This is a genomic window from Brevibacillus sp. HD3.3A, from assembly GCF_013284375.2.
Classification (GTDB): Bacteria; Bacillota; Bacilli; order Brevibacillales; family Brevibacillaceae; genus Brevibacillus; species Brevibacillus parabrevis.
In genome coordinates this window covers 1,802,230-2,032,915 of record NZ_CP085874.1, presented here as the reverse complement: position 1 = coordinate 2,032,915, position 230,686 = coordinate 1,802,230, and the positions used below count along the sequence as shown (strand labels likewise).

General features: G+C 52.5%; 219 protein-coding genes, 2 pseudogenes and 2 other annotated features (2 of these 223 running past the window's edge). Of the genes and pseudogenes, 37 read left to right on the top strand and 184 right to left on the bottom strand.

Annotated elements, in window-relative coordinates; translation table 11 throughout:
* The 3 genes from hisS to HP435_RS09930 all read right to left on the bottom strand — a co-directional run.
* On the bottom strand, positions 1-732 hold the 5' portion of the coding sequence (hisS, locus tag HP435_RS09940) for a histidine--tRNA ligase (RefSeq protein WP_173597460.1). It extends 549 nt beyond the left edge of the window; 732 of the gene's 1,281 nt are visible here — the first part of the coding sequence; the start codon lies at positions 730-732; its stop codon lies off the left edge, out of view.
* Positions 733-1,239: 507 nt separating this feature from the next.
* Positions 1,240-2,745, bottom strand: coding sequence for a coproporphyrinogen III oxidase (locus tag HP435_RS09935; RefSeq protein ID WP_173598615.1), 1,506 nt, complete (start codon positions 2,743-2,745; stop codon positions 1,240-1,242).
* 93 nt (positions 2,746-2,838) lie between these two features.
* The gene (locus HP435_RS09930; protein WP_167470285.1) at positions 2,839-3,009 is read right to left on the bottom strand and encodes a hypothetical protein; all 171 of its coding nucleotides are present in this window, start codon (positions 3,007-3,009) and stop codon (positions 2,839-2,841) included.
* 146 nt (positions 3,010-3,155) lie between these two features.
* Here HP435_RS09930 and HP435_RS09925 point away from each other — a divergent pair, with 146 nt between their 5' ends.
* A complete protein-coding gene (locus HP435_RS09925; protein WP_173598616.1) occupies positions 3,156-5,069 on the top strand; it encodes an N-acetylmuramoyl-L-alanine amidase family protein in 1,914 nt (637 codons plus the stop codon).
* Between the two features lie 222 nt (positions 5,070-5,291).
* Here HP435_RS09925 and HP435_RS09920 read toward each other — a convergent pair whose 3' ends face one another.
* The 9 genes from HP435_RS09920 to HP435_RS09880 form a co-directional block, all read right to left on the bottom strand.
* Positions 5,292-5,471, bottom strand: a complete 180-nt coding sequence (locus tag HP435_RS09920; RefSeq protein WP_229049890.1) for a Rossmann-fold NAD(P)-binding domain-containing protein — start codon at positions 5,469-5,471, stop codon at positions 5,292-5,294.
* 25 nt (positions 5,472-5,496) lie between these two features.
* Positions 5,497-5,934 (bottom strand): D-aminoacyl-tRNA deacylase, encoded by a 438-nt coding sequence (gene dtd, locus HP435_RS09915; protein ID WP_173598617.1) that lies wholly within the window; start codon positions 5,932-5,934, stop codon positions 5,497-5,499.
* An 84-nt stretch (positions 5,935-6,018) separates the two neighbouring features.
* Positions 6,019-8,190, bottom strand: a complete 2,172-nt coding sequence (locus tag HP435_RS09910) for a RelA/SpoT family protein (RefSeq protein ID WP_063230213.1) — start codon at positions 8,188-8,190, stop codon at positions 6,019-6,021.
* Between the two features lie 358 nt (positions 8,191-8,548).
* Complete coding sequence (locus tag HP435_RS09905; RefSeq protein ID WP_063230212.1) at positions 8,549-9,061, bottom strand: adenine phosphoribosyltransferase; 513 nt, start codon at positions 9,059-9,061, stop codon at positions 8,549-8,551.
* Between the two features lie 12 nt (positions 9,062-9,073).
* A complete protein-coding gene (gene recJ, locus HP435_RS09900; protein ID WP_173598618.1) occupies positions 9,074-11,428 on the bottom strand; it encodes a single-stranded-DNA-specific exonuclease RecJ in 2,355 nt (784 codons plus the stop codon).
* A 73-nt stretch (positions 11,429-11,501) separates the two neighbouring features.
* Entirely contained in the window at positions 11,502-12,410 is a 909-nt protein-coding gene (locus HP435_RS09895) for a cation diffusion facilitator family transporter (RefSeq protein WP_122964201.1), read from the bottom strand.
* Between the two features lie 113 nt (positions 12,411-12,523).
* The gene (gene secF, locus HP435_RS09890) at positions 12,524-13,438 is read right to left on the bottom strand and encodes a protein translocase subunit SecF (RefSeq protein WP_122964202.1); all 915 of its coding nucleotides are present in this window, start codon (positions 13,436-13,438) and stop codon (positions 12,524-12,526) included.
* Positions 13,428-14,666, bottom strand: a complete 1,239-nt coding sequence (gene secD, locus HP435_RS09885) for a protein translocase subunit SecD (protein ID WP_122964203.1) — start codon at positions 14,664-14,666, stop codon at positions 13,428-13,430. Before secD ends, secF begins: the two co-directional genes overlap by 11 nt.
* A gap of 177 nt (positions 14,667-14,843) precedes the next feature.
* Positions 14,844-15,080, bottom strand: a complete 237-nt coding sequence (locus tag HP435_RS09880) for a post-transcriptional regulator (protein ID WP_122964204.1) — start codon at positions 15,078-15,080, stop codon at positions 14,844-14,846.
* An 87-nt stretch (positions 15,081-15,167) separates the two neighbouring features.
* Here HP435_RS09880 and spoVB point away from each other — a divergent pair, with 87 nt between their 5' ends.
* Positions 15,168-16,754, top strand: a complete 1,587-nt coding sequence (gene spoVB / locus HP435_RS09875) for a stage V sporulation protein B (protein ID WP_122964205.1) — start codon at positions 15,168-15,170, stop codon at positions 16,752-16,754.
* Between the two features lie 3 nt (positions 16,755-16,757).
* Here spoVB and HP435_RS09870 read toward each other — a convergent pair whose 3' ends face one another.
* Together HP435_RS09870 and corA are read right to left on the bottom strand one after the other, a co-directional pair.
* Positions 16,758-17,495, bottom strand: a complete 738-nt coding sequence (locus tag HP435_RS09870) for a DUF421 domain-containing protein (protein ID WP_217365236.1) — start codon at positions 17,493-17,495, stop codon at positions 16,758-16,760.
* Positions 17,496-17,539: 44 nt separating this feature from the next.
* Positions 17,540-18,517 (bottom strand): magnesium/cobalt transporter CorA, encoded by a 978-nt coding sequence (gene corA, locus HP435_RS09865; protein WP_063230206.1) that lies wholly within the window; start codon positions 18,515-18,517, stop codon positions 17,540-17,542.
* 133 nt (positions 18,518-18,650) lie between these two features.
* Here corA and HP435_RS09860 point away from each other — a divergent pair, with 133 nt between their 5' ends.
* Complete coding sequence (locus tag HP435_RS09860; protein ID WP_122964207.1) at positions 18,651-19,052, top strand: TIGR04086 family membrane protein; 402 nt, start codon at positions 18,651-18,653, stop codon at positions 19,050-19,052.
* A gap of 60 nt (positions 19,053-19,112) precedes the next feature.
* Here HP435_RS09860 and yajC read toward each other — a convergent pair whose 3' ends face one another.
* The 9 genes from yajC to HP435_RS09815 form a co-directional block, all read right to left on the bottom strand.
* On the bottom strand, positions 19,113-19,433 hold the full coding sequence (gene yajC / locus HP435_RS09855; RefSeq protein ID WP_063230204.1) for a preprotein translocase subunit YajC: 321 nt from the start codon (positions 19,431-19,433) through the stop codon (positions 19,113-19,115).
* Positions 19,434-19,448: 15 nt separating this feature from the next.
* Positions 19,449-20,579 (bottom strand): tRNA guanosine(34) transglycosylase Tgt, encoded by a 1,131-nt coding sequence (gene tgt, locus HP435_RS09850; RefSeq protein WP_063230203.1) that lies wholly within the window; start codon positions 20,577-20,579, stop codon positions 19,449-19,451.
* Between the two features lie 117 nt (positions 20,580-20,696).
* Positions 20,697-21,725, bottom strand: coding sequence for a tRNA preQ1(34) S-adenosylmethionine ribosyltransferase-isomerase QueA (queA, locus tag HP435_RS09845; RefSeq protein ID WP_173597464.1), 1,029 nt, complete (start codon positions 21,723-21,725; stop codon positions 20,697-20,699).
* Between the two features lie 43 nt (positions 21,726-21,768).
* Complete coding sequence (locus HP435_RS09840; RefSeq protein WP_229049889.1) at positions 21,769-23,688, bottom strand: SpoIID/LytB domain-containing protein; 1,920 nt, start codon at positions 23,686-23,688, stop codon at positions 21,769-21,771.
* A gap of 192 nt (positions 23,689-23,880) precedes the next feature.
* Positions 23,881-24,099, bottom strand: a complete 219-nt coding sequence (locus HP435_RS09835; protein ID WP_063230201.1) for a DUF2905 domain-containing protein — start codon at positions 24,097-24,099, stop codon at positions 23,881-23,883.
* Entirely contained in the window at positions 24,096-25,094 is a 999-nt protein-coding gene (gene ruvB, locus HP435_RS09830; RefSeq protein WP_122964209.1) for a Holliday junction branch migration DNA helicase RuvB, read from the bottom strand. Before ruvB ends, HP435_RS09835 begins: the two co-directional genes overlap by 4 nt.
* A gap of 4 nt (positions 25,095-25,098) precedes the next feature.
* Positions 25,099-25,716, bottom strand: coding sequence for a Holliday junction branch migration protein RuvA (gene ruvA / locus HP435_RS09825; protein WP_122964210.1), 618 nt, complete (start codon positions 25,714-25,716; stop codon positions 25,099-25,101).
* Positions 25,713-26,213 carry a crossover junction endodeoxyribonuclease RuvC gene (gene ruvC / locus HP435_RS09820; protein WP_063230198.1) on the bottom strand — a complete coding sequence of 167 codons (501 nt, stop codon included), beginning with the start codon at positions 26,211-26,213 and terminating at the stop codon, positions 25,713-25,715. The genes ruvA and ruvC overlap by 4 nt, the downstream gene beginning before the upstream one ends.
* Before the next feature lie 124 nt (positions 26,214-26,337).
* Positions 26,338-26,529: a hypothetical protein gene (locus HP435_RS09815; RefSeq protein WP_063230197.1), complete on the bottom strand. Its 192-nt coding sequence runs from the start codon at positions 26,527-26,529 to the stop codon at positions 26,338-26,340.
* 134 nt (positions 26,530-26,663) lie between these two features.
* Between HP435_RS09815 and HP435_RS09810 the strand changes: the two genes are divergently transcribed.
* Positions 26,664-27,755: a hypothetical protein gene (locus HP435_RS09810; RefSeq protein WP_122964211.1), complete on the top strand. Its 1,092-nt coding sequence runs from the start codon at positions 26,664-26,666 to the stop codon at positions 27,753-27,755.
* 57 nt (positions 27,756-27,812) lie between these two features.
* Here the strand turns inward: HP435_RS09810 and HP435_RS09805 are convergent, their stop codons facing one another.
* The gene (locus HP435_RS09805; protein ID WP_173598620.1) at positions 27,813-28,382 is read right to left on the bottom strand and encodes a BofC C-terminal domain-containing protein; all 570 of its coding nucleotides are present in this window, start codon (positions 28,380-28,382) and stop codon (positions 27,813-27,815) included.
* A gap of 256 nt (positions 28,383-28,638) precedes the next feature.
* On the opposite strand from HP435_RS09805, the gene HP435_RS09800 reads away from it, so the two are divergent.
* Positions 28,639-30,627, top strand: coding sequence for a bifunctional 2',3'-cyclic-nucleotide 2'-phosphodiesterase/3'-nucleotidase (locus HP435_RS09800; RefSeq protein WP_173598621.1), 1,989 nt, complete (start codon positions 28,639-28,641; stop codon positions 30,625-30,627).
* 60 nt (positions 30,628-30,687) lie between these two features.
* On the opposite strand, the gene HP435_RS09795 is transcribed toward HP435_RS09800, so the two are convergent.
* Positions 30,688-31,716 (bottom strand): phosphotransferase, encoded by a 1,029-nt coding sequence (locus HP435_RS09795; RefSeq protein WP_122964214.1) that lies wholly within the window; start codon positions 31,714-31,716, stop codon positions 30,688-30,690.
* Positions 31,717-32,568: 852 nt separating this feature from the next.
* Between HP435_RS09795 and HP435_RS09790 the strand changes: the two genes are divergently transcribed.
* Positions 32,569-32,964: a hypothetical protein gene (locus HP435_RS09790; RefSeq protein WP_229050002.1), complete on the top strand. Its 396-nt coding sequence runs from the start codon at positions 32,569-32,571 to the stop codon at positions 32,962-32,964.
* 98 nt (positions 32,965-33,062) lie between these two features.
* Here HP435_RS09790 and HP435_RS09785 read toward each other — a convergent pair.
* The 6 genes and pseudogenes from HP435_RS09785 to HP435_RS09760 all read right to left on the bottom strand — a co-directional run.
* Positions 33,063-33,116, bottom strand: a pseudogene (locus HP435_RS09785) (LysM peptidoglycan-binding domain-containing protein); the annotation flags it as partial.
* A 149-nt stretch (positions 33,117-33,265) separates the two neighbouring features.
* Complete coding sequence (gene pheA, locus HP435_RS09780; protein ID WP_173597468.1) at positions 33,266-34,141, bottom strand: prephenate dehydratase; 876 nt, start codon at positions 34,139-34,141, stop codon at positions 33,266-33,268.
* A gap of 23 nt (positions 34,142-34,164) precedes the next feature.
* Positions 34,165-35,094 (bottom strand): homoserine kinase, encoded by a 930-nt coding sequence (gene thrB / locus HP435_RS09775; protein ID WP_173598623.1) that lies wholly within the window; start codon positions 35,092-35,094, stop codon positions 34,165-34,167.
* Positions 35,091-36,173: a threonine synthase gene (gene thrC / locus HP435_RS09770; RefSeq protein ID WP_173598624.1), complete on the bottom strand. Its 1,083-nt coding sequence runs from the start codon at positions 36,171-36,173 to the stop codon at positions 35,091-35,093. Before thrC ends, thrB begins: the two co-directional genes overlap by 4 nt.
* The gene (locus HP435_RS09765; protein ID WP_122964218.1) at positions 36,173-37,474 is read right to left on the bottom strand and encodes a homoserine dehydrogenase; all 1,302 of its coding nucleotides are present in this window, start codon (positions 37,472-37,474) and stop codon (positions 36,173-36,175) included. Before HP435_RS09765 ends, thrC begins: the two co-directional genes overlap by 1 nt.
* A gap of 24 nt (positions 37,475-37,498) precedes the next feature.
* Positions 37,499-37,942 carry an ACT domain-containing protein gene (locus tag HP435_RS09760; protein ID WP_122964219.1) on the bottom strand — a complete coding sequence of 148 codons (444 nt, stop codon included), beginning with the start codon at positions 37,940-37,942 and terminating at the stop codon, positions 37,499-37,501.
* A gap of 186 nt (positions 37,943-38,128) precedes the next feature.
* On the opposite strand from HP435_RS09760, the gene HP435_RS09755 reads away from it, so the two are divergent.
* Positions 38,129-38,281, top strand: coding sequence for a hypothetical protein (locus tag HP435_RS09755; RefSeq protein WP_167470286.1), 153 nt, complete (start codon positions 38,129-38,131; stop codon positions 38,279-38,281).
* Positions 38,282-38,444: 163 nt separating this feature from the next.
* Here HP435_RS09755 and HP435_RS09750 read toward each other — a convergent pair whose 3' ends face one another.
* From HP435_RS09750 to HP435_RS09710, 9 genes are all read right to left on the bottom strand, one after another.
* On the bottom strand, positions 38,445-39,623 hold the full coding sequence (locus HP435_RS09750) for an NAD(P)/FAD-dependent oxidoreductase (RefSeq protein ID WP_173597470.1): 1,179 nt from the start codon (positions 39,621-39,623) through the stop codon (positions 38,445-38,447).
* A 39-nt stretch (positions 39,624-39,662) separates the two neighbouring features.
* A complete protein-coding gene (locus HP435_RS09745) occupies positions 39,663-40,112 on the bottom strand; it encodes a DUF1641 domain-containing protein (RefSeq protein ID WP_122964221.1) in 450 nt (149 codons plus the stop codon).
* 290 nt (positions 40,113-40,402) lie between these two features.
* Positions 40,403-41,068 carry a PilZ domain-containing protein gene (locus tag HP435_RS09740; protein ID WP_173598625.1) on the bottom strand — a complete coding sequence of 222 codons (666 nt, stop codon included), beginning with the start codon at positions 41,066-41,068 and terminating at the stop codon, positions 40,403-40,405.
* A gap of 8 nt (positions 41,069-41,076) precedes the next feature.
* Positions 41,077-42,354, bottom strand: coding sequence for a GTPase ObgE (gene obgE / locus HP435_RS09735; RefSeq protein ID WP_122964223.1), 1,278 nt, complete (start codon positions 42,352-42,354; stop codon positions 41,077-41,079).
* A 13-nt stretch (positions 42,355-42,367) separates the two neighbouring features.
* On the bottom strand, positions 42,368-42,952 hold the full coding sequence (locus HP435_RS09730) for a Spo0B C-terminal domain-containing protein (protein WP_122964224.1): 585 nt from the start codon (positions 42,950-42,952) through the stop codon (positions 42,368-42,370).
* Positions 42,953-43,133: 181 nt separating this feature from the next.
* Positions 43,134-43,427 carry a 50S ribosomal protein L27 gene (gene rpmA / locus HP435_RS09725; RefSeq protein ID WP_063230242.1) on the bottom strand — a complete coding sequence of 98 codons (294 nt, stop codon included), beginning with the start codon at positions 43,425-43,427 and terminating at the stop codon, positions 43,134-43,136.
* 7 nt (positions 43,428-43,434) lie between these two features.
* Positions 43,435-43,785 carry a ribosomal-processing cysteine protease Prp gene (locus tag HP435_RS09720; RefSeq protein WP_122964225.1) on the bottom strand — a complete coding sequence of 117 codons (351 nt, stop codon included), beginning with the start codon at positions 43,783-43,785 and terminating at the stop codon, positions 43,435-43,437.
* A 15-nt stretch (positions 43,786-43,800) separates the two neighbouring features.
* Positions 43,801-44,112: a 50S ribosomal protein L21 gene (rplU, locus tag HP435_RS09715; protein WP_173597471.1), complete on the bottom strand. Its 312-nt coding sequence runs from the start codon at positions 44,110-44,112 to the stop codon at positions 43,801-43,803.
* Positions 44,113-44,122: 10 nt separating this feature from the next.
* Positions 44,123-44,201, bottom strand: a sequence feature (ribosomal protein L21 leader region).
* Between the two features lie 52 nt (positions 44,202-44,253).
* A complete protein-coding gene (locus HP435_RS09710) occupies positions 44,254-45,744 on the bottom strand; it encodes an Rne/Rng family ribonuclease (protein WP_173598626.1) in 1,491 nt (496 codons plus the stop codon).
* A gap of 130 nt (positions 45,745-45,874) precedes the next feature.
* Here HP435_RS09710 and HP435_RS09705 point away from each other — a divergent pair, with 130 nt between their 5' ends.
* Entirely contained in the window at positions 45,875-46,387 is a 513-nt protein-coding gene (locus tag HP435_RS09705; RefSeq protein WP_309539009.1) for a GNAT family N-acetyltransferase, read from the top strand.
* Here the strand turns inward: HP435_RS09705 and HP435_RS09700 are convergent.
* The 21 genes from HP435_RS09700 to HP435_RS09600 all read right to left on the bottom strand — a co-directional run bounded on the left by HP435_RS09700 (position 46,384) and on the right by HP435_RS09600 (position 70,186).
* A complete protein-coding gene (locus HP435_RS09700; protein ID WP_122964227.1) occupies positions 46,384-47,220 on the bottom strand; it encodes a M50 family metallopeptidase in 837 nt (278 codons plus the stop codon). The genes HP435_RS09705 and HP435_RS09700 overlap by 4 nt on opposite strands.
* A complete protein-coding gene (locus tag HP435_RS09695) occupies positions 47,213-47,992 on the bottom strand; it encodes a M23 family metallopeptidase (RefSeq protein ID WP_122964228.1) in 780 nt (259 codons plus the stop codon). Before HP435_RS09695 ends, HP435_RS09700 begins: the two co-directional genes overlap by 8 nt.
* 159 nt (positions 47,993-48,151) lie before the next feature.
* A complete protein-coding gene (locus HP435_RS09690; protein WP_005832370.1) occupies positions 48,152-48,352 on the bottom strand; it encodes a cold-shock protein in 201 nt (66 codons plus the stop codon).
* Positions 48,353-48,586: 234 nt separating this feature from the next.
* A complete protein-coding gene (locus HP435_RS09685) occupies positions 48,587-49,717 on the bottom strand; it encodes an FtsW/RodA/SpoVE family cell cycle protein (protein ID WP_122964229.1) in 1,131 nt (376 codons plus the stop codon).
* A gap of 58 nt (positions 49,718-49,775) precedes the next feature.
* Positions 49,776-50,570, bottom strand: a complete 795-nt coding sequence (minD, locus tag HP435_RS09680) for a septum site-determining protein MinD (RefSeq protein ID WP_122964230.1) — start codon at positions 50,568-50,570, stop codon at positions 49,776-49,778.
* A 20-nt stretch (positions 50,571-50,590) separates the two neighbouring features.
* Positions 50,591-51,268, bottom strand: a complete 678-nt coding sequence (gene minC, locus HP435_RS09675) for a septum site-determining protein MinC (RefSeq protein WP_122964231.1) — start codon at positions 51,266-51,268, stop codon at positions 50,591-50,593.
* A 113-nt stretch (positions 51,269-51,381) separates the two neighbouring features.
* Positions 51,382-53,823 carry a peptidoglycan D,D-transpeptidase FtsI family protein gene (locus tag HP435_RS09670; protein WP_122964232.1) on the bottom strand — a complete coding sequence of 814 codons (2,442 nt, stop codon included), beginning with the start codon at positions 53,821-53,823 and terminating at the stop codon, positions 51,382-51,384.
* Between the two features lie 40 nt (positions 53,824-53,863).
* The gene (gene mreD, locus HP435_RS09665; RefSeq protein WP_122964233.1) at positions 53,864-54,388 is read right to left on the bottom strand and encodes a rod shape-determining protein MreD; all 525 of its coding nucleotides are present in this window, start codon (positions 54,386-54,388) and stop codon (positions 53,864-53,866) included.
* Positions 54,389-55,375 (bottom strand): rod shape-determining protein MreC, encoded by a 987-nt coding sequence (gene mreC, locus HP435_RS09660; protein WP_173597473.1) that lies wholly within the window; start codon positions 55,373-55,375, stop codon positions 54,389-54,391. It lies immediately after the preceding gene.
* Between the two features lie 15 nt (positions 55,376-55,390).
* Positions 55,391-56,434 carry a rod shape-determining protein gene (locus HP435_RS09655; RefSeq protein WP_063230168.1) on the bottom strand — a complete coding sequence of 348 codons (1,044 nt, stop codon included), beginning with the start codon at positions 56,432-56,434 and terminating at the stop codon, positions 55,391-55,393.
* 47 nt (positions 56,435-56,481) lie between these two features.
* Complete coding sequence (gene radC / locus HP435_RS09650) at positions 56,482-57,180, bottom strand: RadC family protein (protein WP_122964235.1); 699 nt, start codon at positions 57,178-57,180, stop codon at positions 56,482-56,484.
* Positions 57,181-57,281: 101 nt separating this feature from the next.
* On the bottom strand, positions 57,282-57,872 hold the full coding sequence (locus tag HP435_RS09645; protein ID WP_122964236.1) for a Maf family protein: 591 nt from the start codon (positions 57,870-57,872) through the stop codon (positions 57,282-57,284).
* Positions 57,873-57,880: 8 nt separating this feature from the next.
* Positions 57,881-58,009: a DUF4321 domain-containing protein gene (locus HP435_RS09640; protein WP_229049943.1), complete on the bottom strand. Its 129-nt coding sequence runs from the start codon at positions 58,007-58,009 to the stop codon at positions 57,881-57,883.
* A 281-nt stretch (positions 58,010-58,290) separates the two neighbouring features.
* On the bottom strand, positions 58,291-59,580 hold the full coding sequence (locus HP435_RS09635) for a hypothetical protein (protein ID WP_173598627.1): 1,290 nt from the start codon (positions 59,578-59,580) through the stop codon (positions 58,291-58,293).
* A gap of 144 nt (positions 59,581-59,724) precedes the next feature.
* The gene (locus HP435_RS09630) at positions 59,725-60,726 is read right to left on the bottom strand and encodes a ketoacyl-ACP synthase III (protein ID WP_173598628.1); all 1,002 of its coding nucleotides are present in this window, start codon (positions 60,724-60,726) and stop codon (positions 59,725-59,727) included.
* A gap of 135 nt (positions 60,727-60,861) precedes the next feature.
* Positions 60,862-62,244 (bottom strand): UDP-N-acetylmuramate--L-alanine ligase, encoded by a 1,383-nt coding sequence (gene murC / locus HP435_RS09625; protein ID WP_122964240.1) that lies wholly within the window; start codon positions 62,242-62,244, stop codon positions 60,862-60,864.
* Between the two features lies 1 nt (position 62,245).
* Positions 62,246-63,619, bottom strand: coding sequence for a bifunctional folylpolyglutamate synthase/dihydrofolate synthase (locus tag HP435_RS09620; protein WP_063230161.1), 1,374 nt, complete (start codon positions 63,617-63,619; stop codon positions 62,246-62,248).
* Positions 63,620-63,662: 43 nt separating this feature from the next.
* On the bottom strand, positions 63,663-66,335 hold the full coding sequence (locus HP435_RS09615) for a valine--tRNA ligase (RefSeq protein WP_173597477.1): 2,673 nt from the start codon (positions 66,333-66,335) through the stop codon (positions 63,663-63,665).
* Positions 66,336-66,375: 40 nt separating this feature from the next.
* Positions 66,376-66,622, bottom strand: a binding site (T-box leader).
* A gap of 33 nt (positions 66,623-66,655) precedes the next feature.
* Positions 66,656-67,006, bottom strand: a complete 351-nt coding sequence (locus HP435_RS09610) for an STAS domain-containing protein (RefSeq protein ID WP_063230159.1) — start codon at positions 67,004-67,006, stop codon at positions 66,656-66,658.
* 105 nt (positions 67,007-67,111) lie between these two features.
* Positions 67,112-68,356 carry an ATP-binding protein gene (locus HP435_RS09605; RefSeq protein ID WP_122964243.1) on the bottom strand — a complete coding sequence of 415 codons (1,245 nt, stop codon included), beginning with the start codon at positions 68,354-68,356 and terminating at the stop codon, positions 67,112-67,114.
* Between the two features lie 15 nt (positions 68,357-68,371).
* On the bottom strand, positions 68,372-70,186 hold the full coding sequence (locus HP435_RS09600) for a PP2C family protein-serine/threonine phosphatase (protein ID WP_229049888.1): 1,815 nt from the start codon (positions 70,184-70,186) through the stop codon (positions 68,372-68,374).
* 176 nt (positions 70,187-70,362) lie between these two features.
* Between HP435_RS09600 and HP435_RS09595 the strand changes: the two genes are divergently transcribed.
* Positions 70,363-70,548, top strand: coding sequence for a hypothetical protein (locus tag HP435_RS09595; protein ID WP_063230156.1), 186 nt, complete (start codon positions 70,363-70,365; stop codon positions 70,546-70,548).
* 40 nt (positions 70,549-70,588) lie between these two features.
* Here HP435_RS09595 and HP435_RS09590 read toward each other — a convergent pair whose 3' ends face one another.
* The 19 genes from HP435_RS09590 to hemA form a co-directional block, all read right to left on the bottom strand.
* A complete protein-coding gene (locus HP435_RS09590) occupies positions 70,589-71,584 on the bottom strand; it encodes a protein kinase family protein (RefSeq protein ID WP_173598629.1) in 996 nt (331 codons plus the stop codon).
* Complete coding sequence (locus tag HP435_RS09585; protein WP_122964245.1) at positions 71,571-72,569, bottom strand: phosphotransferase; 999 nt, start codon at positions 72,567-72,569, stop codon at positions 71,571-71,573. The genes HP435_RS09590 and HP435_RS09585 overlap by 14 nt, the downstream gene beginning before the upstream one ends.
* Before the next feature lie 14 nt (positions 72,570-72,583).
* Complete coding sequence (locus HP435_RS09580; RefSeq protein ID WP_173597478.1) at positions 72,584-74,050, bottom strand: LysM peptidoglycan-binding domain-containing protein; 1,467 nt, start codon at positions 74,048-74,050, stop codon at positions 72,584-72,586.
* 176 nt (positions 74,051-74,226) lie between these two features.
* On the bottom strand, positions 74,227-75,636 hold the full coding sequence (gene hemY / locus HP435_RS09575; protein ID WP_173597479.1) for a protoporphyrinogen oxidase: 1,410 nt from the start codon (positions 75,634-75,636) through the stop codon (positions 74,227-74,229).
* Between the two features lie 12 nt (positions 75,637-75,648).
* On the bottom strand, positions 75,649-76,581 hold the full coding sequence (gene hemH / locus HP435_RS09570; RefSeq protein ID WP_122964248.1) for a ferrochelatase: 933 nt from the start codon (positions 76,579-76,581) through the stop codon (positions 75,649-75,651).
* A gap of 16 nt (positions 76,582-76,597) precedes the next feature.
* Positions 76,598-77,635: a uroporphyrinogen decarboxylase gene (hemE, locus tag HP435_RS09565; RefSeq protein ID WP_122964249.1), complete on the bottom strand. Its 1,038-nt coding sequence runs from the start codon at positions 77,633-77,635 to the stop codon at positions 76,598-76,600.
* Between the two features lie 138 nt (positions 77,636-77,773).
* Positions 77,774-78,622: a DUF4097 family beta strand repeat-containing protein gene (locus tag HP435_RS09560; protein WP_122964250.1), complete on the bottom strand. Its 849-nt coding sequence runs from the start codon at positions 78,620-78,622 to the stop codon at positions 77,774-77,776.
* A gap of 1 nt (position 78,623) precedes the next feature.
* Positions 78,624-79,175, bottom strand: a complete 552-nt coding sequence (locus tag HP435_RS09555) for an HAAS signaling domain-containing protein (protein ID WP_122964251.1) — start codon at positions 79,173-79,175, stop codon at positions 78,624-78,626.
* Complete coding sequence (locus HP435_RS09550) at positions 79,162-79,491, bottom strand: PadR family transcriptional regulator (RefSeq protein WP_122964252.1); 330 nt, start codon at positions 79,489-79,491, stop codon at positions 79,162-79,164. Before HP435_RS09550 ends, HP435_RS09555 begins: the two co-directional genes overlap by 14 nt.
* A gap of 111 nt (positions 79,492-79,602) precedes the next feature.
* Positions 79,603-81,477, bottom strand: a complete 1,875-nt coding sequence (locus tag HP435_RS09545) for a bifunctional metallophosphatase/5'-nucleotidase (protein WP_122964253.1) — start codon at positions 81,475-81,477, stop codon at positions 79,603-79,605.
* A gap of 66 nt (positions 81,478-81,543) precedes the next feature.
* Positions 81,544-82,356 carry an alpha/beta fold hydrolase gene (locus HP435_RS09540; RefSeq protein ID WP_173597480.1) on the bottom strand — a complete coding sequence of 271 codons (813 nt, stop codon included), beginning with the start codon at positions 82,354-82,356 and terminating at the stop codon, positions 81,544-81,546.
* A 134-nt stretch (positions 82,357-82,490) separates the two neighbouring features.
* The gene (locus HP435_RS09535; RefSeq protein ID WP_229049887.1) at positions 82,491-83,300 is read right to left on the bottom strand and encodes a HipA family kinase; all 810 of its coding nucleotides are present in this window, start codon (positions 83,298-83,300) and stop codon (positions 82,491-82,493) included.
* 116 nt (positions 83,301-83,416) lie between these two features.
* On the bottom strand, positions 83,417-83,893 hold the full coding sequence (locus HP435_RS09530) for a GyrI-like domain-containing protein (RefSeq protein WP_173597482.1): 477 nt from the start codon (positions 83,891-83,893) through the stop codon (positions 83,417-83,419).
* A 133-nt stretch (positions 83,894-84,026) separates the two neighbouring features.
* Positions 84,027-85,322, bottom strand: a complete 1,296-nt coding sequence (gene hemL, locus HP435_RS09525; protein ID WP_173597483.1) for a glutamate-1-semialdehyde 2,1-aminomutase — start codon at positions 85,320-85,322, stop codon at positions 84,027-84,029.
* Positions 85,323-85,329: 7 nt separating this feature from the next.
* Entirely contained in the window at positions 85,330-86,304 is a 975-nt protein-coding gene (hemB, locus tag HP435_RS09520; protein WP_063230142.1) for a porphobilinogen synthase, read from the bottom strand.
* 1 nt (position 86,305) lies between these two features.
* A complete protein-coding gene (locus tag HP435_RS09515) occupies positions 86,306-87,100 on the bottom strand; it encodes a uroporphyrinogen-III synthase (protein WP_173597484.1) in 795 nt (264 codons plus the stop codon).
* On the bottom strand, positions 87,097-88,026 hold the full coding sequence (hemC, locus tag HP435_RS09510; protein ID WP_122964259.1) for a hydroxymethylbilane synthase: 930 nt from the start codon (positions 88,024-88,026) through the stop codon (positions 87,097-87,099). Before hemC ends, HP435_RS09515 begins: the two co-directional genes overlap by 4 nt.
* A 24-nt stretch (positions 88,027-88,050) precedes the next feature.
* Positions 88,051-88,869 carry a cytochrome C assembly family protein gene (locus HP435_RS09505; protein WP_063230139.1) on the bottom strand — a complete coding sequence of 273 codons (819 nt, stop codon included), beginning with the start codon at positions 88,867-88,869 and terminating at the stop codon, positions 88,051-88,053.
* Positions 88,870-88,935: 66 nt separating this feature from the next.
* A complete protein-coding gene (hemA, locus tag HP435_RS09500; protein ID WP_173597485.1) occupies positions 88,936-90,297 on the bottom strand; it encodes a glutamyl-tRNA reductase in 1,362 nt (453 codons plus the stop codon).
* Between the two features lie 281 nt (positions 90,298-90,578).
* Between hemA and HP435_RS09495 the strand changes: the two genes are divergently transcribed.
* On the top strand, positions 90,579-91,520 hold the full coding sequence (locus HP435_RS09495) for a DMT family transporter (RefSeq protein WP_305852251.1): 942 nt from the start codon (positions 90,579-90,581) through the stop codon (positions 91,518-91,520).
* A gap of 120 nt (positions 91,521-91,640) precedes the next feature.
* On the opposite strand, the gene HP435_RS09490 is transcribed toward HP435_RS09495, so the two are convergent.
* The 10 genes from HP435_RS09490 to rph form a co-directional block, all read right to left on the bottom strand.
* Complete coding sequence (locus HP435_RS09490) at positions 91,641-92,993, bottom strand: protein O-GlcNAcase (protein ID WP_173597486.1); 1,353 nt, start codon at positions 92,991-92,993, stop codon at positions 91,641-91,643.
* 54 nt (positions 92,994-93,047) lie between these two features.
* A complete protein-coding gene (gene yihA / locus HP435_RS09485; protein WP_122964263.1) occupies positions 93,048-93,704 on the bottom strand; it encodes a ribosome biogenesis GTP-binding protein YihA/YsxC in 657 nt (218 codons plus the stop codon).
* Complete coding sequence (gene lon / locus HP435_RS09480; protein WP_122964264.1) at positions 93,701-96,043, bottom strand: endopeptidase La; 2,343 nt, start codon at positions 96,041-96,043, stop codon at positions 93,701-93,703. The genes yihA and lon overlap by 4 nt, the downstream gene beginning before the upstream one ends.
* A gap of 258 nt (positions 96,044-96,301) precedes the next feature.
* Positions 96,302-97,999 (bottom strand): ATP-dependent protease LonB, encoded by a 1,698-nt coding sequence (gene lonB, locus HP435_RS09475; protein WP_122964265.1) that lies wholly within the window; start codon positions 97,997-97,999, stop codon positions 96,302-96,304.
* Positions 98,000-98,175: 176 nt separating this feature from the next.
* A complete protein-coding gene (clpX, locus tag HP435_RS09470) occupies positions 98,176-99,441 on the bottom strand; it encodes an ATP-dependent protease ATP-binding subunit ClpX (RefSeq protein ID WP_063231186.1) in 1,266 nt (421 codons plus the stop codon).
* 20 nt (positions 99,442-99,461) lie between these two features.
* On the bottom strand, positions 99,462-100,043 hold the full coding sequence (gene clpP, locus HP435_RS09465) for an ATP-dependent Clp endopeptidase proteolytic subunit ClpP (RefSeq protein WP_122964266.1): 582 nt from the start codon (positions 100,041-100,043) through the stop codon (positions 99,462-99,464).
* Positions 100,044-100,211: 168 nt separating this feature from the next.
* Complete coding sequence (gene tig, locus HP435_RS09460; protein ID WP_063231184.1) at positions 100,212-101,504, bottom strand: trigger factor; 1,293 nt, start codon at positions 101,502-101,504, stop codon at positions 100,212-100,214.
* Positions 101,505-101,646: 142 nt separating this feature from the next.
* Positions 101,647-102,171 (bottom strand): metallophosphoesterase family protein, encoded by a 525-nt coding sequence (locus HP435_RS09455; protein WP_122964267.1) that lies wholly within the window; start codon positions 102,169-102,171, stop codon positions 101,647-101,649.
* Between the two features lie 46 nt (positions 102,172-102,217).
* Complete coding sequence (locus HP435_RS09450; protein WP_173597505.1) at positions 102,218-102,802, bottom strand: XTP/dITP diphosphatase; 585 nt, start codon at positions 102,800-102,802, stop codon at positions 102,218-102,220.
* Position 102,803: 1 nt separating this feature from the next.
* The gene (gene rph, locus HP435_RS09445; RefSeq protein ID WP_063231181.1) at positions 102,804-103,565 is read right to left on the bottom strand and encodes a ribonuclease PH; all 762 of its coding nucleotides are present in this window, start codon (positions 103,563-103,565) and stop codon (positions 102,804-102,806) included.
* Positions 103,566-103,802: 237 nt separating this feature from the next.
* Here rph and HP435_RS09440 point away from each other — a divergent pair, with 237 nt between their 5' ends.
* Positions 103,803-105,074, top strand: a complete 1,272-nt coding sequence (locus tag HP435_RS09440; protein WP_122964269.1) for an MFS transporter — start codon at positions 103,803-103,805, stop codon at positions 105,072-105,074.
* A gap of 69 nt (positions 105,075-105,143) precedes the next feature.
* Here the strand turns inward: HP435_RS09440 and HP435_RS09435 are convergent, their stop codons facing one another.
* Positions 105,144-106,196 carry a GerMN domain-containing protein gene (locus tag HP435_RS09435; protein WP_173598630.1) on the bottom strand — a complete coding sequence of 351 codons (1,053 nt, stop codon included), beginning with the start codon at positions 106,194-106,196 and terminating at the stop codon, positions 105,144-105,146.
* A 103-nt stretch (positions 106,197-106,299) separates the two neighbouring features.
* Positions 106,300-107,112, bottom strand: coding sequence for a glutamate racemase (gene racE, locus HP435_RS09430; protein ID WP_063231179.1), 813 nt, complete (start codon positions 107,110-107,112; stop codon positions 106,300-106,302).
* A 169-nt stretch (positions 107,113-107,281) separates the two neighbouring features.
* On the opposite strand from racE, the gene HP435_RS09425 reads away from it, so the two are divergent.
* Positions 107,282-108,319: a superoxide dismutase gene (locus HP435_RS09425; protein WP_173598631.1), complete on the top strand. Its 1,038-nt coding sequence runs from the start codon at positions 107,282-107,284 to the stop codon at positions 108,317-108,319.
* A gap of 88 nt (positions 108,320-108,407) precedes the next feature.
* On the opposite strand, the gene HP435_RS09420 is transcribed toward HP435_RS09425, so the two are convergent.
* The gene (locus HP435_RS09420; protein ID WP_173597491.1) at positions 108,408-109,517 is read right to left on the bottom strand and encodes a peptidylprolyl isomerase; all 1,110 of its coding nucleotides are present in this window, start codon (positions 109,515-109,517) and stop codon (positions 108,408-108,410) included.
* A 249-nt stretch (positions 109,518-109,766) separates the two neighbouring features.
* Here HP435_RS09420 and HP435_RS09415 point away from each other — a divergent pair, with 249 nt between their 5' ends.
* Both HP435_RS09415 and HP435_RS09410 read left to right on the top strand, forming a co-directional pair.
* The gene (locus HP435_RS09415) at positions 109,767-110,300 is read left to right on the top strand and encodes an RNA polymerase sigma factor (protein WP_122964273.1); all 534 of its coding nucleotides are present in this window, start codon (positions 109,767-109,769) and stop codon (positions 110,298-110,300) included.
* Positions 110,284-111,354, top strand: coding sequence for a hypothetical protein (locus HP435_RS09410; protein ID WP_173598632.1), 1,071 nt, complete (start codon positions 110,284-110,286; stop codon positions 111,352-111,354). Before HP435_RS09415 ends, HP435_RS09410 begins: the two co-directional genes overlap by 17 nt.
* A 52-nt stretch (positions 111,355-111,406) precedes the next feature.
* Here the strand turns inward: HP435_RS09410 and HP435_RS09405 are convergent, their stop codons facing one another.
* The 8 genes and pseudogenes from HP435_RS09405 to HP435_RS09375 form a co-directional block, all read right to left on the bottom strand.
* Positions 111,407-112,150: a suppressor of fused domain protein gene (locus tag HP435_RS09405; RefSeq protein ID WP_122964275.1), complete on the bottom strand. Its 744-nt coding sequence runs from the start codon at positions 112,148-112,150 to the stop codon at positions 111,407-111,409.
* A 111-nt stretch (positions 112,151-112,261) separates the two neighbouring features.
* Complete coding sequence (locus HP435_RS09400) at positions 112,262-112,888, bottom strand: hypothetical protein (RefSeq protein WP_173598633.1); 627 nt, start codon at positions 112,886-112,888, stop codon at positions 112,262-112,264.
* A gap of 631 nt (positions 112,889-113,519) precedes the next feature.
* A pseudogene (locus tag HP435_RS09395) lies at positions 113,520-113,654 on the bottom strand (DUF4279 domain-containing protein); the annotation flags it as partial.
* A 177-nt stretch (positions 113,655-113,831) separates the two neighbouring features.
* The gene (locus tag HP435_RS09390) at positions 113,832-115,049 is read right to left on the bottom strand and encodes an IS256 family transposase (RefSeq protein WP_173600261.1); all 1,218 of its coding nucleotides are present in this window, start codon (positions 115,047-115,049) and stop codon (positions 113,832-113,834) included.
* A gap of 34 nt (positions 115,050-115,083) precedes the next feature.
* Positions 115,084-115,389, bottom strand: coding sequence for a DUF4279 domain-containing protein (locus tag HP435_RS09385; RefSeq protein WP_229049886.1), 306 nt, complete (start codon positions 115,387-115,389; stop codon positions 115,084-115,086).
* 339 nt (positions 115,390-115,728) lie between these two features.
* Positions 115,729-115,941: a hypothetical protein gene (locus HP435_RS09380; RefSeq protein WP_167470279.1), complete on the bottom strand. Its 213-nt coding sequence runs from the start codon at positions 115,939-115,941 to the stop codon at positions 115,729-115,731.
* Positions 115,838-116,053 carry a hypothetical protein gene (locus HP435_RS29245; protein WP_370641098.1) on the bottom strand — a complete coding sequence of 72 codons (216 nt, stop codon included), beginning with the start codon at positions 116,051-116,053 and terminating at the stop codon, positions 115,838-115,840. The genes HP435_RS09380 and HP435_RS29245 overlap by 104 nt, the downstream gene beginning before the upstream one ends.
* Positions 116,054-116,150: 97 nt before the next feature.
* Entirely contained in the window at positions 116,151-117,062 is a 912-nt protein-coding gene (locus HP435_RS09375; RefSeq protein ID WP_173597494.1) for a helix-turn-helix transcriptional regulator, read from the bottom strand.
* 129 nt (positions 117,063-117,191) lie between these two features.
* Here HP435_RS09375 and HP435_RS09370 point away from each other — a divergent pair, with 129 nt between their 5' ends.
* Complete coding sequence (locus HP435_RS09370; protein WP_122964288.1) at positions 117,192-117,656, top strand: VOC family protein; 465 nt, start codon at positions 117,192-117,194, stop codon at positions 117,654-117,656.
* A 117-nt stretch (positions 117,657-117,773) separates the two neighbouring features.
* Here HP435_RS09370 and HP435_RS09365 read toward each other — a convergent pair whose 3' ends face one another.
* The 11 genes from HP435_RS09365 to HP435_RS09310 all read right to left on the bottom strand — a co-directional run bounded on the left by HP435_RS09365 (position 117,774) and on the right by HP435_RS09310 (position 143,482).
* Entirely contained in the window at positions 117,774-117,986 is a 213-nt protein-coding gene (locus HP435_RS09365) for a phage lytic cycle repressor MrpR family protein (protein ID WP_122964289.1), read from the bottom strand.
* A gap of 400 nt (positions 117,987-118,386) precedes the next feature.
* Positions 118,387-118,878 carry a hypothetical protein gene (locus HP435_RS09360; protein ID WP_173597495.1) on the bottom strand — a complete coding sequence of 164 codons (492 nt, stop codon included), beginning with the start codon at positions 118,876-118,878 and terminating at the stop codon, positions 118,387-118,389.
* A 249-nt stretch (positions 118,879-119,127) separates the two neighbouring features.
* The gene (locus HP435_RS09355; protein ID WP_229049885.1) at positions 119,128-119,304 is read right to left on the bottom strand and encodes an RHS repeat-associated core domain-containing protein; all 177 of its coding nucleotides are present in this window, start codon (positions 119,302-119,304) and stop codon (positions 119,128-119,130) included.
* Positions 119,305-120,156: 852 nt separating this feature from the next.
* Positions 120,157-120,432, bottom strand: a complete 276-nt coding sequence (locus HP435_RS09345; protein WP_173600218.1) for a hypothetical protein — start codon at positions 120,430-120,432, stop codon at positions 120,157-120,159.
* Positions 120,433-120,451: 19 nt separating this feature from the next.
* Positions 120,452-122,695: an RHS repeat domain-containing protein gene (locus HP435_RS09340; RefSeq protein ID WP_229049884.1), complete on the bottom strand. Its 2,244-nt coding sequence runs from the start codon at positions 122,693-122,695 to the stop codon at positions 120,452-120,454.
* Between the two features lie 338 nt (positions 122,696-123,033).
* Positions 123,034-123,336, bottom strand: coding sequence for an immunity protein TriTu family protein (locus HP435_RS09335; RefSeq protein WP_122964290.1), 303 nt, complete (start codon positions 123,334-123,336; stop codon positions 123,034-123,036).
* Positions 123,337-123,355: 19 nt separating this feature from the next.
* Positions 123,356-124,813, bottom strand: a complete 1,458-nt coding sequence (locus HP435_RS09330; RefSeq protein WP_229049883.1) for an RHS repeat-associated core domain-containing protein — start codon at positions 124,811-124,813, stop codon at positions 123,356-123,358.
* A 498-nt stretch (positions 124,814-125,311) separates the two neighbouring features.
* Positions 125,312-125,608 carry a DUF3349 domain-containing protein gene (locus tag HP435_RS09325; RefSeq protein ID WP_173600225.1) on the bottom strand — a complete coding sequence of 99 codons (297 nt, stop codon included), beginning with the start codon at positions 125,606-125,608 and terminating at the stop codon, positions 125,312-125,314.
* A gap of 2 nt (positions 125,609-125,610) precedes the next feature.
* The gene (locus tag HP435_RS09320) at positions 125,611-130,980 is read right to left on the bottom strand and encodes a DUF1308 domain-containing protein (RefSeq protein ID WP_229049882.1); all 5,370 of its coding nucleotides are present in this window, start codon (positions 130,978-130,980) and stop codon (positions 125,611-125,613) included.
* A gap of 57 nt (positions 130,981-131,037) precedes the next feature.
* Entirely contained in the window at positions 131,038-132,018 is a 981-nt protein-coding gene (locus HP435_RS09315; protein ID WP_122966898.1) for an RCC1 domain-containing protein, read from the bottom strand.
* A gap of 16 nt (positions 132,019-132,034) precedes the next feature.
* Positions 132,035-143,482, bottom strand: coding sequence for an Ig-like domain-containing protein (locus HP435_RS09310; protein ID WP_229049881.1), 11,448 nt, complete (start codon positions 143,480-143,482; stop codon positions 132,035-132,037).
* Between the two features lie 334 nt (positions 143,483-143,816).
* Between HP435_RS09310 and HP435_RS09305 the strand changes: the two genes are divergently transcribed.
* Positions 143,817-144,194 carry a DUF3899 domain-containing protein gene (locus HP435_RS09305; protein WP_122963239.1) on the top strand — a complete coding sequence of 126 codons (378 nt, stop codon included), beginning with the start codon at positions 143,817-143,819 and terminating at the stop codon, positions 144,192-144,194.
* On the opposite strand, the gene HP435_RS09300 is transcribed toward HP435_RS09305, so the two are convergent.
* The 10 genes from HP435_RS09300 to HP435_RS09255 all read right to left on the bottom strand — a co-directional run bounded on the left by HP435_RS09300 (position 144,172) and on the right by HP435_RS09255 (position 156,575).
* The gene (locus tag HP435_RS09300) at positions 144,172-144,855 is read right to left on the bottom strand and encodes a hypothetical protein (protein WP_229049880.1); all 684 of its coding nucleotides are present in this window, start codon (positions 144,853-144,855) and stop codon (positions 144,172-144,174) included. The genes HP435_RS09305 and HP435_RS09300 overlap by 23 nt on opposite strands.
* A 225-nt stretch (positions 144,856-145,080) precedes the next feature.
* Positions 145,081-146,031, bottom strand: a complete 951-nt coding sequence (locus tag HP435_RS09295; RefSeq protein ID WP_122963238.1) for an ABC transporter ATP-binding protein — start codon at positions 146,029-146,031, stop codon at positions 145,081-145,083.
* Positions 146,028-147,056 (bottom strand): ABC transporter ATP-binding protein, encoded by a 1,029-nt coding sequence (locus HP435_RS09290; protein WP_173599797.1) that lies wholly within the window; start codon positions 147,054-147,056, stop codon positions 146,028-146,030. The genes HP435_RS09295 and HP435_RS09290 overlap by 4 nt, the downstream gene beginning before the upstream one ends.
* A gap of 17 nt (positions 147,057-147,073) precedes the next feature.
* Complete coding sequence (locus tag HP435_RS09285) at positions 147,074-148,009, bottom strand: ABC transporter permease (protein ID WP_167470244.1); 936 nt, start codon at positions 148,007-148,009, stop codon at positions 147,074-147,076.
* 9 nt (positions 148,010-148,018) lie between these two features.
* Complete coding sequence (locus HP435_RS09280) at positions 148,019-148,951, bottom strand: ABC transporter permease (RefSeq protein ID WP_063227133.1); 933 nt, start codon at positions 148,949-148,951, stop codon at positions 148,019-148,021.
* A 15-nt stretch (positions 148,952-148,966) separates the two neighbouring features.
* Positions 148,967-150,403, bottom strand: a complete 1,437-nt coding sequence (gene pepV, locus HP435_RS09275) for a dipeptidase PepV (RefSeq protein ID WP_173599796.1) — start codon at positions 150,401-150,403, stop codon at positions 148,967-148,969.
* On the bottom strand, positions 150,400-152,475 hold the full coding sequence (locus tag HP435_RS09270) for a sigma-54 interaction domain-containing protein (RefSeq protein WP_173596267.1): 2,076 nt from the start codon (positions 152,473-152,475) through the stop codon (positions 150,400-150,402). The genes pepV and HP435_RS09270 overlap by 4 nt, the downstream gene beginning before the upstream one ends.
* A 74-nt stretch (positions 152,476-152,549) precedes the next feature.
* Positions 152,550-154,220 (bottom strand): peptide ABC transporter substrate-binding protein, encoded by a 1,671-nt coding sequence (locus HP435_RS09265; RefSeq protein ID WP_122963233.1) that lies wholly within the window; start codon positions 154,218-154,220, stop codon positions 152,550-152,552.
* 69 nt (positions 154,221-154,289) lie between these two features.
* Positions 154,290-155,315, bottom strand: coding sequence for an asparaginase (locus HP435_RS09260; protein WP_122963232.1), 1,026 nt, complete (start codon positions 155,313-155,315; stop codon positions 154,290-154,292).
* A gap of 291 nt (positions 155,316-155,606) precedes the next feature.
* On the bottom strand, positions 155,607-156,575 hold the full coding sequence (locus HP435_RS09255; protein ID WP_122963231.1) for a GDP-mannose 4,6-dehydratase: 969 nt from the start codon (positions 156,573-156,575) through the stop codon (positions 155,607-155,609).
* A gap of 227 nt (positions 156,576-156,802) precedes the next feature.
* Here HP435_RS09255 and HP435_RS09250 point away from each other — a divergent pair, with 227 nt between their 5' ends.
* Positions 156,803-158,551, top strand: coding sequence for a phospho-sugar mutase (locus HP435_RS09250; RefSeq protein ID WP_173599795.1), 1,749 nt, complete (start codon positions 156,803-156,805; stop codon positions 158,549-158,551).
* Here HP435_RS09250 and HP435_RS09245 read toward each other — a convergent pair.
* Entirely contained in the window at positions 158,548-159,264 is a 717-nt protein-coding gene (locus HP435_RS09245; protein ID WP_229049879.1) for a hypothetical protein, read from the bottom strand. The two genes, HP435_RS09250 and HP435_RS09245, sit on opposite strands and share 4 nt — an antisense overlap.
* Before the next feature lie 237 nt (positions 159,265-159,501).
* On the opposite strand from HP435_RS09245, the gene HP435_RS09240 reads away from it, so the two are divergent.
* Genes HP435_RS09240 through HP435_RS09220 form a run of 5 tightly spaced genes read left to right on the top strand, consistent with a single transcriptional unit; the run spans position 159,502 to position 165,269 of the window.
* A complete protein-coding gene (locus HP435_RS09240; RefSeq protein ID WP_173599794.1) occupies positions 159,502-160,485 on the top strand; it encodes a GDP-mannose 4,6-dehydratase in 984 nt (327 codons plus the stop codon).
* Positions 160,485-161,726, top strand: a complete 1,242-nt coding sequence (locus HP435_RS09235) for a glycosyltransferase family 2 protein (RefSeq protein WP_173599793.1) — start codon at positions 160,485-160,487, stop codon at positions 161,724-161,726. Before HP435_RS09240 ends, HP435_RS09235 begins: the two co-directional genes overlap by 1 nt.
* Positions 161,727-161,757: 31 nt before the next feature.
* Positions 161,758-162,714, top strand: coding sequence for a GDP-L-fucose synthase family protein (locus HP435_RS09230; protein ID WP_173599792.1), 957 nt, complete (start codon positions 161,758-161,760; stop codon positions 162,712-162,714).
* Positions 162,711-163,817: a glycosyltransferase family 4 protein gene (locus tag HP435_RS09225; protein ID WP_173599791.1), complete on the top strand. Its 1,107-nt coding sequence runs from the start codon at positions 162,711-162,713 to the stop codon at positions 163,815-163,817. The genes HP435_RS09230 and HP435_RS09225 overlap by 4 nt, the downstream gene beginning before the upstream one ends.
* 18 nt (positions 163,818-163,835) lie before the next feature.
* Positions 163,836-165,269: an FkbM family methyltransferase gene (locus tag HP435_RS09220; RefSeq protein WP_229049878.1), complete on the top strand. Its 1,434-nt coding sequence runs from the start codon at positions 163,836-163,838 to the stop codon at positions 165,267-165,269.
* A 104-nt stretch (positions 165,270-165,373) separates the two neighbouring features.
* On the opposite strand, the gene HP435_RS09215 is transcribed toward HP435_RS09220, so the two are convergent.
* The 5 genes from HP435_RS09215 to HP435_RS09195 all read right to left on the bottom strand — a co-directional run bounded on the left by HP435_RS09215 (position 165,374) and on the right by HP435_RS09195 (position 170,531).
* A complete protein-coding gene (locus tag HP435_RS09215) occupies positions 165,374-166,273 on the bottom strand; it encodes an NAD-dependent epimerase/dehydratase family protein (protein ID WP_173599790.1) in 900 nt (299 codons plus the stop codon).
* 6 nt (positions 166,274-166,279) lie between these two features.
* Positions 166,280-167,047 carry a glucose-1-phosphate cytidylyltransferase gene (gene rfbF, locus HP435_RS09210; RefSeq protein WP_173596260.1) on the bottom strand — a complete coding sequence of 256 codons (768 nt, stop codon included), beginning with the start codon at positions 167,045-167,047 and terminating at the stop codon, positions 166,280-166,282.
* Entirely contained in the window at positions 167,044-168,147 is a 1,104-nt protein-coding gene (rfbG, locus tag HP435_RS09205; RefSeq protein ID WP_173599800.1) for a CDP-glucose 4,6-dehydratase, read from the bottom strand. Before rfbG ends, rfbF begins: the two co-directional genes overlap by 4 nt.
* Positions 168,147-169,514 (bottom strand): sugar phosphate nucleotidyltransferase, encoded by a 1,368-nt coding sequence (locus tag HP435_RS09200; protein WP_122963222.1) that lies wholly within the window; start codon positions 169,512-169,514, stop codon positions 168,147-168,149. Before HP435_RS09200 ends, rfbG begins: the two co-directional genes overlap by 1 nt.
* 168 nt (positions 169,515-169,682) lie before the next feature.
* A complete protein-coding gene (locus tag HP435_RS09195) occupies positions 169,683-170,531 on the bottom strand; it encodes a hypothetical protein (RefSeq protein WP_173599789.1) in 849 nt (282 codons plus the stop codon).
* 212 nt (positions 170,532-170,743) lie between these two features.
* On the opposite strand from HP435_RS09195, the gene HP435_RS09190 reads away from it, so the two are divergent.
* Positions 170,744-171,592, top strand: coding sequence for a DUF1698 domain-containing protein (locus tag HP435_RS09190; RefSeq protein WP_173596257.1), 849 nt, complete (start codon positions 170,744-170,746; stop codon positions 171,590-171,592).
* Between the two features lie 194 nt (positions 171,593-171,786).
* Positions 171,787-172,974: a glycosyltransferase family 2 protein gene (locus HP435_RS09185; RefSeq protein ID WP_173596256.1), complete on the top strand. Its 1,188-nt coding sequence runs from the start codon at positions 171,787-171,789 to the stop codon at positions 172,972-172,974.
* A 16-nt stretch (positions 172,975-172,990) separates the two neighbouring features.
* On the opposite strand, the gene HP435_RS09180 is transcribed toward HP435_RS09185, so the two are convergent.
* Positions 172,991-173,335, bottom strand: a complete 345-nt coding sequence (locus HP435_RS09180) for a DUF1360 domain-containing protein (protein WP_122963219.1) — start codon at positions 173,333-173,335, stop codon at positions 172,991-172,993.
* Between the two features lie 94 nt (positions 173,336-173,429).
* Between HP435_RS09180 and HP435_RS09175 the strand changes: the two genes are divergently transcribed.
* Entirely contained in the window at positions 173,430-174,506 is a 1,077-nt protein-coding gene (locus HP435_RS09175) for a peptidoglycan-binding protein (protein ID WP_173596254.1), read from the top strand.
* A gap of 60 nt (positions 174,507-174,566) precedes the next feature.
* On the opposite strand, the gene HP435_RS09170 is transcribed toward HP435_RS09175, so the two are convergent.
* On the bottom strand, positions 174,567-176,096 hold the full coding sequence (locus HP435_RS09170) for a hypothetical protein (protein WP_173599788.1): 1,530 nt from the start codon (positions 176,094-176,096) through the stop codon (positions 174,567-174,569).
* A 139-nt stretch (positions 176,097-176,235) separates the two neighbouring features.
* Here HP435_RS09170 and HP435_RS09165 point away from each other — a divergent pair, with 139 nt between their 5' ends.
* The 5 genes from HP435_RS09165 (at position 176,236) to HP435_RS09145 (ending at position 183,294) form a co-directional block, all read left to right on the top strand.
* Positions 176,236-177,120 carry a glycosyltransferase family 2 protein gene (locus tag HP435_RS09165; RefSeq protein WP_122963216.1) on the top strand — a complete coding sequence of 295 codons (885 nt, stop codon included), beginning with the start codon at positions 176,236-176,238 and terminating at the stop codon, positions 177,118-177,120.
* 107 nt (positions 177,121-177,227) lie between these two features.
* Positions 177,228-178,430 (top strand): BMQ_0737 family morphogenetic spore coat protein, encoded by a 1,203-nt coding sequence (locus tag HP435_RS09160; protein ID WP_122963215.1) that lies wholly within the window; start codon positions 177,228-177,230, stop codon positions 178,428-178,430.
* Positions 178,431-178,603: 173 nt separating this feature from the next.
* Positions 178,604-182,620, top strand: coding sequence for a hypothetical protein (locus tag HP435_RS09155; protein WP_173599787.1), 4,017 nt, complete (start codon positions 178,604-178,606; stop codon positions 182,618-182,620).
* 82 nt (positions 182,621-182,702) lie between these two features.
* Positions 182,703-182,885: a hypothetical protein gene (locus HP435_RS09150; protein WP_063227158.1), complete on the top strand. Its 183-nt coding sequence runs from the start codon at positions 182,703-182,705 to the stop codon at positions 182,883-182,885.
* 22 nt (positions 182,886-182,907) lie between these two features.
* The gene (locus HP435_RS09145; RefSeq protein WP_122963270.1) at positions 182,908-183,294 is read left to right on the top strand and encodes a M67 family metallopeptidase; all 387 of its coding nucleotides are present in this window, start codon (positions 182,908-182,910) and stop codon (positions 183,292-183,294) included.
* Between the two features lie 41 nt (positions 183,295-183,335).
* Here HP435_RS09145 and HP435_RS09140 read toward each other — a convergent pair whose 3' ends face one another.
* The 7 genes from HP435_RS09140 to HP435_RS09110 form a co-directional block, all read right to left on the bottom strand.
* Positions 183,336-183,509 (bottom strand): hypothetical protein, encoded by a 174-nt coding sequence (locus HP435_RS09140; RefSeq protein ID WP_167470239.1) that lies wholly within the window; start codon positions 183,507-183,509, stop codon positions 183,336-183,338.
* A gap of 17 nt (positions 183,510-183,526) precedes the next feature.
* On the bottom strand, positions 183,527-183,823 hold the full coding sequence (locus HP435_RS09135) for a ferredoxin family protein (RefSeq protein ID WP_122963213.1): 297 nt from the start codon (positions 183,821-183,823) through the stop codon (positions 183,527-183,529).
* On the bottom strand, positions 183,823-185,118 hold the full coding sequence (locus tag HP435_RS09130; protein WP_122963212.1) for an FAD-dependent oxidoreductase: 1,296 nt from the start codon (positions 185,116-185,118) through the stop codon (positions 183,823-183,825). The genes HP435_RS09135 and HP435_RS09130 overlap by 1 nt, the downstream gene beginning before the upstream one ends.
* The gene (locus tag HP435_RS09125; protein ID WP_173599786.1) at positions 185,111-186,133 is read right to left on the bottom strand and encodes an electron transfer flavoprotein subunit alpha/FixB family protein; all 1,023 of its coding nucleotides are present in this window, start codon (positions 186,131-186,133) and stop codon (positions 185,111-185,113) included. Before HP435_RS09125 ends, HP435_RS09130 begins: the two co-directional genes overlap by 8 nt.
* The gene (locus tag HP435_RS09120; RefSeq protein WP_122963210.1) at positions 186,130-186,960 is read right to left on the bottom strand and encodes an electron transfer flavoprotein subunit beta/FixA family protein; all 831 of its coding nucleotides are present in this window, start codon (positions 186,958-186,960) and stop codon (positions 186,130-186,132) included. The genes HP435_RS09125 and HP435_RS09120 overlap by 4 nt, the downstream gene beginning before the upstream one ends.
* Positions 186,961-187,317: 357 nt before the next feature.
* Positions 187,318-189,576, bottom strand: coding sequence for an immune inhibitor A domain-containing protein (locus HP435_RS09115; RefSeq protein ID WP_122963209.1), 2,259 nt, complete (start codon positions 189,574-189,576; stop codon positions 187,318-187,320).
* A gap of 429 nt (positions 189,577-190,005) precedes the next feature.
* On the bottom strand, positions 190,006-191,283 hold the full coding sequence (locus HP435_RS09110; protein WP_229049877.1) for an ATP-binding protein: 1,278 nt from the start codon (positions 191,281-191,283) through the stop codon (positions 190,006-190,008).
* Between the two features lie 247 nt (positions 191,284-191,530).
* Between HP435_RS09110 and HP435_RS09105 the strand changes: the two genes are divergently transcribed.
* Positions 191,531-192,718, top strand: coding sequence for a M20 metallopeptidase family protein (locus HP435_RS09105; protein WP_122963207.1), 1,188 nt, complete (start codon positions 191,531-191,533; stop codon positions 192,716-192,718).
* A 52-nt stretch (positions 192,719-192,770) separates the two neighbouring features.
* Here the strand turns inward: HP435_RS09105 and HP435_RS09100 are convergent, their stop codons facing one another.
* The 3 genes from HP435_RS09100 to HP435_RS09090 form a co-directional block, all read right to left on the bottom strand.
* On the bottom strand, positions 192,771-193,946 hold the full coding sequence (locus tag HP435_RS09100) for an FAD-dependent monooxygenase (RefSeq protein ID WP_173599785.1): 1,176 nt from the start codon (positions 193,944-193,946) through the stop codon (positions 192,771-192,773).
* 114 nt (positions 193,947-194,060) lie between these two features.
* The gene (cysK, locus tag HP435_RS09095) at positions 194,061-194,975 is read right to left on the bottom strand and encodes a cysteine synthase A (protein WP_173596245.1); all 915 of its coding nucleotides are present in this window, start codon (positions 194,973-194,975) and stop codon (positions 194,061-194,063) included.
* 140 nt (positions 194,976-195,115) lie between these two features.
* Positions 195,116-196,189 (bottom strand): hypothetical protein, encoded by a 1,074-nt coding sequence (locus HP435_RS09090; protein ID WP_173599784.1) that lies wholly within the window; start codon positions 196,187-196,189, stop codon positions 195,116-195,118.
* A 197-nt stretch (positions 196,190-196,386) separates the two neighbouring features.
* Between HP435_RS09090 and HP435_RS09085 the strand changes: the two genes are divergently transcribed.
* Positions 196,387-196,938, top strand: a complete 552-nt coding sequence (locus HP435_RS09085) for a DUF3267 domain-containing protein (RefSeq protein ID WP_229049876.1) — start codon at positions 196,387-196,389, stop codon at positions 196,936-196,938.
* 86 nt (positions 196,939-197,024) lie between these two features.
* Here HP435_RS09085 and HP435_RS09080 read toward each other — a convergent pair whose 3' ends face one another.
* The 9 genes from HP435_RS09080 to HP435_RS09040 form a co-directional block, all read right to left on the bottom strand.
* Positions 197,025-198,011, bottom strand: coding sequence for an ROK family protein (locus tag HP435_RS09080; RefSeq protein WP_122963202.1), 987 nt, complete (start codon positions 198,009-198,011; stop codon positions 197,025-197,027).
* Positions 198,012-198,041: 30 nt separating this feature from the next.
* The gene (locus HP435_RS09075; protein WP_122963201.1) at positions 198,042-198,863 is read right to left on the bottom strand and encodes a sugar phosphate isomerase/epimerase family protein; all 822 of its coding nucleotides are present in this window, start codon (positions 198,861-198,863) and stop codon (positions 198,042-198,044) included.
* Positions 198,864-198,878: 15 nt separating this feature from the next.
* The gene (locus tag HP435_RS09070) at positions 198,879-199,847 is read right to left on the bottom strand and encodes a Gfo/Idh/MocA family protein (protein WP_173599783.1); all 969 of its coding nucleotides are present in this window, start codon (positions 199,845-199,847) and stop codon (positions 198,879-198,881) included.
* A gap of 18 nt (positions 199,848-199,865) precedes the next feature.
* Positions 199,866-200,840, bottom strand: coding sequence for a Gfo/Idh/MocA family protein (locus tag HP435_RS09065; protein ID WP_122963199.1), 975 nt, complete (start codon positions 200,838-200,840; stop codon positions 199,866-199,868).
* Positions 200,841-200,853: 13 nt separating this feature from the next.
* Entirely contained in the window at positions 200,854-201,843 is a 990-nt protein-coding gene (locus HP435_RS09060) for a Gfo/Idh/MocA family protein (RefSeq protein WP_173599782.1), read from the bottom strand.
* Between the two features lie 31 nt (positions 201,844-201,874).
* Positions 201,875-202,717: a carbohydrate ABC transporter permease gene (locus HP435_RS09055; protein WP_122963197.1), complete on the bottom strand. Its 843-nt coding sequence runs from the start codon at positions 202,715-202,717 to the stop codon at positions 201,875-201,877.
* 30 nt (positions 202,718-202,747) lie between these two features.
* A complete protein-coding gene (locus HP435_RS09050; protein ID WP_122963196.1) occupies positions 202,748-203,695 on the bottom strand; it encodes a carbohydrate ABC transporter permease in 948 nt (315 codons plus the stop codon).
* A gap of 81 nt (positions 203,696-203,776) precedes the next feature.
* A complete protein-coding gene (locus tag HP435_RS09045; protein ID WP_122963195.1) occupies positions 203,777-205,060 on the bottom strand; it encodes an ABC transporter substrate-binding protein in 1,284 nt (427 codons plus the stop codon).
* Positions 205,061-205,208: 148 nt separating this feature from the next.
* On the bottom strand, positions 205,209-206,414 hold the full coding sequence (locus HP435_RS09040) for an ROK family transcriptional regulator (protein WP_122963194.1): 1,206 nt from the start codon (positions 206,412-206,414) through the stop codon (positions 205,209-205,211).
* A 453-nt stretch (positions 206,415-206,867) separates the two neighbouring features.
* Here HP435_RS09040 and HP435_RS09035 point away from each other — a divergent pair, with 453 nt between their 5' ends.
* The 4 genes from HP435_RS09035 (at position 206,868) to HP435_RS09020 (ending at position 211,139) form a co-directional block, all read left to right on the top strand.
* Entirely contained in the window at positions 206,868-207,086 is a 219-nt protein-coding gene (locus tag HP435_RS09035) for a PLDc N-terminal domain-containing protein (RefSeq protein WP_122963269.1), read from the top strand.
* A 15-nt stretch (positions 207,087-207,101) separates the two neighbouring features.
* Entirely contained in the window at positions 207,102-207,521 is a 420-nt protein-coding gene (locus HP435_RS09030; RefSeq protein ID WP_217365799.1) for a hypothetical protein, read from the top strand.
* An 899-nt stretch (positions 207,522-208,420) separates the two neighbouring features.
* Positions 208,421-209,149 (top strand): hypothetical protein, encoded by a 729-nt coding sequence (locus HP435_RS09025; protein ID WP_173599781.1) that lies wholly within the window; start codon positions 208,421-208,423, stop codon positions 209,147-209,149.
* A 469-nt stretch (positions 209,150-209,618) separates the two neighbouring features.
* Positions 209,619-211,139, top strand: coding sequence for an NAD(P)/FAD-dependent oxidoreductase (locus HP435_RS09020; RefSeq protein ID WP_173599780.1), 1,521 nt, complete (start codon positions 209,619-209,621; stop codon positions 211,137-211,139).
* 331 nt (positions 211,140-211,470) lie between these two features.
* Here the strand turns inward: HP435_RS09020 and HP435_RS09015 are convergent, their stop codons facing one another.
* From HP435_RS09015 to HP435_RS08915, 21 genes are all read right to left on the bottom strand, one after another.
* Positions 211,471-211,692 carry a helix-turn-helix domain-containing protein gene (locus HP435_RS09015; RefSeq protein ID WP_003387736.1) on the bottom strand — a complete coding sequence of 74 codons (222 nt, stop codon included), beginning with the start codon at positions 211,690-211,692 and terminating at the stop codon, positions 211,471-211,473.
* A 186-nt stretch (positions 211,693-211,878) separates the two neighbouring features.
* The gene (locus HP435_RS09010; protein WP_173599779.1) at positions 211,879-212,088 is read right to left on the bottom strand and encodes a helix-turn-helix domain-containing protein; all 210 of its coding nucleotides are present in this window, start codon (positions 212,086-212,088) and stop codon (positions 211,879-211,881) included.
* 51 nt (positions 212,089-212,139) lie between these two features.
* A complete protein-coding gene (locus HP435_RS09005; protein WP_173599778.1) occupies positions 212,140-212,607 on the bottom strand; it encodes an ArpU family phage packaging/lysis transcriptional regulator in 468 nt (155 codons plus the stop codon).
* Positions 212,608-212,666: 59 nt separating this feature from the next.
* Positions 212,667-213,176 (bottom strand): hypothetical protein, encoded by a 510-nt coding sequence (locus HP435_RS09000; protein WP_173599777.1) that lies wholly within the window; start codon positions 213,174-213,176, stop codon positions 212,667-212,669.
* A gap of 61 nt (positions 213,177-213,237) precedes the next feature.
* On the bottom strand, positions 213,238-213,492 hold the full coding sequence (locus HP435_RS08995) for a hypothetical protein (RefSeq protein ID WP_173599776.1): 255 nt from the start codon (positions 213,490-213,492) through the stop codon (positions 213,238-213,240).
* Positions 213,489-214,049, bottom strand: a complete 561-nt coding sequence (locus HP435_RS08990) for a RuvC family protein (RefSeq protein ID WP_173599775.1) — start codon at positions 214,047-214,049, stop codon at positions 213,489-213,491. Before HP435_RS08990 ends, HP435_RS08995 begins: the two co-directional genes overlap by 4 nt.
* A 107-nt stretch (positions 214,050-214,156) precedes the next feature.
* Entirely contained in the window at positions 214,157-214,537 is a 381-nt protein-coding gene (locus HP435_RS08985; protein ID WP_173599774.1) for a hypothetical protein, read from the bottom strand.
* The gene (locus tag HP435_RS08980) at positions 214,530-214,877 is read right to left on the bottom strand and encodes a hypothetical protein (protein WP_229049875.1); all 348 of its coding nucleotides are present in this window, start codon (positions 214,875-214,877) and stop codon (positions 214,530-214,532) included. Before HP435_RS08980 ends, HP435_RS08985 begins: the two co-directional genes overlap by 8 nt.
* Positions 214,858-215,280 (bottom strand): YopX family protein, encoded by a 423-nt coding sequence (locus HP435_RS08975; RefSeq protein WP_173599773.1) that lies wholly within the window; start codon positions 215,278-215,280, stop codon positions 214,858-214,860. The genes HP435_RS08980 and HP435_RS08975 overlap by 20 nt, the downstream gene beginning before the upstream one ends.
* A complete protein-coding gene (locus HP435_RS08970) occupies positions 215,264-216,223 on the bottom strand; it encodes a DUF5131 family protein (RefSeq protein ID WP_173599772.1) in 960 nt (319 codons plus the stop codon). The genes HP435_RS08975 and HP435_RS08970 overlap by 17 nt, the downstream gene beginning before the upstream one ends.
* Positions 216,207-216,680, bottom strand: a complete 474-nt coding sequence (locus HP435_RS08965) for an ASCH domain-containing protein (RefSeq protein WP_173599771.1) — start codon at positions 216,678-216,680, stop codon at positions 216,207-216,209. The genes HP435_RS08970 and HP435_RS08965 overlap by 17 nt, the downstream gene beginning before the upstream one ends.
* Positions 216,677-216,991: a hypothetical protein gene (locus HP435_RS08960; RefSeq protein WP_173599770.1), complete on the bottom strand. Its 315-nt coding sequence runs from the start codon at positions 216,989-216,991 to the stop codon at positions 216,677-216,679. Before HP435_RS08960 ends, HP435_RS08965 begins: the two co-directional genes overlap by 4 nt.
* Positions 216,992-217,020: 29 nt before the next feature.
* The gene (locus HP435_RS08955; RefSeq protein WP_173599769.1) at positions 217,021-217,347 is read right to left on the bottom strand and encodes a hypothetical protein; all 327 of its coding nucleotides are present in this window, start codon (positions 217,345-217,347) and stop codon (positions 217,021-217,023) included.
* A 40-nt stretch (positions 217,348-217,387) separates the two neighbouring features.
* Positions 217,388-217,675 carry a hypothetical protein gene (locus HP435_RS08950; protein WP_173599768.1) on the bottom strand — a complete coding sequence of 96 codons (288 nt, stop codon included), beginning with the start codon at positions 217,673-217,675 and terminating at the stop codon, positions 217,388-217,390.
* The gene (locus tag HP435_RS08945) at positions 217,662-217,901 is read right to left on the bottom strand and encodes a hypothetical protein (RefSeq protein ID WP_173599767.1); all 240 of its coding nucleotides are present in this window, start codon (positions 217,899-217,901) and stop codon (positions 217,662-217,664) included. The genes HP435_RS08950 and HP435_RS08945 overlap by 14 nt, the downstream gene beginning before the upstream one ends.
* A 32-nt stretch (positions 217,902-217,933) precedes the next feature.
* A complete protein-coding gene (locus HP435_RS08940; RefSeq protein WP_173599766.1) occupies positions 217,934-218,464 on the bottom strand; it encodes a phiTE_072 family protein in 531 nt (176 codons plus the stop codon).
* Between the two features lie 32 nt (positions 218,465-218,496).
* On the bottom strand, positions 218,497-218,718 hold the full coding sequence (locus HP435_RS08935; protein ID WP_173599765.1) for a hypothetical protein: 222 nt from the start codon (positions 218,716-218,718) through the stop codon (positions 218,497-218,499).
* 47 nt (positions 218,719-218,765) lie between these two features.
* Positions 218,766-220,586, bottom strand: coding sequence for a DNA cytosine methyltransferase (locus HP435_RS08930; RefSeq protein WP_173600240.1), 1,821 nt, complete (start codon positions 220,584-220,586; stop codon positions 218,766-218,768).
* A 15-nt stretch (positions 220,587-220,601) separates the two neighbouring features.
* Positions 220,602-220,928, bottom strand: a complete 327-nt coding sequence (locus HP435_RS08925) for a hypothetical protein (RefSeq protein ID WP_173600241.1) — start codon at positions 220,926-220,928, stop codon at positions 220,602-220,604.
* A complete protein-coding gene (locus HP435_RS08920) occupies positions 220,925-221,101 on the bottom strand; it encodes a hypothetical protein (RefSeq protein WP_173600242.1) in 177 nt (58 codons plus the stop codon). Before HP435_RS08920 ends, HP435_RS08925 begins: the two co-directional genes overlap by 4 nt.
* A gap of 45 nt (positions 221,102-221,146) precedes the next feature.
* On the bottom strand, positions 221,147-221,689 hold the full coding sequence (locus HP435_RS08915) for a tyrosine-type recombinase/integrase (RefSeq protein WP_229049874.1): 543 nt from the start codon (positions 221,687-221,689) through the stop codon (positions 221,147-221,149).
* Positions 221,690-221,739: 50 nt separating this feature from the next.
* Between HP435_RS08915 and HP435_RS08910 the strand changes: the two genes are divergently transcribed.
* Positions 221,740-221,958, top strand: a complete 219-nt coding sequence (locus HP435_RS08910; protein WP_173600110.1) for a hypothetical protein — start codon at positions 221,740-221,742, stop codon at positions 221,956-221,958.
* Positions 221,959-222,196: 238 nt separating this feature from the next.
* Here HP435_RS08910 and HP435_RS08905 read toward each other — a convergent pair whose 3' ends face one another.
* The 14 genes from HP435_RS08905 to HP435_RS08840 form a co-directional block, all read right to left on the bottom strand.
* Positions 222,197-222,448, bottom strand: a complete 252-nt coding sequence (locus HP435_RS08905; RefSeq protein ID WP_173600111.1) for a hypothetical protein — start codon at positions 222,446-222,448, stop codon at positions 222,197-222,199.
* A complete protein-coding gene (locus tag HP435_RS08900) occupies positions 222,426-223,781 on the bottom strand; it encodes a replicative DNA helicase (RefSeq protein ID WP_173600112.1) in 1,356 nt (451 codons plus the stop codon). The genes HP435_RS08905 and HP435_RS08900 overlap by 23 nt, the downstream gene beginning before the upstream one ends.
* Positions 223,759-224,601, bottom strand: a complete 843-nt coding sequence (locus HP435_RS08895; protein ID WP_173600113.1) for a replication protein — start codon at positions 224,599-224,601, stop codon at positions 223,759-223,761. The genes HP435_RS08900 and HP435_RS08895 overlap by 23 nt, the downstream gene beginning before the upstream one ends.
* Before the next feature lie 13 nt (positions 224,602-224,614).
* A complete protein-coding gene (locus tag HP435_RS08890) occupies positions 224,615-225,406 on the bottom strand; it encodes a hypothetical protein (protein WP_173600114.1) in 792 nt (263 codons plus the stop codon).
* A complete protein-coding gene (locus tag HP435_RS08885) occupies positions 225,407-226,159 on the bottom strand; it encodes an MBL fold metallo-hydrolase (protein WP_173600142.1) in 753 nt (250 codons plus the stop codon).
* Between the two features lie 373 nt (positions 226,160-226,532).
* Positions 226,533-227,435, bottom strand: a complete 903-nt coding sequence (locus tag HP435_RS08880) for a RecT family recombinase (RefSeq protein ID WP_173600115.1) — start codon at positions 227,433-227,435, stop codon at positions 226,533-226,535.
* The gene (locus HP435_RS08875) at positions 227,432-227,674 is read right to left on the bottom strand and encodes a hypothetical protein (protein WP_173600116.1); all 243 of its coding nucleotides are present in this window, start codon (positions 227,672-227,674) and stop codon (positions 227,432-227,434) included. The genes HP435_RS08880 and HP435_RS08875 overlap by 4 nt, the downstream gene beginning before the upstream one ends.
* The gene (locus tag HP435_RS08870) at positions 227,667-227,966 is read right to left on the bottom strand and encodes an AbrB/MazE/SpoVT family DNA-binding domain-containing protein (protein ID WP_173600117.1); all 300 of its coding nucleotides are present in this window, start codon (positions 227,964-227,966) and stop codon (positions 227,667-227,669) included. The genes HP435_RS08875 and HP435_RS08870 overlap by 8 nt, the downstream gene beginning before the upstream one ends.
* Entirely contained in the window at positions 227,963-229,486 is a 1,524-nt protein-coding gene (locus HP435_RS08865) for an AAA family ATPase (RefSeq protein ID WP_173600118.1), read from the bottom strand. Before HP435_RS08865 ends, HP435_RS08870 begins: the two co-directional genes overlap by 4 nt.
* Positions 229,487-229,489: 3 nt before the next feature.
* On the bottom strand, positions 229,490-229,693 hold the full coding sequence (locus HP435_RS08860) for a hypothetical protein (RefSeq protein WP_173600119.1): 204 nt from the start codon (positions 229,691-229,693) through the stop codon (positions 229,490-229,492).
* Between the two features lie 34 nt (positions 229,694-229,727).
* Positions 229,728-229,868 carry a hypothetical protein gene (locus tag HP435_RS08855; protein WP_173600120.1) on the bottom strand — a complete coding sequence of 47 codons (141 nt, stop codon included), beginning with the start codon at positions 229,866-229,868 and terminating at the stop codon, positions 229,728-229,730.
* Between the two features lie 16 nt (positions 229,869-229,884).
* Positions 229,885-230,061, bottom strand: a complete 177-nt coding sequence (locus HP435_RS08850; protein ID WP_173600121.1) for a hypothetical protein — start codon at positions 230,059-230,061, stop codon at positions 229,885-229,887.
* Entirely contained in the window at positions 230,031-230,432 is a 402-nt protein-coding gene (locus HP435_RS08845; protein WP_173600122.1) for a hypothetical protein, read from the bottom strand. The genes HP435_RS08850 and HP435_RS08845 overlap by 31 nt, the downstream gene beginning before the upstream one ends.
* Positions 230,433-230,446: 14 nt before the next feature.
* Positions 230,447-230,686, bottom strand: the 3' portion of a protein-coding gene (locus HP435_RS08840; RefSeq protein WP_173600123.1) for a phage antirepressor KilAC domain-containing protein. 546 nt of this gene lie beyond the right edge of the window; only the last 240 of its 786 coding nucleotides appear in the window; its start codon lies beyond the right edge, outside the window; it ends in the stop codon at positions 230,447-230,449.

Genomic DNA, 230,686 nt, shown 5'->3' with positions numbered 1-230,686 from the left:
GTAGCCTTTCACTGCTTCGAAGTGAGCTGCCGATGCTTCGCTCAAGTAATCCAGAATGGAAGGTGCGTCTTTGGTCAATGTTTTGCATTTTTCGTTTTTGCAATCGAGCACGCGCAGCGGATTGCGATCAATCCGGGATTGGCAATCCTCGCACAGCTCGGAGCGTACGCCGTTCAGATGCGCCAGCAAATGCTCGCGGTGGCGAGCGCGGTCTTCTACGGTGCCGACGCTGTTCAGCTCGACAGACAGCCCTGTCAGGCCAAGCTCCTGATACAGGCGAATGGCGAGGCCGATCACTTCTGCATCAATCGCCGGGTCGCTCGAACCGATCGCTTCTGCCCCGAATTGAACGAATTGGCGGTAGCGTCCTGCTTGCGGGCGCTCGTGGCGGAACATCGGCCCCAGATAGTACAGCTTGGTAGGCTGGTTGGGCGATCCGTACAGCTTGTTTTCCACGTAAGAGCGTACGACGCCAGCCGTCCCTTCCGGACGCAGCGTGAGCGCGTCGTTGCTGCGCGGATTTGCTACGCTGTACATTTCCTTTTCCACGATGTCCGTCGTCTCGCCAACGCCTCGCTGGAACAACTCCGTGCTCTCGAACAGCGGCGTGCGAATCTCCGCGTAGTTAAAGCGGCGGCACAAATCGCGGGCTTTTGCCTCTACGTAGTGCCACAACTCTACGGTACCTGGCATGATATCCTGCGTACCGCGGGGAATCTGGATTCTCGTCATTCCTCTCGAACCTCCATGTCTTTTGAAAAACTTGGGCTACGCCAAACCTCCAGGATCAAAGGACCTTTTCTATTTAGCCAAATAAAAAAGCCCCTCGCCTCCTGACATTTAGCAATTCGCCACATGTCAGGGACGAGAGACTGGTTATACTCCCGTGGTGCCACCCTGTTTGAACAGCCTTGTGTATCAAAGGCCATCCCACTTGATTAAGCCGTTAACGCCGGCGCACGCCTGCCAGTTACTGAAGGGAGAGGATTGCTCCTCGCTCGTTCACTGCGGTCTTCAGGGATGTCATTCACCAAGTCGTGATACGAAAGCACTCTCAGCCACGGCGCTTTCTCTCTGGTTATCCGGTTCGTTGGGTACTTGTTCCCGTCATCAGATCTGATTGTATCCAAAAGCTTAATGTGAATCATAGCAAACCAGCCAGCAGGCGTCAACAGGCGCTCCATAAAACTTTTTTTACTATGGTTTGCCGCGCGTTCAGCCTGCACCTGCGCTGCTTTTTTACGTAGTCGTTGCCCCTGCGTAGACTTCATCCAGATCGCGCAGCTTGTTTTCCACCAATGTTTTGTACGTGTCGTTGTAGGTTTTCGGGTCCTTCGGATTCGGAAAACGCTTCAGCTTGCCGCTGCCCGGCGCCATCAGCTTGGAAACCGCCCCGCAGCCAAGGCCGAGAATCGTCTGCACTTCTTCCATGATCATGATGTTGTAGATGCTTTCCTGCCCCGGTTTCGCATAGCCGACATTCTCCAGGTTACCCAAAATGTTTTTTTGGCGATACAAATAATACGGATCGTAGCCGTTTGCTTTCGTCCAGGCAGACGCCATTTCCATCATTTTGCCGATTTCGTCGCGACTGGCTACCTTGTAACGCTCCTTGTTCTGGGTCATTTCCGAAGCTCTCTTGAAGGAGAGCGTGTGCACGGTAAGCGACGCAGGCATCAGCTTTTCCACTTCTTCCAGACTGTGCGCCAGCTCGGCTACGCCCTCGTTCGGCAGCCCGATAATCAAGTCCATGTTGATATTGGTCAGGCCCATTTCCATGGCGAGATGGTACTTCTCGATCGTCTCCTCCACGGTATGGTGCCGCCCGATTGCTTTGAGCGTCTCTTGTGTAAACGATTGGGGATTGATGCTGATCCGGTCGACTTCCCACCGTTTCATCACATCGAGCTTTTCTGCCGTAATCGTGTCCGGCCTGCCCGCTTCGACGGTCAACTCGCGCACGCCGTCCATATGCGGGAAGCTGCGGTGCATCGTCTCGAACAACTGGTTCATATCATCGGCGGTAATGCTCGTCGGCGTTCCTCCCCCGAAGTAGATCGAGGTAATTCGCTGGTCGTTTCTCGTCAGCCACTCGCCCATCTTTTCGATCTCGTAATGCAGTCCTTCGAGAAACGGATTGACCGAAGCCGTATGACTGCGGATCGCGTAGGCAGGAAACGTACAGTAGGCGCACTTCGTCGGACAGAAAGGGATGCCGATGTACACCGACAGCTCGCGGTCGATCTGGTACAGATCAGGCACGACGTGAAGCTGCTTGTCGACGATCTCCTGGAGCAGCTCCAGTTTGTACGGACGCAAAATGACATCCTGTTGCAGCCGCTTGTGCGCCTCTGCTTTCTCGACACCTGCCACGTTCAGCTGATGGAGCAGTTTGGTCGGACGGATTCCCGTCAAAATCCCCCAGCCTTGTTCGATTCCCGTATATTGTTCCAGCATGAGCAACAGTGTGTAGCACAATGCCTGCTTCGCTGTTTTGCGCATCGCCTTTTCATCGTGGGAAACGTACTCCCGCCTGACCTGGCGGCTGAGTCGAGTAGTTTTGTCATCCAGTTCTCCCGACGCCACTACACCCGAGCTGTCAGTGGCAAGCGCGAGCCTGATTTGCATATCGGCAGCGCCATCCCACTCCGAGACAAAAGCTAACGCAGGGTCTTCGTAAAACAGCGCAAGAATTAAGGAGAGTTCGCGTTCAAACGCGTGTCCCTCGCATTTTATTTGAATCATATGTGCTCACCTGCTTATTTAAAATGCCACACTCCATCATAGCTGACAGACACAATCGCGGTCAACAGAGCGGATGGGCGGCATCTCAGGCGATTACTTCCTTTTCGGGTGTGATTGCGGCAAGTCTCGCATATTGACATAAAAATCTTGGGACATTTCTACATTTTGCCGTGACGATTCTTTCGCCAAATCGTCATGAAAGTCGACGGAAAAAAATTGTCGATTCAAGCCTTGCGCAAACGTTTCCTTGTTTGACTGCCTCACTGCAATTCCTCCTGCGTTTTTGTGGCTCTATCTGTTCTAGTATGGCCTTTTGCAACAAATTGCAACCAGCGGCACCTGGCAAAAGCTTTGTCGCTTCTTGCAGGAAAAACGAGAAACTGGCGCGAAGTGATTGTGTTGGCAAAAACATGAAAGAATCGACGCTTCGCCTCCCTCGCATTTTATCTGGAAAGGATGTCAAAAACGTGCTGTTACGTCAAAAAATCCTGGGGTCGCTCCTGGCTATCACTTGCGCCATCTCCCTCCCCGTTTCAACTGCCTGGGCCGCCGGTTCTGTTCAGGTCAGCGTGGACAAGCTCAATGTCCGCTCCGGGCCGAGCCTTCAGGACGCTGTCGTCACCACGCTGCCAAACAAGACCGTGCTGCCTGTCATCTCTACCAAAAACGACTGGATTCAAGTCAAGCTGCCTAATGGTCAGAGCGGCTGGGTGGCAAACTGGCTCGTCTCGCAAAACCAGCAGCCTGCACAAGCTCCGGCGAGTACGGCAGAGAGCACGACTACCAATCTCAACGTCCGCTCCGGCCCGGGCCAAACGTACCCGGTTGTGACGACGATCAATCCGGGAACCAAATACCCGATCGTGCAAAAAAACGGCGACTGGATCATGATTCAGCTAAATGGCACAAGCAAAGGCTGGGTGGCAGCCTGGCTGGTCAAGGACAGCTCATCCCCAGCGTCGCCAGGTTCCACGCAGGGAAGCGGAACTACTGCACCACAACAGCCAGGAGGCTCCGGCAATTCAGGGAGTGTCGTCACCCCGCCGAAGCCGACAGCCGTTCAAGGAGCAAGCCTGACACTAGAGTTCGCTCCCTACGTGTACCCTACGCCGGATGCCAGCGCTCCTGCCATCGGGCAGCTTCACGCTGGCGAGACGATCACCGTTTTATCGCAGCAAAACGGCTGGATTCAATTCCCTTACGATGGCGTCAACGCCTGGATATCAACGGACAGCAACAAGCCCGCGCAAGACACGACCACGTCTCCCGGGCCAAACACCGATGCTAATTCCGGCTCGGCAAGCCAGCCGAGTCAGCCTGCCACACCTGCCGAACAGACAGCTACCGTGCAAACGGACGGACTGAACCTGCGCAGCCAGTCCAATACGTCCAGTGCGATTCTCGCTACGTTGCCTGTCGGCAGCAAGCTAAAGGTGCTGGAGAAGCAAGGCGAGTGGTATCGGGTGCAGACATCGGCCGGACAGACAGGCTGGGTAGCCGGATGGCTGGTCAGTGTCTCCGGGCCAAATGTGCCGACACCAAACGGGCCGTATGTCACGGTCATCAATCCGAATACGAACGTTCGCTCAGGTCCCGGTGCCGAGCACAGTTTGATTCGCCAAGTGCAGGCAGGGGAAAAATACAGCCTCGTGTCCAAAGAGGGCGACTGGTTCAAAGTAACGCTCAGCGATGGCTCGACAGGCTATATTGCCGGGTGGCTCGTATCGGCAAGCGGCGTGCCTGCCGTAATTCGCAGTCAGGATCTCGCCGGAAAGCTGATCGTCGTCGACGCAGGACACGGCGGCAACGACAACGGCGCAACCGGCAAAAGCTTTTCTACGCTGGAAAAAACCGTCAACCTGCAAGTTGCCCTGCTGCTGAAAAACAAGCTGGAGGCTTCCGGGGCCAAAGTCATCATGACGAGAGCGGATGACCGCAAGCTCACCTTGCAGCAGCGCGTGGATGTCGCCATCATGAACAAAGCGGATATTTTTGTCAGCATTCACCACAATACACATCCAAACACGGCAACCAACGGCTCCATCGTGTTTTTTTACTACCAAGGCAATTCCAGCAAGCTCGCGTCCCTCGTGCAAAACGAACTGGTGAAAGCGACGAGCTACAAAGATTTGCAATCCCGTTTTGGCGATTACTTCGTGCTGCGGGAAAACTCCGTTCCGTCCATCCTGGCCGAGATCGGGTTCCTGTCCAACTACAACGAGGAGCTGCGCGTGCGCTCGGAAAAACAGCAGGATCTCGCCGCAGACGGCTTGTACAAAGGGATCGTCCAATACTTCAATACGCTGAACCCTCAGGGCGGCTAATTCCGGCTGCCAGACTGCGTAACAACGGGTTCCAAAACAAAACCCCCGTACCACGAGAGACGGACACACTGCTTGCGCGAATCGCCAGTGCGTCCGCTCCTTGGGCGGGGGTGTTTTCATTTTTTTGTAATAAGCAGTTTCACGCAAAAGAAAAAACGGTTGCCGCAGCAGCCGTTTTTGTATATCTCGCAGTCTCAGTAACTCGGACGCCGCTCCCACGGCTCAACCTGTCCGACAATCGCCTGTGCTGCTTTTTGCCGGATTGCCGGAACCGTCCCGCACGCGGGCAAGCTTTTGCCGCTCGCGTCCCACCACTGTCACTCGATAGCCTTCTTTGGCAAGCCAGCGAGCTACCTCTGTCAGCATGTCGCTCGCCCCGATCACCAGCGCTTCCTGTGCCATTTTCCCCGCCTCCCCGTCTTTTCGCTTACGATTCTACGATCAGGGTGACAGGTCCGTCGTTGAGCAGACGCACGTCCATCATCGCGCCAAAACGCCCCGTCTCCACGATCAGCCCTTTTTCCCGCAGCTTGGCATTAAACAGCTCGTACAGCGGTTCAGCCTGCTCAGGGCGAGCGGCTGCCATGAAGTTCGGCCTTCTCCCTTTGCGGCAGTCTCCGTACAGCGTGAACTGGGACACCGATAAAATCTGCCCGCCCGTCTCCAGGACGGAAAAGTTCATTTTTCCTGCTTCGTCTTCAAAAATTCGCAGATTGGCGATTTTATCCGCGACAAAGTCTACTTCCTTTTCGCTGTCCTCGTGGGTGATTCCGACTAACAGCAACAGCCCGTGCTCGATTTGCCCGACTACCTCGCCAGCAACGGTCACGCTTGCTTCTTTCGTTCTCTGTACGACAACTCTCACGTCGATCCATTCCTTTCGTTTGGAAGCTCGCCGCTCGCAATGACGAACGGCTGACCTAAACAAAACACCCGATCCAAAAACGGATCAGGTGCTCAATATGCGGCGAACCGAATAAATATCTTTAATCCGCTTGATTCGTTCCACAACTTTCAAGAGATGATCCACATTGCTGATCGAGATGGTCATATGAATCGTCGCCACCCGATTTTTATCTGCTTTGCCACTGACGGCAGCAATATTCGTCTTCGTCTCTGCGACGACTTGCAACACGTCGTTCAACAGTCCGCTGCGATCGTTGCCCGTGATCTCGATTTCCACGTTGAAGTTGTGCTTCTGATCGGTATCCCATTCGACGTCGATCAAACGCTCTGAGCATTCATCTGCGAGCACATTCGGACAGTCTTTCCGGTGCACAGACACACCGCGCCCTCTTGTAATAAAGCCGATGATCTGATCGCCCGGAACTGGTGTACAGCAACGCGAGATACGCACCAACAGGTTGTCTACGCCGCGCACTTTTACCCCGGACTCGCTCTTTTGCGCACGGTGAGCCGGATTTTGCTTGATCTCCGGGATGACCGGATTTTGCTCCTCCCGCTCGCGGCGAAGCTTGTCGAGCAGACGTGTGGCAATCTGGGAAGCCGTAATGCCGCCGTAGCCGACTGCGGCAAACATGTCCTCGGCCCCCTGGAAGTTGAATCGCGCCGCCGCTTCCTTCAGGTTGGTGTCCGTCATCGCTTCCTTCACGTCGAAGCTGCGCGATTTGATCTCCGCTTCCACCATCTGTTGGCCTTTGGCAACGTTCTCTTCCCGCTTTTCTTTTTTGAACCACTGCTTGATTTTGTTGCGGGCATGGGCGGACTTGGCCATTTTCAGCCAGTCCTGGCTTGGCCCGTACGAATGCTTGGAAGTAAGGATTTCGACGATATCGCCCGTTTTCATGGCGTAATCAAGCGGAACGATCTTGCCGTTTACCTTTGCCCCAATCGTCCGGTTTCCTACCGCCGAGTGAATGCGATAGGAAAAGTCCAGCGGCACGGAGCCTTTTGGCAGTTCGACTACATCTCCTTTTGGCGTGAACACAAAGACCGTGTCCGAGAACAAATCCTGCTTGAGGCTTTCCATGAACTCCTGCGCATTGGGCGCTTCCTCTGACCCGCCTTCGATAATCTCGCGCAAGCTGCCCAGCTTCTCGGCAAACGATCCTTGCACGACACTCTGGCCTTCCTTGTACGCCCAGTGGGCCGCGATCCCGATCTCTGCCGTCTGATGCATATCCCACGTGCGAATCTGCACTTCCAACGGCTCGCCTTTAGGCCCGATCACCGTCGTATGCAGCGATTGGTACATGTTGGTCTTCGGCATCGCGATATAGTCCTTGAATCTGCCAGGCATCGGCTTCCACAGTGTATGGACAATGCCCAGCACCGCGTAGCAGTCGCGAATGTCGTTCACAATGATCCGCAAGGCCAGCAAATCATAAATTTCGTTGAACTGCTTGTTTTGCTTGGTCATCTTTTTAAAGATGCTGTATATATGCTTGGGCCGCCCCGATATTTCCGCCTCGATGTTCAGCTCGCCAAGCTTCTCCCTGATCGTATCCGATGCTTCGTTCAGGTAAGCCTCGCGCTCCACCCGCTTCTTTTGCATCAGGTTGACGATCCGGTAATACTGCTGCGGATTCAAATAGCGCAGCGCCGTATCTTCCAGCTCCCATTTGACGGAGGCAATCCCCAGCCGATGAGCCAGGGGCGCGAAAATCTCCAGCGTCTCATCGGATATTTCCCGCTGCTTCTCTTCGGACATGTGTCGCAATGTCCGCATGTTGTGCAAACGGTCTGCCAGCTTGATCATGATGACACGAATGTCCTGCGCCATGGCAACCAGCATCTTGCGGTGGTTTTCAGCAAGCTGCTCTTCCTTGGACTTGTATTTGATTTTTTCCAGCTTGGTTACCCCGTCTACCAGCAGAGCCACGTCAGGACCGAACTGTTGGCGGAGATCGTCAAGCGTAATGTCGGTGTCTTCCACTACATCATGCAAAAATCCGGCAGCGATCGTAACCGCGTCCATGTGCAGGTTGGCGAGAATCCCCGCTACTGCGATCGGGTGCATGATGTACGGAACGCCTGATTTTCTTATCTGCCCTTCGTGAGCTTTTTCAGCCAGCTGATAGGCGCGAGTAATCAGGTCCAGATCCGATTGTGACAAATAGGTGCTTGCTTTTTTTACTACCTCATCAATGCCGGTAATCATAGTTCCCTTCCCTTATCCTCTCATTGGAAAACTTGGCTTTGCCAAGCCTTATGTCACAGGCGAAGGCTTTGAGCGTATAAAAAAAATCATCTATAGAAGCCCTTTCGAACAAGTAGTTCTTCTGTAGCGGATGATTTTGGTGCGTCCTGCGTGCGGACGCTGGCAGTCTGCTCTTCCTTGGAAGCGGCAGACGAACATTATCGGTTGTCTGTCTGGATGAAAAAAAGCGTCATGTCTATTTCATACTATTATCTTTTATGTCGTTCGTATTGTAAAGCTGTTTCCCCTGTAAAGTATGATCCATGCGTGGAAAAAAGAAAAAAACGGGTACATGACCCGTTTTTCGTTGAAGCATCAATTAATATTGCACCAAGGATTTGATCGGAACATCCCCGATTTTTTTGCGTCCTTCCAGATAGGACAGCTCGATGAAGAAGGCAGCACCCACTACTTTTCCGCCGAGTTGCTCGATCAGATTGATCGTCGTTTCGATGGTTCCTCCGGTCGCCAGAAGGTCGTCCGCAATCAGCACGCGCTGGCCTGGCGTAACAGCATCTACGTGCACAGCGAGCGCGTCTTTGCCGTACTCCAGGTCGTAATCTGCCTTGATCGACTCGTAAGGCAGCTTGCCGGATTTGCGGATCGGCACAAAGCCGATTCCCATTTCGTAAGACAGAGGCGCTCCTACGACAAATCCGCGTGCTTCCGGACCTGCAATCACGTCAGCCTGCACTTCGCGGGCAAATTCAGCCAAGTCTTGAATCGCTGCGCGATAAGCAGGACCGTCTTTCAGCAAAGTCGTGATATCTTTGAAACGAATCCCCGGTTGCGGGAAGTCCGGAATGACGCGAATGTATTGTTTGTAATCCATGAAAAATTCCTCCTATACGGTGACTGGTGTCACCAGCTGATGAAACGTTTGGATCAATGATTCCGAGGATGAGAGCAGCAAATCCGTAGCGAGTTGCGCTTCTTCCTTCCACTCCGTATAAATGACGGAGCTTTCCAGCGGCCTTTTTTCTGCCGTCTCCTGCAGGCGATACTGTTCGGCATCCTCCTGCAAAAACTGCAACTCCAAAAAGATCGCAAGCATGCCGTCCAGCAAGCTTCGCTTCCATTGCAGCTTGCGGGCGAGCGCATCCAAATGTATGCGCTTCACTACTGGCACTTGCACAAAAAACTGGTACAGCTGCTTGAAATGATCGCGGCTCGGACAGGATAGCCGCTCCATGCCCAAATCCGGGTCGCCAAACAGACAGTAGATGCGCTCAGCCTGTTGCAGCAGCGGACTGATTTGCAGCAAATCGGCACGACGCTTCGGCAAATCGTAGAGCACAACCGCTTGCTGCGGCTCCTGCCTGTCAAGCGCGACAGCATTGCCCAGGAAAAAGAGAGAAGTCTGCCCGTCCGCGCTTGTCTTTGGCACGAGCTGTTCATAGCTTTCCGCCCGAAACACAACGGTCATCGTCCCGGACTCCGCTATCAACTGCTGCCATTTCTCTATTTTGTCCCGACTTCCCCGCCAGTCGAACACTTGCTGATGCGGAACGGACAAGTCCCGGATCGTCAGCTGCGGCTTGCGGTTGCCATTCCATTCATTGACTGAAAGCTCGCCCAGCACCTGAAAACGCGCTTTTGGGGTCACCTTTTTCGTCACGTGCGCCCAGTTGAAGCCGATGGCATCCAACGTTTGGCCTGACCTGACGAGTGTGCATTTCAAATGATTGTCATCGCGCCCGATTGTGCGCATTCCCTGTGTCTCGACTTCATCCAGCATGACGAGCGGAGTCGGATTGCCCATCCCGTAAGGAGCGAGCCGTTCCAGCTGCTCGGCTGCCTCCAGGCTGATTTCGTCCATGCTCATCGACACATCTACTTTGGTCAGAGGGGTAAAATCTTCCGGCGTCAGCCATTCCCCCGCCAGCTCGTTCAGCCTGCTGCGCAAGAGATCGAGGTTTTCCACCGGGAGTGTCATTCCTGCGGCCATCGTATGCCCCCCGTAATGCGGGAGCCACTCCTTGCATGCTGTCAAACCTTCGTACATGTCAAAGCCGGCGATGCTTCTCGCCGAGCCTTTGGCTGTCCCTTTTTCCGGATCGATGCCAAGCACGATCGTCGGACGGTAAAACAGCTCTACTAGCCGTGACGCTACGATTCCTACAACCCCGACGTTCCAGCCTTCCTTCGCCAGGACGAGGACGTTGTTTTCCTCGGGTGGATACTGCTCCTTCACCATCTGCACGGCTTCTTCCGTCATCGTCGCTACAAGCTCCTGACGCTCGCGATTCAAATCGTCCAAAGCTTGTGCGCACTGCTCTGCTTCCGCCATATCCTCGGTCGTCAGCAGCTTGACGGCGGACTCTGCCGTCTCCAGCCGTCCACTTGCGTTCAGACGCGGCCCGAGCGCGAATCCGACATGTCCGGCCGACAGTTCGCTGTCAGACAGTCCACACACGCGGATCAGCGCCTGCAATCCGATATTGCGGGTCTGATTCAGACGCTTCAAGCCCGCTCTGGCGAGGATGCGGTTTTCATCTACCAAAGGCACCAAATCGGCGATCGTCCCGAGTGCTGCCAGGTCAGCCAAATGCAAAGGAGGCTCCTTTAGCAAGGCATGCCCCAGCTTGAAGGCGACCCCGACTCCCGCGAGCATGTCAAACGGGTACGTACAGCCAGGCTTTTTAGGGTTGATCACAGCAAATGCCTCCGGAATCACAGCCGGAGGTTCGTGGTGGTCGGTTACAATGACGTCAAGACCTAACTGCGTGGCATACGCTACCTGCTCTACTGCACTGATTCCTGTATCGACTGTAATGATCAGCTTGTAACCGCTTTTATGCAGATGCGCCAAGGCGTCTTTATGTAACCCATACCCTTCAGTAAAACGGTTGGGAATGTAATAGTCAAAAACAGCGCCCAGTTGGCGCAACAGGTGTACCATTAACGATGTCGAACTGACCCCATCCGCGTCATAGTCTCCGTAAATACAGATCGGCTCTTGCCTCTCTATCGCTTGTTGAATGCGATGCACGCTCTGTTCCATTCCATCAAGCAAATAAGGGTCATGAAACAACTCCGGGCCAGCTTGCAAAAAATCACGGGCCTTCTGCGCTGTGTCGACGCCGCGAATCACCAGCAGCTTGGACACGAGCGGAGTTAGCTGGCACTCCTCAGCTATACTGGCCGCAATCTGTTCATCGTAGGTGGCCAGTTTCCAGCGTGTTTTCGCTTTCAGCATAGGCTCTCCTCCAATCCTCATTCATTATAGTGGATGGAGAGGGAGACTGACAACAGCATAAAACATGCCGTTTTTACCGTTTTGGCTGTGAAGTGGGATCAAATGGGTTTACATGGACCAAAACATCGCGAATATCAGGAAATGTTTCCAGCAGCATATGCTTGACGCGCTTGCCAATTTGATGCCCGGCAAGGACGGTAATCGCCGGGTCCACCCCGATTTTCACATCGACGATCTGGTAATGCCCGTGCTCCCTGGCCCGCAGCGAATCGATGCGCAACACGCCATCGACCTCGGCAATCGCCTGTCTGAGCTGCTTTGTATCTTCCTCGTGCAAGACGTGATCCAGCGTGCTGTGAATCGATTCCATCATGATGTTGTAAGCCATTTTCAAAACGAGCACAGATACGAATATCCCGGCTGCCGGGTCCAGATACAACATCCAGGGAACACCCAGCCGCTCGCCCACAATCGCGCCGCCGATGCCTACCAGTGCGGCAAACGAAGAGTATACATCCGAGCGATGCTCATAGGCGTTGGCGATCAACGACTGGCTGTTCAGTTTTTTGCCGAGCTTGAACTTGTAGCGGAACATCCATTCCTTGACGATCATGGAACCGATGGCAGCCCAAACTGCCAGCATGCCTGGCGCTTCCACAGGGGCAAAAAACGCTTTAATCGAAGACATCGCAATTTCGAAGCCGACAACTGCCAACAAAACCGCGACAATAATCGCTGCGATCGATTCGGCTTTTCCGTGACCGTACGGATGATCTGCGTCAGGCGGACGCTCTGCCGCTCGCAAGCCGATCAGAACCGCCACGGAACCGACTACATCCGATGCGGAATGCACAGAATCGGCAATCAATGCCTGTGACTTTGCCATCAGCCCGATCAACAGCTTCACCCCTGCCAAAGCAAGGTTGCCCACAATGCCTACCCATGCCCCAAACTGCGCTTGTGCCAACCGATCATCGCCCATTCCTGCCTCTCCTCCTCTATCAGCCTACTTGTCTTCAAGAGTAGAAAACCGCAGGGAATAACCCCTGCGGTCTACATAGCGAAAGCTCTTTGACGAAGCGAAAAGCGAACCGCTTATGCTTCTTTCTTCTTTCTCATATTCCGCTCCTTCAAGTTTACCCAAACTTGAGCAGCAATAAAGATGGAGGAGTACGTACCGCTCACCAGACCGAACAACAGAGCCAGCGAGAAGTTGCGAATGCTCTCGCTTCCGAGTACCGCAATAGCCAGCGCGGTAAAAAATACGGTAGCTACTGTGTATACGGAACGGCGCATCGTCTGCCAAAGCGAAACGTTCACCAGATGCTCCAGATCCGGAATCGTCTTGGACTTCATGGTACGCAAGTTTTCGCGGATACGGTCAAAAATAACGATTTTATCGTTGATCGAGTAACCGAGAATGGTCAAAAGCGCTGCGATGAAAGTAATGTCTACTTCCAGATCAAACACGGAGAACAGCGCGATCGGGATAATCACGTCATGCAAAAGTCCCACGACGCAGGCAATCCCGAACAGCACCTGGAAGCGAATCGCGATGTAAATGACGATCCCGAGGGAAGCGATCCCTACCGCGATGGCTGCCTTTTTCACCATCTCCTGAGCAATGCTCGGATCAACGGACGATACTTGTTTTGTGACCTGATCGCCGAACTTTTTCTTCAGCGCTTCTTCTGTCTTCATCAAGGTATCCGAAGAAATGGTTTGATCAAAGCGAGTATAGGCTTGATTTTGCCCGTACGGCGTTACCTTGGAGAAAGCGACATTCGGAATCTCCTGTTTGAGAACGGCTTCGACGTCTTCCGGCTTGAACTCTTTTCCTACGTAAATGTCCAGGCGCGTACCTGCCTTGAAGTCAACCCCAAGGTGCAGCCCTTGGAACATCATAAACAAAAAACCGATGATGATAATCGCGGAAGAGAAAATGAAGAACTTCCGGCGATTTTTAACGATATCAAACCGCACTACGGTATGCTCGCGATCAAAGCTCACCGATCTCACTCTCCTTTACTCCGAACCAGAACGGCTTTTTAAACATGTTGGCACGGACCACCAGCCAAAGGAGGAAACGAGACCCGAACACGTTGGTGATAATACTTACGATGATTGTCATAGCCAGTACGACAGCAAAACCTTGAACGGAGCTTGTTCCGAAGTAGAACAATACGCCTGTCGCGATCAGCGTCGTCACGTGCGCATCAATAATGGTGATCAAAGAACGGCGTTCACCGGAGCGGAACGCTGACAAAATCGTTTTGCCCGAGCGAATTTCTTCTTGGATACGCTCATACGTAATGATGTTCGCATCGACAGCCATCCCTACCGCCAAAATGAAACCGGCGATACCTGGGAGAGTCAGCGTTGCGTCCATCCAGTCGAGAACGACCATACAAAAGTAAGTAAATCCAGCCAATGTAATATTCGCAATCATGCCCGGCATGCGATAGACGAGCAGCATGAACACGAAAATCAGCGCAGCGCCGATATAGCCGGCATAAAGCGTCTTCTCCAATGCCAGGGCACCCAGAGACGCTCCCACAGATGTTACCTGCTTCTCAATCAGCTTCGCTGGCATCGCACCGGAGTTCAGCAAGTCAGCCAGTTCCTGAGCCGATTCTTGGGTATAGTCTCCTGTGATTTGAGCGCTGCCGCCCGAGATCACGGATTGGATCGTAGGATTGGTTTGGAGGTTTTCGTCCAGGAAAATCGCCATGCGCTTATGCAGGTTGGCGCGAGTTACATCCTCCAATTTTTTTGCATCCGAGAATTTCACGGTTACGAGAGGGCGTTTCAGGTCATCATAGCCGACCGCTGCCCCGTTTGGCGCCAAGTCGCTACCTTGCAGGATGACCTTGCCCGACTCGTCGCGGAACGTCAGTACAGCAGGTTTTCCGATCAGTTCACGCAGCTTGTCCTGATCAGCGGATTGCGAAGCGATTTGCACGCGAATCCGGTTTGGCAGCTCGGTAGAAATGACAGGTTCTGCCACGCCGCCGATGTTAATCCGTTTCTCAATCATGTGTGCAGTTGATTTCAACAGCTCGATATCAACCTTGTGCCCAGCCTCAAGAGGCTCTACCTCATACAAAATCTCAAACCCGCCTTGCAGGTCAAGACCGAGAGTGATGTTTCCTGCCACCTGTTTGGTCGTAGTTGACACAAGTGTCGCCAAAAGCCCTACAACAACCAGGAACAGGAGAAATCTTCCCCATTTTATCATCGTTGTAATACCCCTCTTTCATAAACAGGGTCCCGCCCTAAGCGAGAAACCAATATGCCCATTATAGCGAAGTATGAAAAAACGTGTCAATTATTGCTGGAAGAGCGAACCATGGTAACCAACCCCTTATCTATAATGAGCATGCTACTTATACGAATAGGGAGGCTGGAAGTTTCACTAAGAATTTTTATACATTTGAATCATGAGATAGTTCATGTACTTGTTCGGTTTCAGAGACAAAATATCGTTGACGAGACGGTGCATCGGGGGAAATTCCTTGTACCCGTTCGTGACGCATTCCCATATGTCCTTGGCATCCACGTTTTCGTAGCCCAACAAGGCAAATTCCTCGGCCTTGCTCTGGCAAAGACTTGCTACTTGCCCATACCATTCCTGTTTTTGCGCTTGGTCCATCCCCGTGTCCCCCTCAAAGTAGTCATGCCGACAGCGGCACGTCCATATTCTTTACTGAGTGAATTTTTCCTTGCAAAGGAGCCTTCCATGAGACAGTCATTCTTTTACGGAACGGTTATCCTCATCATTGCTGGCGGCATCACCAAAGTGTTTGGCTTTGCTCACAGGATCGTGCTTTCACGCATCATCGGAGCGGAAGGAATGGGGCTGTATCAAATGGTCGTGCCCCTGTTGTACTTTCTGATCACGGTGACGACATTCGGTCTGCCTGTCGCCATCGCCAAGCAAGTGGCGGAAACCGAGGCAGCTAACAATCCGCGCATGACCCGCCGCTACTTGCTGCTCGCCCTCGCAGTCGCTGGCGGCATCAGCTTGCTGGTTTGCACACTGCTCCTGCTGTTTTCCCACTGGATTGCGGGCGCTCTATTCGCGGACCCTCGCGCCCATATCGTCATGCTCGCCGCCATCCCGGTCATTCCGATCTCCAGTATTTCACTCGTGCTGCGCGGATACTTCCAGGGAAAGCAAAACATGATCCCCACCGCCATCTCCCAGTTGCTGGAGCAAGTGGCCCGCATGGCGCTGGTCGTCGTCATGACCATGTCGTTTTTGTCCGCAGGGATCGAGTATGCCACAGCCGGTGCAGTCGCCAGCATTATTTTCGGGGAAGCCGCCGGACTCCTCTACATTCTCTGGCAATATCGCAAAGGAAGCAAAAAAGCTGCTGCGCAACTTCTGGAAAGACCGTTTCTGCAAGCTGTCTCTGCCAGCAAGACAAACATCTCCCAACTGATTCACGTCGCTCTGCCCGTCACGTTGAGCCGCATCATCGGTTCGATCGCCTACGTCCTGGAACCGATGCTCGTACCGCTGGCGCTCGTCATCGCGGGGTATACGACTGCCACGGCAACGGGATTGTACGGACAGTTTGCCGGTATGGCCGTACCTCTGCTGCTTTTTCCCACTTTTTTAACCTATTCCTTGTCCGTTTCACTCGTTCCTGCCGTAGCAGAGGCCGCCTATCAAAAAAATGCTCCTCTCGTGCATCGGCGCATCTATCAAGCGATGCGCATCACACTCGTAATCGGAGCACCATGTACTGTCCTGCTTACTATTTTTGCGGAGCCGTTATGTACACTGCTCTACGGCAGCGAATATCGAGAGGTCGGCGTCTTGCTCAAGGAGCTGGCTCCGTTTTCCGTGTTCCTCTTTTTCCAGGCCCCGCTCGCAGCGGCCTTGCAAGGTCTTGACTACGCCCAGGTCGTTTTCCGAAATACGCTGATCAGCGCTGTAATCAAAACAGCCGCCATGTTCGTCTTTACAGCCCAACCGACCTTCGGCATTCACGGCGCCGTCATTGCGACCAATATTGGCATCACATTGGGCACCCTTTTGCACTTTGCCAGCCTGATCAAAAAAATCGGATTTACCGTCGATGTATGGGAGTTCGGAAAAATTGGGATCGCCATGCTGGCCATGGGTTACCTCGGCTCATACATGGCGGATCACCTGTTCTTGCATTCCTCGACGGCCAAGCTGCTTCTCGCCAGCGCGTCCATCAGCAGCTTGCTGTATTTGCTCCTTCTGGTCGCCATGCGCGTCCTGGGCAAACAGGACGTCCGCCGGATTCCCTGGATCGGAGAGCAGCTCGCCATCTTCTTCCCTCGCCGCTAACACCTAGTGTAGCGGCTTGTCTTTTTTATCCAGGTACATAATTCCTCGCTCGTCAATGCTGCAAAAGGAAACTTCCCGGATGTCCTTGATCCCGTATTTGCGAATTTCCCGCTTGAGCCACAGTTGATTTTGCCCGATCTTTTGCAAAGCTTCCTGCCTGACTTTGCCGTCCAGAATCAACGGAATGGGCAAGCCTTTGTATGAAACCGGCCCGATATGTTCTTCTTTAGCCAGTTCGATATCCCCACGGGTGAGATGCTCTTTTTCCGGCTTCAAAAAGACGCTCATCTGCCCGGTAGGCTCCAGCAGGGCGAACTCGACATCCGCAATATTTTTCACGTTTTTTTGCCGCAGATGTACCATCAGGTCATCCATGTTCAACTGATTGCGGCGCATCGCCTGTTCTCGGATTTGCCCGTTTTCAATGATCATATCGGCTGAACCGTCGACCACATCGCGAAATTTCTTGCTCTTTAACGAGAGATACGCCATGGCGATTTCCAGAACGGCAATCAACAGCATCGGCAAATAAAAGCGCAACCCAGGCTTTTCTACATCCTCAATCGCCAGAGCCGCCATTTCAGCCAGCATAATGGAAATCACCACATCAAAAACGGACAACTTTCCCAGTTCTCGCTTGCCCATGATGCGGAGCAAGATCAGGAGGAAAAAATACGAGAAAAGGGTGCGCAACATGACAGTTGAAATATCTTCCACTTCCCGCCGCCCCCTATCGAACATTTGATATTATTGTTCGGCAGGGAGCTTGCAACTATTAGCTCCAATTACAACCACTTTCGTTTGCGGAAAATGTGCAGCATGAAGAAGGTCATCGCCAGCATGATCACAAGCGCTACGATCAGCATGTAAGGCTCTGCCTCCTCACCCAGCCAGGCGAATGTGTTCATCCCGAAAAGCCCGGTGATAAACGTAAGCGGCAGGATGATGGTGGAGATGATCGTGAGTACACGCATCGTCTCGGTCGTCTTGGCGCTGATGATCGTGTAATACGTATCGAGCGCACCGTTCACCAGGTCGCGGAAAGTCTCTGTCGAGTCGGAGATCCGCTCCAGGTGGTCGGTCAAGTCGCTGTAGAACGGAACGTTTTCCTCGGAAATATCGAAAGAGAAGCGGCCATTCACATTGGCGAAGATTCGTTTTTGCGGCATGATGACACGCCTGATCAAAATAATCGTCCGCTTCAGCGCCAGGAACTCCTCTGTAATTTCCTCCATCTGATGCTCGTAAATCTCGTCCTCCAGCTCGTCAATCCGCACACTAATCCGATCGATAATCGGAAAATACTCGTCGGTAATCCCGTCGACAATCGCATACAGCAAATAGTCGGGACCCCGGTTCAGATAGGAATTGTTGCGGTGACACATGGCTGCGATCCGCCCGATCGTGTTCATCGGGGATTTGTGGATCGTCACGATGTAATTAGGGCCGAGAAAAACGTTCAGTTCTACCGTGGTAATCTCGTCATCGCTTTCTTCATTGTAACGCAGGGCGTGAAAAACGAAGAAATAGTAATCATCGTACTTGTCTACCTTGGCACGTGGACTGACGTGCAGGCAGTCCTCAATTGCCAGTGGGTGAAAGTCGAAGATCTTGGCAATATAGGGCAGTTCATTGTTCCCCACATCATACAGATCGATCCAGAGCAAATCCTCCGGAGATTTCAACCATTGATCTTTTGTCGCCAGATCAACATCATGAAACATCTTCTGCTCTGAGTGGTTATAAAAGTACGTTTTGATCAACCTTCCTCACCCCCGTCTCGTTCCCCATCCATCATACGAAAATTCCTCCTAATGTTCAACGCGAAGATGAATAGAGCGGCCAGGCCATTCATATAGATGGTACAAACAGTTGATCAGTGAGGGGGTAAACATTGTGCGGAGTGCATCCACCTCTGTGCTGACAGGTCTATTGTACACGACAGGACTTGTTTTGTTCGGGGCATTGCTCGCAACCTTGCTTCTGAGCTTCACCAGCATGCGCGAAGGCTCTTTGCCTTATTTTACGTACATCATCAATGCGGTTGCTCTTCTGGTCGGCGGCTTCGTCACCGGAAAGCGCTGTGGCGGCAAAGGCTGGTACTACGGGGGTCTGACCGGATTTTCTTATTTTCTCCTGATTCTCTTGATCGGTTTTCTGGGATTCGATGCCCCGATGCAATGGGGAACGTTCCTCTTTTTGCTCGGTGCGTTCGGAGTTGCAGCATTGGGCGGCATTCTCGGCGTCAATTCCGCCAACTCCAGCCAAAAGCCGAAAAATTTCAAGCCCAGACGCTAACAAGCTTATGCGTCCAAGAAAAAAGCAGGCGGGATTTTCCCCACCTGCTTTTTCTTTGCTTTATTTGGATTCTTCTTTTTCCAATTCGACTTTAGCTGGTTCGCTTTTCGCCGGCTCATTGCTTGCGGATGTCACGCTGTTGATCGCACCGCGATCGAATGTAACGTTTACGTTGTGGGCAATGCGCAGAGTCACTGTATCGTCAGTCAACTCTTGAATGGTGCCGTGCATGCCGCCGATTGTTACGATCTTGTCGCCTTTTTTGACAGCAGCCAGCATGGCGTTGCGTTGTTTTGCTTTCTTTTGTTGCGGGCGAATCAGCAAGAAGTAGAAAATCGCAAACATGATGATAATCGGTAAAAACTGTGTCAAGCCTTCCATGAAAATCCCCCTCGATTAAAAAGATCTATCTTCACCCAATCCATATTGAGCGAAAAACTGGTCCCGGAAATCTTGCAAGCGGTCTTCCGCAATCGCTTGGCGCACCTGCTCCATCAGCTTCACAAGGAAATGCAGATTGTGGTAGGTGGTCAAACGAATGCCAAAGGTCTCCTCCGCCTTGATGAGATGGCGGATGTAAGCGCGGGTGTAATTCTTGCAGGTGTAGCAATCGCAATTCGGGTCGAGCGGAGTAAAATCTCGCGCGAACTTCGCATTGCGGATCACCAGTCTTCCCTGGCTTGTCATGCATGTCCCGTTGCGGGCAATCCGCGTCGGCAGTACGCAGTCAAACATGTCGATGCCGCGGATCGCTCCGTCGATGAGAGCGTCAGGTGATCCTACTCCCATGAGGTAGCGAGGCTTGTTTGCAGGAAGCAGCGGAACCGTATGTTCCAGCACTTCGTACATCAAGGGGAACGGCTCTCCCACGCTCAAACCGCCAATCGCATAACCTGGAAAATCCATGGAAATGAGATCTTTGGCGCTCTGCTCGCGCAGGTCGTTGAACATCCCGCCTTGCACGATTCCGAAAAGGGCCTGGTCGTTTGGCCGCGCATGTGCCTTGAGGCAGCGTTCTGCCCATCTGGTTGTGCGCTCCATCGACTTTTTCACGTAATCGTACTCCGCAGGATAAGGGGCGCACTCGTCAAATGCCATAAAAATATCGGCTCCGAGCGCGTTTTGGATCTGTGTGGCCTCCTCAGGGCCGATAAACAGCTTTTCTCCGTTAAGATGTGAACGGAAGGAAACCCCTTCCTCCGTAATCTTGCGTAGGTTGCTCAAGCTGAATACTTGAAATCCGCCAGAATCGGTCAGGATGGCACGGTCCCAGTTCATGAAGCCGTGCAGTCCGCCAGCTTCCCGGACAATTTCATGCCCTGGACGGAGAAACAGATGGTAGGTATTACTGAGGATAATGCCCGCTCCGATCGCCTTCAACTCTTCGGGACTCATCGTCTTGACTGTTGCCTGCGTGCCGACTGGCATAAAGACAGGAGTGTCGATCGTCCCATGCGGAGTGTGCAGCTTACCGAGCCTGGCGCCTGTTTGCTTGCATGTTTTGATTAATTCGTAACGTACAGCCAAATTGTCGCACTCCTCAAGCTATGTATGTAAGTCTTTCCTATTATAAGAAAACTTGAGAGTGAAGTAAACCCACCCGACTTATAAGTATACACTTATGCGGGTGGGATGTGGCGTTTTTTAGACAATCAGCATGGCGTCTCCGAAACTGAAGAAGCGGTATTCCTCACGAACTGCCGTCTTGTACGCATTCATGACATGTTCTTTGCCTGCCAGCGCGCTGACCAGCATGACGAGTGTCGATTTGGGCAAGTGGAAATTCGTCAAAAGTCCGTCCAGTATCGAGAACGTATAGCCCGGATAGATGAAAATGTCCGTCCAGCCGGACGCAGCCACCAGCTTGCCTTCGTTGGCCCGGCCGACCGTTTCCAGCGTCCGGCATGAAGTCGTCCCGACGGCGATGACCCTTCTCCCTTCCGCTTTTGCCTTGTTCACCAGCTCCACAGTTTCTTCGGGAATCTCGTAATACTCGGCATGCATGACGTGCTCCTCGACAGAATCAGCCGATACAGGCCGGAACGTTCCCAGCCCCACATGCAGCGTCACGTAAGCAAGCTGTACGCCTTTGGCCGCAATTTGTTCCAAGTACGGCTTCGTAAAGTGCAAGCCAGCAGTCGGAGCTGCCGCCGATCCCCGTTCCCTCGCGTAGACGGTCTGGTAGCGCTCGCTGTCTTCGAGCTGCGCATGGATGTACGGCGGCAGCGGCATTGATCCCAGTTGATCGAGAATCTCGTAAAAAATTCCCTCGTACAAAAAACGAACAATCCGTCCGCCCGTCTCCGTCGCTTCCTCGCATACGCAGCGCAAAAGACCGTTTCCGAAAACGACCTCGGTCCCTGGCTTCATTCGCTTTCCAGGCTTCACCAGCGTCTCCCAGCGATCGTCTCCCAGCGATTTCAACAACAGGATCTCGATTTTCGCTCCCGTCTCGGCCTTTTCCCCGATCAGTCTGGCCGGAAGCACACGGCTGTCGTTCATAACCAGTACATCTCCGGGCTGCAAATGGTCGATCAGATCGGTAAACCGCTGATGCGCAATCGCCCCCGTCTGTTTGTCCAAAACAAGCAGCCGCGATGATGTCCGGTCTTCCAAAGGATGCTGGGCAATCAGATGCTCCGGCAAATCAAAATCAAATTGTTGCACGTCCACGACTCGTTACTCCTTTAATGACAGTTCATGTGGCAAAAGCTTGCTAGTCGATTGTCACATCCTGGTAATAGTGTTGCAAAATCTGCTGATAGTCATACCCGCCCTGTGCCATGGCACGAGCGCCGTATTGCGATACACCCAGTCCATGCCCGAAACCGTTTCCGCGGAACAGGAACTGTCCACCCTTGACTACCTCTACGTCAAATTTTGTACTGCGCAATGCCGTACCGCCCTGGGAAAAGATCGAACGGAAAGCATCCGGTGCCGTTACCTTGATCGGAATGCCGTTTGCCTCCATCGCGATGACACGTCCCGATGGTCCTCGCTTCGTCACTTTCAGACTGGTGACGTTCCCGGGAATGCGGGGAGCCTTATTTTTGTCCTGATTCGCATTGATCATCGCCGTCAATTCAGCCGAGGTAAAAGGCCCGCGCGTCCACGCGTAGGCATTCTCTTCTGCCTCTTGGGAGAGAATCGTCACTTCCGCTCCGTTCGGCAACGTAGACAAAACCCGGGTCGCCGTGCTTGGTCCCAGACGCAGATTCGTATTTTCTGTCGTAATGACAGCCATCCTCGCTCCCGTGTCATCTGTGCCGCTTTCTCTGATCAGGTCGCCGCGGACATAGCCGATCGAGCCATCTGCAAGCTGCACGCGATACCACGCATTCACACCGTCTACAGGCAGCGCGTCATCGCTGTCCACCGAACGCAAATACGGAACGGGATTGCCCCATACTTCCGTACCGTCCGCTGTCATCCCGCCTGCATTGGAATAAAACAACGATTCGACCAGGTTACCTTGGTAATAAATGGCTTCTCCTTTTGTCTCATCGACCGCCTCGCGAACGTCTTCCGACTCTTTTCCATATCCGTAATAGGCTTGCTCCATCACCGTATCGGAGACATTGGCAATCCCGTATTTGTTTCCTTGCCACAAGGCGCGAGTGCGCGACAGCACCGCCTGTGTTTTCAGCGCTTCGAGCGGCCAGCCCGGAGCCATTTCCGAACCGACAACCCCATACAAGTATTGTTCCATCGGCAGTTCATTCACAACCGTCAAATGACCGTTGTATTCCGACAGCTCCATCTCTCCCCGGTATGTACGCTGATCGCGCTCCACGACCCCGAGCAATGATTCGCCGTCCGCCTTTTTCGCCTCTACTGTCAGCTTGGCTTGCGGCGAGAACACATACTTCCAGATCGGCTCGTCCGGCGATCCGAATACGTCTTGCTTCAGCACGACGTAAGATTGGCTCGAAGGTGCCGAGTAAGAAAAGTTCGGCAGCGCATTGCTCGCTTTGCGCGCCAGGGACGAGAGCGCTTCCTGACTGACTTCGTCGCCGATCCATACCGCGTATTTGACCTTCTCGCCGTTGGACAAAAGCACGGGATAAGCCGCGATTCCTTTTTGCTCAAAAGCTTCTTGCCACTTCTGCGCTTCGCTCAAGCTCTTGAACTGACCAGCTTCCAAGCGAAGAGGGCCTTGAACGATCGGCTTCTGGCCTGTCGCTTGTGCTACTGCCGCCACCTGTGCAGCTGCGGCCTGATACGTATCGTACGTGCCGCTTACGATTTGATAAAGCGTTTGTCCGCCCCGATTGACCACTTGAATCGAGCCTTCGTATTTTTTCTGGCTCATGAGTTGAGCGATTTGCTGCGCCTGATTCCAGTCAGAAGTCTGCGCTACAACCAGATGGTACTCGTCCACCCGGTAGCGGACAGCGTCTCCATCTAATTCAGGCAGCTCTATTTTGCCTTCCGGGCCTGTCAACGTCACTTCCATCCCTTTTTCAGCCGTAAGTGTAACAGAAGGGACTACTCCCCTGTATCCTTTTCCGATATCCACAAAAAGTGCTACCCGGATATTGTTGTCGCCAGCCGCCTGAGTCGGTACTGTTCCTCCCAGGAGAGCCACTGTGATCAGACCCGCCGAAAGGACTTTCCCCATCCACTTCTTTTTCATGTCGTCCAACGTCCTTCCTTTCTCCTGATTTCGTCGAAAATTGGCATGCGCTCCCATCTTTTTCGACAATCACTGGAGATTTTCCTGCCCTTTTTCCCAAAATGGGACCAATCCGCTTGCACGCAAAAAGCCATCGGGCACCCAGCTCCGATGGCGTAAGCTTTGTTCTACATGTGCAAAAGAGAAGCGCTCTCACTTAAAAAGCCGGATGACATACATCAGAAGCGACAGGACGACGCTAATCACAATACACGTCACAATCGGAAAATAAAACTTGACGTTTTCCTTTTCCACGACGATATCTCCCGGCAGGCGCCCCAAAGGCAAGAAGCGTCCGCCCACCTGCCACAACAAGCCGATGACGATCAGGACGGCCCCGCCGATGACAAGTAGCTTGGCTATCGGATTCACGATTTCATCTCCCGCCCAAAATGCTGGTACGCACTCGGGGTGAGCACACGGCCCCGCGGCGTCCGCTGCATAAAGCCGATCTGCATCAAATACGGTTCGCAAACGTCTTCTACCGTTTGCGCCTCTTCCCCGATGGTGGCGGCAATCGTATCCAGTCCGACCGGACCGCCGTCAAAGCGCTCGATAATCGCAAGCAACAGCTTGTGGTCGATATGATCCAGTCCGCATGCATCTACTTGCAGCCGCTCCAGCGCTTCTTGCGCAATCTCTGTCGTGATGACGCCCTCGCCCTTGACCTGAGCAAAATCGCGCACGCGCTTCAACAGACGATTAGCCACGCGCGGGGTGCCACGCGAGCGTCTGGCAATCTCCTCTGCCCCGCCCTCGCGAATGATGACTTGCAAAATGTCTGCGGCCCGCGACACGATAAACGTCAGCTCGGGAACCGTATAAAACTCCAGCCGGTTGACCACGCCGAATCGATCGCGGAGCGGAGCGGAGAGCATCCCTGCTCTCGTCGTCGCTCCCACCAGCGTAAACGGCGGCAAGTCGAGGCGAACACTGCGCGCACTTGGCCCTTTTCCGATGATGATGTCGAGCGCAAAGTCCTCCATGGCCGGGTACAGCACTTCCTCGACGCTCCGGTTCAGTCGGTGTATCTCGTCGATAAACAGCACGTCGCCCTCTTGCAAGTTGGTCAAAATCGCCGCCAGATCACCAGGGCGCTCGATGGCTGGCCCGGATGTCGTGCGGATGTTGACGCCAAGCTCGTTGGCGATAATTTGCGAAAGCGTCGTTTTTCCCAATCCGGGCGGCCCGTACAGCAAGACGTGGTCCAGCGACTCTTTGCGCATTTTCGCCGCTTCGATGAAAATTTTCAAGTTTTCCTTCACATGCTGCTGTCCGATGTACTCATTCAAATAACGGGGACGGAGGCTCAGTTCCGCAGCATCCTCTTCCCAGTTCATGTGCGTCGTAATAATTCGCTGATCCAAAATCCTACCCCCTCATGAGCAGGGCAAGCCCTTGCTTGATGAGCTTTTCTACACTCTCGCCCTCTTTGGATTTCTCCGACAGCGCGTTTCTGATTTTTTGCAGCTCGCCATCCGAATAGCCGAGCGCCGTCAAGGCGTCGAGCGCTTCGTTCAACGCGGATACCGCCTGCTCGCCTGCCGTCAGATCGCCGGCTGCGACAGTCAAAATCGCCGATGGCGTATAGCCGACCAACTTGTCCTTGAGATCGAGAATAATGCGCTGTGCCGTCTTTTTGCCGATCCCGGGGAACTTGGTCAAGTATGTCACATTTTCTTGTTGCACGGCCATCACGAGCTGCTCAGGTGTAGCAGCCGCGAGAATCGCCAGGCCGCCTTTTGGCCCGATGCCGCTCACGTCGAGCAGCTTGCGGAACAAATCGCGTTCGTCGCGGGTCGCAAAGCCGTAGAGCAATATCGCGTCTTCGCGGACATGATGGTGCGTATACAGCTTCGTCTTGCTGCCCTCGTAGCGAACGAACTGGTACGGATTGGGACAGAACAGGCGATACCCGATCCCTCCAGTCTCTACGACTATGTATTCTGAATCCAGGTAACAAAGTGTCCCTTCCACAAAATCAATCATTTTTGAACTCCTTCCGAGATGGAGATAAACGCCTTAAACTGTGCGTGCGTAATCGCAATCCCCAACGCATCCGCCACGTCATCCGGCTTTGGCACTTCTTTCAGACGCAAGAGCAGCTTGGTCATTTCCTGGATTTGCTTCTTCTCTGCCCCACCGTACCCGGTCACCGCCTGCTTGACTTGCATCGGCGTGTATTCGTACACGGGCACCCCGGCAAGCTCTGCCGCGAGCAGGATGACGCCGCGCGCTTGCCCGACGGTGAAGGCGGTTGTCACGTTTTTATTGAAAAACAGCTTTTCTACTGACATTTCATCTGGTCGATACGTTTCCAGCAAGCTTTGCATCGCTTCAAAAATTTGTTTCAGGCGAAGCGGAACAGGCAAGCCTGCCTCTGTCTGAATGCTTCCATACTGGACGGGACGCAATTGGCTACCCTGCTTATCCAGAACCCCAAACCCAACGATCGCAATGCCAGGGTCGATTCCTAAAATGCGCATAGTCCACTCTCCGTAGGCTTAAGTTTCTACTCTCTACTGTATCACAAAGCGCCCGAAAAGCGAACGTGTATTTCCATGCAAAAGCCCGCTCCTGCTTGCGAGGAACGGGCCATACGGCGTCGCTTTAGTGTTTGTTCATCCCGAGTGTATCTGACACATCATGCTGCATGTGGGCATATTCATCCACACCGCTCTGCATTTGCTCCTGGATTTTGTTGATCTGCTGGTAATTGAGCTTGTTGTGTCCCTGATTCAACTGAACGTACAAACGCTGATGGAACTGGTCTTTGTAGCTACCTCTTGGCATGGTAGACATATGAAAAGACTCCTCCTTCGATCACCGTATGCCTACAGTATGGCGTGCGACCACGACGCTTATGATGCCAAGATTTACACCTCATTGCCCTGCTTTTGTCAAGACAACATAACTGGTGGAGGTGCTTTCATCCGGTGCGACACTTACGATTTGCTTTCGTATTCATCTGTCTTCTCCTGACGCTGTTGATCCCGGAGCCATCCGCCCAATCTGCCCATGCCAAAAGCAAAGAAGAAATCACCGTATCTGTCTCGGTCTCACCCGCTTCTTCCTTTCACTCCACGTTGACGTTTCGCGCCCAGCACTCGTTTGTGAAGCAGCTGCTGCGTGCAAAGACAGTCGCGGCCTATGTGAATCCATACTGGGTCCGCGCGACTCTTGTCGTGCACAATCGCTATTTCTTGTACGATCACGACGGGAATTTGTTTGAAAAGGAACGCCCGCTGCAATACATGCTGGGCGCAAACTTGAAACAAAAAATCGAAGATCTGGTAGCAAAAGTGGAAAGTGTGCACTACGCCAAAGCAACTCCGTGGGAACAAGTCAAGCAGACTTTCGGCCGCATGGAATACGCAACCGTCATCGACCTGGAAACAGGGGAACGGTTTCACGTCCAGCGCCGGGCGGGCAGTCGCCATGCCGATGTGCAGCCATTGACACGTACGGATACCCAAACGATGAAAAAAATTTATCAGGGCAAATGGAGCTGGAAGCGCAGGGCGATTCTCGTGGAGGTCAACGGCGTTTATTTCGCCGCCTCGATGCACGGCATGCCTCACGGTGCGGGGGCTATCGCCGGAAACGACTTTCCCGGACACTTTTGCATCCACTTTTTTGGCAGCTCTACCCACAAACGCAAGGAGCCTGACCCGAGCCACAGCCTGATGATCCAAAAAGCTTCCGGCTCTCTGGCCGCGAACTTGATCGGGGCATCTGCCGAAGAGCTGGTCGGCTATTTTTTGACCGCCCTGCACGAACAGGACATTCATTCGCTGCGGATGACGACAGACGGCTTTCCGCTGCCAGATCGCCTGGCGCAAGTAGCATCGATTCGCAAAACCGAGATGGTCATCCCTTCCGATGAAAAAGGTCCCTTGCTGCTGGAAGTGCCCGTTCACCTGACCTACTTCACGCGGAACAACGACGAGCGCAAGGAAAAGTGGACGTTTGTCCTCCATCGCCCGGTTCCGTGGGACAGATGGCGCGTCATCGCGGTAGAGCTATAAGGCTATAAATATAGAAAAAAGCCGGAATCGCTCTCCGGCTTTTCCCTTCTCTGATGATCATGGCGCATCCAGTTGAAACTCCCCATACGTGGAAAGAATGCTGTTGTACTCCGCCAGATTGCGGATGCGAATGCCTCGCTTTAAGTTCTCCAGCTCTTCTTTGGGCAGATTCGCTTCCATTTTCTCCGTATTGATCCGGTAAAAAGTCTGGATGACGTCCTGTTCCGTTGGCACACCGTGAAAAAAAGTCAGCATGCCGTCCGCTGACAGTCCGAAATGACCGTTTTCTTTGCAGGCAGGAGAAATGTCCTGCTCCCTTTTCATCAGGATCATCTTGGCGGCATCGGAAGTCACGATCTCCCAGCCTTTGTATTCTCCCATCGCTTGAGGGAGATATCCCGTGCCGACAGGACGCCGCTCTTCGTCTCGGACACCACACAAATAGCTTCGCGTCAATACAAGCTCATATGGCTTCCCTGTCACCTCGGCCGTCCTGCCTATGCCCGTGTGCATCAACTGCGAAAGCCCCGTCCCTTTGCTTCCGCTGCCTGCCAGCAGGATGCCCAATACGACACCTGTGAGAAGCGCCGCGCTCCACGATGCGTACACCATCCATTTTTTTCGCATTGTTCGATGAACCCCTTCACAAGCTTTTTTTCTAGTGTCGCCATGTTGGATCGGGGCCATACATGAATCACTCAACATTCGTAATTGGCTAGAAATTCACTTCCACGAAACGACAAAACGAGGAAACATTTTATGATTTTTGTCAATAGCCAAAATTTAATAATCTTAACCTGCAATTATCTACCAATCTATTGATTCTAGTGATAAACTATTTTTGCTTGGTATTCATTGTGAACTTATGGAGGTCAATCAAAACATGAAAAAGGCAAACAAAAAAATGCTGACCGCTTTTCTCCTCAGCACTTCTTTAGTTGTCAGCGCTCTCACTTTCTCTACTACGCCTGTGAGCGCCGCAGCTAGTTCCACCCTGAAACTCCGCTTGCTCGAAACAACTGACATCCACACCAACATCGTGAACTACGACTACTATCAAGACAAGTCCACAGATGAATTTGGTTTCGCCAAAACAGCGACGTTGATCAAAAAAGCGAGAGACGAAGCGAAAAACAGCATTCTCATCGACAACGGCGACCTGTTGCAAGGAAACCCGCTCGGCGACTATGTTGCTAAAATCGATCCTTTGAAAGACGGAGAAACTCACCCGGTTTACAAAGCGATGAACCTGTTGAACTACGATCTGGGCAACATCGGAAACCACGAGTTCAACTTCGGTTTGGAGCACCTCGATCGCAGCCTGAAAGGTGCAAAATTCCCTTACATCAACTCCAACGTCTACATTGACGACAAGGATAAAAATCCGGACAACGATAAAAACATGTTCACCCCTTACCAAATCCTGGAGCGCAAATTCAAGGATGAGAGCGGAAAAGAAGTGACGCTGAAAGTCGGCGTAATCGGATTTGTACCTCCGCAAATCATGCAGTGGGACAAAGCGAACCTGGAAGGCAAAGTCATCGCCAAAGACATCGTGGAAAGCGCCAACAAATTCATCCCTGAAATGAAGAAAAAGGGAGCAGACATCATCGTCGCGGTTCCTCACTCTGGCATCGGTCCTGTTGAAGGCGGAGCGAACCTGGAGAACGCCAGCTACCAATTGAGCAAAATCGATGGCATCGACGCCATCCTGTTCGGCCACTCCCACCTGGTATTCCCGGGTCCTGGCTTTGAAAACATCCCTGGCGTTGACGGTACAAAAGGCACCATCAACGGCAAACCGGCTGTAATGCCTGGCTACTGGGGCAACAACCTGGGCGTGATCGACCTGACACTCACCCAAGAAAACGGCAAATGGAAAGTAACGGAATCCGTTACCAAAACCGTTCCAATCTACGACAAAACAAACAAAGCGTCCCTGGCTGATGCAGACAAGGCCGTACTGGACGCTGTAAAAGAAGATCATGATCACACAGTGGAATGGGTGCGTTCCGCAGTAGGGAAAACATCTTCCCCTATCTTCAGCTACTTCGCGCTGGTGCAAGATGACCCATCCATCCAGATCGTGACCAATGCACAAAAATGGTTCGTTGAGAAAAACGTGAAAGGTACCGAATACGACGGCATTCCAGTGCTGTCCGCAGGAGCACCGTTCAAAGCGGGCGGCCGCAACGGCGCAACTTACTACACGAACATCCCTGCCGGCACAATCGCCATCAAAAACGTATCTGACCTGTACATCTATCCAAACACGTTGAAAGCTGTCCTGATCAACGGTTCCCAGCTGCAAGAATGGCTGGAGCGCTCCGCTGGCCAATTCAACCAGATCGATGTGAAGAAAACAGAAGAGCAACCGCTCGTAAACGAAGCATTCCCAACTTACAACTACGATGTAATCGATGGCGTAACCTATCAAATCGATGTGACTCAACCATCCAAATACGCTGTAGACGGCAAGCTGGCTAACAAAGATGCCAACCGCATCAAAAACCTGTCCTACAACGGCAAGCCTGTCAAACCGGAAGACAAGTTCATCGTCGTAACGAACAACTACCGTGCAAGCGGCGGCGGAAGCTTCCCAGGTCTGGACGGCAAAAACATCATCATCGATTCTCCAGACGAAAACCGTCAAGTTGTCATCGACTACATCTTGAGCCAAAAAGACATCAACCCTGCGGCTGACAACAACTGGACATTTGCGCCAATCAAAGAAAAAGTGAACGTAACCTTCACTTCTTCGCCAGATGCGAAGCCATTTGCAGAAAAAATGTCCAACCTGAAATTCATCAGCCAACTGGAATCCGGTTTCGCCAAATTCTCCATCGACTTGTCCAAACCAGCTTCCAAATAAGCTTCGACGCAAGACAAACATCCCTCATGATCGAGGGATGTTTTTTCTTGCCAAAATCGGTTATCCGACAAAATGATATTCACCCCAGGGCGAACGCTGGAAGATGCGCTCCCCATCGTTCAAAAATTGTTGGCGATTTTGGGCAAGTCTTCCCTCCAGCATCACCAGCTGCAAAACGCCGCGCATATGATAACCGGGACGCCTGCTATACAGCCCGGTCACCTCGCGCAAAAAATTGTCCGGATAACGGAGCAATTGATGAACCGCCCAAATCTGGGTGTCGCTCAAGTAATTGATTTTACTGTATGCCTCCATCGCCTCTACGAACGATTCCATCCGATATTCCTGCATCAACAGCATGCGCGACATCAGCTGGACGAGATCGACAAGCTGGATGTCGTGTCCGACCGTATCCAGATCGATCAAATAGCAATTCCCTCGCTGCGTCAGCAAAAAATTGTGGCTGGCGACGTCGCGATGCGCCAATGTGCCTCTTTCCATCGCCATATACATTTCCGGAATCAGCGGAAGCTTGTGGGCGGATTGCAGCAGTTGCTGACCGTCACGCAGCACCTCATCGGCAGCGTGGGCAATGACTTGCTCCAGTTTGTTTTGCGGGCCGTTTTGCTCAATCATCCACGTCAGTCGTTCAAAGTATTCCATCCGACTCTCCCACTTGTCGAGCAAGGCTGGCTTGCCCTCGTAGGCATAGGAATGAACGACAGGGAAGCCTTGAGCCGCGACATGAAACCGCGCCAACGTCTCTGCTGTCTTTTTCACATCAAAGAGTGACGCGTTATCCGCTTCCTCGCCATCAATCAGCTTCATGATGGTGTAATAGCGATCCTCGAAAGGAAATATTTTGGCACCCTCGGTAGTTGATACGTAGTGAACTGTGTGAACAAAGCCTTTTTGCCTCAAGGCGTCGGCTAACTCCGTGACCCATACTGCTTTTTCCAACTGCTTATACCCTTTGATGATCCAGTGTCCCCGGTCTGTTTTGAGCAGATTGACATTCCTCTTAGGCTTAACCCCGTGCACCTCACAACGAAAAGCTTTTTCGATCGCTGGTATGAGTCCTTTGTTCATAACCGTCCCTCTCAGTACGAAGAGGATTCATCGAGTCCGTCTCCCCAGTTAGGCCATGCGCCTTGTTCCGGCATGGAAGCGACACATTGGGAAGGAGGGAACATCATGTTGTTGTGAAACGGCTGCGGGCCACGGCTGCTTTTCGCGCTTCTGCGCCTTCTCAATTCCGGGCTGTCCGAGGAACACTCACATGATGAAGACGATGATTCCACTGGTTCTGGGCATACAGGCAACTGCGGATGCGGCCGTCTTGGCGGATGCGGTGGCGGTGGCGGCGGAAACGGCATGGGCATCGGATAGAGCGGCATAGGGAACGGCATTGGTCGCATCATCGGCGGCATCATTGGTGGCATTGGTGGTGGCGGTCCGAATGGCATCATGCCCATCCCCGGAAATGGCGGCATCATTTGCCCCGGACCCATAAATGGCCGATAAGGAAACATCGGCTGACCAGGGCCGCCAAACGGTCTTTGGGATGGCATTGGCCCCATCTGTTGAGGGCTTAGTAGCTGCTGCCTGCCAGGAGGCATTGGCTGTTGCATCCTCGGTGCGGCACACGGTGGGCATGGTCGCACGGGCGGGCATGGCCTAAGCTGCGGCGCAGGCGGCATGAATGGCTGCATAGGACGCTGCTGCATGGGCGGCATTGGTTGCATTGGACGAACCTGTGCGGGCGGCATTTGTGTAAACGGCCTCACTTGGGCTGGCGGTCGGGTTGGTTGCACCTGCACAGGCGGGCATGGCGGGCACATGATAGCTGGCGGTGTTTGCGGCTGAAATGGGCTGATCTGTGTTGGCGGCATCGGCGGTATGTTCGGCATCCCGATGTTTGGCGGACTAGGCGGCTGGTAAATGTACGGACTGACCTGTGTTGGCGGCGCAGGCGGAACGAACGGCCGTGTAGGTGTCGGCAGTGCCGGCGGACTCGTAGGCTCCGACATGATATTCGGCGCTGAAGGCGCAGGCGGAAGCACCCTTTGCGGCTGCAAAGTCGGCACAGGTGTAGGTGCAGGCGTTGGTGTGGGCTGGATCGTCTCCGGAGACACGAGTGGGCCTGGAGACGCTGGTGGCCGCTCCTTTGCCGGAGGTGTAGACGGCGCTTCCTGCGTGATTCTCGTTTCCGATTCGATTTGCACTTCTTCCTCAGGCTCAATCGGCCGCCGCTCAATTTGTCTCGGCACTTCCTCCGACTCTGCTTCTGTCCGCGGACGTTCTTTTACATATGGAGCTGCCTCACTCATCGGATGAGGCGTTGTTCGTGGCTGGGGCCTGACAGGAACGCTCTTCGTCGGAATTTTGATTCTTGCTCCTGGATAGAGCGTGTCGGGAGTTTTGACCTGGCTGTTTAAGCGAAGCAGTTCCTTGTAATCGACGCCATATCTTTTGGCGATCTTCCACATGCTGTCGCCCTTTTGTACGATGTGAATCCTCAATGTTTCTCCTCCCTTGCGTGAAAACTCCCTACCATGGTATGCACCCATGGGCTTTTTGCTCCTTGGCGGCCTTCGCTTTTACGCTTGCAGGGGAGAAAAAAGAAAGAAGCCAATTTTTACAAATTGGCCTCCAGTTTGGCTCCTTGCATATAAAATGGATACGTTCCTAGCTGACGCACCTGACAACCGATAGCTTCAATCTCGGCAAAAGCGCCCGGCAAGAGGACATCGTCCATTTTTTGCTCGATATCGATGACAAAGTAGTAGCTTCCCAGCGCTTTTTTCGTCGGCCGGGACTCAATCCGCGACAGGTTGACCTTTCTCCAGGCAAACGCGGCCAACACTTGATACAGCGCACCAGGGAAATCTTCCGGCAGCGTGACAAGTATCGTCGTTTTCTCGCGTGAGGACGCCTGCAACTCCAACGGCTCCGTGCCGACCAGCACAAAACGCGTGTAGTTATTCGAATAATCTTGAATTTGTTCGCGGGCGAACTCCAGCGGGTAAATCTCCACATTCAGCTTCGTGCCAACAGCAGCCCACGGCTCCTCGGGATGCTCGCTCACCGTTTTTGCAGCCAGTGCTGTGCTGTTCATGTACTCGATCTTGGCGTGCGGCAAGTTTTCCCGCAAGAAATTGTGGCTCTGGGCAATCGCTTGCGGGTGCGACAACACTTTTGTGATCGCAGACAAAGGCAAGGCTTGCTCTCTTTTGGCTACCAGCAAGTTTTGCGTAATCGGCAGCGCCAGCTCAGCCAGGATCGGCAAATCGACCTCGTGAATGAGCCAGTCCAAAGTCGAATTGACGGTACCCTCGATGGAATTTTCCATCGGCACGACCCCGAATGCCACTTCCTTGTTGGAAACAGCATCCAGCACATCGATGATGCTCGGATACGGAACGAGCGAGAGCGGCTGGCGTTGCGTCAAAGTCCGCGCCGCCTCTTCTGTGAATGTTCCGCGTGGTCCGAGAAAAGCAAGTTTCTTCTCCATGGCGTTCTCCTATCCACTATGCTCTATCTCTGATGGATTTCTACTTGTACGCCATTTTCGTCCGGCTGCAAAATCATTACACGGTAGGCAATGCCGTGTCCTTTCATCACTCTGTCCACGAATGCGCGCAGTTGCCCCTCCTCTTCCGCGGAAGAAAAGAAGCAAAGGATGGTTGGTCCCGCGCCGCTCAAGGCAGCGCCTACGGCACCGTGCTCAGTCGCTTTGTCCAGGATTTCGTTCAAGCCAGGTACAAGTTTAGCGCGGTACGGCTGATGCAGCCGATCCGACATGGCCCGTCCCATCAGGTCTAGTCTGCCTTGTGCCAAAGCGGCAACAAGCAAACTGCTATGTCCCACATTATATACAACATCTTCTTTGCTGTACACCTGTGGCAGGACGTTCCGCGCTTTTGTCGTCTCCAGCATGAAATCCGGGATCACGACGAGTGTCTGCAATCCGGCGGGAGGGGAAAATCGAACGTAAGGAACAGGTTCTTCGATCGTCTCTGGCATAGTCGCCACGATGATCCCGCCAAACAGGGAGGCTCCGACGTTGTCTGGATGTCCTTCCAGTGCTGTGGCGCGGGCGAAAAGCTGCTCGCGGCTAAATGGCTCGCCAGCGAGTTGATTGGCCGCCACCAATGCCCCGACAATCGCAGCCGCACTGCTCCCCAGCCCGCGGGTCAGGGGAGCTTCACTCGATGCGCGTATGGCAAGCTCCGGCACGGCAAGCCCTGCTTCCTGAAACAGACTCGCTGCTACTTGATACAACAAGTTGCTTTTGTCCGCAGGTGTGCCTTCCAGCTCTTTGCCAACCAGCTCGACGGTGGTCCGGTCACTGATTTCCATTTCTACTACGGAATACAATTGAAATGCCATTCCCAAAGCATCAAAGCCTGGCCCCAGATTGGCTGTGCTTGCGGGAATCGTTACTTTTACACGCTGACTGCTCATGAGACGACTTCTCTCCCGCTCTGGCGAACCAGCTCCATGACGGCTTCATGTGTCGCAGGCACTGAGCGTGGCTCTTCTCCAACGAGCTTCAGGGCGATGTTTGGATCTTTCAAGCCGTTTCCTGTCAAAACGCACGCAACCTTGACACCTTGCGGCAGTTTGTTTGCTCGATGCAGCTTGATGATTCCGGCCAGGGAGGCAGCAGAAGCCGGTTCGCAGAAAACGCCCTCTTCTTTGGCCAGCAGCTGGTATGCCTGCAAAATTTCATCGTCTGTCACGCTGTCAACAAGACCGTTCGATTCAGAAATCGCATGTAAAGCGCCGTCCTTGCTCGCAGGGTTTCCGATGCGGATCGCAGTCGCGATTGTTTCCGGGTTGGGTACAGGCTGTCCGAGCACCAGCGGAGCGGCCCCCGCCGCCTGGAAGCCGTACATGTGCGGCAAACGGCTTGATTTGCCTGCTTCCTTATACTCCTTGAAGCCTTTCCAGTAGGCGGTGATGTTTCCGGCATTTCCTACGGGAATCGCCAAAATGTCCGGTGCATCGGCCAGAGCGTCGCACATTTCGAACGCTGCTGTCTTTTGTCCTTCGATCCGGTAAGGGTTGACGGAGTTCACCAGCGTAATCGGCTCTTTCGCCGTAATGTCGCGCACGATATTCAGCGCTTCGTCAAAGTTGCCGTCGATGGCGATGACCTCGGCACCGTATGCGATCGCTTGCGCCAGCTTGCCCAGCGCGATGTTGCCGCTCGGAATCAGGACGATGCAGCGCAGACCGGAACGCGCTGCATACGCCGCTGCTGCCGCAGACGTATTTCCGGTGGAAGCGCACATGATCGTTTTGCTGCCTTCCTCCACTGCTTTGGCAACAGCCATGACCATGCCTCTGTCTTTGAACGAGCCTGTCGGATTCAGTCCTTCATATTTTACATACAGCTCGACTCCCAGCTTCTTGGACAAGTTCGCCGCATGGATCAGCGGAGTGTTTCCTTCGTGCAGACTGACCAACGGTGTCTTGTCCGTAACCGGAAGAAACTCCCGGTAGCGCGCAATAATGCCAGATTGACGATCAAAACTCATTACTTGTCTCCCCCTTCTACACGGTAGCAGCTCTCCACTTTGGAGATGATGTCCATTTGTTCCATATAGGCGATGACCCCATCCATATCGCTCTTGGACGATTGGTGCGTCACCATGATGATCTCCGCTTCGCCGCCATTGTTGTACGGCTGCTGAATGACTTGCTCCAGCGAAATGTTTTTGTCCGCCAGCAACTGGGTAATCTTTGCCAAAACGCCGCGTTTGTCCGCCACCACGATTCGCAGGAAATATTTGGACAGCTTTTGGCTGTCGTCTTTAAGCACTTTTTCCTTGTACGGCGCAACCATCCCGCGTCCGTTTACGCCCAGCTTTCTGTTTTTCACAACCGTGACCAGATCGGACACGACTGCGGTTGCGGTCGGAAGCTCGCCTGCGCCCGGGCCGTAAAACATCGTCTCGCCTACGGCTTCCCCGTGTACGTACACCGCATTGAACACGCCGTTGACAGAAGCAAGCGGATGCGATTTCGGCACCATCGTCGGCTGTACGCTTACCTCGATCGCTTCCTCGTCGCGGCGGGCCAGACCCAACAGCTTGATCTCATAGCCCAACTGCTTGCCGTATGCGATGTCTTGCTTGCTTACCGCACTGATTCCTTTGACGTCCACATCTTCCAGCTTCATCGGCACGCGGAAACCGAGTGTGGCGAGAATCGCCATCTTGCGGGCTGCGTCAAAACCTTCGACATCGGAGGTAGGATTCGCTTCCGCGTAGCCCAGCGCTTGCGCTTCTTTGAGGACGTCGCTGTAGTCTGCGCCCTCTTGGCTCATTTTGGTCAAAATATAGTTGGTCGTCCCGTTGACGATCCCCATCATTTTCGTAATGCGATCGGAGGAAAAGCCTTCCACCAATGCACGCAAAATCGGAATCCCGCCCGCTACGCTCGCTTCATAAAACACGTCACAGCCCTTTTCTTGCGCCTTGTTCAAGATTTCAGCCCCATGCAAGGCCATCAAATCTTTGTTGGCAGTGACTACGTGCTTGCCGCGCTCCAGCGCCTGGAGGATGTATTCTTTGGCCGGGTGGATGCCGCCAATTACCTCGACGATTACCTCGATGTCCGGATCATCCAGAAGCTCGGCAGGCTCTGTCGTCAGCAAATTTTCCATGGCGGCGATATTGCGCGACTTCTCGGCATCCTGCACGAGAATCTTCGTGATCTCAATCCCCAGTCCGGTCTGCTTTTGCAAATCGTCCTGATGAGCAGAAATGATGCGGACAACCCCAGTCCCGACTGTTCCAAACCCCATTAACCCCAGCTTGATGCTTTGCTTCTCCATTGTTTCTCTCCTCCTACCCTTCTTTTACCCTCTACCGACGATCATCGCTTTGCGAACGCCGGGGATTTCTTGCAAGCTTTCCAGAAATTCCGTGCTGGATACGCGCAGATTGGCCATATCGACAGACATGGAAATATTGGCAATCCCTTGCAGCGGAATCGTCTGATTGATCGTCAGGACGTTCCCGCCTTGTTCTGCAACATACGTGAGCACCTTCGACAAATAACCGGACATGTGCTCCAGCGAAAACGTGATCGTCATGATCTTTTCGCTCATCATGGCATTGAAGGGAAATATCCCGTCCTTGTATTTGTAAAATGCACTCCGGCTCAGTCCCACTCGATCTACTGCCTCATTCACGGTGTCCACTTCGCCGGATTCCAGCATCTTTTTCGCTTCGATCGTCTTGACGATTGATTCTGGTAAGATGTCAGATCGTATCAAGTAGAACTTCTCTTCCCGTTTCACGTGTTGTGTCCTCCTGAGAAAAACAGTTGTTTCTTCATAGAGGACATTATAACGGATAGTACTCGCTGTGACAATCCTTCATCGCCAACTTTTTTCATGGAACCATATTCGGTTCACCTGGGTTACATGGCTATGTCGATCTTCGTACACACTAAAAGCGGTAAGAAAAGAGGAGGTGAAGCACGAATGGCAGGACGCGGAAAGTCAGACAAATCGGAGCGCCGCAACAATCATCCGGCTGGAAAACCGAGCAGCCTGGAGCAGTTCGGTTCTGATCTTCGGGGCAAAAAAATGGCGCAATCGCCTAACATCATCGAGGACCCGAGCGGCAATAAATAGCCGTCAACGGCCAAGCTTTTTCAGCAAACGGCCACAGGCGTATGGTCAGGCGCAAGCAGGCACATTTCCCTTGCTAAAAGCGAGTGAGCTGTTTTGTAAAGAAAAAAACCCCGGGATTTGTGTATCCCGGGGTTTGACGCTTGTTCGTATGGTTGTTTTTGGTTTAGTACGCGAGCGAAGACAAGCCGTTGATGTGAGTCAGGTAGCGCACGTTGCTCGCTTCCTTCATCAGCGTAGCTGGCAAGCCTTTCAGCTTCAACTGGCTTGCACCGATGGTTCCGATGGCATCTTTGCGGCCCAAGCTTCCGAGAGTACCGGAAAAGACTGGCTTGAACGTGTCCATTTTGGAGCCGTTGAAGTGAGCGAACAAGTTGTAGCCAACCACTTCACCCATTTGCCATGCCAATTGAGCAGTTGGCGGGTATGGACGGCCTTCTGGCCCCATAACCACTGCACTGTCTCCCGCGAGGAATACTTCCGGATGAGAAGTGGACTGCAGGAACTCAGTCACAGTTGCGCGACCGCGGTTTACTTCGATGCCGCACTCAGCCACTACGCGATTTCCTTGAACGCCACCAGTCCAAACCATTGTTTTGGTTTCGATGGTGTTGCCGTCTTTCAGGCAAACGGTTGTTTCTTTCATTTCGGTTACAGGAACGCCAGTCAGGAACTGAACGCCACGTTTTTCCAGGCTAGTTTTTGCACGCTCTACCAGGTCAGGAGCAAAGCCCGCGAGGATCGATGGTCCTGCCTCTACGCAATAGATGGACAGGTCTGCAAAATCTACGCCGTACTTGCGGCAAAGATCAGGCAGCATGTCAGCAAATTCGCCAACCAGCTCGATGCCGGTCAGACCGCCGCCGCCAACCACGAAAGTCGCATCGGCTTTGTTTTTGCTCTTGCTGTATTCCACTACGCGCTCTTCGAGGTGCGCGCGCAGACGGTTCGCTTCCTCTACGGATTTCAGTGTAAAGCTGTACTCTTGCAAGCCAGGGATACCGAAGAATGCGGTTTCGCTGCCCAGAGCAACTACGAGTGCATCGTATTTGATGCTCTCGCCGCTCGTCAAAGTGACGCGTTGCGATTCCAGACCGATTTTTTCAACAGTGTCGATCACCAGGTTGATGTCTTTTCCACGCAGCAGTCTTTCCAATGGCAGTGCCACGTTTTGTTCAGACAGGTTGCCTACTGCCAAACGGTGCAGCTCCGTGATGATTTGGTGCGTAGGGAAACGGTTCACAACCGTGATCGTCGCCTCTTCCGCCGTCATGTATTTGCGTGCAGTCAAAGCGGACAGCAAACCGCCGTAGCCGCCGCCCAGAATGAGAATATGCTTCGCCATGCCTAATCCTCCGTCCTTGTCTCTCGTAGGTTATCGTAATTAGCGTTTTTGTTGTTGGCGCTCAGCCAAAACTTCGAGGAATGCTTGTGCAAAACGCAATGTTTTTTGCACTTGCGGATCTTTCAGCATTTTGAGCATGCCAAACAAGCCAACGGTCGTTTCCTCAGTGTGCGCGCGGTCGTTTGCTTCAATAGCCGCTTGCGCGATGCCTTTTGCCTTGTCGGAAATCGGTTTGACGAACTCTTCCATACCGCCCTTGATGTCGTCGATGAGTACATGATCGTTAGCTACGGTGTTTACCAGGTCGTACGTTTTGGTGAGGATAGTTGTCATCTCGGCCAGTTTTGGCAAGTTTGCCACCAATACATTCAGGGATTCTTGAATTTCTGGTTTCATCAACTGATCGAGTACATCCATTTGTTGCTCAGGTGCCAGAGTAGCTGTGCTTGCTACTTCTGCTTGAGCTTGTTGCGTGGTTGTTTGAGACATGGAAAAACGTCCTCCTTTGCTTTGGAATAGAGGCCTTCATTCTCGATGCCTGTTCATACGAGTTACGGCCGCTATTCTCCCAAAATACCGAAAAGCACGTGTGCTTGTAATATTTTTCACAAAGCGAATGATACAGCTACGTGGAATAATCAAAAGTGCATGATTTCACAAAGTGATATTCAGGAAAAAGCACAGAACAAATCCATCAGGTGAACAGGCTCGATTTAGAACTCTATGTACTCTACTATATACCTTCTTCGCGGGAACAGCAAAGGAAAAAAACCGCTTCCTTAGGAAGAAGCGGCAGTTGAGAGCTTTTTATAGTAATCTTTGATGACTTGGTGATGTTTTTCATTGATATCCGTAAAAATTAACTCGATTACTGTCTGCTTGTCTTCGAAGGTCTTTTCCACGATTTTTGCCATCATGACGATTTCTTGCCCAGTCGAAGGAACCGTGAAAGAAAGGTGGAGAAACTCCCCTTTGGCCACATAACCTTCTGTTGCGAGTATCAGTCGTGTAGGGGAAAATTTCAGCAGCACAGCCTCCCCTTTTTCCTCGATCGGTCTTGCGCCCATCACCTTGTACGGGACGCGAATGTCAATCCCGGGCGGAATGGGTTCCTGCTTGCGGCTTGTGGCAATCTCGACGCCGACGCTGACCGGAACCATCGCCAACAGCTTGATAGGCCATATCGTTTCTTCCGAAATCACTTCCAGATCAATCGTGTTAATCGCCGCATCCGATTCCCACCGAACACGCACCGTTGATCCGAGCAGTTCGGCCTTTGCATCGGCCTTCATCTCAAGAGAAACGACGAGATAACTACTTTTGACATGCTCAACCATTACTTGAATGGGCGATTTGACCTGTCTAGAGATCATCATCGGCAATGAAGCACCGCGTTGGAGGCGTTTGTCCGCCATAAAAGGGGTGAGGGATGGGATATCAATCATTCTGTTTGTCACTCCACAAAGTCAAACTCTAATTTGCCAATCCGAACGGTATCCCCGTCTCTTGCACCGTGTTTGCGCAATGCCTCGTCCACACCCATGCTGCGCATCTGTCTCGCGAAGCGCTGAGCTGCGTCATAGCTGTTGAGGTTCGTCATGCGCACCAATTTCTCGATTTTTTCACCGCTGATCACGAATACTTCGTTGTCGCGAGTGATTTCAAACGGCTCCGGCTCTTTCTCCGCACGGAACATCACGCGCTCTTCCACTTCTTGTACTTCTTCGACTGTCGGCTTGTCCGGAATTGTGGACAATGTCTCGCCTACTGCGTACATCAGTTCCTTGACACCTTGCTGGGTCGCTGCCGAGATTTCGAAAACTTGAACACCTGGCACTTTTTCTTTGAAGCGCTGCAAATTTTCGGCCGCTTCCGGCACGTCCATCTTGTTGGCAGCAACGATTTGCGGACGATCTTCGAGCTTCAGGTTGTACAGCTTCAGCTCGCGGTTGATCTGCAAATAGTCTTCGTACGGATCGCGTCCATCCACTCCCGCCATGTCAATGACATGGACAATCAGACGAGTGCGCTCTACGTGGCGCAGGAATTGATGACCAAGCCCCACACCTTCGTGCGCTCCCTCAATCAGCCCTGGCAAGTCAGCCATGACGAAGCTCTGTTCGCCCAAATCCACGACACCGAGATTCGGAGTCAATGTAGTAAAGTGATAGGCAGCAATTTTTGGCTTCGCTGCGGTCACACTGGAGAGCAGCGTAGACTTCCCTACGCTCGGATAACCAACCAGACCGACGTCGGCAATCAGCTTCAGCTCCATGACGATGTAGCGCTCTTGGCCAGGCTCGCCGTTCTCGGAAATATGCGGCGCCGGATTCGACGAATTGGCAAAACGGATATTACCCCGTCCACCGCGTCCGCCTTTGGCGATCACAGCACGCTGACCATGCTCGATCAGATCGGCGATGACTTCTTTTGTATCGTCATCGATCACAGTCGTTCCCGGCGGTACGCGAACAACCATATCCTCCGCACCTGCTCCGTGCTGCGACTTGTTGCGGCCGTGCTCGCCGCGTGTCGCCTTGAAGTGTCTTTGGTAGCGGAAGTCTACGAGCGTGCGCAGTCCTTCGTCCACCTCGAATATGACATCTCCGCCTTTTCCACCATCGCCACCTGCTGGCCCGCCCAGTGGCACGTACTTCTCTCTGCGGAAAGAAACGGCTCCGTTACCGCCGTCTCCACCTTTGACATAAACTTTTACCTGATCGACAAACATGGTGCCACCTCTTTCATTGCGCGAATGGAACCAGCAAATCCAGGACCCATTCGTCTTCCGTATGTATCCACTCGGTGACCTCCACCGTACTTTGCTCGCTATTCCGTATCAGCTTTTCCAATTTTTCCATTCCGGATGCATTCAGCTCTCCGGCCAGGTCAAAACGAAAATGAACGCCTCGTTGATCCGCCTGCAAGCTTACTTGCATACTGGCTGGTTCGTAGCCGCTTTGGTCTACATGATCGTTCACTGTGCATAATATCTCTGACACCAACTGAAACAAGTGCTGCTCGCCTAATGCTATTCGCGTGAGATCCACGTCATTGCACACGTCTACTTCCAAAAGCATTTCCTTGTTCAGCGCATTGAATGTCAAGAAGAAGACGGACAACAGGGAGTTGTTCAAACGGGCGACCATCGATTCCTGCATCGCCATCTGCGCGATGCGCTTCAAATGCGCCTCTCCCTGCTCAGTACGGTTCATATGCAAATAGCCGAGCAGAACCTGAACGTGGTTCAACCAGTCATGCCGCTGCCGGTTCAGTACGGCCAACAGCTGGTCTGTCTGATGCGTAAGCAGTCTCCGCTCGTCCCCCATCACATTCACCCAAGTCGATAAGAATTTCTTTCTTAACTATTGTACCATAAAAGGGGGCCAGACAATGAGAAAACTTGGCTGCGCCCAACTATTTTGACACAAGTCTTATTCCCAAAATCCGCCTACCCGAAACCAAAAAGAAAACCCAGCACCGATGCTGGGTTTTCTTTTGGAAAAATATTTACGCTTCGGAAGCAACTGGCTCGATCACAACTTGTTTGCGATCGCGGCCCAGACGCTTGAAACGAACAACACCATCTGCAGTTGCAAACAGAGTGTCGTCTCCGCCTTTCATTACGTTCGTACCTGGGTAGATCTTCGTTCCGCGTTGGCGAACGAGGATGTTTCCGGCAGTAACGAATTGACCGTCACCACGTTTCACGCCCAGACGTTTGGAAATGGAATCGCGTCCGTTTTTAGTGGAACCTACCCCTTTTTTCGATGCGAAAAACTGAAGGTCCAAATTAAACAGCATGTTCATATCAGACACCTCCCTGCCATTTATGGTCATTCACTTTTACGTATTTCCCGTACTGCGCTTCTACCGATAACAGAGCGATCACCATGCTCTCAGCCAAAAGCTGCTGCTTTTCTAGTATGTCCGCCGCTTCTTGCGAAGCCAGCGTCCATTTTAGAAAGCCGCCACCTTCTTGGGCGACTGATACTTGCGGTGTCAGTCCTGTCAACGGCTGCACGCTGTTTAATATACCAAAGCTGATGCCTGACACGGCAGAACAAACGATGTCCGCCCCATAGGCACCCGCATTGGCATGTCCGGAAATACAAATTTCATGGATACCGTGCTGCGCACGGCTCACGATCACTTCAATCATATCAGGTCACCAAAATTAAGCGTTGATCTTTTCGATCACAACTTTGGTGAACGGTTGACGGTGACCTTGTTTGCGACGGTAGTTTTTCTTGGCTTTGTATTTGTACACGATAATTTTTGCAGCTTTACCGTGTTTTTCTACTTTACCAGTTACCGTTGCACCAGCTACTGTAGGAGCTCCTGCAGTAACTTTGCCGTCTTTGCTTACGAAGAGAACTTTGTCAAAAGTAACAGATTCTCCTTCGTTGCCAGCCAATTTCTCGATGAAGAGAACGGAACCCTCTTCAACTTTGTATTGCTTTCCACCGGTTTCGATAATTGCGTACACTGTGTGCACCTCCTATACTCAGACTCGCCTCTACAGGTGCGCCGTCTGGCGGCGACTTATGTACCCGATTCGTGCGGTTACAGTATGCACGGGGCATAGCTGCATGACAACCATTAGGTTATCATAGCTGCAATTGCCCAGTCAAGTTATTTTCCATTGTTTTTCGTACAGACGCTTTGCTTCTGCCGTATTTCCCGCATATGCAATCCGGTACTCGTCTGGAGCGAGCCGCGGCTCCTCACGCTTGAAGACGCGTAGCGGCCAGCTTTTTTCATCCCCTGTCGTCTCCAACTGCTCAACGAGTTGGAACAATCTGCCGGAAAGCTCCACCACAGCTGCCTCCACTTGCTGCGAACGGGCCAATCCTGCAAGTTCGTTTTGCAACCGCCGGATGCTCTCATCCCCGCGCAAAATTCGCCCGCGCCCATCACACACCGCGCACGATTCCGTCAGCCGCTCAGAGAGACTCGCTCTCACCCGCTTGCGCGTCAATTCGACCAGTCCAAGCGCTGTCATGCCATGGACTGTAGAAGGTGTCGCATCGCGGGCAAGCTCTCTTTTCAGCGTCGACAGCACGCGTTCTTTGTTGGCAGACTCTTTCATATCGATAAAATCGATGACAACGATGCCGCCAATGTCGCGTAATCTGAGCTGTCTGGCTATTTCTTTGGCCGCCTCCACGTTGGTTGCCGTGACTGTCTGCTCCCTTTGCTGGCCGCCCGCTCCGGTAAAAGAACCGGTATTGACATCGATCACGGTCATGGCTTCTGTCTTGTCAAACACCAGATGTCCGCCGTTTGCCAGCGGCACCTGACGCCTGAGCGCCTGTTCCAGCTTGGCCTCCAAGCGCAGCGCGTCAAACAGCGGCTCCTTGCCTGTATGCTTGCGCAGCAGACTTTCCGCGTCGGCAGAAAAGACCGTCAGCATGTCTTTGATTTGCCGATACGTGGCAGCATCCTCCACGATCACCTCATCAAGCCCTTCCGCCAAAGCTTCGCGCAATATCGCTTCGATTCCATCGAGATCGTGACCGACCCGACCCGGCGTCTTTTTCGCCTCCGCTTGCTGGCAGACGCCTTCCCAGCGCTTGCGCAAATAGGCCAGTTCGTTTGTCAGCTGCTGTCCGTCCACGCCAGCCGCTTCCGTCCGCACAATGACGCCTTCCCCTTCAACGAGCAGCGGCGCGATGGTTTCTTCCAGTCGTGCCCGTTCTTCCGGCTGGCTGATTTTTCGCGATATAGATATCCCCGCTTCTTGTGGCAGATACACGTGGTAACGTCCCTGGAGACTGACTTTCAACGAGATTTTCGGAGCCTTCCATTCAGAGGCTTCTTTTGTCACCTGACAAATAACCGCTTGACCAACTTGCACCCGCTCGGAAATGTTCGGCTTCCCTTTTCCCGCCGTTCCTTTGTTCAGCGTATCATCTACGTACAAATACGCGTTTTGTCCACAGCCGATGTCGACAAAGGCAGACTGGATGCCCGGTTTTACGTCCGCGATCCGCCCGTAGTAAATCTCCCCGGCGCTGACAAGCCCGTCCGTCTCCTGCGTCCGCCATTCGATCAGCTGTCCGTCTGCCAAATACGCGATCTGCACGCCGCTTCTGCCGCTGATAGCCAATTGTCTCATTACGCTCACTCTCCGCACTTCCGTCCTTTTTCCGGCACCCAGGCAGGATTGCCGGACATACAGGAAGTAATCTATCATAGCCTGCCGTAAAAGAAAAGTCATCGCAGCGGAGCAATCCATCAGACAGCTTGTGCCCGACGATGCCATCCATTTGCTCAAATGGCTCGCGGACGAGCAGGTTCTCGCTTTTTACGAAGGTCGTGACCGCCCCCATGACGCCGCACTTGTCCAGGAGCATTTTTATTCCACAGACGATGATGAAGGCGTGACGCGCTGTCTCGTCTGCCATGAAGCGGTCCCTGTCGGCTACCTCCAGTTTTATCCGCTCGATCCTGCGACCAAGGAAGAGTACGGTTACGCCAAAGACACGATCGTCTACGGCATGGATCAGTTTATCGGCGAGCCGGCCTACTGGAATCGCGGGATAGGCGCTGACTTGGTACAGGCTGTAATCCGCTATGTTCATCAGTTGGGAGCAGCGGTCATTGTCATGGACCCGCAAGAATGGAACAAACGAGCGATCCGCTGCTATGAAAAATGCGGTTTTCGCCAAAAGAAAAAGCTTCCCCGGCACGAGTGGCACGAAGGAAGCTTGCGCGATTGCCTGCTGATGGAGTGGCGCCCATCTCCCGCTGAAAACTAGAGGAGCTTGCCGACCGCAGCATCGTGTTTCTGTTCGAATAACAAGGCGTGCAGCAGCTGCTCCTCTGCCAACAGCCCCGCCCCCTGTACGTAAAAAAGGTGAGAGCGGCCACGCCGCAGCTTGTGGGATACAGCCAACACCGTCTCCTCTGGACGGACGCGGATAGCCTGTACGTTTGTTTCCTCTTGCCTGCGCCCGTACTTTTCCACCAGAAAGCGAAAAAACTGGTACGGAAAGCGGACGAATGCCTGAATGTTCATCGCCAGCAAATACAGCCCGATGATGATCAGGTTGAGCTTCAGATCAAAGCCGGACACCCCGACCAGGATGCCAGCCAAAAGGGTGCTGCCCGTCATGGAGACGATCGCTGCCTGCCGATAAGACAAAAAACAGCACAGCACCCCGAGCACGATCCTCCCGCCATCCAGCGGCCAAATCGGCAGCAGATTGAACAAAGCAATCGTGGCGTTGCTGACGAGAAAAAACCGGGACCAGTCCTCCGTCCAGACACCTGTATACCAAAACAGGTACGATGCCGCCATCATCACTACATTCATGAACGGCCCGGCCAACGCTACGACAATCTCATCCATCGGGTCTGTCGCATAGCTGTTTTCTACTGTCGCCACTCCGCCAAAAGGGAGCAGCTGGACTTCATGCACTCTCCACCCCAACTCCCGAGCCATTGCCACATGTCCCAATTCGTGTATGAGCACGATCACGAACAGCGTAATTACTTCCAAAAAGTGGCCTGTCAGCACAGACACACCGATTACCGCCCAGAAGAGCAGGTGAATGCGAAAGCGTATGTCCAGCCATCCACCTCTATTCAAACGGGATCACTTCCAGCGGATCGACGAACTCTTCCTCTGCCCTGGCCGCAAAGTACAGGTGACGCTCTTTTCCGTTCACCACCCGCGCTGTGCCGATCACTTGACCGGGTGATAGCACCTCGTCTTTTGTCACTCCGACGCTGTCCAGATTGCCGAGCCACACTTCCCGGCCTTTTGTCAGCCGGACGATCACAGTCGTTCCAAAGCCAGACTGCTCTCCGACGTACGTAACCCACCCGGCCTCCCCGATCTTCACTTGCTCCCCTAAGCCCGTATCCAATACGACCTTGGCGTTTTGCAGTTCAAACGGCTTCACGATTTTCCAGCTTGCCGGCAGCCGCCAGACAGCGACATCTTTGGCTGTGCTGGTTGCAGGAACCGCACTCGGTCCCTGCATCGCAGGCAACAAGGTGGGGATCGGTCCAAAACGCGCCTCGTACCAATCCGCTACGCCAGTGAAATTGAAATCCCGGGTCATGACCTCGCGCGCAGAGTCTTTCCAGTTGGCAGGAATCAAGGACGTCTGGAACAATAAATAGGCCGTTCCCAGCAAAAGAATGGAAGCAAACACTTGCAGCCCCCATTTTTCGTGAGAAGGCGGCTTGTTTTCCTCATCATTTTCCCTGAGGGGAAAATCGTATGGATCAGACTGCACATCAATGGGATCTTTCCAATCATCCACGTAAGGAGAGAAACTGTCTCGTGATTGTGTACGGATTCGCTCCAGTCGCTCCCGCCGTCTTTCTTTTACACGATTTGCTCCACCAAACATGTCCATCCCTCCGCAGGCCAAGCCTTTGTTCCATCTTATGACTTGTCTACCCGCTTTATGCCGTCGTCTCCTCGTGCGTTCTTCGTTGCTCTCGCGTATGGCGAAAATGCAAAAAAGACAGTCTCCCTGTTGAGAGACTGTCTCTGAATCTGTCGAAGTTTACAGTTTAGTTACGCTAGCAGCTTGTGGTCCACGGCTACCTTGAACGATTTCGAACTCAACTTTTTGACCTTCGTCCAGAGATTTGAAACCTTCAGACTGGATCGCGCTGTAGTGAACGAATACGTCGTCTCCACCTTCAACTTGGATGAAACCGTATCCTTTTTCTGCGTTAAACCATTTTACGATACCTTGTTGCATGAAACAAAACCTCCCTGAACATTACGCCCCATGAGGCGAAAGAGTGTAGCGTTAACCCCTTTTTTACAGATAAGCCTTTTGCGTCAAGGAAAAAAGTCGGACAAATTGCGATTGACCAATGGTGACGTCTCTCACAACCGTACGACTCCATAACCAATCATCCAAACCACTATAACTTGTAAAAATGGTTAACTTAGGATGATTTTATCATATACTTTCCGATTTGTCACGCATTTAGTCAAATCGCAACTTATCCTTGCGCATGCCAATATTGAGGACAACCCCGATGATCAAAAAGTTGGTGATCAACGAGCTCCCCCCGTAACTGATAAAGGGCAACGGAATCCCTGTAATCGGCATCAACTGGATCGTCATGCCGATATTCTCAAAAATCTGGAAGGTGAGCATCCCCACCACGCCCGCCACCACGTAGGAGCCGAACGGATCTTTCGCTTCCATCGCGATGCGAATCATGCGGTAAATCAAGGCGAAGAACAAAATCATCAACAGCCCTGCGCCCATGAAGCCGAGCTTTTCGGCAATGACCGTGAAAATAAAATCGCTTTCCCCGACAGGCACCCAGCCAAAGCTCGCCTGTGTCGGCGTGTTAATGCCTTTTCCGAACAGTTGGCCCGAACCAATCGAGATCAGTGCCTGCTTCAACTGAAAGCCTTTTCCCATCGGGTCCAGATCGGGGTCCATCCAAAAGACGACGCGATCCCACTGGTACGGCTTGATGATCTTGAAAAAAACATCTTGCTTGTACTCGTACAAAAGCGTCATCGCCGCAAAAAAGCTGCCGATAATGCCGCCCAAGTACAATACATGCTTCATCCGGATTCCACCGACGATCAGCATGGTAGCAAGCATCCCTGTAAAGACCATCGCTGTTCCCAGGTCAGGCTGCACCAAAATCAAAAGCAAAGGAACGCCTACGAGAGCCGCTACCGGAATCAGCTTGTAAAAATAGTAAAAACGATCCGGGTCCTCCGCCCGTTTGGACATGAAGCGGGCGACCGTCAAAATCGTAAACAGCTTCATCGGTTCTGAAGGCTGGAACAACACAGGCCCCAAGTTATACCAGCTCGTCGTATTGTTGATCGGCGTTGTCTTAAAGACTCCGATCAGCAAAATCAGCCCCAACGTGTACAAGACGTAGGAGAAGTTGTGAAAGAGCCGATAGTCAAAAAGCAATACCCCTCCGAGCACGATAAATCCGATGACGTACCACATCACCTGTCGATGGGCCGTGTCCAATCCGGCAGCTGATCCGGAAATGCCCAGGTAACTGAAGATGCCAAGCCCGGCCAAAATCAAGATAATGGTCCAGTCAATCGATTTTAAATGTCGTTTTTCCAGGTCCATGTTTTTCCTCCTAGAAAACGTGACTCCCCTCTTTAACAGAAGGGGAGCCAAGTATACCCTATTTTAACCCAAAAAATTTGCGCATTTTCGTGAAGACCCCAGCCTTTTCCTCCAGCGGTTGCAGAGGAACGGCTTCTCCGAGCAAGCGGCGCGCCACATTGCGATACGCGATCGACGCACGCGATTCATGATTCATGACAGCAGGCTCGCCCTGATTGGCCGATTTGATGACATGATCATCATCAGGCACGACACCGATCAAGTCAATGGCAAGCAAATCCAAAATGTCTTCCACGTCAAGCATGTCGCCGTTTTTTACCATGTGAGAGCGCACGCGATTGATGACGAGCTTTGGCATCCCCACTTTTTCCCGCTCCAAAAGGCCGATAATGCGGTCCGCGTCACGGACAGCCGCCTTTTCTGGAGTTGTTACGACGATGGCCTGATCGGCTCCCGCTACTGCGTTGCGGAAACCTTGCTCGATGCCTGCCGGGCAGTCGATAATCACGTAATCAAATTCACGCTTGAGCTGCGTGATGATTTCCTCCATCTGCTCAGGCGAGACTGCCGATTTGTCCTTTGTCTGGGCAGCAGGCAGCAGGGAAAGGTTCTCGAAGCGCTTGTCCTTGATCAGCGCTTGCGGAAGTCGGCAAGCGCCTTCTGCCACGTCCACCAGATCGTAGATGATCCGGTTCTCAAGACCCATGACCACGTCGAGATTGCGCAAACCGATATCAGTATCTACCATGCACACCTTTTGGCCCAGCAATGCAAGTGCTGTTCCCAAATTCGCGGATGTGGTCGTCTTGCCCACGCCGCCTTTTCCTGAAGTTACGACTATTCCAATACCCACGTCCGTTCCTCCTCTTTCCCTCAACCCTCACGCTTGTTCGCGCCAAGATCCGGGCGTATTCGCGACAAGTAGTTCATTTTTGCTACGAGCATGGTCTCATTGTCCAGATAGGCAAACTCTGTCCCTCCGGAATGATTCGTCCATTCTTCTCCAGGCTTGCTGATCACATCGGCAATCCGCAACTGGGTAGGACTCATGACCGCAGCCGCTATAATCACCTGTGCATCGCCGGAAATACCTGCATGGGCGTAACCACGCAGATGACCTAGCACATAAATGCTTCCTGTACTGCGAACCGTTCCCCCGGGATTGACATCCCCCAATAAAAGCAAATCTCCGTCAAACTCCAATACTTGACCAGAGCGAACGGTGTTTACCTGTATGGAAAAATGGGTTTTTAGGCGTTCAGCAAAAGCTTCCTCCCGTGTGATCACGTCGGCTTCGATCGTGTGAATCACCAGGTTTCCTTTTTGCCGGATAATTTGTGTCAACTGCTCCTGTTGTTCAGGAGTGCAGTAACGTTTCCCCAATTTTATGGATACCCGTATCAGTGGCCCCGACAATATCTGTTGGTGGCTATGCTCTATTTTTTCACGCACATCGGCCAGCAGTTCGTCGAAGGAACAGGCATCATCCATAAAGAAGACGAGACCTTCTTTAGTCCCTTTGATTGTGACCTTGCTTTTCACAGTCGTCACCCGGTTTCACCTCGACCGATACCATTCGCCATACAGAAAGATTTCTCCTGCTCTGCATGAAAAATTTGCCGAATCGGGTCAAATGCTGCTGGGCGAAGGTCTCGTCCCGTTATTTATTTAGAGGAGGGCGGATTTGGAATCGGTACTCCGTTTGTCAAAACTCCCGGATTCAATTCGTTGTAAGCTTCCAGCAAACGGCGCGCGATCGGACCAGTCGCATCCGAACTGGATGTCCCGTCCCGCAAACTGTTTGGTGCGACGACGACAAACACGAGCTGAGGCTTCTCATACGGCGCAAAGCCTACAACCAGCGCGTTTTCCGCACTTTTTCCGGTCTGCGCTGTACCGGATTTCGCCGCCACGGCAAACGGCAACCCGTTAAAACGCTGAACCGTACCGCCTGGCTGCGTAACCATGCGCATCCCTTCTTTTACGACCTGGATGTACTTGGGATCGATGTTGACCCGATTCAAAACTTGCGGCTCAATTTGTGCAAGCGTCTGTCCTTTTTGCTTCGGATCGGTCGTGCCTTTGCGTATTTCCTTGACCAGGTGCGGACGAACCCGGTACCCGCCATTGGCAATCGTCGAGACATATTGCCCGATCTGTATCGGTGTAAACAAATCGTACTGACCGATCATCGCGTCAGCCAAGTTCCCGTAGTACAGGTTCGGGTTTTCCCAGCCTGTCTTCTCGCCCGGCAGGTCAATGCCTGTTTTGACGCCAAGTCCGAACTGGGCATTGTAGTAATCCAGCACGGAAAATTGTTTCTCCCAGCCTTCTTTACCTTTTCTCGCCAAGCGGATCGCCATTTCGTACATGTACGTATTGTTCGAAACTTGCAAAGCGCGGCGCGCGTTGACGATACCGTGTCCGCCAGCCTTCCAGTTGCGCTTGTAAGAAGTACCGACATTCAAGCCCCCACGGTCATTAATCGGTTCGCTTGGCGTCGTCAGCCCTTCCTGCAACGCGATCATGACTGACAACGGCTTGTAAGTAGAGGCAGGAGGGTACGGTGTATAAATGAACCGGTTGGACTCGTTCGGCAAAATGAGCGAGGTGTAGTTTTCGTTGAACGCCTTGCGATCGTAGTACAGGTTCAAATCGTAATCCGGGTAGCTGGCCATCGCCAAAATCTCGCCCGTATTCGGATTCATTACCAAAACGTGCGCATCCTTGAACTCTTTTGGTGTAGTAGGCCGCTTTTTAAACGCCTCTACCTCTTCTTTCAGGATCGCTTCCACCTTGCTCTGGTAGCGCCAGTCCATCGCGAGCACGAGGTCGTTGCCCGGCTCCGGCTCTCTTCCCGGCCGCATTTCCTTTTTCACCGTCTCCGAGTTTTTGTTTACGAAGACATCCATGACGCCGTCCTTGCCGCGCAAATATCTCTCATAGGAGCTTTCCAGTCCGGTGACACCAACGCGGTCAATCGCATTGTAGCCTTGCGCCTGATACTCTTTCAGGCTCTCGGGGCGAATCGCGTTGATGTAGCCGAGAAAGTGCGTTCCGAAAGCAGAGCCATCCGGGTCCCGGAAAATTTGCCGGACAGGCTCCAGCACAACGCTAATCCCAGGCAGCTCTGTACGGCGTTCTTCGATTTGAAACATCTCATTGTCTGTGATGTTTACCTTCACACGCCGCGGGATATAGCTCGCCATCTGCGGCGAGCGCATCTCCTGCAAAAGTGAGAGCTTGTGCCATTGAAATTGCCGCTGCTCCGGTTTGAGCGGAAGTTGTACATCCAGTTCAAACAGCGAGGCGTAACGCAACAGCTCCATGTCGGATTTGTCAGACAGTCCGTTGGGGGCAGGCAGTTTGCGAATTTGCGCCTTCACTTCCTTGCTGAGGGCATCGCGATCTTCCTTGTCCAACGTGAGCGTCAGCTGCATGTTGGCGCTGATCGCCATCTTCAGCAGCTCAAAATCGGAAACGTTGTCTTCCGTCAAGGCTTTCTCTGCGCTCTTGTTGTTGGCATTGAGCTTTTTGATCACGTCTTTTCGCTGCTTGTCATCAAATGGCGAACGTACGCGCAACCCTACATACAGAGCCGTCTTCACCAGCTCGAAATCGGACATGCTGTCCACCGCTTCCTGCTTGGGAACAGCTTGCAGCTTGGCAGCTACTCTGCTTTTCAACGCGTTTGTTTCCTCATTGTTAAAAGCAATCGGCAAAGTGGAGCCCAAGTCGATCGTCTTTTTGAGCAACTCTTTGTCCGTTCCCGTTTTTCCGATATCAGGAATCAGGATTTTCGCGAGTCGGTCAGCGACTTTTTCTTCATCGATGTCTTGTCCTTGCTCTTCGACGTATTGAACAGTGTAAACAGGCTTGTTGGATACGAGCACCTCGCCGTTTTTGTCCATGATTCGTCCGCGCGGAGCAGGAATTGGCAACTCGCGGATACTGAATTTTTCCAGTTCATGCCGATACTGCTCCCCTTCAACCAGTTGGACGAAAGCGAGCCGCAAAATGATCGCAGCAAAAAACAGGAAGACGATCAGAAACAAAATATTAAGACGCACGGGTATGTGCGATTTGGGTTCTTTGGTTTCTTCCACGAGTGATCCTCTCCTTTCCGGGAAATTCCCCGTCTCCATTTCAGTCCATGTGCATTTCCTTTTTGGCGAGTACCTTGTTGCATCCGTTCTTGATCGGCACGTACACAATCAGGCCAAAAACGAGATTCAACAATACACTTGGCAAAATTTGATGAGTGAGAATCCACTGCACATCGTAAGGAGCGACCGAGAACAGACGGTACAGAGAGTACAAGAGCCACTCGTGTCCAAACAAAATCAAAAAGCTTGTCACGAACACCATTCCGATGCCCCTTTGGAACAGCAAGACAATCAAGCCGGCAAAATAGCTGGCAACCATCATCGACATCGTATAAATGCCGATGACTTGTCCAAACAAAACATCCTGCAAAAATCCGAATGCCAACCCGTAGTACAGCCCTTCCCGTCTGCCGAGATACATGGAAATGAAAATACAGCATACGAGCGCGAAGCGAGGGACTGTCATCCATGACAGTCCCCATAGATCAGGTGAGAGGACCTGCATGACTGTCCCTTCCAGAACAAACAAGACCACGACACCCAGTGTCAATAAAAACCTCGCCATCTACTGTCCACCTCCGCCAGTTCCAGTGGAAGGTGTTCCCGTCGAATTGGGCGTTGCCGTTTTTCCTCCTGTCGCAGGCGCCTCTCCAGTTGGCTGCTTCGGAATCAGCTCTCCGTTCGGGGAAATGGTAAAGTCACGCTCTACCACCATCACTTCGCTCAATTGCGAAAAATCTGCGCTTGGCTGTATGTAAGCCGTTTGAGTCAGCCCGTAGTCATCCGGGACGATCCGAACAATATAGCCAAGCGGCAAATTCCGCGGAACGACTCCCCCGCGCCCAGAGGTGATGACTTGTTGCTTCGGTTCGATTTTTTTGCCCCAAGGAATTTTGCGCATGACGAGCAAGCGCTCCTGCGGGTCGTATTCCTCGATGACGCCGCTGATAGGCTCATAAATCGTTTTGCCGTCCACAACCTGCGTGGCTTGAATATCCGCTGAAATGTGATCGCGCCGCTCATAGCTTGTCAACAGTTCAACCGTAGCGGAAAAGTTGGCAACACTTTGTACACGCCCGATCATCCCTTTTGCCGTAATGACCGCCATATCTTTTTTAATGCCGCTCTTCAGTCCCAGATCGATCGTAATCACGTTGTTCCACGTATCGGGATTGCGAGCCACGACTTCCGCAAACAGGAGATTATACGAAGATTTCAGCGTATTTTTCGCTTCCAGGTCTTTGCGCAGCCGTTCATTCTGCGCTTTGAGATCGTGCAACTCTGCTGTCAAACGGGCATAATGATCCAGTCCCGCCTTCAATGCCTTATTTTCCTCATATACACTGTACGCTTCTTCAATTTCCTGAAAAAAGCCAGAAACAGCTTGGGCAGGGCGATAAAACAAGCCCTGCACCACGCTGAACGTATCTTTGAAAAACATTTCTGGCCATGTCAGGTTATCCCGTTCACGAGAAGTGAAGCCAACGACGGAGATTAAGAGGACCAAGCCTACAAGTACAATAATTAGCCGCTTATTCCCGAAAAACGACATGCCCGAAACCTCCGTTTATTTACCCCGTTTTTGTCGGGAAGAGGTGATGCCTTGTTTCGATTTGAACAGGTGGATATTTTCCAATGCCCGACCTGTTCCGATCGCTACGCAATCCAGCGCATTTTCCGCAACGTGCACGGGCATACCTGTTTCCTTGCTGAGCAGACGATCCATGTTGCGCAGAAGCGCGCCACCACCTGTCAACACGATCCCGCGATCCATAATATCTGCCGCAAGTTCCGGCGGACTCTTCTCCAAAGTCACCTTCACGGCTTCGATAATCGCTGCGACTGTCTCTGCCAGGGCTTCGGCAATTTCCGTGCTGCTGACAGAGAGCGTCTTAGGCAAGCCTGTTACGAGGTCGCGACCGCGAATATCGACGTTCTCCGGTTCTTCCGGTGCGATGGCGGAGCCAATCTCCAGCTTCAAGGTCTCTGCTGTGCGCTCCCCGATCATCAGGTTGTAGCGACGCTTGATGTACTGGATGATCGCCTCGTCCATCTCATCTCCAGCCACGCGGATGGAACGGGAAGTAACAATCCCGCCCAAAGAAATGATCGCTACTTCTGTCGTACCCCCCCCGATGTCGACAACCATGCTTCCGGTAGGCTCCCAAACAGGCAGATCGGCTCCGATAGCCGCTGCGAACGGTTCTTCAATCGTGTAAGCCTCGCGCGCACCAGCCTGCTTCGTCGCATCCTCAACGGCGCGCTTCTCTACAGCGGTAATGCCAGAAGGCACACAAACCATTACATTCGGGCGACGACTGAACAGGCCCTGGTTTTTTTGAGCCTGATTAATGAAATAACGCATCATCGTTGCTGTCGTGTCAAAATCTGCGATCACTCCGTCCTTCATCGGACGAACAGCCACGATGTTTCCAGGTGTACGGCCGATCATGCTTTTGGCCGCATTTCCCACCGCTTCAATAGAATTGTTGTTCGTGCGAATCGCTACTACAGAAGGTTCACGCACGACAATTCCTTTTCCCTTGACGAAAACAAGTGTATTGGCAGTGCCGAGGTCAATCCCCAAGTCACGTGTAAATCCACCAAACATAAAAAAACTCCTTCCAATAATATACAAATGACAAGCATTATTAACTCCTACAAGTACCCTTGCTCTTTTAAGCTGACGTACCTGCCATCCCCGATAATCACATGATCCAACAATGAAATCCCTACCAGTTCGCCCGCTTCACGCAATGTGTGCGTAATCGCGATATCTTCCCTGCTAGGTGTCGGATCTCCACTCGGATGGTTATGTAGGCAAATCACCGATGCGCTGCTACGACGGATCGCTTCTTTAAAGACTTCTCTAGGGTGTACGATGGAAGCGTCCAGACTGCCTACAAAAATAGTCTGCTTGCCAATCACGTGGTTCTTCGTATTTAGAAAGAGGCAGACAAAGTGCTCCTGTGTCAGATGAGCAAGCTCAGGCGACATCAGGTCAGCTACATCGCGCGGCAAACGGATGGAGGCACGGCTTATCCGCGGTATGCCCACCAAGCGGCGTCCGAGTTCAAAAGCGGCATGCAGTTCAACCGCTTTTACCTGGCCGATCCCCTTCAGTTCTCTCAGCTCAGCGTGAGAGGCTTGCGCCAATCCACGCAAGTCACCAAATTTGGCTAACAAGCGCTGCGCCAACTGATAGGCTGTCTCCCGCTCGCTGCCTGTCCTCAGCAAAATGGCAAGAAGTTCTGTATCAGACAGATGGACCGCTCCTTCGCGAAGCAGTCGTTCACGTGGACGGTCATAGTAAGGGACGTTTTTGACGTCTGTTTTGTTACAGGTATTTGCTGCCATTTTTCGCCGCCTCCAGCCTCTTTCAAATTCGTCAACGGCTGACTCTGATGAAGGTCATGGGGCGGTTGGCCGTTGTCACTTTTCAATAAAGCGAAACAACTTTACAAAATGGACATCCCGAAACGCGCAAGCAGATTGGAGGTCAAGCACAGCGGCAATCCGACTACCGTAAAGTAATCTCCGGTGATCCCCTCCACAATCGTGGCTCCGATTCCTTGAATCGCATAGGAGCCTGCCTTGTCCATCGGCTCCTTCGTTGCAATGTACGACTTGATCTCTGCTTCGCTCAACGGGCGAATCTTCACTTGGGTATGGCTATGCGCCACCTCAGAGCGTCCAATCGCTGCGTCAATCAGGGCCACTCCGCTGTAAACGGTATGTTCTCGCCCCTGAAGCATGGACAGCATGCGAAACGCGTCCGCTTCGTCTTCTGGCTTGCCCAGTATTTGTCCATCCAGAACGACAATCGTGTCGGACCCGAGAACGACGCCTTCTGTCAAGCGATCGGCCACTGCATTTGCCTTGCGCAGAGACAGTTCTTCCACTACTTCTTTTGGCGACAAGCCTGGCGCAGTCGTCTCGTCGACATCGCTCGTCATTACCGTAAACGGAATCCCCAACGCCTGCAACAGCTCTCTGCGGCGAGGCGATGATGAAGCAAGAATGAGAGTATCCTGTTTTTTCGTCGTCATTTTTCAACCTACTTTATCCGTCGATGTATCCAAAACGCGAGGGCAAGTCCCCCGATACTGGCTAGATTTAGTTTTACCTGAAAGTTCAGGTCGTACTTCAAAATTTCTAAATCTGCCGCAGGTGACCATGTGATCATCTTGCTTTTGGTCAAAAAAGGCACCCAGGGACCGAGAATTTCCCCGACGATGCTGCCAAACAGTAGACCACTTACCAGTAGAAACACGAGTGTAAGCGTTTCTTTCCCCATTCCTTTTCCCAACTCCCTTTTTAGAAGGGATTCTCTTTTTGCCAACCATAAGTTTAGCAAATGGGAAGGGGTGAAACAATCCCTGATTGCTCTTGGTAGTTACTGTATAAAAAGAAAAGGCCTCCTGCAAGAAATCTTGCGAAAGCCTGATCGCCACCTCATCGTTTCTCTCAACGCGCCAATTGCACCCAGCTCGCGTAGTTTTCCAAATAACCGAGCACGCCCGCCTGCACTTGCCACGCATACGATTCGGCGCTTTCTCCTTTTTTTCCCGCACTCGCTTCCGCCATCTTGTCGCGGGCTGCCAGTGCCTGATTGATCCCGTTTACCATTCCTTCAAAAAGCGGCTTCCACGCAGTCTGCACCTGAATCAGTCGGCTGTCCTCCAAAAATTGGCGATGCCATTCTTTCAAATCGGCTGTTTCCTGCGGAGTGGCAGACAGCTGTCCCGACGTAATGATCATTCCCGATTGCGCCGAAAGCGTCTTGGCGAGCTTCACGCCGTTGTCAAAAAACGCCTGTACCTTCTGTCCTTCTGCATCAGCAGCAGATTTGCTCACCGGAACTGCTCCCTGAAAAGCGGGAAACGCAAATTCTTTGACGTATACATCCATTCCTTTGTTTTTCAAACTGCTGGCAAAGCCCAGTACGGCGTCTCTGGTGGGGGCAGCAGCAGCGAACATATACTGTTTGCCTCCGTCTGTATCTTTGTACAGCAGGTGCGGAATCCCCGCCTTGGCCAGCGGCTCCACTGCGGATTGCTTGGAGGCGTCCGGTTGGAAGACACCTGCCTGTGCGACGAACATGCTGATTTGCGGCACCTGTAACGAAACATCGCGCTGTTCGCCAGCAGGCGCATTCTCGCCAGACGTTTTTGCACCTGTACCTGCACCTGCCTCCTCAGACGAAGCAGGCGGCTTCTGCTCCCCGCTTGAATCGCTTTCGGTGTCTTGGGCTGTCAACGTTTGCACGGTATCGCTCAACACGCTTCCATACGATTGCGAAAATTGTTCCTGCGAAAAAATGTTCAGCACCAAAAATCCGAAAAGAAGTCCGATTGCGACAGCCCCGCCCGTCGTCAAAGCCGTGCGCCAGATCGGTGCCTTGGGCCAGAACGACAGGAGCCGTTTGGCAGGCGTGTGACTGTAGCTGCCGTATGTTTCTGTTGTTTCTGTAACCTCTTCCTGCCACGGGACCTCTTCCGATGACTCCACTGCGATTGGCGTCACATCCCTGCTCGTCTCCCGCTGGGCTGCGCCTCTGAGCTGCATCATTCGTTCCCAGGCGTCGTTTTCCTTTTTCTGTGGCGGAATCACGGTTGGACCCTGAATTTTCACGCGCGGCGTGTCGTCTTTTGGCGTACGTTTTGCGCTTGCTTCCTGCTTTTGTGTCTCGCGTTTTTCGTCCCAAAACCTTCCATTCATCTTGACGGTTACATGATTTTTCTTTTCTCCGTTCACGCTCATGCCCTCCCAGCTTGCAGGCTCTTTGTACTAGCTTACGTCTGGGCGGGACGGGTTATGACTATGATCTAGCAAATCTAGCAAATTCTCTAGCAGTTTAAAATCTAGCTCTTTCCAAAAAGCGGAAAAGCTGCTCGGCAGTTACGCCTTTTTCGGGTCCCAGGTCAGCAACAGCCCGGCGTGGACAAGCCCTCCGCCAAATCCGTACAGCAAAATTTTGTCTCCCGCCTTTACCTTGCCCTCCTGAATGCCAAGCCCGAGCGCCAGCGGAATGGTAGCCGCCGATGTATTGCCGTAATAGGACAGACTGTACAACGTTTTCTCGATCGGAAAGCCGCTGCGCTCGCAAATCGATTCGATCATGCGCAGATTGGCGCTGTGCGGAATGAACCAGTCCACCTCGTCCAGCGTGATTCCCGCGCGGTCAACGACGGCTTGCATGCCGACTGGCACTGTCGTGACTGCCCACTTGTACACTTCCCTGCCGTTTTGGACGATGCAGCCCCCGCCCGTCAGTTGTTTGCCATCCATGTTTGTCGACAGCCCGGAGCGGTACACGTGGATTCCACCATCTCCTTTGGAGCCTAAATAAGCTGCATGGAAACCGGGAGCCTCCTCGTCCGCCTCCACGAGGACAGCGCCTGCACCGTCGCCAAACAGGATGCAAGTCGTCCGGTCAGTGTAATCCGTCACTTTGGTCAATGTTTCGGCAGCTACTACCAGCACTTTGCGATGCAGTCCGGAGCTGATCATGGCATTCGCTGTGTGCAGTGCATAAGTAAAGCCTGCGCACGTAGCGGCAAGATCCATGGCCCCCGCCTGTGCGATGCCAAAATGAGCCTGGATTTGGCTCGCCACGCTGGGGAACGGATAGTCCGGGGTGCTGGTCGCAACCAGAATCAGATCGACGTCCGTCAGCTCTTTTTGATAGGTGTCCGCCATATTTTGCACAGCGGCGATCGCCAAGTCGCTCGTAAATTCATCGTCTGCCGCCATTCGCCGCTCATGTATTCCGGTGCGCTGCAAAATCCACTCGTCCGAAGTCTCGACCATTTTTTCCAGATCGGCATTGCGAAGCACACGGCTTGGCACATAAGTTCCAATCGCTGTGAGACGGGATGGTACAACACTTATGTTCATCATATCGATCATCACCTCGGTTTATTATAATCACATCATAACACTAGATATTATTATCTGGTACTAATTTTTATGTTTTTGTCCACAAAAAAAAGACCTGGCTCTTTGCGAAACCAGGTCTTTCACTGCGTATGCTTCTTATTTTTCCAGCTTTTCCGCCAACCAGTAGGCAGACTTCCAAATATCTCCCGCTCCCATGGTCAGCACCAGGTCACCTGCTTGCAATTCCTTGAACAGTTTTTCCTGCATCTGTTCCTTGGTCGGAATGTATTGCGCGCGCGGATGGCTGTTGGTCCTGATTTTTTGGACGAGCACCTCGGAAGTTACCCCTTCGATTTTGGCTTCTCCGGCCGGAGAGTAGATGTCTGTGACGATTACTTCATCAGCCTGGGCAAAAGCGCGACTGAACTCATCCATGAGGAAATACGTTCTCGTGTAGCGCTGCGGCTGGAACACCGCAATGACCCGACGCCCGGATGCTTTCGCCCCATTCAGTGTCGCGATGATCTCTGTCGGATGGTGCGCATAGTCATCGACTACCAAAATGTCGCGCGCTTCCCCGATGATCTGGAACCGCCGCTTCGCCCCGCGAAAAGATGTCAAAGCTCCTGCGATCTGCTCAAACGAAAGCCCGGCGTCCAGGCAGACGATGATGGCAGCGAGCGCATTGGCGATATTGTGTTTGCCCGGTACGGTAAGCGAGAGTGTGCCGAGCAGCTTTTCCTGGTGGTACACCTGGCATGTGCTGCAGCGATCTCCGCACTCGATTGCCTCGGCACGAAACTCGGCTTGCGTTGCAAACGACGGATCAATTGCATACGTTACCACTGTACCTGCAACGGAAGGCAGCACCTCGCGCACATGCGCGTCGTCGATGCACAAAATGGCTTTGCCGCCCGGCTTGAGATGGCTCAAAAACTGGACGTACGCCTTTTTCAAGTTGTTGAAATCGCCACCGAAGTGCTCCAGGTGATCCGGTTCGATGCTGGTCACAATCTCGTACATCGGTCGGTATTCCAGAAAAGAACCGTCGCTTTCATCCGCTTCCGCAATGACAAAATCACTCGTGCCAGCCTTGGCATTCGTGCCTGCGTTCATCAGCTCGCCGCCGATAATAAAGGTCGGATCGACGCCACACTCTTCCAGTACATGCGAAATCATGGACGTCGTAGTCGTTTTCCCGTGCGCGCCTGCAACAGCTACGCCTGTTCGTTCATTTAAAATCTGGGCAAGCATTTGGGAGCGGTGCATGACCGGAATCCCCAGCGCTTCCGCAGCGACTACCTCCGGATTGTCCGGGGATATGCTGGTAGAGTAAACAATACTGTCTGCTCCCTCTACATGGGCAGCATTGTGGCCAATATGAACGACCGCCCCTCTCGCTTCCAGCTTCTTCGCCAAATCGTTCATGGCGACATCGGAGCCGGTTACCTTGTATCCAAGGTCGATCAAGACGCGGGCAATGGCACTCATGCCATATCCGCCGATGCCCACAAAGTGGACGTGCCTAGCCTGATCCACCCTATTCACCTGCCTCTTCTACTGTAGTGGGAAAGAATGCGCGCACTTGGGCGATGAAGTAGAGCGAACCGCAGACGACCAGCCAGTCATCCGCTTTCGCTGATTGCTTCTCCCGCATCCAAGAAAGGAGAAACGTTTGCCAGTCCGGGACGGCTTCGAGGTTTTCCTCTGACCATCCACCTTGCAAAAACGCCTCGCGCAGCGTGCTTGCATCTGCTGCACGCGGAAAGTCAAATTCCGTTACGTATAAGGATCGGATTCGCTCCTTGAGGGGAGCGAGTGCTTTGGCCATCTCGGATAGCGGTTTATCCGCCAAGCCGGAAAAGAGCAGGTGCAGACCCGCAGCGTTCGGCAAAAGCCGCTCCAGACTTTTGGCCAGCGCTTCCATTCCCTCCTGATTGTGCGCCCCGTCCAAGATCACAAGCGGTCTTGGCGAGACGACTTCTAGACGACCAGGCCAGCGTGTTTGTTGCAAGCCGCGCGATATTTCTTCTTCTTCCAGCAAGAACGAAAAATAGTTGCGCAAGACATCAATGGTCATCAGAGCAATCGCTGCATTCGTCGTCTGGTGAATGCCGTTCATCGTCAAACGATAGGTAGATTCATCGCGCCGATGGATGCTGCCGTAGCGGAAACGCTGCTGTCCCAGTTCTTCTTCTACCTGTTCGGCAAAAAAATGCTCGCGCAGGCTGTACAGCGTGCTTCGCGTCTCGCGAGCCCGCTCCTTGAACACAGCGAGAATTTCCTCTCGTGTCTCGCCAGTGATAACAGGCACGCCCGGCTTGATGATGCCAGCTTTTTCACGGGCGATGTCCTGCAGCGTATCGCCCAAAACTTGTGTATGATCCATGCCGATATTCGTGATGACAGAAACGAGCGGCAGGACGACATTGGTCGAATCGAGCCGACCGCCAAGCCCTGTTTCCCATACAACGACAGCTGGTCGCGCCACTCTCGAAAAATAGAGAATGGCGATCAGCGTAATCACTTCAAATTCGGTAGGCGAGCCAAAATCCGTCTCCTGCTCGCAGCGCTCGCTCAAGACTTTCACTTCATTCACCAGCGAGAGCAGATCAGCCTCGCTGATCATGCTCCCGTTGTAGCGAATGCGCTCGCGGAAATCTAGCAAATACGGCGAAGTGAACGTCCCGACACTGTAACCCGCCTCCATCAGCATTTGCGTCAGGAATGCGCATGTCGAGCCTTTTCCGTTGGTGCCTGCCACATGAATAAACGGGATTCTCCGTTCCGGATGACCCAGTTGCTCAAGTACCCACTGCATTCTCTCAAGCCCCGGCCGCTGACCGAAGCGAAGCAGTCCATGCAGCCAGTCGAGCGCTTCTTTGTATTCAACAAATGATGCTTCTGCATGCATACTACAATGCTCCATTCTCAAAAATATGCGTTGGTACGGCGGATCATTCGCCTTTCAGTTCGGCAAGTCGCGCAATGACCTTATCGCGCTTCTCCATGTAGTCGGCCATCTTCGCCTTTTCCTCTTCCACTACTTTTTCCGGGGCTTTCGCCATGAAGCCAGCGTTGTTCAGCTTTTTCTCGATTCGCTCCACTTCACCATTCAAGGTAGCCACCTCTTTGTCGAGACGCTTCAGCTCCTGCTCGATGTCAATCAGCCCAGCAAGCGGCAAGAACAGCTCTGCTCCTGTCACAACCGCAGACATTGCCTTCTCCGGCGTCGCCAGGTCCTGACTGATCGTCAGCGTCTCCGGGTTGCAGAAACGCGCGATATACTCCTCGCCGCGAGCCAGACGCTCTGCCGAGATCGCATCGCTCGGCTTGATCATCAGTTCGATTTTCTTGGACATCGGCACGTTTACTTCCGCACGGATATTGCGCACGCTGCGGATAATTTCCATCAGCAAGTTCATTTCGCCCTCTGCCTCAGCGAAAATCCACTGCTCATTGACCGCAGGCCAAGGAGCTACGGTAATGCTCTCGCCTTGGTGCGGCAGCGCCTGCCAAATTTCCTCAGTGATGAATGGCATGAATGGGTGCAGCAGCTTGAGTGTTTGATCCAGCACGGTGACGAGTACCGATTGGGTCGTTTTCTTCGCTGCTTCGTCGTTTCCGTAGAGCGGCAGCTTCGCCATCTCGATGTACCAGTCGCACAGGTCATCCCAGATGAAGTTGTACAGCACGCGGCCCGCTTCGCCAAACTCAAATGCGTCGGACAGGCGCGTGACGTCAGCGATCGTCGCTTGCAGACGGGAGAGAATCCACTTGTCTGGCGTCGACAGCTCGCCGCTGAGATCTATATCGTCGTAAGTGAATCCGGTCAAGTTCATCAGGGCAAAACGCGAGGCGTTCCAAATCTTGTTCGCGAAGTTGCGGTTAGCCTCCACCTTTTCCCAGTAGAAGCGTTGGTCGTTCCCTGGCGAGTTTCCTGTAGCCAGTGTGAAACGCAGAGCGTCCGCGCCGTACTTTTCGATCACTTCCATCGGATCGACACCGTTTCCGAGCGACTTGGACATTTTGCGGCCTTCGGAGTCGCGGATAATGCCGTGAATCAGCACGGATTCAAACGGACTTTTTCCGGTAAATTCAAGACCGGAGAACATCATGCGCGCTACCCAGAAGAAAATGATGTCATATCCGGTAACCAGTACATTGGTCGGGTAGAAATACTTCATGTCCTCGGATTCTTCCGGCCAGCCGAGCGTGGAGAACGGCCACAGACCTGACGAGAACCACGTATCGAGAACGTCGTTGTCTTGCTCCAGCTTGTGGCTGTGGCAGCTCGGACATTCGCTTACATCGTCACGAGATACGACGGTTTCCCCGCAATCTGCGCAATACCAGGCAGGAATGCGGTGACCCCACCAGAGCTGGCGGGAAATGCACCAGTCGCGGATGTTTTCGATCCAGCGCAAGTAGTTCGTTTTGAAGCGCTCCGGAACGAACTTGACGCTTTCTTCGCTGTTGGAGTTGGCAAGCGCCAGGTCAGCCAATGGCTGCATTTTTACAAACCACTGGGTAGACAGGTACGGTTCCACGACAGCATCGCTGCGCTCACTGTGACCTACCTGGTGAATGTGCTCCTCTACCTTGAACATTACGCCTTGCTCTGTCAAATCTTTAATGATTTGCTTGCGGCACGCAAAACGGTCCAGACCTTTGTAAATGCCTGCCTGTTCGTTCATCGTTCCGGTTTCGTCCATGACGACGATTTGCGGCAACTGATGGCGAAGTCCCAGTTCAAAGTCGTTCGGATCGTGCGCAGGCGTGATTTTTACCGCGCCGGAACCGAACTCGGGATCGACATACGTGTCTGCTACGATCGGGATTTCCCGGCCGACAATCGGCAAAATGACCATTTTTCCGATCAAATGCTTGTAGCGCTCGTCTTCCGGATGGACAGCGACTGCCGTATCACCGAGCATCGTTTCCGGACGAGTGGTCGCTACTTCGATGTAGCCAGTACCGTCAGCCAGCGGATAACGCATGTGGTGAAGCGCGCCTTTTACTTCTTTGTAAATAACTTCGATATCGGACAGAGCCGTACGGGCAGCCGGGTCCCAGTTGATGATGCGGTTGCCGCGGTAGATCAGCCCTTTTTCGTACAGACGGACGAATACTTCGCGCACCGCTTTGGACAAGCCTTCATCCATCGTGAAACGCTCGCGGGAGTAATCCAGGGCAAGACCGAGCTTTTCCCACTGCTCGCGAATGTGCGAAGCGTAAATATGCTTCCATTCCCATACTTTTTCGATGAACTTGTCACGGCCGAGGTCGTGGCGGGAGATTCCTTCTTCGCGCAAAGTCGCTTCTACACGGGCTTGTGTGGCGATCCCTGCGTGGTCCATCCCTGGCAAAAACAGCGTGCTGTACCCTTGCATCCGTTTGGCGCGCGTGATGATATCTTGAAGCGTCGTATCAAGCGCGTGGCCCAAATGCAGCTTGCCTGTTACGTTCGGAGGCGGGATGACGATCGTGAACGGACGCTTCGCCGGGTCGCGTTCCGCCTTGAAAAACTGCTTTTCGATCCAGTACGGATACCATTTGCTCTCTGCTGCCTTCGGATCGTAGTTCTTCGGCAGCAATTGGTCGATGTCGGTTGTTGGCTGATTTGACATAGTTAGGTCCTCCTCTAGAAAAAATAAAAAAACCCTTCATCCAAAGGACGAAAGGATTTCATTTCGCGGTACCACCTTTGTTAACAGACGACAGGCAAAACTGCCCATCGCAAGTTCCCTCAAACAAGATAACGGCTGCGAACCGCTTTCGGCTAGACACATCGTGTTCACCAAAAACAACTCCCGGGCGACCTTCAGTCCATTGTCTCCTTAGAGAATCTTCCAGCAACTGATTCTCCTCTCTGTAAAAGGGCTCCTGACCTACTCTTCCCGATCATCATTGATACGATATGTAGTTGTGGGATCATTGCCTTTGCTTATTATATACAATCACGCTGTTTGGCGTCAAACCCGGTTTCGCCTACTTTTCCGACCGTAATGCCCAGCGCCTCGGTAAAGCCCAGTACACTTAAAATGTCCAAAATTTCTTCCCGGACATTGACAATCTCTACCTGTTTGCCAGAGGCAAGCAATTCTTTCGTTGTGAAATACAGACTGCCAATACCGGAAGAATCTACAAAGGATACACCATGAAAATCGACAGTCACGGAATGGTTTCGCCCTCCGTATTGCTGGAGCAGTTCACCCACTCGATCTCCCACCGCCATGTCCAGCTCTCCAGCGAAAAACAGCGTCGCCTGTCCGTTCGTCTCTGTTGCTCGGTAGTCCATGCTCAAACTCCTCTCAATAGGTATCGGTACACCTGATTCTTTTCTCTCTCTCATGTTACCCGGTTCACTCCACTTGCAAACATTTGGTATTTTCCCCAATGTTCATCAGCTTGGCAACGCACTCTCCAAAATAAGCTTGGTCCCTTGTGCTGTGCTGCTCAAATAAATGCGATCGCAGTATTGCAGCATGACATGAAAGCCCGCACCGAGGGAGTTTCGCGTCGAAAATCCTTGCTGCAACGTCGCTCGCGGCAAGTCCTCCAGCAAAATCCCCTGCCCCTGGTCGTGAATGACAACCCGGCAAAGTCCCAGATCGTTTGCTATGTACAAAGTAATCGTTCCACCGCTTCCATGCTTGAGTGTATTCGAAGCCGCTTCGTTAACCGCCACCAAAAATTGCAGCAATCGGTTGGCAACAAGCCCCAACGGCTCAAGAGCACGCTTGAACGCTCGCCTGAGCAAAGCCAGATCGCCTGGCTCCTTGATGTCCATCGCCAGCGATTTCCGGCCCTCCCGCAGCAAAAAAAACAGCTCTTCGTCGCTTAGCAGCAGCAGCTTTCCGGCGGTAACCACCCCTAAAATATCGCGGTAAATCTCCCATTCGCGCCGCTTTCTCATCCGTTCTTCCGCGATAGCTGCCGTGACATCGATCAGGGCAATCCCACAGGTACGGTCCGGGAGATCGGAAACATACATCTCGAATACTTTTTTCCCGTCGCCGCTGACGATCTGCTCCCGCAGCGATTCGCCTGCGCCACGAACAGCCGCTTCGTTGATCAGACGCTGCATCTGTGTCTCGACATCCGGATCTGCCCGACTCGATCCAAGCGGGCGGATGTTTCCGTCATCAAAAAGGTAGAGGAAGATCGATTCGATTTGCCGCAGGATCGACAGCTTTTGCAGCTCCTGTTTAATCAGCCGTCCTCGCTCGTCGTCGCGATCTTTCCAATTAGTTAATACGTCTGTAGGGTCCAATTCGCCACGCAAATGCCAGGTGTGAAATTCTTCCAGAAGCAATCGCTCCAGAACTTCTTCTTTGCGCAAAACCTTCTCGATATCAACGACATAGTAAGGAACACCGTTGATTCCCTGTAGCCCGCTGCCGATAATGCGAAAATCGAAAGCGAGCTCGACCTCCATGCGTCCATGCAATTGTTTGGACGGACTAAGCAGGCCGATAGCTGTCCGGCTGACTGCTATCAATTGCGCTTGACTTGTTTCCATTGTCGCAAGCTCCGTCACTTTTACCTTGCGCGGCGGCAGCACTTTTTGGGCGGACCCGCCAGAACGGAGCTCCAGAAGACAGTTGCGACAAGAGGGATTGTCCGGACACTGTTCACACAGAATCACCGTTCATCCTCCTATTCACGGGCGCTTCAGCTCGGGTACTCCCAACAGTACAGGAGTTTCCTTTCCTCTCTGTCCAGCAGAAGAGCCGGACTGAAACTGCAAAATCAAAACGGATATGTCGTCGGTTTGCTGGCCTTGGCGCATCATCGCCCACAGGTACGATTCCACACGCTCAATCGTCTCTTCACTGCCCGGCTCGTGCTCGTCCAAAAGAACAGCAAGTTCTTCGAGCAAACCGTGAGAGCTTCGCAGCACATCTTTTCTTCCCGTATCCAATAATCCATCTGTGTATAGTAGTAGTATACCCTCTTCTTTCAAGGGTACTTCCTCAAGCTGATAGGTGCTATCCGCCAAAAGCCCTAGTCCTACGCCCCCGTTGCAGCGCAGAACCGCTTTTTTCGTCGCCGACAAATAGAGCGGCTGCGGATGGCCTGCCCTGGCAAGCAAAATTTTGTGCTGGACAGAGTCGTAGACGGCGACCAGCATGGTAATGTACGAGCGCGTTTTGGCCAAATCGGTATACAGCAGCTGATTCAACCGCTGCAAAATGTCGTCCGGCGACGCGTTGTTTTGCAGCACCGCCCTTACGGCAATGCGAATGCCTGTCGCCCAAATGCTCGCAGGCAGACCGTGCCCGGATACGTCCGCTACAATAAAACAAGTGTAGCGTTCATCAATCGGGACAAAATCAATGTAATCTCCGCCTACGTAAGTGACCGGAACAAAAACGGTTCTGGCGCGCAATCCGTCCACCCGCCATTCCTCTTTCGGAATCAGCATGGACTGGATTCTGCGAGCCAAGCCCATCTCCAGCTCAAGCTCTTTCAGCTCTGACGACTGGTGCTCATGCAGGCAGCGCAAGATCAATCCCCGCACGGTCACGAGCAGCAGTTGGAAAAACGATTGCTCCAGCTCTTTTGTTTCCATATCGTACTCGTTGCATACAGTCTGAGCCAACAGCCTGACATAGCGGGGTGTCTTGGCGGTGTCCCACTGCTCCGAGACGACAATCCGCTCCTCGACAAAGTGCGCAGCGCCATGGTCGTCGCGTCTGCCCCGCTCCATGTGAAAATAAACATCCCCGTGCTCGGACTCCCAACTGATGCCAATGTAAGCAAGTGTTTTGATTTGATGAAACCAGACATCTACAAGCTCAGTCGTTATGCGGTGAATGCTATCGTAATGGACGTCGCTCACGCTGATTTTGTTGCTCGCAATCAGCAATTCCTCGTAATTTTGCTTGAGTTCCTCAACGAGAGACAGCTGATTGTTCATCCACTTCGTATGGGCGAGTTGCTGGGTAAGCCTCGATTCCAGAGAGCTGACCGACGATAGCGTCTCCGACATGAGATGCTGGTTGTCCCTATTGTTTAAGTATGTCCGAACGCTCGTATAGCCAACAGCTATAGCCAACCCTACTTTAGCATAAAACGGCATTTCCGGCAGCGCAAGCAAGGAAGCGGTGATGACCAGAAGAATCACCTGCACGATGCCTGTGTGCTGCCTTGTGCTCATTTGCCAGTCCATTAAAAGCTGGGCACCCTTGATTTGCGTTTTCGCGCGCAGCGGTCTGTGCGTCAAAAGCAAAAAGAGCAAGGAAACGATGCCCGCCAGATAAGTCCCTGAACAAAACGGCACCCCTAGCCCGTGACCGATCCAGGCGAAAGCAAGAACGAGCAAACTGCCAAGTCCCCAGGCAATCAGTCCGATCCCTTGCAAAAAAGAAATGTCAAACCATCTATGCGGTTGCCGCTGCAAGCCGCAGGATAAGAAAATCAAATACACACCTATACCTATCCCTGACAAGTAGAGTGCTATTTTCCAGATCATTCGCTCACCTTTACACGTTCGTCCTAGCCTTCCTGCCCTATACGTTCCCGTTTCCTCCCATTCTCAAACCCATATGTTCAAATATACGTAAACAAGAAAGAAATCTCGTTTTTTCGCTGCGGAAATCTAGGCACTGACCCAGCCCACCTCGCATATGCTGAAATGAGGTGATAACGATGATGAATTTTCGCTGGAAGTACAACCCTACCTACCTGCGAATCAAATATGGATGCAAGCAAGTGTTGATTCCCTTGATGATTTTTCAGTTCATCCGCACCGTCCTGTTTCCCACCTCGTTTGACGTGATCCTTCTCGGCCTGCTCGCCCTTTTGTACGTGGCGATCGTGCTGGAGTGGCTGTAAATGCAAAAAGCAACGCCCCACCTTTGTGAGACGTTGCTCGTCAAAAAGCTTGCTGGACCCAACGGTGCAACCGCATCAGACGGTCCATATCTTTTTCCAGGCGCTTCACCGCGTACAGCTCACTCCAATCTTTGCGATTGTGGTAATAGACGTCGATGTCCCTCATGATTCGTTCCGGGTACGACAGGAACGCTGCCAACAGCTCGATTTCTTCCGGTCGCAAGGGAAAAATGGCTGCGTAGCGATGGTACAGCTGGGAGGCGCCTGCTTCATCTCCCGCCAGTTGGAAATACGTCCGGTAAAACAGGGTGAGGTCGCGCACAGGCGTGTCAAAGCTGGCTCGATCAAAATTGAGCAGCTTTCCCTTCCCCGAGCGATCCGGCACGATATGCGCGGGGTGCGGATAGCCGTGAATCAGCGACAGGCGAAAATGCGCGTGTGTCTCATGCCGTTCTTTCCAGTCGGTCAAAAGGTCAGTGGCTGTCTGGCTCATCTCCGTCACAAACGCTTTGTTTGCCAAAAAGACGAGGTCGAACGGAGAAGGATACTGCCGCCCTCCCGCCACTTCCGCCGCCTTTTCCATCTGGCCTTGCCAATACTGCCAGCGATTCAGCAGCGAGTCGATCAGCGGCTCTACCTGTCGCGGATCGTCGAAGCGATAGTTTTGCGTCAGATGATGAAGCTCGGCCAGCCGCTCGATGGCTGGAGTTGCCCACGCCAGCGGCTGCTCTGTCCACTCCTCGCTCACCGGCTGCCAGGGCGTCACATAGTACACCGCATCCCCCAGCACAATAAACGGGTCATCGAATTTCGTATACGTAAAAGGAACCGCCCCATCCCAGCCTCGCTGCTGCAGCTGGCGCAGCATGTCGCTTACGAAAACGAGCCGCTTGGCAGACACGTTCGCCCGCTTGCAGACGTAAGAGCCGTAGGGAGTCGTCGCCTTGAATACGTTTGGTTCTTTTAGAAGATCGATGCTCTGCGCGTACATATCGTACTCTTGAAACAACGGATAAACATCGTCATATCGGCTCATCTACTCCCTCCCTCCTCGTCTGCTCAGCCCGGTACGCAATGTGCTGAAGCAACTGGTCTACCGACTCTTGAATGCGCAGCGCCTGCTCGATCGCTTTTACCGATGCTTCTTCCCTGTTCGCAATCCGTCTGGTGTAGGCTTCCATGCTTTTGTACACTTCGCGAGGACGAGCCATAAAAGCGAGCATGACGGTGTAATCTCCGTAGGTGAGCGGCTTGACCTCCTCGTATCCGTCGAGAAAAGCGTCAATTTGCCCCAGATCTTTATGCGTCAAGTAATGATCCCGCAGAAAACTCGCCACGTCTCTTTGCTGAACGGACAAGGCTGGCCGGAAAAAGCCCCTCAGGTACAGCTCGCCTTTCACCATGCCCCAATTGTCCCGCAGCAGCTCCCGATGCGACACACTGACGGTTTCCGGCGTAATACTCGGATGAGTGAGCATGGCCGAAGAGCGCTCCATTCGCTGAAGCATCGGCTGCATCAACTCTGCTACCCATCTTTTTTCTCCCGGCTCGCGTCCGTGCTTGTTCCGAAACGCTTCTGCGAACGCCTTGGCCTTCGTCCATTTGGCATCTGCACCGATTTGCTCTTGCTTCAAGTAATCGATCCCCGACAAGATGGGACTTTCCTGTTGAGACAAGTGCATCATGCCAATGACTCGGCCACACCTGTAAGCCCATTCCGTCCCAGGCTCGCACGCTTCGATGTGCCGGGCGTGGTCGGTCATGGTGACGCCACGCTTGCCTACAACCAGAAACGGCTTGGTCTCTCGCGTACGTATGAACCTTTCCACTACGCGAAACCCCTGACGAGCCAATCGCTCGCGCCAGGCAAACGACCAGCGCATCACATCCACACGCGGCCAGACGTGGAGTTCCTTGGGGCCCCGGTTAGTCTCCAGTAAATAGCAGTCATCGAGCGGCGTGATTCGAATCACGCGCGCCCGATAATGCTGGCAAACTTCGGAGAGATCGATCTTATCCACGGTCCCCCACTCCTTTATTGCGGGATGTACAAAATTTGTCCCGCGACAACCTGTTCGGAAGCGAGCCTGTTCACTTCCACGATTTTGGACACTGGCAACGAATAGCGCTGGGAAATATGCTCCAGCGTCTCGTCACGCTGAATGATGCACATCTTCAACTGACTTGTGCTCTCTTCCTTGCGCCGCACGAACGAGGTGAGATTATGCATCGCCTCCATCGTCCCGGGACTCGCCCCCACTGAAGAGCCGTGGCGGGAGGTGCTGGACGAGGACTCCGCTTCGCTGGCTTGCGCTTCCTGTTTGGCGCGACTGGCTTGCGAAAAGATGGTGGTGATGTTGACATTGGCCTTCTCTTCGCGGGAAGCCTTGCCGGAAATGGCTACTTTCAGCTCTGTCTCTTCCACCACTTCTGGCTGCGCAATTACTGGCTCTGCTTCCTCTTCCTCGAGGTCGGCATGCACTTCTTGTACGGCATTCGCATCGTAGGCAGACTCGTCAGGCTCACTCGCTACCGGAGCGTAATCAATCTCGTTCTGTTCGTGGATGGCAAGCACAGGTTCATCCGCGTCATGCTGTTTTCTCTCCTGCTCGCGGGCCTGAACATCCTGATAGGCAAGCGCATCGTACGCAGGGGAGTCGTACTGAGCCTCAGCCTGACCGTGCGTTTCGTAAGCGGCAGGATCGGCCATCCACGCTTTTTGCGGCTCACTTTGCGCCACCTCCTGCACCTCGCCATAATGTTCCTGCACTTCCCCGTATTGCGACGGGATATCCTCAGGATCGCTGTAGGCAATCGCGGGAGCGTCGAAAACGGACGGCGATTCAGTCGAGTCATAAGAAGCTGGCAATGCCTGCCGTTCCAGTTCTGCTTCGAGCGCACTCAGCTTTTCCTCGATTTCGTCCAGAGAGGCAGGTGAAGCGTACTCCTGATACGATTCGTCCGTCGCATGGGCGTATTCCCAGGCTCTCGCTTCCTCTGCAGCCGGTTCCTGATCGGCTGACGCTGGCTGGGCAGCCTGTTGTTCGCCCAAAAGAATCCCCATGATTTTCAAATCTGCATCAATCAGCATTTGATGCGGAGATTCCAGCTTGTAATCAAAGCTGTCTACAATCGCGTAAATGTCGCCAATTTCCGCAATCCGGTCCAACGGAATCGTAATGTTCAACGGGATGCGATGGCCGATTTGCTCCTCCCAGCCGTACTGCACCTCTTCCGACGCTTCCTGACGAAACGGCGGAAAAGTTACTGCCTCAACCAGAGTTTCCGTTCCGCCGCTGTTCGCTTCTGCGGCCTCCCTGATCGGCTCGTATTTTCCTACCAATTGCAAGCAACCCGTGATCGAGACATACGAATCGTTTTCCAGAACCTCGACATCAGGCACCAGTTCCAGCTCTTGCAATTCGCCGATTCCGGCTCTATCGGATGAGAGGAAAATGGTCTCCTTGATGGCAAACGAAAGCAGCCCATCCTGTAACGCCATTCGTGCTCCTCCTTTTCGAAAACTTGGGCTCCGCCAAGCTTTTTTTTGGGCGATGCCTTTGATGCGCCAAGGTCGATACGAGTTGTACAGGCATCCGATCGACCGAGTGCAGGACATTTCCCTATACTATATGGACAGGACGAGCCGTTTAGCACCGAAAAAAGGAAAAACCGGGGTTAGCTCCCCGGTTGCACAGATGCGATCCATTCCAATATGGCTTTTTTTCCTTGGGCAATACAATCCGGCACACCTACACCGTCGTAGGATGCCCCTGCCACCATGACCCCCGGCAGGCTGGCTTTCAGCTTTTGTTTCACGTCCCGCACCCACGCCTGATGTCCGACTACATATGGAATCGCGTTTTGCAGACGGGTGACACTGTAAAACTCCGGCTCTTGACGGATGGTCATGATCTTGCGCAAATCGCGCAGCACAACTTCCAGAATCTCTTCGTCGGTCATCTGCATAAAGGCTTGCTCTGTCGCTCGCCCGACGAAGCTTCTCAAGAGCGCCTTGTTGTTCGGCACCATGTGCGGCCATTTCCGATGCGCCCACGTACACGCCGTAATCGTCGCACCGGAGTGGCGCGGCACGATGAAGCCTGTCCCTTCCATCCCCAGCTCGATCCCGCTCTCCGGAAAAGCCATGGCAATCGTCGCTACCATGTGCGGCTTGGCGTTCTCCAGTGTCGCAACATTGGCAAAAGGCCGCAGCAAAGGCTCCGAGACAGCGTGGGGTACGGTGAACAAAACGGCGTCCGTCTCAAGCAGCTGACCGTTTGTCAAAGCGAGCGCATACTTGCCGTCTGGCCGTTTTTCCAGCTTGGTGACCCCTGTGCCTTTCAGCAACACTTCACTAGGCAAGCTTTTTTCAATGCCTTCCACCAACGATTGCAATCCGTTCGCAAGCGTCAGGAAAATGCCTTTTGGCTTGCCAGGTGCTTTCGACTGCGGGCGCGAATGCTTCATCGCGAGAATCAGGCTGCGGTGCTGCTTTTCCATTTGCGCGAACTGCGGAAAGCTCGCCAGCAAGCTGAGGTGGTCGAGATCCCCGGAGTAGACGCCTGACAGAAGCGGAGAAATGAGGTTGTCGATCACTTCATCCCCCAGCCTGCGCCGGAAAAATTCGCCTACGGAAATATCCGCATCGCCTTTGGAGGCAGGCAAAATCAAGTCGGCTGCTGCGCGGATTTTGCCTGGCCACGAGATCAGGTCTGTCGTCACAAACGGCATCAGCTTGGTCGGCACTCCCATCACGGCGCCTTCCGGAATCGGCTGCAAGCGATTTTTGTGCCAAATGTAAGCCTGTCCGGTGCTGTTGCGCACCAGTTCATGCGCAAGCCCCAAATCGGCTGCCAGCTCGCCTGCGCTCGTTTTCCGCTCCAAAAACGAATCCGGTCCCAGCTCGATGACAAAGCCTTCGTGCCGCCACGTCTTGATCTTTCCGCCCAGGTGATCCTGCTGTTCGAGCAGCTGATAGGAAATCGGCAGCCCTTTTGCTTCGATCTCTTTTTGCAAGTAAAAAGCAGCGGTCAATCCGGTGATGCCGCCGCCAACAATCGTTACATGATAAGATTTCTCGCTCATGTGATCAATCCCCTAGTTCGCCAGCTTTTTCCCGATCGCATCAGCCAGACAGGAAATAAACGCAGGTCTGGCGTTAGGCATCGGAGGGCGATGGTAGTGAACACCCAGCTCTTCCGTTACTGCCTTGCATTCCATATCATTGTCAAACAACACTTCGAGGTGCTCGGCTACGAACCCGACCGGACAATAGACGAACGACTGGTAGCCGTGCTCTTTGTACAAATCTCTCGTCAAATCTTGAACGTCTGGCCCAAGCCACGGCTCTGGCGTGTTGCCCGCACTCTGCCAGCCGATAGCATAGCGGGAAATTCCGGCCTGCTCGGCAATCAGCTTGGCTGTATCCTCCAGTTGCTGCGGATAAGGATCGCCAGACTTCAAGATTTTTTCCGGGAGACTGTGGGCAGAGAAGATGACGACGGCTTGTCCGCGTTCTTCTTCCGGCATCGAGGCAAACGTACCCGCAATCGCTTTCGCCCAGTATTCAATGAAGCCCGGTTCCAAATACCAGCTCTCGATGCTCTCGATTTTCGGGCCCTGGATCGATTCGGAATGCTCCTGCGCTCTGCCGTTGTACTCTTTTACGCTGTAGCTGGAGTAATGCGGAGCGAGAACCAGACTTACCGCCTCTTCAATACCGTCTCGCTTCATCTGCTCGACAGCATCCTCGATGAACGGGGCAATATGCTTCAACCCCAAGTATCCGACAAACTCCCGATCGGGATAACGCTTGTTCAGTTCCGCAGTCAGCGCTCGCACCTGCTCGTCCGTAATATCCGCAAAACGGTTCAGCCCATCTACCGCCTCATAGCGGGCTCTCAAGTCGTCAAGCAGTTCTTGCGGCGGTTTGCGGCCGCGGCGAATGTGCGTGTAGTATGGTTCGATTTGCTCAGGGCTGCGCGGCGTTCCATACGCCATCAGCAAAAGCCCTGTTTTTGGCTTCGACATTTCCAACCCCTCCTGGTCACACGTCCCGTTTGTAGCTATGAATGAACGCGGTCAATTTTTGCAGCGTTTCTACCTTGGCGTCAGGGAATACACCGTGCCCCAGATTGAAAATGAAACCTGGCTGTTTTGTACCTTCGTCGAGAATCTCTTTCGCTTTTGCTTCGAGCTTCTCCCAAGGAGCAAGCAGCAGCGTCGGGTCGAGGTTGCCCTGGAGCGTTTTGGTCACACCCATATTGCGCGCTGTCGTGATGGAAGTGCGCCAGTCCAGACCGACGACATCCACAGGCAAGCGGTTCCAATCCAGCAAAAGATGACCCGCACCGATTCCGAAGTAGATGGTCGGCACTCCTGTTTCTTTCAGCGCTTGAAAAATCCGGGTCATGACAGGCGTTATGTACTCGCGATAATCTTCGTCGTTCAACGCGCCTACCCATGAGTCAAACACTTGAACCGCTTGCGCCCCGGCCTTGATTTGCGCCTTCAGGTACGTGATCGTCAAGTCGCCGAGCTTCTCCATCAGCGCCTGCCAAGCCGCTGGTTCCGTGTACATGAAAGCTTTGGTCTTGTGATAATGCTTGGAAGGGCCGCCCTCGATCATGTAGCTGGCAAGGGTGAACGGCGCTCCCGCAAAACCGATCAGCGGAACAGACAACTGCTCGCGCAACAGCTTGATCGATTCCAAAATATACGGCACGTGCGTTTCCGGCTCCAGGTCGAGCAGGCGCTGCACATCCGCCAATGACTCAATCGGATTGGCAATCACCGGGCCAATTCCCGACTCGATGTTCACGTCGACACCAATCGGTTTTAGCGGGGTCATGATGTCCGCGAACAAAATGGCGGCATCTACGCCCAACTGGTCTACAGGCAGGCGTGTCACTTCTGCGCACACTTCCGGTATGTAATTCATCTCAAAAAAGGTATACTTCGCGCGAATTGCGCGGTATTCGGGCTGGTATCGTCCCGCCTGGCGCATGTACCAGACAGGGACATGCTCTGTCGCCTCCCCGCGGCATGCTTTCAAAAACGTATCGTTAAATGGTTTTGAAGTCATGAATAATCCTCTCTTTGCACAATAATCTGTCCCATCAATATGATACCACTGGGCATTCGACAAGTAATGACTCTTTTGTGTCAAAATCTTTTCGTTTCGCGCTTTCCAATCCTATCCACCATTGTTGCCAAACTTCTTCTATTGAATGCGGATATCTCCCGTAGAAGTCTTGACATACACCTTCGGCCCCGCTGTTCCGAGCGTTCCTTTCATGTAATACCTGTCTTTTTCCTCGTAGGACATCCCTTGCCAGCCAGCCTCGATCGTTCCCGTATCTGTGGAAAGTTCCAGTTGCGCCTTTTCCGGCTGCTTTTCCACTTCCATCCGCACATCGCCCGTATCGGTCCGGATTGTCGTATTTTGCGTCAACTCAGGCAAAATCAGCTTGTCGATGTCTCCTGTGGCCGTATCGATCGTTACAGCGGCGCGGATTCCGGCAAGCTGCATATCCCCCGTGTCGGTCTGTATGTCCAGCCGCTCACCCGCGAAGCCGTTCAACTCCAAATCACCCGTGTGAGACGCGATGTCGGCTTTTCTCGCAGTCAACGCCCCGCTGGTGATATTGCCTGTGTCGGTTTTCAAGCGAATGCTCTCATACTGCTTTTCCGGCAACGTCACTTCCAGCTTCAAGTCGTCGTTGCCTATATAGAAAAGGCTCACGCGCAGCTTTTCCTGAACGTACACCACAAGCGTCCCGTCCGGCCTTACTTCGCTCGTAAATTGCAGGCGATCTTTTTGCATCTCGGCAACTTCTCCGACGAGCCGCACAGTCGCTTTCTCTACTTTTGCCGGAGTAATGACCAAATCTGCGGTTCCTGTGCTCACATCCACTGCCTTGAAATCTTGCTCAATCGTTTGCTGCTGCTCGACTTTTTTTAGCGAGAAGGCGAAATATTCTTGCTTGGAAAACAGCCAAACAAGCCCGCACACCCCGATGATAAACAGCAGAAAGCTGATGCCGAACAGCTTTTTTCCCCAATTTTTCATCTTATTTCCCCCTGATCATCTGCACGTTAAATTGCAGATACTTTAGGAACATGCTGTAAATCCACTTGGTGAAGCGCAGCAAGCCTACCGTGAGCATTCCTCCCAGTCCGACCGATACAAGGCTGCCAAACAAGAGCAAGAGCCGTTCCTGCGACGGTTCGGGATACCCGTATTCCATCAAAATGCCAAACGGTGCCACCAGAAGCGAGAAGGAGACGGCATAGCAGGCGATCAGCACGCCGATCAAGCCAAAAAACGGCCCGAGGACAAACAGCAGATTGAAAAAGCCCAGACTGATCGTGGCGAGAATGGCTCTGGACATATTGCTTACCGATGCGTTGGACTGCGCCTGATCAATCCGGTAGCCGGCCAAAAGCTCTCTGGCAATCGTTTTTGGGCTGCCCAGGCTTTCCGCAATTTCATGCTCACTTTTTCCTTGCTTGATCCCGATCAAAAAATGTTCGGTATAATCAGCCAGGATGTCCAGACGCTCTTTGTCAGGCAAATCGCCAAGCAACGCGCCCAGCTCATCCATAAACTCACGTCTTGTCATACCCCAGTCCCTCCTCTATCATTTCGTTGACCCCGCGGTTGAATATGCGCCACTCCAGCACGAGATCATTCATGTAGCGTCTTCCCTGCTCGGTCAGCCGATAATATTTTCGTGGCGGCCCTTCTTGCGATTCTGTCAGATAGGTTTCAAAAAAGCCCTCCAGGGTCAATCGGCGCAGCAAAGGGTAGACGGTCCCTTCCGCAATATGAAACTTCTCGGAGATGCTCGCGACCAGTTCATATCCGTATCTGTCGCGTTTGGCGGTCAACACGAGAACACACAGCTCCAGGACACCTTTTTTAAACTGTACGTTCATTGTCCATCACCCATGTCAAAGCTTACCAAATTGCTACTGTATATTGCAAGGTACTTTATGATAGAAAAGACAGGGAAGTGAACATCTTCCCTGTCTGATCCGTCACAACCTTTATTTTACTTCGACAATACGTCCTTCTACTTTCGGATTGACCACTTTGCGCTTCATCAATCCTTCTTCCACGATGCTGTACATGGACAAGCCTGTGTTGAAGAACGGCTTTTTAAAGGACTCGTAGCCATCGCCGCCAGCTGCCAGGAAGTCGATGGTCGCTACTTTGTAAGTTTTGGTCAGGTCAAGCGGCTTGTCGCCTACCTTCACTTCCAGGACGCGCTCGCCAACCGGTTTTGTCGGGTTGTAAGTAAAGCTCATGCCGCTGATTTGCGGGAAGCGTCCTGCTCCTGTGCCCACTTGGCTCACGCCGTTTTCCAGCGCCTGCTTCAGCTCTTCTCCCGTCACTTCCACAACAGACAGTGTGTTGTTTTCAAATGGGAGCAGCGTGTACAGGTTTTTCTTTGTAATGTCTCCAGCCGGAAGCTGTGTACGGATACCGCCGCCGTTTGCCAGCGCTACATCCGCTTCATGTCCTTTGATCGACTTCGTGCGCTCCAGCATGATATCGGTAATCAGGTTACCTACGTTAGTTTCCTTCGCGCGTACAAGCGTGCGGTCGCCGTCCAGCGGAACCTCGGATTTTGCAATGACCACATTCATGACGGAATCAATTTTCTTCACAATTTCCTGAACCATTTTGTCAACTTCCGGATCGGCAACGACAGTTTCATCGTATTCTTTCAAGCCGCCGCTGAATGCAACCAGCTCTTTGCCCAGGTAGTACAGGTCAGCGCGTCCCAAAGACTTGCCGTATTCCCAGTCCTGAACGATGTATGTGCCGTTGACCAGCTCAGGCTCTTTCAGTGGCGTATGGGAGTGGCCGCCGACGATCAGGTCGATGCCAGGAACATTTTTCGCGATTTCGCGGTCCACATCTACCCCGATATGGGAGACGACGATGACGTGATCGACTTCTTTTTTCAGTTGCGGCACAACTGCTTTTGCCACTTCAACCGGGTTCTTGAAGGTCAGACCCTTCACGTTGTCAGGGTGAGTCAAAACAGGAGTGTCTTCAGCCACAAAGCCGACAAACGCGAATTTTTTGCCGCCGATTTCAGCCTTGAAAGTTGGCAGCAACAGCTCTTTGCCATCCGCTTTGAACACGTTCGCGGAAATGACCGGATGTTCCAGCATGTCGCGCAGTTTCAGCAATTGCTCGTAGCCGAAGTCAAACTCGTGGTTGCCCGCTGCCATCACATTGTAGTCGAGGCTATTCAGGATTGGAACGACGGATTCGCCCTTGAACTGGTTGACGAATACGGTTCCTTGGAACGTATCACCTGCATCCAGCAAAAGGAAGTTGTTGTTTTCCGCACGCCATTCTTTCAGCAAGGTGGCGATTTTAGCGAAGCCAAATTCTTTTTGGCTTTTGTCTTCCTGAATGTGTCCGTGCGTATCGTTTGTGTGAGCGATGGTTACGTGTGTCGTCGCAGCGTCACCCAACGCCTGGAAAAACTCTCCGCGCGTCACGTTCGCCTTGTTTCCGAAAGTGACTTTGTAGCCCAGCTTTTCAGCCATTTGCGTCAGTTTTGCAGAAGTGACCACTTGAGTCGGATTTTTGAAGTCGTCCTGGGATACTGCCCCTTGGCCTTTTGCCCAGTCCAGGTAAGGAGTTGCCCAGTGCGCGCCTTTTGCTGCCGCACCGATTTGAGCGCCTTTGAGTTTGGAGAATACAACGGTTGCCTCAGCGAGCGTTACGGTACGATCCAGAGCCAGGTCGCCGTTTTGCCCTGCTGTTACGATCGCTTTTTTCACCATCCAGTCCACGTGTTTGACAGGATGCAGTGGAGCTGCGAGTGCGGAGGACGACAGCAACGATGCGAAGACAACCGATGCAAACGCCATCATGGTAATGCGACGTGCTTTTTTCATAGGAAATTCCCCTCTCATCTATGTATGCAAAAAGATAGGATAACGCTTCCATTATAGCAAAATTTGCTAGGCTGATGGTGCAGATTTGCTGTTTTTTCCGACAAAATCGGCTATGGCTTCTGACAGTTGCTCCGGCACTTCCAGCATCCCCATGTGTCCGGCATCAGGCAACAACCTATGAACCACATGACTTCGTTCCACAGTGAACGTTTTTTCTACCGGAATGATCTGGTCTTTTGCCCCTGCAACCAAAAGCACAGGCAGCGCTGTCTCTTGCAAAACGCGATTGCGGTCCGGGCGATCTCGCATCGCATAAAGCGTTTGAATCGCGCCAACCGGACTGGTGGCGAACCCGATGTCTTTTGCGGTTTGGACCTCTTGCGTGAGTGAAGCGACGTGATCAGGTGCAAACAGCTTGGGCACAAGCGCTTTGATAAACGGCTCCATCCCGTTTTCGCGAATGCTGTCGGCTCCTTTGTTGCGATTCGCCTTGGCCGCCTCGTCATCCGGGAACGGCGTGGAGTGAAGCAGCCCGAAGCTTGCCAGCTTGTCCGCGTGCTTTTCGGCAAAAGCGAGTGTCACATAGCCGCCGAGCGAATGGCCGAACAGATGGAATTTCGCAAGCCCTGTTGCTTCCGCCCAAAGCGCGATGTCCTCGGCAAACCGTTCCATGGAATAAGGCTCGTCCGGAGCAGCGCTGTGGCCGTGTCCCCGCAAATCAACAGCCAATACACGGTGAGTGCGGGACAACAACGGGATCAGCTTGTCCCAGTAGCGCGAGCTGCCGCAGAAGCCATGTAGCAAGACGACTGTTTCCCCTGCCCCCTCCTCTACATAGGCGAGCTTGACTCCGTTTGTCAGTTGAATTTCTTTTCGCATGTGCATCGCTCCTTGGTGATTGGTTCAGCCTGCCCGCGTGCCAGTTGCCAGCGCTGACTGCAACGCTTGAAAAAACAGCCTCCTCCAGGCCATCTGTTCCACTTCATTTACTAGATGGGTCAAGCACTCCAACGCTACCCGAAATGCTTGGAAATCCGCTTCAATGCCTTTTTCAAATGCTTGCGACGGCACAGCAGCACTTTTTCGATAAACCGTTTTTCTGCCCGTGTCAACAAGCCCTTGGGTACTCGGCGAATCGCTTTTTTGAGCTTTCCTTTGGGCAAGGACTGGATTTTCTTGACCATTTTTTCCAGTTGCTTGCGGTTGTCGCGGGTAAAGCGCTTCAGCCCTTTGGGAATGCGCTGTTTTTTCTTTTCGCCGGAATGCAGGCAAAACTTGTAGGCTTTTTTGCAGGAAAACTTTTTCCTGGCGCGGCGCAGATTCCATTTAGTAGGATTACCAAACAAGGAAATCCCATGATCGATTCCGTACCATTTGTACTTCTTCCACGACTTTTTCTTGTGCAGAATCAGGTTGCGGTTGGAGCGATCCGGGTTGAGAATCCAGGCGTCAAAAGCGACGAGCCGCGCCAGCTTTTTGGCGCCTTTGATGTGCTTGTGCGGTTTTTTCAGCCATTTCTTTTTGACTTTTTTCCAGTGGATCACTTTGCTGCCTTTGCCCTTGATGGAAATAATTCCACGCTTGATCCGGCCGTTTGGCCCGCGCACATGGGCTTGCATCACTTTTGCGACAGGCACCCCGAGGCTTTTCGCCAAATGCGCGGCGATGTACTCGTTTGCTACGAGAATGCGGTAATTTTTGCGATGATGCCGATATACCGTCGATTTGAAGTATCCCTTGCGTCCTTTGCGGCTTTTGACCTTCCAGATCAGTCGGCCGTACCGTTTACGCAGGCGCTTCCGATAACGCCATCTCAATCTCACCACCTGTACACCTCGTCCCTGTTTTTTAACAGTATACGAATTTGGGTGCAGAATGGTGAAATCAAAAGGAACATCTCCTCGCCAAAAAGCAAAAAGAGGTGTTGTTCCCTTGTCGCTTAGCGGAGCGGAATGAAAATTTCGTACGTGTTCTCCGCTCTTTGCCGGGGATGCACGGAAGGAATGAAGCGCTGGTCGTACCGTTCCATGCGCAAAGCTTGCGGATCGACCTGGTGGCCGTGTGCGTCAAGCCAGCCAAACAACTGACGGTACGTGTCCTGCACCGTCTCCATCGGTCCTGCATGGGTGAAGCGGGCGTACGTTCTGGCTGGAAGCGTGAACCCGACCATGCCAGGAGGAATTTTTTCAAAGCCTTCTACCTCTACCACGATATACTCGGTATACATTTGGTACGTCTGGTTCTCGTCACTGATGTCATAGCGCACGTTGGGCTGCACCATAAGCGGAATCTCCTTTTGTCGCTGCAAAAACGTTTCCCACAGCTTGGGCATGTGCTCGATCAACATGGAAAACGAGCCGGAAAAGCTGAGTCCTACCACGTGTTTTTCTGGCACCTGTACAATTGTTCCTTCCATGACTCCACCTCGCTCTTTTTTGCTCCCCTCGTATTCTCATCCGTTATGGCAATATCCTGCTTCTTCCAGCCGATCTTTACAAAAAAACTAAAAAACACCTCCTGCGCAGTTACAGAAGGTGTCGCTCTCTTGTTTATTCAGCTTCCAGCGCCTTTTTCATAGCGCGGTAGCTCGCTTCAATCGTCCGTTCAATGTCCTCTTCCGTATGTGCCAAGGAAACGAACATCCCTTCAAACTGGGACGGCGGGATCATGACGCCTTCTTCCAGCAAATAGCTGAAGTAAGCCGAGAAGCGGTCCAAATCAGCTGTTTTCGCCGTCTCGTAGTTGATGACTGGCGTATCGGTAAAGAACAGGCATACCATGGAGCCAACCCGGTTGAGCGTGTGCGGGATACCCAGCTTGCGAGCATTTTCTGCCAGTCCCTCACCCAGTCGCACAGACAGCTTTTCCAAATACTCGTAAGCACCTGGCTTGCTCAGCTCTTGCAAGGTAGTCAAGCCTGCCGCCATCGCCAGCGGGTTGCCGGACAGCGTTCCCGCCTGATAGATCGGTCCTGCCGGGGCAATCTGCTGCATGATTTCCCGTTTGCCGCCGTACGCTCCCACCGGAAGACCGCCGCCGATGACTTTGCCCATCGTGGTCAGGTCAGGCGTGATGCCGTACAGTTGTTGAGCGCCGCCAAGCGCTACACGGAAGCCTGTCATGACTTCATCGAAAATGAGCAACGCGCCGTATTGCTTGGTGATTTCACGCAGCCCCTCCAAAAAACCGGGCTGTGGCGGCACTACGCCCATGTTGCCTCCGATTGGCTCGACAATGACCGCAGCCAGATCGTCGCCAAAATGCTCGAAAGCGAGCTTGACGCTGTCCAAATCGTTGTATGGCACTGTGATTGTATTCACAGCGGTTCCTTCTGGCACGCCCGGACTATCCGGCAAACCGAGCGTCGCTACGCCAGAACCGGCTTTGATCAGCAGACTGTCGGCATGGCCGTGGTAACAGCCTTCGAACTTCATGATTTTGTTGCGCTTCGTGTAGCCGCGGGCGAGACGCAGAGCGCTCATCGTCGCTTCTGTGCCCGAGTTGACCATGCGCACAACTTCCACGGATGGAACCAGCTCACATACGAGCTTCGCCATCTCGGTTTCGCGCTCTGTCGGAGCACCGAAGCTGGTTCCGAGCGCAGCGACTTCCGTAATCGCCGCCAGCACGCGCGGATGCGCATGACCGAGAATCAGCGGTCCCCACGAGCCGATATAGTCGATGTAGCTGTTGCCGTCCACATCAAAAATGCGGGAGCCTTCCCCTTTTTCAATGTAGACAGGATTGCCGCCCACACTCTTGAACGCCCGCACCGGGCTGTTCACTCCACCAGGTATGTAATGCTGTGCTTCTGCAAACAACCGAGTCGATTTTTCTCTCATCATCTTTTGCTCACCTCGCCAGCCATTTTGCTACATCTTTGGCATGATACGTAATAATCAAGTCTGCACCAGCCCGTTTGAAGCCAAGCAGCGCCTCCATTACGATGCGCTCTTCATCAATCCAGCCGTTGAGGGCTGCCGCTTTGACCATGGAGTATTCGGCACTCACGTTGTAGGCGACGATCGGCAGGTTGAAGTTCTCGCGCAGGCGCAGCACCATGTCCATGAAAGCCAGACCTGGCTTCACGATCAAAAAGTCTGCCCCTTCTTTTACATCAGAAGCCGCTTCTCGCAGTCCTTCCCGTGCGTTTGCCGCGTCCATCTGGTAGCTTTTGCGATCGCCGAATTGCGGTGTCGAACCAGCGGCATCGCGGAATGGGCCGTAGAAGGCGGAAGCGTATTTCACTGCGTAGGACATGATCGGAATATGGGAAAAGCCTGCTTCATCCAAAGCTTCGCGGATCGCAACGACAAATCCGTCCATCATGTTGGACGGAGCGATGATGTCAGCGCCCGCTTTTGCCTGGGAGACCGCTGTTTTTGCCAAAAGCTCAAGCGTCTCGTCGTTGACGACTTCGCCATTGTGAATGACGCCGCAATGACCGTGGTCCGTGTATTCACACAGGCACGTATCGGCAATCACGATCATTTCCGGGTGGGCTTCCTTGATCTGACGGATGGCTTGCTGCGTAACCGCATCGTCGTTGTACGCCTCTGTCCCGCAAGCGTCTTTGTGCTCCGGCACCCCGAACATCAGCACGGACTGGATTCCCAGCGCCACAATCTCTTTCATTTCTTCCGCCAAAACATCCAGAGAGAACTGGTACACGCCTGGCATCGAAGCAATTTCATTTTTGATGCCGGTTCCTTCCACGACAAACAAAGGATAAATCAGATCTTCCAGGTGAATGTGATTTTCTCGTACCAGATTGCGCATAGCCGCGCTTTGGCGCAGACGGCGATGACGGTCAAATGTAAGTGCCATGTCAATTCCCTCCCAGATTCTCTAGTAAAGCTTCTAACAGTCCCTCCACCGTGTACTCGCTCGCGACCACATCGACAACAAGCCCGTTCTGTCTGGCTGTATCAGCTGTGATCGGACCGATGCAGGCGATCCGCACCTGATCGAGCCAGCCTGGCGTCGCATAAGGCGACATCGCCTGGATGAAGTGAGTCACGGTAGACGAGCTGGTAAACAAGATGACATCAATGCGGCCTTGCTGCAACTCTTTTGCCGCTTCCGGCGCAAGCGATGCGTCGATGACCGTATGATAAACGTCCACCTCTGTCACCGCAAGCCCTCGTTCTTGCAATTCGGCTGGCAGCGCTTTGCGGGCAATGTCCGCTCGCGGCAGCAAAACACGCTGGCCAGGACGCAGCTGTTCGTGCAAACTGGCGAGCAATCCCTCGGCTACGTAGTCGGAAGGGATCACGGCAACCTCAAGACCGTGGCTGGTCAGAGCCTGAGCCGTCTTGGGACCGACTGCGGCAATCCTCCCTGCGAATGCTTGAAGACCGACTTCCAGCTGCTGCATCCGATCCAGAAAAAAACGCACGCCATTGACACTCGTAAAAATGACCCACTCATAGCTGGACAACTCGGCGATGGCTTCATCCAGCCTCGCATTGTCCGCAGGCGGGATCATTTTCAGAAGCGGAAAGGCATAAGCCTCTCCGCCCAAATGTTCGATTTTGTCCACCAGTTCCTGAACCTGGCTTTTGGCGCGCGTCACCATGATCTGCTTGCCTGTCAGCGGCCCGCGCGATCCGACGGCTGTCATTCCTGGTTCTCCCGCAAAACTTGTGCGAGCACCTCGCCCGCTCCTTGCGCGAGCAGCGCTTCCGCCACCTGAACGCCGAGCGCCAGCGCATCCGTGCCTGTCGCCGTGTTTTTGAACAGCTGTTTTCCATCCGGCGAGCCAACCATGCCTGTCAAAGTGATCTGCTTCGCCTCATCCACGGTCGCATACGCCCCGATCGGAACTTGACAGCCGCCTTGCAGCTTGTGCAGGAAGCTGCGCTCGGCTGTAACAGCCAGACGCGTAGGCTCATCATCAAGCTGTTTCAACAGGGCCAGCGTCTCTTCATCATCTGCGCGGCATTCGATGGCAAGCGCACCCTGTCCGACAGCGGGCAGGCTGATTTCCACGGGCAAATATTGCGAAATGTTTCCCGCATACTGGACGCGCTCCAGACCCGCTGCCGCCAAAATGATCGCATCAAAGTTGCCTTCTTCCAGCTTGCGGATGCGCGTATCAATGTTTCCACGCAGCGACTCGATCTGAATGTCCGGGCGATGCGCGAGAATTTGCGCACTGCGGCGCAGACTGCTGGTTCCGACCAGCGCCCCCTCCCGCAGCTCATCAAGCGTTTTTCCATCCAGGGAAAGCAGGACGTCCCGCGGGTCAACGCGCTTCGGAATCGCTCCGATCACGAGTCCTTCCGGCAATTCGGCTGGCATGTCCTTCAAGCTGTGCACCGCCAAATCCGTTTCCTTGTCGTACAAAGACTGTTCGATTTCTTTGACGAACAAGCCTTTTCCGCCCACCTTGGACAGAGTAACATCGAGAATCCGGTCGCCTTTTGTCACAATCTCATGCAGTTCAAAATCAGCTTCCGGCGCGATTTCCTGCAGTTTCGCTACAACCCACTTCGTCTGGGTGAGCGCCAGCTTGCTGCGCCGCGTACCCACTTTCCATTTTCCCATGACAGCCTCCTTGATGAACAGCCGCTACCACCAGCTGTGAAATGTAGATGTCGTGATTCCTAAGAAATTGATGAGCAAAAGCAAAAACGCCAAGACGTTCCATTGCGCCATCCTGCGCATTTGCATCGTATCGCGAAATCGCTTGTACAGCCAGAACGAATAGCTGGCCAAGACGAGCAAAGAGAGCACGACTTTGGAATCCAGCAAAAATTTCTCCGGCAGTACCATTTTTCCCCAAATGATCCCCAGCACAATCGAGAGCAGCAGCATCGGCACACCGAGCATATTCATCCGGTAAGCGTAGCCCTCCAATTGATCGAGACTGGGCAATCTGCGCAAAAGCGGAGTCCAGCGGCGCTCCTTGAGCATCTTATGCTGCAACAGGTACATCGCTGAAAAGATCATCGACAGCGAGAAAGCTCCGTAGCTGAACATCGCCAGCGTCACATGTGTCAACAGAAGCTCAGAGGTCAGCACACTGGATACAGCGACGATGGGCGTCTCTGGCAAAAACATCGACATGACCAGGACGACAAATCCGATGATATTTGTAAAAAAAACCAGTAAATCAATGCGAAAAAAATAGTGAATGGCAAGCGACAGACTTACCAGCACCCATGAGTAAAAAAACAGCGTCTCAAACAGTGTAATGACAGGAAAATAAGCTTTCATCACCGTTTGCGACACAAAAAAAGCGGTTTGCAAGGCCCAAACGACAATAAGCAACCCGAAAGCCAAACGATTGACTTTCCGGTTGCTTTGCAAGAAGTCGTTAAAATAGAAGAGAACACTTGCAGCGTAGAGAAAGATCGTCAGGTCGTAGATCCATCTCACCTCGGCCATGCACTCTCTCCCCTCTTTCCCTATCGGTTTCTATCGATGGCAGTATCGTTTTTGCAAAGAAGGTTGTTAGTCCGGCAGGCGGGAAGCCAATACCTTTTCACGAGCTGCTGGTTGTTTTGTTTTATCGTCTGCCCAGATCGCCTCCTGCTCTTTGCGTTCCAGGATTTCTTCCAGAGCAAACATCTTGGTGAAAATGTCCAGCACTTCTTCTCCGGATTTGGTAGCTGCCATCTCCTTCAGACGGACAACCGGATCATGCATTAGCTGATTGACGATCCCTTTTGTCGTCTTGCGGATGATGTGCATCTCGCGCTCCGTCAAGTTTGGCAGCTTGTTTTCAATCTTGCGCATCGCTTCGCCTTGAATGGTGAGCGTTTTTTCACGCAGGGCAGCGATCAGCGGCGCTACTCCGAGCGTCTGGTACCAGGCGGTAAACGCCATGATTTCCTCTTCGATCATAGCCTCCAGTCGCTCCGCTTCCCGCGAGCGCTCTGCGACGTTGCTTGCGACGATGCCTTCCAGATCATCGATATCGTACAAAAAGACGTTATCCAGATCGTGCAGATCAGGGTTCAGGTCACGGGGAACCGCAATATCCACCATGAACAGCGGGCGGTGCTTTCGCTGCTTCATGATCGGCGCCAAATCTTGCTTGCCGAGGACGTACCCGGTCGCTCCCGTCGAGCTGATGACGATGTCTGCGGTGAGCAGCGCCTCAGGCAACTGCTCCATCGTACAGGAATCCCCTTTAAATTTTTCCGCCAAAAGCTGCGCTCTCTCCAGCGTGCGGTTTGCTACCGTGACGCGTTCGGAACCGTTGGCGTGCAAATGTTTGGCAGTCAGCTCGCTCATTTTGCCCGCTCCGACAATCAGGACGGACTTCCCGGCGAAAGAGCCGAATATTTTTTTGCCCAGTTCAACCGCCGCATAGCTGACCGAAACGGCGTTTTGTCCGATAGCCGTCTCCGTATGGGCACGCTTCGCGAACGTAATCGCTTGCTTGAACAGCGTGTTGAACACGGTTCCCGTCGTTTTCAGCTCTTGCGCCATCAAAAAGGCATCGCGCACCTGACCGAGAATTTGCGTCTCTCCCATCACCATCGAATCAAGACCAGCAGACACTCTAAACAGATGGTCGATTGCCTGTTCGTTCTCTTTTATATAGAGGTGATCCTTGAATCGTTCTTTTTCCACACCGAACCATTCCGCCAAAAAACGACGCGAATAGTCCCGGCCGATATTCGCCTGATCGCAAACGACGTAAATTTCCGTACGGTTGCATGTCCCCAAGATGACACATTCTGCAATACTCTTCGTCTGGGAGAGAAGATGAAGAGCGCGCACAGTCCCATCATCGCTGAATGTAAACTTTTCGCGAACTTCGACAGGTGCCGTTTTATAATTTAAGCCCAGCAAAAGAATATCCATAATGTCCTCCCAGAATGACATACTTGCATACGCCATATGTAAAATGCACTATTATTATAACATTATGCCCGTAAACGGACATGAGTAATTGTGAAAAGTTTATTAACTGAACGCACTTTTGGGCGCTCATAGAGTCGAATCGCTAGGGTGCAAACCGCGGCAAAAAGCGACAAATGGCGCATAAATCCGCTTGAAATCCCATTGCCGATACCGTATGATGCTGGCTATACGTCTATAAATATAAAATTTCGTAAACAAGCCGGGAGGAGAGAAAAGAAGCATTGAGAAAACCATGGATGGCAGACATAACGCTGCTTCTTATCGCTTTGGTCTGGGGAACCACATTTTTAATCGTACAGCAGGCGATCGCCTCACTGCCCCCCAACACGTTCAATGCTGTGCGCTTCACAGTAGCCGCTCTGTTTTTGCTCGTCATTCTATTGATTCGCAATCGTCGCCAGCTTACCGAGTTCCGCGGTCCGATCATTCGCGCTGGCATCATTCTCGGCTTCTGGCTCTGTCTAGGCTACGCTCTGCAAACAGTCGGCCTGCTTTACACGACGCCTTCCAAAGCCGGATTTATTACAGGCTTGTCTGTCGTGCTCGTGCCGCTGTTCTCTTTTTTGCTTTTGCGCGACAGAATCAAGGTTGTCGCCGTCATTGGCGTGATTCTCGCAGCAGCAGGCTTGTATTTGCTGACCCAAAATCAGGAGTTTTCGTTCAACCTGGGTGATGCGCTCGTGTTCGGCTGTGCGATTTGCTTCGCCATGCAGATCGTTTTTACCGGAAAGTACGCGCCACACTTCTCGGCCTTGCCGCTCGCCATCGTTCAGTTGGGCACCGTCGCGGTCATGAGTTGGCTCTACGCTTTTTTCTTCGAAGACTGGAGCCGTGCGTTTGATCCGGCGATCTTGTTCATCCCCGAAGTGGCAATGGGCCTGATCGTGACATCGATCTTTGCGACCGCGCTTGCCTTTTTGGCCCAGACGGCTTTGCAAAAGCAAACCAGCTCGACGCGAGTGGCACTCATTTTCGCCCTTGAGCCTGTGTTTGCCGCCCTTACTTCGTACATCTTCATTCATGAAGTATTGAACGGACGCCAACTGACTGGCTGCTTGATGATTTTTACCGGAATGATCCTGGCAGAGCTGCCGATCGCCCAATGGCTCCAGCAAGCTCGCGAGCGAAAAGACAAAACAAAAGCAGGCCGCGAATCAGCCTGACTGAGTGGCAAAAATAACAGAAAAAAGGTTCCTTCTCCCCGCTGGAAAAGGAACCTTTTTTCATGAAATTGGCTGTGACCGCTTGCGGCCAACAAGCTCCGACACGCCTGGATCGCGCGGTCAGGAGCTTTTTTTCACTTCCTGCAAAATCGCATCGACAAACAGCTGCATGACTTGCCCGCACACCTTTTGCGGCAATCGCTCCGTCCGCTTGAGCCACTGCCGCAGCCGCATCAGGTGGAAAGCCGCATGCGGCACTCGGCCGCTCGTTCCGTGGTCAATCAAGGCGACAGCCGATTGCCCCACTTTTGCCCAATGGCGGTATTTTTCAATCCACGGCCGCGCTTCCTTCGCGAGCTTGTAGTTGCTCATTCCTCCCAGCAGCTGGTGGGCGGTCTGCTCCATCTCGCGGAAAAGCAAGTTCAGCTCAGAGACTGCTTTGTTCCGATCCCCCTGCAAAAACTGAAAGCGAAAGGACAGAAACGCTTCGAGCAGACGCGGCGACTCGACTTCACACAAAAACGAGCTTTGCACATTATCGGCAAACGCGAAAAAAGCATCGGCATCGGCATCACCCGCTACCTCTGCCACCGCCTGTTTCCAGGCGATGTGCGGATCGTAGCCGTACGGATCGCGCAAATACGCAGCCGTCGTCATCAACGGAATCTTGGAACACTCCGGCAGCGACATCGCATTCGCCACATAACCCGAGGCGTGTTGCCACAAGTCGGGGTCGCGATGGCGCAAAGGGCCAATGTGCAGCTCGTTTGCCATAGCCAGATCGTTCACCGGGTAGTTGTCCCAGTAAAACGGCTTGTGGCGCGTGTACTCGGCAAAGCGTACAGCATCCCCATCTGTCAAGTACGGAGAACAAACGAAGCGTCCCGTCCAGAACAAATCCATCTCTTCGGACAAATGCTGGCCGAGATGCTGGATATACGGCTCTTTGCCAATCCCGTTGTACTGGGTTGGACACACAAACAGCCTGACCGGCTCGCCCCATCCTTGCATCATCTCCCATACCCGGCTGGCCGTTTGCACGTGAGCGTCTGCCAGGTGAGCGAACTGCGCAATGTCTTGCTCATGCAGCAAGTGCATGGGAATGTCGTCAAACAACAAGGAAAAATACCGGACGCCTCTGTCGTACATCGTCCGATATTTTTGAACAAGCTGCTTGATATGGGCCGGATTCGCATATTCCATGCTAAGGCCGGGGCTTAAACAGTAGACGAACTGCATCTGGCGCTGCCTTGTGCTGTCAATCAGTTCGTCCAGCTGACGCATCGCTTCTGTCGGGTGCGACTCCATCCAGCGCTCCCGCAAAAACAGATCGTCTTTTGGCGAGTAGAAATAGGCATTGTAATCGTGCCGATGCAAAAAATCAATCATGTCCAGCCGCTCTGCATGCGTCCAGGGCGTTCCGTAGAAGCCTTCGATCACACCGCGTACGGCAAAGCAAGCCAGTTTGCTCACAAGAATGCCTCCCCTTCCCAGTTGCGGATTGGGTCTTGGACTTTTTCTCTTCCCTTACTCTGACTCGCTTGAGGTCGCTGCCGGAACCGAAGCTGCTGCTCCCGCTTCCTGTGCAGACTCGTTGCTTTCGCGCAGACGGCGCATGATTTCTCCCCACAGCTCATCTTTGCCTTGTCCTGTTTCCGAAGAAAACACGATGATCGTATCGCCGCCACGCATGTTCAAAGTCTGACGAATGATTTTTGTATGTTGCAGCCAGCGTCCACGGGCAATTTTGTCGCCCTTGGTCGCCACGATCACTGTAGGAATGCCGATCTGTTTGCACCAGTCGTACATCGCCACGTCGTCCTTGGACGGTGCATGGCGAATGTCAACCAGCTGGATGACAAACCGCAGCTGCTCGCGGTTTTTCAGGTAGCCTTCGATCATTTTTCCCCATTGTTCCTTGATCGTCTTCGCGACCTTGGCGTAGCCGTAGCCGGGGAAATCGACGAAATAGAGCATCTGATTGACGCGGAAGTAGTTCAGCGTCTGGGTCTTGCCGGGCCGCGAGCTGATGCGGGCAAGCCCTTTGCGGTTCATCATTTTGTTGAGCAAGGAAGACTTGCCCACGTTGGAGCGGCCTACCAGCGCAATCTCGTGCAGACCGTCCTCCGGGTATTGTTTCGGTCCGACAGCGCTGATGACGAACTCGGATGATGTTACTTTCATGCTTTGTCACCTGCTGTCGGCTGTTTGGTCAGAGCGTGGCGCAATACTTCATCCAGGTGCTCGACCGGATAAAAAGTCAGTTCTTTTCGCACGCTCTCCGGAATATCTTCAATGTCTTTCTCGTTGTCTTTTGGCAAAATAATCGTCGTCAAGCCAGCGCGATGGGCTGACATGCACTTTTCTTTCAGGCCGCCAATCGGCAGCACTTTGCCGCGAAGCGTGATTTCCCCGGTCATGCCCACTTCTTTTTTCACAGGAACCTGGGTCAGAGCCGAGACAAGCGCGGTCGCCATCGTAATCCCTGCGGACGGACCGTCTTTCGGAATCGCGCCTTCTGGAACGTGAATGTGAATGTCGTTCTTCTCATGGAAGGCCGGATCAATTCCCCACTGGTCCGCGCGCGAGCGAATGTAGCTAAACGCAGCCTGCGCCGATTCCTTCATCACATCGCCGAGTTTTCCGGTCAGGGTGAGCTTGCCTTTTCCAGGCAAAATGCTGACCTCTACGTTCAACGTATCCCCGCCTGCCTGTGTCCAGGCAAGACCTGTTACGGAGCCGATCTGGTCTTTTTGCTCTGCCAATCCGTAGCGGAAGCGCGGTTTTCCGAGCAGCGTCTCCAGCGTTTTAGCCGTGACCACGACACGCTTCTTTTCTCCGCTGACGATCAGCTTCGCTGCTTTGCGGCATACATTGGCGGATTCCCGGTTCAAGTTGCGCACGCCTGCTTCACGCGTATACAGGCGGATGAGCTTCAGCATGGCATCTTCGTGCACTTGCAGCTTATCCTTGCCAAGACCGTGCTCCTCCATCTGTTTGGGCAGCAAGTACCCGCGCATGATGTTGAGCTTTTCCAGCTCGGTGTAGCCGGAGATCGAGATGACCTCCATCCGGTCGAGAAGCGGACGCGGAATCGTATCGAGACTGTTCGCCGTCGTGATGAACATGACATTCGTCAGATCGTACGTCTCTTCAATATAGTGGTCGCTGAACTTGTCGTTCTGGTTCGGGTCCAGCACTTCGAGAAGCGCGGAAGCAGGATCTCCGCGGAAATCGGATGCCAGCTTGTCGATCTCATCGAGCAAAAAGACCGGATTGATCGTGCCAGCCTGCTTCATTCCCTGGATGATCCGCCCTGGCAGAGCACCTACATACGTGCGGCGATGACCGCGAATTTCCGCTTCATCGCGCACGCCTCCGAGCGAAATCCGCACGAAGTTGCGCTCCAGTGCGCGTGCGATCGAACGGGCGAGGGAAGTTTTCCCTACCCCCGGAGGTCCAACCAGACAGAGAATCGGCCCGCGCATGGAATTGACCAGCTTTTGCACAGCCAAATACTCCAGCACGCGTTCTTTCGGCTTTTCCAGTCCGTAGTGATCCTCGTCCAGAACTTCCTGCGCGTGATGGATATCCAAATTGTCCTCGGTCGTTTTCGTCCATGGCAGCGCCAAAAGGGTGTCGATATACGTGCGAATGACAGAGCCTTCTGCGGAAGTCGCCGGCATTTTTTCCAGGCGCTCCAGCTCTTTTTCGATTTTGGTCTTGATTCGCTCGGGAGCGTCGGATTTCTCCAACTGCGAGCGCAGCTCATCCACTTCTCCCTGACGGCCGTCCTTGTCGCCCAGTTCTTTCTGGATCGCTTTCATTTGCTCACGCAAGTAGTATTCCTTTTGCGTGCGCTCCATCTGCTTTTTCACCCGGTTGCCGATCTTGCGCTCCAGCTCCAGAACCTCGCGCTCGTTGTTCAGGATATCCAGCAAAATTTCGAGCCGCTCCTTGATGTTGACCGTCTCCAAAATTTCCTGTTTGTCCTTCATTTTCAGCGGCAAATGGGAAGCAATCACGTCAGCCAGTCGGCCTGGCTCTTCAATGTCTGTCACGGATGTCAGCGTCTCGGGAGAAACCTTTTTGGAAAGCTTGATGTATTGCTCGAAATGGTTCAACAGCGAGCGCATCAAGGCTTCTACTTCGTTTTCCTCCGTTTTTTCTTCTTGCAAGTATGTAATAGACACGACGAAATAATCTTCCTGTTGAAGATATTCCTCAATCTTCGCGCGTTGCAGCCCTTCCACCAATACACGGATTGTGCCGTTTGGCAGCTTCAGCATTTGTTTGACACGCGCAACGGTACCGATGCTGTAGATTTGCTCTGCATCTGGCTCCTCTATGTGGACTTCTTCCTGTGTTGCAAGCAAAATCTTGTTGTCGTCCACCATGGCTTGCTCCAGCGCGCGGATGGACTTTTCCCGTCCAACGTCCAGGTGGAGTACCATGGTCGGATACACAAGCAATCCTCGCAACGGGAGAAGCGGTAATTCTCGTTTACCGGAACGTTCGCCCAAGCGGATGCACCTCTCCTTGTTGATCTATCCCTCTTACCAAGAGCCTGATAACAGACAAAAACGGCTCCCAAAGCCGTTTTTTGCCCACCCGGCATATCCGAATCACCCCAAAAGCAAGCGCGAGAAAAAACTGATCTTCCCGCCATTTGGGGAGCCCGTAACAGGCCGGGTAGGGCCCCGGGCTCTTTGCAAGCAGAAGCTTTTTACCATTGTAGCGCAAACACAATCCGATGTCTAATCTGCGGGCGCACGCGACTGCTACAGGGTCATAGGCGAGGAAGCCAGATCCTCCGCCGGAAGCTGGAGCGTAAAGCCGGGCGCTTCTTCCTCCTGTACAGCGACTTGCGGCACAGCCAGTTCAATGACTTGCGACACCGTTGAAACAGGAATGACCTCAATGCCTTTCATGTCGGCAAAAATGCTCTGCCAATTTTCCTCGGGGATCAACACGCGTGTGGCTCCCGCTTGTTTGGCTGCCTCTACTTTGGCGACGACTCCGCCGACAGGCTTCACTTTGCCGTGAATGCTTACCTCTCCAGTCATGGCGAGCAAATTGTCGACCGGCACTTCCGTGATCGCGGAGTAAATGGCGGTCGCGATGGTAATTCCCGCTGATGGCCCGTCGACCGGAACACCGCCTGGAAAATTGATGTGCAGATCGTAATCGTACGGGCGAACACCCATGCGGCTGAGGACGGTCAGGACGTTTTCAATCGAACCTTTTGCCATCGACTTCCTGCGGATGGTGCGACTGCGGCTGCCCATCTCTTCTTCCTCTGCCATCCCTGTCATGGCCATCCGGCCTTGTCCGGGCACAGCAGCAGGCGTAGCGGTCACTTCCAGCTCCATGACGCTGCCCATGTTCGGCCCGTAAACGGCAAGCCCGTTCACCAGACCGACTTGTGGCGTATCATGCACCTGTTTTTCAGGGCGCGGCGACTTCTGGCTGCTGTGCACGACCCACTCCACATCTTGCGCGATGATGTTTTTGCGTTCCTCTGTCAAGGCAATTCCGGCGGCGATTTGCAATGTATTGATCGCTTCGCGGCCGTTGGTGGCATACCGCTCGATGACGGACACCGCATCCTCATCAATGTTCATATGCATTTTCGGAACGGCTGTGCGCACGATGCTGCCGATTTCCGCCCCTTTCAACGGGCGAAAGAAAATTTCCAGGCAACGGGAGCGCAAAGCCGCTGGCAATTCATCCGGCAGCCGCGTCGTTGCCCCGACCAAGCGGAAATCCGCTGGCAGTCCATACTTGAATACATCATGAATATGCGAAGGAATCTGGTTGTTTTCCTCGCTGTAATAAGCGCTTTCCAGCATGACTTTGCGGTCTTCGAGCACTTTCAGCAGTTTGTTCATCTGTACAGGATGCAGCTCCCCGATCTCGTCGAGGAACAGCATCCCGCCATGTGCTTTCGTGACGGCGCCCGGCTTCGGTTGCGGGATACCCGCCTGCCCGAGCGAACCTGCCCCCTGGTAAATCGGATCGTGAACAGAGCCGATGAGCGGGTCGGCGATGCCGCGCTCGTCAAACCGGGCGATCGTGGCGTCAATCTCGATAAACTTGGCGTCTGCATTAAAAGGCGACAGTTGGTTTTTCTTCGCTTCTTCCAGCACGACCCGGGCAGCAGCCGTTTTGCCCACTCCCGGCGGACCGTAAATGATGACGTGCTGCGGATTCGGCCCGCACAGCGCGGCTCGTAAAGCGCGCAGTCCGTCTTCTTGGCCGACGATTTCTTCCAAAGTAGCCGGACGTGTTTTTTCCGACAAAGGCTCCGTCAATGCAATCATTCTCATTTTGCGAATCGAGTCCAGATCTTTTCGCGATTCTTTTTCCGTGGAAGTTTTCGTGTTTCTCTGCGCTCGCAGCAAATTCCAGAAGTAGGTGCCGATGACAATCCCAACGACCACTTCAATGACAGCAATGACCAGTGTGGTATAGTCCATATGCAGTCCCTCCCATGCGTCCATGCAGCTTATTTACGCATATGTAAAATCTCTTCAGCGATATCAAGTAGTATTGCCCCGCATCCGTATACGTAAACCATAAACCCGCAAAGCGCACAGGATGAATATGGAAAAAAACCACCCCGAAAAACGGGATGGTTTTGCTTGAAGCGTCTTTATGCCGTTTCGCCGTGCAGCTCTTGACCTTCTTTGGTCATGAGACGCGGCTTCACTTTGTCGCGCACCGTTTCTTCTGTGATGACGCATTTGGTCACGTCTTCACGGGAAGGCAGCTCATACATCATATCGAGCATGATTTGCTCGATGATCGCACGCAGTCCGCGAGCCCCTGTATTGCGCTTGATTGCCTCTTTGGCAATTTGCAAGAGGGCGCCAGCGTCGAACTCCAGTTCAACACCGTCCAGGCTGAGCAGTTTTTGATACTGCTTCACCAGGGAGTTTTTCGGTTCTGTCAGGATGCGCACCAATGTTTCTTCGTCCAATGGCTCCAATGTCGCCAGAACTGGCAAACGGCCGACGAACTCTGGAATCAGACCGAATTTCAGCAAGTCTTCCGGCAGGATGTACTTCAGGTACTCGCCTGCTTTCAGATCGCCTTTGACTCCATCGCCAAAATCAGCGCCGAAGCCAATCACTTTTTTACCCAAACGGCGCTTGATGATTTGCTCTACGCCATCGAAAGCACCGCCACAGATGAACAGGATGTTCGACGTGTCGATCTGGATAAATTCTTGATGAGGATGCTTGCGTCCGCCTTGCGGTGGCACGCTGGCAACAGTTCCCTCCAAAATTTTCAGGAGAGCCTGCTGCACACCTTCACCGGAAACATCGCGTGTGATCGAAGGGTTTTCCGATTTGCGCGCAACTTTATCGATCTCATCGATGTAGATGATGCCTTTTTCGGCTTTTTCCACATCGTAGTCAGCAGCCTGGATCAGTTTGAGCAAAATGTTTTCCACGTCTTCGCCCACATAACCAGCCTCAGTCAGCGAGGTGGCATCTGCGATCGCAAACGGCACGTTCAAGATACGCGCCAGCGTTTGGGCGAGCAACGTTTTCCCGCTACCTGTAGGTCCGATCAGCAAAATGTTGGATTTTTGCAGCTCCACATCTTCGATCTTCGCTCCGGAATTAATCCGCTTGTAGTGGTTGTACACCGCTACCGACAAAGATTTCTTCGCCAGGTCCTGACCGATGACATAGTCGTCCAGGATTTTGCGGATTTCCACAGGCTTTGGAATTTCCTTCATGTCAATTTCTTCTTCCGTGCCCAGCTCTTCCTGCACAATTTCGTTGCACAGTTCGATACACTCGTCACAAATGTAAACGCCAGGACCGGCTACCAGCTTGCGCACCTGTTCCTGGGACTTGCCGCAGAAGGAGCACTTCAGTTGGCCTTTGTCGTCGTTAAACTTAAACATGCGCTTCACCTCACAACGGGTCAGTTTTTGCGTTCGATAATCGTGTCAATCAATCCATAAGCCTTGGCTTCTTCTGCACTCATGAAGTTGTCGCGATCCGTATCAAGCTCAACACGTTCGTACGGCTGGCCTGTACGCTCAGACAAAATCTGGTTCAGCTGGCGCTTCGTTTTCAAAATCCATTCGGCATGAATGCGAATGTCTTCTGCCTGTCCGCGCACGCCGCCGAGCGGCTGATGGATCATCACTTCGCTGTTTGGCAAAGCAAAGCGCTTGCCTTTTGCGCCAGCAGCCAGGAGAAATGCTCCCATGCTGGCAGCCATGCCCACACAAATCGTGGACACATCCGGCTTGATGTACTGCATGGTGTCATAGATAGCCATACCTGCTGTAACAGAACCGCCTGGAGAGTTTATGTATAGCGAAATGTCTTTGTCCGGATCTTCTGCCTGCAAAAAGAGCAGTTGCGCGACCACCAGATTGGCTACCTCGTCGTCAATCTCGGTGCCGAGCAGAATAATCCGGTCTTTCAAGAGGCGCGAGTAAATATCGTAGGAACGCTCGCCTCTGCTGGTTTGCTCGATGACCATAGGGATCAGCATTATGTATCTTTCCTCCTTTGCGGTAAAAGGGATGGCCCTTTAAGTGAGAAGGATTTTACCAAAAAGTCGATGGTGGAAAAACAAGGCACGAGTGCATCGTGCCTTGTGGTTGGTACAGCCAGTGGTCAAGAGAGCCTGACCACTAACCAATCATGCGTCTTCCTAAGCTTATGCGCTTACTTTGCTTTCTGCAACCAGGAAATCAACCGTTTTGCGAATTTGAACGTCGCGGTACAGTGCCAAGAGGTTGTCTTGAGCAGTGAAGATTTTGCGCAGCTCGTCAGCAGGACGGCCGTATACGCCAGCCAGCTTGTTCAGCTCTTCTGTTACATCTTCTTCTGTCACTTCGATTTTTTCCGCTTTGCCGATTGCTTCCAAAGTCAAGGATGTGCGAACGCGGGAAGTAGCGTCTGCACGCAGTTGGTCGCGCAGTTGGCTTTCATCCATACCGGAGAACTGGTAGTACAGCTCCAGAGTCATTCCTTGGTATTGGAGGCGTTGGCCAAACTCGTTCACCATTTGGTCCAGCTCATGCTCAACCATTACTGCTGGCAAATCGATTTCCGCGTTTTCCGCAGCTTTCAGAACCAGTTGTTCACGAACATACTGTTCTTTTTCTTGCGCGGATTTTTCTTCGAGCTTTTTCTTGGTGTCAGCTTTCAGCTCTTCCAGTGTGTCGAACTCGCTCACGTCTTTTGCGAACTCGTCGTCCAGAACTGGCAGGTTTTTGCGCTTCAGGCTGTTCAATTTCACTTGGAATACCGCTTCTTTACCAGCGAGGTTAGGAGAGTGGTACTCTTCTGGGAAGGTAACCTTGATTTCTTTTTCTTCGCCGATTGCAAGACCTACGAGTTGCTCTTCGAAACCAGCGATGAAAGTGCCGGAACCCAGTTCCAGAGAGTAGTCTTCTGCTTTTCCGCCTTCGAATGCAACACCGTCTTGGAAGCCTTCGAAATCGATAACCGCGATGTCGCCTTCTTGTGCAGCGCCTTCTTCTACGGATACCAGCTCAGCGTGACGCTCTTGCATGCGCTTCAGTTCAGCATCCACGCTCTCGTCAGTCACTGCGAAGTCTTTTTCTTCGATAGCCAGACCTTTGTAGTCGCCGAGTTTCACTTCAGGCTTAACAGTTACCGTAGCTTTGAAGATCAGGTTTTTCCCTTTTTCCATTTGCTCAACGTCTACTTCTGGACGATCTACCGGCTCGATGCCAGCTTCACGAACAGCCTGTCCGTAAGCGGTTGGAAGCAGAATATCGAGTGCGTCTTGGTACAGAGATTCTACACCAAAACGGGATTCGAACATTTTGCGAGGTACTTTTCCTTTGCGGAATCCTGGAACTTGAACCTTTTGCACAACTTTTTTAAACGCTTGATCCAATGCTGCGTCTACTTGCGAAGCATCTACTTCAACCGTCAGGACTCCCTGGTTATTCTCTACCTTTTCCCAATTTGCTGCCACGTAAACTTCCCCTCCTAAATCGAATCAACAGAACATCGCCAGCCGCGCCATGGTATCTTCGCAGGCTCGGATGATAATATTCTAGCCATTATAACCATTCTAGTATAGCATAAATCTTTTATTTTACAAGAAGCCACTCGCTTCAGCGCCGAATCGAATAGCTTCCTCCCAGCTCCCTTACCGGATTGCCCTGATAGTCGTAAAACGCAACTGCCACCTGGACCGTTTGCGGGGTGACTCCTGTCTCCTCGATGATCGCATAGGTCGGCACAGCGAAGCCGCGGGGCATCTGAAGGCTGCCAGGATTTACAAACAAAATATCCCGTTCCACGCCACAGGCCGGGACGTGCGAATGACCGAAAACGACTACATTCGCACCGACTTCCTCTGCCCGGTAGTGCAGGCGAAGCAGCGAGCTTTTTACTCCGAACAGGTGTCCGTGGGTTTGCAGGATGTGGAGATCGCGCCATTTGGTCTGTTGCTCGGTCGGAACCTCTGATGTCGCATCGCAGTTTCCTCTCACCAAAGTCATCCCGGCGAACGGCTCACGTTTGTGATCGACACAAAAATCGCCGCAGTGCAAAATTTTGTCGACAGGGTGTCTCTTGACCACTTGAGCGACTTCTCTGACCAAGCCGTGGCTGTCACTTACGACGAGGATTCCCATCGCACTCACTCTCCCGTGTTGTCTTTCTGTCAGGCTGTACGGCCCGTTATTTCAGCAGCTCCAAAAGCTTCTGCATCGCTTTCGCCCGGTGGCTGATCTGATTTTTTTCTTCCGGCAAAAGCTCTGCCATCTGTTTGTTCAGCTCAGGGATGTAGAAGACCGGATCGTAGCCAAAACCGTTTGCGCCTTTTGGCTCGCGCGCGATCATGCCTTCGCAGGCGCCTGTCGCGATGATCGGCTCTTCGCCTGGAATCACCAGCGCCAGCGTGCAGCGAAAACGCGCCGTGCGCTGCTCCATCGGCACACTGTCAAGCTCGGTCAAAAGCTTGCGCCAGTTTTGTTCGTCAGTCGCTTCCTCTCCGGCGTATCTGGCGGAGTAGACGCCTGGACGGCCATCCAGCGCGTCTACTTCCAGTCCGGAATCGTCACCGAGAGCCGGCAGATTCAAGTATGTAGAAATTTCGATTGCCTTTTTCAGGGCATTGGCTTCAAACGTCTCTCCGTCCTCCACCACTTCCGGAACGCCTTCATACTCGGCCAGGCTGATTCCTTCCCAGCCGTACTCGGCAAACAGTCGGTTAAATTCTTTTACTTTCCCTTGGTTGCGCGTCGCAAGCACGACTTTTTTCAGATCAGACATGACTTTCCTCCGCTACCGATTCTGCAAATGTCAGGGGAACATCTGAGAGCGCCTGCTTCTGGTTTTGAATCAGATTGCCGATCCCGATTTTCGCCAAGGCGATCATCTCTTGCAGTTGCTCAGGGGAAAACGGTGCGTCCTCGCCTGTGCCTTGCAGCTCGACGAATTTGCCTTTGCCTGTCATGACAACGTTCATGTCAACCGTTGCAGTCGAGTCTTCCTTGTAGTTCAAATCGAGCACGGTCTCCTCGCCGATCACGCCAACGGATGTCGCCGCCAGAAAATCGTTGAGCGGCAGTTGCTTCCATACGCCGTTCTCCACCAGCTTATGCATGGCATCGACCATCGCCACGTACGCTCCCGTAATGGAAGCTGTGCGCGTCCCTCCGTCCGCCTGAATCACGTCGCAATCCAGCCAGATTGTACGTTCTCCCATCGCTTCGAGATGCACCACCGAACGAAGCGCACGGCCGATCAGCCGCTGGATTTCCATCGTCCGTCCTCCGACTTTTCCTTTGGAAGACTCACGCGCGTTGCGGGTCGCTGTCGCTCGGGGAAGCATGGAATACTCGGCTGTGATCCAGCCCTTCCCGCCGCCACGCATGAAAGGCGGTACCCGATCCTCCAGAGTCGCCGTACAAATCACCTTCGTATCTCCGACTTCGATCAGGCATGATCCTTCTGCGTGTTTAATGTAATTGCGCGTAATCGTTACTGGGCGCAACTGGTCATGGGCACGGCCATCCACTCTCATTCCAAGTTCCTCCTAAATCGCTTTGTTACACTCCGCTCATTATACCAGAGGCACGAAACGATCTGCCACTGCCCAAACCGCTCTGGGCTATTTGCCTCAATTGGCAATTTTCCAATGACTTGCGCGACGGGATGCTTTCTTCCCCCGCGAAGCAAGAAAAAGCGCTTGCGAAAAACAGATGCCTTAAATTAGAATGACATCTAATTAGACATTTAATTAATTAGAGGATGATGAAAAATGAACTTTCTTTTCTTGTTGAAAAATCCGAACATGCGGCGACTCGTCTCGGCCAATCTGCTCAGCGGAATCGGCGACTGGTTCAACAGCGTCGCGGTTCTCAGCCTGCTTTTGCAAATAACAGGCGAAGCGCTGGCAGTCGGAATTACGCTTGCCCTGCGGACGTTGCCGCACTTGCTGTTCGGGCCGCTGGGCGGATACTTGGCGGATCGTTTTTCCCGCAAATCAGTGATGATCGTTTGCGATCTCGCTCGCGGACTCATCGCGCTCTGTTTTTTATTCGTCGCAAGTGATGCCGACGTATGGCTCGTGTATGCGGGCACTTTTTTGCTCGTCGCGTTTTCTTCGCTCTACAATCCGTCCCGCCTGGCTATTCTCCCCGACATCGTGGACAAAAGCGGGCTTGCTTCCGCCAACGCCCTCGATCAGAGCGTCTTCGGAGTTGTGATGGCGATCGGCTCGCTTGTCGGCGGATTTTTCGTCGCGCTCTGGGGGAGCGAAGTGGCTTTTTGGTTCAATTCGCTGTCGTTTTTCGTCTCCGCTCTCCTTTTGCAGCGGTTGACTGTCGCTACTACGACCGACGGCACGACTGCACCCGCCAAGCAGCGACAAGTGGAATCGCAGGCAACAGACAGCGCTTCCTACAAAAAAGCTTGGCAACAGATCAAAGCAACTCCAGTTGTGCTCGTGATTTTGTTGCTGACAGCGCTGTGGCCGATTGGCGGCGGCTTGATCAATGTGCTGATTTCCGTCTACGCCTATCAAGTATTCGCTGCGGGGCAATGGGGCATCGGGCTTTTGTACGGGGCAATCGGGGTAGGTTTCATCGCTGGCGGGATCGTAGCCCAGCAGTTCCAGCGGCATACGCGGGCGATCGCTTCGGTCAGCTTCGCTTTCGAAGGATTTTTCGTCCTGCTGACGAGCGTGTCGCCGTCGATTTTTGTCACAGCCGCCTGCTACGCTTGCTCGACTGTAGCAGGCGGAATGGGGAATGCCAGCCTGAACACCTTGCTGATGAAGTACGTCAAACCTGATTATTTGGGCCGGGTCTTCGCTCTGGAAGCCACGCTCTCAAACGTCCTGCTCGGCCTGTCCATGCTCGCTGGCGGCTGGATTTTGACTTTTGCCGATCCGCGGATTGTCGGTTTTGCCGCTGGGGCGTTCGTCACCACTTGCTCGATTTGTCTCGGCCTTCTGATCTGGCGAGCGGCACGAACGGCCGAGATGGCTGAAACGGCTGACGACCAGCCAGCGCCATCCCGCAGCATATAGCCGTGAACTGTCGTGCAAAAGAAAAAACCACGCTCGAAAACTGGCGGGCGTGGCATTGCGTTGGTTGATTTAAAAAGCGAGCGGGTTGAGCTGCAACGGCCGGGATACCGGCTTGGTGAAATCTCCGCTGGCAAGCGGTTTGCCCTCGACGAGAAGCTGCACCTGCTTGGCTCCGGTCGAATCGGTCAAGGAAAGCACAAGGGATTGCAGCGCCTCGGGACTGGCTTCCTTGCCATCGTCGTATTTGAGAATATCGCTGCTCAAATTGACGGTGACCAAGTCTTTTTCCTGCTTCACGTCCAGTACGCGGGTCGTTCTGAGCAGCGAGCTGAATAGCTGCGAGCCTTGCTTCGGCCCTTTGATCAGCTCTTCCACTGTCGCCTTGGCGATGTCGGCTGTCTCTGGAACGAGTCGCGTGACCGGAACGTAATACGTACGGGTGTCATTCAGTTGTCCCTGGAAGTACACGGTGACCGCTGACGTGTTGCCCGGCACGGCTCCGTCTGCCAGCTCCAGATTCACCCCATGATTGCGGTCCAGCTGCGTAATCGGCGTACTTGCTGTCGGCATCTCGGTCAACGGTGTTCCGTTCACCCAGATTTGCACCGTTTTGACATTGGGAAATTCCGTCAGCGCCCGCGTCACAGCGTCGAGAATTTTTTTCTCGTCCTTTTCCTCATACGCTTTGAACTCTTTGGAAAAGTCCACCGTCGCCACGCCGTCTTTGATTACGAGTCCTTTCACTTCTGTCCCGGTTGGCAGCACAGCCGTGAACCCTCCTTGCAGCAAGCTTTCCACAGGGCCGCCTTTGACCATGTAGTTCAAGACTTGCTTGGCAGGTCCCTCCGATTTGGGAATCGTCAAGGACACGGGCACGACATAACCGTTTGCATCGAGCAAATAAACGGTCTTCTCGTTTGTCTCTTGAACCGCCTGCTCGTTTCCTTGCACCGCGACATCCGGTGACACGGTGCCATTTGGCTGATTGGCCGACACCTGTGACTGTGGCGGTGCGTCGATACTGCTCGTTTCCTGTTCCGGGCCAAAAAGACCGCAGCCCGACAAAAGCACGGCGCTTACCCCCAGGACAGCCGTCATTTTGCCTATGTGTCGCATCTTCATTTCCCCAGCCTCCTCCAGACACTTTGTACTACCATGTATACGAGCAGGGCTTGGGTTTATGCGTTGAAAGTTTGTCTGGCAAAATGGACGGCCTTCCGCCGTTTTAAGGCTGCACGGATTTTTCCAGCGTGTGGTGAATGACGTCCACCTTGCTGCCCAGCCATTCCTCCGCAATCAGCCGGAAACGCTCTGTCTCGCCGCTTGTGACAAACAGATGCTGTACTTGTTCCAGCTTCTTGCCAGCTTCCGTGGAGACGATTTGCAGCGACAGCTCACGGGCGGTTTCCTCCGCTGAGTTGATCAGCCGGACGCCATCTCCCATGACTTCCTGGATCACGGGCGCAAGCAACGGATAGTGCGTACAGCCGAGAATCAACGTATCCAGATTCTCGCCCTGCAACGACGCCAGTGATTCTTTGACGACTTGGCGTGCTTCTTCCGAGCTTGCCTGATGGCTTTCCACCAATGGCACAAACGCAGGACAAGCCTTTCCCACCACGTATAAATCCGGCTCCGCCCGCAGCAGAGCGCGCTCATACGCCTTCGTGCGAATCGTCGTCTCCGTACCGATCACTCCGACCCGTCCATTTTTCGTCACTGAAACGGCAGCACGCGCTCCCGGCTCAATCACCCCGATTACCGGCAGCGGCAAATAAGAGATCGCTTCTTCCAAAACGACAGCAGTTGCTGTATTGCAAGCAATCACCAGCGCTTTAAGCGGTGTGGTCATTACATAATCAATCATTTGAAAACTGTATGTCCGAATCTCTTCCGGGGACTTGGAGCCGTACGGGCACCGCGCGTTGTCTCCTACGTATATGATCCTTTCTTCGGGCAGTTGACGCATGATCTCTTTGGCTACAGTCAACCCTCCCACTCCTGAATCAATGACAGCAATCGCTCCATCTCTACTCATGCAAATGTGTCTCCCCTGTTGAAATGAATATAGTACAGCATACCACTCAAACATTTGTGCTACTACCATATGCTGAGTTTAATTTTCTTGTACTCCGCGAATGTCGCACCTTCTCTGGGCTGCGTTCATAATCTGTGGGAGAGATGCGCCCATGTGAGGAGGAATGTTTGTGGAGGAGCAAGCCAAGCAACTGCTGGATTGGAGTCAGTGGGGCCGTCAGTGGATCGACCATCTGCGAAAACAAAAACCAATAAACCGCGAGCTGGAACGGCATCTGCACAAATTCGAAGAGTCTTTTACGAAAATAGGAAGACAGGCTTCGCGCCTGGATAAGTTGGCTGCCGAGGAGACATTGCCGACGTTAATTGCGCGGGCCGAACAAGTTCAGGAGCAATTCCACCACTTTTTGCGACTGGCGCAACTGACCGAAGAGGAGCAGCAAGACGAGGCAATCACCATTCAGGAAGATTTCCCCGAAACTCAGTTGGTCCACACAGCAACTCTCGCAGAGGTCGATCCTGTCGGCGCCCCCACGCCCGTGTCGTATCCAACAGCCCGGGAACCTGTTCGCGCAACCCGCCCTGTCGCTGCCGGACGCCACACTCTGCCCCCGCTGCCATACGCGCACAACGCTCTTGAGCCATACATCGACGAACATACGATGCGCATTCACCACGAAAAGCTGCATCAAAAATATGTCGACGACCTGAACACGGCGGAGAAAAAACTGGTCGAAGCCCGGCAAAGCGGCAACTACGATCTGGTTCGCCACTGGGAACGCGAGCTTGCCTTCAATGGGGCTGGCCATTATTTGCATACCATTTTCTGGCCGTCCATGAGTCCAGAGGGCGGTGGTGCTCCTACGGGAGAGCTGGCCGAAGCGATCCAGCGGTATTTCGGGTCTTTTGGCGCATTCCAGCAGCAATTTTCCCAGGCCGCTGTCAAAGTGGAAGGCCCTGGCTGGGCGATCCTCGTCTGGTCTCCCCGGGCGCACCACCTGGAAATACTGACGGCGGAAAAACACCAAAATCTCGCCCAATGGGATGCGATTCCGCTCCTCGTTCTGGACGTCTGGGAACACGCGTACTTCCTGTCTTATCAAAACCAGCGCGACAAATACGTGGAAAACTGGTGGAACATCGTCCATTGGCCCTATGTCCAGGAGCGTTTTCAGCAAGCGCGCAAGCTGCGCTGGGAGCCGTTTTGAGCCATTTTCCCCGCAAAAAAACCCCCTGTTCTCCCAAGACGTCGGGATGAAAGGGGGTATAAGGCTTCTGGGTCCTGTTTCCTGTTCGTTACGGATTGTAAATGACGAACTCGATCTTTTTCACCTTGACCGGATTTGTGAGCGGCTTGGCGTTTTCATCGGTTTTTTGGGCGGCAATCTTGTCTACGACTTCCATCCCCTCAAACACTTGACCAAAAACGGTATGGCGGTTGTCCAGGTACGCCCGCCCGCCAATTTCCTTGTACTTGGCTTCTGCATTCAGCGGGAGCGCGGACAGATCGAGGTACTCCTGATCTACATTCGGACTTTGGACGATATAAAAATGCGTGCTGTTCGTGTTCGGTCCTGCGTTGCCCATGGACAGCGCCCCGCGGAAGTTGAACAAGTCGCGGTTGAACTCATCTGCAAAATCTTTGCCGTAAATGCTCGGCAGCTCCTTGCCATCCGGGCCAGTAAGCTCTCCCGCCTGAATCATGAAGTCGTTGATGACGCGGTGGAAAATCATGTTGTTGTAGACGCCTTTTTTGGCAAGCCCCTTGAAGTTCTCGACCGCTTTCGGAGCTTTGTCCGGGAACAGCCTCAGCTTGATCACTCCCGCATCGGTAGTCATGACGACGATTTCTTCCCCTTTGCGCGGCTTTTCAAGCTGAAACAGCTTCACGTTGGAGACGTCGATGCCTGTATCCTGCCACACCATGCCCCACGCCTGCCAGACGGCCCCGTCTTTGTTGCCGCGTTTGACGAGGCCGATCAAATCTGTTTTTTCGATTGCCTTATTGTCCGCTGTGTACCCGATATATTTAAATTTCACAATGGAACGATAGCTGTTGTAAGCGTCCTCTTTTTCCACGGTGTACAGCTTTTGCGGCACCGCTTCCACCACTTCAATCTTCTGGAACTGGGCCAACGTTTTTACATACTCCTGCATCGCATAGTAATACAGGGAGTCTTTTGCCAACAGCTTGTCCAGCTCGGCCGGATTGGTGCGATGCTTCACCAAAGCCTGGGCGAAATCCGCCACTTCCTGCTTGTCTCCACCATGCGGGCGAAATTGGTGTGTCTGGACTTCTGTTCGATAATTATGAGTGGTGCTCGCAGCTGCTTGTTGGACAGCAACCGGACTGAACAGTGGGATAGCCATACTTGCGACTACCAGGAAGGAAACAAGCTTTTTCAATAGATTCGCCCCCTAAATGTGCTTTTGAAAATATTTCCATGAAGGTAGTATAGCGTAAAGCTTGTCTGGAAGGTAGTTGTTTTTGGAATATTTCCACTTTTCATCCGCCACTCTTGCTCTCGCCGGGAGCAAGTTTTTCTGGCTGAAGCATTTGACTGCTCCTTTTGAAAGGTTCATATTTTTATTCGGACAAGTGAAAGATTGCCAAGCCTTTATTCGTCTTTACAGGGACAAGGAGGTGAAACCCTTTTGAATCAAGATACTGGCTCGCGAATCGAGCAATGGTTTCATTTATACAGCCAAGATGTCTATCGGTTTCTCGTCTATTACACCGGGCGAAAAGATATCGACGATCTGGTTCAAGAGACCTTTATTCGTGCCCTGAGAGCAGCACAGCAAACAGAGATCGAGAATCCAAAAACGTGGCTGTTTGCCATTGCGCGAAACGTAGCCATTGATGAAAAGCGCCGAGCCAAGCTGATCAACTGGCTGCCGGATGTGTTTTTGCAGCATCTCGTTTCGCGCGATAAAACACCCGAGGAGTCACTGGAGTTAAGCGAAAACAAGCGCATGCTGTACGAGCTGATCAATCAGTTGAAGCGTTCGTATCGGGACGTTTTGATCCTGCGCGGAATCAAGGGATTATCGAGCAAGGAGACGGCGGAGGTTTTGGGCTGGACGGAAGCCAAGGTCAATCTCACGTTACACAGAGCGATGAAGGCGATTCAAAACAAAATGCATGTTTCGATTGCGGAGGTGATGCACGATGCCATCACAAGATGAGCAGATCATCCTGGAGGAATTGAACCAATTCCCGAAGCAAAGCCTTTCCCGGGAACGCAGCCAGGCGATCTTGGAAGGTGTACGAAAAGAAGGAGGCAAACTGCAAAAAGTGAACAAACGAAAAGCGTATTACGGCTGGATGGCCAATGGACTGATCACCTGCGGCTTGTTGCTCGGCTTTTTCTGGCTGAAACCATTTGCTGTTCCGGCAGAAACAACGAGTCAGGCAGCTTTGACTCCTGAGGAGCAGACGTATTTTGCCGCTGCCCAAAAAGCCGTACAAGCAGCGAGCGGCATTCAGAAAACCTTTCCTTTTGACGAGATCGAAAAAGACGCGGAATACACGATTGTCCGGGCAAAAGATTACCAAGCCATCGTAACGTTCCAGCCTGGCACGACAGAAGTTCGCAGTGTTGCCGCTGAATTTGCCACAAACGAACTGATCCTGCCCTATCAAAAATATGTAGAAACGGCGCAGAACGCCTTCAAGGAGGCTTCCCAGCAGGTTGCCTTCCAGAAAAGCTGGTTTTTTAAAGGCATGGGCGAACACTATTTTTCCTTCGAGCTTGCGGGCAATCAGCACGTCCAAGTCGATTTTGCCACAAACAAAGTCGCTGGTTTCGCATTGAATTACAACCCAAAAGACGTGGATCAAAAGGCAATCTCCATCGCGCAAACAGCCTTGACGCGCCTCTCCCACGAAAAACAGTTTGCCTTTACCGAAGCCAAAAAAAGGAAAGAGACGGGCGAAGCTACTTGGCAGCTCGACAACAAACAAGCGAACTATGCGGTGACAGTCGGAGCAACGACAGGTCAAGTGTACAAGGTGGACTATGTAACAGATATGTACAAAATCAAAGCGCTGGATGAAGTCATTCCTGTTACCAAGCCGCTCATTCAAGACATTTTTGGCATGGACATCAGCCGATATACAGCGCACGGCGGCAAAGATTGGGGCGGCTATGTGCTGAGAAGCCCAGGGAAACCAAGCTTTTCCATCCACCTTTACAATTTGGACGTCGGCAATATTTACAGCATCCGCATGGAAAAATAACAAAGAAAGCTGCCGACTTGACTCGGGTCATGGTCAGCAGCTTTTTCGCATTTTACTTGCACGTATTTTTTCTGTTCGGATTTAAAATGAGCGCCTCATCGCCCAGTTCAAACAATTTGTCCAACAAGGCATCCATGCCGTGCTCCAGCTTGTAGTCCATCTCTTCTTTATACAGTGGAAGCAAGAAGTAGGCGTGAATCTGCGTTCCGTCCTTGGCAGAAATGACGCTGAGTTCCTCGGAGAGCTGGAACATAATGACGCCATTCAGTCCTGTCCCATCCGCATACGGCTCGTATTCCGCATAATTCGGAATCGTATGTCCGTAACCGAGCCACGTATTGTACTGGTGCGGAAAACGCGCCATCTGCTTCATCAGCCGGATCGGCCAGTACAGATTTTCATCCTTCAGCGACTCTTCCGTCAGCTCCCAGGAGGCTGGCAAAAATATCATCACTTCCGCCCGATCGATCACTTCCTCCATCTGCTCCTGCACTTCATCCGGAATCGTCATCGGCAAATCGCTCATCCCGTTTGTGTACAGCACCCAGAATGGCTCTTCTTCTGTCGGGCTCATGACATTGACATCAATATGGATGGTATCGGAAATGATCTCATGGAAAACGCTGCTCTCTCTCCCGGCAAAAACCGTTTGAAAGTGGTTCACGACATCGTCTACATATTTCATCGGAGCCGGCGGTTCAAAGCCAGCTTGCTGGTTGTAGGTATAAATCGCAGTGCCGTCCTTTGCTTTTTCGTCAGTTTCCACGCCGCCAAACAATTTCTTGAAAAAGTTCATGGTGGTGCCTCGCTTTCTTGGACTTTGGATTTTTTATCCTTTTATTACATCGGTTGTTTTGGATGGGGGATAGAGGTTAAAATTTGAATCGCTCTCATTCAGGACATGCTATTAGCCTATTTTTACTGATGTTTTCTCTTGTATATGAATTTCAAACTTTTCATTTGGAATAGGAAAGCTCTCGGTTGTATGCAGGATGTATATATTTGCGTCGTTTGTTGGCTCAAGCTTAATAAAGCGGGGCACTTCACCCCAAGATATTCCTTGAATCTTGGTTAACGATAGGTCTACAGCGATTCTAAGTTCCTCCCGTGTATTCGCATTTTTTAAATACAAGCGAGCTGAGCCATTTTGCTGAAACAAATTAATAAGTTCTAAACAGTACATATAGCGCTGATCTGAGGTTTGCTGGATGGAATCCGTCTCTAGTTTCTCTGTTAACCATCCGCTCGTCTCTACGTTTTTATACAAATGTGGAGTCAGTACAAGCATGGCAGTCATGATCATGAAAACCCCAATGACCTCCCACCACCTAGCTGGACTCCACTTTTTCAATAATAGAAAACTAGAAACGACTATCAATAAAATGGAGGGTATACCTAGATACACAAGTATTACTGTGGAAATTAAGTCTATACCCCGTTGAAAATTTGCAGTCGAACCCAGTACAAACCAGATAACACCTGATAAATTAACGAGTATAGTGATGACCCACATTACTTTCAACCACAGTCGCACTGGGTGTTCCCCCTCTTGTTTTTAATGGAATCTGGTAGTATCGCCTCATGGTTTGAATTAGTAACCCTAGTATGGAGCTCTTCTGAATTTACACTGGAAGTAGGTTCATTATTATAATTTGGGGTAAAGATGTTGTTTTGTTCTTCGCAAGCTGTGCAGATAACTAGGGCTACAAGGAGTATGATAACAGATGTAATCACTCTCATTTATTTTAGTCCTTCCTCTAAAAATCACTTAGTGACTTCCCTGATCGTTGATATCGAAGCGAGCGATCCAGTGCCTTGCCAGAAACTTTTTCGTCCCAAACGATCTGTTTAGAAATTCGATATGCGGCAGTAGCTGCCTTGCGTAGTATCTAGGTTAATCACAGTCTTTTTTACCCATTCGTACAGGTACACACTATAGCTTTTTGGCACCGAATTTTGTTCAAATAAGTGCGATAAGCAACTGATGATGCTACCCCTAAACATTGTGACACTCTGTGCTGAGCCACATTCTATTTCTCAATGGTATGCTCATACAATAGGAAACAAAAAAGATGACCTCTATAATTAAGTAAGAAGCCATCTCTTTAAACAATATAAACTGAGCATAATTTACACGAAATTACTGAAATACCTTCGTGAACTACTTATGAGTAGATGTACAAATCAAAGTCAAATTCTGCTTTTATTTCATGCGCAAATGCTATTATATCACTATCTAAATATATAGCAGGTGTTTGATTTTCCTCAATTTTAATAACGATACAAAATTTGATTTGGGAATGTAAATTTTTTTGTGTAAATGGGTTTTTAACGGGTGGACAGTTACGTCAACGGCTTTACATGGAGTGGCGGGCATGATAGGCTCGCTTGCCATGCGATGCATATTTTACTGGCATCGCCCAATCGCAAGAAATCATGCCCGCAGAGGCTCCATGTCAAGCCGACTCAACAGTTGATTATGCGGACAGTTCCCCTTGCAATCGATCTCCAAAATGGATGGCAAGTTGCGATATACATTCTTTCCAACTCCGAAGCGGCATAGTCCATTTCTTCGATGCCTCAACGGTAGCCAGATAGATGATTTTCCGTAGAGCATCGTCGGATGGATAAGCCGTTTTTGTCTTTGTGACCTTACGGAGTTGCCGATGATAGCCCTCGATGATATTCGTCGTATAAATCATCTTGCGTATCTCTGGGGGATAGCTGAAATAGGCGGTCAGTTCGAGCCAGTTGTTTTCCCAGGAGCGAATAATGATGGGGTACTTCTTTCCCCACTTGTCTTTGAACGTAGAAAAAGCAGTCTCAGCTTCTTCTAACGTAAGGGCTTGATAGACTTTCTTTAAATCTGCCAAGACTAACTTTTCTTCTTTGAACGGAACATATTTCATAGAGTTACGAATCTGGTGGATGACGCACAGTTGAATTTGGGTTTTCGGAAAAGCAGCATGGATCGCCTCAGAAAACCCTGAAAGACCGTCCTTGCAGGCGATGAGAATGTCTTCTACACCACGGCTTTTCAGCTCTGTACACACATTGAGCCAGAAGCTTGCACTTTCGTGCTCGCCGATCCAAATGCCCAAAATGTCCTTATGACCAGACATAGTAATGCCAAGAACGCTGTATGCTGCTTTGTTAACGATACGATTCTCTTGCCGAACTTTGAAGTGAATGGCATCAAGAAACACGATCGGATAGACTCGATCAAGTGGTCTACATTGCCATTCTGCCACCATCGGCATAATCTTGTCGGTTACTTTACTGACCATCGTAGGAGACACGTCGATCCCATACAGATCCTTCATGTGTTCTTCAATATCGCGAGTAGACATACCTTTGGCGTAGAGTGCGATGATTTGCTCCTCCAAGCCATTTGTGGTTGTTTCATGCTTCTTCACAATGTGAGGTTCAAATTCGCCGTTGCGATCACGGGGGACACGAATTTCTGTATTGCCGAACTTTGTTTTCAGCGTCTTTTTGCTATACCCATTCCGACTATTTCCTGAATGATCACCATCGGCACTATGTTTGGCATAGCCCAAATGGTCATCCATTTCTGCTTCAAACAACTGCTGGATGGTGTCACGGAACAAATCTTTTAGCATGATGTGCACGTCCTCGATGGTTCGGCAATCCTTCGCTAACTCCTTGATGGTCATGTCTCTCTTGTCTTGCATAAATGATCATCTCCTTAATGGGAAGTTTAACCATTTACACAAAACTTTTTACGCTCTCTTTGATTTCGAGGTTGTTCTCTACCTGCAACTCTTTAAGATCATTTTTTTTGGGTCTTATTTTTTCAATAACATCTCTAAGTTGAATATTAACATCAAGAGACTCTTGATATCCCGTATTAATTGACCAGCAAGTCTCCTTTCTCACAGCTTTTCTATGCTTTGCTTGATCGCCTTTATAATAGATTTCATTTGGTTTAATTTCCAATCTCTCTGCAATAAAGTCTGGGTTAAACTGGTCTCCAGTTAGAGTAAACTCTACCATTACGCTAGTCTTATTCATTCTTCCACTCCCTAATTATCAATAAATTCCTCAGTAGGTATACCATTGCCTAACCCTCTCTTTTCAAAAAAATACTTTGACCAGTTTAAGTGTTGCTAATCCAAAAATCTTCTAAAGTCTTTATTGTCCAAGACTTAGTAGTCTGCGAGTGCTTCCAGTGCAGGCTTGTAGTTCTCAATACTCGTAACGGTATTAATGGCTTTTTCATAACTGGCAGGATCAGTAAAAGTGCCCCATCCTTCCTTAAACGTTATATTTCCCGTAGGGTCAATGAACATAATTGGATTATTCTCCACATACGTCTACCGATTCAAACTAAGCGAATTATCCACTTGCCCTTTATACGTATCCTCCATGATAAAGCGGAAGATGGAAAGAGAAACGTGACAACAGTTCTGCTGCAACCATCTTTACGGTGAAAAGAGGCCCACATTTGCTTTCTGCCTGACTAAGCAGTTCTTCCAGCAGCTTTAAGCGCTCTTTGATTTGCGCTTGCTCTGCTGTAAAATCTCGTAACAGCGCCACATAATGCTGATCTGTAATTCGCCCCAATGCATTGCTTGCGCTGAATCGTTTGCAGTTCGCTCTCCCGCTTGGTCAGCTTGTCCCGTTCCTTGAGAGCTGCCCCCCATTCTTTCTCTTGTTGCTTCTCCAGCATCTCCACAAAAGAGCTTTTCCTCGGCTGTCCGCGCATGGCGCTGAATGTCCGCCAATAGCATTTCATAAATATCTACATAGCTGATGTAATGGAAGATACAATATTACGAGTAGGCGTCCTTCATGGCAGCTAAAAATGCTTTGAATTGTTCGACATACGACGAAGGCTCCATGATCCTCACATCCGTACCAAAACCGGCTAAAAATCGAAAACCGTCCTCGTTTTGAGGAATGCTGATCGAGGCAATCAGGTATTCCGGATCAGAGGCATCCATGCATTTTCGTCCATAGCGCTCAATGAATTGTTCCTTCACGCGGGGAGAGATCCGTGCTTTAATCGCAACAAGCGGGCTTTGATAATCAAGCTCCGTTATGTGGTTCTCGCTATCGTCTCTAGGCACAAATCGGGCCTCTTCCATCCTGAACCGGTCTGTCCTGGACAGCTTGAAGGTTCGAAAAGTCTGGCGCTCCAAACAGAACCCTCTGAGATACCAGCTTCTTTCACTAAAATGAAGGCGATACGGTTCCACCCTTCGGTGCGTGGCAATCCCCTTGCGATCCAGATAGTCGAAGGCAACCAGCCTGTTTTGTACAATGGCTTGCTGGCATCCGTTCAAGACGGGGAGAAGATCCGAGCGTCCTTCCCAATCGTAAAAGGAGAGTTGAATCATGCTATTGCGAGATGCGGTGCCGACCATGGACGCGATCTTTTGAATAGTGGCTTCTACTTCTTTGCTCACCATCAGCTGCCCCAGCCCGTTCAGCGCCGTCAACACATTTTCCAGATCCGTTTGATTCAAAAGACGCTTGTCCAATTTGTACGTATTCATTATCGCATAGCCGCCATGAACCCCGTGAACCGCATAGATCGGAATGTTGGAAAGTCCCAGCGTTTCCATGTCGCGCAGAATGGTTCTTTTGCTGACGCCAAACAGGCTGGCGAAGGCTCCCGCCGACATGACCTCTTTTTGCAACAAAATCATTACAATCGAAACCAGCCGCTCCACTTTGTTCATTTAAAGCCTCCCGTTTGCCTTGCGCTCAACAATGAAATTTCTTTTTGACACAATGCGAATAAGTGACACATAAGATGTCACCTATTATAGCTTAACATGTAGCTAGAACAAGGAGGAGGTATTCATTTTATGGCGGCAGTTGTGTATATGAATTTCGATGGGGTTGCAGAGCAAGCCATTGCGTTTTATGCAGAGGCTTTGAGCGCAAGTGAAGTGAAAGCAGTGAAGTTCAAGGATATTCCTCAAGACCCGAACTACCCGTTGCCGGAAAATGAGTTGAACATGATTATGGAGTCGTCTATAGCCTTCGAAGGTGGAAAAATCATGATGTCGGATGTCCTGCCTTCGATGAAGAAGGTAACGGGGGAAGTCGTTCAAGGCAATAACATGCTGATTACGCTCGTCATGAACGACAAATCAAAACTGCAGGAATACTTCACCGCTTTGTCCGTTGGCGGCCATGTGATCATACCGTTAGGCAATATGCCTTGGTCATCGTGTTTCGGGATGCTGGTTGACAAATTCGGGGTAGCCTGGAAGTTCAACAGCGACGCGGATATTTTCCTGGACAGGGTAATTGCAGACAAGCGGTAAAATCATTCAAAAAAATGGTCTTGCTACCGAAGAGAAGACCATTTTTTATTTTCCCGCTAAGAACGGGAATCGTTTGTTTGTTCACCTTCTCCATCAATTTACAATAAATTTTTAGTTTTATATTGCTTCCCCAGAGGAATTACATCCCCTAGGTTCGTTACTCTTGTACAATGCAGCAATCATGTCTGGATTTACGAAGTCTTTTAATCCCCACCACATATACTCTAGCTTGTTGCCATTCATGACTTTGTTTACGCCGAACCGTGCACAGATCTCATAATACTGCTCTTTTCCGAGTTGACCATCACGTTCTAGCAGTTGTTTTCCCATCCAGATCATCCCGCTACGTTGAATCGTTTTCACTCGTAAATTGTCCAAACCAAAGTATTCTTCTAATGCATGTAATCTCTCATAAATCAGATGAGGACTGACTTGTTTCCTATGAACATTTCTTGTCTTGGCTGGCCTGATTACATAGCCTGTTTCAATTAATTCACTTGTTTCTTTGAGATGATCTCAATGGTGACGCCTGCAAGGCGCATTTCAATTGCTTTCATTTTAATTTCTATGGGATAACTAACTCTAGTTGCCAACACAAAAACACCTCCAAGGTTGTCCCCCTACTTACGACATGGGCGTGTTCTCTTGAAGGTGTTTTGATTTGTCTCACGTTACGGGGTCAGTCCCAGTAGTTGGTTACTCGTTTGGGGTGTTACGCTTTTTGCGTAGATTAGTCTCTATTCCCCTTGTACGTATATTTCTCTGGATTTCTTACATAGTCGCTAGTTAATACACAATTATTTGTTTCAAATGACACTGTCACTTTTCCAGTTGCGTTAATACCTAATTGAGAATAACCTCTTGGCCAGTCTAATACTCCCCCTAGATGATATTGATACTCTTCAAAACCTAGAGGCTTCCCCCAGCTTTTTGTTAACGTTAAATATTTCTCATTTTTGATTTTAATGAAATCATCTTCATTTGTTTGGTATAACGAAACCTCTATTAGACCCGATGTCACTCCTTCAAAGCTGATAGTCGCAATTCCTGATACATAGTAATCTTTTGTCTGTTGTGTTTCTATAAATGAAAGACCCCATACTTCGATTGCTATTGATTCGGGTAATTCTCTATGACCGTGGAAAAATAATGTCGCTTCTGTAAAATCTACTTGATCAAATAGCTTACCAGTAACATCAAGGACGTTTCTAATTTTACTCACCCATTTCTTAGTCAAAATGTAATTTATACAGTGTAATCTGTTTTAATGTATCTGATTTGATTGGTTGACCATTAGTTTGAAAACTAGTTCATAAACCTTCAACTGGTTTACCTTTATATAACAATCCAAAACCCGCACTACTAAGTTCTTGCTCTGATGCGTTAAATACATTCTTAAAATACTTGTTATTATAGGTACCCACAATAGTAAATGTGCCCCCTTCTTTTAAGATTCTGAATGCATCAGATGTTAACGGGTTATATTCAAAAGGGCTAACAACGGATTATTATGTACATACGTATACCGATTCAAACTCAGTGGATTATCCACTTGCCCCTTAACCGTACTCTCCGAAATAAACCTTCCCATCTTCGGATCATAGTACCTCGCCCGCAGGTAGTAAAACCCGCTCTCCTTGTCGTACATCTCCCCCGCATACGCAAACGGGTTGGGCATCGTTTCCTTTCCTTGACCTTGTCCGCGAGCAGGTTGCCCCAGATGTCGTACTCATACGTATTCAGGACATTTCCGCTTGGCCCCTTAATCTTTACCACATCGCCGTGGCTGTTGTAGTAATAGGTGCCTTCCTGGTTCGTCGTGTAGTCTTTACGCCAGATCAGTTGGTTTCCAAAGACGTTGCGGGCCTTGACGCGGCCGTCTTGGGTTAGTTCCTCAATCACTTGGCCGTTCAGGTACACGTAGTGGGTGGTGTCGGTAACGGCTCCAGTCTGTTGCTTCGTGGCACGCAGGCCGCCCGGGTAGTACGTGTAGGTCGTGGTTCCTTTGTCGTCCTTGTATTCGGTCAGGCGGTTGAACAGGTCGTGTTTCAGTTCGTACGAGCGCGTTGAGTCTGCGGGCTCATTGGCATAGGCTTGGCGGTTGCCGCGGCGGTCGTAGGCGTACTGGCGGGTGTTGCCCTGGATGGTTTCTTCCTTGATCCGGGACAGTTTGTCGTAGGCGAATGTGCCGTAGGTGGCTCCTCCGCGCTTTTGACTCGTGATGTTGCCAAACAAATCGTAGCCGTTCGTCTCGCTCCAGCCGTCCGCGTGATTGATCCCGGTAATCTCCGCAAAGGAGCTCATCGTTTTCTGCATCGCGTTCGGTTGGCCGGGGTACGAAACGGTGTTGGTTTCGCCGCTGCTCTTGATGTCGTATGTGTAAGTTGGTGCGTTCGTTGCCATACGATTTTGCTATAATAATGTATACCTAGTACTGAGTAACCGTCACCCAAAAAAGAAACCTCGAAAGGCAAGAAGCCAATCAAGGTAACAATGCACACTATTCATTCATATAAAACTTTATTAAGTCATGTCGCAATTCACTGATTAGTTCCTCTTCACCTAATGAAACGGGATATATATCACCATCCTCAAACATATTCTTAACTGCTTCATCATAAGTACTTGCAAATTCAATGACATATGAATCCAGACCTTTAACAAAGGTTATTTTGTAATAAGTACCACCATACAGCAACAATGGTATGCCATTGATAATAACTCTTTCAAATTTTAACTCTTGAAACAAAGACTCAATTTTCTTCTGCAGTCCCATAAATTCACCCTTATAATTTTTATTTAATCAAATTTCCTTGCATATCATAGCGTTGTGTACCTGTTTTACCTGAAGATAACTTAAAGTATGGAATATCACCATGATGTCTACTTCCAGGATGGTATTGTAAGATCCTATCCCCACCCCAATTTACTTTGAACCCACCGCCATCTTCAAATGTTTTTCCTTTTAATGAGCCATTACTTAGCGGTTGTGGATTATACCCGTTATCAATCAGATACTTATGAAGGTCATCAGGTTTAATACCTTTTAGTTTACTTGGGTCATTTAGGATATCATCTAATCCCTTAATATTTTGTAAAGCATTTCCTGTCCCCTTCGCAGTATTAGTAATTGTATTTTTTGTATTTAATTTAACTCCTGAAACTTTAGCTGAATAGCGGGCATCGCCGCCATCCATAGGAACACCATTTTCCATTGCCCAATCCCATGTAACCTTAGCTGCAATGAAATTTTTTACTTTATTTGTACCTCTCAATGTTTCTTGCATACCAGCTTGATCAGATTCAAACCATTCTCGGTAATACTTCCAATCAATTTCCTTTGTTCCATGTATTCTCCTGACACCTTCATTATCATAGTAATATGGGGTTCCAGGATTCCCGTCGCCAGCTATCACTTGACCGTGTCCACTCGGATCTACAAACTTTAATGGAGCATTGCTCACATACGTATACCTGTTGAGCGTAAGTGGATTATCCACTTGCCCCTTATACGTATCCTCCGAAATAAACCTCCCCATCTTCGGATCATAGTACCGCGCCCGCAGGTAGTAAAACCCGCTCTCCTTGTCGTACATTTCCCCCGCATACGCAAACGGGTTCGGCATCGTTTCCTTGACCTTGTCCGCGAGCAGGTTGCCCCAGATGTCGTACTCATACGTATTCAGGACGTTGCCGCTTGGCCCCTTGATCTTCACGACATCGCCGTGGCTGTTGTAGTAGTAGGTGCCTTCCTGGTTCGTCGTGAAGTCTTTACGCCAGATCAGTTGGTTGCCGAAGACGTTGCGGGCTTTCACACGGCCGTCTTGGGTCAATTCCTCAATCACTTGGCCGTTCAGGTACACGTAGTGGGTGGTGTCGGTTACGGTTCCAGTCTGTTGCTTCGTGGCACGCAGGCCGCCCGGGTAGTACGTGTAGGTCGTGGTTCCTTTGTCGTCCTTGTATTCGGTCAGGCGGTTGAGCAGGTCGTGTTTCAGTTCGTACGAGCGCGTCGAGTCTGCTGGTGCGTTGGCGTACGCTTGGCGGTTGCCGCGGCGGTCGTAGGCGTACTGGCGGGTGTTGCCCTGGATGGTTTCTTCCTTGATCCGGGACAGCTTGTCGTAGGCGAATGTGCCGTAGGTGGCTCCTCCGCGCTTTTGACTCGTGATGTTGCCAAACAGGTCGTAGCCGTTCGTCTCGCTCCAGCCATCGGCGTGATTGATCCCGGTAATCTCCGCAAACGAGCTCATCGTTTTCTGCATCGCGTTCGGTTGGCCGGGATACGAAACGGTGTTGGTCTCGCCGCTGTTCTTGATGTCGTACGTGTAGGTCGTGGTGCCGACGCTTGGGATGGTCACGCTGCTCAGGCGGTCGGCGCTGTCGTAGCTGTAATCGACCCGCATGGAAGGGGCCGAGCCGGATACCGCGCTGCGAGACGGGTAAATCAGGGCGTCGATGGCATCGTCCTGATCGGTGTGTACGAGCTGGTAGTCTTTTCCCATCATCGTTTGGTTGTTCAGGCGGTGGAACTCGTCGTAGCTGTAGCGGACGGTTTGGCCGTAGTTGTTGGTTTCCGTCAAAAGCAAGCCAGCGAGCGGATCGTAGGTGCGTTCTTCGTAGAAGCCATTGCCGGCGGACACTTTCGTCATTTCGTAAAACGGCGAGTATTGGTAGCTGAACAGGACGCCGTTTTTGTCCTGGAAGGTTTTCACCGAGCCGTTTTTGTCGTAGGTGTACTGCTCGGCTTTGGTTTCCGGGTCCTTTTCGGATAGCTTCCAGGACAGCGCGTTAGACGTGTACACGGCAGTGGGCGTTCCGTTTTCGAGCACGGTGGTCAGGTTGCCGAGTCCATCGTAGCTGTATTCGTGGATGTTGTTCTCCGGGTCGCGCAAATAGACCAACTGGTCATTGTGATCGTAGCGCATCGTCCAACGTTGGGAGGTGCTGCCGTCCGAGACTTCCTTGTCCGTGACTTTTCCGAAGCGGTCGGTCTGGTAGGTCGTCACGCGGCGGTGGCTGCCTCTTTGGGTCGTTTCTTCCACGCTCTCCACCCGGCCGTACAGGTCGCGGTAGGTGGTGACGATGTAGCCGTTCGGGGACAGCGTTTGATCGGTCAGGCGCGGCAAATAGCGGGTGCTGTCTGAATACGCGTTGGCCCGATGGGAGCGGGTCGTTCCCAGGGCGTTCGTGGTCTGCTAGACGAAGCCGTCCCAGTCGTAGGCATAGGTGGTGCTCTGCGCCTGGTTCCCGTATGGGATCGTGCGGCTGATCTGCATGCCGTCCGGGGTAAACTCGTTTTCTACTAGCGGGCAATTTCACTGACTGTCCCGCCATAAAAGAAATCCCTGATATTTTTAAATCAGGGAATATGGTATTAAACTTATTGTGAAATTGTAGAAAGATAACCTTTGAAAACCTCATTAAAATCCGAATTTGCTTGTATCTGTAGATGTTCGGATATCACCGTTTCGCCACTTGAATATTCGAGTATCTCAACATAAGCGGCATTAGTTTCCCATAGTGTAATCAAACCAATGAATTTTTCAGGAGAATAGTGATGTACAGTGATACTAGGATTATCAGAAATGATTGAGTCTACAATATTTATTTCTTCCGTCTCAACTCCCTTAGCTTGTAACCACCCCTTTATCTCTCTAGTCCAAATTTGAAAATTATCAAGCATTATTTTTCACCTACTATTCTTATGTTATTGGCAGATGGCATCTGAGGTATTTGTTGACTTTTTTAGCTGCCAGTCTACCTTCAAGTGAATTTGGCCCAACAATCTTGGCCCACCCCTCATTTGTTTGCTTTAGCGACGACGTGGGAACATCAAATTCGACATATATTGATCCCGGCTTTGCTTGCTTCCCAAAGGCATTAGCATCCGCAGGATTAGCAACATGGGTCGTCCCGGTATAACTTTCAGGTACTTTACCTGTTTTGACCATGGTATCGTATTCTTCTCTGGACATCCATCGACCTACTCGAGTAGTCGCAACATTTCCTGTCCCCTTAATAGTATTGGTAATTGTATTTTTAGTGCCTAACTTAACTCCGGGAGCTTTTACTGAATAGCCTGCACCTCCACCATCGATGGGAACGCCATTTTCCATTGCCCAGTCCCATGTAACCTGAGCTGCTATGCTATTTTTAATTTTGTTTGTACCTCTCAGTGCATCTTGCATGCCGGCTTGATCTTTTTCGAACCACTCACGATAATACTGCCAATCAATTTCCTTTGTTCCATGTATTCTCCGGACTCCCTCATTATCAAAATAATAATAGGTTCCAGAATTTCCTTCACCAACTCCTACATTGATATGTCCACTTGGATCAACATATTTTAACGGATTATTACTCACATACGTATACCGATTCAAACTAAGCGGATTATCCACTTGCCCCTTAACCGTATCCTCCGAAATAAACCTCCCCATCTTCGGATCATAGTACCGCGCCCGCAAGTAGTAAAACCCGCTCTCCTTGTCGTACATCTCCCCCGCATACGTAAACGGGTTGGGCATCGCTTCCTTGACCTTGTCCGCGAGCAGGTTGCCCCAGATGTCGTACTCATACGTATTCAGGACGTTGCCGCTTGGCCCCTTGATCTTCACCATATCGCCGTGGCTGTTGTAGTAGTAGGTGCCTTCCAGGTTCGTCGTGTAGTCTTTGCGCCAGATCAGTTGGTTGCCGAAGACGTTGCGGGCTTTGACGCGGCCGTCTTGGGTTAGTTCCTCGATCACTTGCCCGTTAAAGTACACGTAGTGGGTCGTGTCCGTGACGCTTCTGGTCTGCTGTTTCGTCGCGCGCAGGCCGCTTGGGTAGTACGTGTACGTGGTTGTTCCTTTTGCGTCCTTGTATTTGGTCAGGCGGTTGAACAGGTCGTGTTTCAGTTCGTAGCTGCGCGTCGAATCGGCGGGCACGCTGGCATAGATTTTGCGGTTGCCTCGGCGGTCGTAGGCGTACTGGCGGGTGTTGCCCTGGATTGTCTCTTCCTTGATCCGGGACAGTTTATCGTAGGCGAATGTGCCGTAGGTGGCTCCTCCGCGCTTTTGACTCGTGATGTTGCCGAAAAGGTCGTAGCCGTTGGTCTCGTTCCAGCCGTCGGCGTGGTTCATCCCTGTGATCTCGGCAAAGGAGCTGATTGTTTTCTGCATCGCCGACGACTGGCCGGGATGTTCGTCTCTCCGCTGTGACTAATGTCGTAACTGTAGCTCGTCGTCCTACGCTGGGGATTGTCACGAGGCTCAGTCTGATAAGGTTCTGGCTCTTTCAGGACTCCGATTCATTTGGCACTAGGTAGTAATAAAAAAAGACCTTAAAGAGAATCCCCCCTTAAAGTCCAAATTGTACGTTAATCTTCCTGTCTAATTATATTTACTATTATAGAGATCAAACAATATTTTCCGTTTTCTTAGTCCGGTGACATCCCGGCCTAAGATTACTTAGGACCTATTATTGAATGCTGCCCATTTTGCCAGTACCGCTTCATGACTGCCTGGACCTCCAACGCCACAACCGTTCTCTCTTGCAGTAGATCCACTCTTCATCTGTTCGTTCAACGTGAATCAAGTCAACCTGCTTAAAGTGTCATTCAAATTTATGACAACATGGCATCCAGGATTATCAATGAACGTAATTATATTGTTCCTCTCTTATTCCTCTTCAATCCATTTACTAAACCCGCAGAAGTTAAGCATTTCAATTACTGCTGATACTTCTTCGCATGTAACAATGTTAGCAGCAACTTTATAAATATCATTCAGAACAATATTCTCATCTTTTCCCGATACTTTTGAAATAATTTCTGCTAAATTTCGATCTGAAAGGTATTCATACAGTACTTTAATCAAAGAAAAGTAGTATCTTTCATCAATGCCATTTGGAAAAGATTTCCTTAACAATATATACGTACTTTTCAAAGACGGTGGGACCTCGTATTTCTCGTTCACTGTTATTCTCCTTTCAATGGAACAGGCTCGTGAAGATAAACCCAGAAGCGTACATCCTGAGCTTCTGCCCCTCTGACAAACTTTGCATCAGCTGTCATCGTAATGATTCCATACTTATCTGCCGTTCCAAATATTATTTTATCATTTGCTCCAACTTTTTTAGTTACTGTAAGTTGTTTTGCCCTATCAGACGGATCGTCTTTTATAATAGTAACTCTGGCTATAAACTGTTCGGCTCTTTTCAGCTCTTTTGGCCCTGCTATTGTACTCACAATATTCGTAAACTCTCCGAATGCTGTCTCAGTCATCACCATTTGTTTGTCTTCTACGAATTTATTTAGCTCACCCACAATTGGTGAATCTTCAGCAATAAAAGCATTAGCAGTGCCAGTATCAATATTAACCAGCTGTTTTTTTCTTTCCCTATCCTTTGTTAGCTCAGCTACATCGACTACAACTTTCAATCCGACAAGACCAACAGTTAATATATACAGTGCTTCTTTTGAGTTGACCGGTAGTACAACTCCCCCACCCCCACCAACACTTCCCATTTCGGCAGGTCTATTACCACTTGGATCAATAAATCGCAATGGACTGTTATTTACATACGCATACCGATTCAACGTCAGCGGATTATCCACTTGCCCCTTATACGTATCCTCCGATATAAACCTCCCCATCTTCGGATCATAGTACCGCGCCCGCAGGTAGTAAAACCCGCTCTCCTTGTCGTACATCTCCCCCGCATACGCAAACGGGTTGGGCATCGTTTCCTTGACTCTATCCGCGAGCAGGTTGCCCCAGATGTCGTACTCATACGTATTCAGGACGTTGCCGCTTGGCCCCTTGATCTTCACCACATCGCCGTGGCTATTGTAGTAGTAAGTGCCTTCCTGGTTCGTCGTGTAGTCTTTGCGCCAGATCAGTTGGTTGCCGAAGACGTTGCGGGCTTTGACGCGGCCGTCTTGGGTTAGTTCCTCAATCACTTGTCCGTTCAGGTACACGTAGTGGGTGGTGTCGGTTACGGCTCCGGTTTGCTGTTTGGTGGCACGCAGGCCGCCCGGGTAGTACGTGTAGGTCGTGGTTCCTTTGTCGTCCTTGTATTCGGTCAGGCGGTTGAACAGGTCGTGTTTCAGTTCGTACGAGCGCGTCGAGTCTGCTGGTGCGTTGGCGTAGGCTTGGCGGTTGCCGCGGCGGTCGTAGGCGTACTGGCGGGTGTTGCCCTGGATGGTCTCTTCCTTGATCCGGGACAGCTTGTCGTAAGCGAATGTGCCGTAGGTGGCTCCTCCGCGCTTTTGACTCGTGATGTTGCCAAACAGATCGTAGCCGTTCGTCTCGCTCCAGCCATCGGCGTGATTGATCCCGGTAATCTCCGCAAACGAGCTCATCGTTTTCTGCATCGCGTTCGGTTGGCCGGGGTACGAAACGGTGTTGGTTTCGCCGCTGCTCTTGATGTCGTACGTGTAGGTCGTGGTGCCGACGCTTGGGATGGTCACGCTGCTCAGGCGGTCGGCGCTGTCGTAGCTGTAATCGACCCGCATGGAAGGGGCCGAGCCGGATACCGCGCTGCGAGACGGGTAAATCAGCGCGTCGATGGCATCGTCCTGATCGGTGTGTACGAGCTGGTAGTCTTTTCCCATCATCGTTTGGTTGTTCAGGCGGCGGAACTCGTCGTAGCTGTAGCGGACGGTTTGGCCGTAGTTGTTGGTTTCCGTCAAAAGCGAGCCAGCGAGCGGATCGTAGGTGCGTTCTTCGTAGAAGCCATTGCCAGCAGATACTTTCGTCATTTCGTAAAACGGCGAGTATTGGTAATTGAACAGGACGCCGTTTTTGTCCTGGAAGGTTTTGACCGAGCCGTTTTTGTCGTAGGTGTACTGCTCGGCTTTGGTTTCCGGGTTCTTTTCCGATAGTTTCCAAGACAGCGTGTTATACGTGTACACGGCGGAGGTCGTGCCATTTTCGACGACGGTGACGAGGTTGCCGAGTCCGTCGTAGCCGTATTCGTTGACGTTGTTCTCCGGGTCGCGCAGGTAGACGAGTTGGCCGTTGGCATCGTAGCGCAAGGTCCAGCGTTGGGAGGTGCTGCCGTCGGTTACTTCTTTGTCCGTGACTTTTCCGAAACGGTCTGTCTGGATATTCGTGACACGGCGCTTTCCGTCTTGTTGTGTCGTTTCCTCGGTGCTCTCTACCCGGCCGTACAAATCGCGGTAGGTCGTGACGATGTAGCCGTTTGGTGCCACCGTTTGTTCGGTCAGGCGCGGCAAGTAGCTGCTGCCGTCGCGGTAGGCGTTGTTGCGATGGGAGCGGGTCGTTCCGAGAGCGTTCGTCGTTTGGTAGACAAAGCCGTCCCAATCGTAAGCATAAGAGGTGCTCTTGGCCTGGTTTCCGTAGGGAATCGTGCGGCTGACCTGCAAACCGTCTGGCGTAAACTCGTTTTCCACGAGCGGGCGCGTGCCGCCGTTTTTCCCCTTTTGCTCCTGATAGGCGATATCGCCATACGGAGTGTAGTACGTAATAACCCGCGACGAGTCTGGCAAGGTTCGTTCGACCACCCCTGGCCCTGCTGTCTTGGTGCCCGTGGCATCGCCATCGCGGTACGTGTACGAAATCGTGCGCGTCGATCCCTGGTTCCGATAGCTCTCGGAAAGGAGGCGGCCCAGCGTGTCGTAGTCGTAGGTGACTTTGCCCCCGTCCGGGTACGTTTGGCTTTTGACCTGGCTTTGTTCATCGATGTCCAACGAGAAGGTCAGGACGTCGGTTTTGCCGCTTTCCAGCTCCACTCCAGCCACCGTGATTTGCGTTGGCTGCAAGCCGTAGGCGTCGTAGGCGGGAAACGTTTGCGTTCTCGTCTTGCCGCCGAAGTTTTCCGTGACCGAGTACAGCTGTTTGTTCGTGTATTCGTAGGTGCGCTCTGTCGTCTGGCTTTTGTACCCCGCCAGATTCGCTGGATACGAGTGGATCTCGGTTTCTTTTCGCAGCAAATACTGATCGTTGTACTCGTAGGACAGATTGGAGTAATACGGATCGCCGGAAGCGGCGGTGGCTTGCGTCCGCGTCGCCTTCAGCAAGGAAAAGGTGCGGAATCTCCCTTGGCTTTCCAGATCGTACGTCCATGTCGTCAAGATGCCGTCTGGCGCGAGTTGTTTGACCAGATGCCCGTACTCGTTGTATTCGTAGTACGTCTCTTGCGCGTAGTTGTTGAGTTTGGCGGCGTACGCGGCACGCTTGGACAGAACGGGCTCTTTTAAATAGGACGAAAACACATCCGGGTCGGACACGGAGACGGGTTCCAGAAATACGTACTGGTAGGTCGGCTTCGTTTGGCGGCCGGAATAGGCATAGGTGGTATACGTTGTCGGGTTGTACGATACGGCATATTTCGCCCCGGCAATCGACGTTCCTCCCTGGCTGATTCCGGTCGTCTTCGCGCTTCGCAGCAGCGGCGTTCCGTCTGCGTTGATGCGGTAAAACAGAGAGCGGGTGTAGCGGGACGGCTCCGTTTCCGTGACCTGGAACGTATCGCCATGCCGATCGGCCATGTTTTTCAGCCGGGGCAGCTGCTCTTTCGGCATTTTCCAGATTTCGTAAAAGGTGTCGTTGTCGGCATAGCTTTTTTCCAAACGGTACGTGTTCGTGCCTTTTGGCGTTTGCAGAGCGTAGCTGTACGTGACCTTGTTCACCGGGTGATAGGAGATGTAGCTGAGGGCGTAACGGTCTTGGAACATGCGCACCAGTCCGTCTTTGATCGACGTCTGATCGAGTGTGTATGGCCGATACTCATACTGGATCGACAGCCCTTGCAGCGGGTAGCTGGCCTCCTGCATGAGCAAATAGTCGAGTTCCTTCCGCGTCTTTTTGTCTTCGGCCCAATATTTGGGCGACTCTTGGAGCGCCTGATCCGTTGCGACCTTGTCCAACGTGTACTTTTTGTTCAAGTTGAAATAGGCCATTCCTTTGGTGCGCGGGTTATGGTACGAGTAGCGGGCGGTGGTGTACGCGCCGTTTCCTTTGCCGCCTGGCGGGAGCACCTCTACACGAGTGAGCTGGGTGTAGATGGCCAAGCCCGATTTTTGTTCCAAATGGTAGCGGATGTGCTTGAGCACCGTCGTCTCCGATTTGTCCTTGTAGACGATCAGGTCTTGGGTCCGGTCGTTGACGCCCCTTCTTTTCAGGACCACATATCGCCCGACGCTGTCCTCGATGGAGATGAGTTCGCCGTCACTACTGACCGTGTACGTGATTTTATCGCCGTAGATGTTCGATTTGACGATCGTCCCTCTCAGCAAATCAAACTCGTAAATCCAGTTGCGGAAGGACAAGGTGTAGTTGCTGTTCAGTCGCTCCACGGAGAAGCTGGCATCTTTGTACGGGTAATTGACAAACTGGTTGTAGTGGTATTCGAGCGACGTTCCGTCTTCGAGCGTAATAAAATAACGGTTGCCCGCCGGCAGATCATAGACCCGGGTCGTGTAGATTTCTTGCCCCGGGTTGCGGGAATCGTCGCTCACGGAGGCGGAGTGCTCGCGGGAGACGATCTCCAATTTCGGCACGTTGAAGTCCCAGCCGGTCGCAAATCGTTCCGGAGAGGAATGGGCTTCGTTGCCTGTCTCGGTTTCGTTCCAGCCGGGCACGCTGATTTTGCTGCCCAGAGAATGGTAGCGGCGTTGCAGGACCACGTCCAGGCCATGTTTGCCTTGCAGGTACACATCTTGCTCGACCAGATTGGCCGCCCGGTACACGTCGTCTACCGACGATTCGGTCTTGGAGCGGGCGAAGTGAAACTCCTGCTCTTTTTCCGTGTACTGCGTAGGCGGAAGCGGCGTCGCTGCCTGGATGTCCATCATTTCCGCGAGCTTGCGGATTTCCGCCATTTTCGCCGGGATAAGCGGTGTGAGCTTCTGGAGCAACTGCTGTTGGTCCGGCGTCACCGATTGATAACGGGAAAGAAGGTCCGTGTCGGTGAAGGCTTTGGCTTGCGCGCGCTCTTCTTCGGTGAGGAGCTGTTCCAGATCCGAGTAAAAATAGGCCGCGAATGTCAATAGCTCCCGGTCAAACGTGCGGTGGATTTCGCTGGCGGTGGAAGCATCCAGTTGTGTCCAGGGCAGCTTGGCGATATCCGCTTCGGTAAAGGTGGTCGGATCGCTTTTCGCGGGTTGTTGTTCGATCGGAACAAGCTGCTCGTCCGCGATGGACTGCTGGAGTTCGTTGGCCACAGCTTCCGGTGTGGATGCGGTGTTGGTAGTGTCCTGCGATTCCTGTGGGAGCGGCTCTTGGGACGGTTCGTTGGCCAGGGCTGCTCCTGGTGGCAGCAGGGTGATGCATAGGGCCAGGCAGAGAAGGTAGATGAGTGCTTTTATGGAAAGGTGTTTCATAGGGCCTCCATCATGGGTAGTAGTCCCCCCTTGGTGAGAAGGGGGGATTGGTGTTGGTTAGGGGAGTGTGATTTGGATGGGTTTGTTGCTATGAGTAGTTGTGCCGTTGCCGAGTGAGCCATAGTCACCAGATCCCCAAGCATAAATGGTTCCATCTTTTTTTCTGGCTAAGCCACGATCCGCATTAGCCCCGCTAGCAATTTCTTCAACGTCAGTTAAATCGATTACTTGCACTGGTGCGTATCTGTTTTTATTCGTACCATCACCTAATTGGCCAAAATAATTGTCTCCCCAAGCGTAAACATTTCCATCTATATCAAGGGCATAGCCGCATACACTTCCTGCCGCCACCGACACAATATTGGAAAGAGAGACTATTTTTGTTGGAGATGGTACGTTATTGGTGTGGTTTAAACCTAGTTGACCAAATTTATTTGCCCCCCATGCCCAGACAGTTCCGTCTTTTTTGACAGCAAGATTAACTCCTTGCCCCGCAGCAATATCCTTTACATCGTCGATATCTGCTACTTTAATAGGCTGCTGATAGTTGCTGTCTAAAAATGATCCCCACATCCAAACTGTCCCATCTTTTTTCAGGGCTAATCCATGAGAAGATCCGGCAGCTATCTCGACTATGTCGGTGAGACCAACTGCTTGAACTGGAGTAATACTGCTGTTTGTTGTCCCGTCCCCCAGCTGGCCTGAGCTATTATTCCCCCAGCTCCAGACTGTTCCATCAGATTTTAAAGCCATGCTATACTCACTTCCTGCTGAAATGCGCGTAACGTTTATCAATCCTTTTACCAGAACCGGCACATTCTTTCGAACCGTAGTGCCATCTCCTAGCTGACCACTAGTATTGTCCCCCCACGCCCAAACTGTTCCATCTTCCTTCAAAGCAAGAGAGTGCTTATTCCCCGCAGCACTGCTCACCATACTATCTGCTGCATGTGCAGGATTTTGTGCGAGGGCAAGAATGGTCATCGATGCTAAAAACAGATTGGTTACTCTTTTGACAATCGTGCTTCTTTTTTTCATTTTGTTTACCTCCATGCTATTGTCCATTCGTTTGAACAGGAACTAACCTGTTTATAGTTGTGCTGTCTCCCAGCTGTCCTTTGTCATTTCGGCCCCATGCCCAGGCTGTTCCATCTTCCTTGATCATCAGGGCATGATAGCTACCTGTTGACAGGCGTTTGGCTTGAGGGGCTATTTCTTTGACCTGTACAGGAATTGTGAGCATTTGGTTGTAATAACGAACCGTAATCGTCGCTGTCCCTGCTGTTCCTCCGGCTGTAATTACACCTGTCGCATTTACGGCAGCGATTTCGGGATGGCTACTTTCATACGTTGCTTGCGTCGTTACATCTTGCGAGTCGCCGCTTGCATAGGTTGCCGTTACTTTCAACGGCTTGTTTTGTTCTGGAAGCAACTGGATAGAGCTTGGGACTGCTATCAACTGGTTGGGCGTAATCACTCGTACACTTGCTACTGGCGTTGTCCGGTTTTGTGTCGTGCCGTCTCCCAGTTGTCCTTTGTCGTTTCGACCCCATGCCCAGGCTGTTCCATCTTCCTTGATCATCAGGGCGTGATAGCTACCTGTTGACAGGCGTTTGGCTTGAGGAGCTATTTCTTTGACCTGTACTGAAACCGTGAGTGTCTTGTTGTAATAACGAACTGTAATCGTTGCTGTCCCTGCTGTTCCTCCGGCTGTAATTACACCTGTCGCATTTACGGCAGCGATTTCGGGATGGCTACTTTCATACGTTGCTTGCGTCGTTACATCTTGCGAGTCGCCGCTTGCATAGGTTGCCGTTACTTTCAACGGCTTGCTTTGTGCTGGAAGCAACTGGATGGAGCTTGGGACTGCTATCAACTGGTTGGGCGTGATCACTCGTACACTTGCTACTGGCGTTGTCCGGTTTTGTGTCGTGCCGTCTCCCAGTTGTCCTTTGTCGTTTCGCCCCCATGCCCAGGCTGTTCCATCTTCCTTGATCATCAGGGCGTGATAGCTACCTGTTGACAGGCGTTTGGCTTGAGGGGCTATTTCTTTGACCTGTACTGGGACGCTTATTGTCTGGTTGTAATAGCGAACCATAATCGTTGCTGTCCCTACTGTGCCTCCGGCTGTAACTACACCTGTCGCATCTACGGCAGCGATTTCGGGATAGCTGCTTTCATACGTTGCTTGCGTTGTTACATCTTGTGAATCGCCGCTTGCATAGGTTGCCGTTACTTTCAACGGCTTGTTTTGTGCTGGAAGCAACTGGATGGAGCTTGGGACTGCTATCAACTGGTTGGGCGTGATCACTCGTACACTTGCTACTGGCGTTGTCCGGTTTTGTGTCGTGCCGTCTCCCAGTTGTCCTTTGTCGTTTCGCCCCCATGCCCAGGCTGTTCCATCTTCCTTGATCATCAGGGCGTGATAGCTACCTGTTGACAGGCGTTTGGCTTGAGGGGCTATTTCTTTGACCTGTACTGGGACGCTTATTGTCTGGTTGTAATAGCGAACCATAATCGTTGCTGTCCCTACTGTGCCTCCGGCTGTAACTACACCTGTCGCATCTACGGCAGCGATTTCGGGATAGCTGCTTTCATACGTTGCTTGCGTTGTTACATCTTGTGAATCGCCGCTTGCATAGGTTGCCGTTACTTTCAACGGCTTGCTTTGCGCTGGAAGCAATTGGATGGAACTTGGGACTGCTACCAACTGGTTGGGCGTGATCACTCGTACACTTGCTACTGGTGTCGTCTGATTTTGTGTCGTGCCGTCTCCCAGTTGTCCTTTGTCGTTTCGACCCCATGCCCACACGATTCCGTCTTCCTTGACTATCAGGACGTGATCACTACCCGTTGACAACCTCCGTACCTTGCTACCTGGTTCCGTTCCTTCGATTACTTTCACCGCCACGCTCCGCTGCTTGCCGGAAAATGCTGCGGTAAGCGTCGCCGTTCCTGCTTTTTTAGCTGTCAGCAAACCGCCCGTACTTACCGATGCGATGGACGGGTCATCGACAGTGTACTGGGCCTTGTCGGTAATGTCGGACTCTGTTCCATCTGCGTGTACAGCCTTGACTGCGAGCTGCTTCGTCGCATGTTCCAGCAAGGTAATGGCTTCCGGAACGATCTTGATGTCCACTACCGCGTTCTCCGCCGTGACGACAACGGGTACGTTGACGCTCACGCCTTCATAGGTCACAGTGAGGCTCGTACTTCCTGCCTGGACAGCGGTGACGAGTCCGTCAGGCTGGACGGTTGCTGTGGCTGGATCTTGCGACAAGTACGTAACTTGTTTGGATACGTCTGCCGTTTTGCCGTCTTGGTAGGTGGCCGTTACTTGCAAGGTTTGCGTTTTGCCTACCAGAAGATCCAGTTGGGCAGGGGTTACGGTCAAGCTCTGGACGGGCTCCCGGGCTTCTGTGATTTGAACGGGCACAGAGACCGTTTTGCCGCCAAACGTAATCGTAATCGTCGTGGAGCCTACTGCCACTCCCGTAATCAATCCAGTCGCTGAAACCGTGGCAATCGCGGGTTGGGCGATTTGGTAGGTGGCTTGGCTGGTCACATCGGTCACCTTGTTATCGCTATACGTTGCTTTGACTTCCAGTTGCTGGGTTGCACCCTTTTTCATGCTGACGGACTCTGGACGAACGGCGAGCGTCTGCAAGCTGACGACACTTCCCGTGACCGGAATCGAGATGCTCTTTCCGCCATATTGGACCGTAATTTGCGCCGTGCCTTCCGCCAGTGCTGTAACTACACCGCTGCTACTTACGGAAGCAATCGTGGCGTTGCTGCTGGTGTACGTGGCCTTTTGGGAAACATTTTCTTCCGTGCCGTCTTGGTAGGTTGCCGTTACTTGCAGGGTCTGTGCTTTTCCTATCAAAAGCTCCAGTTTGACAGGCGTTACGGTCAGACTCTGCACAGGCTCCTGAGCTTCTGTGACCTGTACAGGCACAGAGACGGTTTTACCGCCAAAAGATACGGTCATCGTCGTAGAGCCAACTGCTGTTCCTGTGATCAACCCAGTCGCTGAAACTGTGGCAATCGCGGGTTGGGCGATTTGGTACGAAGCTTGGCTGGTCACATCGGTCACCTTGTTATCGCTATACGTTGCTTTGACTTCCAGTTGCTGGGTTGCACCCTTTTTCACGCTGACGGACTCCGGACGAACCGAGATCGTCTGCAAGGTGACGACCGTTCCTGTCACCGTGACGGGAACGGACAGGCTTTTCGCTCCGTAGGTGACCTGGATGGTTGTCGTTCCGGCGGCAGTTGCCACCACGCCTCCCATGCCATCGACCGAGGCAATCGCAGGGTTGCCGCTGGTGTATTGGGCTTTGACCGAAACGTTTTCCTCGACTCCGTTGGAATACTGTGCGTAGATGCTCAGTTGTCCCTTGTTTCCGGCTGCCAGCGAAAGCTGCGCGGGACTGGCTTTCAGTCCCAGCAAGTAGGCTCCCTGCACCGTTACTTGAGCGGAAGCGCTTTTGCCGTTATAGGAAGCGGTAATCGTCGCGGTTCCCGGGGCGATCCCGGTCACGACGCCCTGGCTACTCACCTGCGCCACCGATGGACTGGAGGAAGAAAAGCTGGCGACGCTGTTGATGTCTTTGCTGCTGCCATCGGTGTAGTAGGCGGTGGCGTACACGCGCTGGATTTGTCCTTCTGCCAGGGTCGTTTGCGCCGGGCTCAGGCTGATGGACGACAAAGAGATCGCCGGAGCGCTTACGGTAATCGTGAGTGTCTTCGTTTGTCCGCCATAGTACAGCCGTGCCTGGGTGGTTCCGCCGTTGACGGCGTAGACACGCCCGTTACTGATGTAGGCTACGGATGGATTTTCCACGATAACCGTCACTTGCGAGGTGACATCCACCTGACTGCCATTTTCCAGCGTCGCGGTTACCTGGATGGACGCCGAGCCGCCGGAGGACACATCCACTTTGTCCGAATCGAGCTTTAATGCGGTTGCCTTTGGCTGAGGCGAGACGGCTTGCTTGACGCTTTTGAGCAAGTTTCCGTTCTCATCGTGGGTGAAGGTGACGCTGTTGGCGCCGTTTTCCTTGATCGCCGTGATCCGGTTGTTGGCATCGTAGACGTATTCATACAGCGTGCCTCCTGCCAGTGGGGCAAAGACGGTAAACGACAGGCTAAGCGCAGTGGTGTCGTTGTTGGTCAGCCGGACGGTGTAGCTGCCGGATGCCAACTCGTACACGGCCTCGGCCTCGCTTGGCTTTTGCTTCGGACTGACGAGCGTGCCGTTGGACAGCATAGCGACCGTCGGGTATTTGCTGCTTGGATTTTTCAGTTGGACCACGGTGCGGTAGGTTCCAGGGATCAGCGCATTCATGGACAGCTCGACCGATTGCCCGGCTGGAATCGTGAGTTCCTTGGCCTGGTTGAACACAATCGCTTCTCCGCTCGCCTTGGCCAGGAGCGTCGCGTACAAGGAGCTGCGGGACTGGACGGACAGATAGTACGTTTTGCCTGCGACCAGTGCCGCGCTGACACTCCCGTTTTCACCGGAAGCGATTTGGTCCGGCGTTTGCAGGGACGCGCTGCGGAACACCGCGATTTTCCCTGCGGCGAGGGAACTGGAATCGTTGGTCAACGTAAACTGGTACGTGCCGCTCGTTTTGGCGGTGAGCTTGAAATATTTCGCCTGCTCCGCCGGGTAGTACATGCGAATCGGGCTGTTTTCCTGCAACAACGTGAAGTTTTCCTCCGCAGGCAGCGTCTCGACGGAAATCGAAGCCGGGTAGCTGCTGATTCCGGATGGGCTGTAGGCCCACAGCATGATCGTATAGGCGCGGCCTGGCTGGAGGCCGGAGAACGTATAGCTGGTGACGTTCCCTACATCTCGCGCCAGAGGATGGTTATCCAGGCGGATCTGGTAGGTGCTGGCGCCAGGACTTGGGTTCCAGTACACCGTGATGGCGTTCTTGGTCGGCTCGGTCTTGACAATGACCGGCGCTCCCGGTTTCCGTTCGACGACCAGGACTCCGCTGTAAGAAGCGGCTCGACCGCTTGCGCTGCGTACCTCCGTATTCGTATACGTACCTTCGCCCAGCTCCTGGCCCAGCCAGCTCATACTCCAATAACCAGCTGAACCAGTCGTGGTCGTCGTTTTCTTGGCATACGTCGCCGGGTAAATCGTTCCTGTGAGCGTGTCTCCTGCCTGCAAGCGGCTGTACGTGCCGTCCAGGGTAAAGGTTTCCTTCAAGTCGATAATGCGCTTCTCTGTAGGGGTGTAGACTGCCAGCTCTGGGAGGTGATCCACCAGACGAGCCGAGTAGACTTGCGGCTCCGACCAGGCTCCGCGGTTATCTTGGGCCTGTGCGGTCCAATAGATGGTCCGAAACAGCATGTCTTTGGTGATGGGAAATTGGTAGCGACTCGAGGTTCGCTTGGCCTGATTATCCTCGGGGAGGTTCTCCATTGTCTCTCCCACCTCATTCCCACCCGGCGTCCAGCCGACCCGAAGTTTCCGTGCCACCAGCTTGTCTGTAGCATCCTTTTCCACAATCGAGTAGGTGATAAGTCCGGTGTTTCCTGAGTAAATGACATCAAATTCCGTGCTCTCCATGATGGGCGCCGTATTGCCGTACAAAATCTTGAAATTCCGTTTGATCGTGGAGCCTTCCACGTACGACGGCACACCGCTAATGTTCAAAACGGTACGCAGCCGCGCTTCCACCGTAGCGTTTTTGGTAATCATGGATGTGTCCATCTCATACGAACGGGTTTTGGTAGACAGCTTCTCCTTGATCGTCGGCGTGAGTTGTCCCGATTGCGTAATATAAATCGTCAATTCCTGACTCGTTATTTTGTCCCCATACACACTGAATGGATAGTCTGGCGAGTAATCCCAGGTGAATACGATGCGATCTCCCAAATGAAACTCGGCGTTGTTCGCGGGGCTCTTCCAGGTTGCCTCGATATAGACCGGGTCTTTTTCCTTGGCCTGTGCGCGCATATCCAGGGTGAAGTCCACCTGCTGTACAGGAGACAGGCCCTGCTTCTGATCGGTGGCCCAGACTTTCAGGGAGTATACGTCGTCTGGCTGCAGGTCTTGCACCGGAGCATGGTACAAAAAGGCGGAGGCGTTTTCTGACGCCAGGAACGAAGCGATCTGGTGCACTTCCCCTTCGTCGATTTGATACCAGAGGCTGACGCGATCCCCCAGATTCGGGTCCATGACCCAACCGGAAAGGGGAATCACATCCTGTCCGTTCACCTGATCGATGACTTTTCCCGTAACGGGGGTGGTGACGTACACACGCGGCGCGGCATGATCCGGGATGTTCGTGGAGAGATAGTCAATCTCCGGGGTCCATTTGAATGAATCCCCCACCTCGGTTTCTTTGGCCTGCGCCTGGAAATACAGCTTGTCTCCTGCCTCAACTTCCAGCTCTTGCGCTAGCTCCACCCCAACCTGATCGTTGAACGCAATGGACTGCCAGCCTGCCGACGGCCAGATTTGGGTATCGTTTTTCAAAAGGCGGAGGTTAACGCCGTCTCCTTCGCTTCCTTCGAGCATGGACGCCCAGCCGCCGACGTGAATCTTCCCGGAACGCGGCGCTTCCCAGCGAATGACCGGATCGGAGCCGCCGATTTTCATCCACGTATTCCCGATGATCGTCTCGCCTTGCGGGCTTTTCCACTGCTCGCTTTCCTGGTTCCACATAAGCTCGGTGTAGCGCTCTTCCTTGGCCTCCAAATAGGACCAGTTGTGTTTGCCCTGTTCCTTGGAAAATTGCAGCCAGTAGCGATTTTCTTCGGTGATCGCCTCGACAATCGTGACGGTTCTCTCCAGGTTGGTTTGTTTTCCGTCTTTTTCGGTAACCCGAACGGTCAGCTTGTGCGTTCCCTTTGGCTGCTCCTCTGCACGCAGCCCGTAGGAAAAGCCTGGCTTCGCGCCTTGGCTGCCCGGGTACGTGCGCAGCACATCGGGGCGCTCGGTGCCGTACAACGCCTCGCCCAAAACGGTTTCGTCCAGCAGCACCTCGATTTTGTCCAACTCGCCCTCGGGGAGGAACCAACCCGTGACGAGGTAGTTTCCGCTGATGACTTCGTTGTCTGACGGCGTGTCGATTTCTCCACCGTGGCTCGGTCCGTCTCCTTGGACCTGCACCGGATACGTCTGCACGATTCCGGCATACGATACGCGCAGATGCGTGTTTCCTGGCATCAGGCCCGTGATCAAGCCTGTCGACGCCTCGATTTTGGTGAGGGCCGGGTTCTCAAACGCGTACGTCGCTTCGGCGGTGACGTCTTTTGTGCTGTTGTCACGATGGGTGGCGGTCAGTTGGAAGGTCACGGTCTTGTCTTTTTCCAGCGCGATCGAGGTGAGATTGGCGGTCAGTTTGGCAACGGGACCAATGACCACGTCTCTTTCCAGCACAAGGCTTTCCTGTCCCGTCTGATTCGTGGCGCGGATGGTCAGCTTGTGCGTGCCTTCGGCGAACGGAAGCGTGTCCCATTGGTAGCGGAACCCGGCGTTTGCCTGGCGGTAATGCGGATACAGCGCCGCAATATCCGGGCGAGGTTCGCCGTATTCGGCGGTGCCCACAGCTTGTCCATCCACGAGTACCTCGACTTTGGCGATGCCAGACGGGTCGAGCAGCCAGCCTTGGACGGTGGTCACGCCACCGATGACAGCGCGGTCAAATGGCAGCTCTAATTGCCCTTTTGGCTGCGTGGACCCGGCTTCTGTCTCTGTCACGGTGATCGGGATGGTAACGGATTGCCCGCCGTAGCTTGCGACTACGTTGGTCTGGCCGACTTGCAGCCCCGTTACCACACCGAGAGGGCTGATGTGGATGATCTCAGCCTTTTCTGCCGTGTACTGTGCTTCTCCTGTGATCTCTTTGGTCGTTTGCTCCGTCAGTAGCGCGGAGATGGTCAGCTTTTTGCTGGAATCTTTCGGCAAGGTGACGGTTGGCTCTTGTGGCTGCAAACGAAGGATCGGGGGTTGTTTCCCGATGACGAAGCGTTTTTCTGGCAACGGATGCGACTTGCCTTCCGGGTCAATGGCCACCACGGCAACGGTATGCTCCCCGGCTGGCAGGTCGGATCCCTCCAGCGTCAGGCTAAAACCGGCGTGGCTGTTTGCATACTCCGGGTGCAGCAAGGCGATATCCGGGCGAGCGATGCCTGCTTTTGCTTCGCCTTTCTTCGTTCCGTCCACCAACACTTCGTAACGCGTAATAGGTGTCGTCGCTAAAAACCATCCGGCGATCGTGCTTGTGCCCTCGATGACAGCTCCCTGGACGGGCGTCTCCAATTCGCCCATTGCGGACAGTGGTCCGGCTTCCGTGACGGTGATGGGGATCGAGAGGCTCTGCTGTCCGTAGGTAATGGTCAAGTTTGCCGTGCCTGGTGTAATGGCGGTGACGAGGCCATCTGCGTTTACTTTCGCTACGGAGAGGTTATCTACGGTGTAGCGTGCCAGTTTGCTGACATCATGCTCGCTTTCGTCGTCGAGAATGGCCTTGACCACGAGTAGATGCGTTTTGCCTGCCGTCAAGCTTAGCGCGGTGCTGTTGGCCTGAAGACTTTTCGCTGGCAAAAGCGGAACGACGTGGATCTTTCTTTCCCCAAGCATCGTCTGCGTCCCGTCTTGGCCCGTTCCGCGTACGGAAAGCGTATGCGTTCCTTCCTGGAGCTTGCCCGTATCGAGATCGAATTGATAGCCGATATCGTGATTCGGCGAGGAGACATCCGTGATCTCTACTTCTGGACGGGGTATGCCGTAGGCGGCTTCCCCTTGGAGGATACCGTCTACCAGCACTTCCACCTTGGCGACTCCGCCCGAGTGGAAATACCAGCCCGTAATCGGGTACACGCCGCTAATGGTCGCGTTGTCCGGTGGGGTATCGATTCCGCCTTGGATGAAGCCTGCCGCTTCCCGTACCGTTACGGGAACGGTCAGCACATGCTCCTGGTAGTGGACGGTGATGGTCGTTTGTCCGGCTTCTAATCCCGTGACCATTCCGCTTGGCGAAATACTGGCCACATGCGGATGGTCTGCGGCATAGGTCGCTCCTGCGGTCACGTCTTTTGTCTCTTGATCGGAAAGGACAGCCGAAATGCGCAGCTGTTGCGTTTTCCCGCGAGCCACCTCTACTTTTTCAGGCGCAGCCGAGATGCTTGTCGTTGGCTGTTCTTGTTCAACTAGGATAGCTCGCTCCGCCAGCACATGTTCCGTGCCGTCGTTGCTGACAGCCGTTACTTTCAATACATGCGCTCCTTCTTGCCCAGCGCTTGTCTGGAAAAGGAACTGAAAACCTGCCGCCGGATTGCGGTAGTCCGGGTAAGCTGTTTCGATGTCGCGACGGGCAAGCCCGTACTGCGCATCCCCCAGCCGCGTTCCGTCCAGTTGCACCTCGATCTTCGCCACTCCGGCCGGGTCCAAGTACCAGCCTTCCACCAGCACTTGACCCGCTACGGTGGCGTTGTTTGCCGGGCGCTCCACTTCCCCGCGCGCAGGGAGCGGCGTTTCTTCCTTGACCTGTACCGGGATGACCAGCGTCTTGGCTTCGTAGGTGACGGTAAGGTTTGTGCTGCCAACTCCAACCGCTTGCACGACTCCCGTCTCGCTCACGGTAGCAACTCCCGGGTCAGAGGAAACATAGGTCGCCTGCTGCGTCACGTCTTGGACCGAGCGATCCTCCAAAATGACGGATATCTTCAACGGATGGCTATTGCCAGGAGCCAACTCCAGCTTCTGGACATCCGCCTGCAAGCCCTCCGGCAACGGCGTTTCCCCGACATAAAAGGATCGGCCCTCAATGGTCGTTTTCTCGCCAGCCGCATTTTCTATGATCACCGCAAGTGTATGCGCTCCGCTCGCTAGTGTTTGCGTGTCCAGTTGGAACGTAAACCCTGCGTTTGGATTGCCATACGCCGGATATTTCGCCGCGATATCCGGTCGTGGCTGACCGTACTGCGCTTCTCCTGCGTCAGCCCCATCCACTTGGATGCGAATGCTCGCCACTCCCGCAGAATCGAGATACCACCCTTTTCCATTCAACAGGCCGCTCGTCCATTCGCCATTTTCCGGACTATCCAGCCCTGCCAGTGGACGCAGCGGTTCCGGCGGGGTCACCGTAACGGAAATCTCGAAGTGATGTCCTTCCAACTCTCCCGTTACTTTGGTTTCGCCCGGCCCGACGCCGCTTACCACGCCCGCAGCACTTACCTTGGCAATGGCCTCATCCTGCACGGCATAGCTGACCCGCTTGGCCACGTCTTGCTCCGAACCATCTGTGCGCTTGGCTGTGACTTTGAGCGGATGGCTTTCCCCCTGTGCCAGCTTGAGTTCTGAAACAGAAGGCAAAAGCGCTGCGATTTCCGCAGAACTTTCCCCTTGACCCAGCGCCTTTTCCAGATGGACCAGCCCTTTGCCGTAAAAACGGGACTCGCCCAGCGGCGTAGCGCTTTTCGTCAACAGATCGCGCAGCTCAGCGCTAGAAATGTTTCCTTTCGCCGACCAAATCACGGCCGCCGCCCCCGCTACGTGCGGAGCAGCGAGCGAAGTGCCTGATCTCGTCTGAAAATCTCCACCAGGCGCGGTACTCCGGATATCCACCCCTGGCGCCATGAGGTCCAGCTCTTTTCCGACACTGGAAAAATCGGCGCGCTGATCTTCCTGGTCAACCGCACCGACCGAAATCGTTTCCGCATACTGGGCTGGAAACAGCTCGGTTTCTTCGCCCAAGCCCCGGTTGCCCGCCGCCGCAATGACCAAAATACCGTGCTCGTTCGCCCGTTTGATCTGGTCGTGCAAGGCGCGGCTGTTCACATAACCGCCCGCGCTGATCGAGAGGATGTTCATCCGGTTTTGAATCGCCCATTCGATCCCCTGGATCATGCTGGAGTAGGTCCCGTGGCCTTTTTTGTCCAACACTTTAATCGCGTACAATTCCGCTTCCGGCGCGACGCCGACGATACCAAAATCGTTATCCTGGGCGGCGATGACTCCCGCTACAGCCGTACCGTGGCCGTGCTGGTCGCCAAAATCGTCCTCTCCTTCGATGTAGGACACACCGCCCTTGATCTCCAAGTCTGGGTGGGCAGAAATCCCGGTATCCAATACCCCGATTTTGATGCGTTGCCCTTTGTACTGCTGGCTGTGCGCAGCGGCGGCACCGATATGCTCGACACCCCACGGCACTTGCTGACTTTGACCTGGCGGGAGACTTGCTTCCGCCAGCTCGGTTTCGCTGTCTTCTTCGATGTAGGCGACATGTTCGTCTTCCAGCATCGCTTGTTTCTCGCTTTCGGTCAGTTCGGCGACCACGATTTGTCCGGTGAGTGGCTCCACCGATGACCGCTGGATCGCCCAGACCTTAGCGCGTTCCTGTTTCTTGAAGCCGATCAGGTACGTCTTGCTGTCCGCACTCGCCGCCGCATGCGCGGGAACGAGCTGCAAAAGCAGGAGCGACACCAGGAGGAACGCTTGGAACATACTGAATAAACGGAGGAAGGCCTGGTTCATTCACGTGACTCCTTATCTGGATTGATTTGTTGGTTGCGGCTGTGTCATTTGCCCAATGAAAATGGTACCTCTCCCTCCTGTCAACAGTTTGCAAAGGTATGAAATTCACAGCAAAAATAGTAAAATATTCCTGTTGCATTCAGGCGAATTATATTAAATTTCAAAACATGGTTCAACAGGAATTTACTTGAAATTTGCATTTTCGACACCATTGGCAATTTTTCAACATTTGCGGTAAAGTCAAATGAACAGGATTTTCTCTGAAAATGTCGATTTGCACCTACTGCCGGCTTGGCTGGCAAAAGACTGACTCGAAAAAGGACGTGCTTCTACTGTGAACAATTGGTTTGCCATCATCCTGGTCCTAGCAATCACCTGTAGCCTCGTACTCGGGGTGACCTCCGAGACGCTTGCCTTGCTGCCTTATATCAATCAGAGCTTTCTGCTCGGGCTGATTTTGCTGATGGTCGGCTGTGCTGCCGTCGTTACCCGTTCCGGCTTCTTCACCGTTTTCATGCGTGGCTTCAAGCAGCTCAAAGGCTTCTTTTTCCGCAAGCCGCGCATGATGGAGAGCGATCTCGTGCAAGGAGACGATCCCGTTTTTGCGCAAAAAAAACAATCCGTCATCAAGGTGGCGACTTCCCTCTTTCTCGCCTCCGGGACCGGATTGATTGTGTTTTCGCTGGTGCTTACTTGTTTCTACTATTTATAAGCAACGATTTGCCGATGGCCAGGAATACATCGGATTCATAGATCGTCGGCAACTGCTCTTGCGGCGAAATACTGTCAAAGCGTTCGCCTGCCGGCTTCAGCCAAGGAAAGCCCTCTGCTTCCTTCGCTTTGTAAAGCTGCTCGGGTGAATTGGGAATCAAGATGTGCTTGTCGCCTTCTTCCTCATAACTGCTATTCAAAAAGAGCAGGTACTCCCCTTGCTCCAGCTGTTGATACTCGGGGGCGACGAGACTGGCCATCTCGTGGATATCCCCTGGGGCGTACCCAATGATCCGGTAAACCTCAACCGTATCCCCAGCCTTGATATTTTGCTCGGTCTGGTTGCCGTACAGCTTTTCTACCTCGACGTCGTACACATGAAAAACGAGCTCGGCCAATTGCTCTTGTCTCGGTTCCTTGGAAATCTTTCCTTTGAGGATTACATTGGAAAAATCGACCAATTCACTGGTGGAGTTGTACACTTTTGACAATGAATAACCGGAAGAATCCGCCAAAGATGCTTCCTGCCTTTTTATAAAAGCGAGTGTCAAGCCGAGCCCAACAGCCAGTAATACTAGAATGGCAGTCATCGTTCTCTTTTTCACCGTCGCACGCCCTTTCCGAACAACCTCTCCCCACAATCTCGCAAACGCTTCATCCAAACCTCAACTCCTAATATATGTAAAAACACAACTGCTTGTAAATGACGAGACATCGCGGAAGGAAGGCTTGGACATTCACGGATTGCAAGGGATTGACCAAGGGATTAGGCAAAGGATCGCGCCAGAACCGGGCAGACTCGAACATCGCTCCTTTATCTATCACCTGCCGCCACCGCCATCTAACGCAAAAAGACGCCTGGAAAAAGGCGTCTTTTGTTTCCGTACCTATGCTTCTAGCAAATGACAGGCGACCCAGTGTCCTCGCTCTGCCTCCAGCCACTTCGGCTCTTCTTCGGCGCAGCGCGCGGTGGCGAGCGGGCAGCGCGTCCGGAAGCCGCAGCCGCTTGGCTTGTTCGCCGGGCTTGGCAAATCGCCCTGAAGCACGATTCGCTCGCGCTTGACAGTCGGGTCGGGAACAGGCACAGACGAGAGCAGTGCCTGCGTATACGGATGCAACGGACGGGCGTACAAATCATTGCTGGCAGCCAGCTCGACCATTTTGCCCAAGTACATCACGCCGATGCGATTGGAAATGTGTTTGACCATGGACAAGTCGTGGGCAATGAACAAATACGTAAGACCGCGATCGTGCTGCAAATCTTCCAGCAGGTTGACGACCTGCGCCTGAATCGAGACGTCCAGGGCGGAAATCGGCTCGTCGGCAATGATGAATTGCGGTTCGACAGCGAGGGCGCGGGCGATGCCGATCCGCTGCCGCTGGCCTCCGCTGAACTCGTGCGGGAAACGCTGGGCGTGGTCTTTATGCAGACCGACCAGTTGCAACAGCTCGGCGACCCGCTCCCGGCGCGATCCTCTGCTGAGTCCGTGAATGTCCAAGCCTTCCGCGATGATGTCCTCTACCGTCATGCGCGGATTGAGGCTGGCCTGCGGGTCCTGGAAAATCATCTGGACATCCCGATTGAACTGGCCCACTTCTTTTCCGCGCAACTGGTGGACGTTCTTCCCTTTGAACAGCACCTCGCCAGCCGTATTCTCATACAGCCGGATAATCGTGCGGCCCAGCGTGGATTTGCCGCAGCCGCTCTCGCCTACCAGTCCGAGCGTCTCGCCTTTTTGAATCGTAAAAGTCACCCCGTCCACGGCTTTCAGATCAAAACCGGGACCCATGGAGAAATGCTTTTTCAAATCGCGTACATCAACCAACGCTTCTGTCATACTCCCTGCCTCCCTGCTGCAACCAATGCATCGATGCGCGGCGCTCTTGGATCGTGCAGCCAGCAAGCCGCCTCGTGGCCCGCTCCGAAGTCGTTTTTGGCTGGCATTTGCTGATCGCATATTTCCATGGCAAAATCACAACGCGCCGCAAACGGGCAGCCTTTTGGCGGTTGGAACAAGTCCGGCGGCGTGCCGTCGATCGGTACGAGCCGCTGTTTCTCGCCCTCATCGAGACGAGGCAGCGAGCGCATCAATCCCCATGTGTACGGATGGCGCGGGTTGGCAAACACATCCTCGACCGTTCCTGTCTCGACAACCATGCCTGCATACATGACGACCATCCGATGGGCGATTTCCGCCACGACACCGAGGTCATGCGTAATGATGACGACGGACAGCTCCTGCTCTGCTTGCAGCCGCTTCAGCAAATCGAGAATTTGCGCCTGAATCGTTACATCCAGCGCTGTCGTCGGCTCATCGGCGATCACGAGCCGCGGCTGGCAGGCAAGGGCAATCGCGATGACGACGCGCTGGCGCATCCCGCCGCTGAACTGGTGGGGGTATTGATCGATCCGCTTTTCCGGGTCTGGTATGCCGACCAGCCGGAGCATCTCGATGGCACGCTGGCGCGCCTCTTCACGCGTCACTTTTTGACTGCGCACAAATCCTTCTACGATTTGCGTTCCGACCTTCATCGTCGGGTTGAGCGCGGTCATCGGGTCCTGGAACACCATCCCGATCTGCGTTCCGCGAATGCCGAGCAGCTCCTTTTTGGAAAGCCCGCTGATGTCCTGCCCGTCAAACACGATCTTTCCCCCGACGATTTTGCCAGGCGGGTTGGGGATCAGCCCCATGATCGCCTGCGCGGTGACGCTTTTGCCGCAGCCGCTCTCCCCTACGATCGCGACCGTCTCGCCCTTGTCCACGTGAAAGGAGACGCCGCGCACCGCTTGCACTTCGCCACCGTAGGTCTTGAAGTTGACACGCAGCTCGTCGATTGCTAACAAATGCTGATTTTTCGTCATTTTCTCCCTCTCCCCCATCAGTCGCGCAGGCGCGGGTCAAGCGCATCCTGCAAACCGTCTCCAAATACGTTAAAAGCGAACATCGTCAGCGAGATCATGAGCGCCGGGAAAAACAGCCGCCACCAGTCTCCGGTCAAAATAACGCCAAGAGCGTCGTTCGTCATCGTTCCCCAGCTCGCCACAGGCGCTTGCACGCCGAGTCCGAGAAAGCTCAGGAACGACTCGGCAAAAATCGCGGACGGAATCGTAAACGTCAAATTGACAATAATGACGCCGAATGTATTCGGGATCAGATGTTTGAGCAAAATCCGGTTGAATTTGGCTCCCAGCACTTGCGCAGCCAAAATGAACTCCTGGTTTTTCAACTGCAAAATTTGTCCGCGCACCAGCCGCGCCATGCCGACCCAGCCCGTAGCGGACAGCGCAATAATAATCGTCAATATGCCCGGCTCCATGACGACCATCAGCAAGATCACGACCAGCAAGTACGGCAAGCCGTACAACACTTCAATCACGCGCATGATAATCGTATCGATCCGATCCCCCCGCTTGCCGCGCCCTGCCATGTAGCCAGCGATGCCGCCGACAGTTACGCCGATCACCAGGTCGATGAGCGCCGCCACCACCCCGATGGTCAACGAAATTCTCGCGCCGTACCACGTTCTGGCAAACATGTCCCGGCCAAGCTCGTCAGTTCCAAACCAGTGCTCGGACGACACTTCCTGATTTTTCGTCAACAGGCTCTGATCCGAGTAACTGTAAGGCACGAGGTTCGGTCCGATAATCGCCATCGCGACCAGTGCCGTGATGATGAACAAACCGAGCATCGCCAGCTTGTTTTTTGCCAACTTGCGAATCACTTGCTGTCCATTGCTCAGGCTCGGCCGGGAAATGACGTTGGCCTGCCCTTTTTTGGACAGCGGCTGAAATAACGGGTCTACTCTATGTTCCATCGCCACAGGCTATCTCTCCTTGTTGGTCAGCTTGATTCTCGGGTCGATCAGCGTATACGCGATATCGATCAGGAAAATGGTCACGATCAAAATGGCGCTGTAAAAAATCGTCGTACCCAAAATAACGGGATAATCACGGTTGAAAATACCGTCCACGAAGTATTTGCCGATGCCGGGAATCGCGAAAATTTTCTCGACGACAAACGTTCCCGTGATCAGCGAGGCGATCAGTGGACCGAGAAACGTCACGACAGGCAAAATCGCGTTGCGAATGCCGTGGCGCAACACGACCAAAAACATCGGAATGCCTTTTGCCTCGGCCGTGCGAATGTAGTTTTGATTCATCACTTCAATCATGCTGGCCCGCATATACCGCGTGATGATGGCGACCGGACCGAAGGCGAGAGCGAGTGACGGCAGCACTGTGTGCATCCATGTACCCCACGTCGCCACCGGAAAAATCGACACCTTGATCGCAAAAAAGTTGATCAGCAACGGAGCCATAATGAAGCTCGGAATCGCTACCCCGAGAACGGCCAGCGCCATCGCGACATAGTCCAGCCATTTATTGCGGTTGAGCGCTGCCACGATACCAAAGGTGATCCCAAACACCAGGGCGATCGCAATTGCTTGCGCCCCCAGCCAGGCGGACGCGCCGAAGCCGTCGGAAATCATGTCGTTGACGCCGCGCGAGTCTGATTTGATGGACGGGCCGAGGTCGAGCAGCAACAAATTTTTCAAGTAGAGCACGTACTGGACGGGCAGCGGTTGATCGAGGTTGTACTTGGCCCGCAAGTTGTTCAAAATTTGCTCCGGCAGCTGATCCGACTCGGAGGCGAACGGATTTCCCGGAATGGCATGCATCAAGGAAAAAGTCAGCGTCACGATGATCCACAGCGTGACGATCATCATCAAAACGCGTTTCACCAGGTAGTTTGACATGAAGTTCCTCCTCGTTTATTTGGCCAGCTCGTAGATGGCGTGGGCGTAAATCGCCATCGCCCGCAGCAGGTCGTCGATTTCCACATATTCGTCCACCAGGTGCGCCGTCGATTCCTTGCCTGGAAAAAGCGGCCCGTAAGCGACTCCGTACGGCATGATTTTGGCGTAGGTCGCACCGCCGGATGACAGCAGGGCAGTCGGCTCGCCCGTATGCTCCTCGTACACCTTGGACAACGTCTGAATGACAGGATGATCGGCCGGAACGTAATGCGACTTCGACGTGCGCAGACTGGCGATTGTCCAGCCCAGCTCCGCCACGCGCGCCCTCAGCTTTTCCACGTACTCCTCACAGGAAATCGTCGCAGGATAGCGGATGTTCAGCCGAACGCTTCCCCCGTCCGTTTCGCTGTAGCGCAAAATTCCCGCATTGACAGTCAGCTTGCCGGATACTTCGTCCTCGCAAGCCAGATGAAGCTCGTGCCCGTAATAATCTTCGTGAACAATATCTGACAAGAGCGAAAGAAACGAAGATGCGGAACCTTCAAACGATTGCTCCCGCAAAAAACAGGCAAGCATCGTTCCCGCATTCACGCCCTCGTGTGGAGCCATTCCGTGTGCGGGCTTGCCCGCCAGGGTGAATGCCAGCTTGTCTGAATCGACTTGCTCGATCCGCCCGCTCGTTCCCATTGCCTGCAAAAAGGCATCCCACTCGGCAGCGAGCTGCGCGAAGTCGAACTTCGCTTTCGCTTGTGCGCCCAGCTCGACAACCGCTTCCGCCTTGTCCGGCACACTGTTGCCCTGATCGCCGGAAACAAAGGAAAGCAACGTCCAGCCCCGGTCCGCATCCGCACTCCGCTGTGTCGGAGCGATCGTCAGCGTCGGGTTGATCTGGCCTTTTTCCGCATGAATCATCGGAAAAGCCGAATCTGGCGAAAAGCCGACAGGCGGCACCCGGTCATGCTCGGCAAAATGCTTCATGCACAGCCAGCCGCTTTCTTCATCAGTTCCGATGATCAAACGCACCTTTTTGGAGAGAGCAAGCCCGGAGTCTCTCACCAGCCTGAGCGCATAGTAAGCAGCAAGAGCCGGTCCCTTGTCGTCGAGCGCTCCTCTGGCATACATGCGCCCATCGCGAATCGTCGGCTCAAAAGGAGGCGTCGTCCAGCCTTCTCCGACCGTCACGACGTCGATGTGGACGAGCACCCCGATCTCTTCTTCGCCGTCGCCATACTCAATCGTTCCTGCGTAGCCGTCGAGGTTTTTCGTCGCAAACCCGTCCTGCTGTCCGCGCTCAAGCATCGCTTCCAGTGCGGCCGCGACACCTTGTCCGAACGGCTTGCCCTCTGTCGCAGTCGTCATGTCCTCGATACTGTTAATGGAAAGAAACGCCACCAGCTCGTCCACGAACGCTTCTTTTTGCAGGAGAGCTTGCTTCTTCCAATATTCGCTCATCTGTGTCCACCTGCTTTCCTCTGCGCAAGGAATCTCAGAAACGCTTCTCCCTTCGCAGAAATATGACTTCCTTGTCTGCCTTTTCCCACATGGATCAGTTCATCTTGCTGCATCAGTTTCAAACGGTAACGCAACTGCTGCGACGAAATCGCCACGTCGCGCTCGCCAAGCTGTTCCATCAAGGAGTAGCGACCGCCGCTCCCGGCTCCAAGCTCCTGCAAAATCGCGAAAACCTCCTCCAAAAAGCCTCGCTTGACGTATTCGCTTGCGATCGACTCAAACCGTTCTTCCTGCCCGTCTGATACAAGCGGCATTTCCGGTGCCTCGTTCCAAAACGGCAACTGATACACGTACGCCTCTTCCTCTGCAACGTGCGCCAAATACTCGATGACGTTTTCCAGCTCGCGGATATTCCCCGGCCAATCGTAGTTCATCAGCGCCTTCATCGCCTCGCTGGTCAAGGTAAAAGGCGGACGCCGCAAATCGAGCGAGTATTTTTTCACGAATTGCTGCGCGAGCCACGGGATGTCCTCCCGGCGTTTGCGAAGTGGCGGCAGGTGAATCGGCAAGATGTTCAGCCGATAGTACAGATCAGCGCGAAAAGAGCCTTCTGTCACCATCTTTTGCAAATCCTGATTGGTGGCAGCGACCACGCGGATGTCCGTCGGAATGACCTTGTTGCCCCCCACCCGCATGATTTGCCGCTCCTGCAACACCCGGAGCAGCCGATTTTGAATCGCGCCACTGGCGTCGCCAATCTCGTCGAGAAAAATCGTTCCTTTGTGGGCAAGCTCGAACCAGCCGATGTGGCCGCCTTTTCGCGCCCCTGTAAACGCCCCTTCCTCGTAACCAAAAAGCTCGCTCTCCAACAGCGATTCGGAGATAGCCGCGAAGTTGACGCCGACAAACGGCTCTCGCCTGCGCGGAGAGGCATTGTGGATAGCCTGGGCGAGCAATTCCTTCCCTGTTCCTGTCTCGCCTAACAAAAGCACCGTCGAATTGCTTCTGGCCATTTTCTTGGCAATCTGGATCACTTTTTGCACAGAAGGACTTTCTCCGTAGATATCATCAAAATGGTATTTGGCAACCAGCCCCTTGCTGTACAGGCGCATGCGGTAGTCGTGCTCCAGCTTTTCGATCTCCGCCGCCTTGCGGAACAACAGCAAGCTTCCGAGAAAGCTGCCCTCCATGACAATGTGCATCTTGCGGAAAAAGTAGGTTTTGTTCGCCCAATCTACCAAAACGTCCTCATTCTCTTCACACTGCCGGATCAACTCGTAAAAGTCCGGCGGAAGACAGTCGGCTGCACGCTCTCCGACCACTTGCCTGCCCTCCAGATGCAACGATTCGATTGCCTTTTGATTGACGAAGCGAATCCATTCCTTCTCATCAAACGCAATGATCGCATCCTCGATCCGGTTGACGATGGCTTCCAAGTATTTGCTCAAAAGGTGCGCGTGCTGAATCTCGTTGTTCAGCTCTTTCGTGACGTAAATCAACGATTGCATCGCTCTCGCCGTCACCTTTTGGAAATTTCCACTGCCAAAATGCGAGTAGATCGCCATCCAGGTCGATAAATCAATGACGCGGTAACCGATGTCGACTACTTTGCGAATGCCGGGCGGAACATGTTCAGGCTCGCCAGGCGTAACTGCAATTTCAATATCGGACGGATAGTCCGCTCCGGGATAGTACGGATACAACTCAAAATCCATGCCGGACGCCCGCAGCAAATCAACGTTTTCCTCTGCGGTTTCTTTGGTATCGCTTACCAAAAGCACTTTGACGCCTTTCGGAATCTCCAGCATGCCGCGCAAATTGTGATACGGCAGCATCCGCTTGGCAACGAGAATGCTCGCATCGCCAGGCAAATACGGCTCGACAAGCGAGACGATGCTTTTCGTGGACAAAACCACCAGCGCCCCCGGCGTAATCGGTCGAAACGGAAGCTGGTCCACTCGGATCGCTTCCACGTGAATGTCTTCAGATATCCCCAGTTCGTGGCATTGACTGACCACGGATTGCAAAAATTCGTCCATTCTCGCGATGAACGTAATTGTTTTTTTCGGCATGGACACTCGCTCCAGATGTAGTGTGAAGACAAGAGCACAAAGCTGCCCTTGCGCTCTTGTCTTCGTCTATTCTACTATTTCTTCCCGATCTCTACCCATTTGTAGTCGAGAGTTCCGACCGGATGGCGAATGATGCCCTTGATGTTTGGCTGATCCATGAACACTTTGGTGCTGAAGTAGATCGGCACCAGCGGCATGTCTTCCATAAAGATTTTTTCTGCATCGTGCATCAGCTTGAAGCGCTCGGTTTCGTTTGCGGTGTTGCGAATTTTTTCAACCAGCGCGTCGTACTCTTTGTTGCTGTAATTGATGCGGTTGCCCGGGTGATCGGTGACAAACAGCTCCAGATAGTTGACCGGATCGCCGTAGTCAGCAGGGATGGTGGAACGGGAGAATTGCAGCTTGCGGCCGCGCTGTTCTTCCAGGAACACTTTCCATTCCTTGTTCTCCAGCTTCACGTCTACCCCGAGGTTTTTCTTGTACATCTCTTGCAAAACTTGCGCGATCGCTTTGTGGGCGTCACTTGTGTTGTACGTCATGGTTACAGGCGGCAAGGTTGTCCAGCCTTCCTCTTCCATTCCTTTTTTCAGCAAAGCTTTTGCCTGCTCGATGTCGTTGTCTTTGATGAAGTCTCCGCCCTTCTCGCGGAAGTCGCCGCCTTCCGGTTCCGGGAAGCCGAATGGCACGTGCGCCAGTGCAGGAGCCTGCTTGCCTTGTACCACGTTGTCGATCAGCGTTTGGCGGTCGATCGCCAGCGCAAACGCTTTGCGGATGTTGGCGTTCGTAAACGGAGGCATCTGCGTGTTCATCCGGTAGTAGTAAATCGCCGCTTCGGATTCTACTTTGGCCTCTCCGGAATCGATCAGCTTTTTCTTCAAGTCGTTCGGTACGGTCTGGATCATGTCCAGTTGTGCGGTGGAGTACATTTGATACTGTGTATTTTCGTCGTTGACCATCACCCAGTCGATTCCGGCAAATTTGACGGAGTCCCGATCCCAGTAGCCGTCGTTTTTCACGAGTTTGACAGATTGGTCATGCACCCAGTCTTCCATTTTGAAAGGACCGTTTGTGACGATGCTCGACGCATTTTCTGCCCACTTCGGATTGCTTTCCACCACTTTTTTATTCACCGGGAAGAAAGTAGGCTGCGTGATGATGTGCAGGAAAAAGCCTGCTGGCGCCTTGAGATGTACTTCCAGCGTCTTTTCATCGACCGCTTTTACCTTCACGCCGTCTGCGGTGCCGGTTCCTTTGTTGAACTCCTCTGCTCCCTCGATGTAGTAGGCGAGGAAAGCGGACGGGAACGCGTTGTTCGGATCGACGATGCGCTTGAAAGCAAATTCAAAGTCTTGCGCCGTTACCGGATCGCCATTGGACCACTTGCTGTCGCGCAGCGTAAAGGTGTACGTTTTTCCATCCTCGCTCACCGACCATTTTTCCGCCATGGCAGGCTGCGGCTTGTGGTCTTTGTCGAGACGGGCCAAACCTTCCATCGTCGCATTCAGCACCTCATTGGACGTGCTGTCAAAGCCTTTTGGCGGATCGAGGGACGGTGGCTCGGTCTTCAGGTTGAGCTTCAGTCTTGCTGCCGGATCTGCTTGTCCACCAGAGTCGCCTGCTGGCTGTCCGGCTGGTGTTCCCTCGCCTTGCTTCGTCGGAGCAGCCGACTGGCTACATCCTGTCACGGCCAAAACCGCGACCAGGGCGGCAGTGCTGAGCAGCTTCCATCCTTTGTGCAACTTCATTTTTTTGTGACCCCCTTCTTCTTTTGAAAAAATCTTTATAGATAAACGGCAACGAAAGGTAGCTGCCGCTTATACCCCCAGTGACACGCTCGTTTGCGTCAGCAAAAACGGCGTTTCGATCCGGCCTACGACGCTATTGCTCATGTTGGTGATCGGCGGATTCGTGTATTGTGCCAACACTTCCAGCGGGCCGTCTGTACCGATCCCGAGTTGGCGCAGCACCTCGTTTACGACCGGATTGATGGCGCGTGGCCCGCCGTCCTCGATCTTCACTGCGATACCCAGCCCTGTTTTTCTGTCACCCAGACAGTAGACAGACTCAGCGCCCGCCTTGCCCACGATGCGCCCGGCAAAAGCATTCATCAGATCGGTGCAGTAGCGATTTTCGCCCCCGACCATTTCCGGATGAGCCGTCATCGCTTCTGTAATTCTCTCTACCGCTTTGCGGCGCTCCGGCTTCGCGATCACTTCCGGGCGAACGAGCTTGGCAAAAGCCCAGGCGAAGTTCGCGAGCGGCAGTTGATGAACAGGCACTCCGCAACCGTCTGTTCCCAGGTTGATCTTCTCTTTTGGATAGCCTGTAATGTCTTCCACGACATCGAGAATCCGCTGCTGCACCGGATGCTCTGGCAGGTGATAGGTGGCGACCTCTTCTCCCATGTACGTCGCGGTTGCAATCATGCCCGAATGCTTACCGGAGCAGTTGGAAAATACGGGTGTAAGCGGTTTCCCCTGACGGATCAGCTCTTTGTAGCTCTCCTCGTGACGCGGCACGTGCGTCCCGCATTGCAAGGTCGCTTCCGGTTGACCCGCACGTTCCAGCATCGAAAGCGCGCGCGTGCGATGGCGCGGCTCCCCGCTATGGGAGGCGCAGCAAAGCGACAGATCGGCAGGCTCAAATCCGTAATGATCAGCGGCGCCTGTCTCCACGACCGGAATCGCTTGCAACGGCTTCATGCTTGAACGGGCATAGGTCATTCGGTGTGGATCTCCGAATGCATACAGCAAAGTTCCGGAAGCATCCACAACGGCGATGTGACCAAGGTGCGAGCTTTCCACCTGTTCCCCCCGGTATACGTTGGCAACTACATTCATAGCAAAGTCTCCTTTTGACGCGATAGTTGAAATGTTTGTACTTTTCTTAATAGCAAGTTACGTGCCAACCACTGGCAATACAGGGTTAAAACCGAATTTTCTGCAAGTTTATCGCTGTAGCGAGTGGAAAAGCGGGGAGCAGCAGAGGGTAACTGGTTGTTACACAAGGTTTAATAGGTTGTTTTTAATCATAAATAGGTTAACTCGTTTTTGCCCAAACAAAAAAACACCCCTTTTCTTTTGCGCTTCCAGAAATAGGGTGTCACTAATGATTTTCTCGCTGCTGTTTCGCTACTCTTTTGCCACGCGCTGCATATCGGCTTCCACCATCATATGAATCAGCTCGACCAGCTTTGTTTTCGGCGTCCAGCCCAGCTCCCGCTTCGCCTTTTCCGGATTTCCCAGCAAGACGTCCACTTCTGCGGGGCGGTACAGCTTCGGATCAATCAGCAAGTAATCCTGATAATTCAAGCCGACGTAGTCAAAGGCGATTTTGCACATGTCCTCGACGGTTGACGTTTTTCCGGTCGCAATGACAAAGTCATCCGGCTTCTCCTGCTGGAGCATGAGCCACATCGCCTCCACGAAGTCGCCTGCGAAGCCCCAGTCCCGTTTGGCCGCTATATTGCCGAGCCGCAGCTCTTTTTGTTTGTTCGCGGCGATTCTCGCCACAGCGTCGGTTACTTTTCGGGTGACAAATTCAAGCCCGCGCAACGGCGATTCATGGTTGAACAAAATGCCGTTGCAGCTGTACATCTGGAAGCTTTCCCGGTAGTTTTTCGTCATCCAGTAGCCGAACAGCTTGGATACCGCATACGGACTGCGCGGATAAAACGGGGTTTGCTCCGATTGCTGCGGCTCCTGGATCAGTCCGTACAGCTCGCTTGAGGAAGCTTGATACATTTTGATCGCGGGATTCGTCTCGCGAATGGCCTCCAGCACATGCAAAACACCCATCCCGGTCGATTGCGCCGTCAAGACGGGCTGCTCCCACGATGAGCCGACAAAGCTTTGCGCCGCCAAATGATACAGCTCATCCGGCTTCACGCTTTTGAGCGCCCTGGTCAAAGACGACAAATCCAAAATATCGCCGTCCTTGTACTCGATTTCATCAGCAATGCCCAAATACTCCAGCCGCCAGCGATCCACGGTGCTGCGGCGCGGCACAAGTCCTGCCACGCGATAGCCTTTGTCCAGCAAAAACTTCGCCAAATACGCACCGTCCTGCCCGGTTATTCCTGTAAGGAAAGCTGTTTTCATGCGTCACCTCTCCCCTGGCCTGATCCAATCCCAATCGTTAAAAGCATATGCCACCCTGCGCGCATTCGTTCAAAAACAGGGCTGGACGCTTGCAGCAACTTCGTTTTTCGCGCGTGCCTCCGCCCTGTCTCTTGCGAATGATCTTTTGCTCCTCCCTCACTTCCCGCCCTTTTCCTTAATACGCTAGGAAGGAGGCAGGACTTTTTTGACGGGAAGTGAGGTTTGGCATGCAGATGGATTGGCACAAGCATTATACGCGCTGGAAGCAATACACAGACCTGGACCCGCAGCTTCAGCGCCACCTGGAGCAACTGGAAGGCGACGAGCAAAAACTGGAAGACTGCTTTTACAAGCCGATTGCCTTCGGTACAGGTGGCATGCGCGGGGTCATGGAGCCGGGGATCAACCGGATTAACCTTTATACGATTCGCAAAGTTGCCGCAGGGCTGGCCCTGCATTTGCTGGAGCAACATTCGGATGCGGCCCAGCTTGCGGTCGTCATCGCCTACGACTCGCGCAACGATTCGTACACCTTTGCACTGGAAACGGCAAAAGTTCTCGGTTATTACGGCGTTTCCGCATGTTTGTTCGAGAATTTGTGTCCGACGCCGCTCTTGTCTTTTGCCGTTCGGCATCTGGGAGCTGCCGCAGGCGTCGTCATCACGGCGAGCCACAACCCGCCGGAGTACAACGGCTTCAAAATATACGGGTCAGACGGAGGACAAATTCCGCCGCAAGCCGCCGACCGGATTTTTGCCCAGATGGAACAAGCCGGGGATGAGCTGCAAATCGGAACGCGTGAAGTGAATGAGCTGTTGGACAGCGGTCTGTTGCGAATGTTGGGCGACGAAGTATTTACCGCTTATATGGCCTGCCAAAAACAGCTTCGCTCCCCTGCCGCTTCCGCCATCGTCGCTGCCCACCAGCCGCGCATCGTCTTTTCTCCGCTGCACGGCACGACGCTTGTACCGATTGCGCAAGGACTGCAATCGCTAGGCTTTGAGCAGGTAAAGGTCGTTCAGGAGCAGGCGGAACCAGATCCTTTGTTTTCTACCGTCTCCACCCCCAATCCGGAAGAGCCGGAAAGCTTTCGATTTGCCTTGAAGCACGCTCGCAAAAAAGGCGCCGACTTGATCATCTGTACAGACCCGGATGGAGACAGGCTCGGGGTAGCCATCAGGACGGGCCCTAACCAGCATGTCATCTTGAACGGAAATCAGGCGGGCGTCTTGCTTTTGGACTATATTTTGACGCAAGAAAAGCTTGCCGGAACGCTCCCGGCCCACGCTGCCGTCGTGAAAACGATCGTCACCTCGGAAATGGTTCGCGCGATCGCCGCTGACTACGGTGTGGCTACAATCGACACCTTGACCGGATTCAAGTACATCGGGGAAAAAATCGAGGAATTTGCGCAAAGCGGAGCGCATCACTTTTTGTTTGGACTGGAAGAAAGCTGCGGGTATTTGCGCGGTGATTTCGTCCGGGACAAAGACGCCGTCCAGGCCGCTTTTTTGCTGGCGGACGCCTGCGCGTTCCAGCTGTCGCAAGGCTCAAGCCTCCACCAGCGTTTGCAGGAGCTGTACACCAAGCACGGCACTTTCCGGGAAGAGCTGATCTCGATTACGTATCCGGGAAAAGACGGCATGCAAACCATGACAGCGATCCTCGCTGCCTTGCGCGACAGGCCGCTGACAACTGTCGCGGGCGATGCGGTGACCTCCATCGAGGATTACTTGACTGGCGAACGTCGGCTGCAAGCGACAAACGAGTCACAGCCTTTGGCGCTGCCAGCAAGCGATGTCTTGAAGTTCATCATGGGCGACCATGCCTGGTTTTGCATCCGTCCATCCGGTACGGAACCGAAGATGAAGCTGTATTTTGGGGTCAAGGACGTCTCAGAAAGTGCAGCCTTGACTGCCCTTGCCAACATGAAAAAAGCGGTGCTCGACTATTTGCAGCAGCTGTTGCCCGCCTAGATTTCCAGGTAGGGGCCATTTCCACGCGGGTGGCCCCCGCCATCAGGGCCGTAGCTTGGCGGATGGTACGCCTCTTGTGGAGTTCGCTCCGCAAAGCGTGCCAGACCCAACAGCTCCCGGCGGACAAAGAAGGCGTTGACTCCACATGAATCGGTGCCGATCAGCGCATAGCCGAGCTTTTTCCCAAGTTCGGCAAGCGATGTCAGGCTCGCTCCGAAATAGGTTGTTCCGTTCCATGTAAAGGAAGGATCGTACGCTACGACCATCTTTTGCGGCGGCGGAAAAGAAGCGTTGTATTCGATGATCACCACTCGCGGCTTGTAGGCAGCCAGCGCTTGCCAGACCCAATAGTCGATCCCGTCCAGATCGATCGAGAGCAAATCAAACTGTGCCGGAACGCGAAATTGGGCAAACAACGAGGCGATATTTTCTCTGGTAATGAACGCCTGATGGGTGGCAACCTGAGGGAGCGCGGCATAGGTCTGCTGCAAATAGATGTATTTGAGCGGGTGTCCCTCGATCAACACTCCCGACCATTGGTGCGCGTACGCCAGGTTTCGAGACAGGCACTCCACGCCTCCCTCGACTCCAAATTCAACAAAAAATCGATTCGTTGTCCCGATCCGCGCAAACAACTCCTCGATCATGCCATCTTCACCATTTTGCGAGAAAACACGCTTTTCATAGAGATTGATGGAGTCCATTCGGTTCATCGCCCCTCCTTCTTTCGTTCTCTTTTCTCCATCGTATTTGCCGTGTGCGCGAAAGGCGTAGTCATCTGCTCCCCCTTGGCGAGAAAAAGGCGTGCCGCACTTTCCCTGTACATAAAAAGACATTCGCCGTGCCAGTATCCGCATGTTCTTACTATATATAAAGCAACTGCTTTCTTTTTTTGGAAACGGTTTTGCCTGCTGCTGCAAAAAAACATCACGAGCAAGGGGGGAAGCCTCTTGAAAGTTTTGATTACAGGCATTACCGGGTTTGCCGGCAGCCATTTGGCAGAATATCTGCTCTCGCGCGGCGATGTCGAAATCTATGGAACTTACCGGGCTCGCAGCCGAATGGACCATATCGCCCACATCGCGGATCAGCTTCATCTCGTGGAATGCGAACTGCAAGACCCCGCAGCCGTCGCCCAAATGATTGCCCGAATCAAGCCGGCACATATTTACCATCTCGCTGCCCAAAGCTTTGTCCCCGCTTCGTGGACTTCGCCCGCCGACACGATGATGAACAATATCGTCAGCCAGCTGCACATTTTCGAAGCGGTCCGGGCAGCTGATATTCCGTGCAAAATACAGGTGGCATGCTCCAGCGAGGAATACGGCCTCGTCTACCCTGACGAACTGCCAGTGCGGGAGACAAACCCGCTGCGGCCGCAGAGTCCTTATGCCGTGAGCAAAATCGCCCAAGATTTTCTCGGCTACCAGTATTATCAAAGCTACGGACTTTCCATTGTTCGCACGCGTACTTTTAACCATACAGGGCCGCGGCGGGGAGAGCGCTTTGCCACCTCCAATTTCGCCAAACAAATTGCCCAAATCGAGCTTGGCTTGCAGCCGCCGCACGTCCATGTCGGAAACTTGCAAGCGCGACGTGACTTTACAGATGTGCGCGATGTCGTCAAAGCGTATTGGCTCGCGCTGGAACGGGGAGTGCCCGGGAGCGTCTACAACATCTCTTCGGGGAACACGCGAACGATCGAAGAAGTATTGCATACCCTCCTGTCCTTCACTTCCGCGCCTGTGCAGATTCTCGTCGATCCCAAGCGGCTGCGCCCCTCCGACGTAGAGGTACTGCTCGGCGACGCCAGCGCTTTTTGCACGCAAACGGGCTGGCAGCCGGAAATTCCTTTTCACCAGACGATGCACGACTTACTTCAATATTGGCGAGACACTTTGCAAGCACCAGCCGGGGAAAAGGAGGGCAGTTGATGGGATCGCAGAACTTGCCGCTAGTCAGTATCATTACGCCTTCCTTCAATCAGGCCGCCTTTATCAGGCAAACGATCGAGAGTGTGTGCAGCCAGGACTATCCGAACATCGAACACATCGTCGTCGACGGCGGTTCTACAGACGGGACTTTGGAGATTTTGCAGGAATACGCCCATGAAAAACAGCGCTTCCGCTTCGTTTCCGAGCCTGACCGGGGCCAGTCGCACGCCATCAACAAAGGCTTGGCACTGGCAAAAGGCCAGATCATCGGCTGGCTGAACTCGGATGACAAGTATTTGAATGGCGCTGTCGGCAAAGCCATCTCTGCGCTGCAAACCAACCCGCAATGGTCGATGGTGTACGGGAACGCCCTGCACATCAACGCCGAGGACAAGATTACCAGCGTCTACCCGACAAAACCGTTTTCCCGTCAGGCCCTGTTTCTGTTTTGCATCATTTGCCAACCGACTGCCTTCATCCGCAAAGAAGTCTTTCAAGCTGTCGGCGGTGTGGACGAAAACTTGCACTATTGCATGGACTACGACTTGTGGATGCGCCTGTCCAAAACGCATCAGGTCGGCTACATTCACGATTTTCTCGCTGCCTCCCGCCTGCATGCAGCCTGCAAGTCCGTCGCGCTGGAGGTCGATCTCGGACTGCCGGAAATATTGCTGGCCAGCGTCCGGCACTTCGGCACCGTCGCCAATCACTGGCTGTATCATTTTCTTACGCACTATCCGAACAAAGGCGTGTTCTGGTATCTCGATCTGTTCAAAAGTCATCGGGTCTTCGGAAATACTCCCCTGCTCGTGGACAGCAATCGCCATGCTTCCTTCTGGGTCCCGCCGCGCTACCGGATGCATCTGTACGTCGATCCGGCCCAGCCGATGCATGCTCTGGTCATCAAAGGCATCAATACGTTATTCAACCAGCCTGTTCACGTCCACGTCATGGTCGATCAAGTGCCGACCGCTCATCACGTCATTCCGGCCGGTCACTTTGAAACGAGCATCGTATTCCCAGTTACTACGCCAAATGCCGTCGTCGAGCTGGTGTGCAGCAGGCAGCAAATTTTGCCGGAAACAGAAATGGCGGCAAGCATCGGCACGGTCAGCCTCCAGGTGCAAAACGCGATGCCGCTCTCTGCCCAGGAATACCAGTTTTACTTGGAATACAAAAAAAATCCTCGGGATGTCGCCAACTGGTTGTTGAAAAACAGGCAGCCAGTCCCTTCGCTGTGACCACATTCGCGTAAAGGAAGGTGTTGCTTTCATGAATCTGTCGGACAAACGAATCGTCGTTACCGGCGGAGCAGGTTTCCTGGGAAAGCATGTGCTCAGCCAGCTGCAAGCCCAGCAATGCCAGCATGTGTTCGTCCCGAGAAGCCGCGACTTTGATCTGCGCAAAGAAAACGACATCGTCTTGATGCTGCATACTTACGCACCGGACATCATTATCCACCTCGCCGCCGTCGTAGGGGGCATCGGCGCCAACCAGAAAAATCCCGGCAAATTTTTTTACGACAACCTGATCATGGGCACACAGTTGATCGAGCAAGCGAGACTGTTTGGCGTGAAAAAGTTTGTCGCCATCGGAACGATTTGCTCTTATCCCAAGTTCGCACCCGTCCCTTTTCTGGAAGAAGACCTGTGGAACGGCTACCCGGAAGAGACGAACGCTCCGTACGGTTTGGCGAAAAAAATGATGCTGGTGCAGTCTCAGGCGTATCGTGAGCAGTACGGCTTCAATTCGATTTTCTTGCTGCCCGTCAACCTGTACGGCCCTCACGACAACTTCGATCTCGAATCTTCCCACGTCATCCCGGCGATCATCCGCAAATGCCTGGAGGCCAAAGCCGCCAAACAGGACGAGATCGTTCTCTGGGGCACCGGGAACGTCACCCGCGAATTTATTTATGTACAGGACGCTGCCCGCGCCATTGTGCTGGCGACCGAGAAATACGATTCCTCCGATCCGGTCAATATCGGCTCCGGTGAAGAAATGACCATTGCCGAGCTGGCCAGTACGATTCAAAAGCTGTGCGGGTACGAAGGACGGATTGTCTGGGATGCCAGCAAGCCTGACGGACAGCCGCGCCGCAAGCTGGCAACAGACAAAGCGAGGGACGCTTTTGGCTTTACGGCAACCACTCCGCTTCTCGCAGGCTTGCAGCAAACGATTGACTGGTATCGCCTACACAGACGCGATGACGAGGTGAAGGCTCCGTGAAAATCGGTGTAAATCTGCTCGCCTGTATCCCTGGAAAAATCGGCGGCATGGAACAGTACGTGCGGAATTTGCTGGCGTACTCGATTCAAAACAAGGACAACGACCAATGGTTCTTGTTTTTGACCAAGACGAATTACCACACCTTTCCCAACCATCCGAAAATCCAAAAAGTGATGATGCACGAGCACATAGACGCGCATAAGCAGTTCCACGCCTGGATTCGCGCGCTTGCGCTCGATCTGTGGTTCTGCCCGCTCCTGGTGCTGAATCCGATCGATGCTCCCATCCCGAGCGTGATCAACATCCCGGACATTCAGCATGAATTTTACCCGCAGTTTTTTGACGAGAACTCGCTGCAATGGCGCAAGGCGACCTACCAATCGTCCGCGCTGAAGACAAACGCCGTCTTGACGTTGTCCGAGTATTCCCGGGAGAGCATCATTACCAAGTTCGGGATTCCGAAGCATCGCGTACATGCGATCCATCTCGATTCTGCCCATGAATTTACGCTCCCGTACAACGAATCCGTCAATCAGCGGGTGCGGCAAAAATATCGGCTGCCCGCTCATTACGGCTATTATCCTGCGAATACGTGGTGGCACAAAAATCACGTTTCGCTCTTGCAGGCGCTCGCTTATTTGCGCGATGCACACCAGTTGAAAATTCATATGGTGTTCACCGGAGCCCCCCAGGAAGCACACAACCAGGTTCTGGCGACGATCCGTGAGCACCAGTTGTCCGATCAAATTACGTGGCTGGACTACATTCCGCAGGAAGAGATGCCGTATTTGTTTCGCAACGCCAACTTTCTCTGCTTCCCGTCCCTGTTCGAAGGCTTCGGGATTCCGCTGGTGGAAGCGATGCGAACCGAGCTGCCGATCATTTGCTCCAACAACGGCAGCATCCCGGAAATCGTCGGAGATGCTGCGCTTACTTTCGATCCGATTTCTCCGGAAGACATCGCCCGCAAAATAGTCGAGGTGCAAAACCAGTCTGTGCGCTCGGACCTCATCGCCAAAGGATTGCGGCAAGCGGCACAGTTTTCCTGGTCCAAATGCGCCAGGGAAACGCTCGCGATTCTGCATCAGGTCGCAGGAAAATAACCGAAAGAGGAAAGGAGCATGCTCATGTCACGCATGGACGAAATCAGGCGGGTTTGGCAACAGGAGTTGCGCATTCCGTTTCCGCTCACCGCTCAGGAAGCGTGGGATTTTTGGCTGCTGGAATCGCCGCCTTACGAGGTGAAAACGACGGCTGTCGCCCAATACGGAAAAAAGCACCAAATCAACACGCTGATTGAAACCGGCACGTATCGCGGTTACATGGTGGATGCCCAGAAGGCTGTTTTTCAACGAATTTATTCGATCGAGCTTGACCTTGCACTGTACACGGCAGCCAAAACGCATTTCGCCGCCGACGCCCATGTATCCATCTTGCACGGCGACAGCGGCACAGTGCTTCCCCAACTGCTCGCATCGATTGACGAACCTTGCCTGTTCTGGCTGGACGGACACTACATCCCGCTGTCAACCGAGTCTGCCAAAGGCAATCTCGATACGCCAATTTTGGCCGAACTGGCCGCCATCTTGTCCCATCCCGTGCCGAATCACGTCATCCTGATTGACGACGCCCGCTGCTTCATCGGCTCCAATCCGCTGTTAAAAGACTATCCGACCATCGCCGAGCTGAAACAGTACGTGGCTACCCTGCGGCCCGATCTGCACTTCGAAGTGAAGGACGACATCATCCGCATTCATCCGCCGATTGCCCACGATCCGAAAAAGACGGTCACCTTCCGTCTGCCTTTTGACGAAAAATCGTTTTTGGTCCACGGCAGCAGTTCAGACCAGAGCGTCCTGTACTACATCGAAATGGCAAACGGCCTCTACGAGGAGTACGTGCTTAACGTGCTGAAGCGGGTCGTGAAGCCAGATTCCATCTGTCTCGACATCGGGGCGAACCTCGGAACGATTTCGCTTGCGCTCAGTCATCTCGCACCGCAGGGCAAGGTGTACGCGTTTGAGCCATCTTCCGTCAACCTCGCCTTTTTGCATCAGACTTTGCAGGATAATGGGATCGGCAATGTAGAGCCTGTTCCGCTCGGCGTATTCGACCGCAACGGCATCATCGAGTTTTGCGAGGTCGATCGCGGCGGCGGCTGGTCGTTCATCGCCAGCGAAGCGACTTCTGCTGCTACCAACACGATTTCGTGCACGCGTCTGGACGACTGGGTCGCTGCTCATAACCTGTCCCGGATCGACTTGATCAAGCTCGACGTGGAAGGCTCGGAGATTCAGGTGCTGCAAGGCGGGCAGGAAACATTCAAAGCCTTCGATCCCGATCTGGTGATCGAATTTAATCCCGACAACCTGCGCGGCTATTTCGGCAAGGACCCCAACGAGCTGTTCCTGCGGCTGTTCGCGCTGTACAAAAAAATCTACTTGATTAAACGGGAAGGCGGGCTGCTCCCGATCCACTCCTATCCCCAACTGTTGGAGGCCATCAGGCCGTTTCACGGCGATTTGTTTTGCACGAACAAAACGGCTCTGCTGTAATCCACGCCAGCCTCGTCATCCGCAACAAAAAAATGCCCGGCTGCGCCGTCCCGAACGAAGGGAACGCAGCCGGGCTGTTTTGTTGTTCGTTCGCTGTTTTTTTGTTAATCCGCGGCTTCCTTTTGCAAGATCAGCTTCAATCCTTGCTCCAGGGAAACGCGCGCTTGCCAGCCGAGTGCGCCGAGTTTGCCCGTATCGGCTTGCGAGCACATCAGCTCCCCCTCTCGCTGGGCGAATGCTCCGAATTGCAGCACCGCCGTCGAGCGAGTCAGCGAATGAATTTTTTCGACCAATTCACGTACCGCCGTCGCTTTGCCCGTTCCCACCTGAAACTCGGCGTATTCGGCTGGCAAGGACGACTTTTCCCGCAGCAAAAGCAAGTACGCTGCCACGACATCCTCTACATATACAAAGTCGCGCTTCTGCTCCCCGGAAGTGAGCGCGAGCTGTGCCCCATCCCGAAGACACTGGCTGATTACGTACGGGATGAATTTGTCAGACTGGTCGAACGGCCCGTATACGTGCTCCAGCCGCATGTTGGCAAACGTCAGCCCGTACTTTTTGGCTATGTACGCCCCCCATTCCGCAAACTGCTTTTTCGTCAGGTGATAGCCTGCCAAATGCGGCGCTCCTTGTGCAAGGGAATCGCGGGAAAACGTATCCGTATTCACAAACAGCCTGGTGCCCTGCTCACAACAAAGCTGGAGGAGCCGAAGCGGGAACAAGACGTTGGCTTCCAGCAGTCCCACGTCTGACTCCCCTCTCCGGCCGTAAGCGGTTGCGGCATGAATGACGACATCAAAAGGCCCTTGCTCGGCAAAGAGCCGGTACACGCTCGCTTCCTCATCTGCATCGTACGCGATCATCTCGCTGGCGATGTCCGCAAGCCTTGCGCAATCGGACGAGCTGCGTTTGACGATGACCAGCCGATGCGAAGCTTGCACCAATGCCCGCGCCAGATGGCTGCCGAGAAATCCGGTCGCTCCCGTAAGCAAAATGTTCATGCTCTGCTACCTCCACTCCGCCTTTCCGCTTTTCCACAGCGACTCCAGGTAATTTTTGTCGCGCATCGTGTCCATCGGCTGCCAGAACCCGCTGTGCCGATAGGCTGCGAGCTTGCCGCTTTGCGCCAGTCGTTCCAGCGGCGCTTGCTCAAAAACAGTCGCATCATCGCCCAGATAGGAAAACACCTCTGGCTGCAACACGAAAAATCCGGCATTGATCCAACCGCCATCGCCGCTCGGCTTTTCCTGGAAGCCTTTCACCTGGCCGTCTGCTTCCAGATCGAGCGCGCCAAACCTTCCTGGCGGCTGCACGGCCGTAATCGTCGCCAGCTTGCCGTGCGACTGATGGAACGCAACGAGAGCGGCAATATCGATATTTCCCACCCCGTCTCCATACGTAAGCATGAACGGCTCCTCGCCGACGAATGGCTGGATTCGCTTGATCCTGCCGCCTGTCATCGTATCCTTGCCCGTATCGATCAGCGTCACCTTCCACGGGTCCTGGCAGCGATTGTGTAAAATCATCTCGTTCCCGCGGCGAAAGTCAAACGTGACATCCGACTGGTGCAAAAAGTAGTGGGCGAAATATTCCTTGATCATGTAGCCTTTGTAGCCGAGGCAAATAATGAAATCGTTGTACCCGTACTTGGAGTAGATGGACATGATATGGCAAATGATCGGCTTTTCCCCGATCTCAATCAGGGGCTTCGGCCTAAGCTGCGATTCTTCTCCGATCCGCGTTCCGTATCCGCCAGCCAAGATAACGACTTTCATGAAGCCCCCTCCTTTCCGTATTGATCGATGTGCGCAAAACAGACTTGCCGCATGTCGGCTTGTTGCTGGTAGGCTCTTGTCCACTCCACGATGCGATCCAATGCCTGCTCGATCGTCCAGTGCGGACGCCAGCCCAGCTTTTCCCGCGCTTGCGAGCTGTCGAGTCTGAGGTACGTCGTCTCGTGAAAAGAAGCTCGCTCGTCAACCTCGTAAGTCGCCTGCTTCCCCCATTTTTGGCACAGACGCGCAGCCAGCCATTCCACGCTTTTGGCGTCGTTGGCATCCGGCCCGAAATTCCAGCTACACGAGTAGCGTGGACTATCCCCATACAACCTTTGCGCCAGCAGCAAATACCCGTGCAGCGACTCCAAAACGTGCTGCCAAGGGCGAACCGCTTGCGGATGGCGAAGCTGCATCGGCTGGTCAGCGAGCAAACTCTGCAGCAGATCAGGAATCAACCGCCCGGGTGTGAAATCGCCGCCACCGATGACGTTGCCTGCGCGTGCTGTTGCAAGTCCGATCGGAGGCAAGTCTTGGGCCTGCCCGTTCTGCTGAAAAAAAGCGGCGCGGTAACAGGCGGTCACCATTTCAGCGCACGCCTTGCTATTGGAATACGGGTCGTGCCCGCCCAGCGTGTCCACCTCCCGATACCCCCAGGGCCACTCCTTGTTTTCGTAGCATTTGTCTGTCGTGACATTGACCAGCGCGCGGATGGGAATACCTGCATTTCTCGCCAGGCGAACGGCTTCCAGCAAATAAACCGTTCCCATGACGTTCGTCTCATAAGTGGCGACAGGTTCCTGATAGGACAGGCCAACCAGAGGCTGTGCCGCCATATGGATGACGATATCCGGTTTTGCTTGCAAAAGCGCCGTTTGCAGCTGCTGACTGTCGCGAATGTCGCCTGACACGGAGTCGATCAAGGAATCGATGCGGCACAGCTCAAACAGGCTGGGATGGGTCGGCGGAGCCAGCGCATATCCGGTCACCTGCGCCCCCAAGCGATGCAGCAACAGGCACATCCACGAGCCTTTGAAGCCCGTATGTCCTGTCAGGAACACTCTTTTTCCTTGCCAAAAGGCAGCGTCTGGTCGCATCATCATTCACTGACCATTTCCACGATGTCATTCCAGTCCATGCCCAGCCGGACGATGTCCTCTTCGACCAGCTTGCTGCCCATCTGCACCTCGATAATGTCGAGGTCGCTGATCGCTTTGATCGCATGCTTGGCTCCGACAGGAATTTCCACCACATCGCCAGGCTTGACGATCATCAAGCGATCATTCAGGACAAACTCCCCTTCTCCCTCCACTATCATCCACACCTCGCTGCGAAAGTGGTGGTATTGATAGCTCAAATTTTTTCCGGCATGGAGGTGGAGCTGCTTGGTCAACACCTCGACCTTTTCATTCATTTTCTGAAACTGCAAGACGTGGTACCAGCCCCAGCGCCGCTCCTCGAACATCGGCCGCTGCGACCAATCGCTTGCAATATCCTTGACCTTGTGGCTTTTGTCCTTCGCTGCGACCAGGATGCCATCCGGGCTGGCGGCGACGACGAGGTCGGATACGCCAATTGCGACGATCGGCAAATCCAGTTCATTAATGACATGCGTATTCGTGCTTTCCTCCAGATGCACGCGCCCCACTGAGCTGTCGCTCATTTCCTCGGTCAGCGTGTTCCATGTGCCAAGGTCCTTCCAATCGCCTGCGTACGGCACAACGACGACATGCTTGGCTTTTTCGACAACCTCGTAATCAAAACTGATTTTCGGCAATGCCGTATAGCGCGCAACCAGCTGATCGTAGTCCGTCGGCAGTTGTTTCTTTTGCAGCTCTTGCAGCATATAGCCCAGGCGAAACGCAAATACGCCGCAATTCCACAGGGCGCCTTGCGCAATCAGCTGGGAAGCTGTTTCCACAGAAGGCTTTTCTGTAAAGCGCGCGACCTGCAAAAAGCTGCCAGACTCGTTGTCGGCTTGCACCGGAATGACGTATCCATACTTGGTGGAAGGGTACGTCGGCTTCACTCCCATCAAGGCGAGGTCGGCCCCTGACTGCTGTATGACCGTTTCCAGTCCTTTCAACTTTTGAAAAAAGTGATCCTCCACAAAAGAGTCGACAGGCATCACAGTCACGACCTCGTCTGGCCCCAGTTGTTTGACGCTGTGCAAATAACTGGCGATCAGCGCGATGGCGGGAAACGTATCCCTTTTTTGCGGCTCCAGAATCAGCGGCACATCCGGTCCCAGCTGGCTGTATATGAGATCTACCTGCGATTGACTCGTTGAGATATAAGCCATGTCCTCAAACTGATTGGCAGCAAGCTGCCTCCATACCCGCTGAACCATGGATTCCGGTTCGCTTTCCCCATTGCGAATCAGCTTCAAAAACTGCTTGGAGCGAACATCGTTGGAGAGCGGCCACAATCTTTTGCCCGAACCGCCCGATAGCAACACCAGTTTCATCCAGGCCACCTCTGTCCGTTAAACTTCATGCATGAATCATCATATGAAAAGCTGGTAGAGGGTGACTGTTTGGTACGCGAAAATGGTCGATTCTCCCGCCTTTTGGAAAACCGACAATCACTAGCCTAGTAGACAAATACCCCGACGCGATTCGCCGGGGCATGAGCTTCAGTTCTGTATGGTCCATTGGGACGATGCATAGTCGTAATAATGAACGCCGGGTTGCCTGGGGATATGGGGGAGCCAGAAATCTTTCATGTAGCTTTTGGCCGTAAGCCCCTGGAAATGCAACGAATTTAGCCGCTTGAGGGCACCGCTGGCCTGATCCTTGCAGTAGAGCTGTCCGTCGATGGCGTACACTTTTTTCTTGCCCGAAAGACTCTCTGCCCACCGCGGGCGGTTAATATTTTCGTCAAAGAAGCTGTCGCCGAACGTTCCATGCGTATGCGCCTGGCCGGAGTAAGAACGGAAATAAAGCAGGCACAGCACCATGTCCGACACCAGCGGAACCCCTTCGATCACCTGGTCAAGCTCGATCGTTTTTTGCACGAGCAGCCGAAACATCTGCGGATTCACAAAGTATTGCATCGTCAAATTGCAGAAACGATCCAGCGTATCCAAGCCTACGAAACTTGTCCACGCAAACTCCATGGAAAACGCCCGGTATTCCGGCTTGTTGACCTGGGTGTAGAGCATCACGTCCGAATCGAGGTAAAAGCAGCCTTGTATCCGGTTTTTGCGCATGAAGTCGCGGAGAATAAACCAGCGCTGAAAGCAGAACAAATTATATTCGTAGCTCATGACATGCATGTGCTGATACACCTTGGCGAACATCTGCGCTGTCTGCATATACGAATCCATCATGACATGCATGGCGCCGGACGAGGCGTATTTCCGGTTAGCCTCCCTGCCGAGCAAGTAAACGGGAGAACGGGGATTGCTCATCTTGGCTTGCCGCAAACTGTAGGCTAAATAATCCTCATCGTCCCTGTGCATGAAAATGATAGGCAAGGTCATTGGCGCACCCTCCTGTACGTTCCTTTTCCTCCACCGTATGCTTTTCGGATCGTGCCGGAAACGGCCACTGCTTGTACCGGACGCCTAAATCCGCCGCCATGCGCCTGAGAATGGGGGATTACACCCGTTTCCCGACATCTGCGGCGTTCATATCGTAATGTAGCATGATCGCATTTTGCCTAGACACCGATTCTTCTGAAGGAGGGACATGAGTGGGAGGAACATGGACAGACAGTGAAATTTTGGCGGAGATTGCCAAGCGCACCTGGTACCATAAAATTCAGTTGCGTCCCGGGATCGCAACTCCTGGCCTGAAAATTTTGGAGCCACTTTGGGACAGTACGCGCAAATCCAGAGCGCACATCAATTACGCAGGAAAACGGGTGCTGGACATTGCCAGCTTCGACGGAATGTGGGCGTTTGAAGCGGAAAAGCTCGGAGCCTCGCTCGTCGTCGCCACCGACTGCATGCAGCCGCTGTACTCCAACTTTGAACTGTGCAAAGACATTCTCGAAAGCAAGGTTCTTCCGCTGTATAACATTTCTCCCTACAACTTGTGGGAAGGTTTGAAAGTGCTGCTGATGGACGATTTCTCCGCTCCGTTGCCGTTCCCGCAGCAAATTCGCCACAACCTGTTCGATATCGTTCAGCATACCGGACTGCTCTACCACGTCCGCGATCCTTTGTGGACGCTGTCGCAAGCGCGCAGTGTGATCAAGACTGGCGGACATCTGCTGTTGGAGACGGCTTGCATCCTCGACGACAACGAATCAAGAATGATCTTCAACGGCCCTCCGGGAAATATGAACAGAATCTACCACGATATAACGACCTACTGGGTGCCTTCGATCAGATGCTTGCGGGAGATGCTCGCCAGCACGCTTTTCGAAGTATTGCCGCAAAGCATCACAACCGTCAACTCCGGGACCAAAAACGACTACCCGATCGGCCGCGTCACGATGGTTGCGCGGGCCATCAGCGGGCGGGAAACAGCTGCCGATTCGTACGCGGAACTGCTGCGCATTTACCGCAACCCGGGTCTGGTGCCGGACTATTTGTAAGGTAAGCACAATCTCGCCATGTGCGTCTATCAAGGTGTGCGCTCCCTCCTGCAAGCGAGGGCGCCACACCTTTTTGCTATGGGAATCTGTCAAAATAAGAAACGTATCCCGATGCCAAATCCGGTTCTTGTACATATGGTATTGCAGGCGTGCCATTTCTTTTTGCGCTGACTTTTTGAAAAGGAGTGACAGAAATGTCTAGCGGGCAGCTGCCTCTCGTCAGTATCGTAACCCCCTCCTTCAACCAGGCCAGATTCATTCGCGAAACGATCAACAGCGTGCTGCTCCAGGACTACCCGAACCTGGAAATGCTCGTGATCGACGGCGGTTCGACGGATGGAACACTCGCCATTTTGCAGGAATACGCCAGTGCGGACAGCCGCTTCCGATATATTTCCGAACCGGACAACGGACAATCCCATGCGCTCAACAAAGGTTTTGCCATGGCGCAAGGAACCATCATCGGCTGGCTCAACTCGGACGACACCTATCTTCCCGGAGCGATTCGCAAGGCTGTCCACGCTTTATTGCAGCATCCGGCTTGGGGAATGGTTCATGGAAAATGTCAGGTCATCAATGAACATAGCCAGGCAGTCAATACGTTTCCCTCCTCGCACGCCGATGCCAAACAGCTTTACTACACGTGCTGCATCTGCCAGCCCGCCGCGTTTATTCGCCGCAATGTCATCACCCACATGAAGGGCGTGGACGAAAAGCTGAACTTTTGCATGGACTACGAGCTTTGGATGCGCATCGCCAAATTTCATCAAATTGGCTTTGTTCCGGAGTTTTTCGCCAATGCCCGCATCCACGCCACCTGCAAATCGACGACGCAGTGGCATTCGGTCGGAATCCCGGAAGTGTTCAAATCGCTCGCCAAGCACTATTCGAGCATCCCGAGCGGCTGGATCTCGCACGTCTCGCAATATCGGGGGATGGGCGTAATTGACTTGCTGAAAATATTCAAGTCGTTTCCTTCCAACTCCACACATGTCACCAGCACGAACCGCTTCCCGGACACATGGGCGCCTCCCGTCTTGCGCACGATCATTCAGTCTGACCCTGACAAGCCGGCACATATTTTGCTGATCAAAGGCAAAATTCCCGGTGCGCCAGCGAAGCTGCCCAAACCTTTTCAATTGACCGCTCTCGTCAACGGAGCCCGGGCCAAGTCTTTCACCGTCGAAAAGTCGCAGTTCGCCCTGGAAATCCCGCTCGACCCGCGAACAAACGTGCATCGCGTAGACATCGCTTCTTCCTTGACAGCCCCGGCGACCGTCCCGCATCTGCAAAACAAGCTGGTCGGAGGTTATCAGGCCGAGGAAGTGATCCCGCTGTCTCATGATGAATTTGTTGTGTATCAAGCTTTTTCGCGAGCCTAAAGACCCTGCGCATGCTTCACATGTACAGCCTCGTCTCCAGAACAGCCGCCGCCCCTGCAATCGCCAGCAGCAACAAGATGGGATAGGCGGCTGGTACATACGCGTAGACCGCCACTGTCGCCACAGCTACCCAAATGCCCGTGCACCAGTGGCAACTGAGCAATTCGCCAAAAAAGCGGCGGATTTTTCCCCCTTTAAAACGATACTGCCGATTCATTTGTCCGGTCGCGTCTGCCTCGTACACGACGGTAAAAAACGGGTTGCGAAGAAACGACGTGATCTCGTCATACACAATCAAATGGGTGAGGCGAAAGCTGGCCAGCACGAGAATGACCAGGTCAATCCACGAGATGCCAAACATCGAATTTTCCCTCTTTCCAATATTTTGTGGTTTCTTTCCCCAAACAATATCGGGTACCATTGGAGGGCGACAAACCAGAGAAAGGCGTGATGACATGAATCGCAACATTTCGAAGATTGCAGCTATCCTTTCCCTGTCCGTCACCTTCACCATGATCGGACAACCTGCATTTGCAAAAACAACATTTACCCCTCTGAAAAAGGGGATGAATAATGCACGCGTGCTCGAAGTGGAGAAAATGCTCGATGCCCTGCATTTTGACCACAAGCTGAAAGTAGACAAGCTCTATACCGTCGACACCGTGTACAACGTCAAGCAATTCCAGAAAAAGTACAAGCTCAAGCAAACGGGAATTGTGAACAAAGCGACTTACGACAAGCTGAACAAAGTGTACAAGGCGCAAAAGACAAAACCGGCTCCCAAACCGGAGACGCCAAGCAAGCCTGCCGAACCAGCTGTCACCCTGAAACTCGGCTCTACAGGTGAGCGCGTCAAAGATTTGCAAGCCATGCTCGCCAACCTCGGCTACAAGGTGACTGCGACAGGCACTTATGATGACTCTACCCGTTTTGCCGTCATGCTGTTTCAATCCCGCAACAAGCAGACTTTGACCGGGGAAGCCGACGCGAAAACGTACAAGGCGATTGAGGAGCAGTACAAGAACAACAAGAACAATCCGAAGCCAACTCCGACACCAACGCCAACCCCGACACCGCCTGTGACGCCAACACAGCCGGAAAAACCGCAAAACCCGGGCACTGGCACGACCGTTCCTTTGCCAGCCGATTTGACTGCTGACGAAAAGGAAATGGTCCAGTTGGTCAATCAGGAGCGCACGAGCCGCGGACTCGCGCCGTACCAGGTCGATATGCAACTGGTCAAAGTAGCGCGAGTCAAAGCCCAGGAGATGGTGACCAAAGGCTACTTCAGCCACACTTCTCCGACGTACGGTTCGCCTTTCCAGATGATGGACACCTTTGGTATCAATTATATGGCGGCAGCTGAAAACATTGCCCAAAATCCGTCGGTGAGCGGTGCCCATCAAATGTTCATGAACTCTTCGGGCCACAAGACCAACATCCTCAGCCCTACGTATGACTATGTGGGAATCGCTGTAGTCAATGGCGGCCCTTACGGAAAAACGTTCGTCCAAATGTTTTTGAAAAAGTAAGCTCGCTGAATGTAAAAGCCATCATTTCGCTATCGAAATGGTGGCTTTTTTTGCCTGTGCCTAGAACGAAACAGCAATCCGGTTGTTCGCCGAAAAATGCACGGATTGGTCGTTGCAGAGAACGACTCCTTCTACAACGATCGCCTTGCCCGAATCCTGCTTCAAAAAAGATACCTGGAAATTTTGAAAAGCTTCCGCTGACTGCGGCGGGATCGCGACAGGCTGGATCGGAGCAATCCAGTATTCGCCGCGTTCCATCGCTTGGGTAAACCAGTCGTCATCGAGGTACCGCCAGCCTTTCAAGCCGTTGCTGCCTTGCACAGCCAATGTCTCGACCAGCCGCGGCGGCAAAATTTGCCCGCCCATCTTGATCGAATCGGCTGGGCTTACCCGCAGGCAAACGATCGGATTGTACAGCACCTCTGTTCCCGTGTTTTTGACTTGCAGAGTGCCTATTAGCAAATACGGTTTTTCATTGGAGTCTGAGTGAATCAATGTATAGTCAAAAAACACTTCTGCGGCTGTGCGCGCTTCTACAGCCTGTTCTTGCTCCTGTTCCTGTTCCTCTGTTTGTTCGGGAGCTGCTTCTTCTATATGGAGGACGGCTGCGTGCGGTTCCTGTGGTTGCTCTCGCTCCTGCGATGCGACTACCTCTTCTGCCAGGTGTGCAGCAGCTTCCTGCTCTTGCTGAACCACTTGCTCTGCCTGCGGCTGTTCCGCCTTTTGCAGGCTGGCTACTGCTGTCTGTTCCTCCTGAACGTCTAGCGCCGCCTGTGCCGTCATGACTGGCGCCTCGGCTTGCTCCTCGCCAGCTTCGCTCTCGATTTGCTCGCAATCGTGCTCATCTGCCTGGTCAAGCAGCTCCTCCACTTCTGCAAGCAATTCCTCATCGTCGCTTGTGCTTGTGGTCAGCTGACTTTGCTCGGACGACCAGACGCTGGAGTAGAACAGCTTCAATATGTTCGGGGGAAGGTAAGCAAGCGGCTGAATGTGCAAGCCGTTTTGAAAATATTCCAAAATGCCCGAAGCGAGATAGAAAGCTATTTTTTCGCCGTAAGCTTTTCTTTTGTACACTTCCGTGTGAATCGGAATTTGCAGCTGGATATGCACGATTCCGCCCGCTTGTTTGGGCGCTTTGCTCGCTTTTTGCTGGCACGCTATCCCCGTCTGCTTCAGTTCTTGCTGCAAGCAGCGGATCAGCTCTCTCTGCCGCTCATTTTCGTGCGGATATAAAACCAGCCGCGGCTTTTCCAGCAAGCGCAGTTCCTTCATGCTGAAGCGGATCGCAACGTCGGTATTTTTCGCCAGGCTGAGGTTGTTTTTCGTCAGCACCACTTCCATTCCATAATCAGAAACGAAGCGCTGGACTTTCCCCAGCACATCCCACTCGTAGGCAGTTTCCGTCGTTTGGCCGCCTGTAAAAAGAACGCACACTTTCCCTTTCAGGCCCGAATCGAGATCGATCCGCTTCTGTTTCGGGTCCCATTTCAATTGAAATCCGTTTTGCTTGCAAAACAATCGAAAAGCAGGCAGAGCCGCATACGGCATGGTCCCGCCACGCTGCCCGCTGTAATATACCTCGACGTCCATCCTTTTCACTCCTCACGACACGATCTAGACTCTCCGCGATATTGTATGAATGCCTAGTGCCAAGAGTGAGCAAATTTGGCAGCGGGCGTTCCCTCCCCTGACGTGCGGCATACCATGGCTACTAGAAAGGAGTGGTCATATGTCCGTCGAGCAACCGCCATTGGTCTCTATTATCATCCCTGTCAAAAACGAAGGAGACAATGTGCGCACAACGATTACTTCTCTCGTCAATGCGAGAACCAATATGACCTATGAAGTCATCGTGGTCGACGATGCTTCTACTGATAATGGCTGTCATTTTTTGCGCAATCAGGAAAACCCGTCAAACATCAAGCTGATCACGACAGAAGGGATCGGAGCAGCAGCCGCGAGAAATTTGGGCGTCGATCACGCGCAGGGCAGGTTTTTGATCTTTTGCGATGCGCACCTCGCTTTTGAAAATTTCTGGATCGATCGCATGCTGGAGCTGATCCTCACCAAAAAAGCGGACGGCGTCGCACCGGGGATCGCCTCCATGACAGAGCCGCACAAAATCGGCTACGGCCAAAAGCTCGATCAAAAGCTGGGCGTCGTCTGGTATCCGAATCCGCAGCGGCCTGCTCCGATTGCGATTTTGCCAGGGGGCTGCTTTATTGTTACGCGGGAAGCTTTCATGAAGGTGGGCGGATTCGATCGCGGGTTCCGCGTGTGGGGCTTTGAAGACATCGAGTTTTCCATCAAAATGTGGCTGTTCGGCTTCACCTGCTTTGTCCACCCTTCCGTGAAAATTCGTCATCTGTTCAGGCAAACGCATCCTTATACAGTGGTGCATGAGCACATCTACTACAATATGCTGCGGATGGCGTACAGCCATTTTAGCGAACAGCGGATTGAAGCCACGAAGAAGCTCATCGTGTACGCAAATGCCAGCGAAATCGAAGACGACGTGCTGACCTCTGGAGCAGCTGCCCAGCGCATCCGCTACCTCGCCCAGAGAAAACGCGATGACAACTGGTTTTTCCAACAATTTCAAATCCCGTTTTAATCCGTCTTTCACCTAAAAAATGGGCATTCGTTGACAAGCAAATTTCCCCTTGCCCACATAGTATGTAACTGCAAAGCAAATCCCCTAGGAAAGGAAGGATTCTTACGGTGAAACATCCTGTGAAGCCCATTATGGGTCGCCAGCTCCCTACACCAACACCGACCGCTACTCCTCCTACTCCGAACAACCTTCAGGAAGAGTGCATTCGCGTTCAAAAGGTGTACGACTGGGTCGTTCTTGCTAACAGCTACCGGAACAAGATTGCCCTTCCCGACGATTGTCGAGCACTTGTGGACGCAGCTATTCGTGCAGGGCAAGATATTTCCATCTCGTGCGTAGAGCCTGTATCTCCTGGCCCTAGCTGCAGCGTCGTCAGCATTCGCCGCGAAAACATCACAGTCAACGGCACAACCGTCCGCGTAGGTGTTGTCCGCTTCGTGTTCAGCGCCACTGTTATCGTGCGCGTTTTCGCAGACGGAACGCCACTCTGCGAATTTACGACAACGGTACAGTTCGATCAGGAGGTCGTACTGTGCTTGCCTGAACCGCTTGACGAAGACAACATCGTTTGCCGAATCAGCGCCCTGGAATGCAGCCCTACCGGCAACGTACTCCTCGGCGGCATGGTTCAGCTGGATGTCATTGTGTGCGTGGAAATCCAGGTAGAAGCGGAAGTCAAACTCGAAGTGCTCGCCAAATTCTGCTCGCCGCGTCCTAACAACATTCCTGTACCGTCGCCAACGCCTTCTTTCCGTTGCCCGCCGATCACATTCCCGCCACAATGCCCGCCAATCTTCCCGGTTCGCAACTGCGATTGCCAGGCGTCCGTAAACGCACTGATCCCGAACGTATCGATCAGCATCGGTATCCCACTCGAAATCGCAGTCGGTACAGTCCAGCTCATCGCCGATATCTGCCCAAGCTGCGATCCATCCAGCAGCTCGTTCACCTTTAATTTCTTCGATACAGTCTTGACTGACCTGTTGGGCGACCAAAGCTTCAGCTTCTCGCCTACCTCGATCAGTTCGCCTACGTGCATTACCGTGCTGCCAGGTCTGGATCTGATCACTGGTCTGGTCGTATCCGGTACCGGCGTGAGAACCTTCACAGCAACCGGAGCGCAAGAGTTCATGACCTACTCCTTGACTCTGGCCGAAACAGCACTCGGTCTGCCAGACGTGATCATCCTGACACTGACAGATGCAAACGGCATCCTCGTCTTCTCTGCCAACCTCACCATCGTTCCCGACGAGCAATTGCTGGTGCGCGATTGCGTCACATTCGGAGACATCGTCATCACCACGCCGTAAGCTTCCTGCTTCCTGCAAACTATACTGGTGTTTCCACCGGGAGAAGACTTTGTCTTCTCCCTTTTTTCGTTTCTTTTGCCGCCAGATTGGCCGCATCGGGATACAGGCACCAAATGCCGACCATTACATATGTCTATAGAGGATAACCTTACGCAAAAAAGGAGGACAACACTGTGCTTAAAAAAAGAACCTCCAGCACAAGCAAGCCAAAAGCAGGGAACGAGAAGTTCCTTTTGCTGAAAAAACAGGCGTACTACTACGAGGACAAAGCTAACCAACTGAGCATGAGAGTGATGGAGCTTGAGGAAAAGATAGAAGCAACCAGCCTGGAAAACCAGGAATACCGGGCACAGCTGGAGGAACTGCACCAGACCCTCGCCGATCTGGACCAAAAAGCAAATGAATGGCAGCAGTACACGGATCAGTCGCAGAAGCTGCTCAGCGATCTGGAAGCAAAACTGGACCACTACCAGAACCTTCTCCAGCAGCGCGAAAAAGCCATTTCGGTCTACAAAGATCGGGAGGGCAAGCTGAAGCGAACGGTAGATGAGCTGCGGAGCGAGCTGCACGAGCATGAAACATCCCCCAAGCTCGCGGAAGCCATTTCCAAGCATGAGGCCATGGAAGCCACTTTGCGGGAGCGTATCGAACTATTGCAGCGCAGGCTGGATCACTTTGAGAAAAAGGAAGCGGAGTGGGAGCAAAGCCTGGCGAAGCTGAAATCATATGAGTCCGCCAGCGAGCACGCACAGCAGCAGCTGGAGGAAGCGAGACGAAAAGAAGCAGAACTGGCACAGCTGATCGCCTCGTCGGAGCAGGTCAACACCCAGTTGCATGAGCAGCAGCAACAACAGCGTGACAAGATCGAGGAGCTGCTTGCAGAACGCCAGCAGTTGCTCGAAACGATTACCCATTTGGAGCAGCAGGAAAATTCCTGGAAACGAGCGCTTGAGCATATGCACGACGAATACGAAAGCGCCCAGCTCGTGGAACAGGAGCAGCTTTCCCAGCTGGAGCATTTGCAAGAGCAGCTGGAAGCATCCCAGCAAGACCTGCACACCAAGCGCCAACAGTTGGAAGCAACAAACCAGAATCTGGAAACAACTTCCCTGCAACTCCAGGAAACGACTCAACTTTTGCAAGACACGTCCGCACAGCTGACAAACGCGTCCCAGCAACTGGAAGCTGCACGCGATCTGGAAGCGCAGCTTTTGCTCAAACAGCAGCACTTAGATGAAACCGCACGGCAACTGCACGAGACAACCGTACAATTGCAAAACGCCTCGGCCCATCTGGAAGCTACCTCCCAGCAGCTTGACGCGGCCCGCGCTCTGGAGCAGGAGCTGGTCGAGAAGCAGCAACAGCTGGAAGCTGCCCTTGTTCAGCGGGAACAGCAGGAGCTTTCGTTGCAGCAAGCCCTGGAGAAAAAAGACGCTGAGCTGATCGCGGCTCATCACGATTATTTGGCGTTAATTGAAAGGCACGATCAGACGCTGCAACAGCTGGGCACAACGGCACAGCAACTCGACGAAACAAATCAGCAACTGGAAGACACCACAGCCCGGCTGCACAGCACAACTTCCCAACTCGACGCCGCCTCCCAGCAGCTGGATCACACTGCGCAACAGCTTGACGCGACTTCCCGGCAACTGGATCAAACTACACAACAGCTTGACGCCGCTTCCCGCCAGCTCGATGCCGCTCGCGAACACGAGACGCAGCTTCTCGCCCAACAGCAACAGCTCGAAGCAGCCGTCACGCATTGGGAGCAACAAAAGATCGTGTGGACCGAGGCGCTTGAGCAAAAAGACGCTGAGGTGCAAGCTGCGCTCCACCTGTCCCACGAGTGGAATGCGAAGCACGACCAGGTGGTTCAACAGCTTGACGCGACCTCTCAACAGCTCGATGCCAAGGCTGAACAGCTTGACGCCGCTTTACAGCAACTTGACGTGACTACGCAGCAACTCGACACGACTGCGCAGCAGCTTGACACCACCTCCGCTCAGCTCGGCGAAGCGAACCAACTTTTGGCGGAAACGGCGGCTCAGCTGCAAACCACGACTTCCCTGCTCGATGCCAAGTCCGAGCAGCTTGACGACGCTTTGCAGCAACTTGACGTGACCACGAAGCAGCTCGACACGACTGCGCAGCAGCTTGACACCACCTCCGCCCAACTCGACGAAGCGAACCAGCTTTTGGCGGAAACGGCGGCTCAGCTGCAAACCACGACTTCCCTGCTCGATGCCAAATCCGAGCAGCTTGACGACGCTTTACAGCAACTTGACGTGACTACTCAGCAACTCGACACTACTTCGCAGCAGCTTGACACCACTTCCGCCCAACTCGTCGAAGCGAACCAGCTTTTGGCGGAAACGGCGGCTCAACTGCACAGCACGACTTCCCTGCTCGATGCCAAGTCCGAGCAGCTTGACGACGCTTTGCAGCAACTTGACGTGACCACGAAGCAGCTCGACACGACTGCGCAGCAGCTTGACGCCACCTCCGCCCAACTCGGCGAAGCGAACCAGCTTTTGGCGGAAACGGCGGCTCAACTGCAAACCACGACTTCCCTACTCGATGCCAAATCCGAGCAGCTCGACGACGCTTTACAGCAACTTGACGTGACTTCATTGCAACTCGACACCACTTCCGCCAAGCTCGGCGAAGCAAACCGACTGCTGGAGGAAACAACCGCTCAGCTGCAAACCACGACTTCCCTGCTCGATGCCAAGTCGGAGCAGTTGGACGCCACTTCACAGCAACTTGACGCGACTGCGCAGCAGCTTGACGCCACTTCCCGACAGCTCGAAAGCGCCCTTGCCTCCAAGGCGCAGCTGATTGCGCGACAGGAACAGCTTCAGGCAAGCATCGCGGACTGGGAGCAACAGGAAGTTTTCTGGCAGCAAGCTTTGGAACAAAAAACAGCCGAGCTGCATAGCGCTCATCAGGACTACCTCGAACTGAGCGGAAAACACGAGCAAGCGCTTCAGCAGTTGAACACAGCTTCCCAGCAGCTTGACGAAGCACAGCAACAGTTGGCAGATACTCAAGCCGAACTACAAAGCACCCGCTCCCAACTGGACGCATCTTCCCAACAACTCGGCGAAACTCAGCAACAACTGGAAAGCACAGCCGCCCAGCTCCAAGACACCACAGAGCAACTCCAAGCCGCTCGCGAGCAGGCAGCGCAGCTGACCGCGAAGCAACAACAACTCGAAGCAAGCATTGCCCAGTGGGAGCAACAAGAGCGACTGTGGCAACAAGCTTTGGAACAAAAAAATACCGAACTGCAAGACGCCCACCGCGACTATCTCGAATTGGGCGAAAAGCACACCCAGACGCTTCAGCAGCTTAACAGTTCTGCGCAACAACTCGCCGAGGCGACCAAACAACTGGACGAAGCAAAGACCCAACTGCAAAGCACAACTTCCCGGTTCGACGTTACTTCCCAGCAGCTCCATGCCGCCCGCGAGCAGGAGGTACAGCTGCTGACCAAGCAGCAACAGCTGGAAGCAGCGATCGCCCGATTGGAGCAACAGGAGCAGCAGTTGAAGCAAGAATTGGAACAAAAGAGCAGCGAACTGCAAACGAGTCGCCAATCGTATGAGCAATTGAACGACAAGCACCTTTCGCTCGTTCAGCAGCTAAACACCGCTTCCCAACAACTGGAAGCAACGAAAGAACTGGAAGCGCGCCTGACAGCAAAACAACAGCAGCTCGACGACGCGCAAAAACAGCTAACCGAAGCAAACGCAAACTTGTCCGCGATCCAAAAGCAGCTGCGGGCCGCCGAAGACAAGCTGACTTTGCAACAGACGGATGAAAGCAGCTGGAACAAACGCCTGGAAGACACGATTCACTCCTTCAAGCAACAGCTCAAAGAAAAAGAAAAACAACTGGAGCAAATCACTACCCAGGAGCTTGTCTTGAAAAAGACAGTCGCCGGACTAAAACAGTTGGTCAAGGAGCATCAGGAGAAAGAGGAGAAGTACAGACAAGCCATAAAAGATTTCAGCCAAAAAGAAGCGCGGGCAAACAAGACGTTGAGCCAACTGCCGCACAGCACTTCTTCGTCCATGAACGGCCACATGAACGGCAACGCAAACAACAACATCCCTGCTTCCAGCCCAATCTCGTTCAAGATGCCGCCGCATACGCAGCAAGGAAACACATTCAACCCGTTCAAGTGACCAGTTGCAATGTGCGATCGCCGTTACCACTCGACAGCTCGCTGAATAAAACATAGTACAGTACAGAAAGGGAGGGAAATCCATGACACCAGATCAACTCCGCGCACTTTACAATCAGCGTCAGCAACGCCCTGTTCGCCAAGGCATGCGTCCGCTGGGGATGCCGCCATCGCCACTGCCAAAATCCGGGCCTGTGCACAACGTGAAACCCTTTGTCCAATCCAAAACAACCGGAGGATGCTGCGGCAGACGTTGGCAAGGCTAATACAACCGAAACACCCTTTTCCATGACCCGATCTGTGTGGGACGAAATGGTTCGACATTGCCAAGAAGAAAAACCGTATGAGGCATGCGGATTGCTTTCCGGAAGGGGCAACAGCGCCCAGACCATTTGGCGGATGGAAAACGTCCTGAAACGCCCCGATGCTTTTGCCATGAGCACACGGCAAATTCAGAAGGTGCTAAATAAAATGGCCATGCGCGGCGAGAATCTGGTCGGGATTTACCATTCCCATCCAACCGCTCCGCCCGTTCCGTCCACCGAGGACATCGCTTACGCCCACTACACGGAAGCCGCTTACCTCATCGTTTCCTTATCTTCGCCCCAACCTGCACTCGGTTGTTATCGCATTTGGGGGGCCAGAGCTTTTCCACGCCCCTTCCGCCTTGAATAAACACTATTCACCCACAGAGGAAAAACAGCCAGAACGCCGGGTCATCTCCCCCGCTGTTCTGGCTGTTCCTTTTTGGCGACCAGCAAGCATTCGCGCTGCTCCCAGCTTACAAAATCATCCTCCCACAAAACTTGACACCGTTCTTCCTCGATGCTGATGACGACACCTTTGGCTCCATCCTTCACAAATACGACCAGATCGCCCACTTGGATCACCGGAGATCGCCCGCCCATTATCCGAGTCTGAAAATGATTCCGTGGCCGCCCTTCGGGTATTCCCACCGGATGTTTTCGTGCGGACAGCCGATGCGACAGCTCCCGCACTCGTGACAGCCCTCGTAGCCCACATGCATCCGCACTTCTTCCCATTTGTAAACCTCCGCCGGACAAAAGATCGTACAGAGCTTATCCGGGCATTGCGACGCGCACACATCCGCGCTCAATACGTGCAGGTGCGATTGCGTATCTGCCTTGAAGCGAACGAGATACTGCTTCTCTTCGATCGATTGCCCTTTGGGTATTTGCGTCATCACTTCATCACCCTCCATGCATTCATCAGATCGCGCGCCATTTTCCACTTGTCCTTGGCGCTGCCCAGATCGCTCCATATTTTTTTCTGCTTGTTCCACTTCGAGCTTCCGTCCACCGTGAACATTTGGCTGGCTGCCTTGTTCATCAGCGGGATATACTGCTCAAAATATTGCGGGAACTTTTCAAAATGGTGTGTAGCATCCTTGTACTTTTTCAAATCCTGACCGACAAAGCTGTTCAACAGGCTGTCGCGGTACGGCATGAGCATTTTTTCCGAGAAGTCGTTCGCCTCTCTTGCCTGCATAATCGTCTCGGCAGCCATTACCCCCGAAGCCATCGCCATGTTCGAGCCTTCCCGGTGAATCGCGTTGACGAGCTGTGCCGCGTCTCCCACGACGATGACACCGTTTCCGACGACTTTTGGCATCGAGCGATAGCCGCCTTCCGGGATCAGGTGCGCCAAATACTCCTGCTGTTCGCAGCCTTGTATATAGGGGCGGATCATCGGATGGTTCTTGACGTAATCCAGCAGCTCATACGGCTTGAGCTTATGCTTGATCAGCCCGGACAGCATCGTGCCCACGCCGATGTTCAGGCTGTCCTTGTTCGTATAGAGCCAGGCTGTGCCCAGTATTCCCTTGGTCGAGTCTCCAAAAATCTCGATCGTACAGCCGTGATCGCCCTCCAGATTAAAGCGGTCCTCGATGATTTTGCGATCCAGCTTCAATACTTCCATCACGGCCAGCGCAACCTCGTCAGGGCGAAACTCCTTGTGGAAGCCCAGCGATTTTGCCAACAACGAATTGACCCCGTCAGCGAGGACGACCACATCGGCGTAAACATCGCCGTCCGGTCGGTCAGTCTTGATCCCGACGACCTTGCCGTCCTCGACAATACAGGATAACGCCACTGTCTCATTCAGCAAAAGCGCGCCTTCCTGCACCGCTTTATCGGCAAACCACTGGTCGAACTTGGCTCTGAGCACCGTGAAGTTGTTGTACGGCTCCTGCGCCCATTCCATGCCTTTGTAGCTGAAATTGAGCGCCGATTCTTTATCGAGCATCATAAAGCGCTGCTCCACGATCGGCCGCTCGACCGGAGCCTCCTTGTAAAAGCCCGGGATGATATCCTCCATCGTCTTGCGATACAACACCCCGCCCATCACATTTTTGGAGCCGGGATATTCGCCTCTTTCCATCAACAGCACACTGACACCAGCCTTCGCCAGCGTGTAAGCACAGGCTGTTCCGGCCGGACCTGCCCCGACGACAATCACGTCAAATTTTTCAGCCATACGTAACCTCCCTGTCCGGCTCCTTTTGGAACGCTTTCATCAGCAATGGCACGATCTCAAAAGCGTCGCCCACAATGCCGTAGTGACACGCCTGGAAGATCAGGGCATTCGGGTCTTTGTTGATCGCGATGATCAGCCCGGAATTGCGCATGCCGACCAGATGCTGGATCGCCCCGGAAATGCCGATGGCAAAGTAAATTTTCGGCGTAACCGTAACCCCTGTCTGTCCCACCTGATGCGCGTGATCGACCCAGCCCGCTTCGACGGCATCCCTGCTCGCCCCAACTGTCGCTCCGATCGATTCCGCGAAACGGTGGATGAGCTGAAACCCTTCCTTGCTGCCCAGCCCTTTCCCGCCAGCTACGATGACATCGGCTTCATCCAGCCTGACCTTTTCTCTCGTTTCCCGCACGATTTTCAACACTTTGGTGCGAATGTCTTCCTCTGCAAGCTTGATGCTCTCCTTGATGACTTCGCCCGTCCGCATCTGATCCGCTTCCAGTGCTTTCATGACTTTCGGGCGCACCGTCGCCATTTGCGGCCGATGCTTTTTGCATAAAATCGTCGCCATAATGTTCCCGCCAAAAGCAGGTCGGCTCGCTTCCAGCAGTCCTGTCTCCGCATTGACATCCAGCATCGTCGTGTCAGCGGTCAGCCCCGTCTGCAAGTCGGTAGCTACCGCGCTCGCCAAGTCTTTTCCTGTCGTGGTCGCCCCGTACAAAATGATCTCCGGCTTGTGCTTCTCCACACACTCGATGACAGCGCGCATGTACGACTCCGTGCGGTAGTCGGCAAAAATGCGCTGATCGTAGACGTACACCTGATCCGCCCCGTACGGAAAAGCCGTTTGCGCCAGCTCCTCCACGCCATCTCCGATTAAAAGTCCCGCCAGCGGCACGCCGCGTTTGTCCGCCATTTGCCGCCCTGCTCCCAAAAGCTCCAGCGATACGGGCGCAATCTGTCCATCCCGCGCCTCCAGATAGACCCAGATGCCGCGATACTCCTCCAGATTCATGACTGTCCCTCCTTCACACGAAACAATCCCTGTTTCTCCCGGAGGATGTCCATCAAGCGCTCCACTTGCTCTGTCGCTGTTCCCTCCAGCATTTCTCCGCCCTTCGGCTTTTCCGGCGGCCATACTTTCGCGACGATAGTCGGCGAGCCTTTCAATCCAAGCAAAGTCCGGTCAATATCGCCGAGATCGTTCACGGACCAGACAACCGGATTGTACCTGGCCGCCCGCAGCATGTTGGGCAGAGGAGAATACGGCACCTCGTTGATTTCCTTCTCCACGGAAAAAAGACAAGGCAGCGTCGACTGGACAACCTCATGACCGTCTTCCAGCTTGCGGTGAACGATGGCATAGCCTTGTTCCTTGTTCACTTCCACTACCTTTTTCACATTGGTCAGCGGGGGAATATCCAGCCGTCTGGCAACTCCCGGCCCGACCTGTCCCGTATCTCCGTCAATCGTCATCTTGCCGCAGATGACGAGGTCAACCGGATGCTCCTCAGCGATTTTTTCAATCGCCTTCGTGATCGCATAGCTCGTCGCCAGCGTGTCTGCTCCGGCAAATGCGCGGTCCGTCACCAAATAGCCCGCGTCTGCGCCGATCTCGATGCATTTGCGAATCGCTTTTACGGCTGGCGGCGGCCCCATCGTCACCACAGAAACCACGCCGCCATAACGCTGTTTCAGACGGACGGCTTCCTCTACTGCATGCGCGTCATACGGGTTGAGGATCGCAGGCGCACTGGCGCGATCCATCGTGTTTGTCTTCGGATTCATCTTGATGATCTTCGTATCCGGTACTTGCTTGATACAGGCAACGATGTGCAGCATGAACAATCCCCCCTTGCTGCCTGGCGCGGGTTTTTCTGTCGGCCTGTGCAAAGGTTGTCTTTCTTTCGCGCGATTTCCTGCGGGCAGCTTGTCGTTCGTTGTTATAACCTATTGCACCAAAGGCAGGCTTAGACCAGTAAACAGCCGGAATTGCCTTTGCACGGGGGAAAATCCGTTGTCTGCCGCCCCCTCGCGGGCGTGAGCATTCGCCTGGAAGCAGGTGTCGCTTATCGGAAAGACGAGCGATCCGAGATCATGCATTCGTTTCTGGGCATGTTTTTCCGTCTGTTTGTCTACGGCATGCAAAAAGACGCCCGCTGCCAACTCGTGGCTTGCGGGCGTCTTGCTCTTTGCTTCTTACTTTTTCACAGACAGCTCAACGGTTCCTTCGGTAAACTTCTTGGATACCCGTTTCAGCTTGATTTGCAGTCCGATCTCAGGAAGGATTTTACCGATTTCCGGCACTTCCGACATCGTGTAGTCGTCGCCGTCGTCGAATGTCGTTACTCCAGCGAGCGGCTCATAATCCATCGTGCCGTAAATGTAATCGAGATCCATGCCAGATGTTTTGTTCGGGCTGAATGCCGCATCGTTCACCTGGTAGCGGGAGTCTGCGATCGCGTCTTTGTTTCCTTCGTCGTTGTTCCAGTAGCGCACTTCTTGATGCGCGTCGACTACGCCGAGCATGCCGTAGCCTGGATGCTGGCTTGTGTTGTTGTCCTGCGTTTTGCCGTAACGGCCGTCGTAGTACCAAATCACCATACCTGGATCGTAAGTGAAGAACGTATCGTTGCGACGGAAATACTTCAATCCAGCGTCTACGCCTTCGTGAGAACGCAGCTCGATCAGGTAGTACGTGTCGTACATTTTGCCTTTTCCATCAAAGTGCTGGAAGCCGTCCAGCTTGAACTTCGGTTCGCCTTCTGCGTCATCCTCGAAAATAACCTGTCCGTCTCCTTCAACTTCAAAGTTGTCGAGATAGAAACCAGCCATAGCCAGGCCGCCATCTGTCTTGTAGTTGAACTCAACGCGAATTTTCTTGCCGGCAAAATCGTTCAGGCTGATTTTTTCGTGATCCCAGCCTTTCGTTACATCGTCGAACACTTCTACTTCTTTGCTTTCCCCGGTATTTTCATCAATCACATTGACGTACAGGAAGTCGTAGTCGGTTTCAATCGCTCTCCAAGAATCAAAGCTCATGGAAGCCGAGCTTACTCCGCTCAAGTCAATGACGTCCGAAACCATTTTGGTATCGAGATTGTCACCCTCGTCAGAGAAGTAGGAGTAGTCCCCATCTTTTGGCTGAATCGGTGGCTCTTTTTCTACTTGCGGCATGTTGAGCTTGATGACTTTTCCGCCCATTTCCAGGCTGGAAGCGTCAACCAGGCTGACTGTCTTTTTCTTGTTTTCCAAATCTTTGTAGTCAAGCACGCGCGGCGAGATCCATTTGCCGCCGTACATTTGTTGCAGCATCATTTTAGACCAAGGGTCCATTCCGGTCGGTTGCGTTTGGAAAATTTGGCCGGTATGGCTTCCGGACGACATCAAGGACCAAGCCCCTACTGGGGAATCGTGCCCTTGCTTGCTTGTGTCATACAAGTCTGGCAAGCCGAGGTTGTGCCCGTACTCGTGAGCGAATACGCCTGGCGCGCCGTCTTCTGGCTGGATCATATAGTCAAAAGCTTTCAGGCTGGTGCCTGGGATTTCCACCGGCTTTTTCAAAGTCCAGCGATGCGACCAGATTGCGTCTGCATCTTCCCCTGTTTCCTCCCCGATGCCTGCGTGAACAAGCATCAGGTTGTCCAACATGCCATCCGGCTCCATCAAATCCCCGTCGCCATCCAAATCGTACGGGTCGCGTTGGTCGTACTCGTCTTCTTTGCCTGCGATTGCCTCTCCTACTGCGTCAAGCGTTTCCACGACCAAGTCGCGCGGAGCGGAATCGCTGCCGCCGGAGTTGTTTTCGCCATAATACTTGTAGCTTTTCTCAGCCATTTGCCACGGAGTGACTACCCCGTCTACCGTCCAGCTTCTGCCGGATTGCAAGTAGTAGTATTCCGCCATGGTCGTCATGCTGGTGCCTTCTGGCGTCTCGTATCCTTTTTGATTGAACAGCATTTCCTTGTAGTGCTTTTCGTTGAAATCCGCTGTCCAGAGCGTATCGTTCATTTTAGGCAGTTCGTTGTGTTCGCGATCGGAAAACTCAACCAGCGCGATCACGATATTGTCTGTATGTACTCTTTTCGAAGCGCGCAATTCTTCTTCATCTTCAATCTCCGTAACTCGTTGCGCTGCATCCGACAAAGCCGCCAGCTGGGATTTCGTCGCCTTTTTCCCGAAGGAAGAGGATTCGTCTACGCCATGCGGCACTTTCTTGTCTTTGAGGTAATCCTCCAAAGCTTCATTGATTTCATCCTGATCGGCATCCTCATCAATGATCCCTTGCTCAATCAAACCTTTGACCAGCCGGTCGATGTTGACCGTGGACAAGTCCACCTCCAGGCTATGCTTGTCCTCCTTCGATTTCGCCAACCCCGTAGCGGGTACCGCCGCAAATGCGGTTAGCACGAGCGATGATGAAAATAAAATGGATAATAGCTTCTTGCTTTTCTTCACTGCCGTTCACCCTCTTTTTCTATCTATTTTTTGCCGGACTATGATAGAAACCCCCAGTTCCGACTATTCACAATTATTACATGTTTTTTGGTTATAGCCAAAAAAATTCTTTCGACAGAAAATCCTTCATGATCAAAATCATTTTTTCACCTGAGCAATCTGACCCACTTTGACAAATCTTTATTTTTTTTGATTTTTATGCAGATTCTTGTCCATTTGGCTGAAAAAAAGACCACTTCACTTATATGTCTACTGCCAAAAGACGCAGGAAAAAATTGTCGTATTTTGTCTAAATAAGTCGAAATATAATTGCATTTTCCTTACCTGTTACCTTGCATATCACGTTTCCTTTTTGAAAAAAACGCAAAAAGCCATCTCGCACAGATGGCTTTTCCCTCGATACCTTGATGCGTAATAGGCCGGAAAATATCACTTGATCGGCAAGGTCACGGTGAATCTCGTAACGCCATGCTCTGACACGATCTCGATGTTCCCCGCATGTTTGCTGACTACTGCTTGCACGATCGGCAGGCCCGCTCCCCTTGCACATGATTGCGTGGCTGGCTTGGTCGTATATCCTACCGTGAAAATTTGCGCGCGCTGCTCTGGCGATATTTCCGTCCCTGTATTTTCTACTTCAAAAATGTACTGCTTGTCTTCCCGGCGACAAGCAATCCGGATTCGCTTTTCGCCCTCCGCCGTTTCCGCGGCATCGATCGCATTGTCGATCAGATTGGACAATATTTTCACCAAATCGATAGACGGAATGCTCTCGAAAGGGTCGGGACATTCGGCAAATTGCATGACAATCTGTTTCGACTTGGCCTGCTCCCATTTCGTGTGGAACAAAACCATCAACGCCGGGTTGGCGATCCGCACCGTAAGATCAAGCAGCTTCGTCTCCTTTAACAGCGATTGAATGTAATCGCGTGCCTTGTCAAAATAGCCGCACTCGATCAAACCGTACAAAACTTGCATATGGTTGACAAAGTCGTGGCGAATCGAACGAATCGAGCTGATGACGGAGCGCAGCTCATCCTGATAATGCTCCTCTGTCTCGCCAACGGCTGCTTTAAGCTCCCGGCGATACCAGCGCTGCAACCCGAGGATCAGCACGATCAGCACGACGACGAACAGCCCGTGAAAAACAAAGACAGGCGTGCTGTTTCGAACGACCTCTTCGCCAATCCCTTCCACCATCGCCATGTCTGTGTCGACGCCAACGATGCCTAGCAGCTGACCGTCTTTTCCGACCAGCGGCGCACCGGCCGACATGTAAACGCCGTAAACAGGGTCGCGGATGATGTCGGAATAGTAGGATTGACCCGTGCGAATTTTGGCAATCTGCTCTGCCGTCACATAGCAAGGATCGCCAATCTGAAAAGGAAGCGTCCGATCAGGCGGATAGGCCACGACCATGACTTTGCCGCCGTTTCCATCCTCGTTGATTTGCATAATGTACGAGTAAAGAATCCCGAATTGCTCTCGCGCCTGACTAAGTTGGGTACGAATCGACTCATAAGCCGGGTTGTCCTTGGCAGGGTGCTGCAAAAATTGCTCATAGGCGGCAATATCGATTCGCTGCGCCACCATCGCCGCCGTCTTCATGCTCTGATTGGCAATCGAAAGGCGGACCGACTGCATCGTATTGTAATAAGAGCCTGCGATGCTAAGACAGGTCATCGTCAAAAACAGGACGCCTGACATCAGCACACAAATCCAGACTCTGCGATTTTTTGTAAAGGATGTTACCATTTTCTCCTCTGCCGTTCTCTCATTGACGTGTCACTCCCTTATCCATTCTAGTCGATTTGTTTCAAAGCTGTCCACCTGCGCTCCCCTCTTGACAGACATACTTTCGCACAACATAGATTGCAAACTATTTTGACTTCTTTTTATAATAAGGAGACTGCGAATTACCAATCTGTTTCCACCGTGAAAAGGAGTGGGTCCGATGCAAGACAAAATGTTTGCCCGTTTACAGGAAATTTACCCGGAGCTGGTTTCATTCAGACGCGATCTGCATATGTACCCTGAGCTTTCCTTTAAAGAAGAAAACACGGCAAAGAAAGTAGCGGACAAGCTCGCTTCCTTTGGCATCGAAGTAAAAACCGGAGTAGGCGGCCTGGGCGTCGTCGGCTACCTCAAGGGTGGAAAACCGGGAAAGACGGTCGCTTTGCGCGCCGATTTTGACGCTTTGCCGATTCAGGATGAAAAAGAGGTTGAGTATAAATCGCGGATTCCCGGCGTGATGCACGCATGCGGCCACGACATTCACACAGCCGGCTTGCTCGGTGTCGCCCAAGTTTTGAGCGAGTTCCGCGATGAGCTGCCAGGTACAGTCGTGTTTCTTCATCAGTTTGCCGAAGAGCTGCCGCCTGGCGGAGCGAAATCCATGGTCGAAGCAGGCTGCCTGGAAGGCGTCGATGTCGTCTACGGTGCCCACGTCGCTTCTGATTTGCCAGTTGGCGTCGTCGGCATTGCAAAAGGATACGTCACAGCCGCTGCTGACAGCTTTGAAATTGTTTTGTACGGAAAAGGCGGGCATGGCGCTTCCCCGCACACTTCCATTGACCCGATCGTCCTCGGCAGCCAGATTGTGATGAATCTGCAACAAGTGGCGAGCCGCCAGATAGACCCGCTCAAGCAAGTCGTGCTGTCCGTCTGCTCGTTTAACGGTGGCGGCGAAGCGTACAACGTCATTCCCGACCAGGTGCGCCTGAAAGGAACCGTCCGCACGTACGACGAAGAAGTTCGCGTAGCGGTTGAGCAATCCATGCGCCGCATCGTGGAAGCGAGCTGCCAGGCTGTCGGCGCGACTTGCGAAATCAAGTACGAACGCGGCTATCCGGCTACATGGAACGATGAAGTGGAAACGCCGCTCGTGGAAGCAGAAGCGAAACGTCTTTTTGGCGAAGAGCGCGTCATCCAGATGCCACCGATCATGGGGGGAGAAGACTTCGCCTACTACGCGCAGGAACGTCCAGCTACTTTCTTCATGACCGGCGGACGCAATCCGGAGCTTTTGGCAACCTATCCGCACCATCATCCCAAGTTCGATGTGGATGAGCGTTCCATGATTCAAACGGGGCAACTGTTCATCGGAGCACTGCTCGCGTACCAGGCTCGTCATCAAGAATAATCCGCTCTACAAAAAAGGCAGGGACTTCAGGCTCCCTGCCTTTTCCTATTGGCTATACTTCATGGCGGATGATCCATTCCAGACGCCTGCTTTGCATGCCAGGCGGAATCGTTTTCAGCAACCAATTGCGCACGGCGATTGCCAACGGATTTTCCCACTGGGTAACATAGCCCATCAGACGCGAGCCGCGCACGATCGCATGTGCCCGCTTTTTCCGCTGCTTCTCGTAGTGGACGAGAGCGGCTGGAATATCCACGTCGGCAGGCGCAAGACAACGTGCCAGCACAAGCGCGTCCTCCAGCCCTTGCCCTGCTCCCTGCCCCAGATTCGGCAGCATCGGATGTGCGGCATCGCCCAAAAGGCTGACCCTTCCCGTACCCCACCGTTTCAACGGCAGTCGATCGTAAATGTCGTGCCGCAAAATCGCTTCCTCCGGCGTAGCGGCGATGACGGCGCGGACAGGCTCGTACCAGTTTTCCAGGCGGCGCAACGCCGCGAGCTTTCGTCCGATCGGCGGATCTTTTTCGCCTTCCGGGGCATTGATGGCAGCGAACCAGTGTATCCGGTTGTGACCGATATGGGAAAAACCGAACCGCGCTCCACTCCCCCACGCTTCAAAGCCGCCGCCCGTTTCCAGCGGATAGCGCGCATCTTCATACCGGGCGATTCCGCGAATGGCCGTATAGCCGGAGTAGCGCATCTTTTCCGCGCCAAACAACAGCTTGCGCACGCTGGAGTGAATCCCGTCCGCACCGATGAGGACGTCTGCTTCCGCTGTCGTGCCATCGGCAAAAGACGCTTGGACCCGCTCCGCTTCCTGCGAAAAAGCGGTCAGCTTTTTGCCCAGAACCAGCTCTTGCTCGTCCACCCTTTCGCGCAGCGCTTGTTGCAAGTCTGCGCGGTGCACAAGGTAGCTGTCCGCCCCGCAGCGCTCGGCTTGACGTGCGACAGGCAGCTCGACCAGCACGTTTCCTTGCCAATCGCAAATGCTCGCCTTGCGGACGGGTGAACCAAGCTCCCGGACGCGTTGGCCCGCTTCCAGCTTGTCCAGTGCCTTCATCGCATTGGCAGCCAGCACGATGCCTGCCCCGATACCTTTTTGCTCCCTGGCTTGCTCATACAGCCTGACCTGCCAACCTGCCTGTTTCAAGGCAATCGCCGCCGACATTCCAGCCAACCCGGCCCCGATGATCATCGCTTTTCTGTCTTTGTGCTTGCCGTTGGTCATGACTTTTTCTCCCGTCAGTAAGACTTTTCCAAATCATAACATGGCAAGCGACCAGGGCATACGAAAAAGCCGCTTTTCCATCGAAAAGCAGCTCTCTCGCTTGTCGCCTGTCTCCTAGAACAAGTTCATGCTCAAGTAACGTTCACCCGTATCCGGCGCAATGCAGACCACCCGTTTGCCTGTGCCCAGTCTTTTGGCAATCGTGATCGCCGCAAATACAGAAGCTCCTGACGACGGGCCGACCAAAATGCCTTCCCACGCGGCGAGCTTGCGCATGCTGTCCAAAGCTTCTTCGTCGGCGATCTGGATGATCTCGTCGTAAATGTCCGTATTCAAAATGCGCGGAATAAACCCGGGACTTGTGCCGACCAGCTTGTGCGGCCCCGGCTTGCCACCCGACAAAACAGGCGAACCTTTTGGCTCCACGACGGCGATGTACAACCCGGGAACCTCTTCGCGCAGCACCTCGCCCGTCCCTGTAATCGTCCCGCCTGTGCCCGCCGTCGCGACAAAAGCATCGAGCTGTCCTTTTGTCTGGGCCAAAATTTCCCGGGCTGTCGTGACGCGATGAATGTCCGGATTCGCCGCATTTTCAAACTGCTGCGGAATGAAGCTCCCTGGGATTTCCTGCTGCAACTCCTTCGCTCTGGCAATCGCGCCTGGCATCCGCTGTTCACTCGGCGTCAGCACGACTTCTGCCCCGTATGCTTTCAAAATGTTGATCCGCTCTTTCGACATGTTATCGGGCATGACCAAAATCGCCTTGTAGCCTTTGGCTGCCGCGTTCATCGCCAAACCGATTCCCGTGTTGCCGCTCGTCGGCTCGATAATCGTATCCCCGGGCTTGATCAGCCCCTCCCGCTCCGCTCTGGCAATCAGATTGTAAGCAGCGCGGTCTTTGACGCTCCCGGACGGATTGAACTTTTCCAGTTTGACCCACACCTCTGCCGCTCCCTCGGGAACCATCCGGTTCAGGCGAACGCAAGGCGTATTTCCAATCAGCTCGGTGATATTTTGGTAGACGTTCATAAAAACCTCCCGGACAAAGCCAACTGGCTGGTGTATACGAATAAGCATAATACAATTAAACCGATCTGAAAACAGCAAAAAAGCCCGTTCCCTGGTGCACAGCCGCACCGTGGCAACGGGACTTGATCTGTTTGCGCGCTTTAGAAGCCGTACTTGGCCTTGGTCTGTTGCAGCACGTTTGCCGCCTGCTGATAGAGCTTGTTCGCAGCAGTCTTGCCGCCGCCTTGCTCTTTTTCCAGCGCAGCCAGCCGCTGCTTCGCCTGATCGATTGCGTCGGTGCCTGCCTTGATCGCCGCCTGCAACGCTTTTTCGCGATTAGCCGCGTCCGGAGCATTCGCCTTGATCTCTTCCCAAACCGTCTGCGTGTCCTTAATATCCGTTTCCAGGACGGCAATCAGGTCTTGCATGCTTTGCTTCTTCTGGGCGATTGTGCTGTCCATCGCATCCATCCCGTCGACCAGCACCTTCATGCTGCCGAGCGTCCCGGCCATGACGTCATACTCCATTTTGCTCAAACTAGGCTGCTTGGAGTAGGTAGTCAGCTCGTCCAACAACCCTTGCAGCTCAGCCGTCTGGTCTTTGGAAAATTGAATCTCGTCTGCGAACTGGATTTCCTGCAAATATTGCGCGCTCTCCTGCAAGTCAGCCGCGAGCTTTTCCGTCCGCACGACTTTGTTCGCAAAAGCCACCCGCGCCTCTTCCTTGGCTCGCTGCTCCGCCAACACTTTTTTCTTCTGCTCCGCTTCCAGCTCGACGCTTTTCGTCCAGGCGGCAAGCTTGTCGCTGTAAGCCTGGTTTGTGCTGGCAACAAGCTTGGTTTCCTGTGGCTCTCCTTGTGCGAGTGAACCTGTAATCAAAAGGCCGTCCGCACTCAGCTTGGCCTGAAGCGGCCCAACCGACTCAGCCGTCTTATCCGCAGATGCGGACTTCGGCTGAAGCGTCAGCGCATCGCCTTCCCGCGTCCCTGTAAAAAGGCTTGTCTCTGTTTGCAAGCGAGGAACCGTATCCTCGACTAGCAGCTTGGACAACGTGATTTCGACGTTGAGTTGCTCCTGTTCCGGCGTCACCTTGGCGTACACCATCCGGCTCTGGTCTGCGTACAAATAGCCTTCTGCCAGCGCGATCGGCATAAGCGCGCGATAGCCCCAAAAGCCCAAAGCGCAGACGACCAGCAACGCTATTATTCCTACGATCCGTTTGTTTTTCCCCTGCATACCGCGACCCCTCATCCGCTTTTTCTGTTTCTTTTGACCCGCTTTTACCAGTACGTACCACTATTTCATCATACATGAATCATGACCCTCAGCCATATGAGTCGAAAGGCCAAATCCATGAAAGCTTTCCGAGCTTGAATTTGAACTATTGCAGCTTGCCGCGCTATACTACAAGTATATCACCAGAGGAGGCCAGGTTGAAATTGGAAACGAACTATGTCCAAAAGCAAGTCGTCTTGCAACCATGGAAAGCCAACCTGTTTGCTTGTGTTTGCCTTCTCCTGTTTGTTCCGGCCGCTTTGCTTTTCTATCAAAAGGCGGTGACGTTCTCGGTATCTCTCAGCGATATCGGGCTGTTTTTTGTAGTCGTTCTCGGCGGAATCATCGTCCATGAAGCTGTGCACGGAGTCGGCTTCATGCTCAGCCGCCAGGTTGCTACATCCGATATCCGCTTCGGGGTAATGTGGCGCAAGCTTGTTGTTTACGCCTGCTGCCTGAAGCCGATCTCTGTGGGCAGCTATCGGCTTGCTGTCGCCCTGCCGGCTTTGCTGCTCGGTGTGTTGCCCTTTTTCTTGGCCTACTTTTTCCAATCGCTGTTTTGGTACGTGTGGAGCATCGTCATGCTGATCGGCAGCTTTGGCGACTTCTACATCTTGTGGACGCTCCGTTCTTTTTCCAAACAGACACGCATTGCCGACTCGCCAGACAGCATCGGTTACGTAGCTTACCTGCCCGAATCAAAAGCGTGATTTCATCTGCCATGCCAAAAAGCCGACGTCCATGCGGAACCGTCGGCTTTTTTATGCGGCTTGTCAACTCGTTTTGTTTGCTACACCTATACCGCTACCTGTTTGCGTGCGGCAGGGAAATACAGCCCGGCTGCGCCAAGCACGCCCGCCTCTGCTCCCATCGTGGTGAACTGGAACGTCGCCTGGCTCGCCATCCGGGAAATGCAGCGCTGGCGAATCACCCGCTCTGCTTCCTCCAGCAAAATTCGGCCGTTTTTCATGACGCCTCCGCCGAACACGATCACCTGCGGATTGAACAGATGAATCAGGTTGGTCAGGCCGACACCGAGGTAGTAGCCTGCCTGCTTCATCAAGCTGATGCTCAGCGGATCGCCGCTCTCTGCCTGCTCGCCGATCTCCTTGGCCGTTATGCGCCCGAGCTCGCCCTCGCAGACGGTTCGCAGGGAGCTTTCCGCGCCAGCTTGCAACTGTTCCTGCGCCATTTTTGCCAGCGCCAGTCCCGACACGTAATTTTCCAGGCATCCTCTGTTCCCGCAAGCGCACAGCGGCCCTTCCGGATCGAGCGAGATGTGGCCGAACTCGCCTGCACTGTCGCCAATGCCTGTAATCAGCCGCCCTCCGCTGATGATCCCGGCGCCCACTCCCGTGCTTACCGTGACGTAGATGAGATCATCGGTGCCGCTGGCGCTGCCGAAGGCCCACTCGGCAACGGCTGCCGAATTGGCGTCGTTGATCAGCTGCACCGGAACGCCGAACCGTTGGCCGAGCTTGTCGCCGATCGCCACATCGCTCCAGTTCAAATTGCTTGCAAAAATGACCATTTGCCGGTTTGTATCAATGATTCCGGCTGTAGCAATTCCAATTCCGCGTATTTGCGAGATGCCGACACCGCTGTCCGCGAGTACGGACGAGACGAGATCGCCAATTCGCGAAATGACAATCTCAGCCGCGTCCTCTTTTTGTGTCGGAGCGTTCGCTTGGCTTAGGATGCTGCCATTCTGGTCGACAATCGCGGCGATGACTTTCGTGCCTCCCAGGTCAATCCCGATGGCATATGGTTTCTCTTGGGTCATCGTGTGACTCACATCCTCGCTGTCTGTTCTCTATTTGAAAATAGCGTCGAGCGCCTCGGAGGTCGAAGCGACCAGCTGCTCTGGCTTGTAGGCATACGGCGAGATTTCCGGGATGATGTAGCCGCTGTACCCGATCTCGCGCAGCGCCTCTGCCACGCGCGCCCACGGAATGTCGCCAGCCAAAAGCGGCACAAATCCGGTAATGTTGCCCGTCGTCGTCTTGAAATCTTTGACGTGAATCGCCCGGATTCTTTTGCCGAGAATGCGAATCCACTGCTCGGGAAAACCGAATTGCAGCACATTGCCGACATCGAAGTAAGCGCCCACCCACGGGCTGTTCACTTCATCAATCAACCTGGCCATTTCCAGCGGGCTGAGCAAAAATTTGTTCCAGACGTTTTCAATCCCGATATGCACTTGCTTGGCTTCCGCCGTTTTCGCCAGTCGTGTGAGCGCTTCGCGTGCCCGCTCATACGCCGTGTCGTACGATACTTCCGGTGTCACCAGCCCTGGCACGACCAGAACCGTACGTGCTCCAAAAACGCTTGCTGCCTCAATCATTTTCTCGACGACCTGGATGCCTTTTTCCCGCACTTCCGCATCGTTATGGGTGAGCGGGTACTTCCAGAGGAGCGCCGTCGAGACACTCGGCAGCTCCAATCCATACTCGCGAGCCAGTTGCGCCAGCTTCGCCAGCTCGCCCTCCGTCATTTCCAGATGCAAGGGCGCGTCTCCCTCGTCGAGATTCAACTCGACGCCTTTGTACCCGTACTCTTTTGCTTGCTGAAAAATATGTTCTGCGCGGCTTTCTTTCGGAAAGCACCAAGCGTTGATTCCTTTTTGAAAAGACATGCTGCTCACTCCTTCTTAATCGTGCGAAATGATGACAGGTGCACCGGACTGCGCAGACTCGTTTGCGGCCAATGTCACTGCCAGCGTCTTTTTCGCAGAGGCGTATGGCGACAAGATCAGGCTCGTATCTCCGGTTTCAATCGCCGTCACAAAAGCGCGATCCTGTTCCCGGTACATATCTACTGTCGCCTCAAATGTGCGCGTACCAGCCTCGTCCGTGATCGTCAGTTGTCTGCCGTCGATCAGCACACGGAAATGTTTCCCCAAAATTTCTACACCTGTCCGGTGATCCGCCTGGATAAAGCACGTATCCAGATGGCCGAGCGCCCCTGTGGAAAAGGCCATGCTGACCGCAGACACATCCGGGATGTCGATGCCTTCAATGTCTTGCGAGACGAGCAAAGACATCTGCGCGTATACTTTTTCCACGTCACCCGCCAAAAAGCGCATCATGTCGAGTGTATGCGTCGCCTGCTCGACCAGTTGGCCGCCCGATTTGCCCATTTGCCGCCACCACGGAGTTTCCACGAATTTGGTCAAATAATGGCCGCGCACCAGGGCGATCTGCTTGTCAGCCAAATACTCGCGGGCTTGCTGCACGATATCCAGATAGCGCAGGCAATAACCTGTCGAGGTAATAATCCCTGCTTTTTCCATCGCCGCCTGTTTCTTCGCGACTATGTGCATATCGAGGCCAATCGGCTTTTCCACGAACAGGTGAATCCCTTTTGCTGCCGCCTGCTCCTCGATTTCTTCGTGGGCAAAAGGCGGGACGCAGACAAACAGCGCATCCAGCTTTTCGTGCGTGAGCAGCTCCTGCCAGGACGTGTAGCCGGAAGCACCGATCCGCTCGGCCGTGGACATTGCTGCTTCCCGATTCACATCGCAGACAGCGGTAACTTTCACTCGTTCGTCAGCGAGCAAGCCTTGCAGGTGATGCTGGCCGATCCCTCCGACGCCGATCATTCCGATCTTCATACTCATATTGATCCACCGTCCCCGTTAGCGAATGACCACCGGTTGCTTCGATTCAGCCGACTGGTAGGCAGCAAGCGCTACTTCGACCGCGCGCATGCCGTCTTCTCCTGTTACGGATGGCGCTTTTTTCTCGCGGACGCTGGCAACAAAGTCGCTCACCAGCTGGCTGTCCATGTCGTCGCCCCAGTTGACCCATTTCAATCCTTTGTCATTGCTGTACACGTCGAGCTTTTGCGAAAAGGCATCGAGCGAGATAGTGCCTTCCGTGCCGATGATTTCCATCGTAACGTCGCCCCAGACCGGGAACGTCTTGTTGCGCGACCAGCTGCAATCCAGCGTGGCGAATACGCCATTTTCAAATTCCATCGTCAAAATGCCGCAGTCGTCAATCGGGGTAGGCGAAAATTTGCTGTCTACTTCTGCGTACACCTCGCGCACTTCCACACCCATGAACCAGCGCATCAAGTCAACGACATGCACCGTATGATCGATAACAGCGCCGCCGCCGGACTTGGCAGGATCGACGAACCAGCCGCCCGGATTTTGCCCGCGATTCGTGCCGCGGATCGCCATGATGCGGCCAACCTTGCCTTGCTCTACCAGCTGTTTTGCCCGCACAACCGCAGGGTGGAAGCGAACAGGGAACGCCGTTTGCAAAATGACGCCTTGCTCGCGGCAAATCTCAATCATTTCCTGGGCCGCCGCCAGCGTGGTCGCAAGCGGCTTTTCGCACAAAATGTGCTTGCCTGCTTTCGCGGCTGCTACTGTATGCTCATGATGCTTGGCATTTTCCGAAGTAATGATGACAGCGTCGACGTCAGCTGCCAAAAGCTCGCGATAATCGTGGTAAAACGGTACGCCCCACTTTTCTGCCGCTTCCTTGCCACGTGCTTCATCCTCGTCGGCTACACCGACCAATTGTACGCCCGCAAGCTTCCCGATCGCATTCGCGTAGCTGTATGCGTGCATATGTGCGACACTGATGATTCCCAGTTTCATATGTGGTCCCCTCCTACACTAGCGTTACGGGTTTGCCCGTTTCGATTGACTCAAGCGCAGCTCGCGCGATTTCCACTGCTTTCACGGCATCCTCGACCGTCACGCGCGGCTGGAGATCGTTTTCGATGCAATCGATGAAATGCTTCAGCTCGCGGAAGTACGGATTTTCACGCAGCGGACTCTCCGGCACAGCCACTCCGCCCATACCTGCCTGTTTCGCGCGATTTACGGCGATCAGCGGCTTTTCTTTTGCACTATCGTACTGAATGATTCCTTCGCTTCCCGCCAGCTCCATTTTCATCGAGAAGCCTTCATGCGCCCAAGACCCTTCCACATGAGCGATCATCCCGCTTTTGAACCGAAGCGTCACCAGCGCGTAGTCGATGCGGGCGAAGCCGCGTCCAAGCAAGCTTTTCGCATAGACGCGCTCCACGTCGCCGAAGCACCAGCGCAAAAAGTCGAAGTCGTGGATGATCATGTCCAGCACAAGACCGCCGCTGTTTTTGTAATCCGCATACCAGTCATTCCACGCCGTCGGGAAAATACCGCCACGGAACGTCCGCGCCACGCCGACATTGCCGATCGTGCCATCGTTCACCAGTTGACGGGACTTCTCGTACTCAGGGAAAAAGCGCAGCACATGGCCGACGAACAGCTTGACGTTTTTCTCGCTGCAATAGTCAACGATCGATTGCGCCTCTTCCTTGCTGCGTGCCAGCGGCTTTTCGCAAATGACGTGCTTGCCTGCGTCCGCAGCTTTTTGCACATACGTTTTATGCAGGTAAGTCGGCAGACACACGTCAATGATATCTACCCGCTCCAGCTTCTCCATGGCTTCATCGTAGCTCGCAAACCATTGCGTATTCGTTTCGGCTGCCAGCTCGCGGCCGCGCTCTCCGCGCAAGTCGACAATGCCGACCAGCTCGACGTTTTTCATGGCAGCGTAAGATTTTGCGTGAACAGTTCCCATCGTACCTGCTCCGATTACCAGAACATGATGCATAGTGGTTTTTCACTCCTTCAGGGGAAAATGGCTATTTGGACCCGGTTAGGGTAATACCCTCGACAAAATGCTTCTGCAAGAAAATAAAGACGATAATCATCGGCCAGATGGCGAGAACAGAACCAGCCATCAAAATCGGATAGTTCGTCATGTTCGTATGTTCTCCTGTCAAATAGGCCAATCCTGCCGACAGCGTCATTTTATCCGGCGTGCTGTTGACGATCAGCGGCCACATCAGATCATTCCACGACCAGAGGGCGACGAAGATGGCCAAAGCGATCAAACCGGGCTTCGCCAGAGGAAGCATAATGCGCCAGTAGATTTGGAAGTGATTGCAGCCGTCGAGCTTTGCCGCCTCTTCCAGCTCTTTCGGCAATGACATGAAAAACTGGCGCAGCAAAAATGTGCCGAAAGCACTGAACAGTCCTGGCACGATCAACGCGGTGAGCGTGTTCAGCCAGCCAAGCTCCTTCATGATGAGAAACTGCGGGAGCAAAAACACTTGCCCCGGCACCATCAGGACGGACAAAAAGACGATGAACAAGGCGTTGCGCCCCGGAAACTCGATGCGGGCAAACGCGTATGCCGCAAGCGAGCAAAGGAATACTTGCCCGACGACTTTCACGACTGTAGTCAAAATCGTGTTCCAGTAAAAGTCGTAGAAAGGCAGCATTTCGAAAATGTGCGTGTAGTTTTCCCATTGCAGGGACGTCGGCCAAATGACTGGCGGCACCTGCGTCGATTCACCCAGCGTTTTGAGCGAAGTCAGGATCATCCAGACAAACGGCGCGACCATTACTAGAGCGCCTAGTATCAGCAGCAGATGAATCAAAAGATTTTTGCCAACCCGATTACGTCCTGTTTGGACACTCATCGATCATTCCTCCTGTCCAGTCATGCTCGCTTAATCGTAATGGACCCATTTTTTCTGCATTTTCATTTGAATCGCGGTAACAATCAGGATCAGCACCAAAAGCACGACTGCTACTGCTGCTGCATAACCGCCATTGCCTGATTCGAAGCCGTTCGTGAAGAACAAGTACGCCACCGTCTGCGTCGATTCAGCCGCCGGATTGCCCAGCTTGCCGATCATCAAGTAGATCAGGTCGAATACTTGGAACGCGCCAATCAGCGAAGTGATGCTCACGAAAAAAATCGATGGCGTCAACAGCGGCAATGTAATCGTAAAAAACATCCGCACAGGTCCGGCTCCGTCGATTTCCGCCGCTTCGTAATAGCTGCGCGGAATCCCCTGCAAGCCCGCCAGGAAAATCACCATGTTGTAGCCGATCGAACTCCAGACGGCAACGATGATGACAGCGTACAGAGCGATGTCAGGGTCGGAAATCCAGCGCGGTCCCTGTATCCCCACTGTCCCTAACAAGTAGTTGATCAAGCCGTAATCGGCATTGTACAGCCATCTCCACACCATCGCCACGGCAGCCGCCATCGTTACGACTGGCAAAAAGTACAAGGTACGGTAAAACGAGATGCCTTTGATTTTCTGGTTGAGCAAGACGGCGATTAATATGGAGATAGCGATACTGGCTGGAACTGCAAGAACCGTATAAATAAGCGTGTTTTTCAGTGCGATCCACAGGTTCGGGTCTTGGAACAGCAGGACATAGTTGTCCACGCCCGTCCATTTGTACTTGCCGAAGCCTCCCCATTTGGTGAAGCTGAGATAAATAGTCTGCACGACTGGCCATATGTAGAACAAACCCAGACCGAGCAACGTCGGCGCAATCATGAGATACGCCCACAACCAGTCGCTTCGTTTCATGCGATTCAATGGCTTTGCTGGTTTTGGCCGGGCAGCGGCATGCACTTCTGGCTGAAGTTGGCTGCTCATCGCAATATTCCCCCCTGACAATAAGCTCGTAACAGGGGATGGCTCCGTCCTCGACACGAAGCCATCCGTGAAAAGAAACCCCTACTCTTGCGCCAGCAACTCGTTCATTTTTTGCGCAAGTTCTTTCGCTGCATCTTCTACGCTCATTTGACCTGCCCATGCTTTGGTCATGTAATCGGTTTCCAGCTTCGCCCATTTCGCGGTGTCCTTGGAGATCGGGTACGCTTTTGCGTTAGCTGCCTGATCAATAAAAATTTTCAGATTAAAGTTAGGCATCGATTTCACCCAAGTATCTTGTGTACCGTTGAACGCCGGGATTGCCGCTCCCTTGCTTGCCTGGATCTCCGCCGCTTCCTTGGAGCCCAGGTACTTGACGAACTCCCACGCTTCTTTCGGGTGCTTCGTGTTCGCCGCGATCACATTGCCCAAACCGTGGATAACGCTCGTGTTTTCCTTGCCTTTAGGAAGGTAGGCCACGTCCACTTTGTCTTTGGTGTACTCGTTGCCATTGAATGCGCTTGCCATCCAAGACCCGGAGTAAACCATCGCCACTTTCCCGGATTCGAAAAGTTGCGTCGATTCAGTCTCCGACATTTGCGCCGCAGACGGCGACACTTTGTCATTGATCATGTCTACCCACAGCTTCAAGCCTTCGATCGTTTCCGGTTTGTCAAAGCCCGACGACTTTCTGTCTTCGGAAATGACGGAGCCGCCAGCTTGGAAAATCGTGTTGTAGTAATTGTCTTGTCCGTATGGCGCTGCCGCGATTCCCCAGATGCCTTTTTTCTCGTCCGTCAACTTTTTCGCTGCTTCCTTCAGCTTGTTCCAATCCCATGTTTCGTCCGGATACGGCACTTTGGCGTCATCAAACAGCTTCTTGTTGTACCAGAGCCCGATAGTGTCAAAATCTTTTGGCAATGCAAACGTTTTTCCGTCGTATGTGTAGAGATCAACCAGCGCTTTGGGATAATTGCCAAGGTCGACGCCGTCTGCCTTGATCTGTTCATCGAGCGGCAGCAGCACGTCGTTTGCCGCATACTTGATGATCCGCGGGCCGTTGATCCAGAAAACGTCCGGCAAAGTTCCGCCAGTCGCAGCCGCTTCCATCTTCGTCCAATACTGTTTGTTCGGTGTCAGCTCGATCTTGATGTCAACATTCGGGTTCGCTTCATGGAATTTCTTTGCAATTTCCTCCATGGCCGGCATCTGGTTTTTATCCCAGAGGGCGTAAGTAAGCGTTACCTTTTCTCCGGTTGCGGCGCCTGATTTTTGTCCATCTGACGGTGTGGCACTTTGTCCGCCACCGGAACATCCTGCTACCGCTACCAACAATGCGGCCATTGCCAACGAAACCAACTTCTTCATCTGAAGTCCCTCCTCGACATACGTTCTCCTCTTTTTTTACCCCCAACTCAGTTGAAACGACTGCGTCTTGACCTCCACGGCTCCCCCCTTTCACCGTACGATGCAATCTTTCTTTTTCCAATGCTAAAACAAAGTATTCAAAAAGGAACTACAGGCTGAAATGAAAGACGTCCTGTAGCAGTACGGCAGCGGCTGCCTTGACTTCAAAGTCCGCTCCCAGCATTGTCGGACGGAATTCCAGCCCGTCTACCATAATGCCCATTGCCTGTTCGCGCACCTGCTTTTCGATGCGCTCAAACAACACTTGATTGTCGCGCATCATTTCCCCGCCCAAAATGATCAGGCTCGGGTTGAACAGATTGACCAGGTTGACGATGCCGATGGACAAATACGCGGCGATTTCTTCTACGATGTCCTCGCACACCTGATCCTTTTGCTGCAAGGCACGGCGGAACACTTCAAACGTAATTTGCGTCATGTCTCCACCCGCCAGCTCCAGGACCAGCGTCTCTTTGCCGCGGGCAATCGCAGACAGCAATCCTGTGTAGATCGCCGGCCAGGCGACGTAGTTTTCCAGACAGCCGACGTTGCCGCAATCACAGCGCATGCCGCTGCGGTCTACGGTCGTGTGCCCGAACTCGCCAGCTCCCCCGCGGCTTCCCCGGAAAATGGAACCGTTTACAACAAGACCTGAACCTACCCCTTCGCCCACTGTTACGAACAGCAGGTTGTCGGCTTCGATCCCTACCCCGAAATTTTTCTCTGCCAAGGCAATCGCGTTGGCGTCGTTGTCGAGCCACGTACTCATGCCGAAACGCTGCTCAGCCAGCTCCTTCAACGGAACATCCGTCAATCGCAGCTTGGAATTGAAGCGAATCACTCCGCTCGCTGCGTCGACAATCCCCGGAGCGATAATGGAGATACCCAAGCAACGCTCTGTGTCCGCTGCCTGTGTCAAAAAGTCTGCAATCGAGTCCAGTACATACTGCACCATCCGATCGCTGACAAGACCAGGACCGACCGGATATACTTGCTTGCGCTTGGTCGCCGCCTCCAGATTCATTTCCGCGATGGTGATCGCCGTGTTCGTGATGGAGACGCCAATCAAAAACTTTCCATCGGGGCAAAAGCGCACCATGATCGGCTTTCTGCCGCCTTTTGATTCTCCTGTTCCATCCTCCGCTACCACGCCGTCACGAATCAGCTCGTTGACTGCCGACGTGACCGTAGTCGGGCTGATGCCTTGCTTTTTGGCAATGTCACTGCGCGAGATGGGCCCATGCTGGCGGATTGTATCGAGTATAATAAAGCGATTTAGTTCTTGAATCAGTTTGAGGTCTCCGGTCCTGCGCATTTTATAAGCTCATCCTTTGTTTTTCCAATGACTTTATAAAGTGATCATAGCAGACCCTTCCAGCTTGTGTCAATTTGGATTTTTCAGTTTTTTGCACTTTTTCTGGACGGCTTCCTTTCTTTGCCATATAGCTCTTTCTTTTTGTAAAATGAAGCTGATACTGATACGGCTTGGCTCCACTTCACCTTACGCGAAAATGGGGGTACCGTTCATGAGAGATAACCTGCTGCATCGGGAAATGAAGAGTTGCCTGGGTCCGTTTTATATCTGTTGCTTTTTATCCAAGCTGACCTCTCGCAGGTTCCCGTTGATCGAAGACAAGAAAAGCGAGTATCAAAAACGGTACAGAGAGAGCAATTGCCTGTAGTGCGGGCTGCATGCACGAACATCGAGCAATATCCCAATTTTTGGTATACTCATAAAAGCGCTATAATGAAAAAGCAGGTGATTGCATTGGTTAGCATCGGTGACTCTTCTTTTTTCATGCTTCTGCCCCTGTTGGTGATCGTGCTCCTGAACGTGCTGAACATCGTAATCAGTATTTGGGGCTATCGCGATTCGCGGCGCAGAGGCAACAGCAAGGAATTTTCCATCATCGTCCTGGTAGCGTTGTTATTTTTCCCGATTATCGGGCTGATTGTGTACCTGATTATCCGCAAAGACGAACCATAGAGGGGGAAGCTGCTCATGACGGCGACTGTGTGGACGCCTTACGAGGATTGGCGGGGGCATCCTGCTGACTTCCGGGTCAAGTATCGCTTTTATCCGGAAGCAGAGAGCGGGAGAAAGCTGCCGCCTGTTCAAGGCTATCGAAGCGATTTTTCTTATGCCGGCGACAATGAAAAAATCGAGCTGTTCGCTATCCACCCTGAGTTTGAGACGCCGGACGGGGATGTCATCCGCGATCTGACTGCTCCAGTCCCGGCAGAAGGAACGGCCCGCATGTGGATTTTGTTCCCGCAGATGCGCCAAACCGTCCATATCCATCGCATCAAGCCAGGGATTGTCGGGTATTTCATGGAGGGTGCGCGAAAAGTAGCTGTAGCGGAAGTGATTGAGATTGTCGGGTTGCATGAAAATCCTGGGGAAGATCAGGAAAAGAAATGAGATTTCTTCTCTCTCGATGCCGGGAGATGAGTGCCTTTTTCTAAAGGCTCGTTCTGTCTCCGCTGCCCTGGCCAGCCCAGTCTGTCCAAGTTTGCTAACTTTCGCTAGACGACACTGAATGTTCGCTTCGTTATGCTAAATTCGCCCGTTGTAAAACGATCTCTTATCCGTTGATGGAACGCCGTGTGCGTTGAAAGTCGCCCGCACGGCGTAGGCTCGAACGAAAGCCCTCCAAAATAACCGGAGGGAACAAGGCGAGAATAGCGATACCAGCCCAGCGATTGGCACGATCGCGGAGAATAGTACCCTCCCGCGATACATCATCCACTTCAACAAAGCGCTCGACGATGACACCATCGCTGAAACAGACCCGAAAAAAGTCATAGCTTTCTTTGGCATGAAGGGCACAGTGTGGAATCCTTCCGCTTTTGTTACCTCATTGGCATGGGATACGACAGATCCTGACCATCCGATCCTGATTATGAACACTAAATTAAGCAACAACCCAGGTCCAGGGAATACGTAAACTTTGTCAATGGAGCGGCAAAGAATCGGCATGGCAATGTCATTACGCGCACTACACCTTAATAGCGAATCCATCAACAATCTTCGGATTTCTCCGGGGATCTTTTTTTATATTTGGTGGCGACCACCGACTGCTTTCAAGGTTAGCGTTTTTTTACCAGCAAACTTGTTTCTACCATGTTTCGAGCGCTAATTTATTTTTACACTCGTTCAAAATATTGTAAATTAATTCCATGATTCGACAGTATCTCCTAAGGTAAAGGCAAAGAACGTGCTTTAAAATGGTAAATGTTGGAATTAACACCACAACCGTTAACTTCCACTTGATGATATTGTCCAAACGCCATTTACTATGATCAAGAAAGGTGATGTTCATGTTTAAGAAATCTTTGCTCCTCCTGACATTAAGCTCCGTTGTCGCCGTACCGGCTCTCGCTGCGCAAGCCCATGGAGCAACGCCATCTCCCCAGGCAAAAACGACCGCTTACGCATCCGCTTTCAGCAAAGAAGACGGGAAAACGAAGCAGTCTCCTTCCAAAGTGTCCGCTAAAGCAATCGCAAACAAAGCATACGGCGAAGAGCATTGGGTGACCATTAGCTCGCCCATTCCAAGCGGTTGGGTCATCGTCAGAAATCAAGGAAACATGAATCTGATCAGAGACCTGAACAATGCACCCGCTAATGCCCAACTATGGGTATTGGGAGGCTCCCCGATCCCGACTGGATGGATCGTGACGAGATACCAGGAAAATTCCAAATACATCCAAAATGTCAATAACGCGGCTTATGGCGCTCAACACTGGGTGTTGATTAGCTCGCCTATTCCAACCGGATGGATCGTCACCAGAAACAACGGAAATACGAATTACATCGAGAACGTCAATAATGCTCCTTTTGGCACCGAACGCTGGGTACTGCTTAGCTCGCCTATTCCAGCCGGATGGGTCATCACAAGAACTAACGGAAATACGCGCTACATTAAAAATATTGCGAGCGCTCCGATTGGCTATGAGCAATGGGTACTGCTAGGTTCGCCTCTCCCAAGCGGATGGATCATCGTTCGCTCGCAAGGATCTAACAATCTGATCAAGCGTGTTAGCTAAAACAGAACACGGAACAGCCGCATGCATGGGCAATAGACACATGACATGCAGCCAATGGACAAGCTGGCGTCGGACGTGCATTCGACATCAGCTTGTTTCTTTTTGGCTCACTTCGCTGCCCTCTGAGCATCTTCTTTCCATATCACTTTTTCATCATCCCGCTGCCAGAGCAAGTTCGTTATAGGAAAAGGAAAAGTCATTTTGCCCAGTTGTTGAAATACTTTTTCCAACTCTTCCGCCTCAAATACTCTCTCTTTCTTTTGCTCAACCGATTTTCATATTTCTTCTGTTCGGATCAGGCAATATAAACAGATGCTGTTCATAGAACGTTTTTTTGTCCATAAAGTATTTATTAGAAGCATCAAACTAACACGTCTGGTATGGCTTCGGATACATTTGCTGAAAACACTGCAACTCCAACTAATGAATCGCGGCGAACTGCGAATCAATTTTAAGGAGGAAACAAGCTATGAACAAACAACTGCAAGCTGACAAAAGAAAGCAAGAAAAAGCACTTGTAATTGGAGCCGGTATTGCAGGCTTGCTAGCCGCCCGCGTTCTTTCCGATCATTTTGCGGAAGTCATGGTTGTAGAAAAAGATGAGCTGCCAGAAAAGCCATCTACTCGTCCTGGTACCCCACAAGATTTTCATCCTCATCGTGTGCTGCCGCGTGGGGATTTGATTATGAACCGCTTCTTCCCGGGATATATCGATGATTTACTGAATCTCGGTGCATGTAACGTGCAAAATAGCAAAATGACCCGATTTACTGCATATGGAAAACTTGAATTGGTTAGCAGCCAAAAAAATGCATCTAGCAGTCGGGCCTTGTTGGAATGGACGATCCGCCAGCGTGTGCAAAAGATTCCCAATATACGCTTTGTAACGAAACAAGTAGTGACAGGACTGCTTGCTTCGGAAGACCACAGGCAAGTTGTCGGTGTTCGCCTTCACGCACGAAAGGAACGGAACAAGGAGCGGACCGTTGCCGCTCATCTGGTAGTGGATACATGCGGCCGTCAATCGAAGCTCAATAAATGGCTGGAAGCGCTGGGATATGCTGTTCCAGAGCCTGAGCGCTTAAAAGTCCGTTTTGGGTACAGTACCCGACACTACCGAGTCCCTGCCCATCTTACAGAAAAATTGTCGGCTAGTTCAGAAGGAGATCCTGCTAACAACAAGGGGGCGGTGGGGCTACTGTATATTGAGGATAACATAGCGCAGGCATTGTTGTTTCGTGCGGGAGGGAAACAATATCCCCCAACAGCCCCGGAAGAATATGAAAAAGAGCTGTACTCCTTGTCTACTCCCATGTTGAAGGAGTTAATAAAAGAGTTGGAGCCAATCGGCGCTCCGCGTGGCTTTCGGGCAGAAGAATCGACGCGGCAGCATTATGAGCAAATGGAAAATTGGCCCTCGGGACTGCTGGTGTTGGGAGATGCATTTTGCAACTTTGACCCTATTTATGGGCAAGGCATGACGGTAGCTGCAATTGAAGCCGAAATGTTGGACATCAGTTTACAGAAAGGCGATCTGCTTCAACCTGACTTCGAACGCAAGGTGCTGCAACGGATGCAACAAGCCATTGAACCTGCCTGGTGGTTGAGTGCGATTGCCGATTTGCGTTGGAACGGGGTGGAGCATGTAGGCGCTATCCCCTTAAAAGGGGTGGCATTCGCTCAGAAATACTTTGATCTATACCTCAAAACGGCCGTAAAGCAGGCCATGGAGAATCATGACCTTTCCATGTTCCAGCAATATATGATGATGAACGCATTAGTCCTTTCCCCTCAGGAAATCATTAACCAACGCACGCTAACTACGTTGCTAACCGGAGATGAATCTCACGAAGAAACACAACTTTTAGCGGAACTGGGAGAGCACGATGCGACACATCTGCAAGAGAGGATCAATGAGTTGATTCCTTCCTTTACTTTAGCATTTGATCAAAAGGTACCAAGTCTGTTCTCTGCCGACTCCCATCATTGAAAAACAGTAATAGATACTGCTAGGCTACCCGGCTTCGTGCCGGATTTTTCAGATGTTTGAATCCACTGCCCGCTCTCTTGGCAACCAGCATGTTGGCCGCTCCCGCCATATTTATGGGAAGTCGCAAGCACAGAGTTGAACAGCGGCCCGCGCCATTCCCGCACAACAGGCAACTCTTCAAAGCCACGCTGGTTCGCACCACGGAGAGTGGGCGGAATAAACCGTGTTTCGCGCTCAGCAAGCCAGTGCTCCTGCTTGTAAAATGCGCCCCAAAAATAAAAAACCCTCCCTTCCGACCATGGGAAGAAAAGGGAGGCTGGGTGGACTGGGTTCAAATCTCTAGTTCACCAAGTCGAACGAGTTCGACTACTGCCTGAGATCGACCTTTGACACCTAATTTTTGCATGACATTACTGATGTGATTGCGCACAGTCTTTTCGCTGATGAAGAGTTGTCCGGCAATCTCTTTGGTTGTCTTATCTTGGACCAAGAGTTCAAACACTTCTCTTTCGCGATTCGTTAACAACGGCTTGGTTTGGTCGCTACCCTTCAATAGTAAAATGGTCGATTCCCAATGCTTCCTTCACCTTACCAAGTGTTCGCAAAGAATCTAGAAAAGACAAGGCATCAGCGACTGTCTGGGCAGATGACAATCCCAAACGTTCTTGACCCGTCTTAGCATTTCGTAACAAGTTTAACATCAAAAGTAGCATCAAGAATAAGAAAGAGCAGCAGGATTTCACCCCTGCTGCTCATCAATTTGTTTTCCATATACCCAATCGAAGAAGCTCTTTTTGGGAATTCTAAGTAATCTGCCTACCCTTATGACATGAAAGTTTCCTGAGTTGACAAGATTATATGCTTGGTTCTTGCTTATGCCAAGATAATCCTGGATATGATGAACTTCTAATATTTCTGGAAAATCTTCATGCTTCGCCGACTCTCCCAAGAAAACACACCTCCCCTTTATTGTATATTTTTAGTTATTATTTAGGTCGTCCTATTCCGTTTGTTCGTCAGTAGTTTTTACAACCTGAATGTCCAAGGCAAGGGCAATTTTATAAAATGCCTTCCACTTTATTTTGTAATATGTGAATTCACTGATCGGAGGGCTGAAGTGATTATTATAGACTGCATAATCAGTAATGTACTCGCTGTCACTCCCCAAGTAACGCTCATTGATTAAATGTCGTTCCATACGCGGGAGCCTGCTGACGACTCTTTCCAAGCGCTCGCAGAAATGTTTACGCTCTGCTTGACCATCAATGTTATGTGTTGCGATCGACGAGGTCTGATCGCTCGTCAGGTTCGTGCGGCCACCTTCACGTAAGTCATAACTGGCTGTGATCGTCGCCTCACGCTCATCAAAAGTCAGGTACTTATAGAGCCGGTATTTGCTGAGTGTAGCCTCCACGGCCTTTTGCGTCTTTTTCCGGTCCAATTCTGGTAAGAAATCAAGTTGCTGCATTCAGTACCTCCTTTGTTTGAGGAGTGCCCCGGACAAGCCGGGGCGTGTGATCTTTTATGTTAAAACGGCAGGTCTTCGTCGTTCGGATCAGCTGGCGGAAGCTCATCCTGATTTGCCGAAGACTCTTCCGTTGGCGGGGTGTCTGTTTTTCTTGGGCGACCACGGCGTTTCGGCTCTTGCTCGTTTTCAGAGGCGTTTTCCGGTGTTACTGGTTCCGATCCGGTTTCGTCTTGCTGTTCCTGGGGTTCCTCTGGAATCACATCTTCATCTGATCCTTGTTCATCCACCCCTCCTTGTTGAGGAACATCATCAATGCTCATTTGGTCAGGAGCAATGGCGACGACGCCATCACCGCCAACACTGTATTGGATACCGTCGTGTTCGTCCTCGTCCAAGTCATCCATGTCCATTTGCGAGCTAGAGATTTTTACAAAGACTTGTCCGCCTTTCAACTTGTGCAGGGCAAGGAGCTGGTCTCCTGACAAATCACCCTTCAACTCAAACTCAATTACGTCTTTCTTATCGTTAGCGTTAAATTTCTTAAACAATGCTTTCACTTCTGTTTTCATGAAAGATTCGCTCCTTTTAATTGAAGGGTTATCTGTAGCTCTTGTGAGCCTTATGCAGCCGTCATACAGTAAGTTGAGACTCAACGTACTGCTCGATACGCAAAGCGTCTTGGTGAAGCTCTGATAAGGTCTGTGCAGTTGATTGCATAACCTTCATCTTGACCAAATGCTTCACGGCTGACTGAACGCTGGGGAAATAGCCATGCGTCTTGTACAATTCGCGCCCAGTTGCATCCTTTTTCCCGTTGTACTCCTTGATGATGAACTGCATATCATCTGACTCCAGATACAAATTGCCTTCGATTTGAACTTTCACTTTGCCACCTTCTTTCGTACCTTTCTCTGAGGCGGATTTAGAATTGCATGGAGAACTTCCGCTTGGTATTTATGCCTGATCATGTCAATGCCTTTTTCTTTCAGGTACAGGCACCTTGCAATCTGAGCGAGAATATAGGCGTCCACCACGTTATGACTCGCATGCTCAAAACCAAAATGTTCCGTGACCGCAGCGATCATAGCAGCCTTTTTCTCTTTTTCAGTACGGCCCCTCTTACCACCAGATGCTCCGACAAATTTTTTTACTTGATTCGGCGCTGGTTCATAGTAGGAGATACCACGCGCCTCCAGCATCATCCTCATGCCCCAGCCGATCCCGCCGAGTTGGACTGCCTGCTGCGAGGCGAAGCCAAAGCCTTCAATACAAACCAGATCGCCCTTTTGTACGTGGTCTTTAACTTCATGGATGAGTGTCCGCATGCGGTACGGGTCAATATCACCAACACCAGTCAGTTCTTTCTGACGGAGAACGTTGCCTTGCTCATCCAGTGCAACGAACCCGGTTTTTGTTGAGGGGTCGATTCCGACGAATCTCAAAGTTTCCTACCCCTTTCCATCGATTATTTTGAATAAATAACAGCTATACCATCGGAAATAATGATGCTACGATGAAATTTATCCTCCGATTCACACTTTCTCTTATGTTAAACAGTGATCTTCTTTATCTCTTCCATCAGCTCATCACCAAAACCGTCGCCATCGATGTAGCCTGCTCGATATCCCGTCTTTACCGCTGTCACCAGAAAGTTCAGATGCTTTTTTAACTGTTCGACCTCAGCTTCTGCTGCTGTAGCTCGCTGAATCCAATGAGGCAGAGCGGTACGAGCCTCCATGATAAAGTTGATATCTGCTTCTTCGTAATGGCACTCGGGATTAAGTACAATTACGCCTTCTGACCTTCCTGGGTGCTCTTCAACTTTTCTCCAGATGACAAGTCCTTCATCGTCATCGGATTCCTCTTCCAGTTCCCACGGCCCCGGAGTCGCTTCCTCGCACAAAGCCAGGTCTTTTTCTGCGTCACGCATGGCTTATCACTCCTCTTGCCATAAGGTACACCAGTGCTACAGCATACGGCGCTGTCGGTACTGCTTGCTCTGTAGTGTGCTCCATCTGGTACTCGCCATCGTCAAAGCTGTACGCTCCGCCGTAGTAACCGCCGTTCAGCGAGTGCGAGTATTCGAGGTAGATACCTTGCTTCTTCGCTTCCTCCACCAGCACGCCTGTGTCTCGCCATAATGTGGAGTAGTAGGGCAGCATTTGAATCTCTCCATCAACGACAATGTAATAATCCGGAGGGAATTTCCCGACTTCGTATCCCAACGCCTCAGCAACTTTCACATCCAACTCACGTCCTGCTTGCATCATTGGCCACCTCCAGCAGGTTAGGATCTCGATATCGGTTCCCGACCACAATCGTTGCACATTTTGCGATTTCGTCCTCTAGCTCGTAATAATCTAAGGCATTTCCCGTTGTTCCTACTGGGTTAAACAAGAACATCCCGTAATCATCCCAAATCACTTCATACCTTTTGTTGAAGATGAAATCTTCCAGGATATCTCCTTCAAAAATCGGCACTTTGTTAGCATCGTGGAGTCCAGTAAATTGCATCATGACATAGATTCCTTGTCCCAATACACCAGACTTCTTCCCAAAATCGACATGCCATACAGTTCCGTTTCCCTTTTGGCAAAACATTCGCTCTGGTAAAACCATGACTTCATCGACTTTATTCCACGCCCGAAACTTAATCTCACGTCCTGCTTGCATCCCGTTCCCCTCCGTCCGGAAATTGGTTCCATTCTTGCCCGTCCAACAGCCGACCTGCTTTCTTTTTTCCAACGCGCCAGCATGTGATGTTACCCATTTTGATTGATTCAGTTTTGTGCCCTGGGAACGTGTCCGTTTGGTTGAATGGCACCCACTCGCCCCATTGTTTGAAGAAAAACGGCACCCCATATTCTTCGCACTGATCTCTCAAGCCCTCTACCCAATCAGAATGCAGCGGTCTAGCGTTTGTTCCCGACTCACCGCCTGCGATGATCCAATCAATACCTTTTATGGCTTGTACTCCATAGCCTTCATTGTCTGGGTGTTCAAATTGTGCTGTGAATTCAAGGTCAACTGGTCCCAACAACGGCTCGCAACTCAAAAACCGGACCGTGGCTGGCGTCTCCAGCAGATGCCGAACGCGCTCGTCTGCTGCTTTTTGATTTTCAACACTTGTCCCGAGCCAGACGTTAGGGAGAAACGGCACGTCTCCTTCGCGTTCTTCTCCTTTGATGATCCTTGCGAAGAAAGGTCTTGTTGAGGTGCCGAGGTCACGCCAGTACCTTCCTGATAACATTGCTTCCATTCGCTCTGGCCTTTTCGTGAGAATTTGAAATGTATGCTCTTGGCATTTCGCCATGATGTCAAATACACTCCATATGAAGTCATCTGGCACATCCTTGTGAAACAAGTCCGCCATGCTGTTGACAAACACTCGCTTTGGTTTTTTCCACTTGAATGGAGCCGCCAGCCTGTCCGGGAAAAGTTGAATCTCCGTGAATGGTTTTGCGTACTGCTTCGGCAGCTTTTTCCCTTCCAGAAGTGCTTTACGCCGCATGTCATGGAGTCCAAAAGCGTAGCAATTGCGGCAACCCTCTGACACCTTGCTGCATCCTGTGACAGGATTCCAAACTGCATCTGTCCATTCAATTGCTGTACCCATCCCGTTCCCCTCCCCAGTTCCACAATCCTTGCCGCCCTACTGCTGGCACCGGATCGATCTGCTTTACGTTCGTCATTTCCCAAGCAAAGCGCCCCGCGGCGAAATGACCAAACACGCTTTCTGGCCTCCATATAAACTCAACCTTAGTAAAGTCGTACTCGTCATTTGGGCACCTTACAATGTGAATTCCGTTATCTATCGTGTCATAAATCATATAGCTACCTGTAAGCTGTGCTGTCGCTACCACCGCGCCTGTTGGCAGGTTGTCCGCCGTATATCCATGTTTGGCAAGTACCGACCGGATTGGTTCCATGTCGCACGCGTCCTTGTCTACTTTCTTGGCTGCGTGGATCGCGATGGGACCACGGTACTTTGTGGCCCAGCCCCTAGTTTCAAAGCGTTTTTCCCCGAGAGCGATCAGTGTCGCCCAAGGCTGGTGGATGGTGAGTGCTTTCATCTCGGCCCCTCCTGCGAATCTACACTGGATTGTTCGCCATATTCAAAGATGATGTTACATTCGTCCGGTTCCAAAAATTCATGTTCTTCCTTACCGAAAAGGCAATATTGCAGCAAAAGTGGTTTCAGTTTCCGCAAATCAATCCTGATGGTGAATGGTGCAATGTTGTCGTCATCGATCCAGTAGGCGTCATCCACCGTCGTCGATCGGCTGATGTGTTGCACGATCGCATCCAGTGCAGCCTCGTTTCTTTCCAGCTCCTTCAACGCATTGTATCCAAGCGTAACAGATGCTCCGCCCAAGTCTGTCATCGTCTTCATCCCCTTTTCAAACGTAATGTTTAGTTAATTAGGCCGTCCGGTCTCGCAATAACTCCAGCAAGCGCCTCAAGCATTTGCTTTTCAACACGGTCACGCTCCTCATTCGCCAGATGCTCAAAGTTAGGATGATAATAGACCTCTGGTTTTCGACCAGTCTTCTTCTTATGGCAGAGCTCGCCAGTCTTAACAGCGGCATTGAGTGCAGAGCGCACCTGTGCAGGAAGCGAATTCACAATCAGCACTCGCCCCATTCGTACTTTCTCAACATTTGCTCTTTCTGCTGTCATTTCGCCACGTTGAACCATATCTTGCAACCATTCCATATCGTTCTGCGTCAGTTTACTCATCGACATCCCACCTCCCCATTTAACAAATCGTGTGTTTTGTTTATCGCTTCGCCCGTTCTGGTGCATGATCCGGTACGTAATCTAGAAACCCTCCTAGACGACCTTCGTACCACTTTGCGCCTGTGTAAGTGAATCCGATACTTGATATATCAATGGTTTCACCATCAAGATCATCTGTTGCTTCGTCAATTTCTTGCTGTGTAACTCCGGTTTGAAGCAGCTTTTCTCGATTCTCTGGTGTATTTGCTACAAGAACATATTCCAGTTCACCACATGATGCAGAATCTTCGATAACATCGATGCTATTGATCAACTCAAGTTTGTTCATCGTTCTTTCCTCCCTCGTCTCTTTTCTCAATCTTGTGGCAATCGTACTTCGCCCAGTGAACTGGATTTCCGTTATCGTCGTACCACTTCACATAAACCGACTCTTCCGTCATGGAGATGTCCTCCACCTCGCCGTTGACCAGGTGTTTCCACTTGCTGCGATGGCTGTTGATGTGTTTTACTCGGTCACCGCGCTTCAAGCCGTTCTTTGCATGCATCGGCCACATGAGATATTGCACTTCCTTCCCTAACTATCGTGTTAAGCAGTAGCAACCTGCGTTTCTTCTGCCAACTCTGCCTGTATCTCTGCCGCCAAGCGCGGAAGCAGTTCTTCCACAAAAGCTTTCTCGTGAATGGTGTAGTCGTACACCGAATATTCATGAGCATCATCGAGTTTTGTTTGGTTCCTCCAATCATGGAAGCCTTCTTTGTAATCCAATTCGCAAGATTCAACCAGCTCCCATTCTTCCCTGGCTTGTTCCTCAGACAGATAGCGATTCCATCGACGGCGGATAATTGCCGATTTGATGTTTTCAGCAGTCTCATCACCTTTGTACTCTCGACCGCCGCTTGGAGCCAGCTTGCTTAACATGTAGCCTTGACTTAATCCTGCGTCAGCAATGAATTTCCGGAAATCGCGCTCCCCATGACGCCCCCAGCGGAAAGCATAATTTCCATAGTCCGTAACAGCTGCAAACATCCCTGTTGAATCCAGCATAAAGCTTCCCCAGCCTTCGCCATTAATCGAAGGCAGTTCGTACCGCCAAACAGTTACCTCAACTCGTGCCATGATCTTTCCTCCCTACACAAAATGTAAAATCGTTACTCTTCCACAATCACGAGCTTTCCGTCAACAATTTTGATTTCGTGATCATTTAGAAATTCTGCATCTTCCAAATCTGCTGGCGTACTTTGCATATAATCAAAGTAGTGGTTAGTTGCACAATCTGGACCGCAGAAAAATTCCGTGATGAACTGGCTGTATTCAATCTCCATTTCCATTGTTAGATCTTTTTTGCAAGAACGGCATTTCAATGCTTCCATACTCTCAACCTCCTAATTTATCTCCGTGAGCATTTTGTACCCATTGACTACATAGTCAGCGCCAGCTGCCCGGCCGGCTGCTCCTTGTATCTTTCGAATACCGCAACATTCCCAGCTCCAGCGCAATGTTCTGGCAGATTAGCCCGGACCAGCGCTTCCGCGAATGGGGGCGGAACGGAGTTTCCGCAGCGCGCCACCTGGGCACTTTTGGAATATGACTTGCCGTCAGCGTCCCGATCGATGACATATGTGTCCGGGAAGCCCTGGGCAGCGAATAACTCATGTGGTTCCAGCATCCTCATGCCGATATCAACAATTTGATAGTCTTGACCGTGGATCGTCACCAGCCCGAACCGATCTTTTGTCGGAATCGTGTGTAAAGGTTCGCTGCACTCCTGCCCGATCCCGGCACCGTAATACTTCATCAGGAAGGTCCGCACCTCGCCAAAATGGTTCCCGCCAGCTGTAATTGTCTGCAACGGTTCTGTCGCTGGTTGTCCGATGTTAGTCCCGCGCATTTTGACCAAGTGGCTGGTGACCAGTGCCGACTTACCGCCGCCCCCGGCTGTAATCGTGGCCGCCGGAACATCTGCCCCATGTCCAACCGATTGCCCAAATTGTCGAGATAGAAATGCTGTGACCATTCCCATTGCATGAGCGGCCCCTGCCGGGCGTTTGCTACCCGCACCAGAGGTTATGGTGTGTAATGGTTCATTAATACCATGTCCGGTCGCTCCGGTACGGAACTTCGTGATATGCGGCACCGCGAGCACGGCTTCCGCTACCGCGAACTTGTTCCCTCCTGCTGTCACGGTTCCGATTGGCTTCTCAAGATCGAGAACGCGAGGCTTCTGCCCGGTCCGCTCGCCGTATCCCATCTGGATCAGCGTCGGGCTTACAAGCATGTGATGGTTTCCTGTTGTGACGGTGCGCAATGGCTCGTCTGGCCGACTGCCAGGGTGTCCAGATGTGTTTACGCCAAGAACCGGAGTTACAAGCAGATGCTCCGCTTTCGTCGTGATCGTGGTAAGAGGCTGATCTACCTCATATTGCAATCGATCTCCACCAAAACCTGTCTGCCCGATCCGTACTATGAAAGGGTTCGGATTGTCGATCAAGAAACGCTGGATGCCGCGCGCGATCCGACGCATCGTGTTCTCAGCTAAAGGACGTTTTCTCCCGAAGATGCTCGGGCATGGCAGCGACCAGTCGATGATTTCGGCTGCCGTTCGCCAGGGCTTGAGTCTCCCACTCTTTACTTCCGCGCTCTCTGGATCACCGTGTGTCGGCTCCGGCCAGACGATTTTTCTGCCGTCGCATCGCGCGATCAAGAAAAACCGCTTGCGAGTCGTGGGCGCTCCGTAATCGCAAGCCCGCAGCTCCCTGTAGTCAACCTGGTACCCTTGCCGTTTGAGCGCGTTCACGAACGCTTGGAACGTACGGCCCTTCTTGTCCGGGTCCGGCATGCCGTTTTTCAACAACGGCCCCCACGTCTTGAACTCTTCAACATTCTCCAGCATGATGACCCGCGGTTTCACCGTGGCTGCCCAACGTACGGCGACCCATGCCAGCCCCCGGATACCTTTTTCCTTTGGCTTGCCACCTTTGGCCTTGCTGAAATGCTTGCAGTCCGGGCTAAACCAGCAGAGTGCTACCGGCCGCCCCTGCGTCACCTGGCGCGGATCAACATCCCACACCGACTCGCAATAGTGCTCTGTTTCCGGGTGATTGGCCCGGTGCATGGCGATCGCTGCCGGATCGTGATTGATGGCGATGTCTACGCTGCAGCCAGTTGCCAGCTCGATTCCGGTGCTGGCCCCGCCGCCCCCCGCGAAGTTGTCGACGATGATTTCTTTCGTAAAAGGCATTGTTCTCCCCCCATTTCACCCGAACAGTTCTAACTGCCTTTCGCTTGCGCCTGCTTCCAAAAATGCCTCAGCCTCTTCGTAGGTAAGTCCAGTCAGCTGCAGCTTCCTGATCTCGATCAGCCTTTCAATCATGGCTATCTCTTCTTGGATGTCTGGAATAAATTTCTTTGTCAGGTATTCAATGCTCTGTCTGGCACTGATCGCTTTTCTACGGATATTCAGCTCCTGGTGATGCCGTCTTAATTGATCATAGGCCATCTGCAACAGAGCGCGATCCTCTTCAAGTGCCCGGTTGTTAAATGCGATGCTGTAATTGAGGTGCCAAACTTCTGCTTCTGTCACGTCATCATCAGCTCCGCCAACTTCTCAGGTGTGATGTTGGTGTATGCTGTAACGTCCGCGACAGTCAGCTCCCCGCACTTCAATCCGTCAACCAAAGCAGCGACATGTTTCCGCTGGACTTCTGCGCGTTCCATCCCGATCAGGCGCTCTATTTTTGCTTGGTGTTCCTGCATGCCGTCACCGCCTATTTATCAAAATTGAGCGTTTGTTACCAGCCTTTACAGGCTGAACTGCTCTACAGCCTCATCCATGATGTCTTGATTAATGCCGATGTACCTCAGCGTAATTTGCGGATGGCTATGATTGAAAATTAACTGTAGTGTCGCAATATCACGCGTGCGCTTGTAGAAGAAATAACCAAAGGTCTTTCTCATTGTGTGGCAACCGATTTCTGTTAGGCCGAGTTTAGAAGCAGCGCCATTGATAATCTGATAGGATCGTACTCGGGTAATTGGGAGTGGGCGCTTTGTCGAAGCGAACAAATATTCATCCGGCCCTTTCCCGGCAATGTACCTGGCGATTTCTTCTCGCAAATCCGCATTCAGCTTGAATTTCTTACGCTTTTTCGTTTTCTTCTCGAAGATAAGCAAGTGACTTTTCCCTTTTACATCCCTGACTTTTAGTGGCAATAGATCAGATATTCGCAATCCTGTGTTTATGCCCATCACGAACAAAAAGTAGTTCCGTTCCGATTGCTGCAACAGTAGTTGTTTCATTTCCTCGATCTTTCCTGGATTACGTATTGGCTCAACGAAATTCATGCGATACCCTCCCTAGTGCGATATGATGTGGAAAAAGGAGTGTGTTTCGTATGGAAAAGTCGTTTTACTATGCGGTTCCATGGTCTGATGTTGGTTATTTGAAAGAAGCATTGCAGGCGATGGAGGTCCCTTTTGTCATAGAGCAACCGTCTCACAAACTACGATTGGCAGATGGAGAAATTGCTTTTGTCTTCCCGGACATGCACGTCCGCGTCTACAACAACGTTCGCGAACTGTTCGGCGGGCATGGGCTGCGTTACCCTACGTAGCCCTTTCCTTTGCGCTTCATGGCCTTTTCAGCCGCGATGCTCATGCCAATAATTTTGGACTTTGGATGCGGCTTCGGCAGTGAGTCCATCCATGCGCGCTCAGCGGGTGTCATTTGCCTCGATACGCACTCGCTGTTGTACGGCGGTGACGGCTCTGGTCTTTTCCGTGCCCGAAAGTCAGTGCCGTATCTTTTTGGAGTCCTTATCATAGCTACCATCGATAGTCACCTCGTATCGTTTAGTCATCCAGCCATGCAGAGAGGTCGACAGATTTTTTCTGCTCCGGCTCGATGAGTTTTTGTTTCTGCTGCTCCATTCGTTCGGATCGCTCCCGCTGATACTCTTTAACTCGTTCTGACACATAGTCGTATTTTGCCAGCAGAGTTTGCCGCGCCTCGCCGTCCATCAGTGGGTGATCCAGTTCTTTTGCTTTCTCTAGGAGCCACTTCAATGAATTTTGCAGTTGTTCATCGTTTTCGATTTTTCGCATTTCCGAAATCACGCTCTTTCGGTGGTAAATCATCGAAGCGTTGAACCCACCCTTTAAACAGCAGTCGGAATTCATTCACTCCGATGTCCCTGCCCTTGGCAATGAATGACTGAATGACCTTGCCGCCATTATCTGTGTCATCAGGATCGTGCCAAAGGAATTCAACCACGTCAGCATCTTGCTCGATACTCCCGGACTCCTTGAGGTGGGAAAGCTGAGGCTTAGCTGCATTCTCACTATCCCGCGTCATCTGTGAAAGAAGGATAAACGGGCAATTTAATTCACGTGCAAGTTGCTTTGCTGCCGTTGTTACGCGACCGATTGCCTCCGCCCTGGACTCTCCTCGCTTCTGAGGAATGCTCATGATCTGTAGGTAATCAACTGCGATAGCCCCGATTTTCCCGTATTGCTTTTTGAACTGCCTGGCTGTTCCGCGTATTTCGTCAATAGTCACTCCAGCGCTGTCCTGTACGAACAATGGGTATTTTTTCATCTGCTCGTATCGGTGGCGAATCTTTCCCAAGTCCTCAAAATCAAGGTTCTTACTTTTAATCCGGTTGTAATTGACCCCGGTGGTCATCGCCATCCATCGGTCATATATCTGTTCACGTCCCATTTCCTGCGACCAGAGCAAGACGGCTCCAGCATCCTTGTGAGACTTGCCGTTTCGATGCTGCCTGGCTACACCATAAAGCATCTGGAGGAGTTTTGCCGTCTTCCCGGCGCTAGGTCGTCCGGCCAGCACATACAGCCACCCTCGCCACAGTCCCTTAGCCCACTCGTCGAAGTTTTTAAAGCCGGACAAAACAAACTCGGCAGGCGTCGTCAGATGAGTAAAGTAGTCGTCTTCGCTCTCGGCGAAGCCCATCATCTTGCGAACGCCTTGGGGCCTCAACTCGCTCACAATCGACTCGATGGCTGCGAAGTATTCTTCGTCGGAAGCGAAGTCCTCCGCATACAGCCCGGATATCTTCACACCCGCCTCAGTGCCTCGCCTGCGAAGCGCCTTCGACCGCACAATCCCTGCATAGTAGGCAACGTTTGCTGCAGTTGGGCAAGATCGCGCCAGTTCAGTAAGGTAGGTGGCTCCTCCAGCATCGTCTATTTTCCCGAACTTTAGATACTCGGATGTCACTGTTACTATGTCAACCGGAACGTTTGCAGCATGCAGGTAACGCATGACCTCGAATATCTTTTGGTGACGCGGGACAGAAAAGTCTCTCGGCTCCAAAAAACCAACCGCATCCAGCGAGTTTTGATCCAAAAAAACTGCACCTAACACGGATTGTTCCGCTTGCAAATCGCTAATATCAGTCAGCCCAGTTAAATTCATCTGGATTCTTCCCCTCCGCTATCCAGCGCTGCAATGCAATCTCTCTATCGCGCGGATCAGGTTTCGCTTGCTTTCTTTCAGGCGGCTTTTGCGCAGCCTTCATCTTCAATGCCAGTTCACCGAACTTGTCCCGTAGCTTCTTGGCAGACAAGACATTCACTTTCCAAAACGGATCGGACGTTACCCAGTCGATGACTTCTGCGATCAGGCGCTTGTCCTCCACCTTGTCGATTTCAACCAGTTTTCTGAACTCATCAGCCCATTTTTGCAGATCGGCCTTGATGACAAGATGTGCCAGCCCTTCTGCTTTTGCTACAGCCGTAACTTTCTCATGGAAGTAAACCGCCATTTTAAAATAGGTGCTGTCCTCGGCATACTTTTTTGGTTGCCGAGTATTTTTCTTTTTTTCTTTAATATTTTCTTTCTTAGTCCTCGACGTAGAGGACGGTACTGTACTCACCGTAGAGGACGGTTCTGTACTCGGATTAGCTGACAGTCCGCTAATTAGAGGACGGTCGATCCACTCTGAATGATCTTTGTTGAAAGCGATGACCCTCGACCCCCTTCCGCCAGTCCCAACAACAGTAATAATCTTCCGATCGATCAGTGCTGTCAGTTCACGATCCACCTGACCTCGGCTGGCGTCGATCGCCTTTGCCAAAAAAGTCAGAGACAGATCGTGCTCCTTGCGCTGAAAACCATAGGTGTACCTCCAGACGGCCATCACGATTCGGAATTGCGTGCCGTTGAGACTGGCCTTCATGATGTTTTCCAATATTTCGTTCGCAAGTCTTGTGTAGCCGTCCTCGACCTGAGGCATTCCCCCACCCGCTTTACAACTTCAATTCTTCCGTCACAAACTTTGTAATACGCTCGGCAAGGTCTGTGCCGTCCTCCCGGTCATCGCCCGAACTTTGAATGGTTGTCCAATTTTCGTAGATGTCTTGGACGCCGCGTTTGATACGGTCTTGTGTCGTTTCTTGTATCGTGTAGCCATTTACGAGAGCTACAATCAAGAGTTCACGGCGAATCATGTTTTCTGAAACCCACTTTGCGATCACTTCAATACAACTGATCCCTCGCCACTTATTCCTTAAAGCTGCGTTAACACTATCAAGAAGACTAAAGTTGCTATAAGTTCCGTTATACCTGTTGTCTTCCCGCCGAGCCTCTTCAATTGCCTCAGCAACTTCTCGGGGCAAGACGACTTTATTTCCCGACCCCACTCTGTCAATCTCTTCTCGAATCAACCGTTTTTCTACGCAAAATGTATTCCATAGTTCTTCCCATGCTTCACCCCACTGTTTAATGTGATGGTCAGCATCTTGAATTTTCTGTTCAAGATATGCACCGCGTTCTTTACTTACTTTCAGTTCATCACGTACCCGTTGAAGCTCGTTTGAAAGGACGGTGTATTGTTTCTCTGTATACATTTTTTCTTTCGGAATCGTGATCGCGTGAGTTTGTGGGATTTCCTCACCAGAAAATTTTCCTGCGATCACTTGATATGGCCTACCAACCTCCAGCAGTGCCCCTCCTGGCAATACACGAGCGTCCAACACTTCCCCATCGTGTACCCAGCCTTTCTTTGTGTACAAACTCTTTACCACTCTAATTTTGAACACTTAAACCACCTCGATTTCGTAATGTTTTCCAGCTTCAAATCCTTTGCGTTTCAATGCCTGTTTCACGGTCATTTCTGCGAGCGTAGGCATGTTGTTTTTGCTCGAAAGGTGCGTCAGGTATATCTTCTCGCCGCTGCCTCGGATAAGGCGCTGGAGAGCCGTAGCAGTCTGCTCGTTTGAAAGATGCCCATTGTCAGAGAGAATGCGTGCTTTCACGCTGTCTGGGTAGTCGCCTGCCTCGACCATGGCAGGTTCGTGATTTGCTTCGATGATGTAGATAACGCTGCCGGACATGGCCGTCAGCATTTCTTCGTCCACCTTACCTGTGTCTAGGCAAATGCTTACCTTTGTCTCGCCATCCGTCACCGTGTACCCGATCGGTTCATATGCGTCATGGTGAGTTCTGAATGACTGAACGATCATCCCGGAGACATCCAGTTTTCCGTACACTCCGTGAATCGTCTCTACCACCTGCTGCAACTCCTCATCCACGCCGGAAATGCCTTTCCATTCGCCGTATGTTGCATAAACGGGAATCCGGTACTTGTTTGCGAGCGGTACTCCTTTGATGTGGTCGCTGTGGGCGTGAGTCACGAATATTGCCGCGATCTCGTCTGGCCGTATCCCGACCTCCAGCAGCCTTTTCTCAATCTTGGTTTTGGCTACGCCAGCGTCGATAAGGATGGTTGCTAGGCTTGTTGTCAGGGCGACGCAATTGCCGCCCGATCCGCTTGCCAGAATGTTGACCTTGATAACCGTTCCCTCCCTCCAAGTCGTCATGGCACCTTACGCAGATATCCAACCCTCGAAAGGTATGTTCCCGTCCAGGATTCATTTCCTGACCGCACAGTCCACAATCAGGATTTCTTGTGTAAATCTCGACTTTGTACAAGCCGGATCACCTCATATCGCCCGTTCCTGTTTGATTCGCTTTTGCCACTCCTTCGGAAATTCACACTCTTTGGCAGATACTTCGAAATGCCTTGAGCCAAGGGCGAACGAGGCGAATTTATCAGACGCGCGCTCATAGTAGAATCCGTTTAAAGAGGGTTCTTGAGGAGCCCGTCCCTCGGGATGAGGCTCCTGGACCATATCGAAAATATTGAGTTGCGTGTGCTCCATAGGTCTAGGTCAGCTCGTCAGCGCTGGATGCTTGTTCTTGTTTTTCAGCGATGTGCATGTCCATTATTTTGAGAAGGCCAGTGATCTCTGCCAAAGTGGGTTTGTCTCCCTTTGGCTTGGCATGCTGCTCGATGTACTTAGCCATATCTGCTGGTTCTGTGATGCCAAGCAGTTCAAACTTCTTTTTCATCTCGGCGCGGGCTGTTTTCATCTTGGTTGCTTCGTCATCTTCGGAAGCCTGCTTCGGTACATCAATCACTTCTCTGTTTGGGGTGATGTCCTTGCGTGGTTGATATTCAGGGATGCTGTCTGCAGATGTCCCTCCATGGTTATGCTCGTCCTCTGCAACCTCAATCCCAAACTGCCGCTTGAATGCTCGCTTGATAGCGTGCTTGACGATCATGTCATCGAAGTAGTCCTTCCACATCTGCCCGTTGCGGCCTTTGAGCAAGTGTTCCACCTGATCGTTCGTGATGACCACCGCGATGTTCGGTGCTCCCTCGCGATAAGCCACGCAATACGCTCCGATTGTCTTGCCGCGCTGCATGGTTGTGATCCGATGCTTTGGCTCCCCAGTGACAACATCGATCTCGAACTCGTCGTTCTCCTTGACTTCGCTGGCAATGAAGCCCTTGTACTGCGGATGGCGCTTTGCTAAAGCAACAATGCCCTCAACAGCGATCTGGATGCTCATAACAGGGCCGTCTTTGCCGTTGTACACGATGCAATAGACCTGGTTCAGGAAAGGATTAAGGCCGCTGCGTGCGCACGTTTGGACGAAAAGGGCGAACTGCTCATTGGTGGTGCCGCGCGCGATAGTGGCTTTCAAAGTGTCCAGTTCTGATTGGGTGAAGCTGCCCACTACTGCTTCTGTGTTGATGTTATTAAGCGCTACTGCTTGGTTCATTCAGTCAACCCTCCAGTTTTTTCAAAAAATTTTACGGACACCAGCTCATCGAGTGCGTTGCGCAGCATGATCGCGTCGACTACCGACAGATTGATAATTGGGGAATCTGGATGGAAAGGAAACGCCATTTCAATAGTAGTGCTGTCCTTGCTGAATCTGCGGAGGATGATGCAGTCATTGGCTTCTCCTGTTCGTACAGGCAGGTAAGGTGCATGTTCAATGGGTACAAACTTAATCACGCTGTTCACCTCCAGCTTCGCCCGCAGCCCGTTTCAAGTTGTCCTGATCCTTCGCGATGATGTCCACGCAGGCTGTGCATATTTGCTTTTGTGGGTAAAGGCTTGTCATAGGAGTATCAACCTCGCCGCAGAGTGTGCATCCAGGAGCGTATTCACGCAATACAACAGTCTCGCCGTCTACATAAACCTCCAGCGGTGTCCCCGTTTTCCATCGAAATGTATCTCGTAACTCCTTCGGCAAAACGATTCGTCCCAAGTGGTCTATCTTCCGAACTATGCCAGTGGCTTTCATTTCACTTCATCCTCCGTTTCGATTTTCAAATCTTGCCCGGCCACAACGCGGCACATGATTAGCTGGCCGTTCGGCTGTGTAAAACGCGTGATGCTCTCTGCGTTGTCCACAATGCAGGGCGCCACGATGCCGCTCTGCTGACTCAGCACATCCCGCAACTCCAATCCGGCGCGGATGCTTTCTGACAGTGACAATTTCCGGTATGGTTTTCCGTCCATTTCGATTTCAAAATCAGGCTTCAATTCGCCGTCACCTTTGTTTTGCTTGAACAAGCGAATCGACAGGGTGGTAAACAGGTCCTGAACCTTGCCTGCTTGCAGCTCCGCTTCTTTCGCTTCGAATGCCTTGATCGCGTCAAGGATGAACACTGACTCGTTGCGGCTTGCCAACGTTTCAGCCTCAGCTACCTTCGCTTGTTCGATCTGATCCTCAAGTTGCGCGCGCCGAGAGTATGCTTTGATCGCGTCGAGGTATGGCAGCTTGTCCTGTTCGAGTGCCCGGATTTTTTCAAGCTGTTCAGATACGTCGATATATTCGAGCGCTTCGAGCTGTGCTTCTGCCTCTTTTCGCTTGGCGACTAGCGCCGCGTGTTGCTCTTTATAGGCTTGCACACGACGGTTCTTATCATCTGCAACTGCTTTTACAGCTTCGTCTTGTAATGCCTGCTTGCATGTGCGGCAGGTATCGACTATCTGCTCGTCGCGCAGTTCGGGCCACTTTCCAGCCGATGCGCTGACTTGTTCTTGTAATGACTTGATTTGTGATTGCAAAGCCGTATATTTGCGATTCGTATCTGCGGCCGCTTCTGTGGTCCGTTCGATCTCCATGATCTGTCCGTCCAACTGCGCGACCTTCTCTGTTGCCTCATCAATGTCCACGCCGTACTCCGGCAGACTATTCAATTGTTGTAGCAGGGTTTTGGTGCGGCTCTGAGCTGCTATGTAGGCTTTGTCCTGCTTGTTTTTGTTTTCGCGATGAATCTTATCCAGCTCTGCGAGAGAGTGTTTCTTTACCAGATCAGCCAGCTTGTCCGCCTGTGCTGGAGGTAGTTGCCCGAACACCTCTTTGTTGGCCGGGGACGTCACGTACTGGAGAATCAACTTACGTTGTGCCTCCCAGTGCAGTGAAGGAAAATATGCCGGATTGAAGAGCGAGAGGAATAGGTCTTTGTCAAAAAGCGACTGAACCAACTCGTCAAGTTCCGTTGCTTTACTAGGCACTTCGTTGACCCAGTATTTCGTCTTACCCTTTGCAATGCCCCGGCCAAGCAAGACTTGCTTTTCATCGACACTCAGCAGCAACTCTGCCTTGACTTCATCGAAGGCATATCCGATCGGAGTTGGGTCAAGCTTGCTACCAAGGCTGTCTGTACCGTATAATGTCCAGCAAAGAGATTCTGGAATGGAACTCTTGCCTTTTGCATTGTCGCCCGTGATCTTCGTCAGCTCGCCAAAGTCAACGGTCAGGTCACGGTGCGACTTGTAATTTTTCAGGGTAAGTTTCTGAAACCTGATGTGCACCTGTTACACCTCACTTTGCTTGATTGTCAGCTTTGTTGCCCCCATCGCCTCTGCCAAACACTTGCCGCAGCAGTAAAGATCGCCTTCATACCTCCATGCTTTATCTCCAAAGTACATCTGCCTCTGACATGCATCATTGGCGCATTCGTCAACCGGAATTTCCGGCTGTTCTTGCGAATCAGGAAGTCCCTGTGCGAATCTGTCCATCGTGGTTCTCACCTCCTTCCGATGCAGGCGTAAATCACCACGTCTCGTGCCGCTTTACTTCAATGATTTCAAAGCTGTTGCGCACCCAGCGGAATATCGGCAGCTTATTTTCGTGTGCAAGAACCAGTTTTGTGCAAACTTTACCGTCATCATGTTTGTACACGATTTTCAACATCGGCCTTTCCCTCCTTTCAAAGCAATCCGCTTGCCCGCATGTCTTGTTCAAGCTCGTCCAGTTCACGATCCAGCCACCAGCGTGCGTTTTCATCCATGCCCGGTGTCAGATACAGTTCGACCAATCTCAGGTAGTGGTCATTCGCTGCCCGTACATCTCCAGCTAATTGCGCTTGCGTTGTTTGTGCCTCCATGCTTTGTCTACTCCTTTTAATGTCATTAGAAAACTGAAATACTTTTCGTAGTCGCTCTGTCTGATTAAGTTCAAGTTTCTTATCGTGCAGTCAAGTGACATCCACCAGTTCAACTCGTACTTTGCGTAGAAAGCATCAGCGTCCATTTTTAAAACATCGCGCATGACTGTATCTACCTCAAAACGTTCGAAATTGATCACATGGTCTAGCCATCGGTTTAACCCATCCTGCATTGACTCAGTAACATGAGTTTGAAGAACAAGCCACTCAATTCCGTTGATGCCTTGTTTTAGCTTGTCGTTGATGATCATCCATTTCATAGCATGAACGGCTTTTTGTTCGGTGTGCCCACCAGAAAAACTTAAAATCATATTGGCCCTCCTACTCAAACCATTTCGTTTTTCAAACGATTTGCTATGTAAGACTGGCCTTTCATCGTTACGTAGGTTGTACGCCAAGTGAATGGGGTGCCATCTGGCTTTTCTTTTACACCTGTCACTACTTCAAATAATCCTTGTTCCGATGATTTTTGCGTTGGCTCGGTAGATTTCTTGCAAATCATCCCCCAATCCCGCAACCGCGCATACAGCTTCCTTTCCCCAATCTTGATCCCATGAGTAGTGAG

Bases quoted from the DNA above. Each gene is read 5' to 3' on its own strand.
- HP435_RS09440 (WP_122964269.1), top strand. From the start codon at position 103,803: ATGAACTTTCTTTTCTTGTTGAAAAATCCGAACATGCGGCGACTCGTC.
- HP435_RS09185 (WP_173596256.1), top strand. From the start codon at position 171,787: ATGTCTAGCGGGCAGCTGCCTCTCGTCAGTATCGTAACCCCCTCCTTC.
- cysK (WP_173596245.1), bottom strand. From the start codon at position 194,975: ATGAACGTCTACCAAAATATCACCGAGCTGATTGGAAATACGCCTTGC.
- HP435_RS09270 (WP_173596267.1), bottom strand. From the start codon at position 152,475: ATGCCGAAAAAAACAATTACGTTCATCGCGAGAATGGACGAATTTTTG.
- HP435_RS09020 (WP_173599780.1), top strand. From the start codon at position 209,619: ATGAACAAACAACTGCAAGCTGACAAAAGAAAGCAAGAAAAAGCACTT.
- HP435_RS09555 (WP_122964251.1), bottom strand. From the start codon at position 79,175: ATGACAAGACGTGAGTTTATGGATGAGCTGGGCGCGTTGCTTGGCGAT.
- HP435_RS09375 (WP_173597494.1), bottom strand. From the start codon at position 117,062: ATGAACAAAGTGGAGCGGCTGGTTTCGATTGTAATGATTTTGTTGCAA.
- HP435_RS09075 (WP_122963201.1), bottom strand. From the start codon at position 198,863: ATGTCTTTTCAAAAAGGAATCAACGCTTGGTGCTTTCCGAAAGAAAGC.
- HP435_RS09070 (WP_173599783.1), bottom strand. From the start codon at position 199,847: ATGAGTATGAAGATCGGAATGATCGGCGTCGGAGGGATCGGCCAGCAT.
- HP435_RS09320 (WP_229049882.1), bottom strand. From the start codon at position 130,980: ATGAAACACCTTTCCATAAAAGCACTCATCTACCTTCTCTGCCTGGCC.
- ruvA (WP_122964210.1), bottom strand. From the start codon at position 25,716: ATGATTGATTTTGTGGAAGGGACACTTTGTTACCTGGATTCAGAATAC.
- rpmA (WP_063230242.1), bottom strand. From the start codon at position 43,427: ATGCTGTTTAATTTGGACCTTCAGTTTTTCGCATCGAAAAAAGGGGTA.
- HP435_RS09905 (WP_063230212.1), bottom strand. From the start codon at position 9,061: ATGGATTACAAACAATACATTCGCGTCATTCCGGACTTCCCGCAACCG.
- HP435_RS09030 (WP_217365799.1), top strand. From the start codon at position 207,102: ATGACGGCGACTGTGTGGACGCCTTACGAGGATTGGCGGGGGCATCCT.
- HP435_RS09215 (WP_173599790.1), bottom strand. From the start codon at position 166,273: ATGAACATTTTGCTTACGGGAGCGACCGGATTTCTCGGCAGCCATCTG.
- obgE (WP_122964223.1), bottom strand. From the start codon at position 42,354: ATGTTTGTCGATCAGGTAAAAGTTTATGTCAAAGGTGGAGACGGCGGT.
- HP435_RS09745 (WP_122964221.1), bottom strand. From the start codon at position 40,112: ATGTCTCAAACAACCACGCAACAAGCTCAAGCAGAAGTAGCAAGCACA.
- HP435_RS09710 (WP_173598626.1), bottom strand. From the start codon at position 45,744: ATGAGACAATTGGCTATCAGCGGCAGAAGCGGCGTGCAGATCGCGTAT.
- HP435_RS08980 (WP_229049875.1), bottom strand. From the start codon at position 214,877: ATGATGCAAGCAGGACGTGAGTTGGATGTGAAAGTTGCTGAGGCGTTG.
- HP435_RS09740 (WP_173598625.1), bottom strand. From the start codon at position 41,068: ATGATTGATATCCCATCCCTCACCCCTTTTATGGCGGACAAACGCCTC.
- HP435_RS09505 (WP_063230139.1), bottom strand. From the start codon at position 88,869: ATGGCCGAGGTGAGATGGATCTACGACCTGACGATCTTTCTCTACGCT.
- HP435_RS09045 (WP_122963195.1), bottom strand. From the start codon at position 205,060: ATGAAGAAGTTGGTTTCGTTGGCAATGGCCGCATTGTTGGTAGCGGTA.
- HP435_RS09295 (WP_122963238.1), bottom strand. From the start codon at position 146,031: ATGACAGAAGCGTTGGTTGATGTACGCGATTTGAAAAAGCATTTCTCC.
- lonB (WP_122964265.1), bottom strand. From the start codon at position 97,999: ATGGACTATACCACACTGGTCATTGCTGTCATTGAAGTGGTCGTTGGG.
- HP435_RS08870 (WP_173600117.1), bottom strand. From the start codon at position 227,966: ATGAAAGCCACTGGCATAGTTCGGAAGATAGACCACTTGGGACGAATC.
- HP435_RS09050 (WP_122963196.1), bottom strand. From the start codon at position 203,695: ATGAGCAGCCAACTTCAGCCAGAAGTGCATGCCGCTGCCCGGCCAAAA.
- HP435_RS09220 (WP_229049878.1), top strand. From the start codon at position 163,836: ATGCTCATGTCACGCATGGACGAAATCAGGCGGGTTTGGCAACAGGAG.
- rph (WP_063231181.1), bottom strand. From the start codon at position 103,565: ATGAGAGTGGATGGCCGTGCCCATGACCAGTTGCGCCCAGTAACGATT.
- HP435_RS09765 (WP_122964218.1), bottom strand. From the start codon at position 37,474: ATGGAGAAGCAAAGCATCAAGCTGGGGTTAATGGGGTTTGGAACAGTC.
- HP435_RS09235 (WP_173599793.1), top strand. From the start codon at position 160,485: ATGGGATCGCAGAACTTGCCGCTAGTCAGTATCATTACGCCTTCCTTC.
- radC (WP_122964235.1), bottom strand. From the start codon at position 57,180: ATGGCAGCAAATACCTGTAACAAAACAGACGTCAAAAACGTCCCTTAC.
- HP435_RS09640 (WP_229049943.1), bottom strand. From the start codon at position 58,009: ATGATCACATGGTCACCTGCGGCAGATTTAGAAATTTTGAAGTACGAC.
- HP435_RS09630 (WP_173598628.1), bottom strand. From the start codon at position 60,726: ATGATGAACATAAGTGTTGTACCATCCCGTCTCACAGCGATTGGAACT.
- HP435_RS08910 (WP_173600110.1), top strand. From the start codon at position 221,740: ATGGAAAAGTCGTTTTACTATGCGGTTCCATGGTCTGATGTTGGTTAT.
- HP435_RS09720 (WP_122964225.1), bottom strand. From the start codon at position 43,785: ATGATTGAAGTGATCGTGAGCCGTGCGCAGCACGGTATCCATGAAATT.
- hemB (WP_063230142.1), bottom strand. From the start codon at position 86,304: ATGGCACTTACATTTGACCGTCATCGCCGTCTGCGCCAAAGCGCGGCT.
- HP435_RS09150 (WP_063227158.1), top strand. From the start codon at position 182,703: ATGACACCAGATCAACTCCGCGCACTTTACAATCAGCGTCAGCAACGC.
- HP435_RS09255 (WP_122963231.1), bottom strand. From the start codon at position 156,575: ATGAAAACAGCTTTCCTTACAGGAATAACCGGGCAGGACGGTGCGTAT.
- HP435_RS09330 (WP_229049883.1), bottom strand. From the start codon at position 124,813: ATGCAGAAAACAATCAGCTCCTTTGCCGAGATCACAGGGATGAACCAC.
- HP435_RS09435 (WP_173598630.1), bottom strand. From the start codon at position 106,196: ATGAAGATGCGACACATAGGCAAAATGACGGCTGTCCTGGGGGTAAGC.
- HP435_RS09260 (WP_122963232.1), bottom strand. From the start codon at position 155,315: ATGAATGTAGTTGCCAACGTATACCGGGGGGAACAGGTGGAAAGCTCG.
- HP435_RS09610 (WP_063230159.1), bottom strand. From the start codon at position 67,006: ATGGACTACCGAGCAACAGAGACGAACGGACAGGCGACGCTGTTTTTC.
- HP435_RS08900 (WP_173600112.1), bottom strand. From the start codon at position 223,781: ATGAATTTAACTGGGCTGACTGATATTAGCGATTTGCAAGCGGAACAA.
- HP435_RS09315 (WP_122966898.1), bottom strand. From the start codon at position 132,018: ATGAAAAAAAGAAGCACGATTGTCAAAAGAGTAACCAATCTGTTTTTA.
- HP435_RS09130 (WP_122963212.1), bottom strand. From the start codon at position 185,118: ATGGCTGAAAAATTTGACGTGATTGTCGTCGGGGCAGGTCCGGCCGGA.
- HP435_RS09290 (WP_173599797.1), bottom strand. From the start codon at position 147,056: ATGACGAAAAATCAGCATTTGTTAGCAATCGACGAGCTGCGTGTCAAC.
- hemL (WP_173597483.1), bottom strand. From the start codon at position 85,322: ATGATGAGAGAAAAATCGACTCGGTTGTTTGCAGAAGCACAGCATTAC.
- HP435_RS09370 (WP_122964288.1), top strand. From the start codon at position 117,192: ATGGCGGCAGTTGTGTATATGAATTTCGATGGGGTTGCAGAGCAAGCC.
- yajC (WP_063230204.1), bottom strand. From the start codon at position 19,433: ATGGAAGGCTTGACACAGTTTTTACCGATTATCATCATGTTTGCGATT.
- HP435_RS08880 (WP_173600115.1), bottom strand. From the start codon at position 227,435: ATGAACCAAGCAGTAGCGCTTAATAACATCAACACAGAAGCAGTAGTG.
- HP435_RS09310 (WP_229049881.1), bottom strand. From the start codon at position 143,482: ATGAACCAGGCCTTCCTCCGTTTATTCAGTATGTTCCAAGCGTTCCTC.
- HP435_RS09390 (WP_173600261.1), bottom strand. From the start codon at position 115,049: ATGCAAGACAAGAGAGACATGACCATCAAGGAGTTAGCGAAGGATTGC.
- HP435_RS09355 (WP_229049885.1), bottom strand. From the start codon at position 119,304: ATGTACGACAAGGAGAGCGGGTTTTACTACCTGCGGGCGAGGTACTAT.
- HP435_RS09090 (WP_173599784.1), bottom strand. From the start codon at position 196,189: ATGCAGGGGAAAAACAAACGGATCGTAGGAATAATAGCGTTGCTGGTC.
- mreD (WP_122964233.1), bottom strand. From the start codon at position 54,388: ATGGCGAGGTTTTTATTGACACTGGGTGTCGTGGTCTTGTTTGTTCTG.
- hemH (WP_122964248.1), bottom strand. From the start codon at position 76,581: ATGTCGAAGCCAAAAACAGGGCTTTTGCTGATGGCGTATGGAACGCCG.
- HP435_RS09685 (WP_122964229.1), bottom strand. From the start codon at position 49,717: ATGGACCTGGAAAAACGACATTTAAAATCGATTGACTGGACCATTATC.
- HP435_RS09280 (WP_063227133.1), bottom strand. From the start codon at position 148,951: ATGTCAAACTACCTGGTGAAACGCGTTTTGATGATGATCGTCACGCTG.
- HP435_RS09145 (WP_122963270.1), top strand. From the start codon at position 182,908: ATGACCCGATCTGTGTGGGACGAAATGGTTCGACATTGCCAAGAAGAA.
- HP435_RS09120 (WP_122963210.1), bottom strand. From the start codon at position 186,960: ATGCTGCACATCGTTGCCTGTATCAAGCAAGTACCGGATACGAAGATC.
- ruvC (WP_063230198.1), bottom strand. From the start codon at position 26,213: ATGCGCATTTTAGGAATCGACCCTGGCATTGCGATCGTTGGGTTTGGG.
- HP435_RS09250 (WP_173599795.1), top strand. From the start codon at position 156,803: ATGCAGATGGATTGGCACAAGCATTATACGCGCTGGAAGCAATACACA.
- HP435_RS09055 (WP_122963197.1), bottom strand. From the start codon at position 202,717: ATGAGTGTCCAAACAGGACGTAATCGGGTTGGCAAAAATCTTTTGATT.
- HP435_RS08960 (WP_173599770.1), bottom strand. From the start codon at position 216,991: ATGACAGACTTGGGCGGAGCATCTGTTACGCTTGGATACAATGCGTTG.
- HP435_RS09060 (WP_173599782.1), bottom strand. From the start codon at position 201,843: ATGCATCATGTTCTGGTAATCGGAGCAGGTACGATGGGAACTGTTCAC.
- HP435_RS09600 (WP_229049888.1), bottom strand. From the start codon at position 70,186: ATGATCTGGAAAATAGCACTCTACTTGTCAGGGATAGGTATAGGTGTG.
- HP435_RS09335 (WP_122964290.1), bottom strand. From the start codon at position 123,336: ATGCTTGATAATTTTCAAATTTGGACTAGAGAGATAAAGGGGTGGTTA.
- HP435_RS09180 (WP_122963219.1), bottom strand. From the start codon at position 173,335: ATGTTTGGCATCTCGTGGATTGACCTGGTCATTCTCGTGCTGGCCAGC.
- HP435_RS09800 (WP_173598621.1), top strand. From the start codon at position 28,639: ATGAAAAAGGCAAACAAAAAAATGCTGACCGCTTTTCTCCTCAGCACT.
- HP435_RS09595 (WP_063230156.1), top strand. From the start codon at position 70,363: ATGATGAATTTTCGCTGGAAGTACAACCCTACCTACCTGCGAATCAAA.
- HP435_RS08945 (WP_173599767.1), bottom strand. From the start codon at position 217,901: ATGTGGCCGATGCATGCAAAGAACGGCTTGAAGCGCGGTGACCGAGTA.
- HP435_RS08970 (WP_173599772.1), bottom strand. From the start codon at position 216,223: ATGGGTACAGCAATTGAATGGACAGATGCAGTTTGGAATCCTGTCACA.
- HP435_RS08935 (WP_173599765.1), bottom strand. From the start codon at position 218,718: ATGGAAGCATTGAAATGCCGTTCTTGCAAAAAAGATCTAACAATGGAA.
- pheA (WP_173597468.1), bottom strand. From the start codon at position 34,141: ATGGAGAAGAAACTTGCTTTTCTCGGACCACGCGGAACATTCACAGAA.
- HP435_RS09285 (WP_167470244.1), bottom strand. From the start codon at position 148,009: ATGGAACATAGAGTAGACCCGTTATTTCAGCCGCTGTCCAAAAAAGGG.
- secD (WP_122964203.1), bottom strand. From the start codon at position 14,666: ATGATAAAATGGGGAAGATTTCTCCTGTTCCTGGTTGTTGTAGGGCTT.
- HP435_RS09695 (WP_122964228.1), bottom strand. From the start codon at position 47,992: ATGTTTGGTGGAGCAAATCGTGTAAAAGAAAGACGGCGGGAGCGACTG.
- HP435_RS09065 (WP_122963199.1), bottom strand. From the start codon at position 200,840: ATGAAACTGGGAATCATCAGTGTCGCACATATGCACGCATACAGCTAC.
- hemC (WP_122964259.1), bottom strand. From the start codon at position 88,026: ATGGGAAAATGGAAAGTGGGTACGCGGCGCAGCAAGCTGGCGCTCACC.
- racE (WP_063231179.1), bottom strand. From the start codon at position 107,112: ATGAGTAGAGATGGAGCGATTGCTGTCATTGATTCAGGAGTGGGAGGG.
- HP435_RS09040 (WP_122963194.1), bottom strand. From the start codon at position 206,414: ATGCGCAGGACCGGAGACCTCAAACTGATTCAAGAACTAAATCGCTTT.
- rfbG (WP_173599800.1), bottom strand. From the start codon at position 168,147: ATGATGCGACCAGACGCTGCCTTTTGGCAAGGAAAAAGAGTGTTCCTG.
- HP435_RS09580 (WP_173597478.1), bottom strand. From the start codon at position 74,050: ATGGCGTTACAGGATGGGCTGCTTTCGTTTGCCATCAAGGAGACCATT.
- HP435_RS09110 (WP_229049877.1), bottom strand. From the start codon at position 191,283: ATGTCAGGCGTCCTGTTTTTGACGATGACCTGTCTTAGCATCGCAGGC.
- HP435_RS09135 (WP_122963213.1), bottom strand. From the start codon at position 183,823: ATGACGCAAATACCCAAAGGGCAATCGATCGAAGAGAAGCAGTATCTC.
- HP435_RS08915 (WP_229049874.1), bottom strand. From the start codon at position 221,689: ATGAATTTCGTTGAGCCAATACGTAATCCAGGAAAGATCGAGGAAATG.
- HP435_RS09170 (WP_173599788.1), bottom strand. From the start codon at position 176,096: ATGGACGTCGAGGTATATTACAGCGGGCAGCGTGGCGGGACCATGCCG.
- pepV (WP_173599796.1), bottom strand. From the start codon at position 150,403: ATGAGCGAATATTGGAAGAAGCAAGCTCTCCTGCAAAAAGAAGCGTTC.
- HP435_RS09405 (WP_122964275.1), bottom strand. From the start codon at position 112,150: ATGAACTTTTTCAAGAAATTGTTTGGCGGCGTGGAAACTGACGAAAAA.
- HP435_RS09690 (WP_005832370.1), bottom strand. From the start codon at position 48,352: ATGCAACAAGGTATCGTAAAATGGTTTAACGCAGAAAAAGGATACGGT.
- HP435_RS09515 (WP_173597484.1), bottom strand. From the start codon at position 87,100: ATGACAGCCGTCGGATCGCGCGGGCCGCTGACAGGCAAGCAGATCATG.
- HP435_RS09200 (WP_122963222.1), bottom strand. From the start codon at position 169,514: ATGAAACTGGTGTTGCTATCGGGCGGTTCGGGCAAAAGATTGTGGCCG.
- HP435_RS08855 (WP_173600120.1), bottom strand. From the start codon at position 229,868: ATGTTGAAAATCGTGTACAAACATGATGACGGTAAAGTTTGCACAAAA.
- HP435_RS09165 (WP_122963216.1), top strand. From the start codon at position 176,236: ATGTCCGTCGAGCAACCGCCATTGGTCTCTATTATCATCCCTGTCAAA.
- HP435_RS09880 (WP_122964204.1), bottom strand. From the start codon at position 15,080: ATGGACCAAGCGCAAAAACAGGAATGGTATGGGCAAGTAGCAAGTCTT.
- HP435_RS09530 (WP_173597482.1), bottom strand. From the start codon at position 83,893: ATGGAAGGAACAATTGTACAGGTGCCAGAAAAACACGTGGTAGGACTC.
- HP435_RS09920 (WP_229049890.1), bottom strand. From the start codon at position 5,471: ATGGCACAGGAAGCGCTGGTGATCGGGGCGAGCGACATGCTGACAGAG.
- HP435_RS09790 (WP_229050002.1), top strand. From the start codon at position 32,569: ATGTACGGACTGACCTGTGTTGGCGGCGCAGGCGGAACGAACGGCCGT.
- HP435_RS09840 (WP_229049889.1), bottom strand. From the start codon at position 23,688: ATGAAAAAGAAGTGGATGGGGAAAGTCCTTTCGGCGGGTCTGATCACA.
- HP435_RS09925 (WP_173598616.1), top strand. From the start codon at position 3,156: ATGAAAGAATCGACGCTTCGCCTCCCTCGCATTTTATCTGGAAAGGAT.
- HP435_RS09230 (WP_173599792.1), top strand. From the start codon at position 161,758: ATGAATCTGTCGGACAAACGAATCGTCGTTACCGGCGGAGCAGGTTTC.
- HP435_RS09620 (WP_063230161.1), bottom strand. From the start codon at position 63,619: ATGCATGCAGAAGCATCATTTGTTGAATACAAAGAAGCGCTCGACTGG.
- yihA (WP_122964263.1), bottom strand. From the start codon at position 93,704: ATGAAAGTAACATCATCCGAGTTCGTCATCAGCGCTGTCGGACCGAAA.
- HP435_RS08845 (WP_173600122.1), bottom strand. From the start codon at position 230,432: ATGATTTTAAGTTTTTCTGGTGGGCACACCGAACAAAAAGCCGTTCAT.
- HP435_RS09080 (WP_122963202.1), bottom strand. From the start codon at position 198,011: ATGACCCAAGAGAAACCATATGCCATCGGGATTGACCTGGGAGGCACG.
- clpX (WP_063231186.1), bottom strand. From the start codon at position 99,441: ATGTTTAAGTTTAACGACGACAAAGGCCAACTGAAGTGCTCCTTCTGC.
- HP435_RS09730 (WP_122964224.1), bottom strand. From the start codon at position 42,952: ATGGGGGACGAGCGGAGACTGCTTACGCATCAGACAGACCAGCTGTTG.
- HP435_RS08940 (WP_173599766.1), bottom strand. From the start codon at position 218,464: ATGGCACGAGTTGAGGTAACTGTTTGGCGGTACGAACTGCCTTCGATT.
- HP435_RS08850 (WP_173600121.1), bottom strand. From the start codon at position 230,061: ATGGAGGCACAAACAACGCAAGCGCAATTAGCTGGAGATGTACGGGCA.
- HP435_RS09000 (WP_173599777.1), bottom strand. From the start codon at position 213,176: ATGAAAACAGAAGTGAAAGCATTGTTTAAGAAATTTAACGCTAACGAT.
- HP435_RS09245 (WP_229049879.1), bottom strand. From the start codon at position 159,264: ATGAACCGAATGGACTCCATCAATCTCTATGAAAAGCGTGTTTTCTCG.
- HP435_RS08955 (WP_173599769.1), bottom strand. From the start codon at position 217,347: ATGAGTAAACTGACGCAGAACGATATGGAATGGTTGCAAGATATGGTT.
- HP435_RS08985 (WP_173599774.1), bottom strand. From the start codon at position 214,537: ATGCGTGACGCAGAAAAAGACCTGGCTTTGTGCGAGGAAGCGACTCCG.
- HP435_RS09550 (WP_122964252.1), bottom strand. From the start codon at position 79,491: ATGAACGTACAGTTTAAAAAAGGTGTCCTGGAGCTGTGTGTTCTCGTG.
- HP435_RS09615 (WP_173597477.1), bottom strand. From the start codon at position 66,335: ATGTCAAATCAGCCAACAACCGACATCGACCAATTGCTGCCGAAGAAC.
- HP435_RS08895 (WP_173600113.1), bottom strand. From the start codon at position 224,601: ATGCCTCAGGTCGAGGACGGCTACACAAGACTTGCGAACGAAATATTG.
- thrC (WP_173598624.1), bottom strand. From the start codon at position 36,173: ATGAGTTTTGATCGTCAATCTGGCATTATTGCGCGCTACCGGGAGTTT.
- HP435_RS08860 (WP_173600119.1), bottom strand. From the start codon at position 229,693: ATGGACAGATTCGCACAGGGACTTCCTGATTCGCAAGAACAGCCGGAA.
- HP435_RS09755 (WP_167470286.1), top strand. From the start codon at position 38,129: ATGGCAGGACGCGGAAAGTCAGACAAATCGGAGCGCCGCAACAATCAT.
- HP435_RS09805 (WP_173598620.1), bottom strand. From the start codon at position 28,382: ATGCGAAAAAAATGGATGGTGTACGCATCGTGGAGCGCGGCGCTTCTC.
- HP435_RS08965 (WP_173599771.1), bottom strand. From the start codon at position 216,680: ATGAAAGCACTCACCATCCACCAGCCTTGGGCGACACTGATCGCTCTC.
- HP435_RS09100 (WP_173599785.1), bottom strand. From the start codon at position 193,946: ATGACCAACGGCAAGCACAAAGACAGAAAAGCGATGATCATCGGGGCC.
- HP435_RS09385 (WP_229049886.1), bottom strand. From the start codon at position 115,389: ATGAATAAGACTAGCGTAATGGTAGAGTTTACTCTAACTGGAGACCAG.
- HP435_RS08975 (WP_173599773.1), bottom strand. From the start codon at position 215,280: ATGCAAGCAGGACGTGAGATTAAGTTTCGGGCGTGGAATAAAGTCGAT.
- spoVB (WP_122964205.1), top strand. From the start codon at position 15,168: ATGAGACAGTCATTCTTTTACGGAACGGTTATCCTCATCATTGCTGGC.
- HP435_RS09560 (WP_122964250.1), bottom strand. From the start codon at position 78,622: ATGAAAAATTGGGGAAAAAAGCTGTTCGGCATCAGCTTTCTGCTGTTT.
- HP435_RS09455 (WP_122964267.1), bottom strand. From the start codon at position 102,171: ATGGGAATCCTCGTCGTAAGTGACAGCCACGGCTTGGTCAGAGAAGTC.
- HP435_RS09345 (WP_173600218.1), bottom strand. From the start codon at position 120,432: ATGGGACTGCAGAAGAAAATTGAGTCTTTGTTTCAAGAGTTAAAATTT.
- HP435_RS09870 (WP_217365236.1), bottom strand. From the start codon at position 17,495: ATGTTCGATAGGGGGCGGCGGGAAGTGGAAGATATTTCAACTGTCATG.
- HP435_RS09410 (WP_173598632.1), top strand. From the start codon at position 110,284: ATGCCATCACAAGATGAGCAGATCATCCTGGAGGAATTGAACCAATTC.
- hemE (WP_122964249.1), bottom strand. From the start codon at position 77,635: ATGACTTCAAAACCATTTAACGATACGTTTTTGAAAGCATGCCGCGGG.
- HP435_RS09540 (WP_173597480.1), bottom strand. From the start codon at position 82,356: ATGCGAAAAGAAATTCAACTGACAAACGGAGTCAAGCTCGCCTATGTA.
- HP435_RS09815 (WP_063230197.1), bottom strand. From the start codon at position 26,529: ATGTCTACCATGCCAAGAGGTAGCTACAAAGACCAGTTCCATCAGCGT.
- HP435_RS09025 (WP_173599781.1), top strand. From the start codon at position 208,421: ATGTTTAAGAAATCTTTGCTCCTCCTGACATTAAGCTCCGTTGTCGCC.
- HP435_RS09365 (WP_122964289.1), bottom strand. From the start codon at position 117,986: ATGGGAAAACAACTGCTAGAACGTGATGGTCAACTCGGAAAAGAGCAG.
- HP435_RS08905 (WP_173600111.1), bottom strand. From the start codon at position 222,448: ATGCGAAAAATCGAAAACGATGAACAACTGCAAAATTCATTGAAGTGG.
- HP435_RS09265 (WP_122963233.1), bottom strand. From the start codon at position 154,220: ATGAAGTTGCACAAAGGATGGAAGCTGCTCAGCACTGCCGCCCTGGTC.
- HP435_RS09105 (WP_122963207.1), top strand. From the start codon at position 191,531: ATGCAAGACAAAATGTTTGCCCGTTTACAGGAAATTTACCCGGAGCTG.
- HP435_RS09750 (WP_173597470.1), bottom strand. From the start codon at position 39,623: ATGGCGAAGCATATTCTCATTCTGGGCGGCGGCTACGGCGGTTTGCTG.
- HP435_RS09195 (WP_173599789.1), bottom strand. From the start codon at position 170,531: ATGACCTTGCCTATCATTTTCATGCACAGGGACGATGAGGATTATTTA.
- recJ (WP_173598618.1), bottom strand. From the start codon at position 11,428: ATGCTGAAAGCGAAAACACGCTGGAAACTGGCCACCTACGATGAACAG.
- thrB (WP_173598623.1), bottom strand. From the start codon at position 35,094: ATGAGCAGTCAGCGTGTAAAAGTAACGATTCCCGCAAGCACAGCCAAT.
- HP435_RS09590 (WP_173598629.1), bottom strand. From the start codon at position 71,584: ATGAGCCGATATGACGATGTTTATCCGTTGTTTCAAGAGTACGATATG.
- HP435_RS08920 (WP_173600242.1), bottom strand. From the start codon at position 221,101: ATGCAGGAACACCAAGCAAAAATAGAGCGCCTGATCGGGATGGAACGC.
- HP435_RS09795 (WP_122964214.1), bottom strand. From the start codon at position 31,716: ATGAACAAAGGACTCATACCAGCGATCGAAAAAGCTTTTCGTTGTGAG.
- HP435_RS09175 (WP_173596254.1), top strand. From the start codon at position 173,430: ATGAATCGCAACATTTCGAAGATTGCAGCTATCCTTTCCCTGTCCGTC.
- HP435_RS08950 (WP_173599768.1), bottom strand. From the start codon at position 217,675: ATGAACAAACTTGAGTTGATCAATAGCATCGATGTTATCGAAGATTCT.
- clpP (WP_122964266.1), bottom strand. From the start codon at position 100,043: ATGCTGATCCCTATGGTCATCGAGCAAACCAGCAGAGGCGAGCGTTCC.
- HP435_RS09935 (WP_173598615.1), bottom strand. From the start codon at position 2,745: ATGATTCAAATAAAATGCGAGGGACACGCGTTTGAACGCGAACTCTCC.
- HP435_RS09125 (WP_173599786.1), bottom strand. From the start codon at position 186,133: ATGAATCTGGAGGAGTATCGCGGCATCTGGGTCTATCTGGAGGCGCGG.
- HP435_RS09910 (WP_063230213.1), bottom strand. From the start codon at position 8,190: ATGATTACCGGCATTGATGAGGTAGTAAAAAAAGCAAGCACCTATTTG.
- HP435_RS09655 (WP_063230168.1), bottom strand. From the start codon at position 56,434: ATGTTTGGTGGATTTACACGTGACTTGGGGATTGACCTCGGCACTGCC.
- HP435_RS09005 (WP_173599778.1), bottom strand. From the start codon at position 212,607: ATGCAGCAACTTGATTTCTTACCAGAATTGGACCGGAAAAAGACGCAA.
- HP435_RS09645 (WP_122964236.1), bottom strand. From the start codon at position 57,872: ATGACGACGAAAAAACAGGATACTCTCATTCTTGCTTCATCATCGCCT.
- HP435_RS08930 (WP_173600240.1), bottom strand. From the start codon at position 220,586: ATGCCTTTTACGAAAGAAATCATCGTCGACAACTTCGCGGGGGGCGGC.
- HP435_RS09895 (WP_122964201.1), bottom strand. From the start codon at position 12,410: ATGGGCGATGATCGGTTGGCACAAGCGCAGTTTGGGGCATGGGTAGGC.
- mreC (WP_173597473.1), bottom strand. From the start codon at position 55,375: ATGTCGTTTTTCGGGAATAAGCGGCTAATTATTGTACTTGTAGGCTTG.
- HP435_RS09545 (WP_122964253.1), bottom strand. From the start codon at position 81,477: ATGAAAAAAGCACGTCGCATTACCATGATGGCGTTTGCATCGGTTGTC.
- rfbF (WP_173596260.1), bottom strand. From the start codon at position 167,047: ATGAAAGTCGTTATCTTGGCTGGCGGATACGGAACGCGGATCGGAGAA.
- hemY (WP_173597479.1), bottom strand. From the start codon at position 75,636: ATGAGCGAGAAATCTTATCATGTAACGATTGTTGGCGGCGGCATCACC.
- hemA (WP_173597485.1), bottom strand. From the start codon at position 90,297: ATGGATATTCTTTTGCTGGGCTTAAATTATAAAACGGCACCTGTCGAA.